Annotated in this window: 187 protein-coding genes and 1 tRNA gene (2 of these 188 only partly in view); 89 read left to right on the forward strand and 99 right to left on the reverse strand. The window is 71.7% G+C overall.

Translation table 11 applies throughout. The annotated features are described in order from the left end of the window. Window positions 1-492, forward strand: partial view of a cation diffusion facilitator family transporter gene (locus tag FBY41_RS20120; protein WP_141846520.1) — the 3' portion only. The gene continues 237 nt to the left of window position 1, outside the view; 492 of the gene's 729 nt are visible here — the last part of the coding sequence; the start codon falls outside the window, past its left edge; its stop codon occupies window positions 490-492. 51 nt (window positions 493-543) lie between these two features. Beyond that, a complete protein-coding gene (locus FBY41_RS20125; protein WP_141846522.1) occupies window positions 544-1,530 on the forward strand; it encodes a DUF389 domain-containing protein in 987 nt (328 codons plus the stop codon). Between the two features lie 87 nt (window positions 1,531-1,617). On the opposite strand, the gene FBY41_RS20130 is transcribed toward FBY41_RS20125, so the two are convergent. The 3 genes from FBY41_RS20130 to FBY41_RS20140 form a co-directional block, all read right to left on the reverse strand. Next, a complete protein-coding gene (locus FBY41_RS20130) occupies window positions 1,618-2,655 on the reverse strand; it encodes a M14 family zinc carboxypeptidase (protein WP_141846524.1) in 1,038 nt (345 codons plus the stop codon). 134 nt (window positions 2,656-2,789) lie between these two features. After that, window positions 2,790-3,437, reverse strand: a complete 648-nt coding sequence (locus tag FBY41_RS20135) for a hypothetical protein (protein WP_141846526.1) — start codon at window positions 3,435-3,437, stop codon at window positions 2,790-2,792. 205 nt (window positions 3,438-3,642) lie between these two features. Continuing rightward, entirely contained in the window at window positions 3,643-4,038 is a 396-nt protein-coding gene (locus FBY41_RS20140; protein ID WP_141846528.1) for a DUF2237 family protein, read from the reverse strand. An 80-nt stretch (window positions 4,039-4,118) separates the two neighbouring features. Here FBY41_RS20140 and FBY41_RS20145 point away from each other — a divergent pair, with 80 nt between their 5' ends. The 5 genes from FBY41_RS20145 to FBY41_RS20165 all read left to right on the forward strand — a co-directional run bounded on the left by FBY41_RS20145 (window position 4,119) and on the right by FBY41_RS20165 (window position 8,736). After that, window positions 4,119-4,562, forward strand: coding sequence for a hypothetical protein (locus FBY41_RS20145; protein WP_141846530.1), 444 nt, complete (start codon window positions 4,119-4,121; stop codon window positions 4,560-4,562). 39 nt (window positions 4,563-4,601) lie between these two features. Then, window positions 4,602-5,012, forward strand: a complete 411-nt coding sequence (locus tag FBY41_RS20150; protein ID WP_141846532.1) for a PPOX class F420-dependent oxidoreductase — start codon at window positions 4,602-4,604, stop codon at window positions 5,010-5,012. Next, window positions 5,009-7,210: a penicillin acylase family protein gene (locus tag FBY41_RS20155; RefSeq protein WP_260439940.1), complete on the forward strand. Its 2,202-nt coding sequence runs from the start codon at window positions 5,009-5,011 to the stop codon at window positions 7,208-7,210. Before FBY41_RS20150 ends, FBY41_RS20155 begins: the two co-directional genes overlap by 4 nt. A 61-nt stretch (window positions 7,211-7,271) precedes the next feature. Further along, window positions 7,272-7,655, forward strand: a complete 384-nt coding sequence (locus FBY41_RS20160; RefSeq protein ID WP_141846536.1) for a hypothetical protein — start codon at window positions 7,272-7,274, stop codon at window positions 7,653-7,655. Window positions 7,656-7,659: 4 nt separating this feature from the next. Continuing rightward, window positions 7,660-8,736 (forward strand): DNA polymerase IV, encoded by a 1,077-nt coding sequence (locus FBY41_RS20165; protein WP_141846538.1) that lies wholly within the window; start codon window positions 7,660-7,662, stop codon window positions 8,734-8,736. A 134-nt stretch (window positions 8,737-8,870) separates the two neighbouring features. Here the strand turns inward: FBY41_RS20165 and FBY41_RS20170 are convergent, their stop codons facing one another. The 7 genes from FBY41_RS20170 to FBY41_RS20200 form a co-directional block, all read right to left on the reverse strand. After that, window positions 8,871-9,209 carry a sporulation protein gene (locus FBY41_RS20170; RefSeq protein WP_141846540.1) on the reverse strand — a complete coding sequence of 113 codons (339 nt, stop codon included), beginning with the start codon at window positions 9,207-9,209 and terminating at the stop codon, window positions 8,871-8,873. A 259-nt stretch (window positions 9,210-9,468) separates the two neighbouring features. Then, a complete protein-coding gene (locus tag FBY41_RS20175; protein ID WP_141846542.1) occupies window positions 9,469-10,761 on the reverse strand; it encodes a sugar ABC transporter permease in 1,293 nt (430 codons plus the stop codon). Beyond that, window positions 10,758-11,573, reverse strand: a complete 816-nt coding sequence (locus FBY41_RS20180) for an ATP-binding cassette domain-containing protein (protein WP_141846544.1) — start codon at window positions 11,571-11,573, stop codon at window positions 10,758-10,760. The genes FBY41_RS20175 and FBY41_RS20180 overlap by 4 nt, the downstream gene beginning before the upstream one ends. Window positions 11,574-11,757: 184 nt before the next feature. Further along, window positions 11,758-12,852, reverse strand: a complete 1,095-nt coding sequence (locus tag FBY41_RS20185; RefSeq protein WP_141846546.1) for a substrate-binding domain-containing protein — start codon at window positions 12,850-12,852, stop codon at window positions 11,758-11,760. 96 nt (window positions 12,853-12,948) lie between these two features. After that, window positions 12,949-14,145: an ROK family transcriptional regulator gene (locus FBY41_RS20190; protein ID WP_141846548.1), complete on the reverse strand. Its 1,197-nt coding sequence runs from the start codon at window positions 14,143-14,145 to the stop codon at window positions 12,949-12,951. Window positions 14,146-14,217: 72 nt separating this feature from the next. After that, window positions 14,218-15,864: an FAD-binding dehydrogenase gene (locus FBY41_RS20195; protein WP_141846550.1), complete on the reverse strand. Its 1,647-nt coding sequence runs from the start codon at window positions 15,862-15,864 to the stop codon at window positions 14,218-14,220. 26 nt (window positions 15,865-15,890) lie between these two features. Next, window positions 15,891-16,439, reverse strand: coding sequence for a DinB family protein (locus FBY41_RS20200; protein WP_141846552.1), 549 nt, complete (start codon window positions 16,437-16,439; stop codon window positions 15,891-15,893). Between the two features lie 129 nt (window positions 16,440-16,568). On the opposite strand from FBY41_RS20200, the gene FBY41_RS20205 reads away from it, so the two are divergent. From FBY41_RS20205 to FBY41_RS20215, 3 genes are all read left to right on the forward strand, one after another. Next, window positions 16,569-17,177, forward strand: a complete 609-nt coding sequence (locus FBY41_RS20205; protein WP_141846554.1) for an ATP-dependent Clp protease proteolytic subunit — start codon at window positions 16,569-16,571, stop codon at window positions 17,175-17,177. Beyond that, window positions 17,174-17,785, forward strand: coding sequence for a ClpP family protease (locus FBY41_RS20210; protein WP_141846556.1), 612 nt, complete (start codon window positions 17,174-17,176; stop codon window positions 17,783-17,785). The genes FBY41_RS20205 and FBY41_RS20210 overlap by 4 nt, the downstream gene beginning before the upstream one ends. Window positions 17,786-18,011: 226 nt before the next feature. Continuing rightward, window positions 18,012-20,096: a hypothetical protein gene (locus FBY41_RS20215; RefSeq protein ID WP_141846558.1), complete on the forward strand. Its 2,085-nt coding sequence runs from the start codon at window positions 18,012-18,014 to the stop codon at window positions 20,094-20,096. Between the two features lie 64 nt (window positions 20,097-20,160). Here FBY41_RS20215 and FBY41_RS24190 read toward each other — a convergent pair whose 3' ends face one another. After that, window positions 20,161-20,577, reverse strand: a complete 417-nt coding sequence (locus tag FBY41_RS24190; protein WP_141846560.1) for a helix-turn-helix domain-containing protein — start codon at window positions 20,575-20,577, stop codon at window positions 20,161-20,163. 218 nt (window positions 20,578-20,795) lie between these two features. On the opposite strand from FBY41_RS24190, the gene FBY41_RS20225 reads away from it, so the two are divergent. Both FBY41_RS20225 and FBY41_RS20230 read left to right on the forward strand, forming a co-directional pair. Further along, complete coding sequence (locus FBY41_RS20225) at window positions 20,796-21,845, forward strand: ATP-binding cassette domain-containing protein (protein ID WP_141846562.1); 1,050 nt, start codon at window positions 20,796-20,798, stop codon at window positions 21,843-21,845. Further along, complete coding sequence (locus FBY41_RS20230) at window positions 21,842-22,696, forward strand: ABC transporter permease (RefSeq protein WP_141846564.1); 855 nt, start codon at window positions 21,842-21,844, stop codon at window positions 22,694-22,696. The genes FBY41_RS20225 and FBY41_RS20230 overlap by 4 nt, the downstream gene beginning before the upstream one ends. 13 nt (window positions 22,697-22,709) lie before the next feature. Here the strand turns inward: FBY41_RS20230 and FBY41_RS20235 are convergent, their stop codons facing one another. Then, a complete protein-coding gene (locus tag FBY41_RS20235; protein WP_260439941.1) occupies window positions 22,710-23,177 on the reverse strand; it encodes a DUF3224 domain-containing protein in 468 nt (155 codons plus the stop codon). Window positions 23,178-23,233: 56 nt separating this feature from the next. Between FBY41_RS20235 and FBY41_RS20240 the strand changes: the two genes are divergently transcribed. Continuing rightward, complete coding sequence (locus FBY41_RS20240) at window positions 23,234-24,007, forward strand: DUF4118 domain-containing protein (RefSeq protein WP_141846566.1); 774 nt, start codon at window positions 23,234-23,236, stop codon at window positions 24,005-24,007. An 88-nt stretch (window positions 24,008-24,095) separates the two neighbouring features. Here the strand turns inward: FBY41_RS20240 and FBY41_RS20245 are convergent, their stop codons facing one another. Both FBY41_RS20245 and FBY41_RS20250 read right to left on the reverse strand, forming a co-directional pair. After that, a complete protein-coding gene (locus tag FBY41_RS20245; RefSeq protein WP_260439942.1) occupies window positions 24,096-24,986 on the reverse strand; it encodes a trypsin-like serine peptidase in 891 nt (296 codons plus the stop codon). A 122-nt stretch (window positions 24,987-25,108) separates the two neighbouring features. After that, on the reverse strand, window positions 25,109-25,906 hold the full coding sequence (locus FBY41_RS20250; protein WP_141846568.1) for a deoxyribonuclease IV: 798 nt from the start codon (window positions 25,904-25,906) through the stop codon (window positions 25,109-25,111). 105 nt (window positions 25,907-26,011) lie between these two features. Between FBY41_RS20250 and FBY41_RS20255 the strand changes: the two genes are divergently transcribed. After that, on the forward strand, window positions 26,012-26,527 hold the full coding sequence (locus FBY41_RS20255; RefSeq protein ID WP_141846570.1) for a DUF4395 domain-containing protein: 516 nt from the start codon (window positions 26,012-26,014) through the stop codon (window positions 26,525-26,527). A 56-nt stretch (window positions 26,528-26,583) separates the two neighbouring features. Here FBY41_RS20255 and FBY41_RS20260 read toward each other — a convergent pair whose 3' ends face one another. From FBY41_RS20260 to FBY41_RS20270, 3 genes are read right to left on the reverse strand one after another with little or no spacing between them, the layout of a single operon-like run. After that, window positions 26,584-27,300, reverse strand: a complete 717-nt coding sequence (locus tag FBY41_RS20260; RefSeq protein WP_141846572.1) for an MBL fold metallo-hydrolase — start codon at window positions 27,298-27,300, stop codon at window positions 26,584-26,586. A gap of 59 nt (window positions 27,301-27,359) precedes the next feature. Continuing rightward, window positions 27,360-29,054 carry an alpha-amylase family protein gene (locus FBY41_RS20265; RefSeq protein ID WP_141846574.1) on the reverse strand — a complete coding sequence of 565 codons (1,695 nt, stop codon included), beginning with the start codon at window positions 29,052-29,054 and terminating at the stop codon, window positions 27,360-27,362. Next, complete coding sequence (locus tag FBY41_RS20270; protein WP_141846576.1) at window positions 29,051-30,070, reverse strand: TIGR03885 family FMN-dependent LLM class oxidoreductase; 1,020 nt, start codon at window positions 30,068-30,070, stop codon at window positions 29,051-29,053. The genes FBY41_RS20265 and FBY41_RS20270 overlap by 4 nt, the downstream gene beginning before the upstream one ends. 194 nt (window positions 30,071-30,264) lie before the next feature. On the opposite strand from FBY41_RS20270, the gene FBY41_RS20275 reads away from it, so the two are divergent. After that, entirely contained in the window at window positions 30,265-30,813 is a 549-nt protein-coding gene (locus FBY41_RS20275; RefSeq protein WP_141846578.1) for a type 1 glutamine amidotransferase domain-containing protein, read from the forward strand. Between the two features lie 82 nt (window positions 30,814-30,895). Here FBY41_RS20275 and FBY41_RS20280 read toward each other — a convergent pair whose 3' ends face one another. After that, window positions 30,896-32,491, reverse strand: a complete 1,596-nt coding sequence (locus tag FBY41_RS20280; protein WP_141846580.1) for an LLM class flavin-dependent oxidoreductase — start codon at window positions 32,489-32,491, stop codon at window positions 30,896-30,898. 71 nt (window positions 32,492-32,562) lie between these two features. Here FBY41_RS20280 and FBY41_RS20285 point away from each other — a divergent pair, with 71 nt between their 5' ends. Genes FBY41_RS20285 through FBY41_RS20295 form a run of 3 tightly spaced genes read left to right on the forward strand, consistent with a single transcriptional unit; the run spans window position 32,563 to window position 36,552 of the window. Then, window positions 32,563-33,894: a M20/M25/M40 family metallo-hydrolase gene (locus FBY41_RS20285; RefSeq protein ID WP_141846588.1), complete on the forward strand. Its 1,332-nt coding sequence runs from the start codon at window positions 32,563-32,565 to the stop codon at window positions 33,892-33,894. A 31-nt stretch (window positions 33,895-33,925) separates the two neighbouring features. Continuing rightward, window positions 33,926-35,419 carry an MFS transporter gene (locus FBY41_RS20290; RefSeq protein WP_260439943.1) on the forward strand — a complete coding sequence of 498 codons (1,494 nt, stop codon included), beginning with the start codon at window positions 33,926-33,928 and terminating at the stop codon, window positions 35,417-35,419. Window positions 35,420-35,424: 5 nt separating this feature from the next. Next, complete coding sequence (locus tag FBY41_RS20295; protein WP_141846590.1) at window positions 35,425-36,552, forward strand: endonuclease/exonuclease/phosphatase family protein; 1,128 nt, start codon at window positions 35,425-35,427, stop codon at window positions 36,550-36,552. Here FBY41_RS20295 and FBY41_RS20300 read toward each other — a convergent pair. Then, window positions 36,549-37,253 carry a TetR/AcrR family transcriptional regulator gene (locus tag FBY41_RS20300; protein ID WP_141846592.1) on the reverse strand — a complete coding sequence of 235 codons (705 nt, stop codon included), beginning with the start codon at window positions 37,251-37,253 and terminating at the stop codon, window positions 36,549-36,551. The two genes, FBY41_RS20295 and FBY41_RS20300, sit on opposite strands and share 4 nt — an antisense overlap. A 60-nt stretch (window positions 37,254-37,313) precedes the next feature. Here FBY41_RS20300 and FBY41_RS20305 point away from each other — a divergent pair, with 60 nt between their 5' ends. Next, window positions 37,314-37,913 carry a class I SAM-dependent methyltransferase gene (locus tag FBY41_RS20305; protein ID WP_141846594.1) on the forward strand — a complete coding sequence of 200 codons (600 nt, stop codon included), beginning with the start codon at window positions 37,314-37,316 and terminating at the stop codon, window positions 37,911-37,913. Between the two features lie 204 nt (window positions 37,914-38,117). Here the strand turns inward: FBY41_RS20305 and FBY41_RS20310 are convergent, their stop codons facing one another. Then, the gene (locus FBY41_RS20310; protein ID WP_141846596.1) at window positions 38,118-39,512 is read right to left on the reverse strand and encodes a DUF2786 domain-containing protein; all 1,395 of its coding nucleotides are present in this window, start codon (window positions 39,510-39,512) and stop codon (window positions 38,118-38,120) included. Window positions 39,513-39,586: 74 nt separating this feature from the next. Here FBY41_RS20310 and FBY41_RS20315 point away from each other — a divergent pair, with 74 nt between their 5' ends. Beyond that, complete coding sequence (locus FBY41_RS20315; protein WP_185749177.1) at window positions 39,587-40,366, forward strand: alpha/beta hydrolase; 780 nt, start codon at window positions 39,587-39,589, stop codon at window positions 40,364-40,366. A 10-nt stretch (window positions 40,367-40,376) separates the two neighbouring features. Then, window positions 40,377-41,654 (forward strand): ATP-grasp domain-containing protein, encoded by a 1,278-nt coding sequence (locus FBY41_RS20320; RefSeq protein ID WP_141846600.1) that lies wholly within the window; start codon window positions 40,377-40,379, stop codon window positions 41,652-41,654. A gap of 19 nt (window positions 41,655-41,673) precedes the next feature. Here the strand turns inward: FBY41_RS20320 and FBY41_RS20325 are convergent, their stop codons facing one another. Then, window positions 41,674-42,315, reverse strand: coding sequence for a DUF1345 domain-containing protein (locus FBY41_RS20325; protein ID WP_141846602.1), 642 nt, complete (start codon window positions 42,313-42,315; stop codon window positions 41,674-41,676). A gap of 136 nt (window positions 42,316-42,451) precedes the next feature. Here FBY41_RS20325 and FBY41_RS20330 point away from each other — a divergent pair, with 136 nt between their 5' ends. From FBY41_RS20330 to FBY41_RS20340, 3 genes are read left to right on the forward strand one after another with little or no spacing between them, the layout of a single operon-like run. After that, window positions 42,452-43,489, forward strand: coding sequence for a diacylglycerol/lipid kinase family protein (locus FBY41_RS20330; protein WP_141846604.1), 1,038 nt, complete (start codon window positions 42,452-42,454; stop codon window positions 43,487-43,489). After that, window positions 43,482-44,222, forward strand: a complete 741-nt coding sequence (locus FBY41_RS20335) for a phosphatase PAP2 family protein (RefSeq protein ID WP_260439944.1) — start codon at window positions 43,482-43,484, stop codon at window positions 44,220-44,222. Before FBY41_RS20330 ends, FBY41_RS20335 begins: the two co-directional genes overlap by 8 nt. Beyond that, complete coding sequence (locus FBY41_RS20340; protein ID WP_141846606.1) at window positions 44,219-44,950, forward strand: phosphatase PAP2 family protein; 732 nt, start codon at window positions 44,219-44,221, stop codon at window positions 44,948-44,950. Before FBY41_RS20335 ends, FBY41_RS20340 begins: the two co-directional genes overlap by 4 nt. Before the next feature lie 110 nt (window positions 44,951-45,060). Here the strand turns inward: FBY41_RS20340 and FBY41_RS20345 are convergent, their stop codons facing one another. Together FBY41_RS20345 and FBY41_RS20350 are read right to left on the reverse strand one after the other, a co-directional pair. Further along, a complete protein-coding gene (locus tag FBY41_RS20345; protein ID WP_141846608.1) occupies window positions 45,061-45,846 on the reverse strand; it encodes a DUF1206 domain-containing protein in 786 nt (261 codons plus the stop codon). 92 nt (window positions 45,847-45,938) lie between these two features. Continuing rightward, a complete protein-coding gene (locus FBY41_RS20350) occupies window positions 45,939-46,793 on the reverse strand; it encodes an acyl-CoA thioester hydrolase/BAAT C-terminal domain-containing protein (RefSeq protein ID WP_141846610.1) in 855 nt (284 codons plus the stop codon). Between the two features lie 133 nt (window positions 46,794-46,926). On the opposite strand from FBY41_RS20350, the gene FBY41_RS20355 reads away from it, so the two are divergent. Continuing rightward, the gene (locus FBY41_RS20355) at window positions 46,927-48,948 is read left to right on the forward strand and encodes a vWA domain-containing protein (RefSeq protein ID WP_141846612.1); all 2,022 of its coding nucleotides are present in this window, start codon (window positions 46,927-46,929) and stop codon (window positions 48,946-48,948) included. Between the two features lie 66 nt (window positions 48,949-49,014). On the opposite strand, the gene FBY41_RS20360 is transcribed toward FBY41_RS20355, so the two are convergent. Beyond that, window positions 49,015-51,564 (reverse strand): DEAD/DEAH box helicase, encoded by a 2,550-nt coding sequence (locus FBY41_RS20360; RefSeq protein ID WP_185749178.1) that lies wholly within the window; start codon window positions 51,562-51,564, stop codon window positions 49,015-49,017. A 123-nt stretch (window positions 51,565-51,687) separates the two neighbouring features. On the opposite strand from FBY41_RS20360, the gene gtfA reads away from it, so the two are divergent. Beyond that, the gene (gtfA, locus tag FBY41_RS20365; protein ID WP_141846614.1) at window positions 51,688-53,160 is read left to right on the forward strand and encodes a sucrose phosphorylase; all 1,473 of its coding nucleotides are present in this window, start codon (window positions 51,688-51,690) and stop codon (window positions 53,158-53,160) included. Between the two features lie 13 nt (window positions 53,161-53,173). Here gtfA and FBY41_RS20370 read toward each other — a convergent pair whose 3' ends face one another. The 6 genes from FBY41_RS20370 to FBY41_RS20390 are packed head-to-tail and all read right to left on the reverse strand — an operon-like array spanning window position 53,174 to window position 58,533. After that, window positions 53,174-54,025, reverse strand: a complete 852-nt coding sequence (locus FBY41_RS20370; RefSeq protein ID WP_221629373.1) for an FAD-dependent monooxygenase — start codon at window positions 54,023-54,025, stop codon at window positions 53,174-53,176. Continuing rightward, window positions 54,022-54,411 carry an FAD-dependent oxidoreductase gene (locus FBY41_RS23680; RefSeq protein ID WP_221629374.1) on the reverse strand — a complete coding sequence of 130 codons (390 nt, stop codon included), beginning with the start codon at window positions 54,409-54,411 and terminating at the stop codon, window positions 54,022-54,024. The genes FBY41_RS20370 and FBY41_RS23680 overlap by 4 nt, the downstream gene beginning before the upstream one ends. 27 nt (window positions 54,412-54,438) lie before the next feature. Then, window positions 54,439-55,149, reverse strand: a complete 711-nt coding sequence (locus FBY41_RS20375; protein WP_141846616.1) for a maleylpyruvate isomerase family mycothiol-dependent enzyme — start codon at window positions 55,147-55,149, stop codon at window positions 54,439-54,441. Continuing rightward, window positions 55,149-55,991, reverse strand: a complete 843-nt coding sequence (locus tag FBY41_RS20380) for a fumarylacetoacetate hydrolase family protein (RefSeq protein WP_141846618.1) — start codon at window positions 55,989-55,991, stop codon at window positions 55,149-55,151. The genes FBY41_RS20375 and FBY41_RS20380 overlap by 1 nt, the downstream gene beginning before the upstream one ends. Then, on the reverse strand, window positions 55,988-57,148 hold the full coding sequence (locus FBY41_RS20385; RefSeq protein WP_141846620.1) for a cupin domain-containing protein: 1,161 nt from the start codon (window positions 57,146-57,148) through the stop codon (window positions 55,988-55,990). The genes FBY41_RS20380 and FBY41_RS20385 overlap by 4 nt, the downstream gene beginning before the upstream one ends. 26 nt (window positions 57,149-57,174) lie before the next feature. Continuing rightward, window positions 57,175-58,533 carry an MFS transporter gene (locus tag FBY41_RS20390; protein ID WP_141846622.1) on the reverse strand — a complete coding sequence of 453 codons (1,359 nt, stop codon included), beginning with the start codon at window positions 58,531-58,533 and terminating at the stop codon, window positions 57,175-57,177. A gap of 60 nt (window positions 58,534-58,593) precedes the next feature. On the opposite strand from FBY41_RS20390, the gene FBY41_RS20395 reads away from it, so the two are divergent. From FBY41_RS20395 to FBY41_RS20430, 7 genes are all read left to right on the forward strand, one after another. Beyond that, window positions 58,594-59,385: an IclR family transcriptional regulator gene (locus FBY41_RS20395; protein WP_141846624.1), complete on the forward strand. Its 792-nt coding sequence runs from the start codon at window positions 58,594-58,596 to the stop codon at window positions 59,383-59,385. 112 nt (window positions 59,386-59,497) lie between these two features. After that, entirely contained in the window at window positions 59,498-59,935 is a 438-nt protein-coding gene (locus FBY41_RS20400; protein ID WP_141846626.1) for a universal stress protein, read from the forward strand. Window positions 59,936-59,998: 63 nt separating this feature from the next. Next, the gene (locus FBY41_RS20405; RefSeq protein WP_141846628.1) at window positions 59,999-60,757 is read left to right on the forward strand and encodes a polysaccharide deacetylase family protein; all 759 of its coding nucleotides are present in this window, start codon (window positions 59,999-60,001) and stop codon (window positions 60,755-60,757) included. Window positions 60,758-60,874: 117 nt separating this feature from the next. Further along, a complete protein-coding gene (fdh, locus tag FBY41_RS20415; protein WP_260439945.1) occupies window positions 60,875-64,210 on the forward strand; it encodes a formate dehydrogenase in 3,336 nt (1,111 codons plus the stop codon). Between the two features lie 4 nt (window positions 64,211-64,214). Then, entirely contained in the window at window positions 64,215-65,351 is a 1,137-nt protein-coding gene (locus tag FBY41_RS20420) for a 4Fe-4S dicluster domain-containing protein (protein WP_141846632.1), read from the forward strand. Next, on the forward strand, window positions 65,348-66,454 hold the full coding sequence (nrfD, locus tag FBY41_RS20425; RefSeq protein ID WP_141846634.1) for an NrfD/PsrC family molybdoenzyme membrane anchor subunit: 1,107 nt from the start codon (window positions 65,348-65,350) through the stop codon (window positions 66,452-66,454). Before FBY41_RS20420 ends, nrfD begins: the two co-directional genes overlap by 4 nt. A gap of 73 nt (window positions 66,455-66,527) precedes the next feature. Next, on the forward strand, window positions 66,528-67,847 hold the full coding sequence (locus FBY41_RS20430; protein ID WP_141846636.1) for an L-lactate MFS transporter: 1,320 nt from the start codon (window positions 66,528-66,530) through the stop codon (window positions 67,845-67,847). Here FBY41_RS20430 and selD read toward each other — a convergent pair. After that, window positions 67,798-68,802: a selenide, water dikinase SelD gene (gene selD / locus FBY41_RS20435; protein WP_141846638.1), complete on the reverse strand. Its 1,005-nt coding sequence runs from the start codon at window positions 68,800-68,802 to the stop codon at window positions 67,798-67,800. The two genes, FBY41_RS20430 and selD, sit on opposite strands and share 50 nt — an antisense overlap. Window positions 68,803-68,919: 117 nt before the next feature. Between selD and FBY41_RS20440 the strand changes: the two genes are divergently transcribed. From FBY41_RS20440 to FBY41_RS20460, 5 genes are all read left to right on the forward strand, one after another. Continuing rightward, window positions 68,920-69,015 (forward strand) — tRNA-Sec (locus FBY41_RS20440). Between the two features lie 56 nt (window positions 69,016-69,071). Further along, window positions 69,072-70,382: an L-seryl-tRNA(Sec) selenium transferase gene (gene selA / locus FBY41_RS20445; protein ID WP_141846640.1), complete on the forward strand. Its 1,311-nt coding sequence runs from the start codon at window positions 69,072-69,074 to the stop codon at window positions 70,380-70,382. Window positions 70,383-70,385: 3 nt separating this feature from the next. Then, a complete protein-coding gene (selB, locus tag FBY41_RS20450) occupies window positions 70,386-72,233 on the forward strand; it encodes a selenocysteine-specific translation elongation factor (protein WP_141846642.1) in 1,848 nt (615 codons plus the stop codon). An 80-nt stretch (window positions 72,234-72,313) separates the two neighbouring features. Next, entirely contained in the window at window positions 72,314-77,245 is a 4,932-nt protein-coding gene (locus FBY41_RS20455; protein WP_141846644.1) for an ATP-dependent helicase, read from the forward strand. A gap of 278 nt (window positions 77,246-77,523) precedes the next feature. After that, window positions 77,524-79,563 carry a multicopper oxidase family protein gene (locus FBY41_RS20460; RefSeq protein WP_260439946.1) on the forward strand — a complete coding sequence of 680 codons (2,040 nt, stop codon included), beginning with the start codon at window positions 77,524-77,526 and terminating at the stop codon, window positions 79,561-79,563. A 6-nt stretch (window positions 79,564-79,569) separates the two neighbouring features. Here the strand turns inward: FBY41_RS20460 and FBY41_RS20465 are convergent, their stop codons facing one another. Together FBY41_RS20465 and FBY41_RS20470 are read right to left on the reverse strand one after the other, a co-directional pair. Next, the gene (locus tag FBY41_RS20465) at window positions 79,570-80,583 is read right to left on the reverse strand and encodes an aldo/keto reductase (RefSeq protein ID WP_141846646.1); all 1,014 of its coding nucleotides are present in this window, start codon (window positions 80,581-80,583) and stop codon (window positions 79,570-79,572) included. A 45-nt stretch (window positions 80,584-80,628) separates the two neighbouring features. Then, window positions 80,629-81,678 carry a zinc-binding dehydrogenase gene (locus FBY41_RS20470; protein WP_141846649.1) on the reverse strand — a complete coding sequence of 350 codons (1,050 nt, stop codon included), beginning with the start codon at window positions 81,676-81,678 and terminating at the stop codon, window positions 80,629-80,631. Between the two features lie 131 nt (window positions 81,679-81,809). Here FBY41_RS20470 and FBY41_RS20475 point away from each other — a divergent pair, with 131 nt between their 5' ends. After that, the gene (locus FBY41_RS20475) at window positions 81,810-82,712 is read left to right on the forward strand and encodes a helix-turn-helix transcriptional regulator (RefSeq protein ID WP_141846651.1); all 903 of its coding nucleotides are present in this window, start codon (window positions 81,810-81,812) and stop codon (window positions 82,710-82,712) included. On the opposite strand, the gene FBY41_RS20480 is transcribed toward FBY41_RS20475, so the two are convergent. Genes FBY41_RS20480 through FBY41_RS20490 form a run of 3 tightly spaced genes read right to left on the reverse strand, consistent with a single transcriptional unit; the run spans window position 82,693 to window position 86,582 of the window. After that, window positions 82,693-83,388 (reverse strand): exonuclease domain-containing protein, encoded by a 696-nt coding sequence (locus tag FBY41_RS20480; protein ID WP_141846653.1) that lies wholly within the window; start codon window positions 83,386-83,388, stop codon window positions 82,693-82,695. The genes FBY41_RS20475 and FBY41_RS20480 overlap by 20 nt on opposite strands. After that, window positions 83,385-85,256: a DUF294 nucleotidyltransferase-like domain-containing protein gene (locus FBY41_RS20485; protein WP_141846655.1), complete on the reverse strand. Its 1,872-nt coding sequence runs from the start codon at window positions 85,254-85,256 to the stop codon at window positions 83,385-83,387. The genes FBY41_RS20480 and FBY41_RS20485 overlap by 4 nt, the downstream gene beginning before the upstream one ends. A 54-nt stretch (window positions 85,257-85,310) precedes the next feature. After that, window positions 85,311-86,582, reverse strand: a complete 1,272-nt coding sequence (locus FBY41_RS20490) for a nucleotide sugar dehydrogenase (RefSeq protein ID WP_141846657.1) — start codon at window positions 86,580-86,582, stop codon at window positions 85,311-85,313. A gap of 152 nt (window positions 86,583-86,734) precedes the next feature. Between FBY41_RS20490 and wecB the strand changes: the two genes are divergently transcribed. Then, window positions 86,735-87,925, forward strand: coding sequence for a non-hydrolyzing UDP-N-acetylglucosamine 2-epimerase (gene wecB / locus FBY41_RS20495; RefSeq protein ID WP_185749179.1), 1,191 nt, complete (start codon window positions 86,735-86,737; stop codon window positions 87,923-87,925). Between the two features lie 55 nt (window positions 87,926-87,980). On the opposite strand, the gene wecC is transcribed toward wecB, so the two are convergent. From wecC to FBY41_RS20520, 5 genes are read right to left on the reverse strand one after another with little or no spacing between them, the layout of a single operon-like run. After that, window positions 87,981-89,237 (reverse strand): UDP-N-acetyl-D-mannosamine dehydrogenase, encoded by a 1,257-nt coding sequence (wecC, locus tag FBY41_RS20500; RefSeq protein ID WP_185749180.1) that lies wholly within the window; start codon window positions 89,235-89,237, stop codon window positions 87,981-87,983. Continuing rightward, window positions 89,171-90,475 carry a glycosyltransferase gene (locus FBY41_RS20505; RefSeq protein WP_141846662.1) on the reverse strand — a complete coding sequence of 435 codons (1,305 nt, stop codon included), beginning with the start codon at window positions 90,473-90,475 and terminating at the stop codon, window positions 89,171-89,173. Before FBY41_RS20505 ends, wecC begins: the two co-directional genes overlap by 67 nt. Next, a complete protein-coding gene (locus tag FBY41_RS20510) occupies window positions 90,472-91,302 on the reverse strand; it encodes an ABC transporter ATP-binding protein (protein ID WP_141846664.1) in 831 nt (276 codons plus the stop codon). Before FBY41_RS20510 ends, FBY41_RS20505 begins: the two co-directional genes overlap by 4 nt. Further along, window positions 91,289-92,227, reverse strand: coding sequence for an ABC transporter permease (locus tag FBY41_RS20515; RefSeq protein ID WP_260439947.1), 939 nt, complete (start codon window positions 92,225-92,227; stop codon window positions 91,289-91,291). The genes FBY41_RS20510 and FBY41_RS20515 overlap by 14 nt, the downstream gene beginning before the upstream one ends. Then, window positions 92,224-93,972: a glycosyltransferase family 4 protein gene (locus FBY41_RS20520; protein ID WP_185749181.1), complete on the reverse strand. Its 1,749-nt coding sequence runs from the start codon at window positions 93,970-93,972 to the stop codon at window positions 92,224-92,226. The genes FBY41_RS20515 and FBY41_RS20520 overlap by 4 nt, the downstream gene beginning before the upstream one ends. Window positions 93,973-94,236: 264 nt before the next feature. Here FBY41_RS20520 and FBY41_RS20525 point away from each other — a divergent pair, with 264 nt between their 5' ends. Continuing rightward, window positions 94,237-96,045: a glycosyltransferase family protein gene (locus FBY41_RS20525; protein ID WP_141846667.1), complete on the forward strand. Its 1,809-nt coding sequence runs from the start codon at window positions 94,237-94,239 to the stop codon at window positions 96,043-96,045. A gap of 70 nt (window positions 96,046-96,115) precedes the next feature. Then, entirely contained in the window at window positions 96,116-97,339 is a 1,224-nt protein-coding gene (locus FBY41_RS20530) for a glycosyltransferase family 4 protein (RefSeq protein WP_141846670.1), read from the forward strand. On the opposite strand, the gene FBY41_RS20535 is transcribed toward FBY41_RS20530, so the two are convergent. Together FBY41_RS20535 and FBY41_RS24195 are read right to left on the reverse strand one after the other, a co-directional pair. Then, the gene (locus tag FBY41_RS20535) at window positions 97,315-97,608 is read right to left on the reverse strand and encodes a hypothetical protein (protein ID WP_141846672.1); all 294 of its coding nucleotides are present in this window, start codon (window positions 97,606-97,608) and stop codon (window positions 97,315-97,317) included. The two genes, FBY41_RS20530 and FBY41_RS20535, sit on opposite strands and share 25 nt — an antisense overlap. A gap of 94 nt (window positions 97,609-97,702) precedes the next feature. Beyond that, window positions 97,703-100,669: a glycosyltransferase gene (locus tag FBY41_RS24195; protein WP_141846674.1), complete on the reverse strand. Its 2,967-nt coding sequence runs from the start codon at window positions 100,667-100,669 to the stop codon at window positions 97,703-97,705. 79 nt (window positions 100,670-100,748) lie between these two features. Between FBY41_RS24195 and FBY41_RS20545 the strand changes: the two genes are divergently transcribed. Both FBY41_RS20545 and FBY41_RS20550 read left to right on the forward strand, forming a co-directional pair. Beyond that, complete coding sequence (locus FBY41_RS20545) at window positions 100,749-101,621, forward strand: DNA-formamidopyrimidine glycosylase family protein (protein ID WP_141846676.1); 873 nt, start codon at window positions 100,749-100,751, stop codon at window positions 101,619-101,621. Window positions 101,622-101,729: 108 nt separating this feature from the next. Next, the gene (locus FBY41_RS20550) at window positions 101,730-102,143 is read left to right on the forward strand and encodes a VOC family protein (protein WP_141846678.1); all 414 of its coding nucleotides are present in this window, start codon (window positions 101,730-101,732) and stop codon (window positions 102,141-102,143) included. 40 nt (window positions 102,144-102,183) lie between these two features. Here FBY41_RS20550 and FBY41_RS20555 read toward each other — a convergent pair whose 3' ends face one another. The 8 genes from FBY41_RS20555 to FBY41_RS20590 all read right to left on the reverse strand — a co-directional run bounded on the left by FBY41_RS20555 (window position 102,184) and on the right by FBY41_RS20590 (window position 113,490). Beyond that, the gene (locus FBY41_RS20555; protein WP_141846680.1) at window positions 102,184-103,119 is read right to left on the reverse strand and encodes a carbohydrate kinase family protein; all 936 of its coding nucleotides are present in this window, start codon (window positions 103,117-103,119) and stop codon (window positions 102,184-102,186) included. Next, entirely contained in the window at window positions 103,116-104,330 is a 1,215-nt protein-coding gene (locus FBY41_RS20560) for a hypothetical protein (protein WP_141846681.1), read from the reverse strand. The genes FBY41_RS20555 and FBY41_RS20560 overlap by 4 nt, the downstream gene beginning before the upstream one ends. 19 nt (window positions 104,331-104,349) lie before the next feature. Next, complete coding sequence (locus tag FBY41_RS20565) at window positions 104,350-106,074, reverse strand: glycerol-3-phosphate dehydrogenase/oxidase (RefSeq protein ID WP_141846683.1); 1,725 nt, start codon at window positions 106,072-106,074, stop codon at window positions 104,350-104,352. Between the two features lie 100 nt (window positions 106,075-106,174). Continuing rightward, window positions 106,175-107,974, reverse strand: a complete 1,800-nt coding sequence (locus FBY41_RS20570; protein WP_260439948.1) for a lipase family protein — start codon at window positions 107,972-107,974, stop codon at window positions 106,175-106,177. Further along, window positions 107,971-109,350 carry a GH1 family beta-glucosidase gene (locus tag FBY41_RS20575; RefSeq protein WP_141846687.1) on the reverse strand — a complete coding sequence of 460 codons (1,380 nt, stop codon included), beginning with the start codon at window positions 109,348-109,350 and terminating at the stop codon, window positions 107,971-107,973. Before FBY41_RS20575 ends, FBY41_RS20570 begins: the two co-directional genes overlap by 4 nt. A gap of 2 nt (window positions 109,351-109,352) precedes the next feature. Beyond that, window positions 109,353-110,228, reverse strand: a complete 876-nt coding sequence (locus FBY41_RS20580; protein WP_185749182.1) for a bile acid:sodium symporter family protein — start codon at window positions 110,226-110,228, stop codon at window positions 109,353-109,355. Beyond that, window positions 110,225-112,405, reverse strand: coding sequence for a beta-glucosidase (locus FBY41_RS20585; RefSeq protein ID WP_141846692.1), 2,181 nt, complete (start codon window positions 112,403-112,405; stop codon window positions 110,225-110,227). Before FBY41_RS20585 ends, FBY41_RS20580 begins: the two co-directional genes overlap by 4 nt. After that, window positions 112,402-113,490, reverse strand: a complete 1,089-nt coding sequence (locus tag FBY41_RS20590) for a mechanosensitive ion channel family protein (protein WP_185749183.1) — start codon at window positions 113,488-113,490, stop codon at window positions 112,402-112,404. The genes FBY41_RS20585 and FBY41_RS20590 overlap by 4 nt, the downstream gene beginning before the upstream one ends. A gap of 256 nt (window positions 113,491-113,746) precedes the next feature. Here FBY41_RS20590 and FBY41_RS20595 point away from each other — a divergent pair, with 256 nt between their 5' ends. Both FBY41_RS20595 and glpK read left to right on the forward strand, forming a co-directional pair. Next, window positions 113,747-116,485, forward strand: coding sequence for a helix-turn-helix transcriptional regulator (locus FBY41_RS20595; RefSeq protein ID WP_141846696.1), 2,739 nt, complete (start codon window positions 113,747-113,749; stop codon window positions 116,483-116,485). A 32-nt stretch (window positions 116,486-116,517) separates the two neighbouring features. After that, window positions 116,518-118,044 carry a glycerol kinase GlpK gene (glpK, locus tag FBY41_RS20600; RefSeq protein WP_141846699.1) on the forward strand — a complete coding sequence of 509 codons (1,527 nt, stop codon included), beginning with the start codon at window positions 116,518-116,520 and terminating at the stop codon, window positions 118,042-118,044. A gap of 10 nt (window positions 118,045-118,054) precedes the next feature. Here glpK and tpx read toward each other — a convergent pair whose 3' ends face one another. Beyond that, a complete protein-coding gene (gene tpx / locus FBY41_RS20605) occupies window positions 118,055-118,546 on the reverse strand; it encodes a thiol peroxidase (RefSeq protein WP_141846701.1) in 492 nt (163 codons plus the stop codon). 145 nt (window positions 118,547-118,691) lie between these two features. Between tpx and FBY41_RS20610 the strand changes: the two genes are divergently transcribed. From FBY41_RS20610 to FBY41_RS20620, 3 genes are all read left to right on the forward strand, one after another. Continuing rightward, entirely contained in the window at window positions 118,692-118,943 is a 252-nt protein-coding gene (locus FBY41_RS20610) for a hypothetical protein (RefSeq protein ID WP_141846702.1), read from the forward strand. A gap of 67 nt (window positions 118,944-119,010) precedes the next feature. After that, window positions 119,011-121,866 (forward strand): alpha/beta fold hydrolase, encoded by a 2,856-nt coding sequence (locus tag FBY41_RS20615; protein ID WP_185749184.1) that lies wholly within the window; start codon window positions 119,011-119,013, stop codon window positions 121,864-121,866. Further along, the gene (locus FBY41_RS20620; RefSeq protein WP_141846707.1) at window positions 121,863-122,804 is read left to right on the forward strand and encodes an ABC transporter permease; all 942 of its coding nucleotides are present in this window, start codon (window positions 121,863-121,865) and stop codon (window positions 122,802-122,804) included. Before FBY41_RS20615 ends, FBY41_RS20620 begins: the two co-directional genes overlap by 4 nt. Before the next feature lie 104 nt (window positions 122,805-122,908). Here FBY41_RS20620 and FBY41_RS20625 read toward each other — a convergent pair whose 3' ends face one another. The 7 genes from FBY41_RS20625 to FBY41_RS20660 form a co-directional block, all read right to left on the reverse strand. Further along, window positions 122,909-123,649: a hypothetical protein gene (locus FBY41_RS20625; RefSeq protein ID WP_141846709.1), complete on the reverse strand. Its 741-nt coding sequence runs from the start codon at window positions 123,647-123,649 to the stop codon at window positions 122,909-122,911. A 332-nt stretch (window positions 123,650-123,981) separates the two neighbouring features. Continuing rightward, entirely contained in the window at window positions 123,982-124,518 is a 537-nt protein-coding gene (locus FBY41_RS20630) for a SigE family RNA polymerase sigma factor (protein ID WP_221629375.1), read from the reverse strand. 313 nt (window positions 124,519-124,831) lie between these two features. Continuing rightward, window positions 124,832-126,100 carry a type II toxin-antitoxin system HipA family toxin gene (locus FBY41_RS20640; RefSeq protein WP_141846711.1) on the reverse strand — a complete coding sequence of 423 codons (1,269 nt, stop codon included), beginning with the start codon at window positions 126,098-126,100 and terminating at the stop codon, window positions 124,832-124,834. Then, window positions 126,097-126,420 (reverse strand): helix-turn-helix domain-containing protein, encoded by a 324-nt coding sequence (locus FBY41_RS20645; protein ID WP_260439949.1) that lies wholly within the window; start codon window positions 126,418-126,420, stop codon window positions 126,097-126,099. The genes FBY41_RS20640 and FBY41_RS20645 overlap by 4 nt, the downstream gene beginning before the upstream one ends. Before the next feature lie 99 nt (window positions 126,421-126,519). Next, window positions 126,520-126,945, reverse strand: a complete 426-nt coding sequence (locus tag FBY41_RS20650; RefSeq protein ID WP_141846715.1) for a DUF309 domain-containing protein — start codon at window positions 126,943-126,945, stop codon at window positions 126,520-126,522. Between the two features lie 47 nt (window positions 126,946-126,992). After that, window positions 126,993-128,237: an RNA polymerase sigma factor gene (locus tag FBY41_RS20655; protein ID WP_141846717.1), complete on the reverse strand. Its 1,245-nt coding sequence runs from the start codon at window positions 128,235-128,237 to the stop codon at window positions 126,993-126,995. Next, window positions 128,237-128,605, reverse strand: a complete 369-nt coding sequence (locus FBY41_RS20660; RefSeq protein ID WP_141846719.1) for a YciI family protein — start codon at window positions 128,603-128,605, stop codon at window positions 128,237-128,239. Before FBY41_RS20660 ends, FBY41_RS20655 begins: the two co-directional genes overlap by 1 nt. 150 nt (window positions 128,606-128,755) lie before the next feature. Between FBY41_RS20660 and map the strand changes: the two genes are divergently transcribed. After that, window positions 128,756-129,535 carry a type I methionyl aminopeptidase gene (map, locus tag FBY41_RS20665; RefSeq protein WP_141846721.1) on the forward strand — a complete coding sequence of 260 codons (780 nt, stop codon included), beginning with the start codon at window positions 128,756-128,758 and terminating at the stop codon, window positions 129,533-129,535. A 9-nt stretch (window positions 129,536-129,544) separates the two neighbouring features. Here map and FBY41_RS20670 read toward each other — a convergent pair whose 3' ends face one another. The 6 genes from FBY41_RS20670 to FBY41_RS20695 form a co-directional block, all read right to left on the reverse strand. After that, window positions 129,545-130,417 carry an LLM class F420-dependent oxidoreductase gene (locus FBY41_RS20670; RefSeq protein ID WP_141846723.1) on the reverse strand — a complete coding sequence of 291 codons (873 nt, stop codon included), beginning with the start codon at window positions 130,415-130,417 and terminating at the stop codon, window positions 129,545-129,547. A gap of 48 nt (window positions 130,418-130,465) precedes the next feature. After that, window positions 130,466-131,947, reverse strand: coding sequence for a GH1 family beta-glucosidase (locus FBY41_RS20675; protein WP_141846725.1), 1,482 nt, complete (start codon window positions 131,945-131,947; stop codon window positions 130,466-130,468). After that, a complete protein-coding gene (gene yicI / locus FBY41_RS20680; RefSeq protein ID WP_141846727.1) occupies window positions 131,944-134,310 on the reverse strand; it encodes an alpha-xylosidase in 2,367 nt (788 codons plus the stop codon). Before yicI ends, FBY41_RS20675 begins: the two co-directional genes overlap by 4 nt. Window positions 134,311-134,348: 38 nt before the next feature. Then, window positions 134,349-135,287 carry a carbohydrate ABC transporter permease gene (locus FBY41_RS20685; RefSeq protein WP_141846729.1) on the reverse strand — a complete coding sequence of 313 codons (939 nt, stop codon included), beginning with the start codon at window positions 135,285-135,287 and terminating at the stop codon, window positions 134,349-134,351. A gap of 3 nt (window positions 135,288-135,290) precedes the next feature. After that, a complete protein-coding gene (locus FBY41_RS20690) occupies window positions 135,291-136,205 on the reverse strand; it encodes a carbohydrate ABC transporter permease (RefSeq protein WP_141846731.1) in 915 nt (304 codons plus the stop codon). Window positions 136,206-136,282: 77 nt separating this feature from the next. Then, a complete protein-coding gene (locus tag FBY41_RS20695; protein WP_141846733.1) occupies window positions 136,283-137,608 on the reverse strand; it encodes an ABC transporter substrate-binding protein in 1,326 nt (441 codons plus the stop codon). 184 nt (window positions 137,609-137,792) lie between these two features. Here FBY41_RS20695 and FBY41_RS20700 point away from each other — a divergent pair, with 184 nt between their 5' ends. Next, window positions 137,793-138,800 (forward strand): LacI family DNA-binding transcriptional regulator, encoded by a 1,008-nt coding sequence (locus FBY41_RS20700; protein WP_141846735.1) that lies wholly within the window; start codon window positions 137,793-137,795, stop codon window positions 138,798-138,800. Window positions 138,801-138,811: 11 nt separating this feature from the next. Beyond that, on the forward strand, window positions 138,812-140,125 hold the full coding sequence (locus tag FBY41_RS20705; RefSeq protein ID WP_260439950.1) for an ROK family transcriptional regulator: 1,314 nt from the start codon (window positions 138,812-138,814) through the stop codon (window positions 140,123-140,125). A gap of 29 nt (window positions 140,126-140,154) precedes the next feature. On the opposite strand, the gene FBY41_RS20710 is transcribed toward FBY41_RS20705, so the two are convergent. Together FBY41_RS20710 and FBY41_RS20715 are read right to left on the reverse strand one after the other, a co-directional pair. Further along, window positions 140,155-140,706 carry a phosphoribosyltransferase gene (locus FBY41_RS20710; RefSeq protein WP_141846737.1) on the reverse strand — a complete coding sequence of 184 codons (552 nt, stop codon included), beginning with the start codon at window positions 140,704-140,706 and terminating at the stop codon, window positions 140,155-140,157. 62 nt (window positions 140,707-140,768) lie between these two features. Further along, window positions 140,769-141,821, reverse strand: a complete 1,053-nt coding sequence (locus tag FBY41_RS20715) for a hypothetical protein (RefSeq protein WP_141846740.1) — start codon at window positions 141,819-141,821, stop codon at window positions 140,769-140,771. A 49-nt stretch (window positions 141,822-141,870) separates the two neighbouring features. Here FBY41_RS20715 and FBY41_RS20720 point away from each other — a divergent pair, with 49 nt between their 5' ends. Further along, window positions 141,871-143,079: an aminotransferase class I/II-fold pyridoxal phosphate-dependent enzyme gene (locus tag FBY41_RS20720; protein ID WP_375869895.1), complete on the forward strand. Its 1,209-nt coding sequence runs from the start codon at window positions 141,871-141,873 to the stop codon at window positions 143,077-143,079. 82 nt (window positions 143,080-143,161) lie between these two features. Next, window positions 143,162-143,575: a VOC family protein gene (locus FBY41_RS20725; protein ID WP_141846742.1), complete on the forward strand. Its 414-nt coding sequence runs from the start codon at window positions 143,162-143,164 to the stop codon at window positions 143,573-143,575. 12 nt (window positions 143,576-143,587) lie between these two features. On the opposite strand, the gene FBY41_RS20730 is transcribed toward FBY41_RS20725, so the two are convergent. After that, the gene (locus tag FBY41_RS20730; RefSeq protein ID WP_221629376.1) at window positions 143,588-144,496 is read right to left on the reverse strand and encodes an aminoglycoside phosphotransferase family protein; all 909 of its coding nucleotides are present in this window, start codon (window positions 144,494-144,496) and stop codon (window positions 143,588-143,590) included. Between the two features lie 133 nt (window positions 144,497-144,629). On the opposite strand from FBY41_RS20730, the gene FBY41_RS20735 reads away from it, so the two are divergent. Both FBY41_RS20735 and FBY41_RS20740 read left to right on the forward strand, forming a co-directional pair. Beyond that, window positions 144,630-145,244 carry a flavin reductase family protein gene (locus tag FBY41_RS20735; RefSeq protein WP_260439951.1) on the forward strand — a complete coding sequence of 205 codons (615 nt, stop codon included), beginning with the start codon at window positions 144,630-144,632 and terminating at the stop codon, window positions 145,242-145,244. 40 nt (window positions 145,245-145,284) lie between these two features. Further along, the gene (locus tag FBY41_RS20740) at window positions 145,285-146,043 is read left to right on the forward strand and encodes a DUF5995 family protein (protein WP_141846746.1); all 759 of its coding nucleotides are present in this window, start codon (window positions 145,285-145,287) and stop codon (window positions 146,041-146,043) included. Between the two features lie 130 nt (window positions 146,044-146,173). Here FBY41_RS20740 and FBY41_RS20745 read toward each other — a convergent pair whose 3' ends face one another. Beyond that, window positions 146,174-147,466, reverse strand: a complete 1,293-nt coding sequence (locus FBY41_RS20745; RefSeq protein WP_141846748.1) for an MFS transporter — start codon at window positions 147,464-147,466, stop codon at window positions 146,174-146,176. Between the two features lie 131 nt (window positions 147,467-147,597). Here FBY41_RS20745 and FBY41_RS20750 point away from each other — a divergent pair, with 131 nt between their 5' ends. Together FBY41_RS20750 and FBY41_RS20755 are read left to right on the forward strand one after the other, a co-directional pair. After that, complete coding sequence (locus FBY41_RS20750) at window positions 147,598-148,110, forward strand: MarR family winged helix-turn-helix transcriptional regulator (protein ID WP_141846750.1); 513 nt, start codon at window positions 147,598-147,600, stop codon at window positions 148,108-148,110. 25 nt (window positions 148,111-148,135) lie between these two features. Then, window positions 148,136-149,047 (forward strand): SDR family NAD(P)-dependent oxidoreductase, encoded by a 912-nt coding sequence (locus FBY41_RS20755; RefSeq protein WP_141846753.1) that lies wholly within the window; start codon window positions 148,136-148,138, stop codon window positions 149,045-149,047. Window positions 149,048-149,093: 46 nt separating this feature from the next. On the opposite strand, the gene FBY41_RS20760 is transcribed toward FBY41_RS20755, so the two are convergent. After that, window positions 149,094-151,160 carry an HNH endonuclease signature motif containing protein gene (locus tag FBY41_RS20760; RefSeq protein ID WP_141846755.1) on the reverse strand — a complete coding sequence of 689 codons (2,067 nt, stop codon included), beginning with the start codon at window positions 151,158-151,160 and terminating at the stop codon, window positions 149,094-149,096. 205 nt (window positions 151,161-151,365) lie between these two features. Between FBY41_RS20760 and bluB the strand changes: the two genes are divergently transcribed. Together bluB and FBY41_RS20770 are read left to right on the forward strand one after the other, a co-directional pair. Next, window positions 151,366-153,033: a 5,6-dimethylbenzimidazole synthase gene (bluB, locus tag FBY41_RS20765; protein WP_141846757.1), complete on the forward strand. Its 1,668-nt coding sequence runs from the start codon at window positions 151,366-151,368 to the stop codon at window positions 153,031-153,033. A 42-nt stretch (window positions 153,034-153,075) separates the two neighbouring features. Continuing rightward, the gene (locus FBY41_RS20770) at window positions 153,076-154,257 is read left to right on the forward strand and encodes a CaiB/BaiF CoA transferase family protein (RefSeq protein WP_141846760.1); all 1,182 of its coding nucleotides are present in this window, start codon (window positions 153,076-153,078) and stop codon (window positions 154,255-154,257) included. Window positions 154,258-154,385: 128 nt separating this feature from the next. On the opposite strand, the gene FBY41_RS20775 is transcribed toward FBY41_RS20770, so the two are convergent. Continuing rightward, window positions 154,386-155,237 carry a helix-turn-helix domain-containing protein gene (locus FBY41_RS20775; RefSeq protein ID WP_141846762.1) on the reverse strand — a complete coding sequence of 284 codons (852 nt, stop codon included), beginning with the start codon at window positions 155,235-155,237 and terminating at the stop codon, window positions 154,386-154,388. Between the two features lie 99 nt (window positions 155,238-155,336). On the opposite strand from FBY41_RS20775, the gene FBY41_RS20780 reads away from it, so the two are divergent. Next, complete coding sequence (locus FBY41_RS20780; RefSeq protein WP_141846764.1) at window positions 155,337-155,912, forward strand: TIGR03086 family metal-binding protein; 576 nt, start codon at window positions 155,337-155,339, stop codon at window positions 155,910-155,912. A gap of 4 nt (window positions 155,913-155,916) precedes the next feature. Here FBY41_RS20780 and FBY41_RS20785 read toward each other — a convergent pair whose 3' ends face one another. After that, window positions 155,917-156,606, reverse strand: a complete 690-nt coding sequence (locus tag FBY41_RS20785) for a response regulator (protein ID WP_141846766.1) — start codon at window positions 156,604-156,606, stop codon at window positions 155,917-155,919. After that, window positions 156,603-158,327 carry a sensor histidine kinase gene (locus FBY41_RS20790; protein WP_141846768.1) on the reverse strand — a complete coding sequence of 575 codons (1,725 nt, stop codon included), beginning with the start codon at window positions 158,325-158,327 and terminating at the stop codon, window positions 156,603-156,605. Before FBY41_RS20790 ends, FBY41_RS20785 begins: the two co-directional genes overlap by 4 nt. Before the next feature lie 157 nt (window positions 158,328-158,484). On the opposite strand from FBY41_RS20790, the gene FBY41_RS20795 reads away from it, so the two are divergent. Continuing rightward, window positions 158,485-159,915, forward strand: a complete 1,431-nt coding sequence (locus FBY41_RS20795) for a cation:dicarboxylate symporter family transporter (protein WP_185749186.1) — start codon at window positions 158,485-158,487, stop codon at window positions 159,913-159,915. 95 nt (window positions 159,916-160,010) lie between these two features. Here the strand turns inward: FBY41_RS20795 and FBY41_RS20800 are convergent, their stop codons facing one another. Beyond that, window positions 160,011-160,694, reverse strand: a complete 684-nt coding sequence (locus FBY41_RS20800; protein ID WP_141846770.1) for a winged helix-turn-helix domain-containing protein — start codon at window positions 160,692-160,694, stop codon at window positions 160,011-160,013. A 188-nt stretch (window positions 160,695-160,882) separates the two neighbouring features. Here FBY41_RS20800 and FBY41_RS20805 point away from each other — a divergent pair, with 188 nt between their 5' ends. From FBY41_RS20805 to FBY41_RS20815, 3 genes are read left to right on the forward strand one after another with little or no spacing between them, the layout of a single operon-like run. Further along, the gene (locus FBY41_RS20805) at window positions 160,883-168,565 is read left to right on the forward strand and encodes an Ig-like domain-containing protein (RefSeq protein WP_185749187.1); all 7,683 of its coding nucleotides are present in this window, start codon (window positions 160,883-160,885) and stop codon (window positions 168,563-168,565) included. Window positions 168,566-168,595: 30 nt separating this feature from the next. Continuing rightward, window positions 168,596-168,802, forward strand: a complete 207-nt coding sequence (locus tag FBY41_RS20810; RefSeq protein ID WP_141846774.1) for a hypothetical protein — start codon at window positions 168,596-168,598, stop codon at window positions 168,800-168,802. A gap of 23 nt (window positions 168,803-168,825) precedes the next feature. After that, window positions 168,826-169,479, forward strand: a complete 654-nt coding sequence (locus tag FBY41_RS20815; protein ID WP_141846776.1) for a hypothetical protein — start codon at window positions 168,826-168,828, stop codon at window positions 169,477-169,479. A gap of 116 nt (window positions 169,480-169,595) precedes the next feature. Here the strand turns inward: FBY41_RS20815 and FBY41_RS20820 are convergent, their stop codons facing one another. Genes FBY41_RS20820 through FBY41_RS20830 form a run of 3 tightly spaced genes read right to left on the reverse strand, consistent with a single transcriptional unit; the run spans window position 169,596 to window position 172,670 of the window. Beyond that, the gene (locus FBY41_RS20820) at window positions 169,596-170,444 is read right to left on the reverse strand and encodes a carbohydrate ABC transporter permease (RefSeq protein WP_141846778.1); all 849 of its coding nucleotides are present in this window, start codon (window positions 170,442-170,444) and stop codon (window positions 169,596-169,598) included. A gap of 1 nt (window position 170,445) precedes the next feature. Next, window positions 170,446-171,333, reverse strand: a complete 888-nt coding sequence (locus FBY41_RS20825) for a carbohydrate ABC transporter permease (protein ID WP_141847125.1) — start codon at window positions 171,331-171,333, stop codon at window positions 170,446-170,448. A 35-nt stretch (window positions 171,334-171,368) separates the two neighbouring features. Then, window positions 171,369-172,670: an extracellular solute-binding protein gene (locus FBY41_RS20830; protein WP_141846780.1), complete on the reverse strand. Its 1,302-nt coding sequence runs from the start codon at window positions 172,668-172,670 to the stop codon at window positions 171,369-171,371. Between the two features lie 319 nt (window positions 172,671-172,989). On the opposite strand from FBY41_RS20830, the gene FBY41_RS20835 reads away from it, so the two are divergent. Both FBY41_RS20835 and FBY41_RS20840 read left to right on the forward strand, forming a co-directional pair. Next, the gene (locus tag FBY41_RS20835) at window positions 172,990-175,476 is read left to right on the forward strand and encodes a glycoside hydrolase family 3 N-terminal domain-containing protein (protein ID WP_141846782.1); all 2,487 of its coding nucleotides are present in this window, start codon (window positions 172,990-172,992) and stop codon (window positions 175,474-175,476) included. A 7-nt stretch (window positions 175,477-175,483) separates the two neighbouring features. Next, window positions 175,484-176,542 (forward strand): LacI family DNA-binding transcriptional regulator, encoded by a 1,059-nt coding sequence (locus FBY41_RS20840; protein WP_141846784.1) that lies wholly within the window; start codon window positions 175,484-175,486, stop codon window positions 176,540-176,542. Between the two features lie 16 nt (window positions 176,543-176,558). Here the strand turns inward: FBY41_RS20840 and FBY41_RS20845 are convergent, their stop codons facing one another. Both FBY41_RS20845 and FBY41_RS20850 read right to left on the reverse strand, forming a co-directional pair. Beyond that, entirely contained in the window at window positions 176,559-177,212 is a 654-nt protein-coding gene (locus tag FBY41_RS20845) for a response regulator (RefSeq protein ID WP_141846786.1), read from the reverse strand. Beyond that, window positions 177,205-178,425: a sensor histidine kinase gene (locus FBY41_RS20850; protein WP_141846788.1), complete on the reverse strand. Its 1,221-nt coding sequence runs from the start codon at window positions 178,423-178,425 to the stop codon at window positions 177,205-177,207. The genes FBY41_RS20845 and FBY41_RS20850 overlap by 8 nt, the downstream gene beginning before the upstream one ends. Before the next feature lie 103 nt (window positions 178,426-178,528). On the opposite strand from FBY41_RS20850, the gene FBY41_RS20855 reads away from it, so the two are divergent. Both FBY41_RS20855 and FBY41_RS20860 read left to right on the forward strand, forming a co-directional pair. Continuing rightward, window positions 178,529-179,536 (forward strand): SMP-30/gluconolactonase/LRE family protein, encoded by a 1,008-nt coding sequence (locus FBY41_RS20855; protein WP_260439952.1) that lies wholly within the window; start codon window positions 178,529-178,531, stop codon window positions 179,534-179,536. Between the two features lie 5 nt (window positions 179,537-179,541). After that, the gene (locus FBY41_RS20860; protein WP_260439953.1) at window positions 179,542-180,873 is read left to right on the forward strand and encodes an ankyrin repeat domain-containing protein; all 1,332 of its coding nucleotides are present in this window, start codon (window positions 179,542-179,544) and stop codon (window positions 180,871-180,873) included. Between the two features lie 16 nt (window positions 180,874-180,889). Here the strand turns inward: FBY41_RS20860 and FBY41_RS20865 are convergent, their stop codons facing one another. After that, the gene (locus FBY41_RS20865; RefSeq protein WP_260439954.1) at window positions 180,890-182,374 is read right to left on the reverse strand and encodes a PH domain-containing protein; all 1,485 of its coding nucleotides are present in this window, start codon (window positions 182,372-182,374) and stop codon (window positions 180,890-180,892) included. Then, entirely contained in the window at window positions 182,371-182,901 is a 531-nt protein-coding gene (locus tag FBY41_RS20870) for a PH domain-containing protein (RefSeq protein ID WP_260439955.1), read from the reverse strand. Before FBY41_RS20870 ends, FBY41_RS20865 begins: the two co-directional genes overlap by 4 nt. Window positions 182,902-183,029: 128 nt before the next feature. On the opposite strand from FBY41_RS20870, the gene FBY41_RS20875 reads away from it, so the two are divergent. Beyond that, entirely contained in the window at window positions 183,030-183,629 is a 600-nt protein-coding gene (locus FBY41_RS20875) for a class I SAM-dependent methyltransferase (protein ID WP_141846790.1), read from the forward strand. Between the two features lie 10 nt (window positions 183,630-183,639). Here FBY41_RS20875 and FBY41_RS20880 read toward each other — a convergent pair whose 3' ends face one another. After that, on the reverse strand, window positions 183,640-185,532 hold the full coding sequence (locus FBY41_RS20880) for an ABC transporter ATP-binding protein (protein ID WP_141846792.1): 1,893 nt from the start codon (window positions 185,530-185,532) through the stop codon (window positions 183,640-183,642). Between the two features lie 89 nt (window positions 185,533-185,621). On the opposite strand from FBY41_RS20880, the gene FBY41_RS20885 reads away from it, so the two are divergent. From FBY41_RS20885 to FBY41_RS20905, 5 genes are read left to right on the forward strand one after another with little or no spacing between them, the layout of a single operon-like run. Next, window positions 185,622-186,071: a MarR family winged helix-turn-helix transcriptional regulator gene (locus FBY41_RS20885; RefSeq protein WP_141846794.1), complete on the forward strand. Its 450-nt coding sequence runs from the start codon at window positions 185,622-185,624 to the stop codon at window positions 186,069-186,071. Further along, on the forward strand, window positions 186,068-186,925 hold the full coding sequence (locus FBY41_RS20890) for a hypothetical protein (protein ID WP_141846796.1): 858 nt from the start codon (window positions 186,068-186,070) through the stop codon (window positions 186,923-186,925). The genes FBY41_RS20885 and FBY41_RS20890 overlap by 4 nt, the downstream gene beginning before the upstream one ends. A 2-nt stretch (window positions 186,926-186,927) precedes the next feature. Beyond that, entirely contained in the window at window positions 186,928-187,470 is a 543-nt protein-coding gene (locus FBY41_RS20895; protein WP_185749188.1) for a 2'-5' RNA ligase family protein, read from the forward strand. Then, a complete protein-coding gene (locus FBY41_RS20900; RefSeq protein WP_141846800.1) occupies window positions 187,467-188,501 on the forward strand; it encodes an LLM class flavin-dependent oxidoreductase in 1,035 nt (344 codons plus the stop codon). The genes FBY41_RS20895 and FBY41_RS20900 overlap by 4 nt, the downstream gene beginning before the upstream one ends. Before the next feature lies 1 nt (window position 188,502). Beyond that, window positions 188,503-189,807 carry a glycosyltransferase gene (locus FBY41_RS20905; RefSeq protein WP_185749189.1) on the forward strand — a complete coding sequence of 435 codons (1,305 nt, stop codon included), beginning with the start codon at window positions 188,503-188,505 and terminating at the stop codon, window positions 189,805-189,807. Between the two features lie 306 nt (window positions 189,808-190,113). Here FBY41_RS20905 and FBY41_RS20910 read toward each other — a convergent pair whose 3' ends face one another. Then, entirely contained in the window at window positions 190,114-192,135 is a 2,022-nt protein-coding gene (locus tag FBY41_RS20910) for an NADPH-dependent 2,4-dienoyl-CoA reductase (protein WP_141846804.1), read from the reverse strand. Window positions 192,136-192,211: 76 nt separating this feature from the next. Here FBY41_RS20910 and FBY41_RS20915 point away from each other — a divergent pair, with 76 nt between their 5' ends. After that, entirely contained in the window at window positions 192,212-193,651 is a 1,440-nt protein-coding gene (locus FBY41_RS20915) for a flavin-containing monooxygenase (protein ID WP_185749190.1), read from the forward strand. A gap of 51 nt (window positions 193,652-193,702) precedes the next feature. Here the strand turns inward: FBY41_RS20915 and FBY41_RS20920 are convergent, their stop codons facing one another. Beyond that, on the reverse strand, window positions 193,703-195,019 hold the full coding sequence (locus tag FBY41_RS20920; RefSeq protein ID WP_141846808.1) for a DUF4921 family protein: 1,317 nt from the start codon (window positions 195,017-195,019) through the stop codon (window positions 193,703-193,705). A 31-nt stretch (window positions 195,020-195,050) separates the two neighbouring features. Between FBY41_RS20920 and FBY41_RS20925 the strand changes: the two genes are divergently transcribed. The 3 genes from FBY41_RS20925 to FBY41_RS20935 are packed head-to-tail and all read left to right on the forward strand — an operon-like array spanning window position 195,051 to window position 199,191. Continuing rightward, window positions 195,051-197,384 (forward strand): exo-beta-d-1,3/1,6-glucosidase, encoded by a 2,334-nt coding sequence (locus FBY41_RS20925; RefSeq protein ID WP_260439956.1) that lies wholly within the window; start codon window positions 195,051-195,053, stop codon window positions 197,382-197,384. Between the two features lie 9 nt (window positions 197,385-197,393). After that, window positions 197,394-198,371, forward strand: coding sequence for an NADPH:quinone oxidoreductase family protein (locus tag FBY41_RS20930; protein ID WP_141846810.1), 978 nt, complete (start codon window positions 197,394-197,396; stop codon window positions 198,369-198,371). 10 nt (window positions 198,372-198,381) lie between these two features. Beyond that, window positions 198,382-199,191 carry an SDR family NAD(P)-dependent oxidoreductase gene (locus FBY41_RS20935; protein WP_141846812.1) on the forward strand — a complete coding sequence of 270 codons (810 nt, stop codon included), beginning with the start codon at window positions 198,382-198,384 and terminating at the stop codon, window positions 199,189-199,191. A gap of 36 nt (window positions 199,192-199,227) precedes the next feature. On the opposite strand, the gene FBY41_RS20940 is transcribed toward FBY41_RS20935, so the two are convergent. The 3 genes from FBY41_RS20940 to FBY41_RS20950 all read right to left on the reverse strand — a co-directional run bounded on the left by FBY41_RS20940 (window position 199,228) and on the right by FBY41_RS20950 (window position 200,893). Then, window positions 199,228-199,716, reverse strand: coding sequence for a DUF1269 domain-containing protein (locus FBY41_RS20940; protein WP_141846814.1), 489 nt, complete (start codon window positions 199,714-199,716; stop codon window positions 199,228-199,230). Window positions 199,717-199,820: 104 nt separating this feature from the next. Next, window positions 199,821-200,393, reverse strand: coding sequence for a TY-Chap domain-containing protein (locus FBY41_RS20945; RefSeq protein WP_141846816.1), 573 nt, complete (start codon window positions 200,391-200,393; stop codon window positions 199,821-199,823). Then, entirely contained in the window at window positions 200,390-200,893 is a 504-nt protein-coding gene (locus tag FBY41_RS20950; RefSeq protein WP_141846818.1) for an acyl-CoA thioesterase, read from the reverse strand. Before FBY41_RS20950 ends, FBY41_RS20945 begins: the two co-directional genes overlap by 4 nt. Before the next feature lie 74 nt (window positions 200,894-200,967). Between FBY41_RS20950 and FBY41_RS20955 the strand changes: the two genes are divergently transcribed. The 4 genes from FBY41_RS20955 to FBY41_RS20970 all read left to right on the forward strand — a co-directional run bounded on the left by FBY41_RS20955 (window position 200,968) and on the right by FBY41_RS20970 (window position 207,320). Continuing rightward, the gene (locus FBY41_RS20955) at window positions 200,968-204,534 is read left to right on the forward strand and encodes a DEAD/DEAH box helicase (RefSeq protein WP_141846820.1); all 3,567 of its coding nucleotides are present in this window, start codon (window positions 200,968-200,970) and stop codon (window positions 204,532-204,534) included. 122 nt (window positions 204,535-204,656) lie between these two features. Continuing rightward, the gene (locus FBY41_RS20960) at window positions 204,657-205,703 is read left to right on the forward strand and encodes a potassium channel family protein (RefSeq protein ID WP_221629378.1); all 1,047 of its coding nucleotides are present in this window, start codon (window positions 204,657-204,659) and stop codon (window positions 205,701-205,703) included. Window positions 205,704-205,849: 146 nt separating this feature from the next. Beyond that, entirely contained in the window at window positions 205,850-206,470 is a 621-nt protein-coding gene (locus FBY41_RS20965) for a superoxide dismutase (protein WP_141846822.1), read from the forward strand. Window positions 206,471-206,615: 145 nt separating this feature from the next. Continuing rightward, window positions 206,616-207,320, forward strand: a complete 705-nt coding sequence (locus tag FBY41_RS20970) for a VOC family protein (protein ID WP_141846824.1) — start codon at window positions 206,616-206,618, stop codon at window positions 207,318-207,320. Window positions 207,321-207,353: 33 nt separating this feature from the next. On the opposite strand, the gene FBY41_RS20975 is transcribed toward FBY41_RS20970, so the two are convergent. The 6 genes from FBY41_RS20975 to FBY41_RS21000 all read right to left on the reverse strand — a co-directional run bounded on the left by FBY41_RS20975 (window position 207,354) and on the right by FBY41_RS21000 (window position 215,477). Further along, window positions 207,354-208,799: a pyridoxal phosphate-dependent decarboxylase family protein gene (locus FBY41_RS20975; protein ID WP_141846826.1), complete on the reverse strand. Its 1,446-nt coding sequence runs from the start codon at window positions 208,797-208,799 to the stop codon at window positions 207,354-207,356. A gap of 121 nt (window positions 208,800-208,920) precedes the next feature. Further along, complete coding sequence (locus tag FBY41_RS20980; protein WP_141846828.1) at window positions 208,921-210,243, reverse strand: MFS transporter; 1,323 nt, start codon at window positions 210,241-210,243, stop codon at window positions 208,921-208,923. A 134-nt stretch (window positions 210,244-210,377) separates the two neighbouring features. Continuing rightward, a complete protein-coding gene (gene galK / locus FBY41_RS20985) occupies window positions 210,378-211,589 on the reverse strand; it encodes a galactokinase (RefSeq protein ID WP_141846830.1) in 1,212 nt (403 codons plus the stop codon). Next, window positions 211,586-212,704 carry a galactose-1-phosphate uridylyltransferase gene (gene galT, locus FBY41_RS20990; protein WP_141846832.1) on the reverse strand — a complete coding sequence of 373 codons (1,119 nt, stop codon included), beginning with the start codon at window positions 212,702-212,704 and terminating at the stop codon, window positions 211,586-211,588. Before galT ends, galK begins: the two co-directional genes overlap by 4 nt. Beyond that, window positions 212,704-213,480: a DeoR/GlpR family DNA-binding transcription regulator gene (locus tag FBY41_RS20995; protein WP_141846834.1), complete on the reverse strand. Its 777-nt coding sequence runs from the start codon at window positions 213,478-213,480 to the stop codon at window positions 212,704-212,706. Before FBY41_RS20995 ends, galT begins: the two co-directional genes overlap by 1 nt. Window positions 213,481-213,482: 2 nt before the next feature. Further along, entirely contained in the window at window positions 213,483-215,477 is a 1,995-nt protein-coding gene (locus tag FBY41_RS21000; protein WP_141846836.1) for a beta-galactosidase, read from the reverse strand. 407 nt (window positions 215,478-215,884) lie between these two features. On the opposite strand from FBY41_RS21000, the gene FBY41_RS21005 reads away from it, so the two are divergent. From FBY41_RS21005 to FBY41_RS21020, 4 genes are read left to right on the forward strand one after another with little or no spacing between them, the layout of a single operon-like run. Next, window positions 215,885-217,237: an ABC transporter substrate-binding protein gene (locus FBY41_RS21005; protein WP_141846838.1), complete on the forward strand. Its 1,353-nt coding sequence runs from the start codon at window positions 215,885-215,887 to the stop codon at window positions 217,235-217,237. Window positions 217,238-217,255: 18 nt separating this feature from the next. Further along, window positions 217,256-218,149 (forward strand): carbohydrate ABC transporter permease, encoded by an 894-nt coding sequence (locus FBY41_RS21010; protein WP_141846840.1) that lies wholly within the window; start codon window positions 217,256-217,258, stop codon window positions 218,147-218,149. A gap of 2 nt (window positions 218,150-218,151) precedes the next feature. After that, the gene (locus FBY41_RS21015) at window positions 218,152-219,069 is read left to right on the forward strand and encodes a carbohydrate ABC transporter permease (RefSeq protein WP_141846842.1); all 918 of its coding nucleotides are present in this window, start codon (window positions 218,152-218,154) and stop codon (window positions 219,067-219,069) included. A 1-nt stretch (window position 219,070) separates the two neighbouring features. Further along, a complete protein-coding gene (locus FBY41_RS21020) occupies window positions 219,071-221,266 on the forward strand; it encodes an alpha-galactosidase (RefSeq protein WP_141846844.1) in 2,196 nt (731 codons plus the stop codon). Here FBY41_RS21020 and FBY41_RS21025 read toward each other — a convergent pair. From FBY41_RS21025 to FBY41_RS21035, 3 genes are all read right to left on the reverse strand, one after another. Beyond that, the gene (locus tag FBY41_RS21025; protein WP_141846846.1) at window positions 221,239-222,951 is read right to left on the reverse strand and encodes an ABC transporter permease; all 1,713 of its coding nucleotides are present in this window, start codon (window positions 222,949-222,951) and stop codon (window positions 221,239-221,241) included. The genes FBY41_RS21020 and FBY41_RS21025 overlap by 28 nt on opposite strands. Further along, on the reverse strand, window positions 222,948-223,871 hold the full coding sequence (locus tag FBY41_RS21030) for an ABC transporter ATP-binding protein (RefSeq protein WP_141846848.1): 924 nt from the start codon (window positions 223,869-223,871) through the stop codon (window positions 222,948-222,950). Before FBY41_RS21030 ends, FBY41_RS21025 begins: the two co-directional genes overlap by 4 nt. Window positions 223,872-223,985: 114 nt before the next feature. Then, entirely contained in the window at window positions 223,986-224,471 is a 486-nt protein-coding gene (locus FBY41_RS21035; RefSeq protein WP_260439957.1) for a Fur family transcriptional regulator, read from the reverse strand. Between the two features lie 32 nt (window positions 224,472-224,503). Between FBY41_RS21035 and tdh the strand changes: the two genes are divergently transcribed. Both tdh and FBY41_RS21045 read left to right on the forward strand, forming a co-directional pair. Beyond that, entirely contained in the window at window positions 224,504-225,541 is a 1,038-nt protein-coding gene (gene tdh / locus FBY41_RS21040) for an L-threonine 3-dehydrogenase (protein ID WP_141846850.1), read from the forward strand. Window positions 225,542-225,549: 8 nt separating this feature from the next. After that, on the forward strand, window positions 225,550-226,248 hold the full coding sequence (locus tag FBY41_RS21045) for an alpha/beta fold hydrolase (protein WP_141846852.1): 699 nt from the start codon (window positions 225,550-225,552) through the stop codon (window positions 226,246-226,248). Between the two features lie 51 nt (window positions 226,249-226,299). Here the strand turns inward: FBY41_RS21045 and FBY41_RS21050 are convergent, their stop codons facing one another. The 3 genes from FBY41_RS21050 to FBY41_RS21060 form a co-directional block, all read right to left on the reverse strand. Then, on the reverse strand, window positions 226,300-226,680 hold the full coding sequence (locus FBY41_RS21050) for a hypothetical protein (protein ID WP_141846854.1): 381 nt from the start codon (window positions 226,678-226,680) through the stop codon (window positions 226,300-226,302). Between the two features lie 188 nt (window positions 226,681-226,868). Next, window positions 226,869-230,135 (reverse strand): CHAT domain-containing protein, encoded by a 3,267-nt coding sequence (locus FBY41_RS21055; protein ID WP_141846856.1) that lies wholly within the window; start codon window positions 230,133-230,135, stop codon window positions 226,869-226,871. Between the two features lie 2 nt (window positions 230,136-230,137). Next, window positions 230,138-230,686, reverse strand: the 3' portion of a protein-coding gene (locus FBY41_RS21060; RefSeq protein WP_141846858.1) for a caspase family protein. 276 nt of this gene lie beyond the right edge of the window; the window shows 549 of its 825 coding nt (coding positions 277-825); the start codon falls outside the window, past its right edge; the stop codon is at window positions 230,138-230,140.

The following is a 230,686-nucleotide window of genomic DNA, read 5'->3' on the forward strand; positions in this document are numbered from 1 at the left end:
GCGGGGTCGGTCGCCCTCGTCGGCTTCGGGCTCGACTCCACCATCGAGGTGTCGAGCGCGCTCATCATCCTGTGGCAGTTCCGCCACGCCGTGCCCGAGTCCCGCGAACGAGCCGCACTGCGCGCCCTCGCGGTCTCGTTCTTCGCCCTCGCCGCCTACGTGTCCTACGAGGCCGTCGGCGCTCTCGTCAGCGGGGAGCACCCAGGCGCCTCGCCGGTCGGCATCGGGCTCGCCATCGCCTCGATCCTCATCATGCCGTGGCTCTCGCGGGCGCAGCGGCGCACGGGTCAGGCGCTCGGGTCGCGCGCGGTCGAGGCCGACGGCAAGCAGACCCGACTCTGCGCCTACCTCTCCGGCGTCCTGCTCGCCGGCCTGCTGCTCAACGCCACCCTGGGCTGGGGGTGGGCCGACCCGGTGGCGGCTCTCGTCATCGCGGCCGTTGCCGTCCGTGAGGGGATCGAGGCCTGGCGCGGCGACCACTGCGACTGCTGACGTCGGCGCGCGGCCGCGCCGGAGGTCGCCTGCTGGTGGAGACTGTCCGGCATGCTGAGGATGACCGTCACGATCCCCGGTGACCTGACCGAGCGGGTCATGCAGGTGCTGTCCGACTCGACCGCGGTGAGCACGCTGGCGGTGATCCGTGGTGCGGCGGTGCGGCCGGCGGGCGACGTCGTGCACGCCGACGTCGCGCGCGAGGGAGCCAACGCCCTCATCGACCGGTTGCGCGAGCTCGGCGTCCACGAGCGCGGCACGCTCCAGGTCGAGCCGGTCACGACGTGGATCTCCCGGGCGGGCTTCGAGGCCGATGAGGAGACGCCGGGCAGCAGCGCCGATGCCGTCGTCTGGGCGCAGGTCGCCCAGCGCTCCTACGACGACAGCGAGCTCAACTGGACCTATCTCTCGTTCATGTCGCTCGCCACCCTCATCGCCGGCATCGCGATCGTGCTCGACTCGCAGATCCTCGTCATCGGCGCCATGGTGCTCGGGCCGGAGTTCGGCGCGATCGCGGCCCTCGGGGTCGCCCTCGTGCGGCGCCGGCCGTTGCTGCTCGCGGTCGCGGCGCGGGCCCTGGTCATCGGCTTCGGGGTCGCGATCGTCGTGACCTGCCTCGCCGGCCTCGTCGGGCGCGCCCTCGGCTGGGTGACGCTGAAGGACATCACCGGCCCGCGGCCGGCCACGGGCTTCATCTACGCGCCCGACCAGTGGTCGTTCATCGTCGCGATCCTCGCGGCCGCGGCGGGCGTGCTGTCACTCACCTCGGCCAAGCTCGGCGGCCTCAGCGGCGTCTTCATCTCGGTGACGACCATCCCCGCTGCGGGCAACGTCGGCCTCGGCCTCGCCTTCGGCGCGTGGGCGGAGGTCTGGGGCAGCAGTCTGCAGCTCGTGCTCAACATCGTCGGCATGGCGGTCGCCGGGTGGGCGACGCTCGCCCTCCAGGGCGCCGTGTGGTCGCGGGTGCCGGCCCCGCGGCGATCCCACGCCAGGCTGAGCCACCACATCCACGCCGACCCGCCGCCCTCGACCCACTGAGCCCAAGCCGGTGGGGTGGCGTATGCCGCCCGGTCAGGAGCGAGCCCCGCCCGCGCTCCCGGACCGGACGGCATACCCCCGACCGGCTCAGCTGCGCTGGGCGGGCAGGGTGTCCCAGAACGACGCGTCGACGGTGTCGATCGAGCCGTCGGCGATCGCCTGGGCGGTGGAGGTCAGAGTGATGACGGTCTGGCGGATGAGGTAGCCGTTGCTCTTCTGGCCGAGCACGGCGCTCTCGTTCTCGTGGTCGCTCATGCCGCGCATCTCGAAGAGCAGGGTCGAGATGCCGTACTCCGCGGCGAGACCGTTGCGCGCGATGGTGCGCTCGCTGCCGCCGACGTACTTGCCGAGGTGGCCCCAACCGGTCGGCTGGATGGCGTTGTAGACGACGGCGCCGAGGCGCTTGCTGCCGGCGAGGGTCTGCGCCGACACGTCACCGTTCGTCGGGTGGAGGATCGAGCCGGAGACGAGCTCGCCGCCCGCCCGGCTCGTCGTGCCCTGGTGGTGGAGGTCGATGGCGTAGTCGATGTCGTAGACCGACAGGACCTTGTCGTGCAGCGCCTTCGTCTCCGGCTGGGCCTTGGCGACGTGGTCACGGTTGAGGTCGACCCGAGCCGCGTTGTAGCGGGTCAGGTGCCGGTCGCCGGACGCGACGTAGTCGTCGAGCGAGAAGTCGACGTCGCCCATCGCGCCGTCGGCGTTGAGCATCGGCACGATGAGGATGTTGACCCCGTCGAGCACGTCGCCGTTCTTGCCGGTGCCGAGGCTCTTGATGAACTCGAGCGTCCCCTCGGTCGTCAGCTGCTCGTTGCCGTGCTGCTGGGTGAGGTAGAGGATCGTCGGGTTCGACGGGTCGCTGAGGTACTTCACGAGGTGGATGTCGCGGCCCTTGATCGTCTGGCCGATCACCTCGAGCTGCATGCGGGGCTGCTTGGCGGCCTGCGTCCGGAGCTCGGCGACCATCGAGTCGTAGGTGTGCAGTATCGAGGTGTTGACCGTGCCGTTCGCGCAGCACGAGGGTCCCTCGCCGACGGCGAGGGCGGCGGGGGCGGTGACAGCGGCGATGCCGCCGAGCAGGGCTGCGGCAGCGAAGGAGACGGTCGTTCGGGTCAGGCGTCTGGACATGTGGGTGGGTTCCTGTCGGGTGTGAGTTGCGTGTGACACGCCAGCGGCGACAGCCGGCGATGCGCCCCAGTCAACGTCCCATTTGTCCGATCTGCAACCGCAACCAGCCTGCTCCGGCTGGGGGTGGGCAGGGCTCAGCGAGAGGCTGTCGTCGTCGGCGTCGAGGTCGTGGGCCGCGGTGGCGCCGGCAGCGCGTAGTTCGACCGCAGCGCCCCGTTGACGAGCGAGAGCAGGACGCCGGTCTCCTGGCGGATGACCGCGTAACGGCCGGCTGCCTGCGGTGAGCCCGCGGCGGCCTCGGTGGACGCGGCCTCGGCGAAGAGCTGGAGCGAGCCGATGCGCGAGTAGTAGCTCGGGGGGTCGATGCCAGGAGGCGCCCCGTTGGCGCGCAGGGAGGCCAGGTGGCGGGCCAGCACCTCGAACTGCAGCGCGGTCGGCGACCCCGTGCCGGGCATGCCGTCGAGGACCCGCACGTCATCGATGAGGTTGGTGTAGTCGAGCGAGGCGAGCGACTGGTTGAACGTCGTCGAGGTCGAGAGGCTGGGCCGCGGCAGAGCCGTCACCGTGACGGTAGCCGTCGTCGTCAGCGTCTGCGTGGCCGTCGTCGTCACCGTCGGGGTCATGAGCTCGGTGACCGTGACGGTCTGGGCCGGCGTCGGGGTGCCGGCCGCCGCCTGGCTCAGCTCGACCGCCGGCCGGTCACCCGAGCAGGCGCCGAGGGCGCCGAGGGCGCCGAGGGCGCAGGCCGTCAGGACCGCAACGGCGACGGGCTTCGCGTGCACGGGTGGCTCCGATGGTGACGACGGGGACGATGGGGGACGGTGGGGACGATGGGGGTCGTCCGACGATTGTGTGCTCTCCGGGGCGCGGACGGAACCGCTTCGCCCGAATTCACCCCCGGTGGCGAGGGGCTGACCACCCCAACCCGCGGGGGGTATGCCGTCCTCGCCGATGCGGTGGTCGACCGGCTCCGTCGGTGACCGGGGTCTAGAGCAGCGAGCTCGGGTCGTCGGGCACGTCTGCCGCATACGCCTCGAGCAGCTGCAGCGGGACGATCTCGAGGGCGCGCTCGTGCGTGGCCGCGAGGAAGATCGGGGCGGCGGCGCCCGCCTGCTGCGCCTCGAGCCAGCGGCTCGCGACGACGCACCACCGGTCGCCCGGCACGAGGCCCGGGAAGCGCCACTCGGGCCGCGGGGTCGTGAGGTCGTTGCCGACGCCGAGCTGGTGGTCGAGGAACTCCTCCGTGACGACGACGCAGACCGTGTGGCTGCCGCGGTCCTCGGGCCCCGTCGTGCAGTAGCTGTCGCGGTAGAAGCCCGTCAGGGGATCCGTGCCGCACACCTCGAGCTCGCCGCCGAGCACGTTGCGTTCGCCGCGCACCATGGGCGCAACGTTAGCCGTATGCCGCGCGCTCGGCACGCGGTTGCCGGTGTCGTCCCAGCCCGGCTGGCTAGGCTGAGGTCATGCTCGGCATGAAGGAGTACGACGGCGACTACATCGATGCGTGCCGCTCGCGGGTCGAGACCCAGACGGCGATGTTCCGCGAGGTCGCCCAGGCAGCCCGCGACCACGGCGACGCCGACCTCTCGGGCCTCGAGGGGGCGCTGGAGTCACTCGAGTCCGAGTACTTCAACAACATGCTCCTCGTGCTCGAGGGCTACTTCGTGCACCGGCTGCGCGGCGTCGAGGGCAAGGACGGCAACGCCCTCAACGAGGTGCGCGTCCTCGCCCGGTCGCTCATGGAGAACGGCGGCACGCTCATGGAGGACCCGCAGATCTCCCTCGACCCGGATCGCACCGTCCTGGGACTCAAGGTGGGAGAGCCGGTGCGCCTCACGCTGCAGGATTACACCCGTCTCTCCGACGCCTTCTTCCGCGAGCTCGAGCGACGCTTCAGCGCCACCTGACCCCATCGCGAGATCGCCTCACCCGCAAGGAGATTCGACGTGCCAAAGCCCCCGCTGCCCGATGACGTGGCTGAGTTCCTCCGCCGCCCCAACTACGCGACGATCAGTGTCGTGCGCCCCGACGGTCAGCCCGTGTCGGTGCCCACGTGGTATCTCTTCGAGCAGGGCCAGGTCGTCGTCAACATGGACGCGGGTCGCAAGCGGCTCGACTACCTGCGGGCGGACCCCCGCATCAGTCTGAGCGCCATGGACCCCGACAACTGGATCACGCACGTCAGCCTTCAGGGGCGGGTCGCCCAGATGGTCGACGACCCGGACCTGGCCGACATCGACCGGATCGCGCGGCACTACACGGGCCAGCCCTACGCGGTGCGCGACCGGCCGCGCATCACCGCCCGCATCGACGTCGACCGCTGGCACGGATGGGGCCGGCTGCGAGACACGAGGTGAGCTGGCGGGTCGACCGGGACGCCCACGGCATACCTCACCTCCGGGCTGACGACGTCCTCGAGCTCGCCCGCGCGCAGGGCCACGTCACCGCCCTCGACCGCGGGTGGCAGATCGAGCACCAGCGCTGGCGCATGGAGGGTCGCACGGCCGAGCACGTCGGTGCTTCTGGGGTGCCCTGGGACACGTTCGCGCGCCAGGTCCGGCTCGAACCCACGGTGCGCGCGGCGTACGACGCCCTCGACGAGGAGACCCGGGCTTGGCTCCAGGCGTATGTCGCAGGCGTCGACGAGGGCCTGCCCGAAGGCCTGGCACGGTCGCGCGAGATCGGCCTCCTGGGTCTCGAAGCCGTTGCGGCAGAGCCGCGCCCGTGGGAGCCGTGGACGCCGCTGGGCATCTTCTGGGCCATCCACCTGCTCTTCGGCACCTTCCCCTACAAGCTCTTCAACGGCCACGTCGCCGACACGGTGGGTCCGCACCTGCTGCCCCTCATCAATGCCGAGGGTCTCGACGGCCGCGAGGGGGTGGAGCAGTCCGGCAGCAACGCGTGGGTGATCGGTGGCCGGCAGACGGCGTCGGGCCTGCCCCTCGTCGCCGGCGACCCGCACCGGACCGTCGAGCTGCCCGGCTGCTACCAGCAGGTGGGGCTGGCGTGCTCGGAGTTCGACGTCGTGGGCTTCACCTTCCCCGGGGTGCCGGGCGTGCAGCACTTCGCGCACACCGGGTCGGTCGCATGGGGCATCACGAACGCCATGGCGGACTACCAGGACCTGACGATCGAGTCCCTGCGGGTGGCGCCGGCGTCGGTCGGCGGCACCGCGGGCGGCCGCCCGCTCGAGGCGCGGGGCGTCGACGGGTGGGAGCCGGTGACGAGGTCGGTGGAGACGGTCACGGTGCGCGGGGGAGCGCCGGTCGAGGTACCGGTCGTCGTCACGGCCCGCGGTCCGGTCGTCACCGGCGTCGCCGAGGCCGTGGCAGCCGCCGAGGCTGCTGAGGCCGTGACGGCCGTGGCGGCCGTGGCGGCCGTGGCGGTTGCTGAGGTCCGCCCCACGGCATACAGCCTGCGCACACCCAGCCAGGTCGACCACGACCTCGGCTTCGGGGCGCTCCTGCCGCTGCTGCGGGCGCGCACGGTCGACGACGTCGAGCAGGCGCTGTCACGCTGGGTCGAGCCCGTCAACAGCGCCCTCGTCGCCGACACGACCGGTCGCATGCGCCACCTCGTCGTCGGGCGTGTCGCGGAGCGTGACCCCCTCAACCTGGAGCGTCCGGTCGCGGCATGGGACCCCCGCCACGTGTGGCGCGGTCGGCGCCCGAACGAGGTACGCGACATCGACGACGTGATGGTCAGCGCGAACGACCGCGCCAGCGGCGGTGGCCTCGGGGTGGAGTACGCGACGCCCTTCCGTGCCAACCGGATTCGCGAGCTCATCGGTGAGCGCGAGGGCCTGACGGCCGACGACTGCGCCGACATCCACGTCGACACCCTCAACGGGCAGGCGGCCGTCATGCGCGAGCTCGTCGATGCCCTGGCGGACGAGTGTCTGACCGCGGGCGGCAGGGCGGTGCGCTCCGAGCTGCTCGCGTGGGACGGGCGCAGCGACCCGTCGAGCCACGGCGCGGCGCTGTTCTCGGCGTGGAGGACCGCGCTCGTCCGCTGGTTCACGGCGCAGCCCCAGCTCGCGGCTCTGCAGAGGCCGACGGGCCACTCGCGGATCTTCGCGTCCTGGCTCGACGTCGACGGCCAGGTCGGCGCCGGCTGGCACTCGCTCGTGCGCGGCGCCCCGCAGATCGGGATCGACGTCGCCGCCGGTGCGTGCGAGGCCCTCGATCGTGTTGCGGCAGAAGTGGGTCCGGACGAGGTGTGGGGCGACCGGCACCGTCTCGACCCGCTTCACCAGCTCGACGGCGCGACCTCGCCGGACGGCATACCACTGCGGGGGGTGCCGTCGGTGGCGCCCGACCCGGTGCCCGGCGACAAGGGGTGTGTCCTTGCGGCCTCGAGTGCCCCCGGGGTGACGGAGCGCGCCTACGGAGGCCCGGTCGCCCGCTACGTCTGGGACCTCGCCGACCGTGACGCGAGCCGGTGGGTCGTGCCGTTCGGGACCTCGGGGGTGCCCGACGACCCGCACTTCGCCGACCAGACGGTGGCGTGGCTGACGGGCCGACTGCTGCCCGTCGCACGCGATCGGCGCGCGTGACGCGCGAGCCCTCAGGTGCCCGCTGCACCGTCGACGCCGGTGGCTGTGCCAGAGTGTTCCGGTGGGCAACGGAGTGACACGGGCGACGATGGTCTGGATCGTCGCCGCCGCCGTCGTGGGCGGCGTTGCCGGCGTCCTCTGGGTGCTGCGGTCGGAGATCGGCGGCGCGCACACCGGCACACCCGTCGTCGTCGGCTCCGTCGTGCTGACGCTGCTCGCCGCGGCACTGCTCTACCACGGCATCATGGTCGCGGCACGCGAGCAGGACCGGCGCTCCGACCTCGTCGCCCAGCGCCGCCGTCAGGACAGTCCGGCACCGCGGTCCGTGGCGAGGTCTGGTGCGGGGTCTGGTGCGGGGTCCGCACGCCCGGCACCGCGGGCTGTGGACCGGCCGCCGGTCGACGAGGACGAGCCGCTCACCTTCCGCCGGGGCAAACAGATCTAGGTCCATGAGCCCGCCGTCCTGGGTGCTGCACGTCGACCTCGACCAGTTCATCGCGGCGGTCGAGGTGCTGCGAAGGCCTGAGCTGGCCGGGCTGCCCCTCATCGTCGGCGGTCGCGGCGACCCCACCGAGCGAGCCGTCGTGTCCACGGCGAGCTACGAGGCCCGCGCCTTCGGCGTCGGGTCCGGTATGCCGCTGCGGCTGGCCGCCCGCAAGGTGCCGGACGCCGTCATCCTGCCCGTCGATGCCCCGGCCTACACGGAGGCGTCGGAGCAGGTGATGGAGGCGTTGCGCGGCCTCGGCGTCGTCGTCGAGGTCCTCGGCTGGGACGAGGCCTTCCTCGGCGTGCAGGCCGACGACCCCGAGGCCTTCGCGAGGAGCGTCCAGGCCGCGGTCCTCGAGGCCACCCGGCTGCACTGCTCGGTCGGCATCGGCGACAACAAGGTGCGCGCGAAGATCGCGACGGGCTTCGGCAAGCCGCGCGGCGTCTTCCGGCTCACCCGGGACAACTGGTTCGAGGTGATGGGTCCGCGGCCGACGATCGACCTCTGGGGAGTCGGGTCCAAGGTCTCCAAACGCCTTGCAGCCCATGACATCTCGACGGTCCAACAGCTCGCCGATGCGCCGGAGGCGGAGCTCGTCGAGGAGTTCGGCCCGCGGATGGGTGTCTGGTACTCCCAGCTCGGCAGGGGCCTCGGCTCGGCCGTCGTCGACGACTCGCCGTGGATCGCGAGAGGTCACAGCCGTGAGACGACCTACCAGAGCAACCTCACGACGCCGGCGCAGGTCGAGGCGGCGGTGCGGGAGCTCGCGTCACAGGCCTTCGACGACACGGTGCGCGAGGGGCGCCCCGTCTTCCGGGTGACGCTCAAGGTGCGCTACGCGCCGTTCTTCACCCAGACCAAGGCGAAGAAGCTGCCCCGACCGACGAGCGAGCGCGACGAGGTCGTCTCGGCAGCCGTCGACCTCGCCCGTCGGCTCGACCCCGAGCGCGAGGTGCGCCTGCTCGGAGTGCGCGCCGAGATGGTCATGCCCGATGAGGGTGACCCGGTCGAGCGGAGCCCGATCCGCGGCCGCCTCTGACGGCATACCTCACCCCTCCCGAGGTATGCCGTCCGGCGGGTTCCGCGACGCGGTGAGCCCGCGACGCGGTGCGCCCCGCCCACCCGGGGCGCTCCGCCCCGCCCGGGGTGCGCTGCCCGGGCGGTGCCTGCGTCTCAGGTGCCGGCTCGGCGCCGGGCGACGAACGGCCGCGTGGCGAGCCAGGTGACCGCGACGATCCCGGCGATGAGCAGCACCCGGTTGGGGTCGACCGCAGGGCGCCAGGTCACCTCGCCGTTCTTGATGACGAACGCGCCGGCGGGCCGGCCACCCATGCCGAAGCCCCCGCCCTCACCGTTGCTGCCGGACTCGTCGGTGCCCGAGCCGCCCCCGCCGCCACCCGCGACCATGGCCGCGGGGATGACGGTGACGCCGTCCTTCTCGTAGGGCTCGCCATAGACCCGCTTCACGGTGATCGCGTCCTTGGCCTTGCTCATGAGCTCGTCGAGTGTCATGGACCCTCCTCCCGGCCGGCGGCGCCGGCACCTGGACTCCCAGCATGTGCTCCGCGGGTGAGCGGGGGACAGGGCTGAAGGTCCCGACACCGGGAGCAGGGCCGACGGACTGCTCCGTTCGATGGTGGGAGGTGCCGCGAAAGCCGACGACGTGCTCTCTCGATCGGGGGTGGGGACGGCGAAGGGCCCGCGCGCCGCCAGGAGCGGGACGGCGCGCGGGCCCTTCGTCGGTGACCCGCTCGCGCGGGTCGAATCCGGTCTAGGCCCGTCCGTGCGCAGCGCGGCTGCGGCGCGAGACGGCGTCGACGGTGACAGCGAGGAGCAACACCGCGCCGGTGATCATGTAGAGCTCGGGGGACTGGAGGTTGATGAGGTTGAGCCCGTTCGAGATCGACTGCAGCACGAGGATGCCGAGCAGGGCCGAGTAGGCCGAGCCGCGCCCACCGAAGAGGCTCGTGCCACCGATGACAGCCGCAGCGATCGCGTTGAGGTTCGTGTCGCCACCGCCGCTGCTCTGCCCGACCGACGAGAGTCGCGCCATGGCGAAGATGCCGCCGAGGGCCGCGAACGTCGAGCAGAGCGCGAACACCGACACGTAGATGCGGCGCACGTTGATGCCGGCTCGACGAGCAGCCTCGACGTTGCCACCGACCGCCATCACGGAGCGGCCCCAGCGGGTACGCCGGATGGCGAAGTCCATGATGACGACGAGACCGAGGAACACGAGGAACATCACCGACACGCCGCGGTCCTTGTTCAGCACGAAGACGGGCACGAGCAGGATCACGGCAAGGAAGGCTGCGCGTACGGCGATGGCGCCCACCGGGGTGACGGAGAGACCCGCAGCGGCTCGACGGGAGTTCGCGCGGAGGCGGCTGACGGCATACGCGGCGACGACGAGCAGCGCGAGCACGTAGGCGACGACGTCGGGCAGGAAGGACTGCTGGGCGAACTGGGTCAGGCTCGACTCGAACGGGATGTTGATCGACCCCGTCTCGCCGAGCACCTTGAGCTGCAGACCGAGGAAGCCAAGCAGACCGGCCAGGGTGATGACGAAGCTCGGCACCCCGAATCGGGTGAAGATCAGGCCGTAGGAGATGCCGATGATGGCGCCGACGGCGAGACCGGCGAGGATCGCCACGACGAGCGGCCACCCGGACTTGACGAAGCTGACGCCGACGATGGAGGCGGCGAGCCCGCTGACCGAGCCGACCGACAGGTCGATCTCCCCGAGCAGCAGCACGAGCACGATGCCGATGGCGATGGTGCCGATGGCCGCGCTCTGGAGCGTCAGGTTGACGAGGTTGCGGCTCGAGAGGAATGCCGGGTTGAGGCTCTGGAAGATGATCCAGATGATGATGAGGCCGATCGCGACCGGTAGGGCGCCGAGGTCTCCGCTGCGCAGGCGCGAGAGGAACACCCGCACGGCGCCGGACACACCGGTCTGCCCGATGAGGCGCTCGTCCTGCAGGTCGGCCGGAAGGATGTTGGCGGCGGTCGGGTCGACCGGGGCCGGGGTCTCCTGGGCGGGCTCGGGAGTCGTGGTGCTCACTGCTGCTCCTCGCTCTGCTCACGTCGCGAGGCGCGCTCGGACACGGCATTGGTCGTGGCGCCGGTGATCGCGGCGATGATCTCCTGGGCGTTGGTCTGGCTGACGTCGAACGTGCCGTTGTTGCGACCGAGTCGAAGCACGGTCACCCGGTCGGCCACCGCCATGACGTCGCTCATGTTGTGGCTGATGAGGATGACACCGTGGCCGTTCTCGCGGAGACGCTCGACGAGGTTGAGCACCTCGGCGGTCTGGGCGACTCCCAGTGCGGCTGTGGGCTCGTCGAGCATGACGACCTTGGGGTCACCGAGCAGCGACCGGGCGATCGCCACGGTCTGACGCTGACCGCCCGAAAGGCTGGCCACGGGGATGCGCACCGACGGGATGCGAGCCGACAGCTGCCGGAGCAGCCGCCAGCTCTCCTTCTCCATCGTCACCTCGTCGAGGGATCCGGCGTTGTAGAGCTCGCGGCCGAGGAAGAGGTTGGCCACGACGTCGAGGTTGTCGCAGAGGGCGAGGTCCTGGAAGACCGTCGCGATGCCGAGCTTCTGGGCCTCGGCGGGGCTGTGGACGGTCGCGGGCTTGCCGTCGAACTCCATCGTGCCCTCGTCGGGCTGGTAGACCCCCGCGATGGCCTTGACGAGTGTCGACTTGCCGGCGCCGTTGTCGCCGACGAGCGCGACGACCTCGTGCGAGCTGACGTCGAAGTCGACGCCACTGAGGGCCTGCACGGCCCCGAAGCGCTTGGAGATGCCGTGGAGCGAGAGCACGGCCGTCTTGGTGGGAGCCGGCGGTGGTGAGGTGGTGGCGGTCATGAGAGTCCTTGGGTCGGGCCGGTCGGTCACCGGTGAGGGCGGGACGGGGAGGGCTCGTGCTGGGCGGATCCTGGGGCTGTGCCGGCGCCGTGGAGGAGGCGGACACAGCGCCGGGTGGGTGGGCTCGTGGCCCACCCACCCGGTCTACACCCGCGTGGTCACGAGCGACAGTGGTTGTCGAGGATCAGCTGATTCCGGCTTCCGTGCAGGCCGCTGCGACCTCGCCGGTGCAGATCTCGCTGACCTGGTAGATGCCGTCCTTGACGACCGTGTCCTTGACGTTGTCCTTGACCACGGCGATCGGGTCGAGGATCGTCGCGGGCACGCCCTTGAAGTCGGTCGTCTTCTCCGGCGTCTGGCCGTTGGCGAGCGCCACGGCTGCCTTGGCGGCGGCCTCGGCCTCCGGCTTGATCGGCTTGTAGACCGTCATTGCCTGGTCACCGACGAGGATCCGCTGGATCGCGGCGAGCTCGGCGTCCTGGCCCGTCACCGGCGGGAGCGGGTTGACGCCGCCACCCTTGAGAGCGGCGATGGCGCCACCGGCCGTGCCGTCGTTGGCGGCGTAGACGCCCGTGAGGTTGGCCTTGACGGCGGAGATCTGGCCCTCCATCCACGACTGGGCCTTGTCGGGGCTCCAGTCGGGGGTGTCGTACTCCGCCGCGACCTTGAAGCCGCTGCTGTCGATGACGCTGTGGGCACCGGCCTTGAAGTCGGCCGCGTTGGGGTCGGTCGGCGAGCCGTTGATCATGACGATGTCACCGGACGTCTTGCCGTTCTTCTTCATGACGTCGACGAGCGTGGTCGCCTGGAGCTTGCCGACAGCCGCGTTGTCGAAGGAGACGTAGAAGTTCGCGCCCTCGATGAAGCGGTCGTAGGCGATGACCGGCACGTTGCTCGACTTCGCGCTTGCCACGACCGAGGCGGCAGCCTTGCCGTCGACGGGGTCGAGGACGAGCACGTTGGCGCCCTGGGTCAGGGCCGACTCGGCCTGCTGCTGCTGCTTCGCGGCATCCTGGTTGGCGTTGCTGTAGATGAGGGTGCAGTCGGGGCAGGCTGCCTTGAGGGCCTCTTCGAAGTACGGCTTGTCGAAGGTCTCGTAGCGCGTGGTCTTCGACTCGGGGAGCAGCAGGGCGATCTTCTTGCCGCCGCCGGCGGCGGCGCCGCTGGTGCTGCCCGAGTTGGAGGACGAGTTGTCGCTGCTGCCACAGGCTGCGAGCGAGGCGAGGCCCAGACCGGCCGCAAGGGCGATGCCGGCGAGGCGGGTGGTGCGTGCACGCATGTCTTGGAACTCCCTTGTTCATCGCCGGCACCCTGAGGTGGTGCGGCCATAACGGTGAGTAAAGGGGGTCGGGCCGGTTGACGTCAAGCCTTGAATTCAAGACGTGGATGCAATCGTTACCAAGAGGTTGTCGTTCGCAGCGTGCAGGGTCTCGGCGGCGACGACCGCCCCGACGACGTCGGCCCCCGTCAGCAGATCGGACAGCCGCACGTCGAGGGAGGCCGTGGCGCTCGGGATGGCGCTGCGGTCGAGGGCCCGGCGCATCGGCTCGAGGATGATGTCGCCGACCTGGGCGAGCTGCCCACCGACGACGACGACCTCGGGGTTGAGCAGGTTGACGAGCCCGGCCACGGCGACCCCGAGGTGGCGGCCGGCGTCCTCGAGCACCCGGCGGCAGCCCATGTCGCCCTCGAGCGCGTTCGCGATGATGTCACGCAGCGTCAGTCGGCCGTGCGAGCCCATGAGGGCGTCGGTGAGTGCGGGTGAGCCGATGAAGGTCTCGAGGCAGCCCCGGTTGCCGCACCGGCAGATCGGACCGTTCTCGTCGATCGTCAGGTGTCCGATCTCGCCTGCTGTGCCGGCACTGCCCCTGAAGATCTCGCCCCCGAGCACGAGACCGGCACCGACGCCGTAGGAGAGCTTGATGTAAGCGCCATCCGAAACCCCTTGCAGCGCACCGCATCTCAGCTCGCCAAGGGCTCCGAGGTTGGAGGTGTTGTCGATGACGACCGGAGCACCGAGGCGGGCCCGCATCTCGTCGCCGACGTCGATGCCTCGCCAGCCGGGCAGGATGCTCTCGGAGCCCACCTGACCGGTGACGCTGTCGACGGGGGCGGGAATGCCGACTCCGACCGCCTTGACGTCCGACATCGTCTTGCCCGACTTGTCGACGAGGTCGTAGAGCAGGCGTGACGCCCGCTCCATCCCCTCGTCGGCGTTGTGGCTCGCGGGCAACGGCATCCGGTGGCGCCCCACGATGTCTCGGGGGCCGGTCGCGATGGCGACCCGCACGTCACGGTCGCCGAAGGCGATGCCGGCGAGCAGGGTGTTGCCCGTCGCGAGCGAGACGAGCACGGCGCGCCGGCCGTTGCGGATGCTCGGGGCCAGCTCCACGGCACCGGCTGCGTCGAGCTCCTTGACCATGTTGGAGACCGTCGCGGGCGACAGCCCGGTCGATCCGGCGATCTCCACCTGGGTCATCGCGCCCTGCTCGCGCAGGGCGTCGAGCACGCGCAGGCGGTTGGCTTCGCGCAGCGAGGCCTGCGAGCCGGGTGCCGCCGGAGATGGATTCACGGGGTAAAGATAAGCGGTTCCGTCTGGAGTTGGGTAGCGCTGTCTCTCGGCGTCTTGGGCCGCTGTGTGCCGTCAGAGGGCGGCGGCGACCGCGCGACCGGCCGTGCGGCCGCTGAAGAGGCAGCCCCCGAGGAACGTGCCCTCGAGGGAGTTGTAGCCGTGCATGCCGCCGCCACCGAAGCCGCTGACCTCGCCGGCGGCATACACGCCCGGGAGCGGCTGCCCGTCGGCCCGCAGAACGCGAGCGGCGAGGTCGGTCTCGAGGCCGCCGAGCGTCTTGCGCGTCAGGATGTTGAGCCGGACGGCGATGAGCGGGCCGGCCTTGGGGTCGAGCAGACGGTGGGGCCCGGCGACGCGAATCAGCTTGTCGCCGCGATAGTTTCGCGCTCCACGGATCGCCGTGATCTGTGCGTCCTTGGTGAAGGCGTTGTCGATCTCGTTGTCGCGGGCGACGATCGTGCGACGCAGCTCGTCGACGTCGATGAGGTGGTCGCCGGTCAGGTCGTTCATGCCGCGCACGAGGTCCTCGAGCCGGTCGGCGACGACGAAGTCTGACCCGTGGCGCTTGAAGGCCTCGACGGGGCCGGGCGCTCCGGCGCGGGCTCGCCCGAGCACCTGCCGCACGTCCTTGCCGGTGAGGTCGGGGTTCTGCTCCGAGCCGGAGAGGGCGAACTCCTTCTCGATGATCCGCTGCGTCAGCACGAACCACGAGTAGTCGTAGCCGCTGCGCATGATGTGCCCCAGGGTGCCGAGCGTGTCGAAGCCGGGGAAGAAGGGCGGGGGGAACCGCCGACCGTGGGCGTCGACCCACAGCGACGACGGGCCGGGCAGGATGCGGATGCCGTGGTTGTCCCACACGGGGTCCCAGTTGCGAAGGCCCTCGGTGTAGTGCCACATCCGGTCCGGGTTGATGACGCGACCACCGACCTGCTGCGTGATGCCGAGCATGCGACCGTCGACGTGGGCGGGCACCCCCGCGACCATGTGCGACGGAGGGCTGCCGAGGCGCTCCGGCCAGGCGCGCCGCACGAGGTCGTGGTCGCCGCCGATCCCCCCGCTCGTCACGATGACGGCCTGCGCCGTGATCTCGAAGTCGCCGACCTCGTCGCGGTTGGTGGGTCGCCCGCGCGCCGACCCGTCGGGCGCGAGCACGCGCCCGCGCACCCCGGTGATGGCGCCGCCCGTCTCGACGAGGGCGTCGACCCGGTGTCGGAAGGCGAGCGTCACCCGTCCCGCTGCTGCCTCTGCCCGCACGCGGCGCTCGAAGGGCTCGACGATGCCGGGCCCGGTGCCCCAGGTGATGTGGAAGCGGGGGACGGAGTTGCCATGGCCCTCGGCGCGGCCGTCTCCGCGCTCCGCCCAGCCGACGACGGGGAAGAGCCGGTGACCCTGCTGGTGCAGCCACGCACGCTTCTCGCCGGCGGCGAAGTTGAGGTAGGCCTCGGCCCAGCGCCGTGGCCAGAAGTCCTCGTCGCGGTCGAACTGGGCCGAGCCCATCCAGTCCTGCGTCGCGAGCTCGAGCCCGTCCTTGATGCCCATCCGGCGCTGCTCGGGGCTGTCGACGAGGAAGAGCCCGCCGAAGCTCCAGAAGGCCTGGCCGCCGATCGACTGCTCACCCTCCTGGTCGACGAGCACCACCCGCTTGCCGCGGTCAGCGAGCTCAGCGGTGGCGACGAGCCCGGCGAGGCCGGCCCCGACGACGACGACGTCGGCTTCCATGCTCAGAGCATGCCATTGGTGGCGGCTCACTGGCCGGTGGCGCCGTCGATGCACTCACGGAGCAGGTCGGCGTGTCCGCAGTGGCGGGCGTACTCCTCGATCATGTGGACGAGGACCTCGCGCAGGTTGATGCGCGTGTTCGGGTCGAGGCTCACGAGGTCGAGCGACTCGGCAGCGTCGACGAAGGCCTCGGCGTGGGCGACCTCCTCGCTCCACCGCGCCCAGGCCTCCTCGACGACGGCGTCGTCGCCGAAGGCGCCGTTGAAGTCGGCGTCGCGGTCGTCCGGGGTGCGGTAGAGCCGCGGGACGTCCTCGCCCGCCATGGTCCGGCGGAACCAGTTCCGCTCGACCGCGGCCATGTGTCGCACGAGCCCGAGCAGCGAGAGCGTCGAGGGCGGGACCGACCGCATGGCCAGCTGCTCGGCGGTGAGCCCGGCGCACTTCATCTCGAGGGTCAGCCGATAGCTGCGGAGGTAGTCGAGCAGGGTGGCGCGCTCGTCACCGAGCAGGGCCCCCTGGGATCGTGGGTCGTCCTCGGGGTCGACCCACATGTCGGGGTATCTCTTTCCGGCCATGCGGGCCATCGTCGTCCAGCCGCGGCCGCTTCGCCACGCGATATCAGCGGCGCGACATACGCTCTCGGCGAATCTGCCTGCGGCAGAGCGGCATTCCCGCGCCAGGGTATGCCGTCCACGCTGGGTCACATGACCGAGACCCTCATGCACGGCCCGCTCGACGACCAGCTGTCGATGCAGCTGCTCCACCAGCGGATCATCGTCCTCGGCGCCGAGGTGGACGACCCGATCGCCAACCGGATCACCGCCCAGCTCCTCCTGCTCTCGGCCCGTGACCCGCGGGCCGACATCAGCCTCTACGTCAACAGCCCCGGAGGGTCGGTGACCGCGGGCCTCGCGATCTACGACACCATGCGGGTCATCCCCAACGACGTCTCCACTCTCGCAGTGGGATTCGCTGCCTCGATGGGCCAGTTCCTGCTCGGGGCAGGCACGCCCGGCAAGCGCTTCGCGCTGCCAAACGCGCGGATCATGATGCATCAGCCCTCTGCGGGCATCCAGGGCACGGCGGCCGACGTCGAGGTGCAGGCCGCCAACCTCAAGGCGATCAAGCAGCGCGTCAACGAGCTCCAGTCGGAGCACACGGGCCAGACGGTCGAGCAGATCACCCGCGACAGCGAGCGCGACCGCTGGTTCAGCGCTGCTGAAGCGGCGGCATACGGCATCGTCGACCACGTCGTCGCGTCGCTCGCGGACGTGCGTCCGGCGGGGGTCGAGCGGAAGGTGGGCCTGCGATGAGCAGCTACACGATCCCCTACGTCATCGAGAAGACCCCGGCCGGCGAGCGCAGCTTCGACATCTACAGCAGGCTCCTCCAGGAACGGATCATCTTCGTCGGCACCGAGATCGACGACGGGGTCGCCAACGTCGTCATGGCCCAGCTGCTGCACCTGGCGGACGTGGCGCCCGACCGGGAGGTCTCCCTCTACGTCAACAGCCCCGGTGGCTCGTTCACCGCGCTCATGGCGATCTACGACACGATGCAGTTCGTGCCGACGCCGGTCGCGACCTACTGCCTCGGGCAGGCGGCGTCGGCGGCCGCGGTGCTGCTCGCTGCCGGCGAGCCGGGGCGGCGCTTCGCCCTGCGGCACTCGCGGGTGCTGCTCCACCAGCCGTCGGCCGGCGGCCAGGGCACGGTGAGCGACCTCGCCCTGCAGGCCGACGAGCTGCTCCGCGTGCGCGCGCAGGTCGAGGAGGTGCTGAGCCGGCACACGGGTCGCAGCGTGGCGCAGCTGCGGGCCGACACCGACCGCGACAAGGTGCTCACCGCCGCGCAGGCCGTCACCTTCGGGATCGTCGACCACGTCGTCGAGCGAGCCGCCGAGGCCCAGGTGGCGCCGGGCTGACCGTGCGCCGAGGTGCGAGGCGACGCGTCGACGGGGTGCTGCGTTCGGGGGACAGCGACGAGCAGGTGGTGCAAGATTTCCTGTGAACGGCCGAGAGACCCGTCGCCGAGGGCCTTCCCAGACGTCCAGTCGACAACAGTCCTCGTTCCCTCCTCGGCGCACCGTCGCCTCGCGACTCGGGTATCGATGCCCCGTGGACGGGATCCACCTCCTCGAAAGGGAGACCATGGATAGTTCACGCAGGTCGCGCCTCCGGCGCATCAGCTCCATCACCGTCCCCGTCCTCGCGCTCGCCGCTCTCGGCATGTCGGGGACCCAGGCACAGGCGGAACCGGGCGCTTCAGCGCGGCTCGTCGGCACCTCGACGGCCACGACCGGGGCGTTCACCCCCTCGGGCGAGGGTGACGTCACCCAGGCGGAGTTCGTCGGTGAGACGGACGACGAGGCCGCTGGGCCCACCTACTCCGGCACCATCACCGACCGCAGCCTGTCGAACGGTCACAGCAGCGGCAGGAGCATCGGGGTGAAGAGCGGCGCCAGGGCCAAGTCCAACCCCGCGCTGAAGGGCTCCTTCGAGGGCCTCAACCTCTACCAGCAGCGGTATGCGCGTGGCGGGAACCAGTTCACCGTCGAGCCCCCCGACCAGGCCCTCTGCGTCGGCAACGGCCACGTCCTCGAGGCGGTCAACGACGTGCTCAACGTCTATGACACGTCGGGCGCCTCCGTGCTGCCGGACAACACGGCCAGCAACATCGTGGCCGGCTACCCGAGGGACGTCCACCACGCGGTCGACCTCAACTCGTTCTTCGGCTACGGACCGGCGATCAACCGCTCGACGGGTGTGCGGGCCCAGAGCATCACCGACCCCGTCTGCCTCTTCGACGCAGCCACGCAGCGCTTCTTCGTCGCCGTGCTCACCCTGGAGACGCTGCCGAGCGGCGCGCTCACGCTCGAGAACCACATCGACATGGCGGTCAGCCAGACCGCGAGCCCGACGGGCGCGTGGAACATCTACCGGTTCGACGTGACGAACGACGGCACGAACACCGGTGGCGTCAACCCCGGCCCCTACCTCGGCGACTATCCGCACATCGGGGCCGACGCGAACGGCGTCTACATCACGACGAACGCCTACCCGTGGAATGCCAACGGCTTCGCGGGCGCGCAGATCTACGCCCTTCCCAAGGCCCAGCTGGCCACCGGGGCGCCGAGCGTGTCGGTGACCCACCTCGACACGTCCGGCATGGTGGCGGCGCCGAGCGACGCCGGCGCCACGCAGCCGGGCTTCACCGTCTGGCCGGCGCAGTCGCCGGGGACGACCTCGTTCGAGACGGCGGCAGGGGGCACGGAGTACTTCCTCAGCTCCAACGCGGCCGACGAGGCAACGCATCCCACGGCGGGCACGGGAGGCACCTACGAGTCGAGCCAGGTCGTCGTCTGGGCCCTGACGAACACGTCGTCGCTCAACACGTCCAGCCCGGCCGTCTCCCTGAGCGCCAAGGTGCTCGGCTCCGAGGCGTACGCCATCCCGCCCAAGGCGCAGCAGCCGGGCGCGGGCACGGCTCCCACCACCGCGACGCCACAGGGCCACTGCATCAACGACACGACGACCGCGACGATCGCGGGCGTCGGGTGCTGGAGGCTCCTCGTGGGTGCCAGCGCGCACAACGAGGTGGTCTCCAGGCCCGACTCGAACGACACCCGCATGCAGCAGGTGATGTACGCCAACGGCAAGCTGTGGGGTGCCCTCGACACGGCGCTCAACCCTGAGGGTGGAGCGCAGCGGGCCGGCATCGCGTGGTTCATCGTCAAGCCGTCGATGGCAACCGGTTCCCTCACGGCGAAGATGGCCCTGCAGGGCTACCTCGGGAGGGCCGGGGCTGACCTCACCTACCCCGCGATCGGAGTCACCCCGAGCGGCCGTGGGGTGATGGCGTTTAGCTACACGGACGGCGACACGTTCCCGAGCGCGGCGTACGCCCCGATCGACGCCCTCGTGGGGGCCGGTCCGATCTCCATCGCGGCGCAGGGCGCGGCCACCGATGACGGCTTCACGAGCTACAAGGCCCAGGTCGGCAACCCGCCTCGCACCCGCTGGGGCGACTACAGCGCCGCGGCGGTCGACGGCTCCTCGGTGTGGATCGCGAGCGAGTACGTCGCCCACGCCTGTGACTACACCACGTGGGGCGGCCCGTTCTTCGGCGGCTCGGGCGACAACCTGCTCGGCACCTGTGCGGGAGCGAGCCATGGCCCGGGCCTTCGCACGGCACTCGGCAACTGGTCCACGCGGGTGAGCCACCTGACGCCGTAGCACGGAGGGCTGCGCGGGCGAGCGGCGACGACGGCGGAGGGGCCCGTCGTCGCCGCTCGGTCACCTACGCGGCCAGCAGCAGGGCCGGGCTGTCGATCTGCGTCGGGGGGGCGAGGTCACGCCCGGTCCGCCGGTCGGCCGCGTCGTCGGGTCGAGCGGCCGTGAGGTCGAGCACGACGCCCTCCTCGAGAGCCTCGACGGGCAGCGCCGCGAGGCCGCGGAGGTCGCGGTGCGCCGCGCCGACGAGCAGGGTGACGCTCGAGCCGAGGGCGACGCAGATCGCCTCGAGCACCTCCGACGACGGCTCCTTGAGCCCGCGCTCGACCTCGGAGAGATAGGCGAGGGAGACGCCGGCGCGGGCCGACACCTCCGCGAGGGTGCGCCCCTGCCGGGTGCGCAGACCGCGGAGCAGGCGGCCGTAGACCTCTCGGAGCAGCGGACGCCGCGGGCTGCGGGGGGAGGGGCGGGCAGTGGTGCTCATGGGACTCTCCGATCGTCGAGGCCCTCCCAGCGTCGCACGCGCCGTATGCCGTGGGGCCGGGTCCGCCTACGCCGTCGGCGTAAGTGCCCTGCCGGCCCTCATGGCGGGACGGCCCCCACCCGAAACTATGTTGACGGCGTGCACACCGAACGTAGAGTGTCAGTGGTCGTCCCTATCGTCGCCGAGACAGGGACCCCTCACTCTCGGGAGCACTCACCATGACCCTCACCTCCACGGCGCCCTCGGGGCGTGCCAGATCCTCCGGTGCGGCCATCGAGGCCGAGCACCTCGTCAAGCGATTCGGCGACATGACGGCCGTCGACGACGTCAGCTTCACCGTGCCTCAGGGCACGGTCCTCGGTCTGCTCGGCCCCAACGGCGCCGGCAAGACGACCACCGTTCGCATGATGACGACCCTCAGCGAGCCGACGAGCGGCACCGCCCGTGTCGCCGGGCACGACGTCGTCCGCGAGCCGGAGGCCGTGCGGCGCAGCATGGGCCTGACCGGGCAGGCGGCAACCGTCGACGAGCTGCTGACCGGCCGCGAGAACCTCCGCCTCATGGGGTCGCTCTACGGGCTGCCCAAGGCCGCGATCCGGCAGCTCTCCGACGAGCTGCTCGAGCGCTTCTCCCTCACCGATGCGGGCGACAAGGTCATCAAGGACTACAGCGGCGGCATGCGTCGGCGGCTCGACCTCGCGGTCAGCCTCATCGCGACGCCTCCGGTGCTCTTCCTCGACGAGCCGACGACGGGCCTCGACCCGCGCAGCCGCGTCGAGCTGTGGGAGGTGCTGCGCAGCCTCGTGCGCGACGGCACGACCCTGCTTCTGACGACCCAGTACCTCGAGGAGGCCGACCAGCTCGCCGACCGCATCGTCGTCATCGACCACGGCCGGATCATCGCCCAGGGCACGCCGCTCGAGCTCAAGGACCAGTCGGGCAAGGCCGCCATCGTGCTCACCGTGTCGCACGCCGACCAGCTCGAGGCCGCCCGGGCGCTGCTCGCCTCCCACGTGCCCGAGGTGCACGTCGACGTGGCGGCCCGCCAGCTGACCGCCCCGGCCGACGGCCTGTCCGACATGACGCGGGTCGCGACGGTATTCGAGCGCAGCGAGATCGTGCTCGACGACCTCGGCCTGCAGCGTCCCAGCCTCGACGACGTCTTCCTCAGCCTCACCGGCCACCGCGCGGAGCCACCGGCCGGTGCCACCGCCGACACCACGTCCAGCCCGTCTCCCAGCACGCAGAGCGAGGAGAGCCAGTCATGACCGACTCCGCAGTCCAGCAAGCCACCCGAGTGGCGCCGGCCGCCCCCCACGACTTCCAGCCCCCGGGCTTCGTCCGCCAGGTCACGACGATGGTCTGGCGCAGCCTCAAGCACATCAAGCGCCAGCCCGAGATGCTCACCGACGTCACCATCCAGCCGGTGATGTTCGTCCTGCTCTTCGCCTTCGTCTTCGGCGGGTCGATCGTCATCCCCGGCTTCATCTACCGGGAGTGGCTCATGCCCGGGATCATGGCCCAGACGATGGCCTTCTCCGCCTTCATCGTCGCGATCGGCCTCAACATGGACCTCGGCAAGGGCATCATCGACCGGTTCCGCTCGCTGCCGATCTCCCGGGGGTCGGTGCTCGTCGGGCGCAGCATCTACAGCATCATCCACTCGAGCATCGGCATCTTCGTCATGTCCGTGACGGGTCTGGCGATCGGCTGGCGCATCCACAACGGCGTCGGAAAGGCACTGCTCGCCTTCGGGCTGCTGCTGCTCTTCGGCTTCGCGATGATCTGGGTGGGCATCCTCGTCGGCTCGTCGATGCGCTCGCCGGAGGCTGTCAACGGGCTGATGTTCACGACGATCTTTCCCATCACCTTCCTCGCGAACACCTTCGCGCCGACCGTCGGCATGGCGAGCTGGCTGCGCACCCTCGCCGAGTGGAACCCGATCAGCGCTCTGGTGCAGGCCATGCGTGAGCTGTGGGGCAACGGGCCCGCGGCGCTGCCGGACGCGGCCCTCCCGTTGCACTACCCGGTCCTCACGACGGTGCTCTGGTCGGTCGCGATCACGGCGGTGGTGGCTCCCCTGGCCGTGCGGGCGTTCATCCGCCGCACGACCGACTGAGTCCGGCGCCGGGTCAGGCCCCGCCGGGCAGCTCGTACTCGACGTCCAGGAAATGCGTGCCGTCGGCATCGATGCGCAGGCGCACGGTCCCGGTGATGCCGGCGAGCTCCGCGGTGCCGCTCTCGGGAACGATGACGCCGTACTCGTTGAAGCGGTCCGTGCCGCTGGTCGACGCGGCGTGCGCGAAGGCGAAGGCCCCTCGCCGGCCGTCGACCGTGCCCTCGAAGGACTCCAGGGCGACGTAGGTGCCGACGCCGCGCTCCTGGTCGAAGGCCGACGTGAACTGGGTGACGCTGCGACCTGCCAAGTCCCCCGCATACGTCTTGGTCATCCGCAGGTGGCCGCTCGGCAGTCCCGTCGCGATGGCGGGGGCGTAGTCGGTCACGTCGACGTCGGAGGTCGTGAAGGTGCAGGTGCTGAGCATGGGCGCGACGCCAGCGGCACCCACCCCGGCGGGATAGAACGTTCCCGTCAAGATCACGTCAGAGTCTGGGCGAAAGCTCGTCACGGCCGTTCGGGCGGGTGTGTGCTGGGAGCATGACGAGGAACTGGCTGGCTGACCACCGGGCGTGGGCACGCTGGGCCGCGGCTCTGCTGCCGGTTGCCGTGGGTGCGGTGCTCGCCCTGCTGCGCGACAGCCTGGACCAGAGCACGGCGGCGATGGTCCTCGTCCTCACGGTGGTGGCCGCCGCTGCCACGGGCGACCGGATCTGCGGAGTCCTCGCCGCGCTGACGGCTGCGGGCAGCTTCGACTTCTTCCTCACCGAGCCCTACTACTCGTTCTCGATCCACCAGAGCGGCGACCTCGAGCTCGCGATCGTCCTCGTCGTCGTAGGACTCGCCGTCACGGAGATCGCGCTCTGGGGTCGTCGCCAGCAGGCCGCCGCCCTCCGCCGCGACGGCTACATCCAGGGCTTGACCCATCTGCTCGACCTGCCGCCGGACACGAGCGAGGCGGCCCGGGCCGAGGCGATCTCGGCTGCCATCACCCACACCCTCGGAGCCGACCGGAGCGAGTGGGTGGCTGCCCACCCGTCCGAGCTCGACGCCGTCGTCGACGCCGACGGTGACGTGCTCGTCGGCGGGCGACCGCTCGCCGTGGCGCGTTCGGGTCTCCCCACGGAGGCGTGCACCGCTGTGCCGGTGGCTCGCAACGGTATGCCGCTCGGTCACTTCCGCGTCGTCGCCTCGACTCACGTCGTGCGCCCGACCCGGGAGCAGCTGCGGGTGGCCGTGCTGCTGGCCGACCGGATGACCGATGTCGAGTCCGTGCCGGCCCTGCCGCCACCACCGGAGGCGACTCTCCGCTGATGGGGCTGAGTCACGGTACGACTCAGCCCAGAGGGGGCGGCTCCCCGGGCTCGGCCGTTCTGCTGCGGGGCCCGGTGTTCGTCGCCGGTCAGTCGACCGTCTGGTAGAGCGTCTGCTCGACGGTGCCGAAGTACGGGCCGTACATGACGTTCTTCTCGCCGCGGTAGCCGAACGAGTTGAGCGAGTTGAGATAGCCGCCCGTGATCCAGCCTCCACCGGACGAACCGCCCGTCATGCTGCACGGCAGCCGGTTGTCGGTCGAGCCCCTCGTGTCCTTCGTCGTGGGGCCGGAGCAGCGCCAGAGCGTCTGGCCGTCATAGGGCGTTGCCGCAGGGTAGCCGTAGGCGTCGAAGGTGAGGTTGTAGCCCTTGTTGAACGCGATGGGGTACGAGCTCCCCACGGCTCCCACGAGGGTCTTTCCGCTCAGGGTGTTCATCGTGGCGAACCCGATGTCGTGGTTGAAGTCCCCACTCGTGCGCCATTCGTCCGTTGTCACCAGGCTCTTCGCCGTGAAGGTGCCGTAGGGGCGGTTGCCGTTCTCGTACTTCGGCACGAAAACGAAGTTCGTCACGTAGGCGCCGGGGCCCTCGTTGACGCAGTGGCCGGCCGTCGTCACGAGCGAGCCCGTGGAGCTCGCGGTGACCGTGCCGGAGCACACGTAGTTGAGGCCCTTCTCCGTGAAGAAGACCTTTCCGAACAGCGGGCTCGCGGGCACCTGGACCGCCGTGGCGCTCCCACCTCCGGTGCCGGGCTTGCCCTTCCGGGGCACGTAGACGTTCTCCCGCGGGATGGCGCTCTTCATCCGTGCCGAGGTCCAGTAGTCGGTGACCCGGCGCTGCTCCGCCAGCGTCGTTGCGGCAGCGTGCGGCTCGGGCCCCGAGGCCCGATCCGTGCCCACCGCTCCCGACGGCGCCGCGAGCGTGAGGGCCAGCGCCGCAGCGGACACGGCTGACGTGGCAAGGGCGGTGAAGATGCGCATGATCCTCCTCTGGATGCGGCCACCGGACTGGCCCCCGACCGGTGGGTCACCTTCACGGTAGGCCGCTCCGGCGCCTGACGGGTCAGGTTCCGCGAAGGTGCGCCCGTGGTGCCCGTCCGGGGTCAGCCGACCTGGGACCGCAGCCAGGCGATGTCGGCCGCTTGTCCGTCGAGGCCGCCCGGGGTCTCACACACGACAGGAGCGCCCGCAGCCCTGACGAGAGCGGCGACGGCCGCACCGTCGAGCGTGCCCGAGCCGAAGTTCGTGTGGCGGTCGGCGCCCGAGCCGGCCTCGTCGCGGGAGTCGTTGGCGTGGATGAGGTCGATGCGTCCGGTGATCGCCCGGATGTCGTCGACGACGGTGCCGAGGTCGAGCCCACCTGCGAAGGCGTGGCACGTGTCGAGGCAGAAGCCGACGTCCTCGATGCCCGAAGCCGTCGAGATGGCGTCCCACAGGCGCGCGATCGCCTCGAGCCGGCGGGCCATGGCGTTGTCGCCTCCGGCCGTGTTCTCGATGAGCAGCGGCACCGCGAGGTCGAGCCCGTCGATGCACTTGCGCCAGTTGTCGAAGCCCGTGGCGGCGTCCTCGTCGACGCCGAGGTGGCCGCCGTGCACGATGACACCCTTGGCGCCGATCTCGGCGGCCGCGGTGAGGTGCTGCTGGAGCAGCTTGCGCCCGGGGATGCGGATGCGGTTGTTGAGGCTGGCCACGTTGATGGGGTAGGGCGCGTGGACGTAGAGGTCGATCCCCGCGGCCTCGGCGTCGGCCCGCAGCGCGGCGGCGCCGGCGGCATACCGCACCACGGGGCCCTTGTAGCTCTGAGGGTCGCCGAGGAAGAACTGCGACAGGGTGGCGCCACGCGCCTGCGCCTCCGCGATCGGGTCCTCCTGGTCGACGTGCGATCCGATGTGCAGGGCCATGGACGACAGCGTAGGCCCGCCGTCCGACGCCCACGGCACGGGACGAGCATCCGGATGTCGAACGGGATTGGATAAGGCAGGGTTATGTGTTCAATAATGTCGGCCATGAGTTCCTCGCGCTTCCCCGCCGTCGTCGACGATGTGACCGTCCGTCTCATCGCCGCCGTCGTGCTCGTCATCGGCGTCGTCGCCCTCGGCACCCAGCAGTGGTGGCTCTATGCCGTGCTCGCCGTCGACTTCACCCTGCGGGCCGCGCTCGGACCGAAGGCCAGCCCCCTCGCCCTGCTCGTGTCCCGGTGGATCCGACCCGCCGTGCCCGCGGCGAAGCGTCCGACGGCAGGCCCGCCGAAGCGGTTCGCGGCGACCATCGGCGCCGTCATGACGGTCGCCGCGACCGCGCTCTGGATCGTGCACCTCGCCACCGGGTCAGGTGCTGCGATCACCGCCGTTGTCGTCATCGGCGCGATCATGGTGCTCTTCCCGCTCCTCGAGGCCGCCTTCGGCCTCTGCGTCGGCTGCCGCCTCTTCGCCGTGCTCATGCGTCTCGGCCTGGTGCCCGAGGAGGTCTGCCTCGACTGCGCCGACATCACCCGCCGGCGCGCGCCGCAGACGGTCGGCTGACCCAGCCGGACGGCATACGGCAGCGGGCGTCCGGGGCGTCAGGGCGCGCCCGCCGCTCAGGCCAGCCGCTCCCGCGCGAGGAAGCCGCGGATCGCCTCCCGCGGGTGGTCGCGCAGCTCGGGCCCGTGGGTGAAGGCGGCGAGGTCGTAGTCGAGCTCTCCGAGCACCGCAGCCGTGCGCTTCGTCATGGCGAAGTCGGTGCAGAAGGCGCGGACCGGCCAGCGGAGCCGGCGCACGTTGAAGATGGCGTCTCCCGTGATGAGCAGGCGCGTCGGCTCGTGCAGCAGCGAGATGTGCCCCGGCGAGTGCCCGGGAGTGTGGACCACCCGCAGCCCCCCGACGACGGGCAGCACGTCGCCGTCCGCGAGCTCGCGCTCGACCGGCACCGGCGTGAAGTCCTGGCCGCGCGACAGGAGGTCGAAGATCCGGCCGAGCAGGAAGCTGCGGTCGCGCGGGGGCGAGCTCCCCTCGCGGGCGTATGCCGCGTCGCTCGCGTGGATGTCGAAGCCCCGGCCCGTCGCGGCAGCGACGTGCGCCGCGCCCCCGGCGTGATCGGGGTGGGCGTGCGTCAGCACGAGGCGGGTGACCTCGGACGGTGCCGACCCGATGGCGGCGAGGGCCGCGATGACCTTGGGACCCGAGGGCTTCAGGCCCATGTCGACGAGGGTCACCTGCCCGTCGTCGTCGCGCAGGATGAAACCGTTGACGAAGTCGCGCACGAGCGGGATGCGCCAGATGCCGGGGACGAGCGCGACGACCGGGGCTGGGGCCATGGAGCCGATGCTAGCCCCGGCCGCTCGCGATCCGGCCCCCGACTGCGAGGTGCCTGAGGTCAGAGGTAGCACTCCTCTCCCGGGCCCAGCAGGCGCAGCCACCGACCCGCGTAGCCCTCGACCCGCAGCTCGACCGGAGTGCCGGACACGACGGGCACGTCCTCGTCGCTGGCCGGGCCGTGGCCCAGGGCGTCACGCAGCACGGCGCCCTCGGGCACGTCGTCGAGCGAGAGCGTCACCGTGCACGTGTCGGGACCGAGGTTGTGCAGGGCGACCATGCGCCAGCTGTCACAGTGGCAGACGTGCGCGAGCACCGACGGCTGGTCGTGGTCGAGCACCTCGACCGTGGACCAGCCGATCTGCGGCATCTGCCGGTAGATGCGGATGAGGCGGCGCATGTGGTTCCACAGCGAGTCGGGGTCGCGACGCTGGTCGAGTGCGTTGACGTGGTCGGGGGAGTAGAGACCCTCGGGCAGCGGGCGCACGAGCTTGGCGGCGGGCGCTGTGGAGAAGCCGCCGTTGGACGCGGCTGACCACTGCATCGGGGTGCGCACCGAGAGGCGGCCCTCGATGTCGAGGTTCTCGCCCATGCCGATCTCCTCGCCGTAGAAGAGGACCGGCGTTCCGGGCAGCGAGAACATCAGGGAGTAGACGAGGCGGATCCGGCGCTCGTCGCCACCGAGCATCGTCGGCAGACGACGGCGCAGCCCCCGGTCGTAGAGCTGCATCTCGGGCTCCGGGCCGAAGGCGTCGAAGACCTCCGTGCGCTCCCGCTTGCTCAGCTTGTCGAGGGTCAGCTCGTCGTGGTTGCGCACGAAGTTCGCCCACTGGCTCGTGACGTCGAGCGCCGGCCGCTCCCGCAGGGCGTCGGCGAGGGGAGTGGCGTCAGCGCGCGCCAGCGAGAGGTAGAGGCGCTGCATCCCGATGAAGTCGAACTGCATGTTGAGCCCGTCGCCGTCGGCCCCGCCGAAGAAGCGCTTCTGCTCCTCGTAGGGCAGGTTCACCTCACCGAGGAGCATCGCCTCGCCGACCCGGCGCGTGACGAAGGAGCGGACGTCGCCGAGGTAGCGGTCGGGGTTGAACGCCTCCGCGTCGTCGACCCCGGGCACCGAGTCCCGCGCGAAGAGGAAGGGCACGGCATCCACGCGGAAGCCGGACACTCCGAGCTGGAGCCAGAAGCCGAGGGTCTTGGCAATCTCTTCCTGCACAGCCGGATTCGCGACGTTGAGATCTGGCTGCGTCTTGTAGAAGTGGTGGAGGTACCACTCGCCCGTGCGCTCGTCGAGCTCCCAGATGCTGTCCTCGGCGTCCGGGAAGACGACCTCCTTCCTGCTCGAGCGAGGCTTCGTCGGCGACCACACGTAGTAGTCGCGGAAGGGGTCCTCGGTGCTGCGGCAGGCGGACCTGAACCACGGGTGCTGGTCGCTCGTGTGGTTCATGACGAAGTCGACGATGACGCGCAGGCCCGCCGAGCGTGCCGTGCGCACGAGCTCGACGAAGTCTCCGTGGCTCCCGAGGCGCGGGTCGACGCCGAAGAAGTCGGTGATGTCGTAGCCGTCGTCACGGTTGGCGGTCGGATAGAGCGGCATGAGCCACAGGCAGGTCACACCGAGGTCGGCGAGGTACTCGATGCGCTCCGTCATGCCGCGCAGGTCGCCCTGCCCGTCGCCGTTGGAGTCGGCGAAGGTCTGCACGTCAGCGCAGTAGAGGACGGCGTTCTTCCACCACAGGTCGCCGGTCTGGGAGTACATCATGCGCGGGCCTCCTCGCGCTCGACGGCCGGCGTGGCGGTCGTGGCGGGTGGCGGCGCCGTCGGGTCGAGCTGCGGCAGCACGTGCTCTCCGAAGGCGTCGATGAAGCGTGACTGCTCCTTGCCGACGAAGTGGAGGTAGAGCTCGTCCCAGCCCTGGTCGACGTACTCCTGCAGCCAGGCAGTGTGCTGCCCGAGGTCGGCGGACACGCGCACCACCTCGGCGACGTGCTCGGGCGTCACGTGCTCGCCCATGAGGTCGAAGGCCTCGACGGTCTCGGTGTCCCACGCGACGGGAGGCCCGTGCACGTTGCTGCGCCACTGGTCGTGGGCGATCGCCAGGGCGTCGTCCTCGGTCGGCGCCCAGCTGAGGTGGATCTGCAGCCGTGCGGGCCCGCGTCCGCCGGCGTCGCGGTATGCCGTCAGCACCCTCTCGAGGGCGTCGCGCGGCTGGTTGACGGTGATGAGCGCATCCGCCCACTCCGCGTGCCGTGCCGCGGTCTCGGGGGTGACGGCGGGGCCGACGAGAGGCGGCACGGACTCCGGCAGGGTCCACAGGCGGCCCCGGTTGACGGTGACGAGCCCGTCGTGGCTCACCTCCTCACCGGAGAGGAGCCTGCGGATGACGTCGACGCACTCACGAAGGCGCGCGTCGCGGATCTCCTTGCGGGGCCAGGCGGCACCCGTCACCCGCTCGTTGGCGGCCTCACCGGAGCCGAGGGCGGCCCAGAAGCGGCCGGGAAACATCTGTGCGAGCGTCGCGATGGCCTGTGCCGTGATGGCGGGGTGGTAGCGCTGGCCGGGTGCCGTGACGACGCCGAAGGGCAGCGACGTCGCGGCGAGAGCGGCCCCGAGGAACGACCACGCGAAGCCGGACTCGCCCTGCCGGGCGCTCCACGGTGCGAGGTGGTCGGACGACATGCCCGCGGTGAAGCCCGCCTCCTCCGCGTGCTGCACGTCGCGCAGCAGGGTGGCGGGGTCGATCTGCTCGTGGGAACAGTGGAAGCCGATGACAGTCATCCGGACACGCAACCCGACCTCGCCGCCCTCGTCAAACGTAAGCGGCCCCCGGACCCCTCTGCGGGCGGCGTGGTGCGCCTCGCGGCGAGGTGGGTACGGGCCGAGGTGGAGGCACGCAGAGCGCCACCGACGATCCATCCCGCAGCGCCTCGCCGCTGCTCACCTCAGCCACACCAGCCACACCAGGAGGCACCGTGTCCAAGAAGGTCGCATTCCTCGTCGCCCCCGAGGGCATCGAGCAGGTCGAGCTCACCGAGCCGTGGAAGGCCGTGACCGACGCCGGTCACGACGCCGTTCTCGTCAGCACCGAGACCGGCACGGTCCAGATGTTCAACCACCTCGACAAGGGCGACACGAAGGACGTCGACGTGACGGTCGGCAGCGCGACGGTCGAGGACTACGACGCGCTCGTGCTGCCCGGCGGCGTCGCCAACCCCGATGCGCTGCGCACGGACGACGTGGCGGTCAGCTTCATCCGCGACTTCGTGGCGTCGGGCCGGCCCGTCGCGGCGATCTGCCACGCGCCGTGGACCCTCGTCGAGGCCGACGTCCTCAAGGGCCGTCGGGTGACCTCGTGGCCGAGCCTGCAGACCGACATCCGCAACGCCGGTGGCGAGTGGGTCGACGAGGCCCTCGTCACCGACGGCAACCTCATCACGAGCCGCAACCCCGACGACCTTCCGCAGTTCTGCGGCGCGGTCGTCGAGTCGCTCGAGCACGGAGCGGCCGCAGCCAGCGCCTGAGCTGCCGGTACGCGACGGAGCCCGCCCCACGGCATACGACCGGGGGCGGGCTCCGCCGCGTCCGGGGGCTCGCCTGCGTCGGTCAGCCGAAGCCGTGCTGCGCCAACGGGTGCACGAGCTCGCGCTCCTCGTAGGCGAGGTGCGACAGGAGCGTGTCGGTGAGCAGGTCGACGGCCCGCTGGAGCTCGTCGAGCGCCTCGCGGCCTGCCGTGCCGTAGCCGTCGGACCCGACCATGCCGACGAGTGCCTCGTCGACCTGCTCGAGCACGTCGGCGATGACGTGGTGCTCCTGCTCGAGGCGGTCGATGACGTGAGTGAGGCTCGGTTGGCGGCGGCGCAGGTGCGGGAAGATGCTGCGGTCCTCGAGGGTGTGGTGCCCCGTGACGATCCGGCAGTAGGACTCGCAGTAGGCGCCGAGGGTCCAGCTGTTCTGGCGCATCGTCATCGTGTTGATGACCGAGCGGGCCTGGCCGACGGACAGCAGGCCCCGCCGCACCTGGTCGATGACGTCACGGACCTGGGCGAGCTCGCCACGCAGGTGGTCGTGCACGTCGATGAGGTGCTGCGGCGCCGCCTGCTGTGCCGGGGTGTATGCCGTGTCGTCGGGCTTCGCGGTCACCGGCCGGTCGTCCTCGCGCCACGGTAGCGACGGGCTGAGGCGCCTGCCGTCGTCGGGCGTGGGCCGGACGGCCAGGGCCGCGCCCTCGCCGCTCCCCGCGCGGACCGATGGGGCGGGGTGAGGGACGCCCGGCACGCCGGCGGACGGGCCGGCAGCCCGTCGGGTCCGTTCGACCTGCACGAGCTCGCGCACTGCAGGGGCGACCTCGTCGGCGAAGCGGCGCACCGTGTCGGGGTCGTCGCTGCCGAGCACGTAGGTGCTCATGCCCAGCTCGAGCGTGAGCCCGGCGAGCTGCTCGGCCCAGTCGTCCGCCGTGCCCTGCAGGAAGCCTCCGGCTGTGCCGAAGCGGCCGAACACGTTGTACATCCGCCGGATCGCCAGGGGTCCGCGGCCCGCCTCGGCTGCGGCGTCGTCGATCGTCGCGTTCATCTCCCCGAGGGCGGACGGGTCGGCATAGCCCATGCTCGGCAGCCAGCCGTCCGCGAGCCGGCCGGTGACCCGGAGCATGCGCGGCTTGTAGGCGCCGAGCCAGATCTCGACGTCGTGGAGCGGCGCGGGGCCGGCGTGCAGGCCCGCCACGGAGTAGTGCTCGCCGCGGCGGGTGACGGAGCGCTCGCCCCGGCGGTCCGGGTCCTGGCCCCACGTGCCGCGGATGATGCCGATCGCCTCGACGAGGGCGTCGACAGCCTCCTTGGCAGTGCGCCGCTCTCCGCCGGCCGCGACGATGGCATCCCAGAAGGCGCCCGTGCCGAGGCCGAGCTCGGCCCTGCCACCGCTGACGATGTCGAGGGTGGCGATCTCCTTGGCGAGGCCGACCGGAGGCCGCAGGGGCAGGTTCGCGACGTTGTGGGCGACCCGGATCGTCGACGTGCGGGATGCCACGGCCGTCAGCAGGGTCGAGGCGTCGAGGTGCGTCGCGTTGTACGGGTGGTCCTGCACGGTGAAGAGGTCGAGTCCGAGCACGTCGGCGAGCTGGGCCAGCTCGAGCGTGTCGTGCACGCGGGCCACCTCCGGACTCGCGAAGACCCCGAACTGCAGCTCGTGCCCGTAGTCAGCCATGTCGAGGGAACGGCCGCGGGCGGGGACAGCATTCCCCGCACCCGGCGAGCCGGACGGCATACGCTCCCGGCATGCGACGCAGCAACGGGGAGCCCGCGGTCGAGGCGCTGCAGGCGCTCATCCGCATCCCGACGGTCTCGGACTGGGACGGCGGCAAGGAGGACCGGGCGGCCTTCGCGGCGCTTCTCGACGAGCTCCGGGGGCGCTTCCCCCGGTTGCACGACACGTGCGAGGTGGAGCGGATCAGTGGCGACGCCCTGCTCGTGCGGTGGGTGGGGCGCACGCGTGAGGCGCCGGTCGTGCTCATGGCCCACCTCGACGTCGTGCCGGTCGACGACCCGTCCGGGTGGACCCATCCGCCCTTCGCCGCCGACATGGTCGACGGATTCATCTGGGGCCGTGGGGCGCTCGACTGCAAGGGATCGCTCGTCGCCATCTGCCAGGCGGTCGAGGACCTCGTCGCCGAGGGGGTCGTGCCGGCACGCGACGTGTGGCTCTCCTTCGGCTGCAACGAGGAGATCTCTGGCCGAGCGGCCAAGGACGCGGTCGCGATCCTGCGCGAGCGGCGCGTCGAGCCATGGTTCGTCGTCGACGAGGGCGGCGCGATCGTCGAGGGGGTGCTGCCCGGGGTCGACGCCGAGATCGCCGTCGTCGGGGTCTCCGAGAAGGGCACGGTCGATGTCGACCTCACCGCCCGCGGCGACGGCGGCCACGCGTCGGCTCCCCGTCGGGGTGGCGCCACGGCCCGGCTCGCCCGGGCCATCACGCGCCTCGAGAAGCGGCCGTTCCCGGCGCACCTGCCCGACGCGACCGTCGAGATGATGGAGCACGTCGCCCCCCACGCCCGTATGCCGTACGGCGCGGTCTTCTCGCACGCCCGGCTGCTGCGCCCGGTGCTCGCTCAGGTGCTCGCCCGGCTGGGCCACGAGACCGCAGCCCTCACGCGCACGACCGTCGCGGTGACGCAGCTCTCGGGCTCGCCCGGGGCCAACGTCATCGCGGCGACGGCGCGCGCGCACGTCAACATGCGCGTCATGGTCGGCGAGACGGTGGACGGTGCCATCGAGCGAGTTCGCAAGACGGTGGGCGACCCCCGCGTCGAGGTGACGCTCGTCAGCGGCGACGAGCCCAGCCCGGTGTCGCCGACGGACGATGCGGCATACCGCGTGCTGGAGTCGACGCTCGAGGACGTCTTCCCGGGGATCGTGCCCGTGCCCTACGTCATGCTGGCCGCCACCGACTCGCGGCACTTCCACCGGGTGTGGCCGCGGGTCTACCGCTTCACGCCGTTCCGCATGTCGACGGCGCAGCGTGCCTCGATCCACGGTGTCGACGAGCGCATCGGGGTCGAGGCGCTGCTCGACGGGGTGCGGTGGTATCGGCGGCTCCTCGAGTCGCTGTGACTGAGATTCATTGAGCCAGAGAAGGATCCGTATGTCCGACAGCACGGTTGTCACCGATGCCGCCCGCGCCATGGCGCGCAGCCCGATCACGAAGGTCGTCGGCTTCCTCATCTGCGTCGAGCTCGCCAGCGGCGTGCTGCAGGGCTACTACACGCCGATCTTCACCGACATCGCCCGGCACCTGTCGATCAAGGACGCCGACGTCAACTGGTTCGAGGCCGCCCAGCTCATCGTCTCGGCTCTCGTCGTGCCGCTGCTCGCGCGGCTCGGCGACCTCATCGGGCACCGCAAGGTGCTGCTGCTGTCGACCGTCGTCACGGCGGCCGCGTCGTGGGGCGTCGCGTTCGCGCCGAGCTTCGGGCTCTTCCTCGTCGCCTGGGCGCTCCAGGGCTTCTACGTCGTGTGGCTGCCGATGGAGGTGGCGATCATCCACCGCCGCACCGGTGGCTCGGAGTCGCGGGTGCGCGGGGCGGCCGGTCTGCTCGTCGCGGGCCTCGAGATCGGCGTCATCGTCGGCGCCCTGGCGAGCGGTGCCCTCGCCGAGTCCCTCGGCATGACAGCGTTGCTCGCGGTGCCGGCCGTCGTTGTCACGTTGGCCCTCGTCGCGATCTGGTTCGGTGTCGAGGAGTCGCCCGTGCTGGCTCACGGCCGCGTCGACTGGCAAGGCTTCACGCTCATCACCCTCGCGCTCGGCCTCGTCATGGCCGGGCTCGTCGTGCTGCGGATCGTCGGGCCCGCGAGCGCCTGGCCATGGCTGCTCGTCCTCGCGGGCGTCGCCACCCTCGTGCCGTTCGCGCGGGTCGAGCTCGCGCACCCGGAGCCGCTCGTCGACCTGCGGGTGCTGGGTGCGCCGGGGCAGTGGCCCGTCCAGGCGACCGCGTTCCTCTTCGGGGTGTCGGTGCTCGGTGCGCAGATCCCGCTGTCGACCTTCGCGCGCACCGACCCGGAGGTGACGGGCTACGGCCTCGGCGCCTCGGCGGGGCGCGTCTCGATCATCATCGGCGGCTACGTGCTCTCTCTCGCGGTCGGGGCCCTGCTGCTCCACGTCGTCGGTCGTCGCATCGGCACCCGGGCCGCGATGGTCGGGGCCGCGGTGCTCGTCGGAGTCGGCTACCTGCTCTTCCTGCCCTTCCACGACACGCTCGCGCAGACGATGACCAACATGGTGATCGCCGGACTGGGCTCGGGGGCGCTCGTGGCCGGGCTGCCGACCGCCGCGGCGGCAGCGGCGCCGCCGACGCACACGGGGCTGACGACCGGCATGACGAACACGACGAAGACGATCGGTGGGGCCTTCGCCTCGAGCGTCTTCGCCATCGCGCTCGCCTCCACCGGCAGCGTCGATGCCGAGGCCACGGCTCACGCGTCGCTGACGGGCTACCTCACGGTCTGGGCGATCTGCGGCGTCACGGCCCTCGTGGCCGCAGTGTTCCTCGCTGTCGTGCGCCCGCGGGGTGGTCCTCTGACCGGGCTGTCCGAGACGCCCGGGTTGCCGGAGATTCCGATGCCGCCCGTGGGAGCGTAGGGGTCATGCGCATCGCCTCCTACAACGTCGAGAACCTCTTCGACCGGGCCAAGGTCCTCTCCTCGTCGGAGTGGAGCGATGCGAGGCCCTTGCTCGATGCCTACACCGAGCTGACGAAGCTGCTCCAGCAGCAGGTCTACGCGGCCGCTGACAAGACGGCCATCCTGCGCCTTCTCGACACGCTCGGCCTCACGGCGTCGGACGAGACGGCCCTCTTCCTCCTGCGTCAGAACCGCGGCCGCCTGCTGCGCCGGTCGGCGAACGGCACGGTGACGGTGGTCGCCGACGGACGCGGCGACTGGATCGGCTGGCTCGAGATGAAGCGGACGACGGTCACCGACCTCGCCGTGCGGCATACCGCCCAGGTCGTGCACGACGTCGGGGCCGACGTGCTCGGCGTCGTCGAGGCTGAGGACCGCTGGGCCCTGCGGCACTTCAACGCCGACCAGCTCGCCCCGCTCGGCGGGCGCATCTACGGACACGTCATGCTCATCGACGGCAACGACGAGCGCGGCATCGACGTCGGCCTGCTCACCCGCGGCGACCTGCCGATCGGGTGCATCACGAGCCACGTCGACGACGCCGACCTGGCGGGCCCGGTCTTCAGCCGCGACTGCGCCGAGTTCGAGATCGCGCTCGGCGACGGCCGCACCCTCGTCGTCATGGTCAACCACTTCAAGTCCAAGGGCTACGGTGGGCGTGAGGCGACCGCCCGGCGCAAGCGCCAGGCCCAGCGGGTGCGCGAGATCTACGAGCAGCGGCGCGCCGACGGCTTCGACCTCGTCGCTGTGGTCGGCGACCTCAACGACCACCCGACGAGCTCGGCACTCGCTCCGCTGCTGGGGTCCGGTGGGACGGGTGTCGCCGCGAAGCCGAGCGACCTGCGCGACGTGTCCACGTTCTCGGGGTTCGACGACCTCGGCCGGCCCGGCACCTACGGCACGGCGGCCAAGACCAACAAGATCGACTACATCCTCTGCTCGCCCGCCCTGTTCGCGACGATCACGGCTGCGGGAGTGCATCGGGCGGGGGTGTGGACAGCCTCCGGTAAGTGGGAGATGTATCCCACCCTGAAGCGTGAGCAGGATGCCGCCTCCGACCATGCGGCCATCTGGGCCGACCTCGACCTCTAGAGGCCAGGGCCGGGCAGCTCAGCGGTCTCGCCAGCGGACGTCCGAGACGGCGGCGGCGGGAGGAGGGAGTCCTCGAGGGTGCGCCGGACCCACGCGGCATACCGTTGGTGGTCCCAAGCGAGCTCGTCGACGAGCAGCCGGTGCACGTCGGGACCGGTGAGGGTCCACACGGTGGCTGCCGCCTCCTCCACTGAGAGTCCTTCTCGCAGTGGGCCGTTGGCGGCGAGCCAGGTCACGAACTGGGTGAGGTTCGCGAGTCGGGTGTCGTGCATCTCGCGGCGCTTCTCGGCGACCGCCTCGTCGACGAGCGCCGCCGAGCGCATGACGTCGTCGATCGGCCGCGCGCTGGCGGTGCGCCGGCTGATGTCGGCCGCGAACATCTCGATCTGTCGACGCTGGTCCTTCTCTGCGCGGACGGCTTGGGGGCCGTGCTGTTCGAGGACCACAGGGCTGTCGAGCTCGCCGGTGACGGAGAAGTTGAGCACCTCGACGAGCAGGCCGCGCTTCGTCGCGAAGAGCACGTAGACGAGGTCCTCGCTGACGCCCGCGTCGGCCGCGATGGAGGCCACCGACGTGCGGGGGTAGCCGTCGGCGACGAAGCGACGGTGCGCTGCCCGCAGGATCGCCACGCGGTTGGCGCGGGCACGCTCCTCGCGAAGTCGGGAGCGGTAGGGGCGTCGGCTCTTGACAGGTTCGCTCATCGAGGATCACTCTAGCGAGTATTCATTCGGGTAATACCCGAACCAAATGAAGGAGGGGTCATGAGCACGGGCTACGCACTGGCATACCGTCTGGGGATCACCCCGTGGGAGCGTGCCGGAGAAGTCGCGAGGGCAGGATTCGAGGCGCTGCTCGAGCGCGAGGAGGCGGAGCGGTCTCGCCCACTGGGCCGGGCGCTCGACCTGGGCTGTGGCCGGGGTCAGCACACGCACGAGCTCGCGGCCCGGGGCTGGGAGGCGGTCGGCGTCGACAACATTCCTCGGGCCGTCGAGGCCGCGCGGAGTACGGGCAGCTCGGGCGCCACCTTTGTCGTCGGGGACGTCACCCAGCTCTCGGAGGCCGCACTCGGCACCTTCGACTTCTTCCTCGACGTCGGTTGCTTCCACGGCCTCGACGCCGACGCGCGCCGCGAGCAGGGCGCGGGCGTGACCGCCATCGCCCGCCCGAACGCCACGCTGCTCATGCTCGCCTTCCAGCCCACCCCGCTGCCGCTCGTGCCGGACGGGGTCTCGCAGGCGGACGTCGAGGCGGCCTTCCCGGGGTGGCAGCTGCTCTCCGTCGAGCCGGCCGACACCTCGGGCATGCCCGGGCCGCTGAAGAGGACGACGCCACACTGGTACCGCCTGCGCAAGTCCCTCTGAACCACTCCGATGAGTCGAGTGCCCACTTCCCGACGCGGACTCTGAGTCGAGTGCTCAGTTACCGACGCTTTGGCCGCGCGAGGGCCGGAGGAAAGTGGGCACTCGACAGGGAGAGGGCGGAGGACAGTGGGCACTCGACGGGAGGATGAGTCGAGTGCCCATTTCCCGACGTTGGTCGCCAGTCGAGTGCCCATTTCCCGGCCGTCAGTGCGTGATGGCGGGGCCAGCTCCGAGCTCGGCGCGGTCGGCGGCCGCGCGCCCCGAATGCCACCCCTCGGCGTCGCGGACCGCGCCCACGGAGTGGGTCTGCAGCTCGGGGAACCACGTGCTCACGGCGTCGTCGACCTCCTCGGCCCGCGCCTCGAGCAGCGGCACGAGCTCTCGTCCCGATGAGCGCGCGTTCTCCGAGGCGGCCGCCTCCTCCGCCGCCGTCACCTCGCGCAGGCGCTCCCCGATGCGGGACGCGTAGGCGGTGAGGAACGACTGCCGAAAGGCCCGGGTACGGCTCCCGCCGTGCCGGTCGGTGCGCGATCCAGCCGAGGTGAGCGTGCGCGTCGCCTGGACGAGCAGCGAGGTGAAGAGCACCTCGACACCGTCGAGGTCGGACTCGAAGCCGACGACCGTGCCGAAGCCGAGCTCTCGGCTCCAGACCATGCGGCACCGGTTGGCGGAGGCGACGGCGTTGAGGAGCATGGCCTTGGGCCCGTCGTAGGGGTTGTCGATGCCGATGCGGCGGCCCTCGGGCGCGGTGGGGTCGCGATGGCGTGCCGCTCCAGAGGCCGCGAGCAGCGCCGCGTCGATGCTGTGCCGCGCCATGAGGGACTGGGCGCCGGCCGTGAAGGTCTCGGCCTCGGCCTCGAAGGTCGTCGACTCGGCCTTGGCGAGGAGCATCCGGACCTTGCTGAGGATGCGCTCGTCGACGGCGGGCCGGTCATCGGTTCCGCCGCCGGCGGAGGATGGCGCGACGGCGGTGCCGGGCACCGGGGTGAGCAACTCGAGCACCGGCAGGCGCGTGATGAGGTGCAGCACGGTGAGCGTGCGCGACATGAGGGTGAACCAGTCGACACCCCGTTCCCGCTGGGCGTCGAGCAAGGTTGCCGAGCGGTCCCACCACGGGTCCGCTCCGAGCTCGCTGAGCTGTGCCCACCAGCGCCGGTCGACGGTGGCAGGCGCGTAGCGGCTCAGCTCGTGGGTCATGACGTCGACGACGAGCGCCTGCTCCGCGACACCGAGCCGACGGCCCGCGAGCCGGTGCACGTCGCTCGGCTGCCAGCCGTGCTGCCAGGCGGCGGTCGTCGCGGCCGTCAAGGAGTCGAGCAGGGTCATGACCACGTCGCGCCGGGTCGTCGGTGACGCGCACCGGCCCGCCAGCGTCACCGCCGCGTCGTCGACGAGGGCGTCCATGCCGACGTCGAGGGCGTGGAGGGCCTGGGTGATGAGCGTCGCCACCGCCGCGTGCTCGTCCGCGCCGTCCGTGCCGTGCGCGCTCGCGGCGCGCCAGCCCGGACTGGGGCGGTGCGCTGAAGCCGCCCTCGCCCGTCGTCGCGCCCGCTTGTCCTTGCCCATCGAGCCCCCGCCTTCCCGTCGCTGAGCGCTCATGCTGCCACCCGCTCCTGCCGCGCCGTCGGGTCCGACCGTGGGGCTGTGCACAACCGGGTCGTATGTTGGTCTCCGTGGGGCGCGCGAGGATCACCGTCAGCGGCACACCCGTGGGCGAGGTCGACCTCGCCGTCGTCACCCCGCACGGCAGCCGCCGCAGCCAGCAGCTGCCCCTCCTGCTCGCCCACGACGGGCCGGAGTACGCCCGGCGCGCGCACCTGCTCCGGGTCCTGCACGACGCGCACCTGAGTGGCCGGCTCCCGCCCATGCGCGTGGCGCTGCTCCGCCCGGGCCCGCGCAACGCACGGTATGCCGCCAACCCCCACTACGCCGAAGCGCTCACCGAGCACGTGGTGCCGAGGGTGCTCACGGCATACCGGACGGCGGGTCGGCCGACCATCATGGGAGCGAGCCTCGGCGCGCTCGCCGCGCTGCAGGCAGAGTGGCTGCGGCCCGGGACCTTCGCCGGCCTCTTCCTGCAGTCGGGGTCCTTCTTCCGCAAGCGGCTCGACGGCGAGGAGAGCTTCGAGCACTGGCACCGGGTCACCTCGTTCGTCACCCAGGTGGGGCGAGCCCGGCGGAGGCGCACGGATGCCCGCATCACGCTGACGTGCGGGTCGGCCGAGGGCAACCTGCGCAACAACGAGCTCATGGCCCGCACCCTCGAGCGGCAGGGCCACGACGTCGACCTCGCCGTCGTGCCCGGGCGCCACGACTGGCCCTCGTGGCACCGGTCCTTCGACCCCCATCTCATCGACCTGCTCGCGGTGACGACACGGTCGCCCGTCACAGCCGCGACAGATGACGCGCTTCCTGCAAGGATCGCACTCGTCGAACGCGCCACCGGACCCTAGGAGCCCAACGATGACCGAGAACGCTCAACAGCCGTCGGCCGCGACGAACCGCACGCACCTCGTGGGGCTCCTGCTCGGAGCCGAGGAGGACTGGCCGACGGCCTTCGAGGAGCTGCTGGCGCTCGTCGGGCCGATCACCACCGACGACGGAGTGACCCACGAGCTGACGAGCGAGCGCCTCACGATCGAGCCGTTCGACCTGCGCCAGCCGGTGCGCACCGGCCTCGTCATCGACCGCCTCGCCTACTGGTACTACCACCCGCGCGAGTGGCTCAAGAAGGCCGCGCTGATGAACGACACCTACCTGCTCAACAGCCCGTTCACCTTCCAGTCGATGGAGAAGCACAGCGCGTACGTCGCCCTGATGCGGCTCGGGCTCAAGGTCCCCGAGACGTGGCTCGTGCCCTACAAGCACCCCGTCGACAACGTGCGCTGGGCCTACACGTCAGCGAAGTACAACCAGCCGTTCGACCTCAAGAAGATCGCCAACGACCTCGGCTACCCGATGTACATGAAGCCCTTCGACGGCGGGGGCTGGCGCGGGGTCTCGCGCATCAACAACGAGGCCGACCTCATCAAGGCCTACGACGAGTCGGGCGAGATGCTCATGCACCTCCAGTCGACCGTCGACTACGAGCACTTCGCGCGAGCCCTCTCGATCGGCCCCGAGACCATGGTCATGGACTTCCGTCCCGACCAGCCGATGCACAACAGGTATGCCGTGTCGCACGACTTCCTGTCACCGTCGGCAGGCAAGCAGACCGCAGCGATCAGCCGCATCGTCAACGCGATGTTCGGGTGGGAGTTCAACTCCTGCGAGATGCTCGTCGCCGGCGACGACGTCTATCCCATCGACTACGCGAACGCCTGCCCCGATGTCGCCGTGACGTCGCTGCACTACTACTTCCCCTGGGCCATCAAGGCGCTCGTGCGGTGGTCGGCCTACTGCCTCGTGACCGGCCGCCTCGGGCCGATGGACCTCGAGATGCGACGCTACTTCGACGTGGCGGACCGCACCGACCTCGACGACGCGCAGAAGCTCGACGCCTACCTCGCCATCGCCGATGAGTACTTCGAGACCGACGCCTACTGGGCCTGGTGCGAGCGCTACCTGCCGCACCTCGACGCGGCCGTGCTCGAGTGGGTGCAGTCCGACGCCTTCCGGCGCATCCTGCGCTCGACCGTCCAGGCGACCTACCCGGCCCACGAGCAGGACCAGTTCATGGCGCACTTCTCCGGCCTCATCGGGCTCTGGGTGTCGGACGAGAAGTCGCGTCTCGGGGTCTGACGGCAGTGGGAGCGGCGGGTCAGCCGCCGCTCCCACTGCCGATCCCGGCCACGAGGTTGATCGTCGCCGCGATGACGATCGTGCCGTAGAGGTAGGCGAGCATCGCGTGCCCGAGCACCACCTTGCGCACCGCGGTCGTCTTGAGATCGGTGTCGGAGACCTGGTAGGCCATGCCGAGGTTGAAGGAGAAGTAGGCGAAGTCGGAGAAGGCCGGGTCCTCGTCCTGGTTGAAGTCGATCGGCGGCGTCGGGCTGGCGTAGTAGACGCGGGCGTAGCGCAGGACGTAGAGCGTATGGACACAGAGCCACCCGACGGCCACGGCTGCCACGCCGATCAGTGAGTCGATGACCTGTTCCGTGCCGCGCGACTGGCCTCCGATGAGGAGGATGGCGACCCCGGCGAGGCTGGCGAGCCCCACGATGATGACGACGACGTCATACCACTTGGCGTCGCCGTCCCGGCCGGCGACCTTCGCCCGGGTGTCCTCGGCGCTGTGGCCGAGCACGTGCACGAGGAGGGGCACGGCGAAGGCGAGCCCGCCGACGACGAAACCGACGAGGGCGCGGGCCAGCGTGGGGGTCGTCGGCTCCATGGGCAGGAAGAGGCCGGCGAGCACGCCCAGGACGCTTGCGGCCAGGAGCCTCCGGCGGATGGTGAGCACGGGCGAAGCGTACTCGCGCAGCGCTGGAGGAGGCTGGGAGCCGAGCCGTGGTGGGGCTCGTGGCGCCGTGGGTATGTCTTCCACTGGTCGCCCGACGGCCGCGTTCCCCTCACGCCTCGAGCCCTAGGATCCCTCCATGTCTGACACTTCGCCCGAGGCGCCCGAGGCGCCCGAGGCCCCCGCGGCCCCCGCAACGCGCCGCAGCCTCGCCGTCGTCTACAACCCCGTCAAGGTCGACGACGTGGACGCTGCGAAGCAGCTCGTCGCCGATGCGGCCGCGAGGCACGGATGGGACGAACCCCGGTGGATCGAGACCACCGCGGAGGAGACCGGCGAGAAGCAGGGGCGTGAGGCCGTCGAGGCCGGTGCCGATGTCGTCGCATCGCTCGGCGGCGACGGCACCGTCCGCGCCGTCGCGTCGGCCCTCGTCGGCACCGACAGCGCGCTCGGCCTGCTGCCGGGCGGCACGGGCAACCTGCTGGCCCGCAACCTCGGCCTGCCCATCGACTCGCTGGAGGACGCCGTCGAGGCGATGCTCTCCGGCTCCGACCGTCGCATCGACGTCGGTCTCATGCGCGTCGCCGACAAGCCGATCCGGCCGCGCGAGAGCCACGGCACCCACGACGGCGGGTCGCAGGTGGACGACGACGAGGAGGTGTTCCTCGTCATGGCCGGTCTCGGCCTCGATGGCCAGGTCATGGCCGGCACCAATGAGAAGGTCAAGGCCGTCGTGGGCTGGGTGGCCTACGTCTTCAGCTTCTTCCGTCACCTCTTCAGCCGCGGCTTCCGGGTGGAGGTGAGCTCCACCGGCGGCGAGGGAGTCGTCGAGCGGGCGGGCAACACCGTCAACCGCCACGCGCGCACCGTTGTCATCGGCAACTGCGGCACCCTCCAGGGTGGCATCGATCTGATGCCCGAGGCCAAGCTCGACGACGGCCTCCTCGACACCGTCGTGATCGCCCCTCGGGGCGCCCTGGGCTGGCTTTCCGTCATCTCCGACGTCGTGACCCGTCACCGCGCCGGGCACCAGCGGCTCGACCGCCTCCGCGGCGAGGGGTTCACCGTCACGGCTGGCCACCCGGTCATGGCGGAGATCGACGGTGACCCCATCGGCGAGCACGTGGCACTCGGCATTCGCATCCTGCCCGACTCCCTGGTGGTGCGGGTTGGCTGAGCTCGAGCGCGATGGGCGGTCACCGCAAGGTGGCCGTGGACGGCGTCTGCTCAAGGCGATCGGCTTCGGCCTCGTCTTCGCGGTGCCGATCACCGCTCTGGCCTTCGTCGTCCGAGAGAAGTTCCTGCCCGTCATCGAGCTCGACGAGCGGCTCATCGTCGCTGCGACCGACATCACCCGCGACAACCCGTGGTTGCGCACGGCCCTGATCTGGTGGCAGGCGGCGACCGCGCCTCGAGTGCTCTACGTGCTCGCGACGATCGTGTGCGTCGTCGTGTGGCGCAGGTACGGCCTGCGCAGCCGAGCCCTGTGGGCCTTCGTGACGATGATGGTGGCCTGGGCGCTCCAGCTCCTCCTCAAGGAGGTCGTCCACCGCGCCCGCCCTGTCGTCAGCGACCCGGTGTCGCACGCGCCGGGCTACAGCTTCCCGTCCGGCCACGTCGCCAACTCCGCAGCCATCGCGACGGTGCTCGTGCTGCTCCTCTGGCCGCTGCTGTCCTCGGCTGCCCGGGGCTGGCTCATCGGCGGACTCTCGCTCGTCGTGCTGATGACCTGCCTCGACCGTGTCTTCCTCGGCGTGCACTACCCCTCCGACACCGTGGCAGGAGTGCTCTTCGGAGTCGGCCTCGGCACGGCGTCCTACCTCGGTTATCTCGGGTGGAACCCCACCGGCCCCGACGACGCCCCTCCGCCGGAGGGTCGCACTGGGCCTGAGCAGAAAGGCGATTCGTGAACCACACCTTCATCCACCGCTATGAGATCGACAGGTCTCGGCCTCCGGTGGGGTCGGCCTTGCGCGACATGGCGCTGCGCGTGCTCGCGCCGGCGATCGTGCTCTTCGGCATCATCGTCGGTCTGGGCTTCCTCATCGTCGGCCCGCTGGGCGACCTCAAGTCCGAGAACTCGATCAGCAAGGCTCTGGCCGACGGACGCACCGCGACCTGGAACTCCATCACGGCGATCTGGTCGCACGTCGGCAACACCGAGATCATCATCGGGGTCTGCGTCATCGTCGTCGCCCTCGTCTGGTGGCGCACCAAGGAGTGGTGGTATGCCGTCGTGCCGGCGCTCGCCATCGCCGCTCAGGCCAGCGTCTTCGTCGCAGCCACGACCATCACCGGCCGTGACCGCCCGACGGTCCCGCACCTCGACCCGGCGCCGCCGACGTCGAGCTACCCGAGCGGCCACATGGGAGCTGCGACGGCGCTCTACCTCACCTTCGCGATGATGGCCCAGCGCATCGAGCTGCCCTGGCTCCGTCGCCTCGTCACGAGCATCTGCATCATCGTGCCGCTCCTCGTCGGCTACGGCCGCCTCTACCGCGGCATGCACCACCTCTCCGACATCCTCATCGGGGCCGTCAACGGCGTGGTCTGCATGCTTCTGGCGTGGAACTACCTGCGCCGCAAGACGTCCGGCACGACGGTCGACAGCCGGGCACGCGAGGCCGTGCGGCACTGACCGCTTGATCCCTGAGCGGGCCTCGCCCGCCAGACGCCGATCGCCGGGAACCCTAGGGTTCCCGGCGATGTGTGTGTGACGTGCGGCGTGGGCCGTCCAGCAGCGACCGATCAGACGTCGGCGTGGCGGGCGCGGCCGAAGCAGTAGACGCCGAAGGCGATGAGACCGAGCGCGACGAGAGCCAGGAGCACCGGGCCGCCGGGGGCGCCGAGGAGGTTGTGGAGGGCGCCGTCGAGGCCCTTGGCCTCGCTCGGCTTGTGGCGCACCGCGGCGAGCACGAAGAGGCCGCCCACGATGGCGAGCGCGATGCCCTTGGCGATGTAGCCCACCCGGCCGGCCTTGACGATCCACTCGCCCGGGTGCGACTCCAGGTCGCCGAGGAACTTCTTCTTCCAGCCCTTGACGACGTGGTAGACACCGACGCCGATGATGACGAGCCCGACGAGAGCGACGAGCCACTGGCCGGCCGGCTTCTCCATGAGCGACGCCGTGAAGTCGGTCGACTGCTTCTTGCTCGACGACCCGCCGCCGGTGGCGAACGAGAAAGCCGTCCAGGCCAGCGCGATGTAGACGACGGCCTTGGCGGACGCCTTGACCCGGTCACTCGTCTCGGAGCTGCCGGTGATCGCCTCGGTCACCTGCCAGATGCCGAGACCGAGCCACGCGACCACGGCGATCCAGAGCACGACGAGGCCGAAGGGGTTGTCCGCGAGCGACCCCAGTGCTCCGGACTGGTCGGCACTCGTGCCCTTGGACCCGAAGGCGAGTGCGAGGGCGATGACACCGATGATGATGTGCAGGACGCCGTTGACGGCGTAGCCGATGCGAGCCACCGTCTCGAGAGCCGGATGGTCGCCGGCCTGCCGTGAGGCTTGCTTGACGTCGGTCGAATCCATGTGAGTCGTTCCTGTCGGTAGAGGGTCCCCGGTGTGCACCCGTGAACATACCCACCGCCAGGCCCCCGCTTGCGCGCCGCGCGTCCGACGTTTCAGCCCACCGCGGCGCCGAGGACACGCCTGACCTCGGGCCACGCGAGCAGCCCCAGCGCTCGGTCGGCCGACTCGCTGCCCCCGCGGTCCATGGGCATCCCACCCGTGGCGACAGCCTCTCCCGGCAGGATCACGCGGTGGCCCGCGTCGGGGTGCGTCACGAGCGTCGTCGGCAGGCCGTATGCCGTCCGACGAGCCTCGACCGCTCGGGCGAAGTCGAGCGAGGGCCAGACCCGGTCGTCGCCCCCGGCGACGAGCAACACGTCGCCGAAGAAGCGCTCCGCCGGGATCGTCGCGGCCTCCACCCGGTCGGCGAAGGTGCGAAGGCTCGCGCGGTAGACGGGCTCGAAGGCCGGCGGGTCGCCCGTGACCGCGACGTCGTCGTCATAGGGCACGAAGGGAACGGCCCGACCGGCCCTCGACCACGACGAGTGCTGGGGGCGCAGCGCTCCGTCCGGCCCCGGCGAGACGCCGGCCCACACGACGTGACTCGGTGACAGCGCGATGACCGCGTCGACGCGGGGGTCGTCGGCGGCATACACCAGGAACGCCTCAGCGCTCTTGGACGCGCCGACGAGGACGACCCGATCACACTGGGAGGCAAGGCGACTCACCGCCCAGTCGAAGCTCTCGAGCGGCAGCTCCCAGATGCCGCGAGGCTGACCCGGGGCCCCGAACCAGCGGTAGGTGAGGGCGGTCGCGCCGACGCCGGCGATCACGCTCGCGCGCTCGGTCTCGACCCTGCCGCTCGACCCCGAGAGCACGAGGACGCCCGTGCTCGTGCCTTCCTCAGCGTGGGCGGGGCGCACCCAGACGCCGTCGACGTCCGGCAGAGCCTCGGTGCGCAGCTGCATCGGGCGATGCTAACGGGCCGCGGCGGTCGACGTATCACCGAGCGGGGCTGGGGCCACTTCCGGACATCGGGGGCACAACGGGCGACGACGGGCCACAGGGGGCTCGGAGCACCCGATCCAAAGGGGGATACACGTGCACACAGCAACACGTCGCCGGCTCGTTCCGGCGCGGATTCGATCGGTCGCGGCGGTCATCGCCGCGACCGCACTCACGCTCGGCGGAGTGGCGATGGCCCCGATGGCCTCGGCCGCTCCCACCCCGGACGCGACGGCCAGTCCGACCTCGGTGGCTCGCTACGGGACTTCCACCGTCACGCTCACCCTCGACGGGGAGAGCAGCACGCAGTCGACACCCACCGACCTCGTGCTCGTCCTCGACGAGTCGGGCAGCATCGACGCCACCGAGTTCAACCAGCTCAACACCTTCGCGAGCAGCGTCGTCACGGCGGTGGCCGCAGACGGACTCTTCGCCAACGGTGGTCGCGTCGGCGTCGTCGGATTCTCCAGCGGCGCTGAGACGGTCATCCCGCTGTCGAACAACCAGGCTGCGGTCGCGTCGGCCATCTCCAGCAATCCTCAGTCGGCGTTGAGCACCTGCATCTCGTGCGGTCTCAACCAGGCCAGCGCCGTGATGGGCGTCGATGACCCGGCGCGCAACCAGCTCGTCATCGTGATCACCGATGGCAACGCCGACGGGGGGGATCCCACCGCTGCCGCCGCGACGAGCCTGCAGGCCAAGGCCGAGGTCTTCGCCGTCGGTGTCGGGGATGGCATCAGCCAGTCCACGCTCGAGACCATCGCGAGTGGCGCCGGTGACGCCAACACGTTCGCGGTCGGCGGCTTCGGCTCGCTTGCGGCCCTGTTGTCGACCCTCGTCGCAGCCGTCGTCGTGCCGGGCGCCACCAACCCATCGGTCACCGTCACGCTCGACGCCGGCTGGGACCTCGTGCCCGGTTCGGTCAGCGCCGGCCTCGGCGCCACGGTCAGTGGCGTGACGACGAACGGCTTCACCGTTTCCCGCGACGACCTTGGTGACGAGAACCTCGTCATCACTTACGGCATCAAGCACGAGGGCGCTCCTTGCGGGCCACTGAACGTCAACTCCTCGGTGGTCTACACCGACGACGAGGACGCGACGGTGACGTTCCCGCCGGTCGTCGTGACCGTCAACTGCCTGCCGCCCGTCGCCGACGCCGGCCCCGACAAGACGGTCGCCGAGGGTTCGAACGTCTCGCTGGACGGCTCGGGGAGCCACGACCCTGACGGCACCATCACGGCATACGCCTGGAGCGGGGCTGACCCCGCCATCGGCACGCTGAGCGACACGAGCAGCACGGTCGCGACGTATGCCGGCCTCGACGACGGCGTCGACGCCGTGACCCTCGGGGTCACCGACGACAACGGCCTGACCGACACCGACAGCACCGACGTGACGGTCACCAACGTCGCGCCGAGCCTGACGCTGACGAGCTGCCCCGTGGCGCCCAACCAGGTCGGCACCGACGTCTCGTTCGCCGGCACCTTCACCGACCCGGGCGTCAACGACACCCACACGATGACGGTCGACTGGGGCGACGGCGTGGTGAGCCCGGCGACAGCGGCGACCTCACCGGTCGGGGCCACCCACCAGTACGCGTCGGCAGGCATCTTCGACATCGCCGTCACCGTCACCGATGACGACGGGGGCTCCGACACCGAGACGTGCGGCTTCGTCGTCGTCTTCGACCCCGACGGCGGCTTCGTCACCGGGGGAGGCTGGATCACCTCGCCCGCAGGGGCCTACCCGGCCGACCCGGGGGCCTCGGGCCGCGCGAACTTCGGCTTCGTGTCGAAGTACCAGAAGGGCGCGACCGTTCCCACCGGCAGCACCGAGTTCCAGTTCCAGGCGGGCAACCTGAACTTCCACTCGAGCGACTACCAGTGGCTCGTCGTCGCCGGCACGAAGGCGCAGTACAAGGGCACCGGCAGCGTCAATGGCGTGAGTGGCTACAGCTTCATGCTCACGGCGACGGACGGCAGCCCCGACAGGCTGCGCATGAAGATCTGGAAGACGTCTGACAGCACGATCGTCTACGACAACCAGATCGGCAGCGGCGACACGACCAACCCGACGACTGCGCTCTCCGGCGGTCAGATCGTCATCCACAAGGGCTGAGCCCGACGCAGTCCCAGCTGGTGAGGTGGGTCCGGCGGTCACCATGACCGTCGGACCCGCCCGCGCTCAGCCGCCGAGGCGCTCGAAGGCGGCGACGGTGAGGACCGCCGCGCCGACGTCGTCGCTGGCGGCGAGGTCGACGACGGCGGTGATGCCCCAGTCGAGGTCACCGTCGGGGTCGACGACGACCTGCCGCAGGCGCCACTCGTCGGCGGTCTTCTCGATCTGGAGGAGACCCGGCGAGCGGGCCTGCTGGTCCGTCGCGATGGAGTCGTGCTCGTCGTAGTAGGCGCCGAGAGCGTCGTTCCATGCCTCCGGTGTCATGACGACCTTCTGCGGGGGATCGGTCAGCTCTGCCACCCGGGCCTCGAGGTCGCCGAGCAGCTCCCACGCGTCGCGCGACGCGAGCTCGACCCGGTGGAACATCGCGTTGCGCACCATGACCGTGAAGGCGCGCACGTTGGCCGTGAGCGGTCGCGCCGGCGGTGCGAGGTCGTCCTGCTGCAGCGTGGCGGCACTCGGGTTGACGAGGTCCTCCCACTCGTCGAGCAGGCTCGAGTCGGTCTGGCGCACGAGCTCGCCGAGCCACTCGATGACGTCCTCGAGCTCCTCCGTGCGGTGCGACTCGGGCACCGTGTGCCGCAGCGCGCGGTAGGCGTCGGTGAGATAGCGAAGGAGCAGGCCCTCCGAGCGCGAGAGGCCGTAGGCCGAGACGAACTCGTTGAAGGTCATGCCCTGCTCGTACATCTCGCGCACGACCGACTTGGGCGAGAGGGCGTCCGGGGAGATCCACGGGTGGGTCCTCCGGTAGGCCGTGAGGGTCACCTCGAGCAGGTCGGCGAGCGGCTTGGGCCAGGTGACCTCCTCGAGCCGCTCCATGCGCTCCTCGTACTCGATGCCGTCGAGCTTCATCGCCGCGACCGCCTCGCCTCGCGCCTTGGACTCCTGGGCCCAGAGCACCTGCCGGGGATCCTCGAGGATCGCCTCGATGACGGAGACGAGATCTCTTGCGTACGTGTCGGACTCGGGGTCGAGGGTCTCCATGACGGCGAGGGCGAAGGGCGCGAGCGGCTGGTTGAGGGCGAAGTCGCGTTGCAGGTCGATCGTCAGAGCGTGGCGTCGCCCGGACGCCTCGGCGGTGGGGAGCCGCTCGACGACGCCGGAGGTGATGAGCTCCTTGGCGAGCACGAGCGCGTGACGTTGGAGCCGGCGCTGGTCCTTGGGCTCGTGGTGGTTGTCCGAGAGCAGCCGCTGCGCGTGGGCGACCGGGTTGCCTTCGCGGGCAAGGATGTTGACGAGCATCGAGTGCGACACCCGCATCCTCGGCTGCAGGGGCTCGGGCTCGGCGGCGATGAGGCGCTCGAAGGTCTCCTCGGACCAGCTGATGAAGCCGTCGGGAGCCTTCTTGCGCTGGACCTTGCGCTGCTTCTTCGGGTCGTCGCCGGCCTTCTCGACGGCGCGGAGGTTGTCGATGACGTGCTCGGGTGCCTGCGCGACGACCCAGCCGCGCGCGTCGAAGCCCGCGCGCCCGGCTCGACCGACGATCTGGTGGAACTCGCGGGCCTTGAGCATCCGCTGCTTCGTCCCGTCGAACTTCGTCAGCCCTGTCAGCAGGACCGTGCGGATCGGCACGTTGATGCCGACCCCGAGGGTGTCGGTGCCGCAGATGACCTTGAGGAGGCCGTCCTGGGCGAGCTGCTCGACGAGCCGGCGGTACTTCGGCAGCATGCCGGCGTGGTGCACGCCGATGCCGTGGCGCACGAGTCGCGAGAGGGTGCGGCCGAAGCCGGCCCCGAAGCGGAAGTTGCCGATGCGCGCGGCGATGGCGTCGCGCTCCTCGCGCGTCGTGATCTTCACCGCCATGAGGCTCTGCGCGCGCTCGAGGGCCGCCGCCTGGGTGAAGTGCACGACGTAGACGGGCGCGCGGTCCTTCGCCAGCAGCTCCTCGATGGTCTCGTGGAGGGGGGTGACGGCATACGAGAACTCGAGCGGCACCGGGCGCTCGGTGCCGGAGATGACGGCGGTGGCGCGGCCGGTGCGGCGCGTGAGGTCGTCACGGAACATCGTGACGTCGCCGAGGGTCGCCGACATGAGCACGAACTGGGCCTGTGGCAGCTCGAGGATGGGCACCTGCCACGCCCAGCCGCGGTCGGGCTCGGAGTAGAAGTGGAACTCGTCCATGACAACGAGCCCCACATCTGCCGAGCTGCCCTCTCGCAGCGCGAGGTTGGCGAGGATCTCGGCCGTGCAGCAGATGATCGGGGCGTCGGAGTTCACCGATGCGTCGCCCGTGATCATGCCGACGTTGTCCGCGCCGAACTGCTCACACAGGGCGAAGAACTTCTCCGAGACGAGCGCCTTGATCGGCGCGGTGTAGAAGCTGACCCGGTCGTCGGCGAGGGCGGTGAGGTGGGCGGCCGTGGCGACGAGCGACTTCCCCGAGCCCGTCGGCGTCGAGAGGATGAGGTTGCTGCCGCTGAGGATCTCGAGGAAGGCCTCCTCCTGGTGCGGGTAGAGCGTGAGCCCCCGCTCGGCGGTCCACTCGGTGAAGACCTCGTAGAGGCCGTCGGGATCGGGATCCCGCGGGATGCGCTCAGCGAGGTTCTTCGTCACCACGTGAGTATGCCGCCGGTCGGGCCCGCGCCCCTAAACGCGAGCGCGTGACGGAGGCGCCCCCCGTGCTGGCGCGCGATCGCCCGGATGCGCCAGAGTGGTGTGACCGCGGACGAGGAGGACGCTGTGGCCGACCGAGTGGAGCTCATCACCTACGCCGATCGTCTCGGCGGCGACCTGCCGGGTCTGGCCCACCTGCTGGCGACCCGGTTCGCGGGCCTCTTCGGTGGGGTCCACGTGCTGCCCTTCTTCCGGCCCTTCGACGGGGCAGACGCCGGGTTCGACCCGGCCGACCACACCGAGGTCGACGCGCGGCTGGGCACGTGGGACGACATCGCGGCCCTCGCCCAGGCCCACGACCTCACGGTCGATGTCATCGTCAACCACGTGTCCTCGTCCTCACCGCAGTTCCTCGACTGGCTGGCCCACGGGTCGGATTCGGAGTGGGACGGGATGTTCCTCACCTTCGCCGGCGCCTTCCCCGACGGGGCGACCGAGGACGTGCTCATGCGGCTCTACCGTCCGCGGCCAGGCCTGCCCTTCACGCCCTACACCCTCGCGGACGGGACGAAGCGCCTCCTCTGGACGACGTTCACGAGCCAGCAGGTCGACATCGACGTCCGTCATCCGACGACCCGGGCCTACCTGCGGGGCGTCATCGCGCGGATCGCCGCGGCCGGTGTGCGCAGGGTGCGGCTCGACGCGGTGGGCTACGCGGTCAAGACCCCCGGCCTCACGTCCTTCATGACAGCGGAGACGTTCAGGTTCATCGACGACGTCACCGCGTGGTGTCACGAGCAGGACCTCGAGGTCCTCGTCGAGGTGCACTCGTACTACCGGCGTCAGATCGAGATCGCGCGGCAGGTCGACCGCGTCTACGACTTCGCCCTGCCGCCCCTCGTGCTCCACGCGCTGCTCGCCCACGATGCCGATCCGCTGCTCGCGTGGATGGCGATCCGGCCGACGAACGCCATCACCGTGCTCGACACCCACGACGGTATCGGGGTCGTCGACGTCGGCGCGGACGGCACCGACCGGTCACGGCCGGGCCTGCTCGGGCCCGACCAGCTCGATGCCCTCGTCGAGTCGATCCACGACGCGTCGGGCGGCACCTCCCGGCTCGCCACGGGCGCGGCGGCGTCGAACGTCGACCTCTACCAGGTCAACTGCACCTTCTACGACGCGCTCGGGCGCTCCGACGACCGCTACCTCCTGGCACGGGCGTTGCAGTTCTGGACGCCGGGCACCCCGCAGGTCTACTACGTGGGCCTTCTCGCCGGCACCAACGACATCGAGCTGCTGAACCGCACCACGGTCGGCCGCGACGTCAACCGCCACCACTACACATCGGCCGAGATCGACGAGAGCCTGACCCGACCCGTCGTGCAGGCACTCCTCCGGCTCATCCGTTTCCGCAACGCGCACCCGGCCTTCGGCGGGGACTGCGTCGTCGACGGAGGTGGCTCCGCCGTGACGATGACGTGGACCTCGGGCGCAGACCTGGCCCGCCTCGAGGCCGACGTCGCCACCGGCGCCGCGACCGTGACGTGGACGGCCGATGGCACCCAGCTCACGGCTCCGCTGGACGGGCTGCCCTAGAGTCGGCCTGATCTCAGTCGGCGCCGAACATGGCGGGCTCCTGCTCGGGGGTGAGTGCGGTCGGGCCGTAGAGCCAGTCGACGAAGGCGTAGTCGTGCACGTCGCGCGAGCGCATGACCTCGTTGCGCCACAGCCGCTGGTCGCCCACGTGGTGCCACAGCTCGCCCCAGGCGCGGGCGGTCGTGAGGACCCGGCGGCAGTGCTCGGGACGCACCGCGTCGTAGGCCGCGAGGGCAGCGTCCCAGTCGAGCGTGTCCGCCGACGCACCCGCCGCGAGCTGCGAGCCGACGTGCTCCGACAGGACGTAGGCGTCCTCCATCGCCATGACGGCTCCCTGGGCGAGGTACTGCAGAGGTGCGTGCGCGGAGTCGCCCGAGAGCGCGATGCGCCCGGTCACCCAGGTCGGGATCGGCTCGCGGTCGAACATCCGCCACCAGCGGTCGCGCCACATGAGCGGCAGCCCGGCTCGCACCTCCTCGCACGTGTCGGCAAAGGCGTCGTCGAGCTCGTCCGGAGTGCCCCAGTCCTCTTCTCCGGCAAGGGCCTTGGGTGACTCGAAGACCGCGACCTGGTTGAACATCTCGCCGCCGCGCAGCGGGTACTGCACGAAGTGGCACTTGGGGCCGACGTAGACGACGACGTCACGCATCGAGACGCCGAGCGCCTCGACCTGCGCGGCCGGCACGGCCCCGCGATAGGCGACGTACGACGAGCTGACCGGCTCGTCGTCGACGAGGAGCGGCCGTGCGACAGAGCGGATCCCGTCTGCCGCGATGACCACGGCGGCCGTCTCGCGGCCACCGGCGTGGATGGCGCTGGCCCGACCGTCCGCCTGGTCGTAGCCCGTCACGGCGACGTCCGTCACGAGGTCGACCCCGCCCCTTGGCAGGCCCGCAGGAGCGCCCCGTGCAGGTCGCTGCGGTGGATGACCAGGTAGGGCGCGCCATACCTCGCCTCGACGTCCTTGAGGTCGAGTCGGGTGAGCTCGGAGCCGTCGACCGCGTCCTTCATGACGATGTTCTCGGGAAGGACGCCGAGGCTCCTCACCTCGTCGAGCAGGCCCCAGTGCTCGAGGATCCGGGTGCAGTTCGGGGCGATCTGCAGCCCCGCACCGACCTCGCCGAACTCGGCCGCGCGCTCGAGGACGCGCACGCGCAGGCCCTTCTGGGTGAGGGCGAGGGCGTTGGCGAGACCGCCGATGCCGCCGCCGACGACGATGACGTCGACGGTGTCCTTGGTGTGAGTGGTCATGACACGTCCTTTCGGGAGAAACCGCGGTCAGAGCCAGCGGGGGAGGGTGGGGACGCCGCCGTCGGCGTGCAGCTCGTCGGCCGGTCGGCCGCTGAGGTATGCCGTGAGCTGCGCCAGCGGGCCACGGACGGTCGTCGGGTGGCCGGCTCCCGCGACGGCCCACGTGCGGTCGTCGTCGAGAGGTGCGAGCACGAGGGCGGGCCCGTCGGCGCCTGCGGCGCGCTTCGCGGCGATGTCGTCGAGGAGCGCCGCGTCGAAGGCTGCCGGCAGGTCTGCGAAGGTGACTGCACCGCGGAGGTCGACGGCGTGCACCATGACCTCGCGCGACCTCATCCACGGGATCTCCGTCGCGGGGACGGTGCGACCCTGCGCGGTGCGGACCTGGCTGGACCACTGCTCGGGCGTCAGGGCGTCGAGCGAGTCCGCGAGCCGAGCCGCCGACGAGACCGCCCAGTGGCGCAGCTGGGTCGCGGGCTGCCGCGACCCAGCCTCGATGTCGGCGCCCCGCCGCTCGGGGGAGGAGTACATCGGGGTCTCCTCGCCGGTGCGGGCCCAGTGCGCGAGGTTGCCCAGCGCGTCGGCGTTGGCCGCCACGTGGGCGACGAGGTGCCGTCCGGTCCATCCGGGCAGGGGGCCCGGCGCGCCGAGCGTCGCGTCGTCGACGCTCTCGAGCGCCTTGAGGAAGAGCTCGGTGCCCTCGCGCATCCAGGTGAGGGACTGCTCGTGCGAGGGGGACATCAGTCGCGCCCGTCGTCGACGACGACGTTCTCGCAGCGGCCGAGACCCTCCACCTCGGTGACGACCTTCTGGCCGGCCGTGAGGTAGCGGGCGGGCTTGCGGGCGTGCCCGACCCCGCCGGGGGTCCCGGAGGCGATGAGGTCGCCGGGCTGGAGCGTGATCATCGTCGAGATGTACTCGACGAGCGCGACGGGGTCGAAGAGCAGGTCGCCCGTGGTGTCGTCCTGCACGACCTCGCCGTCGACCTCCGTGCGGATCGCGAGGGTGGGGCGCACCCCGCCGGGCAGCTCGTCCGGCGTCACGAGCCAGGGGCCGACCGGAGTCGTCGCCTCCCAGTTCTTGCCCTGGAGCCACTCCTTGGTGCGGAACTGCCAGTCACGGGCGGTGATGTCGTTGAGCGTCGCGAAGCCGGCGATCGCCGCCTCGGCCTCGGCGGTGGTCGCCCGTCGCACGGGCGCGCCGATGACGACGGCGAGCTCACACTCCCAGTCGAGCGCGTCGGTCTCGACGGGTCGCCGGATGTCGTCGTTCGCGCCGATGAGCGTCTCGGCGTACTTGCTGAAGAGCGTCGGGAACTGCGGCAGGTCGCGGCCCATCTCGAGGATGTGGGTGCGGTAGTTGAGCCCGACGCAGACGACCTTCCCGGGCCTGGTCACGACGGGGGCGTATGCCGCCCCGCCGAGGTCCACCGTCGGGCCGGCTGCCGCCTCGGCGCGCTCGCGCCAGCTCGGCTGGGCCAGAAGCGAACCCACGTCCGTGGTGCCCAGCCGGGTTGCGGTCGTGCCGTCGACGCGGACCGCCTCGGTCGTGCCCTCGGCGTTGCGGAGGGTGGCGAGCTTCATCGGGAGAGTCCTTCGTGCAGTGCGGAGACAGAGGTGCGGGCGAGGTTCAGCGCCTCGAAGATCGGCGAGTCGCTGAAGCGGAAGAGGTCGAGGGCGCCGGAGTCCGAGTCGGAGGCGGACGCCTCGGAGCGGACCGACAGCGGCTGCCACGACGGCACGACGAAGAGGTCGCCCCGGCTGACGCTCCACGTCGTGTCACCGACGGTCACGGTGCCGGAGCCGTCGAAGACCTGGTAGACGGACGAGCCGACCTCCTTGCGCGGCGCGGTCTCGGCCCCGCTGCGCACGCGGTGGAACTCCGTGCGGATGGTCGGCAGGACGTCACCCCCGTTCGTGGGGTTGGTGAAGCGGACCGCGGCGTGCCCCGGCTCGACGGTGGCGGCATACCCCTCGTCCTCGAGGTCGAGCTGCTCCTGGAGTGCGAGGTCGGTGTCGGCCCACCGGTAGGCGAGCAGGGGGCTCGCCGGCAGCGGGCCGGGGACGGAGACGGGCCGCAGGCCGGGGTGGCCCCAGAGGCGCTGCGAGCGCGAGCGCTCGGGGGTGGCCCGCTCCGCGTCGGAGATCTCGTCACGGCCGAACTCGAAGAACTGGGACTCCGTGTAGTACTGGAAGGGGATGTCGAGCCCGTCGATCCACGCCATCGGCTTCGCGGCCGCGTTGTGGTGGGCGTGGAGGTTCCAGCCGGCCTGCGGCAGGAAGTCGCCGCGCGTCATCGGCACGGGGTCCTGGCCGACGACGGTCCACACGCCCTCGCCCTCGACGACGAAGCGGAACGCGTTCTGCGTGTGGCGGTGCTCCGGGGCGTCCTCGCCGGGCATGAGGTACTGGATCGCGGCCCAGAGCGTCGGGGTCGCGAACGGCCGGCCGCCGAGCGACGGGTTGGCGAGGGCGATGGCGCGGCGCTCGCCGCCCCGGCCGACGGGCACGAGGTGGCCGGCGCGGTCGGCGAGGTCGAGCAGCGTCTGCCACTGCCAACGGTGGGGGGTCGCCTTGCTCTGCGGGTGCGCCGGCATGAGGTCGCCGATCTCGGTCCAGAGCGGCACGAGGAGCTCGTCCTCGAAGCCGCGGTAGAGCGCCTCGAGCTCGGGGCTGGGGGTGGGCTGGTCGGCGGAGTCGACGGCCTCGATCCGCACGGGTGAGGGGGGTGCCTGGGTCATGGTCGTTCCTTTCGAGGTCTGGGCGTTCAGTGGACGAGGACGTCGGCGACGGGCCGCGCCGAGACGGCTGGCTTGGTGACGACCGCGGTGATGCCGAGCAGCACCGGGGCGAGCCCGGCCGCGACGGAGAAGGCGAGGAAGTTGCTGCCGACACCGAGCCCGGCGTCGAGGAGCAGTCCGCCGACCTGGGGTGCGAGCACGGCACCGAGCCGGCCGACGCCGAGCGCAAAGCCGAGCGACGTGCCGCGCAGGGTGGGCGGGTAGTGGCTCGCGACCGCGGCGATGATGAGGCACTGCGTGCCGTGGGTGCCTACGCCGGCGAGGATGAGCGCGGCATAGATCGGGGTGGCGTCGCTCGGGTAGGTGAGCAGGAAGGCGAGGGCGACGCACGCGACGGCCGCCGCGACGACAGCGCTGCGCAGGGGGCCGAAGCGCACTCCCGCCCAGGCGGTGACGACGGAGCCGAGCACCGCGCCGAGGTTGAGGGCGAGGAGGAAGGCGAGCGGCTGGCCCATGTCGAAGCGGGGGTCGGAGCCCATGAGCTTCGGCAGCCACGTGCCGAGGCCGTACCACGCGAAGAGGGTCGCGACGGTGGCGGCGGCGAAGAGGATGGTGGGGCGCAGGAACCGCCCGCGCAGGATGGTGCGGAAGCCGGGCGCGTGCTGCTCGCCCGCGTGGTCGGCCGGGTCGTGCACGAGGCCGAACTGCGCCTCGATCGCCTTGCCCTCGGCCACTCGCCCATGCGCCCGCAGCCACGTCGGCGACTCGGGGAGCAGGAGGTAGCAGAGCGGGAGGAGGACGAGCACGGCGACGAAGGCGACGGCATACATCGAGCGCCAGCCGTAGGTGGGCAGCAGCCAGAGGCCGAGGACCGCGGCGATGGATCCGCCGATCGGCACGCCCGACATCATCATCGTCGAGACGGCCGAGCGGTGCTTGCGCGAGACGAACTCCGCGGTGAGGGCGTTCGCCGACGGCACGAGGCCGCCGAGGCCGAGGCCCGCGAGGAAGCGGAAGCCGCCGAAGATCTCGGCGCTCGGGGCGAAGGCGCAGAGGGCGGTGAAGGCCGAGAACCACAGCGTGGCCCAGAGGATCGTGCGGCGGCGGCCGAGCCGGTCGGAGAGCAGGCCCGCGCCGAGGGCGCCGACGAGCATGCCGGCGAAGGCCAGGCTGCCGATGAACCCGGCGGTGGTCGGGGTGAGGTCCCAGCCCTTCTCCTTGAGGAGGCTGGGCAGGGTCGTTCCGTAGACGATGAGGTCATAGCCGTCGAAGACGACGATGAGCCAGCAGAGGAGCGTGACGAGCCAGGCGGGCCGGGCAGAGCGGCCGGGGCGCAGGCTGGGGGCGGCCTGGGGCCGGTTCTGGGTGGGGGGCGTCGTTGCCATGAGGACGACTGTGGACTAGGTTCGCCATGACGGAACAGAAGATTCTGCTATGAGGAACCGATGGCCCAGGACCGCGCCCAGAAGAACCGCCCGCACTACGCCCTCGCGAGCGTCGACCACGCGCTGCGCCTTGCCGTCATGCTCCAGGTCGAGGGTCCGCTCAGCGTCTCCGACGCGGCCGAGCGCCTCGGCGTCGCCCGCTCGACGGCGCACCGGCTGCTCTCGATGCTCGTCTACCGCGACTTCGCGCGGCAGGGGGAGGACCGCCGGTACCACGCCGGCCCGGTCATCTCGCTGACCGCCGACTCCCAGTCGCGCACGGCCCTGCTGCGCACGGTCGCGTTGCCGCACCTGCACGCGCTCGTCGGGCGTCTCGGCGAGTCGGCCAACCTGCTCGTCCTCGCCGGCGACTACGCCCGATTCATCGGCTCCGTCGAGAGCAGCCAGGCGCTGCGCGTGGGCAACCGCGAGGGCATGGTCTTCCCGGCTCACCTCACCTCGGGCGGCAAGCTCATCCTCGCCGACCTCACCCCCGCCGAGCGCGAGGAGCTGTATGCCGCCCAACGCTGGGACGGGCGTGAGGGCGAGAGGCCCGACCCGGCGGCCCTCGAGCAGGAGCTCGCTGTCGTGCGCGACCGCGGCTTCGCGATCAACAAGGACCGCACCGAGACGGGTGTCACGGCGGTCGGCCGGGGCGTGCGGGTCGGCGACCGGGTGGGCGCGGCGGTCACGGTCTCGATGCCGACGGTCCGCTTCGACGAGTCCCGGCTCGTCGACATCGTCAGCGCGCTGGCCCTCGCCTCGCGCGACATCGAGCACGACCTGCAGGCCGCGCTGCGCGTCGAGGCCTGAGCCGGACGGCATACGCCCGAGCGGGGCCACGGGACCAAAGCCCCTGCCTGGGCGCTGCCCCCGGCGACACGATGGGGGGAGACGTGAGACCGCGACGGAGGCTGGGCCAGACATGAGCGAGCAGGGTGCGAGCGCGGGGCGGATCGTCGTCGGGGTCGACGGGTCGGAGTCGTCGAAGCAAGCCCTGCGCTGGGCCGCGCGGCTAGCCACCGGCGACGGCAGCCGCATCGAGGCGATCACCGCGTGGGAGTACCCGCAGGCCTACAGCTCGCCGGTCGACCCGAACTGGCGCCCGGACCTCGACGCCCAGGTGATCCTCGACGACACGTTGCGCGAGGTGTTCGGGGACGACCGTCCGGCCGCGCTCGTCCCGATCGTGCGCCACGGTCCGCCCCGGACGGTCCTCATCGAGGCCAGTGCCGGCGCCGACCTCCTCGTCGTCGGCAGCCGGGGTCACGGCGGCTTCGCGGGCCTGCTGCTCGGCTCGGTCAGCTCGGCCTGCTCGGAGCACGCGCACTGCCCGGTGCTCGTCCTGCACGACAAGGCCTGAGCGTTCCCTGACACACCGGCGAGGCGGCGCCGTGTCGGCGGGCAGCGCACCTACCGTGGGCAGGTGGACCGTCGACTGTTCCTCACGTCCGTGGCCGCCCTGGTGGCCACGGGGCTGTCGGCGTGCAGCAGCGATGCGACGGCAGGCACGGCGAAGGCCGCCGACACCCGGCCCTTCAAGGCGCCCCAGGGCATCACCAAGGTGCCGCTGCCGCACGGCACCCTCTACCGCCTGCCCGGCAAGACGAACCACGTCGCCCTCACCGTCGACGACGGCACCAACCCCGCGGTCATCGAGGGCTACGCGAAGCTGTGCCGCGACACGGGCCTGCGGGTCACCTTCTTCTGCAACGGGGTCAACCGCGGCTGGACCGAACACGCCGGGCTGCTGCGTCCGCTCCACGACGACAACCAGGTCTTCCTCGCCAACCACACGTGGAGCCACCCCAACCTCGTCAAGCTGTCGTCCCGCAAGATCAGCGACCAGGTCCACCGCAACGAGACGTTCCTCAAGAACACCTACGGCACCCTCGGGCGGCCCTTCATGCGCCCGCCCTACGGCTTCACGAACGCACGCGTGAAGGCCCAGCTCGCCGACCTCGGCTACCCGGCGGTGACGATGTGGCTCGGCAGCCTCGGCGACTCGTCTTCCATCCCGCCGGCCGAGATCGTCGCCAACGCCGAGGAGTGGATGACCGCGGGGCGCATCGTCATCGGTCACGCCAACCACCGCGGCGTCCTCAAGGCCTACGGCCAGCTCGTCGAGATCATCCGCAGCCGGGCGCTCGTGCCGGTGCACCTCGGTGACGTCTACGCGGTGTAGGGGTCGACGCGGTGCCGGTGTGAGGGGGCATGCCAGTGGGTATGCGCTTTGTGGCGATTCCCAGACAGACCTGATTGGTTGGTTGTCACAACCCGTCCAGCGCAGGAAGGTGCACCGGTGGATCCGAAGAAGACGCTCCTGTCGTGGCCCGTCGTCCGGCAGCTCCGCTCCGGTGACTTCCTCGGCCGCGGGCCGGCGGTGACCTCGGCGCGCACCCGCGAGCTCGAGCCTCGCACGTCGACGGCCGACAAGGTCGTCCAGAGCGTCTGCCCCTACTGTGCCGTCGGGTGCGGCCAGCGCATCTTCGTCAAGGACGACCGGGTCGTCCAGATCGAGGGCGACCCTGACTCGCCGGTCTCGCGAGGGCGCCTCTGCCCCAAGGGATCTGCGAGCGAGCAGCTCGTCAACAACCCCGGCCGCCAGCGCAAGGCGCTCTACCGTCGCCCGGGCGGTGCCGACTGGGAGCCGATCGAGCTGTCCACCGCCGTCGAGATGATCGCCCAGCGCTTCGTCGAGTCGCGGCGGCGCACGTGGCAGGACCACGACGAGCACGGGCGTCCGCTCCGCCGCACGATGGGCATCGCCTCCCTCGGCGGGGCGACGCTCGACAATGAGGAGAACTACCTCATCAAGAAGCTCTTCACCGCCGCGGGAGCGATCCAGATCGAGAACCAAGCGCGTATTTGACACTCCTCCACGGTCCCCAGTCTGGGGTCCTCGTTCGGGCGCGGCGGCGCTACGCAGTACGTGCAGGACCTGTCCAACGCCGACTGCATCGTCATCCAGGGATCGAACATGGCCGAGTGCCATCCGGTCGCCTACCAGTGGGTGACGGAGGCGCGCCTCAAGGGCGCCCGGGTCATCCACATCGACCCGCGCTTCACGCGCACCTCGGCGACCGCCGACAAGCACATCCCGATCCGCGCCGGCAGCGATGTCGTGCTGCTCGGCGCCCTCATCAACCACATCCTCAGCAACGAGCTCTACTTCAGGGAGTACGTCGTCGCGTACACCAACGCCGCGACGCTCGTGAGCGAGAAGTTCCAGGACACCGAGGACCTCGACGGCCTCTTCTCGGGCTATGACGACGAGCTGGGCAGCTACAAGCCGGACTCGTGGGCCTACGCGAGCAACGACGGCGAGGGCGAGTCGCCCGGCACCATCGGCGGCCCGGCCGCCGTCCACGAGCACGGCCAGTCGCAGTCCGAGCGGTCGGCCGGCGACCAGCACGGTTCCGGGGGCCCGGCGCTCGAGCACGCCCGGGTGCTGCGCGACGAGACGCTGCAGGACCCGAACACCGTCTTCCAGATCCTCAAGCGCCACTACTCCCGCTACACGCCCGAGATGGTGGCCGAGACGTGCGGCATCAGCGTCGACGACTTCGACTACCTCGCCCGGTCGGTGACGGAGAACAGCGGCCGCGAGCGAACGACGGCGTTCGTCTATGCGGTGGGCTGGACCCAGCACACCCTCGGGGCGCAGTTCATCCGCACGGCCGCGATCGTCCAGCTGCTCCTCGGCAACATGGGGCGCCCGGGCGGCGGCATCATGGCGCTGCGCGGTCACGCGAGCATCCAGGGCTCGACCGACATCCCGACGCTCTACAACATCCTCCCGGGCTACCTCGCGATGCCCGTGGCGGGCCTGCACGACACGTGGGACGACTACCTCGGCGCGATCGGCAACAAGGAGCAGAAGGGCTTCTGGGCCAACGCCGACACGTATGCCGTCAGCCTGCTCAAGGCGTGGTGGGGCACGTCCGCGACCGCCGAGAACAACTGGCGCTTCGACTACCTGCCGCGCCTCTCCGGAGCCCACGGCACCTACCAGACGACGATGGCGATGCTCGACGGCCAGGTCGAGGGCTACTTCCTCCTCGGGCAGAACCCTGCCGTCGGGTCGGCACACGGGCGGATGCAGCGGCAGGCCATGGCGCACCTCAAGTGGCTCGTCGTGCGCGACTTCAACATGATCGAGTCCGCCACCTTCTGGAAGGACGGTCCCGAGATCGCCTCGGGCGAGCTCGTCACCGAGGACATCGAGACCGAGGTCTTCTTCCTCCCGGCTGCCGCGCACACCGAGAAGAGCGGCTCGTTCACGCAGACCCAGCGGATGCTCCAGTGGCACCACCAAGCGGTGCAGCCTCCGGGTGACTGCCAGAGCGAGCTGCAGTTCTTCTTCGAGCTCGGTCGGCGTGTGCGCGAGCTGCTGGCCGACTCGACCGACGAGCGGGACCGCCCGCTGCTCGACCTCACGTGGGACTACCCCACCGACGAGCACGGCGACCCGGACGCCGAGGCGGTGCTCGCCGAGATCAACGGCCGTCACCTCGCCGGCGACAAGGCAGGTCAGCCCCTGTCGGCCTACACCGAGATGAAGGCCGACGGCTCCACCGACGGCGGATGCTGGATCTACACCGGTGTCTACGCGGACGGCGTCAACCACGCCGCGAACCGCAAGCCCGGCCGCGAGCAGGACCTGACTGCCCTCGAGTGGGGCTGGGCATGGCCGGCCAACCGGCGCATCCTCTACAACCGCGCCTCGGCCGACCCCGACGGCAAGCCGTGGAGCGAGCGCAAGAGGTACGTCTGGTGGGACGAGGACCAGGGCCGGTGGACCGGCCACGACGTGCCGGACTTCGTTCCCGACAAGGCGCCGGGCTACCGGCCGGAGCCGGGCACCGGCGGCCCCGCAGGGCTCGCGGGCGACGACCCCTTCGTCATGCAGGCCGACGGCAAGGGCTGGCTCTTCACGCCCAAGGGCATGCTGGACGGCCCCCTGCCCACCCACTACGAGCCGCAGGAGTCACCCGTCCGCAACCCGCTCTACGGGCAGCAGTCCAACCCGGCCCGCAAGGTCTTCCCGCGCAAGGACAACCTGTGGAGCCCGTCCGGTGACGAGCCGGGTGCGGATGTCTACCCGTTCGTGTTCACGACCTACCGGCTGACGGAGCACCACACCGCCGGGGGCATGAGCCGCTGGCTGCCCTACCTCTCGGAGCTGCAGCCGGAGTTCTTCTGCGAGGTCTCGCCCGAGCTCGCCGCAGAGCGAGGCCTCGAGAACGGCGGCTGGGCGACGATCGTGTCGGGCCGCGCGGCCATCGAGGCACGCGTCATGGTGACCGAGCGCATGACCCCGCTGCGCATCGCGGGGCGCACGATCCACCAGGTCGGGCTGCCCTACCACTGGGGCGTCGGCCGCGACGCCGTCGTAAGCGGGGATGCCGCCAACGACCTGCTGGGGGTCGCGCTCGACCCCAACGTGCAGATCCAGGAGAGCAAGGCCGGCTCGTGCGACATCGTGCCCGGCAGGCGCCCCACCGGTGAGGCGCTGCTGCGGTTCGTCGCCGAGTACCAGTCACGCGCCGGCAGCACCGTCATGACGGGCAACGAGCTGCGCACCGGCCACCCGGAGTCCAGCCCGGCGTCGGTTCCAGACACGAGAGAGGACTGAGGCAGTGGGATTCTGGCGCAACCAGCTCTCGGGACCGACCGACCCGGCGGCCGACGCCGCCTGGGACCGGCACGAGCCACGCAAGGGCTTCTTCACCGACACCTCCATCTGCATCGGCTGCAAGGCCTGCGAGGTGGCGTGCAAGGAGTGGAACCACGTGCCCGAGGACGGGCTCGACCTGCTGAGCCAGTCCTACGACAACACCGGCGCGCTCGGTGCGAGCACGTGGCGCCACGTCGCCTTCGTCGAGCAGTCGAGCGAGCGCATCGAGCAGGCGCGCGAGTCGGGTCGCCGGCTCGTCCAGCTCGGGATGCCGTCCGTGCGCACCGGCGGAGAGCCGGCGCTCGCGGGCGGCAGCACGGCCACCGCGACGCTCGCCCCGCCCGGCGATGTCCGCCCCGGCGATGTCCGCCCCGGCGCGGGGGCAGGGCCGGGTCCGACCGACCAGGCGGTGCCGGACCTCCGCTGGCTCATGGCCTCCGACGTGTGCAAGCACTGCACCCACGCGGCCTGCCTCGACGTCTGCCCCACCGGGTCGCTCTTCCGCACCGAGTTCGGCACCGTCGTCGTGCAGGACGACGTCTGCAACGGCTGCGGCTACTGCGTCGCGGCCTGCCCGTTCGGCGTCATCGAGCGCCGCCGCGGCGACGAGGGCCACGAGAAGACCGGCCAGTCGCACGGCATCAGCATCGCGGGAGCGCCCGGCACGGGCTCGCACCAGAACCCCCCGTCGTATGCCGCCTCGAACGGCGAGGTGAAGAACGTCGGCATCGCCCAGAAGTGCACGCTCTGCTACGACCGGCTCGGCGCCGGCCAGACCCCTGCCTGCGCCCAGGCCTGCCCGACGACCTCGATCAAGTTCGGCGACCTCGACGAGATGCGCGCGACGGCCCGCGCCCGCGTCGCGGAGCTGCACGAGCTCGGCTACCCCGAGGCCCGGCTCTACGGCGTCGACGACCACGACGGCGTCGGGGGCACGGGTTCGACGTTCCTGCTCCTCGACGAGCCCGAGGTCTACGGCCTGCCGCCGGACCCCCGGGTCACGACGGCCGACCTGCCCGACATGTTCCGCAAGGCCGGCTACGCCGGGCTGACGATGCTCGGTCTCGCCGCGGCAGCGTTCGTCGGGAGGCGTCGATGACGGTCAACCCGTTCGACGCCGACCGTCCTCCGGAGCGGGTGCGCCGCGGCAACGGTGAGCGAAAGCGCAACGGACAGAACGGCGCCCGCAGACGCGACGAGTCGCTCATGGTGCCCGACGTGTCGTTCGACAGCTACTACGGTCGCCACATCGTCAAGCCCGCGCCCTGGGAGAAGGAGATCGCGGCATACCTCTTCCTCGGCGGCGTCGCCGGCGGTTCGGCGCTGCTCGCCGCGGGAGGCCGCGCCCTCGGCTACCCGGCGCTCCAGCGGGTCGGGCGCGTGGCGGCCATGGGGGCTGCGGCCCTCGGTGGTGCCGCGCTCGCCAAGGACCTCGGCAAGCCGAGCCGGGCGCTCAACATGATGCGCACCGTCAAGCTCACCTCGCCGATGTCGGTCGGCTCGTGGATCCTCACCGCCTTCAGCGGGTTCTCGGGCCTGGCCCTCGCCTCAGAGGTGGCGACCGCCATCGCCGGCCGGAGTGATGGTGGCACCGGCGGCGGATCCGCCGTGGCCCGCGTCGCCCGCGTCCTCGACCTCGTGGACGGCCCCGCGACGGTGGGGTCGGCCCTCTTCGCGCCGCCGCTCGCGGCATACACCGCAGTGCTGCTCGCCGACACCGCCACGCCGACGTGGCACGAGTCCTACCGCGAGCTGCCCTTCGTCTTCGTCAGCTCAGCGAACCTCGCGGCTGCCGGGCTCGCTCTCGTCGCGGTGCCGACGGCGCAGAACGGTCCGGCGCGGCGCCTCGCCGCTGTCAGCGCGGTGACCGAGACCCTGGCGTTCGAGCGGATGCAGGACAAGCTCGGCCCGACGCTGTCGGAGCCGCTGCGCACCGGCAAGGCCGGACGGCTGCTGCGCGCGAGCAAGGCCCTGACGATCGGGGGCGCCGTCGGTTCGGTCGTGCTGGGCCGCAACCGGGTGGCTGCTGCCTTGAGCGGCCTTGCCCTCATGGCCGGTTCGGCCTGCCTGCGATTCGGCGTCTTCGAAGCGGGTACGGCATCTGCGATCGACCCGAAGTACACCGTCGAACCCCAGCGGGAGCGGCTCGAACGCCGCCGCGCCGCCGGTGTCGTCGACGACTCCATCACGACGGCGCGATAACGCGTCGCCGTCCGTTCGGCGGCGCGATGGCGCGCGCGCCCGACAGGAAGGGCACGCCGTGAGCAGTAGAGTCATGCAGCCGCAGACCACCGAGCGGACCCCCAACCGCTGGATCATCCTCCTCGCGGGCGTGCTCGTACAGCTCGCCATCGGCGCCGTCTACGCCTGGAGCGTCTTTGCCAAGGCGCTGCAGAACGAGCAGGCCTTCGGCTGGACGAAGGCGCAGGCCGCGGTGCCGTTCGAGGTCGCCATCGGCATGATCTTCGTCGGCAGCTACATCGGCGGTCGCATCCAGGACCGCCGCGGGCCGGGGGTGGTCGCCCTGACCGGCGGCGTCATCTACAGCCTCGGCGTCATCATCGCGTCGTTCGCCGACAAGGACCGCTTCTGGATCCTCATCCTCGGCTACGGCGTGCTCGGCGGCTTTGGCCTGGGCATGGCCTACATCGTGCCGATCGCCATGCTCCAGAAGTGGTTTCCCGACAAGCCGGGGCTCATCACCGGCATCGCCGTGGCCGGCTTCGGCTTCGGCGCGGTCATCACTGCGCCCCTCGGGCAGCACTTGATCGCGGGCGACCCCTCCGTCCCCACCAAGGCCTTCCTCCCCCTCGGCATCGGCTACCTCGTGGCGATCGTCATCGGTGCGAGCCTGTTCCGCAACCCTCCGGAGGGTTACGTCCCGCCGGGCCTGGCTGGCCCCGCCGTTGCTGGCTCCTCGGGCGCCGTCCCGACGAAAGACCCTGTGCCAGAGGCGGACTTCACGGCTCCCGAGGCCCTGCGTACGCCGCAGTGGTACCTCCTCACCGCGATCCTCACCCTCAGCGTGACGGCGGGCATCTCGCTGATCTCGGTCGCAGCGGGCAGCGCGAGCGACCTCTCCGGCTACTCAGCGGCCGCTGCAGCCAGCCTCGTCGGTGTCCTGGGACTCTTCAACGGCGGCGGCCGCATCCTCTGGGGTTGGCTCTCGGACCGCATCGGCAAGATGCCGGCGTTCATGGGGATCCTCGGAATCCAGGGTGCGTGCCTCCTGCTCATCCCTCACGTCGCCTCTCCGGCCATCTTCGCGGTGCTCGCGGCGCTCGTGTACCTCTGCTACGGCGGCGCGTTCGGCACGATGCCCTCGACTGCGGGGCGCTTCTTCGGCGTGCGCAACGCCGGCGCGATCTACGGCCTCATGCTCATCGGCTGGAGCATCGGCGGCATCGTCGGCCCGCTGCTCATCTCCTCGCTCATCGGGGAGCAGAAGGCCTACACGCTCGGCTTCACCGTCGTCGGCCTCATCGCGCTGGTCGGGATGGTCCTGCCGCTGCTGACGAAGAAGCCCGCGGCTCCGGCAGCGCGAGTCACCGCACCCTCAGAGGGTGCTCAGACCGCGCCACGAACTCGCCGATGACGGTCCCGCAGGGCACCTCGCCCGCGACGAGCAGGCCGCCGCTCGTCTGCGCGTCGGCCAGCAGGACGAGGTCCTCGTCGGAGACGGCAGCCTCGAGGTGGGGTCGCACCCAGTCGAGGTTGCGCCTGCTGCCACCGGGCACGAAGCCCGCTCGCAGGGACTCCCGCGCCCCGTCGAGGTAGGGCACGGCGCTGGCGTCCACGACGGCCGACACCCCTGAGGCCCGCGCCATCTTGTAGAGGTGCCCGAGCAGCCCGAAGCCCGTGACATCCGTCGCGGCCCTCAGCCCACCGGCGAGGGCCGCGGTGCTCGCCGTGTCGTTGAGGGCGACCATCGACTCGACGGCGTGCGCGAAGACCTCGCCCGTCGCCTTGTGACGGTTGTTGAGGACCCCGACCCCGAGCGGCTTGGTGAGGCTGATCGGGAGGCCGGCTTCGGCAGCATCGTTGCGCAGCAAGCGATTCGGGTCAGCCAGACCCGTCACCGCCATGCCGTACTTCGGCTCCGGGTCATCGATGCTGTGGCCGCCGGCGACCGGGCAGCCGGCGAGCCGAGCGACGTCGAGCCCGCCGCGCAACACCTCCTGCGCGAGCTCCGGAGGCAGCACGTCGCGGGGCCAGCCGAGCAGGTTGACGGCGAGGATCGGACGCCCGCCCATCGCGTAGATGTCGGAGAGCGCGTTGGCCGCCGCGATGCGCCCCCAGTCGTAGGCGTCGTCGACGACGGGGGTGAAGAAGTCGGCGGTCGCGAGCACCGCGACGTCGCCACCGGATCCTGCCTCGATGCGGACCGCTGCGGCGTCGTCGCCGTCGTCGAGACCGACGAGCAGGTCGGGCGACCCGACGCCGACGAGGCCGCGCACCATGTCCTCGAGCTCCCCCGGAGGGATCTTGCAGGCGCAGCCGCCGCCGTGGGCGTACTGGGTGAGTCGGGTCGCCGCGGGTGAGGTCGTCACCCGTCGACTGTATGCGGACCGCTCCGTCCCAGCGCGCCGCCCGGTCCTCCGGTGCCGCAGCCCCGACCGCGGCGACCCCGTCGTCCCCGGCCTGCCGGACTGGGTACGGTGGCGCGTGGAGGTGTCTGGGCACCTGGTGGTCCCCCCGGTCTTCAAAACCGGTGAGGCCGAGCATCTCGGCCTGGCGGGTTCGATTCCCGTCCACCTCCGCCAGCACGACCCGGTCGCGCCGGGTGGTGTCGGTCGACGGTGTGGAGAGGAGGGCGGTCGTGTCGCAGGCAGATCCGCGGCGGATCGTGCCGCGCACCGACGTGCTGCTGGCCCACCCCGACCTCGTGGCTGCTGCGGCGCGGCACGGCACGCGAGCGGTCAAGGAGGCGGTGCGAGCCGCCCAGGCCCGAGCCCGCTCCGGCGAGATCACGCCCGGCGAGGTCGTCGCGGCGGCGCAGGCGGCGCTCCCGGCACGCAGCACGACCCTGCGTCCGCTCCTCAACGCCACGGGCGTCGTCGTGCACACGAACATCGGACGCGCCCCGCTCTCCGACGCCGCGCTCGAGGCCGTCGCCGCTGCGGCGGGCTACGTCGACGTCGAGTTCGACACCGCGACGGGAGCACGGGCCCGTCGAGGCCGCGGCACCCTCGAGGCGCTGCGAGCCGCCGTGCCCGCGGCCGGGGACGCCCTCGTCGTCAACAACGGAGCGGCCGCGCTCATCCTCGCGACGACGGCCCTGGCCGCCGGTCGCGAGGTCGTCGTCAGTCGCGGCGAGATGGTCGAGATCGGCGACGGCTTCCGACTGCCCGACCTCATCGCGTCGACCGGCGCCCGCCTGCGCGAGGTCGGAACGACGAACCGGACCCGCCTCGCCGACTACGCCGCCGTGGTGGGCCCCGACACTGGATGCGTCCTCAAGGTGCACCCGAGCAACTTCCGCGTCGAGGGCTTCACGAGCGCCGCCTCCGTGCGCGAGCTCGCGACGCTCGGGGTGCCGCTCGTCGTCGACATCGGCAGCGGGCTGCTCGCGCCCGACCCGCTGGTCCCCGACGAGCCGGACGCCACGACGTCGCTCGCCGACGGCGCGACGGTGGTGACGGCCAGCGGCGACAAGCTGCTCGGCGGCCCCCAGGCCGGGCTCGTCCTCGGCGAGGCGGCAACCGTGGAGCGGCTGCGGCGGCATCCCCTCGCCCGGGCGCTGCGGGTAGACAAGCTGACGCTCGCTGCCCTGGAGGCGACGCTGCGAGGCCCCGAGAGCCCGGTGACGGCATACCTCCACGCCGACGGCGAGGCGCTGCGCGTGCGCACGGAGCGTCTCGCGGCGGCGGTGGCGGGCGAGCTCGTCGCCGTCGAGGGGCGGGTCGGCGGGGGAGGAGCGCCCGGGGTGCCGCTGCCCGGCTGGGCCGTGGCCCTGCCGGAGGCGTGTGCCGAGCGGCTGCGTCGCGGCGAGCCCGGCGTCGTGGCGCGCGTGGAGCGGGGCCGGTGCCTCGTCGACCTGCGCTGCGTGCCGCCAGACCGCGACGGCGACGTCGAGCGCGCCGTCCTCGCCGTACTCGCAGTCCTCGCCGCGCTGACCCCCGAGGACTGACCCGTGCACGTCATCGCGACCGCGGGGCACGTCGACCACGGCAAGTCCACGCTCGTGCGTGCCCTGACCGGCATCGAGCCGGACCGGTGGGCCGAGGAGCACCGGCGCGGCATGACGATCGACCTGGGCTACGCGTGGACGACCCTCGCGCCGGGCGTCGAGGTGGCGTTCGTCGACGTGCCCGGCCACGAGCGCTTCATCGGCAACATGCTCGCGGGGCTCGGCCCCGCCCCGGCCGTCGTCCTCGTCGTCGCCGCCGACGAGGGGTGGCGGCGCCAGTCGGCCGAGCACCTCGCCGCGGTCGACGCGCTCGGCATCACGCACGGCCTCCTCGTCGTCACCCGGAGCGACCTCGCCGACCCGGAGCCGGCGATGGCGCAGGCAGTGGAGCAGCTCGGCCGGACGAGCCTGGCGGGGAGCCCCGCGCTCGCGGTGTCGGCCCGCACGGGCCAGGGTCTGGGCGATCTCCGGGCGGCGCTCGGCGACCTCGTCGCCACGCTCCCGCCACCGGAGACGGCCGGGCGCACCCGCCTCTGGGTCGACCGGTCCTTCTCGATCCGGGGCAGCGGCACCGTCGTCACGGGCACGCTCGGTGCGGGGACGATCCGGGTGGGCGACGACCTCCTCGTCCACCGCGCGTCAGGAGCCACGCTGCGGGCGACGGTCCGCGGCCTCCAGAGCCTCGAGCAGCCCTGCGACGCCGTCTCCGCCGTGGCGCGGGTCGCGGTCAACCTGCGCGGAGTCCGCGTCGACGAGGTCGGCCGGGGCGACGCGCTGCTCACCCCGGACGCCTGGCACGTGACGAGGACGGTCGACGTGCGGCTCACCACCGACTCGTCCGACGAGACGTCACCCGGGGCGCGGCACCGCCCGCAGGAGGGTGACCGGCTGCCGGCCCACCTCATGGTCCACGCGGGCACCCTCGCCGTGGAGGCACGGGTCCGCCCGCTCGGCCCCGGCGCAGTGCGTCTGGGCCTGTCCGACCCGCTGCCCCTCGCTGCGGGCGACCGGGTCGTCCTGCGCGACCCGGGGTCGCGCCGCGTCGTCGGTGCGCTCGTCGTCGACGCCGACCCACCCCGGCTCGACCGCCGGGGCGCGGCCGCCCGTCGTGCCGTCGAGGTCGCGGTCCTGGCCGCGGTGCCGGACCTCGCGCGGGAGGTGGCGCGTCGCGGGTGGATGCGTCACGACGACGCGGTCTCGCTCGGGATCGTCGTGCCCGCGGGAGGGCGTCCTGCGAGCACCGTTGCGCGCCGCGGTGGCTGGCTCGTCGACGACGACGCCTGGCAGGTGGCGGGACAGCGGCTGCGGGCGGCCGTCGAGCGGCGCGCGGAGTCGACTCCCATCGACCCCGGAGTGCCCCTGGAGGCCGCACGCGCCTCGGCAGGCCTGCCCGACCGGGCCCTCGTGACCGGGCTCGCCGAAGCGACCGGGCTCGAGGTGCGTGACGGGCGCGTCGGGTTGCCGGGCCACGCGGCAGCGCTCGGCGACCGCGCCGAGGCTGCGCTCCGGGCGGTCGAGGCGCGGCTGCGGGAGCATCCGTTCACGGCGCCCGAGCAGCACGACCTCGACGCGGCCGGGCTCGGGGCCCGCGAGCTCGCCGCCGCCCAGGGCACCGGCCGCATCCTCCGGCTGCCCGGCGAGATCGTGCTCCTGCCGTCGGCGCCGGCGCTCGCGATGCGCGAGCTCGCCCGGTTGCCCCAGCCCTTCACGACGAGTGACGCGCGCCAGGCGCTCGGCTCGACGCGTCGCACCGTGGTCCCGCTCCTCGAGCACCTCGACGGCCGGGGCTGGACCCGTCGCCTCGACGGGTCGCACCGCGAGGTCGTGCGCGCCCGGCCCGCCTCGCCCTGAGAGCCCGCCGGACGGCATACGCCGGCGTATGCCGTCCGGCCGGCCACCGGGTGTCGGTGCGGGATGGCAGGCTGACCTCGATGGCGAAGGACAGGCGGGCCGACGTGCTCGATCGATTCTCCCCGGCGACGGCCGCGTGGTTCCGGGGCAGCTTCAGCGCGCCCACGGCGGCGCAGGCCGGGGCGTGGGACGCGATCAGCTCGGGCCACCACTGCGTCGTCGTCGCCCCGACGGGGTCGGGCAAGACGCTGTCGGCGTTCCTCTGGGCCATCGACCGCATGGCGAGCGAGCCGGTGCCCGCCGACAAGCTCGAGCGCTGCCGCGTGCTCTACGTCTCGCCGATGAAGGCGCTCGCCGTCGACGTCGAGCGCAACCTGCGTGCGCCGCTCGTCGGCATCGGCCACGCCGCGACGCGGCTCGAGCTCCCGCAGCCCGACATCGGTGTCAGCGTGCGGTCGGGAGACACGCCCGCCAACGAGCGGCGCGCCTTCGCGCGCACCCCGACCGACATCCTCATCACGACCCCCGAGTCGCTCTTCCTCATGCTCACCTCGTCGGTGCGCGAGGCCCTCAGGGGCGTGCAGACCGTCATCATCGACGAGGTGCACGCCGTCGCCGGCACCAAGCGCGGGGCGCACCTCGCGCTCACGCTCGAGCGGCTCGACGCCATCCTCCCGACGCCGGCGCAGCGGGTCGGACTCTCGGCGACCGTGCGTCCGGTCGAGGAGGTCGCCCGCTACCTCGCCGGCGGCCGGCCGGTCGAGATCGTGCAGCCGGCGTCGACGAAGGAGTGGCGCCTCGAGGTCGTCGTGCCGGTGCCCGACATGGGTGAGCTGTCGGGGGCTGCGGCCGAGATCACACCGGGGGTGCCCGACCTGTCGGGCCCGGCGGCGGGCAACGCCCCGCAGGCGAGCATCTGGCCGCACGTCGAGGAGCGCATCGTCGACCTCATCGCCGACCACCGCTCGACCCTCGTCTTCGCCAACTCGAGGCGCCTCGCCGAGCGGCTCACCTCGCGGCTCAACGAGATCTGGGAGGAGCGGCTCGCCGAGGACGAAGGGCTGCCGCTCGCCAGCGTCGGCGCACCCCGGGCGCCCGCGCAGGTCATGGCCCAGGCCGGCACGAGCCGCGGCGCGCCCGCCGTGCTGGCGCGCGCCCACCACGGCTCGGTGAGCAAGGAGCACCGCGCTGCCATCGAGGAGGACCTCAAGGCCGGGCGCCTGCCCGCCGTCGTCGCGACGAGCAGCCTCGAGCTCGGCATCGACATGGGGGCCGTCGACCTCGTCATCCAGGTCGAGAGCCCGCCGAGCGTCGCGAGCGGCCTGCAGCGGGTGGGCCGTGCGGGCCACCAGGTGGGCGCGGTCAGCGAGGGCGTGCTCTTCCCGAAGTTCCGCGGCGACCTCGTGCAGACCGCCGTCGTCGTCGAGCGCATGCGCGCCGGGGCCATCGAGTCGCTGCGCATCCCGGCCAACCCTGTCGACGTGCTCGCCCAGCACGTCGTCGCGATGTGCGCCATGGACGAGTGGAGCGTCGCCGACGTCGAGACCCTCGTGCACCGCACCGCGAGCTTCGCGTCGCTGCCGCGCTCGGTGCTCGAGGCGACCCTCGACATGCTCGCCGGGCGCTACCCCTCCGACGAGTTCGCCGAGCTGCGCCCCCGCATCGTCTGGGACCGCGTCAGCGACACCCTCACCGGCCGCCGAGGTGCGCAGCGCCTCGCCGTCACGAGCGGTGGCACGATCCCCGACCGCGGGCTGTATGCCGTCTTCCTCGCCTCCGGTGAAGGGCCCGGTCGCCGGGTCGGCGAGCTCGACGAGGAGATGGTCTACGAGTCGCGCGTCGGCGACGTCTTCACCCTCGGCACGTCGACGTGGCGGATCGAGGACATCACCCACGACCGCGTCCTCGTCACGCCCGCGCCCGGGCAGGCCGGCAAGCTGCCGTTCTGGAAGGGCGACCAGCAGGGCCGCCCCGCCGAGCTGGGCCGCGCCCTCGGTGCCTTCGTCCGCGAGATCGTCGGGCTGTCACCCGAGCGCGCCCGCGCCCGGGTCACCGCGGCCGGGCTCGACGAGTGGGCGGCCGACAACCTCATCGCCTACCTGACGGAGCAGAAGGAGGCGACCCGCCACGTCCCTGACGACCGCACGATCGTCGTCGAGCGCTTCCGCGACGAGATCGGCGACTGGCGGGTGGCGGTGCTCTCGCCCTTCGGCGGCCAGGTCCATGCGCCGTGGGCGCTCTGCGTCGCGGCACGCATGCGCGAGCGCTTCGGCGTCGACGTGCAGGCCATGCACGGCGACGACGGCATCGTCTTCCGCCTGCCCGACCTCGAGTTCGAGGACGCGGGAGGCAGCGGCCAGATCGGCCAGCAGCTCATCGAGCTCGTGACCCTCGAGCCCGAGGAGGTCAGTGAGCTCGTCACGCAGGAGATCGGCGGATCCGCCCTGTTCGCAGCACGTTTCCGCGAGTGCGCCGCCCGCGCCTTGCTGCTGCCGCGGCGCCGGCCCGACCGGCGTCAGCCGCTCTGGCAGCAACGGCAGCGCGCGGCGCAGCTGCTCGAGGTCGCGAGCCAGTACCCCACCTTCCCCATCGTCCTCGAGGCCGTGCGCGAGTGCGTGCAGGACGTCTTCGACGTGCCCGGTCTCGTCGATCTCATGACCGACATCCGGTCGCGCGGGGTCAAGGTCGTCGACGTCGAGTCGAGCCAGCCGAGCCCCTTCGCGAAGTCGCTCGTCTTCGGCTACGTCGCCCAGTACCTCTACGAGGGCGACTCGCCGCTCGCCGAGCGCCGCGCCGCCGCGCTCGCCCTCGACCCGTCGCTGCTCTCCGAGCTGCTCGGGCAGGGCGAGGCCCTCGCGCTCCGCGACCTGCTCGACCCCGAGGCCGTGGCCCGCACCGAGGCCGAGCTGCAGCGGCTGACGCCCGAGCGCGGCGCCCGCGACGGCGAGGACGTCGCCGACCTGCTGCGGGTGCTCGGCCCCCTCTCGATGCGTGACATCGTCGCGCGCGCCGCCGAGGGCTTCGAGCCCGCCGCGGTCGAGGCGGCCGTGTCCGAGCTCGAGCAGGCACGGCGCGTCATCGCGGTCCGCGTCGCCGGTGACGAGCGGTGGGCCGCCATCGAGGACGCCGCACGACTGCGCGACGCGCTCGGCACCTCCCTGCCCGTCGGCGTGCCGCAGGCGTTCCTCGAGCCGGTGCCCGACCCGCTCGCCGACCTCGTCGCCCGGTTCGCCCGCACCCACGGGCCCTTCGCCATCCAGACCGTCGCGGCCTGGTGGGGCCTCGGCCCGGCCGTGGTCCACGACGCGCTGCGCCGGCTCGTCGGATCCGGCCGCGTCGTCGAGGGCGAGCTGTTGCCGACCGAGAACGGCGGTGGCCACGGGCCGGAGTTCTGCGACGCCGAGGTGCTGCGGCTGCTGCGCCGCCGGTCGCTCGCCGCCCTGCGCCACGAGGTCGAGCCCGTCGACCAGCTCGACCTCGCACGCTTCCTCCCGCAGTGGCAGGGCGTCGGTGGCGGGCTGCGCGGGCGCGAGGGGCTGCTGCGCGCCGTCGAGCAGCTGACGGGCGCGGTCGTGCCTGCGAGCGCCCTCGAGACCCTCGTCCTTCCCGCCCGGGTCGCCGACTACCGTCCCGCCCTGCTCGACGAGGTGATGAGTGCCGGCGAGGTCGTCTGGCGAGGTCACGGGTCGCTACCCGGCGACGACGGGTGGGTGAGCCTCCACCTCGCCGACGCCGCACACCTCACGCTGACGCCACCCGACGACGCCGAGCTCACCGACAGCGAGCGAGCCGTCCTCGATGCTCTCGAGGGCGGCGGCGCCTACTTCTTCCGCGCGCTCGCGACGCGGGTCCGCCTCGGCGACACCGAGCTCAATGACGCGCTGTGGTCGCTCGTGTGGTCCGGCCGCGTCACCAACGACACCGTGGCACCCCTTCGTGCCCTCCTCTCAGGCGGCCGGACCGCCCACAAGCGCGCCCCCTCGGGCCCCCGGTCGACGCGGTATGCCGGACGCCGAGGCTCGCTCGGCCGCTTCGGCTCCCTGCGGGGTGCGGTCGCAGGCGCGAGCCCCGCTCAGGTCGAGGCGGCCGAGGACGCCGCGACGACGAAGGCGCTCGCCGTGGGTCGGGCAGCCGCGTCCGGCCCGCCGACGGGGGTGGGGCGGTGGACGGCACTGCCACCGGCCGAGTCCGACCCGACCGTGCGAGCGGTCACCAACGCCGAGCTGCTCCTCGACCGTTACGGCGTGCTGACCCGCGGGTCGGTCGTCACCGAGGACGTCCCCGGAGGGTTCGCCGCCGTCTACCGCGTGCTCGCTGCAGCGGAGGAAGCCGGCAAGGTGCGCCGCGGCTACTTCGTCGAAGGCCTCGGCGCATCACAGTTCGCCTCGACGGGTGCCGTCGACCGCCTGCGGTCGATGTCACGGCTGCCCGGCGCGGGCGCGTCCACGCCGTCGGGCGGCAGGGTCGACCCGAGCCAGGGCGACGAGTGGGCCACGCCCGCCCCGAGCCCGCAGGGCGGCATACCGCCCCGGCAGGGCAGGGGCGCCGACGCGCGTCGGGAGCGCACCGGGCCGCCGGCCCTCGTGCTTGCTGCGAGCGACCCGGCCAACCCCTACGGAGCGAGCATCTCCTGGCCGGAGCGCGGGCTCACCGAGCCCGGTGACGACACGAGCCAGGGCGCGGCGAGCGAGTCCGGTGGGGGCGGTCGCTCCCGACGCAAGGGGCACCAGCCGAGCCGCAAGGCGGGGGCGCTCGTCGTGCTCGTCGACGGCGACCTCGTGCTCTACGTCGAGCGCGGCGGCAAGACGATGCTCTGCTGGTCTGACGACGCGGAGCGGTTGCAGGCTGCAGCCGACGCCTTGGCTCTCGCGGTGCGCGAGGGTGCCCTCGGCCGGCTCACTGTCGAAAAGGCCGATGGCGCTTCGCTGCTCGGCTCGGACCACCCGCTCGTCGAGGCGCTTTCGCACGCCGGCTTCCACATGACACCGCGGGGCCTGCGTCTGCGTCGGTGAGCCCGCCGCTGGTGGTCCGAGAGCGGCCGAGGTCCCCTCTGGCGTTCAGAGATTTCACAGAACTCGCTGCACACCCTCGCCTCAGGTGAGACCCTCCTGATGGGGGCACCCGGACGGGGGACCAGCGTGGGGGCACGCGGTCCGGGCCAGTCAAAGTGGGGCATGTGCGGGGACACGCCATCAATCAGTCATGAGAACTGGATGGTGCAGTAATGAACGACGTCTGCGAGCCCGGCCGGCGGCCCATGAGTCGGCGGACCTTCATCAGAGCAGCTGGCGTGGCGGGTGCCGGCTTCGTGCTCTACACCTACACACCCGGGGGGACGAAACAGGCCGTGGCGGCCATCCCCGGGGGCAACCTCGATCCGGTGGCCCTGCCGAAGTTCGTCACGCCGCTCCTCATCCCGCCGGTGATGCCACGTGCGGCGACCATCAAGCTGCGAGGCGGCAAGCAGGTCGACTACTACGAGATCTCGGTCAAGCAGATCTCGCAGCAGATCCTGCCTGCAGGACTGCCCATGACGACTGTCTGGGGCTATGGCGCGGTCACGTCGGCGGACAAGAAGGGGCTGTTGATCCACAACGCACCGTCTCTCACCATCGAGTCCAGGTGGGACCGCCCCGTGCGCGTCAAGTGGATCAACGACCTCAAGGACACGAACGGCAACTACCTGCCGCACCTGCTGCCGGTCGACCCGACCCTGCACTGGGCGAACCCGCCCGGCGGTGTACAGGACCGCGACACGCGGCCGACCTTCGCGAGCACGCCCGCGCCGTACACCGGACCGGTGCCCCTGGTGACCCACCTCCACGGCGCCGTCGGGGTCGGAGACGAGAGCGACGGCTATGCAGAGGCGTGGTTCCTGCCGGCGGCGAACAACGTCCCCCCGGAATATGCGACCGAGGGCACCTGGTACGACTTCTTCAAGGGCAAGGCGGCTTCGAGCTTCAGTGTCTCCTGGGGGCCGGGGTTCGCCGTCTTCCAGTACCCGAACAACCAGCGCGAGTCGACGCTGTGGTACCACGACCACACCCTCGGCATGACCCGACTCAACGTGTACGCCGGGCCGGCGGGCTTCTTCCTCGTCCGAGGTGGGCCGCAGGGGGACAAGGCCATCCTCGACAGTCGCTTCGGCACCATTGCCGTTCTGCCCGGGCCGGCGCCGATGGAGGGAGACAGGTTCCCCCCGAACAAGACCTACTACGAGATCCCGATCGCGATCCAGGACCGGGCGTTCAACGCGGACGGCTCCCTCTTCTACCCCGACAGCCGTGAGTTCTTCGACGGCGCCACGGCCGTGGACCCGGGCTTCATCCCCAGCACGGACCTCTCGCCGATCTGGAACCCGGAGTTCTTCGGCAACACGATCATGGTCAACGGGAACACGTGGCCGTTCCACACCGTCGAGCAGCGCCGCTACCGGCTTCGCCTTCTCAACGGCTGCCAGTCCCGCTTCCTCATCCTCGACTTCGCCCAGATCCCGGGCGTCGAGGTGTGGGCGATCGGCAACGAGGGCGGCTTCCTCGCAGCGCCGGTCAACCTCACCGCGGCCAACAACAACCGGCTCCTCATGGGGCTCGCCGAGCGGGCCGACCTCGTCGTCGACTTCACGAACGTGCCTCAGGGCAACTACGTGCTGAGGAACATCGGGCCCGACGAGCCCTTCGGCGGCGGCGAGCCGCCGAACGACTTCGACGTGGCCGATCCGGACACGACCGGACAGGTTCTGCAGTTGCGGGTCGTCCCGGCGATCGCTCCGGACCCGACGACGCCGCCCCAGTTCCTGACGCTTCCGCCGCTCACCCCGCTGCCAGCGCCCACGGTCACGCGCCGCCTGGCGCTCGCCGAGATGGCGTCGGACTACTGGGACGGGCCAGCCGAGGCGAGGTTGGGGGTCGTCGATGATTTCGGCTACGCGTCGGAAAGGATGTGGGCAGATGAGGTGAGCGAGAACCCGATCGTCGGCGCCACGGAGGTCTGGGAGTTCTACAACTTCACGGCCGACGCTCACCCGATGCACGTCCACGAGACCACGTTCGAGGTCGTGAACCGGCAGGCACTGGTGACGAACGAGGACGGTGAGACGGAACCTCCGGCGCGGCTCGTCGGCGACCCCCGGCCCCCAGAGCCCTGGGAGAGCGGCTTCAAGGACACGGTGATCGCCTATCCCGGCGAGGTGACGCGAATCAAGGCCAAATTCACCAACCCGGGCCAGTTCACCTGGCACTGCCACATCGTCGAGCACGAGGACAACGAGATGATGCGCCCCTACCGGATCGGGCCGGTGCAGCCGGGTCAGCCGGGTCAGCCCGGCTGAGGTGGCTCAGCGGTCGATCATCTTCTGCATGGCCTCGGGATACCGCGCTCCGTGGACCTGCACGCTGGCTGATGCACGGTCGAGCTCGGCGAGGTCGTCAGCGGTGAGCTGGAGGTCGGCCGCGGCGAGGTTCTCGTCGAGGCGCTCGAGGCGCCTGGTCCCGGGGATCGGGGCGATCCACGGCTGCTGCGCGAGCAGCCAGGCGAGAGCGACCTGACCCACCGTGGCGCCCTTGCGCTCGGCGACGCTCGTGATGAGGTCGACGAGGGCGAGGTTGGCCTGCAGGGCCTCCTTCTCGAAGCGGGGGAGGGTGGCGCGGATGTCGCCCTCGCCGAACTGCGTTGCCGCGGTGACCTGACCGGTGAGGAACCCGCGCCCGAGCGGGCTGAACGGCACGAAGCCGATTCCGAGCTCGGCGAGGGCGGGCAGGATCGCCTCCTCGGGCTCGCGCCAGAACAGCGAGTACTCGCTCTGGAGCGCGGTGACCGGCTGCACCGCATGCGCGCGGCGGATCGTGGAGACCCCGGCCTCGGACAGTCCGAAGTGGTGGACCTTGCCTGCCTCGATGAGCTCCCTGACGGTGCCGGCGACGTCCTCGATGGGCACGTCCCGGTCGACGCGGTGCTGGTAGAGCAGGTCGATCCGGTCGGTGCGCAGCCGTCGCAACGATCCCTCGACCGCGGCCCTGATGTGCTCGGGCCGGCTCGAGACGCCGGTCTGCGTACCTGCCTCGTCGAACGCGAACCCGAACTTCGTGGCGATGACGACGTCGTCGCGCACCGGCTCCAGCGCCTCGCCGACGAGCTCCTCGTTGTGGAACGGGCCGTAGACCTCAGCGGTGTCGAAGAGGGTGACGCCCCGCTCGACCGCGGCACGCAGGAAGGTCACCATCTCCGCTCGCGGTGGCCGGGCGCCGAAGGACTGGCTCATGCCCATGCAGCCCAGACCGAGCGCGGAGACCTTCAGGCCGGAGTCCGGACCGGCGTCTGGGCCGTGGCTGCCGAGAGTGCGTGTCTGCATTGCTGTTCTCCTTGGTCGTGATGTGCGAGTGAGAGTCCTTGAGCCTCAGGGCTGGCCGATGCTGAGCAGTGACTTGATGGCGCGCCGCTCGTCCATGGCGGCATACGCCTCGGCGACGTGGTCGAGGTCCGTGGTGAAGTCGAAGACGAGGCCCGGGTTGATCCGGCCCGCGAGGACGTCGTCGAGCAGCTCCGGGATGTAGCGACGGGCGGGTGCGACTCCGCCCCTGATGCCGACGTTCTTCCAGAAGAGCGTCTGGTACTGGAACGTCTCGTAGAGGGGGACGCCCACGGCGCCGATCATGCCGCCGGCGCGGGTGATGCCGGCGCAGGTCTCGATGGACTCGTCGGTGCCCACGCACTCGAGCGCGGCGTCGACGCCGGCGCCGTCGGTGAGGCGCAGGACGGTCTCGATGGCATCGGCGCCGCGCTTCTCGACGATGTCGGTGGCGCCGAACTCCACGGCGACGGCCTGCCGGGCGGGGTTGCGGCTGAGGGCGATGACCCGGGTGGCGCCGAGCTTGCGTGCCGCGAGCACCGCGGAGAGACCGACGGCGCCGTCGCCGACGACGGCCACCGTGTCGCCCGGCTGGACGCCCGCGCTGACCGCGGCGTGGTAGCCGGTGCAGGCGACGTCCGAGAGGGCGGTGAACGACGCCAGCTGCTCGTCGGTGAACCGGCCCTCGGGCGGCTGCGGGACCTTGACGAGGGTGGCGTCCGCGAAGGGTGCGCGGACCTTCTCGCCCTGACCGCCGTCGGTGACGCCGTTGCCGAAGGCGCCCCCGTGCATGCAGTTGGACGGGAAGCCGGCTCGGCAGGCGGGGCACGTGCCGTCGTTGAAGGTGAAGGGCGCGATGACGAAGTCGCCGACGGCGAGACCCGTCACTTCCGAACCGATCGACTCCACGACGCCGATGTACTCGTGACCGATGCTGCCGACCTTGTGCGGGTTGATGCCGCGGTAGTACCAGAGGTCGGAGCCGCAGACACAGCCCCGGACGACCCGGACGACGGCGTCCGACGCCTCCTGGATCTCGGGGTCGGGGCGCTCGCCGACGTCGATCGTGCCCTTGCCCCGGAAGATCGCTGCCTTCATGGTGGTGCTCGCTCTCTGTTGGGTCCGTTCGCGACCCAGTCAACCCGGCTGCCAGCGGATCCGACAGGCACTGTCGTGAGGGGTACCCGTAGGGACTCCCACGATCGGGCCGACGACGTAGCGTGGAGGTCATGCCCACCCGGAACGACCCGACGAGGAACGACCTCAAGGAGTTCCTCACCACCCGCCGCGCCAAGGTCAGCCCGGAGCAGTCCGGGCTGCCCGTCTACGGCGGGAACCGGCGCGTCGCCGGTCTTCGCCGCGAGGAGGTCGCGCTGCTCGCCGGGATCAGCGTCGAGTACTACACGAGGCTCGAGCGCGGCAGCGTCGGCAACGTCTCCGAGGGTGTCCTCGACGGGCTCGTCCACGCGCTCCAGCTCGATGAGGCCGAACGCGACCACCTCTACCGCCTGGTCCGTAGCGCAGGCACCCCCGCCAGCCGTGGGCCGCGCCGCGTGGCCGTCCGCGGTCAGGTCCGACCGGCCCTGCAGCGGGTCCTCGACCAGATGCCCATGCCGGCCTACCTGCGCAACGGTCGCTTCGACGTCCTCGCGGCCAACGACCTTGGCAGGGCCCTCTACAGTCCGCTCTACGAGCAGGCCGCGGCCCACACTCCGGGCCAGCCACCCAACAGCGCCCGCTTCGTCTTCCTCGACCCCGGCGCACCCGAGTTCTTCCTCGACTACGACAAGGTCGCAGACGACTGCGTCGCATTCCTGCGCGCGGAGGCCGGTCGGGACCCGTACGACAAAGCCCTCTCCGACCTCGTCGGTGAGCTGTCCACCCGGAGCGAGGACTTCCGTCGCCGCTGGGCGGCGCACGACGTGCGCTACCACCGCACCGGGCGCAAACGCCTCCACCACCCGCTCGTCGGTGATCTGGAGCTCGACTACGAAGCCTTCGAGCTGCCTGGCGACCCGGGCCAGCGGGTCAATGTCTACACGGCTCCACCCGACTCGTCGGCCGAGGCTGCACTGAACCTCCTCGCCAGCTGGACGGTTCGGCAACCGTCACCTAGCGCTGGAGCGCCTTGAGGGTCATCGGGCGGCCGCCGCTCAGGCGGTCGACCTGGGCGAGATAGAGCTCCGCGCACGCGAGCGCGTCCGTCAGTGCCTCGTGGGCGGCATACCGGGGGAGGCCGAGGTGGGCGCGGGCCGTGCCGAGGCGCAGCGCGCCGGGCGGGAGGTCCTCGCCCGAGTGGCTGCGCAGGACGCGGCTCTGCAGTTCCATCGTGTCGACGGCGGTGATCGGGAGCGGCACACCGAGCTCGCGCTCACACGCGGCGGAGAGGAATCCCGTCTCGATCGCGGCGTGGTGCGCGAGCAGCACCCGCCCGGTGAGCGCCGCGGCGACGCGCTCGAGGAGGTCGCGCAGCTCGATGCCGCCGGCGAGCGCGTCGTCGGTGATGCCGTGGACCGCCGCGCTCTGCCCGACCTCGACGTCGGCGCGGCAGAGGAGCTGCTCCGCGCCCGCCAGGCTGATCCGCAGGCCGTCCACGGGAACGAAGCCGACCGACAGGATGCGGTCGGTGCGCGGGTCGAGGCCTGTCGTCTCGAGGTCGAGCGCGAGGAGCCGCAGGTCGGAGACGTCGGTGCGTGGACCGGGTGGTGCGCTCCCGAGGTAGTCGCGCACCGGGCCCGGGGGCGCCTGGCCGGCCCACCGCGCCTGCCGCGCGCGTCGGTGGTCGACGCCGAGCCGCGAGAAGATCACGTCACGTGCCCGAGCGGATGACTGTGCAGGATCGTCTGCTGGGCCGACCGCACGACCTGGAAGGCATCTCGCAGGTGCCGCTTCTCGAAGCTGCTCAGCTCGCTCGGTGCGACGAAGTTGTCCGGTGGCTCGCCAGCGCGAATCTGCTTGGCCTGATGGAGAAGTCGCACGTAGCGGATGAACTCGAAGGCGTCGTGCAGATCGGCGGCCGTCTCGTCGGAGAGGCCACCCGCACCCGCGGCGGCCGTGATGCGCGACGACGTGCTGACCTGCGGCAGACCCCGCGACAACGCGTGCACCCGGGCGACCTCGACGACGGCGTGGAAGCCGCCGCGCTTGAGGTCGAGGGTGTCCTTGTGCGCCCCCTCCCGCTCCAGGACGAAGCCGCGGAAGAAGCCGAGTGGCGGCTCGTTGGCCGCGGCGTTCCTCGCGAGGTGCGCGAGGAAGCGCGTGCCGCGCGGGGCCGACCGACGGATCTGCTCTCGGAGCTCCTCGACGAGGGTGTCGTCGCCGTGCACGGTGCGCAGGTCGAAGAAGATGGCCGACCGCAGGATGGCGTCGGGCACCGGCTCGTCGATCCACTGCGTGAAGGTGCGCCTCCACTCGCGCAGCGGCCGGCGCCACTGCGGGTTGGTCGCCATGACGTCGCCGGGGCACCGGGGGTAGCCGCACGCGACGAGCCCCTCGACGACGAAGCGCGCGAGCGCCTCGAACCACGGCAGGTCGGCGGGGGTCGCGTCATCGCTGATGACGAGGGCGTTGTCCTGGTCGCTGCCCGGACCCTGCTCGAGGCGGGCCTGCGACCCGAGCACCACCCAGGCGTATGCCGTCGGGCTCGGCCCCAGCTCGCGCTCGGCGAGCCCGATGAGCCGTTGCTCGAGCGCATCGCCCACGGCGGTGACGATGCGGCCGATGCCGTCGGCGGTCGCGTCCTCGTGCACGAGCTGGTCGATGATGCGCGGGAGGCGCTGGCTGAGGACGACGAGGGTCCCGAGGTCGTCGGCCTTGGCGATGTCGCCGACGAGGTGGATCGGGTTGGCCCGCTCGAGCCGCATGAGGTCGGTGCTCGTCAGCATGCCGAGCGGAGTGCGCCCGTCGGTGCCACCGACGACGGGCATGTGGTGGATGTTGCGTGAGGTCATCTCGAGGATGAGCTCCATCGCGATGTCGTCGGGCCCGGCGGTGACCGGGTCGGCCGTCATCATCGCGCTGACCGGGGTGGAGGAGTCGAGACCCGCAGCCAGGACACGGGTGCGCAGGTCGCGGTCGGTGACGATGCCGGTGAGACGGCCGCCGTCGACGACGAGCAGCGACGACACCTGCTCTCGGGCCATCAGCTGCGCTGCCTCGCGGACCGTCGCGTCACCGGTGGTCGTGATCGGCTCGCGCCGCACGAGGTCGCGCAGCCTGGTCTGCAGCACCGCGGTGCGCCGCTGGGCGTGCGGCATGGCCTGCAGCGCATGGCGCAGCCGGGAGGCGCGCTGCTGTGAGAAGAAGTCACCCACGGCCGGGTGTGCCGTGGCCAGCTCGTGGAAGGCGGCCGACGGCAGCACGAGCAGGAGGCTGTCCTCGATGGCCTCGACGTCGAAGCGTGAGGGCCGTCCGTCGAGCGCCGTCGTGCCGAAGGCGGTGCCTTCCTCCCCGCGGTCGACGAGGGTGCCGCTGTCGTCCGTGATCTGCACGGCGCCACTGCGCACGACGAAGACCTCGTCGTTGCCGCGGCCGACCGACATGAGCAGGGTGCCGCGGCGGGCGTAGCGGACGGTCATCCGGCGGGCGAGCCGCTCCAGGTCAGTGCGGGGCACGGCGGCGAAGGGCGCCTGCTCGGCGAGGAAGTCCGTGACTTCGGGGATCTCGGCGTCGGCCACGCCGTCATCGTCGCACCGCGCGCGCGTGCGGGGTCCGTAACCCGTCGATGCGCTCTAGAGACGCTCGACACGCGGCCCCGGCGTCACGACACCGCGGGTGTCGAGAAAGCGGCGCGACCGACGGGCCAGGTCGTCGACGTCGTAGCCGCGGTGGTGCTGGAGCAGGAGGGTGAGGTCCGCGCCCTCCACGGCGGTGCCGAGGTCGGGTACGCGGGGTGCGGGCAGGCCCAGCGCGTCCCACCGGTCGACCAAGGGGTCGTGGAACTCGACGACGGCTCCGAGGTCGATGAGCCGGCGACCCACGTGCACCGCGGGCGACTCGCGCTGGTCGGCGATGTCGGCCTTGTAGGTGACGCCGAGCAGCAGCACGTGCGCACCGCGCAGGGCCAGGCCGTCCTCGTTGAGCGCGTCCTGCGCCCGCCGCACGACGTAGGCGGGCATCGACGCGTTGATCTCCTGCGCGAGCTCGACGAAACGGAACGGGTAGCCAAGGCGCGTACGCACGTTGTGGGACAGGTAGTTCGGGTCGATCGGGATGCAGTGGCCACCGACGCCGGGGCCGGGATGGAAGGCCTGGAAGCCGAAGGGCTTCGTCCGTGCCGCTGCGATGGCGTCCCAGAGGTCGATGCCGAGCTCGTGGCAGAAGCGCGCCATCTCGTTGACGAGCGCGATGTTGATGTGGCGGTAGGTGTTCTCGAGCAGCTTGGCCGTCTCCGCCTCGCGCGTGCCCTTGGTCGGCACGATCGTCTCGACGAAGCGGGCGTAGAAGTCGCAGGCGGCCCGCGTGCACGCCGGGGTGAGCCCGCCGACGACCTTGGGGGTGTTGACGATGCCGTATGCCGTGTTGCCGGGGTCCACGCGCTCCGGCGAGAAGGCGAGGTGGAAGTCGGTGCCGGCGACGAGGCCGCAGCCCTCGAGCAGCGGCCTCACGACCTCCTCGGTCGTGCCCGGGTAGGTCGTGGACTCCAGGACGACGAGCGTGCCGGGGCGCAGGTGCCGCGCGATCGTCGTGGCCGCGGCCCGGACGGCGGTGAGGTCGGGGCCGCCCTCGGCCCCGAGCGGCGTCGGCACGCAGATGACGATGACGCCGGCGTCCGAGAGGCAGGCGGGATCTGACGTCGGCTCGAAACCGGAGACCAGCATCGCGGCGACGTCCTCGTCCGAGAGGTCGTCGACGTGCGACCGGCGGGCACCCAGGGACGCGACGACGGAAGTGCTGGAGTCCAGCCCTACGACGCTCAGCCCGGCGTTGACGGCGGCCCTGGCGAGCGGCATACCGACGTAGCCCAGGCCGATGACCGCGAGGTCGTAGCTTTGGCGAATCATGGCTTCTCCCAATCGAATTCGCGACCTCTCAGTGAAGGTCGAGTGAACCCTCGGCGCTCCGGCTTCTCACGGCGGATCGCGGCGAGATCGTCGGGCATCGTGAGGGTGGGTCGGGCCGACAGGCGGCTCGACAACGTCCCAGGAGCGCCCCCATGCATCGAGTCATGACCGTCTACGGCACCCGCCCCGAGGCCATCAAGATGGCGCCCCTCGTCGCGGCCCTCGAGGCCGACGAGCGCTTCACGCCGATCGTCGCCGTCACCGGGCAGCACCGCGAGATGCTCGACCAGGTCAACGTCCTCTTCGGCATCGAGCCGCACCACGATCTCGACCTCATGGTCCCCGGGGCGACGCTCGCCGAGCTGACGGCCCGCACCGTGCAGGCGACGGCCGGTCTGCTCGCAGCGGAGCGTCCGGATGTCGTCGTCGTGCAGGGCGACACGACGACGGTGCTCTCGACGAGCCTCGCCGCCTTCTACGAGCGCATCCCGGTCGTCCACCTCGAGGCAGGGCTGCGCACGGGCGACGTCCGCTCGCCCTTCCCCGAGGAGGCCAACCGCCGGCTCACCGCACCGCTTGCCGGCCTGCACCTGGCCCCGACGAGCACCTCGCGCGCCAACCTCGTGCGCGAGGCGATCGGCCCGGACCAGATCGCCGTCACGGGCAACACCGTCATCGACGCCCTGCAGTGGACGACGTCCCGCCCCGTCTCCTTCCGCGACGCGCGGGTGCAGGACTGGGTCGACGAGGCGCACGCCGGCCGCGACCTGCTGCTCGTGACGGCGCACCGGCGCGAGTCGTGGGGAGCCCCGATGGTCGAGGCGATCTCGGCGGTGCGCGACCTCGCCGAGGCGCGGCCGGAGCTGCGCGTGCTCCTGCCCATGCACCGCAATCCCGTGGTGCGAGAGGCGATCGAGCCCCTTCTCTCGTCGCTCGACAACGTCCTGCTGACGGAGCCCCTCGACTACCACGAGTTCGCCCACGCACTCGCCGCTGCAACCGTCGTCGTCACCGACTCGGGGGGCGTGCAGGAGGAGGCACCGAGCCTCGGCAAGCCGGTGCTCGTCATGCGCGACACCACCGAGCGTCCGGAGGCGGTGCAGGCCGGCACCGTGCGCCTCGTCGGCACCGACGGCGCGGTCATCCGCGCCGCGCTCGAGGAGCTCCTCGACGACCCCCTGGCCTATGCCGAGATGGCGAACGCCGTGAACCCCTACGGTGACGGCCGGGCCGCCGAGCGGTCGGTCGCCGCCATCGCCGAGCTCCTGGGCGTCGGCCGGCGAGCAGCCGACTTCGATTCGCGGTCCGGATCCGATCGCGGCGCGGCCCTGATCACCGTGTGATCTCGGGTGCGGGTCGACGCCCGGGCTCCCGTGCGGGGGCCCGGGCGTCGCCGGCTCAGCGCCAGAGGCCACGCGTGTCGACGAGCTGGCGTCCGCGCAGCTCTCCCGGGCTGATGGCCCGGAAGGCTGCGTGGTCGACGAGGAGCACGACGACCTGGGCCTCGCGCACGGCCTGCTCCGTCGTCACGAGCTCGACGTTCGGCAGACCGGCCAGGGTCGTGGGCAGGCGCGAGACGTGCGGCTCGACCGCGAGGATGCGAGCGCCCGGTCGCTCGGCGGCGAGCGTCTGGGTGATCGCGAGGGCGGGTGACTCGCGAAGGTCGTCGATGTCGGCCTTGAAGGCCAGGCCGAGGCAGGCGATCGTCACCGTGTCGCCCTCGTGCCCTGACGCGGCGACCGCCTCGGAGATCTTCGTGAGCACCGAGCGCGGTCGGGCGTCGTTGGTCTCGCGGGCGGCGCGGATGAGCCGGGCCTGCTCGGGTGCCGCCGACACGATGAACCACGGGTCGACGGCGATGCAGTGGCCGCCGACGCCCGGGCCGGGTTGGAGGATGTTGACGCGCGGGTGGTGGTTGGCCAACGAGATGACCTCCCAGACGTCGACGTCGAGGTGGTCGCAGATCTCGGCGAGCTCGTTGGCGAAGGCGATGTTGACGTCGCGGAAGGCGTTCTCGGTCAGCTTCGCCATCTCGGCGGACGTCGCGTCGGTGATCACGATCTCGCCGGCGACGAAGGTGCGGTAGAGCTCGGCCGCGCGCTCGGCGCACTCTGGCGTGAGGCCCCCGACGACGCGGTCGTTGGTGAAGATCTCGACCATGATGCGCCCGGGCAGCACCCGCTCGGGGCAGTGCGCGAGGTGGACGTCGGGGATGCCGCCCATGTGGGGCAGCTTGAGGTCGGGCCGCAGGTCCGAGATCCACCCGGAGATGCGCTCGGTCGTGCCGGGCGGCGACGTCGACTCGAGGATGACGACCTCGCCCCCGCGCAGCCGTGGCGCGATCGCCTCCGTGGCAGCCCGCACGTGGCGCAGGTCGGGCTCGTGGTCGCCCCGGAAGGGCGTGGGCACGGCGATGAGGTAGACGGAGGCGTGCGGCACCTCCGTCGTCGCCGTGAGCATGCCGCGCTCGACGGCCTCGAGGATCGCCTCGTCGAGGTTGGGCTCGACGATGGGCACCCGTCCGGCGTTGATCTCGGCGACGGTGCGCGCGTTGACGTCGACACCGATGACCCGCAGGCCGCGTCCCGTCAGCGCGGCGCAGGTCGGTAGGCCGATGTAGCCGAGACCGATGACGGCGATTCCGTCGTCGAACATGATGGTTCTCCCGTGGTTGGTCGTAGGTCCTCCGGGCCGGAGGACGATGGGGTCGCAAGGGCATCCGCGCTCAGCACCGACGCCGGCGCGGGCAGCCCGTCCTCGTCGGGCCGGCCCCGACGGGCGAGTGCCCGGACGTGCGACACGAACTCGTGGCCCACGGCGTTCCAGTCGTGGTGCTCACGCGCGTAGCGGTGCCCGGCGCGGCCGAGGGCGGCTCGTCGCTCGGGGTCGGCCGCCAGCTCGATGAGGGCGGCGGCCGTGGCGTCGGCATCGCCGAACGGCACGACGATGCCGCACCCGGCCCGCGTCACGATCTCTCGGGCCAGCGGCAGCGGAGTCGTGATGACGGGGATGCCGTGGGCCATGTACTCGATGACCTTCGTCGGCATCGAGTGCCGGTAGTTGGGGCGGTCCTCGAGCAGCGAGAGTCCGGCAAGGGCGCCGTCGAGCATCGGCAGCGCGACGTCGCTCGGCACAAAGCCGTGGTGACGCAGGTGGCCGCTCTTCACGGCCCAGGCGAGGGCCTCGGCGGTGCGAGGGTCGCGCGCCGGCCCGATGACCTCGACGGTGATCCGGCCCTTGCGGGCGACCGTGAGCCGCCGACCGGTCTGGACGAGGGTCGCCGCACCTCGTGGCATCGTCACCGAGCCGAGGTAGACCGCCCGGTGACAGCCGGGACGGTCCACGGTCTCGGGCACGCGCACGGTGTTGGGGACCACGAGGTGCTCACCGCCGAAGCGCTCGGCGTATGCGTGCTCGGCGAGGATGAGCTCGTGGTGCCGCTCCGCGTGGCGCTCGAGTGCCCGGGCCGCGACCATCATCGGCCGGCGTGCGCGCGGTGGCACCCAGTCCTTGGTCTCGATGGACGCGACCGTGTCCTCGTGGACGTCCCACAGCAGGTTGCGCAACCCCAGGCCGAGAGCCGCGACGAGCAGCTCCGGGTCGTGCACGATGACGACGTCGTGCTCCTCGCCCCGCGAGCGCAGCAGTGCCCGCGCCGCCTGCATCGCCTCCCGTCGGGTGCGCCCGCTCGCGTGCGGGAGATCGACGGGTCGCAGGCCGGGCACGTCGGGAAGGGGGAGCCCGTGCGCGCCGAAGGGGGCGGCATACGTCACCTCGAAGCCGGCGTCGAGCAGCGAGCCGATCTCGCGGTGACGGATGCGTGCGTCCTCGGGATGGTGGACGACCGTCATGACGAGGGCGCGGTCGGGCCGGTCGCTCCGCCGCGGGCTCATCGGCCGCCCTTGCGGTGGCTCGCCTCGTAAGCGGAGACGACGTCCTCGGTGGGGCCGTCCATGATGAGGCGGCCCTGGTCCATCCACAGCACCCGGTCGCACGACTCCCGGATCGCCGCGTTGGAGTGGCTGACGAGGAAGACCGTGCCGGCCTGCTCACGGATCTCGGCGATGCGCTCGCGGCTGCGGGCCTGGAACTCCGCGTCGCCCGTGGCGAGGGCCTCGTCGATCATGAGGATGTCGGGCGTGGCGGCCGTCGAGATGGCGAAGCGCAGGCGCGCGCCCATGCCGGACGAGTAGGCGCTCATCGGCAGGTCGACGAAGTCGCCGATGCCCGAGAACTCCACGATGTCGTCGTAGCGCGCGCGCACCTCGCGAGGTGACAGACCGAGCGCCAGCCCGCCGATCATGACGTTGCGCGAGCCGGTGAGCCCGGTGAGCAGCACCGCGTTGACGCCGAGGAGCGCGGGCCGCCCTGCGGCCCAGGCGCGCCCGCCGCTCGGCGGGATGAGACCGGCGATCGCGCGCAGCAGCGTGCTCTTGCCCGACCCGTTGCGGCCGATGATGCCGACCGCCTCACCGTGGCGCGCCACGAACGAGACTCCCTTGACGGCATGGACCTTGCGGACGTTGCCGGTGTCGACCTGCCGGCGCTGCCGCAGGAAGCGCTCGAGCCACGGTTGCTCGCCCTCGGTCGTCGTCGCCTTCTTGCGTGCGCCGAAGACGGTGTAGACGATGTCGAGCTCCGAGCAGATGACGCCCGGCGTCGCCTCGGGCGAGCGGTGGCGGTCGCGGTCCCGGTCACGCACTGTCTCAGTCGCTTCCATAGCGACCCTCCCCACGCCAGAAGAAGACGAGCCCCCCGGCCCCGAGCACGACCGCCCAGATGCCGGCGGCCGCCCAGCTCGACCACGTGAGCGGGTACTGGTCCATGAGGGCCTCGCGGCCGATCGTCATCGTCACAGCGAGGGGTTGGTAGAGCAGGAGCATGCTGACGAGCCCGTGCCCGGCGTAGTGGGTGATGCTGAAGAAGACGCCGGAGACGTAGCGGGCCAGCCGGATGACGACGGGCACGAGGTTGGCCGTGTCGCGCGCGGCGTTGACGATGCGGGCGAGGAAGAACGCGATGCCGAGGTTGATGACGGTCTGGAGCACGAGGGCGGGCCCGAAGAGCAGCCAGTGCCACGAGAACGGTTCTCCCGTCAGGGGGATCATGACGAGGAGAACGCCGAAGGCCGGCAGGGAGACGAGGAGCTGGGTGAGCGTCACCGACATCGGCAGGATCGCGCGCGGGAAGCGCAGGGCCCGGACGAGGCCGATGTTCGCCGTCACGGCGCGAGCTCCGGCGATGATCGCCGAGGCGGAGTAGCCGAAGACGAAGATGCCGACGGTGAGGAACGCGATGTAGTTCTCGGTGCCGCCGCGGGTCTTGAGCAGCAGGCCGAAGATCAGGTAGTACGAGCCGACGAGCAGCAGCGGGTTGATGACGGCCCACAGCTGGCCGAGGTGGTTGTTCTGGTTCGTCGCGTAGGCCTGGGCCGACGACAGGTGCCACACGAGGTGCCGGAATTCCCAGATCTCGCGCAGGTAGTGCCGTCGATGGGGACGCACGCCCAGCTCGGAGAGCCCGGCGGACCGCGCCAACTCGGCGCACTCCTCGGGTGAGAGCGGGGGAGGGGTCGGCATGGAAGTCACGTCGACGAGCGTCTCCGTGGGGGACAGGATCTCGGGCTCGGTGGACACGCTGCTCATGAGGCCAGCCGAACGGCGCGGTTGGCGATCGCCCCGGCATCCGCCGGCACCACGTCGAGGGAGGCGTAGATGCCGTCGTAGCGGCGGGCGGCGGCCGCCCACGTGCGCTGGCTCGCGACGTGTGCTCGACCGGCCCGGCCGAGGGACTCGCGTCGAGCCGGGTCGCTCGCCAGCTGGGTGATCGTCGCGGCGAGGGCCTCGACGTCGCCCACCGGGACGAGCACTCCCCGGTGGCCGACGTCGGAGCCCCCGGTGACGAGCTCGGCCAGGGGCGGCAGGTCGCTCGCCAGGACGGGCCGGCCGAGTGCCATGGCCTCGACCGGCTTGAGCGGAGGCACGAGCGCGGTCACCGCGGTCGCCCGGCGGGGGACGCAGAAGATGTCGATCGCGGCCTGGGCCGCGAGCGCCCCGGCCCGCGACAGCCGACCCGTGAGCATGACACGTGTGCGGATTCCTCTGTCCTGCAGACGATCTGCCGCACGTCGGAGCCTGTCGAGCTCAGGACCGTCGCCGACGACCAGCACGACGACGCTGGGGTCGTCGACGGCCTCCGCGGCCGCGACGATCTGGTCGATGCCCTCGTAGGCATTGAGCGTCGAGACCGTGCCGACGACGATCGCGTCGACGGCGATGCCCAGCTCGCGCCGTGCCCGCGCACCGTCGGGCGCGGCGGCGAGAAGGCGGTCGTCGACGCAGTTGCCGACGACGTGCACCCGCTGCGGGTCGATGCCGCGGTCCACGATCTCGTCGCGCATCCCCTCGGACAGGGTGACGACGGCTGAGGCGAGCCCCATGCAGCGGGTCTCGGTGGCCCGCGTCCACCGGTAGAAGTCGCTCGCCGGGTCACCGCCCCTCGACCGCCACGTCTCCTCGAGGAAGCCCCGCACCTCGTAGACGACGGGCAGGTCGAGCCGGCGGCCGGCGATGAGGGCGGCTTGCGCGTTGAGGTGGTTGCTGTGGGCGTGGATCACGTCGGCCCCGACCGCAGCCGAAGCGAGGGCCACCGCCTCGGCGTGCGCGACGAGCGAGCGGTCAGGTGCGCCGGGCACCACGTCAACCAGTGGCCGTAGAGAGCGCAGGTAGTCGATGTCGTCGTGAGTTGCTCTGTCCCCTGTGGCAATTCGGCCCTGGGTGACCGGGTAGCCCGGCGGAGTCACGGCGGCGACACGACGCCCGGCCGACCGCTGCGCCGTGAGGATGCCGTGGGTGCGGATCGTGTACCCCGCCTGCACGTCGGGCAGCGCGTTCGTGACGACGTGCAGCACGGACCCCACCGCGCGGGCCCCCGCAAGCCGTGCTCGTGGCGGCGTCAGCGGCTCCACCGCCGAGCCGCGCAGTACGGCGATCTGTCCGTCGAGCCAGCGCCGGTGCCGGCGCGCCAGCGGCCCCCGGCGCTGCGCGAGGACGGTCCGTGCGCGCAGCAGGTGGCCACGGGTCTCCAGCACGTATGCGGTCCCGGCCGTGGGGTCGTCGTCGTCCGTGCCGTGCCCTGTCGCCAGGTGAGCCACCAGCCCGGCGGCCGCCCCGGCGGCGAGGGCGCCGTGACGAGCGCGGCCGGTCGTCGTCCCGACGCGGACGGCGAGGAGGCAGCTCGCGGCGTCGCGACGGCCGGATGCAGCCGTCAGGACGATGCCGAGCGACGACGTGCCGGCCAGGTCGGCGGCTGCCGACACGGCGGGGCGCGGCAGCAGGCGTCCGCAGACCCACGCAGCCTGCCACGGGCTGCGGGAGACGTGAACTGCCAATGACGACAGTGCCGTTGGGGCATTGCGCAGTATCCGGAGGCCCGCCCGGAGGTCGGTGCCCGGTGGCCGCGAGTTTGTCTCGCGTTCACCATCGATTGCCACACTGGCGCCGCGTCTGGGGGTCACGACACCAGCGTCGGGTGACTCGCGTAACGCCAGACCCGTGCCGATCGAACGAGAGTCGAACAGATGCCGAAGTCTGCGTGGACCGGGGGACCTCTGACCCGCGACGTCACGAGAGCAAAGACTGCTCTGAGCCGCGCCATGAGCGATCCGCTTGCGCGACAGGCTCTCCCGCGGAAGCTGCGCGTCGAGCTGCGTCGGCGTCTCCCCGCGGTGCCGCGCCGTCGCAACCGCGTCGACGTCCCGCGACCCGAGATGCCGGCCGGGCCGGTCAACCGGCCCGACGTGACGGCGGCCGTCATCCTCGACGACTTCTCCGCCCTCGCGCTGCGCTACGAGTGGGACCAGGTCGCCGTGGACCTCTCCACCTGGCAGGAGACCCTCCGCTCGAGGCACGTCGACGTCCTCTTCGTCGAGTCCGCCTGGAACGGCAACGGGGGCGCCTGGCGTCTCGCCATGACAGGGGAGGGCGCACCCTCCGCGGCGCTCACCGAGCTCGTCGGGTGGTGCCGGCAGCACGGCATACCGACGGTGTTCTGGAACAAGGAGGACCCGCCGAACTACGACGCCTTCCTGCCGACGGCCCGCCTCTTCGACCAGGTCTTCACCGTCGACGCGGACCGCATCGAGGACTACCGGCGTGACCTCGGGCACGACCGGGTCGCCCTGCTGCCCTTCGGTGCGCAGCCCCGCATCCACACCCCGGTCCGGCGCGGTGCGGGCCGCGTCCGGGAGATCGCCTTCGCCGGCACCTACTTCGCCGACAAGCACGACGAGCGGCGTGACCAGATGGCGACACTGCTCGAGCCGGCCCTGCCGTTCGGCCTCGAGATCTGGTCGCGGATGGCGGGGCGGGACAAGCGCTACCAGTTCCCTGGCACCTACGCCCGGGCCGTCGTCGGCACCCTGCCCTACGAGCGCCTGCTCGGCGCCTACACCTCCTACCGCGTCTTCCTCAACGTCAACTCCGTCGTCGGGTCACCGACGATGTGCGCACGCCGACTCTTCGAGCTCTCCGCGGCACAGACCGCCGTGCTCTCTGCACCGTCTGCGGCGATCGAGCCGTTCTTCGGCGACACGATCCGCGTGAGTGACACGGCTGAGCAGACGGAGCTCGAGCTGCGGGCGCTCCTGCAGCATCCGGAGTATCGCGACCGCCTCGCCCTGCGCGCTCATCGCCGCGTGCTCGACGCGCACCGCTACGAGCACCGGATCGCGACGGTGCTCGAATCGGTCGGGCTCGCCACGACCCGGCGCGACTGCTCCGTCTCGGCGGTCGTGCCCTCGATGCGTCCCGAGCAGGTCGACCACGTCCTCGACTTCGTTGCGGCACAGTCGCACCCGCAGGTAGAGCTCGTCCTCGTCACGCACGGCTTCGAGGTCGACGAGCAGCGGGTTCGAGCGCGAGCCCGTGAGCTGGGCCTGACCGCCGTCGTCATCGCGGCGCCCCGGGAGTGGACACTGGGGACCTGCATGAACGCGGGGGTGGAGGCGGCGTCGGGCCGCTACGTGGCCAAGATGGACGACGACAACCACTACGCCGAGCACTTCCTCGGCGACCTCGTGCGCGCCTTCGACTACTCCGAGGCGAGCGTCGTCGGCAAGTGGGCGCACTATGCGCACCTCCGGTCGACGGGCGCCACGCTGCTGCGCTTCCCCGACGCCGAGCACCGCTACGTCGACCTCGTCCAGGGCGGGACCATCGTCGTGGCACGTGACCTCGCCCGTCAGGTGCGCTTCGAGGACCTGCCCCGTCGGGTCGACACGACCTTCCTCGAGAAGGTGCGCCGCGACGGTGGGCGGGTCTACTCCGCCGACCGCTTCAACTTCGTCTCCGTGCGAGCGACCACCCCGGACGGCCACACCTGGCCGGTGTCGGACCTCGAGCTGCTCGCCCGGCGCGGGTCGCTCGTCTTCCACGGTGACCCCGTCGACCACGTCACCGTCTGACCACCCACCCCACGACACCACCCCACGACACCACCCCACGACACCACCGCCCGGGAGCACCGTGACCACCGTGAGCACCTCGTCGCCCGCCCGTCGCCTCGTCGCGTCCTACTGCTTCCCGCCCTACTCCGACACGGCGGCTATCGTCGCGGCCAAGCGTGTGGCCGAGCACGGGGAGCCTGTCGACGTCGTCTTCAACGCGATGGACGCGATCCGAAGCCGTGACCCCGGGCTCGTGCGGCTCTGCGGAGGTCTCGTGCGCCGTTGGGCCGCCGTGCCGTCCCGGACCGCGTTCAGCTCGTGGAGCTCGATCTCGGACTTCCAGCAGCTCGGTCTCGCCGAGGTCGCCCGCTGGGAGGCCGAGCAGGGCCCGTACACCTCGCTCTACAGCCGGGCCCAGTTCGCTGCGTCGCACTTCCTCGCGACCGAGGTTAAGGTCAGCCGGCCCGAGATCCTCTGGGATGCCGAGTTCTCCGACCCCCTGTCGCACGACGTGCAGGGCGGGGTGCGAACCACGCCTGCGACGGACGACCGTTCGCTCCTCCGGCTGCGCACCGCCATCGAGACGGCGGGATTCCGCCCACCTGCCGACCTCAACGCCTTTGCGTGGTGCGAGGCCGCGACCTTCGCCCTCGCCGACCGGGTCATCTTCACCAACGAGCACCAGCGCGACTTCATGCTCGAGGCCTGCCACGACCCGCAGCTCGCTGCGCGCGTCGAGCAGGTGGCTGTCGTGTCACCACACCCGACCCCGCCGAACGAGCTGTATGCCGTGGCGAACCCGGAGCTGCGCCTCGACCCCGCTCGGCGGCACATCGGCTACTTCGGCAACTTCTACGCCAACCGTGGGCTCTCGCTCGTGCTCGACGCCCTCGGCCTCCTTCCCCCACCGACCCGGGGGAGGCTCGCCCTGCACGTCTTCACCAGTGACCCCGACGAGCTCGACAAGGAGGTCGCCCGGCGGGGCCTGTCCGGCGAGGTGCACGCGCGCCCGTTCGTCGGCTACCTCGACTTCCTCGCCCTGGCCCGCCGGATGGACTGCCTGCTCGTGACCGACGCAGTGAGCCCGCCCGGCGCACGCAACCCCTTCCTCCCCTCGAAGTGGAGCGACTACCGCGGCAGCGGCACACCCGTGTGGGGCATCGTCGAGGAGGGGAGTGCACTCGACGCGCAGCCCCTCGACCACCGCAGTCCGGTCGAGCACGTCACCGCTGCTGCTCACGTGCTCCGGCGCATCGCCCACCCGGCCCCGGCTGCTGGCGCGGCCCCTCAGGACCTGTCGCGGGGTCGATAGGGAACGGACGGAGACGGGCGCACCCGGATCTCGCGGTAGAGGCGCAGCTCGTCGCGCAGCGACCGCGGGATCGGCAGCCGGCGCCGTTCGAGCTCGGCGGCATACAGCTCCATCGCCGCGAGCAGCTGGTCCTGGGCGAGGTTGAGCTGGTCTCTGTTGACGGCGCCGCAGCGCAACGAGCGAACACGCGACTGGGCGGCCGTGACCTGAGCCATCAGCTCCGCCGGCCGCTGTGGCTGGGTCGGCTCGCGGGGTGTGGCATTCGTCATGAGCCGGCTTCCGGTATGCCGTGGCCGCTCAGTGGTGCGGACGCGATGCCCCTTGAGCGTACGCCTGCGACCGGCGGGCCCACCGCGCGAGCCGTCACCCGAGGACGATGCGGCGCAGCTGGTCGCCCGAGGTCTCGCCGGCGAACCGCTCGGCCGCGACCCGGGCCGCCGTCGTGCCGGCGTCGGCCCACTGGCCGGAGCTCGAGAGGTCGAGCACCCGTTCGGCGGCGCAGCCGATGTCGCGAGCCACCCAGTCCTCCGGGAAGAGCCCGCTCGCCCCGCCGATGCCCGCATAGACGGGCCAGTCGCGCACGACGGGAACGGCTCCGCTGGCCGCCATCTCGACGAGCCCGATGTGGAAGCCCTCACGGCGGCTCGAGCTGACCCCCCAGCCCACCCGTCGCAGCACCTCGGGCAGTGCCTTCGTGTAGCCGACGAAGTCGACGGCATCGGCGAGGCCGGCCCCGCCGGAGAGCAGCCGCGACCGGAAACGCTCTGCCGCATGGCTCTCGACACCGTTGCCGCTCGTCAGGGGGAAGTCGGCGCCGACGAGCAGCAGCCGCCAGCGGTCGTCCTCGGCCCGCAGCCGCTCGAGCAGGTCGAGGGTCCAGCACGGGTCCTTGACCTGCTGGGCCCAGCCGACCATGCCGAGGGTGTGCGCCGCCCCCGCGAGCTTGGGCAGCGCGTAGCGGCCCACGTCGACCGGGTTGGCGACGACGTGCTGGCGCACCCCGTCGAGCCGACCGCCGAGGGCGCGCTCCGTCGCGAGGCGCAGGTGCTCGCTCGGGAAGATCGCGTCGTCCACCCGCTCCCACCGTGCCGTGTGCAACCACGCGCTCAGGGTGTCGACGCCGTGCAGCCGCACGACGACGCGAGTGCGGTCGGGGGCGTGCTCGGTCACGAGCGAGAGCGCCTTGTCAGCCCAGTCGACGAAGACGACGTCGGCGTCGAGTGCTGCTGCTGTCGCGGGGTCCAGGGTGGCACGCCCCCCGGCCGCCGCGGCGACGCGCTCGCGCACGGTGAGGGGGTCGATGGCGGTGTTGCCGTAGCGGCGGTCCCGTGCACCCAGGTCGAGCACGTCGACGTCCGCGTGACCTTCGAGCTCGCGCACGACGGCGCCCGCGAACTTCGGGTAGGCCCCGGGCAGGACGGTGACCCGGGGGCGCGCCGTGTCCCGAGCCGTCCCCACGGCCGTGGTGGGGCGCTCGGGGCGTGCGCCGCGCGTCGGGCTCAGCAGCTGCCCGACCTGCGAGCTGCGCAGTGGCGCAAGGAAGCTCGTCGGGCTCGCGACGATGGGTGAGCTCGGCGCCGCCGTGTGCAGCACGCGCGCGAAGAGCAGGTCGAGGGCGATGCTCGCGAGGAAGGTGACACGGTCGAGGTCGCCCGATGCCAGCGCCTCGTCAGCGTGCCGGAGGCAGGCGCCGACGACGGCGGGCACGTCGACCGGCCCGGTGCTCACTCCTGTGCTCGCACCCGCACTCGCCTCGTCGAGCCGGATGAGGGCGTCGAGGGCGCCGTGGCCCGCGGCCTCCGCCTCGGCCGCGCCCGTCACGGCGAGGCAGTCGTCGAGCAGCTGGGTCGCCGCAGCCCGTCGTCCCGCCCGCACGAGCCGGTATGCCGCCCCCGTCCACAGCGCCGCAGGTGACCGTTCGTCGCCGGCGGCCTCCGTGTCGCGCAGCAGCCGCGATGCCTGGCGCAGCCCGAGCGCCTCGGCCCGGCTGAAGCCCGTGCGGCTGGCGGCCACCTCGAGGGCGAGGGCGGCGAGCTCGCGCCCGCCGTCACGCCGGTCGGAGGCCCCGCCGGCGCTGCGGCCCGCCCGCACTCCGGCGAGACGGTCGACGACCCGGTCTCCCGCTGCGTCGAGGACGAAGAGCTCGCACGGCTCCTGCAGGAGGGTGGCGGAGGGCTCGTCGGTGCGGGCCGCTGCGGCTGCTGCCAGGCGTGCCGGCAGCACCTCCGGGGTGAACCGGCGCGAGACCCGCAGGCCCTCACGGGTGAGGCGTCGCGCGACCCGGCCGGCTCTCGCGGCCCCGGCGGCCCGGCGGGGGGCGGACCGGAGCAGGTGACCGGCGGCCCAGGCGGCAGCGGGTTCGACCGCTGGCAGGTCGGCGGGCAGGACGGCCAGGCGGTGGGCGGTGCGACCGGAACGCAGCGGGTCGACGAGGCGACCGCGCAGGTGGAGGACGCGGACGGCATACCCCGCTCGGGCGAGGAGGCGGAGGGCGCCGGCGTGCTCGTTGACCGAGCGGGCCTCGCCTGCGACGACGACGAGCGGGTGGGTGATGCGCGGCCGGGTGATGAGGGCCGCCCACGGCGAGCGGGCCCGACCCAGCTGCTGCCGCACGAGGGCGTCGACGAGCTCGGTCGGCTCGGCCGTGCGCAGCTCGTCGACGACGGCGAGGCGGGAGTCGAGGTCGCGCGCGCCGGCGGGAGCGGGCGAGCGGAAGTACGTCGCACCGCGCCGGGCCGGCGTGAGGTCGTAGCCACTGAACTGGCGCTCGAAGGTGCCGAAGAGGTGCGCCGTCAGCACGGCGTCCTCGTCGTGGCGCAGGGAGCGCACGAACGGGGTCTCGAGCAGCCACGCGGTCGGATAGAGCTTGCCGCCGACGGAGCTCGCGAGATCGAGGTCGCTGACGGCGGACGACCCGCGCCACGGCGGCAGCGACCCGTCGGGCTCGACGTCGACGATGCGTGCGGCCGCCACCTGGTCGGTCCCAGCCGACGCGAGGAGCAGCTCGAGGTAGTCGGGTGCGACGAAGTCCTTCTCGGCCACGAAGGTCGTCCACGCACCCCGCGCGCGGGAGACTGCCGCGTTGCGGGCGGCGGCGCGCGTGGTGCCGTCACAGGCGACGAGCACGACCTCCGGGCCCGAGGCGATGCCGTCGAGATGCACCGCGACGCGGGCGGCGACCCCGGCCCGGTGCGCATACGAGTCGTCGGCCAACGTGACGACGACCTCGAAGCGGTGGGCGGCCAGCGTCTGCCCAGCCAGGCTGTCGAGGCACCGGCGCAGGTGGTCGCTCTCGGCGAGCGCGGGTACGACGACGGTGAGCTCGGGCACGCGCCGAGGCTAGGCGGCACCGCTTACAGTGCGGAGAACACCGCGTGACGAGCACGTGGACGCGAGGAGGTCACCTGCCGTGCCCGAGGGCGACACCGTGTGGCGCACCGCGCAGCGCCTCCATGCCGCGCTCGCCGGCAAGCCCATCGTCGAGGCCGACCTGCGCTGGCCGGAGATCTCGACCGCCGATCTCAGCGGTCGCGACACCCTCGAGGTGGTGAGCCGCGGCAAGCACCTCCTGCACCGCGTCGAGGGCGGGCTGACGCTGCACTCGCACCTGCGCATGGAGGGCCAGTGGCGCATCGAGGCGACCCCGTCGCTCGCGGCCCGCTGGCGGCGCAACCCGCAGCTGCGGGCGCTCGTGTCCGCGCCGGACTGGACCGCCCTCGGCCTGCGGCTCGGCATGCTCGACCTCGTGCCGACCGCGCGAGAGGGAGACCTCGTGGGCCACCTCGGCCCCGACCTGCTCGGCCCCGACTGGGACGCCGTGCCCGCCGTCGACAACCTCGCGGCGGCCCACGTGCCGGTCGGGCAGGCGCTGCTCGACCAGCGCAACCTCGCGGGCGTCGGCACGATGTGGTGCGCCGAGACGCTCTTCCTCGAGAAGGTGCCGCCGTGGGCCCTCGCCGACGGGCTCGACCGGGCGGTGCTCGAGCGGGTCGTCGCCCGTGCGCACCGGCTCATCGACAACGGCAAGAACCATGCGGTCCAGTCGAGCACCGGCTCCTACCGCCTCGACGACGCCCACTACGTCCACGCCCGCAGCGGCCGTCCCTGCCGGCGCTGCGGCGGGCCGGTTCGCGTGGCTCCGATCGGGGTCCCGCCCCAGGAGCGCACGATGTTCTACTGCCCCCAGTGCCAGGGCGGCCTGGGGCCGACCGACGACGGTCGACCGCAGCGGCCGCTCGGGGCCGAGGGAAGGTCTGCGACCGGTCGCAGGGTCGTGCGCTGACGGGTTTCGGCCGAAGCGGGGCCGCTGTCGGAGGGCCGTCCTAGTGTGGGTGGGCGAGGCCGGCAGACCGCCGGCCCGCTCGAGACCCCGACCCCGAAGGAGTGCGTCATGGCTTCTCGACTCAACCCCTACATCAGCTTCCGCGACAACGCCCGCGAGGCGATGGAGTTCTACCAGAGCATCTTCGGCGGAGAGCTCAACGTCAGCACCTTCGGTGAGTTCGGCGCGCCCGAGGGCACGCCTCCCGACGGCGTCATGCATGCCCAGCTCGACACGCCGAACGGCTACACCATCATGGCGGCCGACACCCCCTCCGGCATGTCGCACAACCCCGGCGACACGATGAGCGTCAGCCTGAGCGGCGACGACGCCGACGACCTGCGCGGCTACTTCGCGAAGCTCTCCGAGGGCGGCACCGTCGGCGTTCCGCTCGAGAAGCAGATGTGGGGCGACGAGTTCGGCATGGTGACCGATCGCTTCGGCGTCGGCTGGATGGTCAACATCGCGGGGGGTCAGGCCTGACGGTCCGCGACGGTCCGCGACGGTCCGCGAGGGCCGGGGGTCACGCCCGCAGCCGGGCGAGCTCGCCGGCCAGCTCGCCCGGGCTGACGAAGCTCGTGTGCGTGCCCGCGGTGCCGCACGCCCAGGCGCCGGCCACCGCGCCCGAGAGCGCTGCCGACCGGGCACCCCGGCCGGCCAGCCACGCCGAGAGGAAGCCCGCGACGTAGGCGTCTCCCGCGCCGTTCGAGTCGACGACCGGCCGCGCGGGCACGTCGACCGCGGGCACCGCGAAGCTGCCACCCTCACGCACCGTGACCCGGCTGCCGCGGGAGCCGTCCATGACGATGACGACCCGTGCGCGGCCCCGGTCGAGCACGTCGGCGACGACGCCGTCCGCGATCCCCTCGAGCCGCGAGCCCGACACGAAGACGAGGTCGGCGGCACGGGCGAACGGCTGGTGGTGGGGGTTGCTGCCGTCCCAGTCGTGCAGGTCCGTCGAGGTCGTGAGGCCCCGCTCCGTGGCCTCCTCCAGCGCCGCCACCGTCCACGGCATGATCGACGCGTGCACGTGCCGGGAGGCGGCGACCGCATCGCGCCACAGCGCGCCGTCGGGCACGAGGTCGTAGGGGTGGCGCGGGTCGTAGAGGGACATCCGCCGCCCCTGCGGGTCGACGAGGTTGACCGCCCGCCGGGTGCCGGACGGATGCACGACGTGGTCGAAGCGGACGCCCTCCGCTGCCAGCCGCTCGGTGACCATCCGGCCCTCGACGTCGTCACCGATGACGTCGACGAGGTGCGTGGCGAGGCCGAGATGGTGGCAGCCGAGCGCGACTCCGGTGCCGGTGTGCCCGACGACCGTCCGGATGGGCGGCACGACGTGCGAGTCGGCGAGCGGCACCGGCAGGGCCTCCACGCGCACGATCGTGTCGACGCCGGTCCCGCCGACGACGAGCACGTCGGTCTGACCCGCGTCGGCCCGCGGCGCGGAGGCCGTCACGGGCGGGTCACGCCGAGGATGCCGAGGCACATCTCGTCGGTCGTGCCCTCGCCCCACACGACATACCGCTCCGGTATGCCGCGCAGCTCGGGCAGCTTGTCACGCCAGGCCTGGTCGTGGGTGCAGGTCACCTGCAGGCGGTCACCGGGCTTGACGGCGGTGGCCGGGATGGACACGGCGCCCTGGTTGTCGAAGTCCCACACCTTCGTGTCGAGCAGGGTCCGCGCCGTGGGTGTGCCCGGGTTGAGGTCGATGCGGATGCTCGACCCGAGCCGGTGCATGTGACCGGCGACGGTGCGCACGGTCGCCGGCTCCTGCACCGTGCGACTGCACGTCTGCATCGCGCCCGGCGTGGGCTTGAAGCTGCCGGTGCAGAGGAGCAGGAGTCCCGCGACCATGCGCCCGGCGTTCGCGCCGAAGCGGGCCGAGACGTCGAGCACCGCTGCATCCCGGGTGCACAGCGAGCCGGAGTGCCCGGGCCGGCAGGGCAGCTCGACGGGCGCCGGCAGGAGCATCGTGTCGAGCGGTGTCAGGGCCTTGGTCGAGACGCGCAGGTCGACGGCGGTGCGATCGGGCGTCGCGCCGTGCAGCAGGTTGTAGTGCACCTGCAGCACGAGGAGGGAGCCCTTGGGCAGCGGGATGCCGATGTCGGGGTCGAGCAGCCGCTCGGTGCCGCCCGGCGCCCACGCCCCGACCCACGGCGCGTCGTCGAGCGTCGAGCCCTGGGAGCCGAGCCCGGTGCCGCCGAAGCAGGTCCAGCCGTCACCGGGGGTCTCGGCATCGCGCTGGCGGGCCGCTGCGGCCTGGCCCGGCGGCACCCGGTAGAGGATGACGTGGTGCACCTCGGCGGGTTGGCCGGGCACGATGTCGAAGCCGGTGACGAAGGAGTCCCGGGCGATCCGGGGGTCGAGGACGAAGCAGCGGTAGTCGTCGGTGCCGCCGCTCGGCGCTTTGGGGGTGTAGGGCGCCGGCACGGCGACGCTGCGCAGCGACTCCCCGGCGCGCAGGGCGGCCGGGGCTGCCTTGGGGGTGGCCACCGCGCCGTGCCCGGAGGACTGCCCGGAGGACTGCCCGGTGGCAGCGTGGCTGGCACCTGCCTGGCCGTCGAGGCGCGCCTGGGCGGCGAGGTTGGGGCTGCCGCAGCCCGCGGCCAGCAGCGCGGCCACGGCGAGGGCCGCGCCGAACGGGGCGAGGCGCCGTCGGGTCGTCACCCCACCAGTCTAGGAAGACTCAGGGACTCTCGGGCGTCCTGCTGACCGGGATCCGCCGGGCATCGGGGGCGCTGAGCCGCTCGGCGTTGGCCTCGGAGTCGGCGAGCTCCTTCTGCGACTCGAGCTCGGCCTCGACCCGGGAGTGGTAGGCGCCGACCGCACGCGCGACCCGCTCGTCGTCCCAGCCGAAGATCGGGGCGACGAGCTGGGCGACGGCTTCGGCGCTCTCGATGCCGCGGTGCGGCGTCTCGATCGAGATGCGGGTGCGGCGCGCGAGGATGTCATCGAGGTGGAGGGCGCCCTCGTGCGTCACCGCGTAGACGACCTCGACCTTGAGGTACTCCTCGGCACCGGGCAGCGGCTCGTAGAGGCTGCGGTCGTTCTCGGCGAGGGCGAAGAGCTCGTGGACGAGCGAGCCGTAGCGCTGGAGGAGGTGGTTGATCCGCCACACCGGAAGGTCCTGGTGGCGCGCGAGCCGGTCGACCTGGTTGACGAGAGCGGGGTAGCCCTCGGCGCCGGAGAGCGGGATGAACTCCGTGACGCTGTCGGAGACGTCGCCGCCGATGTCCTCGCGGGCGGCGTCGACGGCGTCGGCCGCCATGACGCGGTAGGTCGTGTACTTGCCGCCGGCGATCGAGACGAGCCCCGGCTGCGGGCGGGCGACGGCGTGCTCGCGGGAGAGCTGGCTCGTGTCCTCGCTCTCGCCCGAGAGGAGCGGCCGCAGTCCGGCATACACGCCTTGGATGTCGTCGTGGGTCAGGGGCACGTTGAGCACGGCGTTGAGGTGCTCGAGGATGTAGTCGATGTCGGCGCGGGTCGCGGCGGGGTGGGCGAGGTCGAGGTCCCACTCCGTGTCGGTCGTGCCGATGATCCAGTGGGTGCCCCACGGGATGACGAAGAGGACCGACTTCTCGGTGCGCAGGATGAGGCCGGTCTCGGAGTTGATGCGGTCGCGGGCCACGACGATGTGCACGCCCTTGGACGCGCGCACGTGGAAGCGGCCGCGGCCGCCCGCCATCGTCTGGATGTCGTCGGTCCACACGCCCGTGCAGTTGATGACGACGGAGGAGTGCACCTCGACGCGCTCGCCGGTCTCGACGTCCTCGACGACCGCTCCGACGACCCGCTCGCCGGCCCGGAGGAGCTCGACGACGCGGGCCGAGGAGAGCACCGTCGCGCCGTATGCCGCTGCCGTGCGGACCGTCGTCATCGTGTGGCGGGCGTCGTCGGCCTGGGCGTCGTAGTAGAGCAGCGCACCGGTCAGTGCATCGCGCTTGAGCGACGGAGCGAGCCGCAGGGCGCCGGTGCGGGTCAGCTGCTTGTGGCGGGGCGTCGACCGGGCGCCGCCCATCGAGTCGTAGAGGGTGAGTCCCGCTGTGACGTAAGGCCGCTCCCACCCGCGACCGGTGAGGGGGTAGAGGAACGACACGGGCCGCACGAGGTGCGGAGCGATGCGCGTGAGCATGAGCTCGCGCTCCTTGAGCGCCTCGCGAACGAGGTCGAAGTTCATCTGCTCGAGGTAGCGCAGGCCACCGTGGAAGAGCTTCGACGAGCGCGAGGACGTGCCCGAGGCGAAGTCACGCTGCTCGACGAGCGCCGTCGAGAGCCCTCGTGTCGCGGCATCGAGGGCCACACCGGCGCCGGTGACCCCGCCGCCGATGACGAGGACGTCGAAGGCCTTGGTCGCGAGCCGCTGCCATGCTCGCGCGCGGTAGTCGGCGTCGAGGCGCACGGGTTGGGTCATTGCTTCCCCTTCGGTCCGGAACAGGCTCGTCCAGCCTAGTCGGGCGAGGCCGAGCTCAGGCTGAGCCTCAGGCTGAGCTCAGGCCGAGCTCAGGCCGAGCTCAGCAGGTGTTGCGGGCAGGCTTGCCGGCGAAGCGGTCCTGGGTCCACGTGAGCAGCTCGGGGATGAGGGGCGAGTCGGCCTCGACCAGCGGCACGTGGTCCTTGCCGGGGTAGGTCCGGTAGTCCACGGCGTAGCCCGCGTCGCACCGCCCCTTGACGTAGGCGTCCTGGGCCGCCGGGATGACGAGCTGGTCCGCGCCACCCTCGGCGAGCAGGAGCGGGGCGGCGATCGGGCCGGATGGGGTGTTCTCGACGAGCCGCTCGTGGAAGGCGCCGCTGTCGGGGTTGCCCTGCCACATCGGCTTGTCGAGCACGAGCGTCGAGGCGATCGACACGAGCGTCCCCGGCTCGGCCAGGCAGCGCTGGGCCATCTCGCGCACGAGGATCTGGGCGCCCGGCCGCACCACGTCGGAGAAGCGCACGTCGGGGTAGGTGCTCGTGTACGCCTGGACGACGTACGAGGCGAACAGCTCGCCGGCCGTGACGTTGTCGAGGTTGCGGATGAGGCCCGGCAGGTTGCTCGCGGGTGCCATCGCCGCCACGCCGTCGATCTTCAGCTCGGGCGCGTACGTGCTTGCCAGGATGCCGGTCCAGAGGGCCGCATGCCCCCCTTGCGAGTGCCCCCACACGACGGTGTCGTCGGCGAGCGAGACGTCCTTCATCGCGTGCGCGGCGCGGATGGCGTCGAGCACCGACCGCCCCTCGCCTTGGCCGATGAGGTACGGGTGGACACCGGTCGTGCCCAGGCCGATGTAGTCGGTGGCCACGAGCGTCCAGCCCTGCTGCACGACGCGATCGACGACGAAGAGCGCCCCCGACTCGAACGTCTTGTCGAGCACCGACGGTGCGCAGCCCGGCGAGGCGCCGGTGGTGCCGTGCGCCCACGCGATGACCGGGGTCGGCCCCGCTGCAGCCTTCGGCGTGACGACGAGGGCGCTCGCGACTGCCGGCACCCCGTCGTCGCTCGTCGTCGTGTAGAGGATCCGCCAGCCCTTCGCGTCGGCGGGCACGGCCCGGGTGAACGGCTCGACCCGCAGCAGCTGCCCCGGCTGGCTCGGCACGTCGCCCGGCGGGCTGTAGAACGCGTCCGGCTGTGGCGTCCCGCGGTGCAGGGCGAGGCTGACGAGCATGAGGACGACGGCGACGGCAGCGCCGACGACGGTGCCGGCGAGGCGCCACCAGCCCGGCCGTGCCCTCCCCGGTCGGGTGGCTGCCGGCGCGCCGAGTTCCGTGTCGCGGCCCCGGGCCCGGCGGATCGCGTCGATGACGAGCCGGACGCCGAGCAGCACGACCTTCGCGCCGAACACGACCGCGATGACGAGGACGCTGACGTCGGGCCACGCGAGAGCGAGCAGACCGAAGACGATGGACGCTGCCCCGCCGATGATCCCGTTCCACCGGGCGGTGCCCCGCGCGCTCGCGCCGGCGAGGACGTCGGCGATCCCGCCGAGCACGAGGGCGAGGCCCACGACGACGGCGACGACGCGGATCGTCGCTCCCGGCCAGACGAGGACGGCGAGGGCAGCCGCGAGGTAGAGAACCCCCTTGACGACCGGCCACCGCCGCGAGCTCTGCTCGTCGTCGCGGGCGGCCAGCTCGCCGAAGCCCGTGACGACGAGGCCGACGACGACCGCGACGAGCAGCACGGCCAGAGACGAGAAGGGGTTGAGGGTGAGGAAGGCCCCGACGAGCACGGCCACGACCCCGACGAGCAGCTGGAGCACCCAGGGCGTGCGTCGTCGGGTCGCGCGCCGTTCGCCCGTGTCGGGATCTTCCTGGGCCGTTGTCGTCACAGTCACACCACCTCGTTGCGACGGGACGCCTCGCGGAACCACGAGGCGCTGAGCTTGGGGGTACGTCGTTGCGTGTCGAAGTCGACATGGACCAGCCCGTACCGGTTGCGGTAGCCCGCGATCCACTCGAAGTTGTCGATGAGGCTCCAGTGGAAGTACCCGCGGACCGGCGCGCCCTCGGCGGTGGCGCGCTGGAGCTCGCCGAGGTGGCTGCGCAGGAGCATGATCCGGGAGGTGTCGAGGACCCGGCCGTCGACGAGGTCGTCGGTGGCGGAGCACCCGTTCTCGGTGACGTAGATGGCGGCCGGGTTCCACACGCTCGTGACCAGACGCGGGCCCCAGTACATCGACTCGGGGCTGACGTGGTGCCAGCGTGCGAAGTGCGGGTGCGACGGCTGGAACGGCAGCAGCTCGTAGCCGAGCGGGTGCGCCTCGTCGTCGCTGGCGCGCACGTAGTGGTTGGCCTGGTAGATGTTGACCCCGACGAAGTCGAGGGGGCTGCCGATCGTGTCGAGGTCGCCCTCGGCGATCCGTGGGGCGTCGGCGCCGGCGGCCTCGAGGTAGCCGTCGGTGTAGCGCCCTTCGAGCATGACGGTGAGCAGCCCGGCGTTCGTCTCGCGCATCGCGACCTCGGCGGCGCGGACGTCCTCGGGGCGGTCGGTGACGGGCACGCAGATGACGCTGTTGTCGGCAGGGCCGACCTGGGCCGCAGGCCCGCCGTGGGCGCGGACCGCCTGGACGGCGAGGCCGTGCGCGAGCACGGCGTGATGGCGCACCTGGTTGACCTCCTTCGCCGCTAGCCGGAGGCCGGGAGCGAGCAGACCCGTGCCGTAGCCCGAGTCGACGAGGTTGGAGAACTCGTTGATGGTGAAGAAGTGGTGGACGCGGTCGCCGAGCCGCTCGGCGACGAGGGCGGCATACGCCCCGAAGGCCTCGGCCGTCGAGCGCTCGACCCAGCCGCCACGGTCCTGCAGCGCCTGGGGCAGGTCCCAGTGGTAGAGGGTCGCGAACGGCTCGACCCCGGCGGTGAGCAGCTCGTCGACGAGGCGGTCGTAGAAGCCGAGCCCGGCCTCGTTGGGGGTCCCCGTGCCCTCGGGCAGGACGCGCGGCCAAGCGATCGAGAAGCGGTATGCCGTCGCGCCGAGGTCGCGCATGAGCGCGACGTCCTCGCGGTAGCGGTGGTAGTGGTCGCAGGCGACGTCGGCGTCCGCCTCGACGAGCATGGCGCCGGGAGTGCGGACGAACGTGTCCCAGATGGACGCTCCGCGGCCGTCCTCGTCGACGGCACCCTCGACCTGGTAGGCGGCCGTCGCCGTGCCCCAGAGGAACCCGTCAGGGAAGGTGCGAGAGATGCGGTCGTGGTGGTCGGGTGTGCCGGTCATGGTCACTCTACTCTGACGGTGACGCTGGGCGCCTCGGCCGCGAGCCGCCGCTGCTGCCACGAGACGTAGGGCTTGACGACGATGCCGATGAGGACGGCATAGAGGATGACGGTGGCGCCGAACGACTCGGTGGGGAAGTTCGCGGCGGCGATGCCGATGGCGAGGCCGGGGTTGCGGCTCGCACACGCGATGGCGAGCACGATGGCGTGGTCGCGGACCGGCCCGCCGAGCATGTGCCCGACGAGCAGCCCGATGAGGACGAACAGCGTCATCGCCCCGAGCGTCGCGAGGCTGGCGACCTTCAGCAGCGAGGGGCCTGCGACCACGAGCAGTGCGACGACGGCGAGGAGCATGATGAGGTTCGCCGCCTTGCCCACCGGCTCACGCAGCCGCTCGGCCGCCCGCGGCGCGACCCGCTGGACGAGGTAGCCGAGCGCGAGCGGCACGAGCACGGTGAGCACCATGGTGCGGGCGATGACACCCGGGTCGACGCCGAAGGGACGGCTCATGATCCGGCCGAGCAGTGCCGTCATGGCGGGCACGATGACGATCGACAGGAGCGAGACCGCGAACGCCAGCCCGTAGGCGTACGCGTGGTGGCCGCCGGAGGCGAGGGTGGTGCGGGGGAGGAGCTGCGGGATCGGCGAGAGCGCGAGGACGACGAGCGCGACCCGCGCGGCGTGCGGGAGGTCGAAGGTGACCTCGATGGCGAGCGCGACGACGGGCATGACGACGAACATCGCGACGAGGGAGACGAAGAGCAGGCGGGGTCGACGCAGGACGTAGCCGATGTCCTCACGGGTCGCTCCCAGCCCGGCCCAGAAGACCGTCGCGGCAACGCTGAGCTGGAAGGCGATCGACAGGGCGCCCACGATCACCGCCCGAACGTGCGCGGTTCGAGCTCGACCTCGGCCGACAAGCCGGCGTCGCCGCTGTCGTGCGCGAGGGCGACGCGGTAGGTCCCACCGTCGATGCGCCAGCACGAGCCGGACGTGTCGTAGCGGGCCAGCGACCGGGGGTCGGCCTCGAGGTGGACCGTGGCGGACGCGCCGGGCTCGAGCTCGACGCGGTCGAAGGCGAGGAGCCGGACCCGGGTCCTGCCGTCGACGGAGCGCAGGTAGAGCTGGGGCACGTCCGCGCCGGGACGGTCGCCGGAGTTCGTCACGACGACCCGGGCGGTGACGGTGGCACCCCCGGTGACGGCGAGGTCCGAGTGCTCGAACGTCGTGTAGCCGAGCCCGAAGCCGAAGGGGAAGAGCGGCGTCTTGTCGTGCAGGGCGTACCAGCGGTGGCCGACCTCGGCGCCCTCGTCGTAGGAGATCTCGACCGGGGTGCCCCACGGGGTGCCGAGGCCGGGCAGCTCGGGACGCGGCGTGTCCTCGAGCGACCGCGGGAACGTCAGGGGCAGGCGTCCCGAGGGGTTGACCCGTCCGGTCAGGACCTCGGCGATGGCCCGTCCGCCGGCTTGGCCCGGGTACCACGCCTGGACGACGGCGCCGACGTCCTCGAGCCAGGGCATGACCACCGGGTTGCCGGTCTCGAGGACGACGATCGTGCGCGGGTTCGCCGCGGCGACGGCGCGGATGACGTCGTCCTGGCCCCACGGCAGCGCGAGGTCGGCGAGGTCGAAACCCTCGCCCTCCAGCCGGACCGCCACCACGACGGCCACGTCGACGCGCCGGGCGAGCAGGGCCGCCTCGGCTGGCGACATGCCGGGGTCGTACTCGACGGTCGCGTCGGGCAGGGCCTGGCGCAGCTCGGCGACCGGCGAGGAGGGCAGGAGGTAGAGGTTGCGCCCCACACCCATGACGCCCGGGCCGCCGACCTTGACGACGCCGGCGAACCCACCGTGCGGGGTGACCGCACTCGAGCCCGTGCCCGTGGCCACCCCGAGCTGGGCGTGGCCGCCGATGACGCCGATGCGCAGGGCCTCGCCCGCCACGAAGGGCAGCACCCCCTCGTTGCGCAGCAGGACGACGCCCTCGCGGGCGGCCCGCAGCGCGACATCGGCGTGCTCGGCCTCCTGGGCGGCGTCGAGGGGGACGGGCCCCGACCACGTGTCGGCGCCGACGGCATACACCGACCGCAGAATGCGACGGACCATGTCGGACAAGCGTTCTCGCGGGAGGCGGCCGTCGGCGAGAGCATCCGGCAGGTCGTCGAGGAAGGGCCGCCTGCCCCACAGCATGGTGTCCATCTGGGCGCCGGACTCCTGGTCGAGCCCAGCGAGGGCGAACTCCCAGTCGAGGGTGGCGCCCCAGTCGCTCATGACCCAGCCGGGGTAGCCCCAGGCGTCCTTGAGCACGTCGGTGACGAGGTGGCGGTTGCCGCCCGCGTACTCGCCGTTGATCTTGTTGTATCCGGTCATGACGGAGCCGGGGCGGGCCCGTTCGACCGCGAGCTCGAACGCGAGCAGGTCGGACTCGCGGTGTGCGGCCGGCTCGATCCTGGCGTCGAGCCAGTGCCTGTTGGTCTCGTTGCAGTTGAGTGAGAAGTGCTTGACGGTGGAGATGACACCCTGCTCCTGGATGCCCTCGACGGTGCGGGCGGCTAGGAGCGCGGTGTGGAGCGGGTCCTCCGAGAGGTACTCGAAGTTGCGGCCGTTGCGGGGCTCCCGGGCGAGGTTGATGCCGCCGGCGAGCTGGACGTTGAAACCTCTGGCCCGTGCCTCGCGGCCGAGCGCGACACCCCAGGCGTGCGCGAGGTCGGCGTCGAACGACGCGCCGAGGACGAGCCCGGCGGGCAGCGCGGTCGCGGTGTCGCCCGGGCGGTAGCCGGGGTTGGTCACACCGAGGCTCGCGTCGCTCATCAGCAGGGCGGGAAGGCCGAGCCGTGGCACCCCGGGCACGTAGCCCGCGCTCATCGGCACGTCCTCCGGGATGCGGGGGTCGCGTCCCGGGCTCACGGGGTTGCTGCCCATGACGCTGACGACGAGGGCAAGACGCTCCTCGTCCGTGAGCTGCTGCTCCACGGCGCTCGCTCTCGCGTCGGGGTCGGACACCACAGCTCCGGCATGCGCATCCGCTGGTCGGTCGAGGTCGTCTTCGATGCTCATCCGGCTCCTCCTCGGTTCACGTGTGGTTCACCGGCCCCGACGGCCCGGCCCACCTCGACGAGGTGGCGCTGCCGCGGCACCGTCTCGAGGCCCTGCTGGACATGGACGACCAGTCCTTCGCGCACCTCGCGCAGCAGGTCGGCGACGTTGTCGCTGCGGCCGGTGCTGACGAAACAGCGCAAGGTGATCGAGCTCTCCGACGTCGCTTCGACGACGAGCCTCGCCACACTGCCGTCCCAGTGCGCCGAGCGGCGGACGAGCCGTTCGAGCTCGGCGCGGAGGTCATCGACGTCGGCGCCCCAGTCGACGAGCAGGTCGAGCTGCCCGACGACCTGCGAGCCGGCGTGCGTCCAGTTCTTGAACGGCGTGGTCGTGAAGTACGTGCACGGGAGGATGAGCGTCGTGCCGTCCCAGATGCGCACGGCGACGTAGGTCAGCGTCACCGCCTCGATGTGGCCCCACTCCTGGTCGATGACGACGACGTCGCCGACGCGGATCGCATCCGTGAAGGCGATCTGCATACCGGCGAAGACGTTGCCGAGGGTGGTCTGGGCCGCAAGGCCGGCGACGATGCCGAGGACCCCGGCCGACGCGAAGAGGCTGACCCCGAGCTGGCGCACCCCCGGTATGGACCAGAGCACGGCGGCGACGGCCACGAGGACGACGAGGGAGACGGCGATGCGCCGCAGCAGCGTGATCTGCGTGCGCACGTGGCGGGCCCGCAGGTCCTCGAGGCTCTCCGGGAAGCGGGCGAGGGCGGCCTGCTCCACCGCGTGGGCCACGACGATGAACAGCCACGCGATCGACGCGGTGAGCGCGATGGACAGCAGCTGGGCCACGACGTCGGCCCAGGGTCTCGCGAGCGCCTGGTTGTAGGCGATGAGCGCGGCGAGGACGCAGATGGCGACGGTGGGTGAGCGGCCCGTCGTGCCGCGCACGCCCGAGACCCCCCAGCGGCGCAGCAGGCGGCGCAGCAGCCGCGACGCCACCAGCCCGACCGCGGCGGCGGCGATGGTCACGAGCGCCCCGACCCACACCACCTGCCCGATGCCGGCGTCCTCCAGCGCCGGCGATGACGTCAGCATGCGGCTCGCCGGGACGGTTGGTCCACGGCGGAGCGGGGTGCGAACGTGGCCCGTCGCGATGTCGCGTCGACGACGATGCGTGTGCTCATGGACCCTCTTTCTCGTCGCGGACCCCATCGCCGACGCTAGGGATCCACCTCGGGTGCCGAATCACGCAAACGCGTAGTCCGCGGACCTCCGGCGAGACGCCACGACGTGCCACAAAGGATGGACAAGGGGCTGGGCGGAGGCCGTCTGCCCTTCGTATGCTCCGGTCATGCTCCTGGGTCGCGAGGTGGAGCGCGCGCGTCTGCGCGAGCTCGTGGCCGCTGTCCGCGGTGGACGCTGCGCGACCCTGCTCGTCTACGGCGAGGCAGGCATCGGCAAGACAGCCCTGCTCGACCACCTCGCCTCGGACGCGTCGGGGTGCACCGTGGTGCGTGTCGCGGGGGTCCAGGCCGAGATGGAGCTGCCCTTTGCCGGACTGCAGCAGGTGTGCGCGCAGCTTCCCGACCTCGGAGGGCGCCTGCCCGAGCCGCAGCAGGCGGCGCTCGAGGTCGCGCTCGGTCGCACGACGGGCGGGGCCCCGGGTCGCTACCTCGTGGGTCTGGCGTTCCTAGGGCTCGTCACGGAGGCGGCGACGCAGGCGCCCGTGCTCGTCGTGGTCGACGACGTGCACTGGTTCGACCGTGAGTCCGTCGACGCGCTGGCGTTCGCCGCCCGGCGACTCCAGGCGGACGCCGTCGGTCTCGTCGTCGCGGCGCGGACGGAGCTGGTGCCCGGAGCCGTTGCCGACCTGCCCCCTCTCGAGGTGCCGCCCCTCGGCCGCGAGGACGCCCGGGCGCTGCTCGGCTCGGTGGTGCCGCGGCTCGACGACGCCGTGGCCGCGCGCATCGTCGGTGAGCTGCACGGCAACCCCCTGGCGCTCGTCGAGCTGGCCCGGGCCGTGGGCCCCGATGGGCTCGCGGGCGGGTTCCGGGTGCCGGCCTCCGGGCAGGACGCTCCGGTCCCGGCCCGCATCGAGGCCGCGTACCGCGACCGTGCCTCCGCCCTGCCCGCGGACACGCGCCGGATGCTCCTGCTCGCGGCCGCCGAACCCACGGGCGACCCCGCGCTGCTGTGGCGGGCCGCTGCAGCGGAGTCGATCGGGCCGAGCGCGCTCTCACCGGCCGAGGAGGACGGCCTCGTGTCGGTCGGTGCCCGGGTGGTGTTCCGCCACCCCCTCGTGCGGTCGGCCGTCTACGGCGCGGCCTCCCCCGAGGAGCGTCGCCGCGTGCACCGCGTGCTCGCCGAGGCCACCGACGCCGTCCACGACCCCGACCGCCACGCCTGGCACCTCGCCAAGGCGGTGGTCGGCACCGACGAGGCGATCGCGACCGAGCTCGAGCGCTCGGCGGTGCGGGCCCGGGCGCGGGGCGGGGTCGTCGCGGCGGCAGCCTTCATGGAGGAGTCGGTCCGTCTGACCGGAGACGCGCGCTGCCGGAGTCGACGCGCCCTCGACGCTGCCCAGCTCGGTGAGCTGGCCGGGTCTGCCGACCGGGCAGTGGCGATGCTGGCGCTTGCCGAGGACGGACCGCTCGACGCGGTGGAACGCGCGAGGGCCACGCACCTGCGGGGCCGCATCTCCTTGACTGTCGAGCGCGGGACAGATGCCGTGCCGCTCCTCGTCTCGGCTGCCGTGCTCATGGAGCAGCACGACGCGCGCCGGGCTCGCGACATGCACCTGGAGGCGCTGACGGCAGCGCTATTCGCGTGCAGCGACGGTCACGACATCGACGTGAGGTCGGTGGCGGCGAGGGCGCGTCAGGCGCCGGATCCGGGGAGCCGGCGAAGTGTCACCGACACGCTGCTGGAGGGGCTCGCCACGCTCGAGCTCGACGGTCCGCAGCCAGCCGCGGAGATGCTCGGACGCGCCCTCGAGGCCTTCCGCAGCGATGCCCTCCCCGACGATGACGCCCTGCGCTGGCTCTGGCTCGCCTGCCGTGTCGCCGTGCTCCAGTGGGACGACGCCTCGTGGGCGGTCGTGGCCGGTCGGGGCACGCAGATCGCGCGGGAGGCCGGCTCGCTCGTGGCGCTGCCCGCGGTGCTGAGCTCGTCCGCGGCCCTGCAGTCGCTCCGCGGCGACGGAGCGCTGGCCCGGCACCAGGTGGAGGAGGCGGAGTCGCTGTGGCGGTCGGTGTCGGCGGTGGCGCCGCCCTACGGTGCGATGACCGTCGAGGCGTGGCGCGGGCGGCCCGACCGGCTGGGTCGCCTCATCGAGGATCATCGCGACGGTCTCATCGCCCGGGGCGAGGGCATGGGCCTGGCTCTCGCCGCGTGGTCGACGGCGCTCGTGCGGGTGGCCGAGGGTCGGTATGCGGAGGCTTTCGACCATGCCCGTGCTGCTGCGGCCTACCCGGAGGCGATCATCTACTCCCGCTGGGCGCTCGTCGAGCTCGTCGAGTCGGGGGTCCGCAGCGGGCACGCCGACGCGGCCGCCGAGGCCCTGGTACGCCTGGCGAGGTCGACGCAGGCGAGCGGGACCGACTGGGCGCTCGGGGTGGAGGCCCGGTGCCGCGCGTTGCTCGCCGACGGCCAGCGGGCCGAGGCGTTCTACGCCGAGGCCGTCGAGCGACTGGAGCGCACTGCGCTTCGCGCGGAGTCCGCGCGTGCCCACCTCCTCTACGGTGAGTGGCTCCGCAGGCGTCGTCAGCGGGCGCGAGCGCGCCTCCATCTCAGCCGCGCTCACGAGGAGTTCTCGACCATGGGTGCGCAGGCCTTTGCCGCGCGAGCCGCGGCAGAGCTCGTCTCGACCGGCGGCTACCCGAACCGTGGGCACGAGATGTCCCCGCCACGGCTCACGGCGCAGGAGGAGCGGGTCGCGCGCCTCGCGAGTGCAGGGAGCTCCAACGCCGAGATCGCGGCGCAGCTGTTCATCAGCCGCAGCACGGTGGACTACCACTTGCGCAAGGTCTTCGAGAAGCTGGGCGTCGACTCGCGGACGCGCCTGCACCTCGTCCTGCCGTCGTCCTCGTGACGGTGCGAGACGGCGACGGTACGGTCTGGGGCATGCCGACAGCGCAGAGCAGCCACGTCGTCGCGATCGACCAGGGCACCACGAGCACCCGTGCCATGGTCTTCGACCGCAGGGGCCGGGTCGTGGCGGTCGACCAGCTCGAGCACCGCCAGATCTTCCCGCGGGCCGGCTGGGTCGAGCACGACGCGCTCGAGATCTGGCAGAACACCCGGGCGGTCGTCGGCGGCGCGCTCGGCAAGGCCAACCTCAACGCGACCCACATCGCGGCGGTCGGCATCACCAACCAGCGCGAGACCGCCGTCGTGTGGGACCGCGCGACCGGGCAGCCGATCCACAACGCGATCGTGTGGCAGGACACCCGGACCCAGGCGATCTGCGACGAGCTCGCCGGAGACTCCGGGCCCGAGCGATTCAAGTCCGTCACGGGGCTGCCGCTCGCGACGTACTTCGCCGGCCCCAAGGTGCGCTGGATCCTCGACAACGTCGAGGGGGCACGGCAGCGGGCCGAGGCCGGCGAGCTGCTCTGCGGCACCATCGACACCTGGCTGCTGTGGAACCTCACGGGCGGCGCAGACGACGGCGGCGTGCACGTCACCGACGTCACCAACGCCTCACGCACCCTCCTCATGGACCTGCGCACCCTCGCCTGGGACGAGGGGATCGCCGCCGAGATGGGGGTGCCGCTCGCGATGCTCCCCGCGATCCGCTCGTCGTCGGAGGTCTACGGCACGTGCAAGCCGGGCATCCTCATCGACGTGCCGGTCGCCGGCATCCTCGGCGACCAGCAGGCGGCGACGTTCGGCCAGGCGTGCCTCGAGGTCGGCACGGCGAAGAACACCTACGGCACCGGCAACTTCATGCTGCTCAACACCGGTCACGACATCATCGACTCGACCCACGGGCTGCTCACGACCGTCTGCTACCAGCTCGGCGACGCCGCGCCGGTCTACGCGCTCGAGGGCTCGATCGCCGTCACCGGCTCGCTCGTGCAGTGGCTGCGCGACAACCTCGGGCTCATCGCCGACGCCAAGGAGGTCGAGACCCTCGCCGCGACGGTCGGTGACAACGGCGGCGCCTACTTCGTGCCGGCCTTCTCGGGGCTCTTCGCGCCGCACTGGCGCTCCGACGCGCGCGGTGCGCTCGTCGGGTTGACCCGATTCGTCAACAAGGGCCACATCGCGCGGGCAGCCTTGGAGGCCACGGCTTTCCAGACCCGAGAGGTGCTCGAGGCGATGAACGCCGACTCGGGCGTGCCCCTCACCGAGCTGCGTGTCGACGGCGGCATGGTGGCCAACGAGACGCTCATGCAGTTCCAGGCCGACCTGCTCGGCGTCGACGTCGTGCGTCCCCTCGTCGCGGAGACGACGGCCCTCGGGGCGGCGTATGCCGCCGGGCTGGCTGTCGGCTACTGGTCGAGCACCGACGAGATCACCGAGAACTGGGGCGAGGACCGTCGCTGGTCACCCCGGATGGACGAGGCCGAGCGGGAGCGCCTCTACCGGCAGTGGAAGAAGGCCGTGCAGCGCACCCTCGACTGGGTCGACGAGGACACGGCCTGACCGTCGTGGGTCAGCCGAGGGCCGCGATCGCCGCGTCGTAGTCGGGCTCCTGGCCGATGGTCGGCACGACCTGCGTGTGCGTGATGATCCCCTCCGCGTCGATGACGACGACAGCCCGCGCGAGGAGGCCACGGAAGGCCCCGTTGTGCAGCTGCACGCCGTAGTCCTCGCCGAAGTGGGAGCGGAACGTCGAGGTGACGACGACGTTGTCGATGCCCTCGGCCCCGCAGAAGCGCTTGAGCGCGAAGGGCAGGTCGGCCGACACGCAGATGACGGTCGTGTCCTCGAGCGAGGCGGCGAGCTCGTTGAAGCGGCGCACGCTCGCGGCGCAGACCCCCGTGTCGATGCTCGGGAAGATGTTGAGGACGACGCGCGTGCCGTGGGGCAGGGTCACGTCACCCAGGTCAGAGCCGGTGAGGGTGAACTCCGGAGCGATGTCTCCCACGGCGGGGAGCTCTCCGACGGTGTGGACCTCGGTGTCGCCGAGACGCGTGGTTGCCATGTGACGGTTCTAGCATCCGGGCGCTGCTGGTGCGCGGGGCGTCCGTCACCGGCAGCGGGTGCGCGCTCGTCGAGCGCTCCGCGTAGGTTGTCTGCCATGACGGAGCAGACGGGCCTGCCGCTCGAGCCCGAGAAGGTGCGCGGCCGTGGCTGACCCGCAGGAGTCGACAGGGGGCGGCACCCGCTTTCTCATCAACATGATCGGGGTGGTGGGCCTCGTCTTCGGGGTGCTGCCGATCGTGCGCTACCTCCTCCAGCTCGACGTCTTCGGCTTCACGACGGCCCCCTACGACTGGCTTCAGCTGGACGGCGCGGCCCGGTTCCTGCCGCCCGCGATGGTCCTCGTCGTCTGCATCGTCGCGGCCTACCTCCTCGAGAAGCGGCTCGAGCGGAGCTGACGCTCCGCCGTGCCAAGGTTGGACGGTGGCTGACGGTTCAACGACCGCAGCGTGATGTGATGTGGGCATGTCGCTCCGGGCCCCCCTCATCGCCGCGCTCGTCGTCGCGTCGAGCCTCGCGATCGCGCCCGGGGCCCCGGCCGTGGGCGCACCGCAGCCGACCGCCGCCATCGCGGTCCCAGCTGCGGCTCCCGCTGCCGACCAGGTGACGCCGGAGGTCTCCTCGGTACCGGTCGGCCCCGAGCCCGACGGCACCGGCGTGAGCCTCGACGTCAGCGTGTGGCCGCAGGCATCCGGCAAGCACCCGGTCGTGCTGCTCGCCCACGGCTTCGGCGGCTCCAAGGAGTCCGTCACCGACCAGGCGAGCGCCCTCCACGAGCGCGGCTACGTCGTCGTGGCGTGGAGCGCCCGCGGGCACGGGGCGTCCGGCGGCACGATCCACCTCAACGACCCGGCCTACGAGATCGCCGACGCGCGCAAGCTGCTCGACCTCGCTGCCACGCGCAGCGACGTCGAGCTCGACGCGCCGGGCGACCCGCGGGCCGGCGTCATGGGCGGGTCCTATGGCGGTGCACTCGGCCTCATGCTCGCCGGCGTCGACCGCCGCGTCGACGGCGTCGTCTCGGCCATCACGTGGAACGACCTCGCCGACGCGTTCTTCCCGCAGGCGGCGCTCAACACCCCGCCCACCACCGCCGCCGGTCGCGCTCCGATCGCGACGCCGGGGCCGTTCAAGCAGGTCTGGGCCACGAACTTCTTCCTCTCGGCGGGCCGCGGTGCCGGCGCGTCCAGTGCATCCGCTGCCGGCCCCGCGAGCTCGTGCGGGCGCTTCGACCCCACGCTCTGCCGTCTCTTCGTGCAGGCCTCCGAGTCGGGCACCGCATCACCCGAGCTGCTGGCCCTGCTCCACGCCCACAGCCCCAAGCCGACCATGGCGCAGGTCACCGCCCCGACCCTCCTCGTGCAGGGCGTCGCCGACTCCCTCTTCGGGCTCGACCAGGCCGACGCCAACGCCCAGGCACTCGCCGCCAGTGGCACGCCGTATGCCGTCCGGTGGAGTGACGGGGGACACGACGGCCCGAGCAGCCACGAGGCGGAGGAGACCGAGGCGTCCTACCAGTGGCTCGACCACTACGTCCGTGACAAGGCCTCGCACGACGGACCCCTGCCGACGGCCGCCTTCACCTACGGGATCCCCGCCACGCGCAGTGGCCAGCCGAGCACGCTCACGACGCTGCCGGCATACCCCGGCCTGTCGGGTGGGCCGCTCGTCACCCGCGAGCTGCCCCTGGCGACGGCCGAGGGGGCGCTCGTCCACCCGCCCGGTGGGCAGCCGGCCTCGCTCATCGCGGTGCCGGGGCTCGCCGCGCTCGGGATCAGCCTGTCGACGTACCAGATCGCGGCGCTGCCCGGGCAGTCGACGGCGCTCGACACGCAGCCGATCGCCGAGGCGACGACCGTCGTCGGGTCGCCGGTCATGCGCTTCACCGTCACGTCCGACAGTCGCGAGGTCACGCTCTTCGCGTCGGTGTGGCGGGTGACCGGCGGCTCGGTCACGCTGACCAACCCACTCGTCGCGCCGGTGCGGCTCGAGGTGACGCCGGGTCGGCCGACCCCGGTGATGATCTCGCTGCCGGGCGCGACCTACGAGCTGCCCGCGGGCACCCGGTGGCGGGTCCTGCTGACGAGCACCGAGTCGACCTACGCCAACTCGCGGGTGCCCAGCCGCATCCGCATCACCGACGCATCGGCCCTCACGCTGCCGGTCGCGGTCGGCACGAGCGTCGGGGGAGCCGTCGCCGGGGGGCTCGACACCGAGGCGATCATCGCGCTGGCCCTGCTCGGGGTGCTCCTGCTCCTCGCCCTCGGCGGGTGGCTGGTGCGTCGCCGGCGCCGTCGTCACCTGCCGGCGCGTCCGGACCTCGCCGACATCCCGCTCGTCGTCGAAGGGCTCGTCAAGACCTACTCCGACGGGCACCGCGCCGTCGACGACGTGTCGTGGCGCGCCGAGAAGGGCCAGGTCGTGGGGCTGCTCGGGCCCAATGGCGCCGGCAAGACGACGACGATGCGCATGGTCATGGGACTCATCAGCTCCGACGCCGGGTCGGTGCACGTGCTCGGCGAGGAGGTGCAGGCCGGCTCGCCGGTGCTCGGCCGGGTCGGTGCCCTCATCGAGGGGCCGGGTTTCCTGCCGCACCTCACGGGTCGGCAGAACCTCGAGGCCTACTGGGCGGCGACCGGTCGCGCGACGGAGGACGCCCACTTCGACGAGGCACTCGACGTCGCCGCCCTCGGGGGAGCGGTCGACCGGCCGGTCAAGTCCTACAGCCAGGGCATGCGCCAGCGGCTCGGCATCGCCCAGGCGATGCTCGGGCTGCCGGAGCTGCTCATCCTCGACGAGCCGACCAACGGCCTCGACCCGCCACAGATCGCGGCGATGCGCCCGATCCTGCGCCGGTATGCCGAGACCGGCCGCACCGTCGTCATCTCGAGCCACATGCTGGCCGAGGTCGAGATGACGTGCACCCACGTCGTCGTCATGCACGCCGGCCGGGTCATCACCTCGGGCCTCGTGGCCGACCTCGTCGACAGCGACGACACGACGATCGTCGACCTGCCCGAGCACGTCGACCACCACGCGCTCGCGGCGGCGGTGCACGCGCTCGAGGCCTCGGAGGGCATCACCGAGGTGCGCGTCGACACCCCGACCCGTCTCGTCGTCGTGGCCGACCGAGGTCGCGCCGACGTCGTGGCAGCAGCGGTCGGCGCCGGTCTGCCGGTCGTCGGGGTGAGCAGTCGGCGCCACCTCGAGGAGGTCTTCCTCGGTGTCATCTCGTCGGCCTCCGCCCCGGGCGAGCCGATCGAGCCCGGTGACGAGGGCGCGTCCCTCGTCGAGCGACTGAGGCAGGTGAGGGCCCGATGAGCGAGACTCCACGACCGGCGCCGACGGATGCCGGCGCCCAGCCTCCGGGCGAAGCGCTGCTCGAGGTGATGGAGCCTGCGGGGGCGGCGCCCACCCAGGCGATCACCCGCGTGCGCAGCCCGCTGTCCTGGCGTGCCGAGGTGCGTCGCCAGTGGGGCCGCCGGCGCACGACGTGGGCCTTCGGCCTGCTGCTGGCGCTCCCGCTCGTCCTCGTCGGGTCCTTCTTCTTCGGCGAGCGCTCCTCCAACAGCAACCGGGGCGGTGCGACGTCGCGGATCTTCGACCTCGCCCAGAGCGGCGCAGCCAACTTCAGCCTCGTGCTCGTCTTCCTCGCGTCCGAGCTGCTCCTCGTGCTGCTCGCCGCGCTCTTCTGCGGCGACGCCGTGCCGTCCGAGGCCTCGTGGGCGTCGCTGCGCTACCTGCTCGTCGCGCCCGTGCAGCGGGCCAGGCTGTTGACGAGCAAGCTCGTCGTCGGGGTCGGGTCGACGCTTCTCGCCACGGTGCTGCTGCCCGCGTGGGGGCTGCTCGTCGGCGGCATCTTCTACGGGTGGGACCCGCTGACGAACCCGCTCGGCGAGAACCTCACATGGGGCCAGTTCCTCCCGCGTCTCGCGCTCGCGATGGGCTACATCTTCATCACGCTGCTGCCGATCGCCGCCATCGCCTTCTGGCTCGGCACGCGCTCGGACGCGCCGCTCGCGGCCGTGGGCGGGGCGGTGCTCGTCAGCATCCTGCTCAACATCCTCGACCAGCTCGATGCGCTCGACCCGTACCGCAACGCCTTCCCCGGCCACTACTCCCGGGCCTGGCAGGACGCCCTCGCCGTGACGCCCGACTACTCCGACATGCTCCACGGCGCGCTGTGGTCACTGGTGTGGGCGGTCGCTTTCACGATGCTCGCCTACCGCCGCTTCCGCCGTTCCGACATCCTCAGCTGAGGGCGCCGCCAGCACCGGCGGCGGGCCGCAGTCGGTTCTCTGGCTCGTGAAAGGGGCTCATGCCCCACGAGGGGATGCGTCTGGTGTTCATCCGCGAGGTGGTCTCACCCGTGCAGGCTGCCGCGGCGCAGGACCGTTCCGTCCGATGTTGTCACGACATATGTGCCGTTTTGCAGGCCGCCTGTCTGAGGTCCGCTGATCACGATGGCGTAGCGCCCGTCGACCACGGGAAAGCTGAACTTCTCGCCCGTGCCCAAGGTCACCTTGACCCGTGTGGCGCGGGTCGCCACGCCACCGTCGTCACGGAGCGTCGCTGCTCCGTAGAACATGCTCCCCGCCTTCGTCCCGGGCTTCGACGTGCGGCGGTAGGTTCCGTCCAGGGCCACGACGTACGCGGACGCGCCTGTCCACGGCAGGTTCGACTCGTAGATCCTCACCTCTTGAAACGGGGTGCCGCGCGGCTCCCACGCCTGCGGGGTGAGGACGCACGCGGCATCCCACCCGTTGTCGGACGAGAACACGGCAGCGAGGGCGCCGTTTCCCGACGAGGCTGTACGCAGGCGCCATCCGGTCAGGTCGTAGCCAGCGACCTGGCTGCACTGTTCTGCGATGCCGGACGTGTCATCGACGGAGGCGAACGGGCCAGGCACCAACCGCGCTGGTGTGGCGTAGGGGATGGTGCACAGGCCGAGGTTGCCCTTCGCATCGGTGGTCTGCACTCCGCGCCCTGCCATCAGTACCCGTGGGGGGTCGATGAGAGAGAAGGCCTTTCCCACGCCGAAGTCCCTGTCTGCCTGCGCGCGGCATCGCGCCAAGGTCTCCGCCGTGGTCAGGATGTCCGGCACGTAGGTCGGAGAGGGTGCCGTCCCCGGGGCCCTCGAGACCGTGGGAGTCGGGGACGGAGACGTCGACGGCGCGATCGCGGACTGGGAGACCGAAGCCTGCGCCGGTGCGGACCTGCGGGCCGCGTCGCCGCTGAGCAGTCCGGGCGCGACGAGCACGCCCGCCGCGGTCGCAGCGACTGCCAGCACCGCTCCTGACGGCACAGCCCAGACGCGGACTCGGCGACTCCGCTGATGCCGTCGGGCCGCGCGCAGCACGTCGTGCGGCGTCCGGGTGAAGGGAGACTCGCCGTCGTCGGCGGCCCCTCTAAGGGCCTCACGGAGCTGGGTGCTCATCAGGACACTCCTTGCAGAAGATCGTCAATGGCGAGACCGGCGTCGTCGACGAGTGCGCGCAGCTCGGCCAAGGCTCTGGACGTCTGGCTCTTGACCGTGCCCTCGCTGCAACCGAGGACCTCGGCGGTCTCAGCCACCGACAGCTCCTCGAAGTACCTCAGCACCAGACAGGCCCTTCGGCGTGGGGCGAGGTTCGCCAGCAGGTCCAGCAGCATCCGCCGTTCGCCGAGGTCATGCGTCCCCGCGCGCACGTCCTCCCGGTCAGGCACGCTTGTGGCGACCTCACGCCGCCACGGTCTCCTTCGCTGGTCGAGGAGCTTGCGGAGCAGGACGCGTCGTGCGTACGGCAGGAGCCGAGAGCGGACCTCGATGCGGTCCCACGCCGCGTAGAGGCTGAGGAGAGCGTCTTGGGTCAGGTCCTCTGCCTGGTGCCAGTCACCGCACATCAGGAACGCGACCTGACGCAGCTCGCGGCGTGACATCGTCACGAACGCGAGGAACTCGGCGTCCTTCTCTCCCGGCACAGCTCGTCTCACACCCTCATCACGGAGTAGATCGGTCCTGGGTTGCCCGGCCGACAGAACCAGTGGGCTGCGTGTGTCCGCCCACCGGCGCCCCTCCCTCCTAGACTCCGCGCATGTCTCGTCGCCGACGTCTGCCGCTGCTCACCGTGTCCGTGCCCTGCATTGTGGCCGTCGCGGTCCTGGGCGGTTGCGGGCAGCAGCAGCGTGGTCGACCTCGGCACCTACGTCGTTGACATGACGATCCGGGTACCGAAAGCGGGCGCCCCCGCGCTCTGACACACGCCCGGCGGCGTGAGACGCGCGGAGTCGCCGGTGGGTGTGGTGGCTACGCGGATGTCGAGCCGCGCGCGGAGTGCGCGTCGAACGCCCACGACATGGCGGTGAGCTCTTTCGAGGACAGACCGTGCTGACGGGCGACCCGGGCCCAGCGCGAGACGGCCGTCTGGACCTGCGCGACGATGTCGTTGGCTTCCTCGACGCCGAGGCGGAAGTAGTCGGCGACAGAGAGTGCGATCGCGATGCTCGCCGTGTCGTCAGCCAGGTCGATGGCCGTGCTCAGGTGCTTGGGCCCTGGTTCGGGGTTGGGGTTGAGGTCGAACGCCGGGGACAGCCGCCAGGTGTCGCCGTCCTCGTGGAGGAATCCGTGGTTACGGAGGTGGTCGTCGGTGTTGGAAATGAGGATGGAGAAGACGATCCGGCGCCAGAGCTCGCGCAGGTCCGCGGTCGCTCGCGACGAGTGCGTCTCGATGGCCTCGGCTATCTCCAGGTAGCTGCCCTGCTCGCCGTCGGTGGACTGGAGCATCGTCATCGCGCTGACGTAGCCGACCCGGCCGGCGGGTCCACCGTCGGCCTCGCGGGTCCGATCGAACCGGTCCACGATCAGAACGCTGCGCCCGGCGAGATTCAGCAGGGTGCTTACCGGGACACTGATGCCGGCCTGGGAGGCGAGCTCGAGCGCAACTTTCTCCCACGCCATGACGTTCCACGTGTCGTGCGCGGCGCTGGGGAACTTGGCGATGGCGAGGTTCCCTTCGGCGTCGCGAACGTGCGCTTTGGGCCGGGCCCCGCCGAGGGAGCTGCCGACGCGGATGAGGCGCTGAAGGTCCGGGAGGTCGGCCGAGTCCGCCTCGGCTCGCGCAGCGAGAGTGAGCAGTTCTGGCAGGTCGGTCAGGGCAGGGACACCGCGGTCCTCGATCGCCTCGAACGGGCCCTGCCCGCGGCGGAATCGCAGGGCGCCCTGTCGCAGGTCGTCGCGGACCCCCAGGAGGTAGTCGACCTCGCCCAGGCTGCGCGGTTCGCGGCCTTCGACACGGGCCTCGGCCGCCTCGCGCCGCTTGACCAGAGTCCTGCCCCACCGGTCCGGGGCGCAGTCCCCGAAGGCGCCGAACATCGGATGCCCGACGGAGCTCTGGTGGGCGCCGGCCCCGAGTGGCAGCCCCGGCTCCAAGGAGTAGGCGCGAGGGTTCGCGATGTACTCGTCCAGATACGTGAAGCTGGCGCTCTCGGTGACGCCGCCGCGGCGGCGGTGCGGGTACAGGGTGCCGGCGCGCACGTCCACGCCCGCGATGGACACCCAGACCTCGACGGCGCTCACCTGCCGGCTCCGCGCGGACGCACCCTGGTCGGGAGCTCCTCGTCGGCGCGGAGGCGACCCACGTCGGTGGCGTAGGGGTCGAGCGCCTTGGTCAGCAGGTCCAGCACACCCAGCGCGCGAGTCACCCGCAGCAGGTTCTCCACGGACGACCCCTGCCCGCTCTCGAGACGCAGGACGGTGCTGCGGCTGACGCCGGCACGATCGGCGACCTGCTCGACCGTCAGGTGGCGCAGCTTGCGCCATGTGGTCACGTCCCGGCCCAGCCCGTCCAGGGCGCGCGCCACGGCCACGGGGGTGCGCGCGCTCGTTGCGCCGGCCATCATCTGCTCCCTTGGGTTTCAGATGTGAAACTTTAACGTGCTTAGAGTATCAAAAATGAAATCTTAGTGTCATTGTTAGGCGGTTGAGTGGGCGCGGTCTCATGCCGTCTGCCGGCGCAGGCAGTCCAGCACCGCGCCGAGGTCGAGGCCGTATGCGTCGCGGCCGGTGGCGGCATACGCCTCGAGCCGCAGGGCTGCTCGGTCCGCGAGACGCTGCGCCCCCGTCCGGTTGCCGCGGGCGGAGTGGGTGAGGGCCACACAGGCCTGTGCGAGGCCCTGCCACAGGTCGCGCTCCTCGTCCGGCCCGGCCTTCCAGCGCGCCTCGAGCACCTCGTGTGCGGAGAAGGGGCGCCCGCCGTCGACGAGCTCGCGCGCCATCCGGAGGGTCTCCTCGGGAGGGAGCGGCTCCTCCGACACCGGCTCGACCCCCTCGGCGCCGTAGGGCAGCGGCCGACCCAGCGCATCGCGGGGTCTCGCCTGCCGGGCACGCCCGAGGGCATCGCGATCACGCTCGGTCGGTGGCATGCCGACAGCGTCTCAGGAATCGCGAGCCGGCGCCGTCTGCGCCGCCCTCACCCGGCGAGCTGGTCGCGTCGCCGGGCGAGGTAGGCCCGCTCGGCGGGGTTGCCCGCGAGGGCGATCGCCCGGTCGTATGCCGCCCGCGACTCGCCGCTGCGACCGAGGCGACGCAGCAGGTCGGCGCGGGTGGCGTGGTAGGCGTGATAGCGGTCCAGGGCCTCGCCGAGCCGGTCGACCTCGGCGAGCGCCACGGACGGGCCGTCCACCTCGGCCATCGCGACCGCGCGGTTGAGCCGGACGACAGGTGAGGGGTCGAGGACCACGAGGCGGCCGTAGAGCGCGACGATCGTCGACCAGTCGGTGTCGCGGGCGGACGGCGCATCGGTGTGGACCGCGCTGATCGCGGCCTGCAGCTGGTAGCGGCCGGGCGGCTCCCCACCGGCCGCCACCGCCGCGATCCGCTCCTCGACGAGGGCCCGGCCCTCGGCGATGAGGGCGCGGTCCCACGCGCCGCGGTCCTGCTCGTCGAGGGTCACGAGCTCGCCGGTGCGCGAGACGCGCGCCGACCGCCGGGCGTCGGTGAGGAGCATGAGGGCCAGCAGCCCGGCCACCTCACCGTCGTCGGGCAGCAGGTCACGGAGCAGCCGGCCGAGACGGATCGCCTCGTCGGTGAGGTCGACACGGAGCGGGTCGTCGCCCTCGCCGGCCAGGTAGCCCTCGTTGAAGACGAGGTAGACGACGGCGAGCACACCGGCGAGCCGCTCGCGGATGTCGTCGGCCGACGGCACCCGGTAGGGGATGCCGGCAGCCTTGATCTTCGCCTTGGCCCGGGTGATCCGCTGCGCCATGGCCGTCTCCTGCACGAGGAAGGCCCGGGCGATCTCGGCGACGGTGAGGCCGCCGAGCAGCCGGAGGGTGAGCGCCACCCGGGCCTCCATCGCGAGCGCGGGGTGGCAGCAGGTGAAGACGAGCCGCAGCCGGTCGTCCTCGACGGGGCCGGTCGGCTCGTGGGGCGTGTCGTCGTGGGCCATGAGGGCCGCCTGGTGCTTGGCGTCGCGTCGGGACTCGCGACGGAGCCGGTCGATGCCCTTGCGGGTGGCCGTGGTCGTCAGCCACCCGCCGGGGTTGGGCGGGATGCCGTCGCGCGGCCACCGCTCGGCGGCCGTCGCGAAGGCCTCCGCCGCCGCGTCCTCGGCGATGTCGAGGTCGCCGAAGCGACGCGCGAGCGCCGCGACCACCCGGGCCCACTCCTCGTGGTGGACCCGGGTGAGGACGTCGTCGACGGGCGGTCGGGTCACTACCCGTCGGTCCGGGCGAGCCCGGGGCCGCGGAACCGGTGCACCTCCTGCGGCCACTCGAGCACCGTGGCGAGCCGGCCCGCCCAGTAGCGCGCCGTCTCGTCGTCGGGCACGTCGACGGCGCAGAAGCCGCCGAGGTGCTCCTTCGTCTCGACGAAGGGCCCGTCGGTGAAGACCGGCTTGCCGTCGACCGCCTCGACGCTGAAGAGCGCCGTCGACCGGTCGAGGCCACCGTTGGTGAAGAGGAGCACTCCCGCGGCCTGCATCTCTGCCACGACCGCCCTCGCGGCGGTTCCCTTGTCGGTGATCTGCTCGCTCCTCTGGTCGGGCACCCACTCGTCGTTGAACGTGATCAGGTACTCCGGCATCGTCGTCTCCTCCCAGTCGTTGCAAGATCCTGCGGACTCTCGCGCGCGGCAGCCCGGTCGGCCGCCGCTCACCAGGTCCACGAACGCCGGCGCCTCGATACGACACCTACCATGTCCGGGTCAGTCACTGTCGCACACGAAGGTCGCCGAATGATCGAGATCCTGAGCCCCACCGAGCTCGCGCGTGCGAAGGAGACCGGCGCCCTCGTCGCCGACATCCTGCAGACGATGAAGGCCCGCAGCACCGCCGGCACGAACCTCCTCGACATCGACGACTGGGCCCGGGCCATGATCGTCGAGGCAGGGGCGGAGTCCTGCTACGTCGACTACGAGCCGTCCTTCGGACGCGGACCGTTCGGCCACTACATCTGCACCTCGGTCAACGACGCCGTGCTGCACGGGCTGCCGCGCGACTACTCCCTGGCCGACGGCGACCTCGTCTCGCTCGACCTCGCCGTCTCGCTCGGCGGGGTCGTCGCGGACTCCGCCATCAGCTTCGTCGTGGGCGACTCCCCGCCGGCGGAGAGCGTCGCGATGATCACCGCCACCGAACGTGCCCTCGCGGCCGGCATCGCCGCCGCGGGGCCGGGCGCCCGCATCGGCGACCTCTCCCACGCCATCGGGCAGGTGCTCTCCGCCGCGGGCTACGAGGTCAACACCGAGTTCGGCGGTCACGGGGTGGGGTCGACGATGCACCAGGAGCCGCACGTGTCCAATGCCGGCCGGCCCGGCCGGGGCTACCCCCTGCGGCCGGGCCTGCTGCTCGCGCTCGAGCCGTGGGTCATGGCCGACACCGCCGAGCTCGTCACGGACGACGACGGGTGGACGCTGCGCAGCGCCACCGGCTGCCGCACCGCGCACAGCGAGCACACCATCGCCATCACCCCGGACGGAGCCGAGATCCTCACGCTGCCGACGTCGCGGCGCTGACGCCTCCCTTCAGAGCTCCCGCGCCGCGGGGATGATCCGCTCGCCGAAGATGTCGAGCTGCTCTGTGCTCGACCCGTCCCACACGCCGGTGTGCACGTGGGTGATGCCGAGCTGTGCGAGCTCCCCGAGGTGGGCGAGCACCTCGTCGACCTTCTCGCCCTTGGCACCGATGTCGAAGAAGCCCATCACCGTCTTGTCGATCTCGTCGTAGTCACGGCCGAGCGCGTCGCAGTGGCCGCGCAGGACGTCGAGCTTGTGGGCGAGGTCGGGGCTGTCGAAGAGGTTGCAGGCCTGCGCGTACTGCGCGACCATCCGCAGCGTCTTCTTCTCGCCCCCGCCGCCGATGAGGATGGGCGGGTGCGGGCGCTGCACGGACTGCGGCGAGTTGAGCGTGCTGCCGAGCTGGTAGTGCTTGCCGGTGTAGGGCTCGTCGCTGTCGCTCCACATCTGCAGGCAGATCTGCAGGGTCTCCTCGAGCCGCTCGAAGCGCTCGGCGGTGGACGGGAAGGGCAGGCCGAGCCCGACGCACTCCTCCTCGTTCCACGCCGCACCGATGCCGAGCCAGGCCCGCCCCCTGGAGAGCACGTCGAGCGTCGTCACCTCCTTGGCGAGCAGCCCCGGCTCGCGGTAGATCGCCGCGGTGACCCACGCGAGCAGCTCGACGCGCTCGGTGACGGCGGCGAGGAAGCCGAGCGTCGTGTACGCCTCGAGCATCTCGTGCTCCTTGGGCCCGACGCCGCGGATCTGCCAGACGTGGTCCATGACGGAGAGCTTCGTGAAGCCGATCTCCTCGGCCAGCTTCGCCGTACGCGTGAGGTCGTCGACGAAGGTGGCCGATCCGCCCGACCAGGTGAAGTTGGCGAGGTGCAGTCCGATGTCCATGTCGAGCACACTACGACCGGCGCGTGCCCCAGCGCTTCCAGCAAACCCTCAGGTATGCCGTCCGGCCGGCTCTGCGCCCGTCGCCGCGTCGGTGCCCCCACCCTTCCGGTGCGCCTCGATGACCGCGGCGTAGAGGTGGCCCGAGTCCTTGACCGTGCGCTGCTGCGTGTCGTAGTCGACCCGCACGATGCCGAACCGCCGGTCGTAGCCCCAGGCCCACTCGAAGTTGTCGAGCAGCGACCACACGAGGTAGCCGCGCACGTCGGCGCCGGCGTCGAGGGCGTCCGCGACGGCGCCGAGGTGCCGCACGAGGTAGTCGGTGCGCTCCGGGTCGTGCACGCGCCCGCCGGCGTCGACCTCGTCGGCGAACGCAGAGCCGTTCTCGGTGATGAGCAGTGGCAGGTCGGGGTAGCGCCGTGACAGCCCGACGAGCAGCTCGGTGAAGCCCTCGGGGTCGACGTTCCAGCCCATCGCGGTGTGGGGCGGCGCCGTCGGGGGGAACTCGACGTGGTCGGCGCCGACCCACGGGCTCGCACCGTCACCGTGCCCGTCGGCGGTCGACCGTGGCCGGCTGCCGTCGTAGTGGCGCACGATGCAGCTCGAGTAGTAGTTGACGCCCAGGGTCGTCAGCGGGGTGGCCAGGGCGTCGAGGTCGCCGTCGCGCACGAAGCCGAAGTCGGTGACGGCGGCGACGTCGCGGACGAGGTCCTCAGGGTAGGTCCCCTCCATCATGGGCTGGAGGAAGGCCCGGTTGGCGAGGGCGTCGACCGTGCGCACCGCGTCGAGGTCGCGCGGGTCGGCCGGGTCGGCGGGGCGGGGCACGTGGAAGTTGAGCGCCGCGCCGATGCCGGCGCCGTCGCCCGCGACCGCCCGAATCGCCTGTGACCCCAGGCCGTGCGCGAGGTTGAGGTGGTGCACGGCCGCCATCGCCGCAGCGGGCTCGGTGCGCCCGGGGGCGTGGACGCCCGCGGCATACCCGAGGTAGGCGCTGCACCACGGCTCGTTGAGCGTCAGCCACAGGGGGATGCGGTCGCCGAGGTGCGCGGCCACGACCCCCGCGTAGTCGGCGAAGCGCAGGGCGGTCTCGCGCTGCGGCCAGCCGCCGGCGTCCTCCAGCGGCTGGGGCAGGTCCCAGTGGTAGAGGGTGGGTACCGGGCGAATTCCCTTCTCCAGCAAGCCGTCGACGAGACGGGAGTAGAAGTCGAGCCCCTCCTGGTTGACGGCGCCGCTTCCCGTGGGCTGGATGCGGGGCCAGGCGATGGAGAAGCGGTAGGACTGCAGGCCGAGGTCGGCCATCAGCGCCACGTCGTCGCGCCAGCGGTGGAAGTGGTCGACGGCCACGTCGCCGGTCTCGCCGCCGGCCGTGCGGCCCGGCGTGTGGCTGAAGGTGTCCCAGATCGAGGGGCCGCGGCCGCCCTCGTGGACCCCGCCCTCGATCTGGTAGGACGCGGTGGCGGCGCCCCAGCGGAAGCCTGCCGGGAATCGTGCGGCGAGGGACGTGGGCGAGGCGATCGTGCTGGTGTCCGTCATCGGGCACCTCCTTCGAGGTCGATCTCGAGCGTGTCCCCGTCGACCTCGACGGTAGCCCCGCCCACGGCATACGGCAGGTCGGCGACCGGCGCGACGAGACGGCCTCCCGACACGCGGACCCGGCCCTCGTCGGTGCCGGGGACGACGACGCGCCACGCGCCGTGGCCGTCGGGACCGGACGTGCGACGGACGACGAGCGTGTCCGCGCTGCGGCTCACCGTGAAGACCGTGTCGGGCCCGGCCTGCGAGCCCGGCACGACGACCTCGTGCTCGCCGTGGGCGAGCTCGACGAGGGCGAGCGTCACGCCGTCGGCCCAGTCGTACTCCGGGGTGTCCGTGCGGGCACCGAGCGGCAGGACCGTGTCGGGCCGGACGAGCAGCGGCAGCGAGTCGAACCCGTGCTCCTCGCGCACCCAGCCGGGGCCGGTGACGTTGCGGCCGTCGAGCAGCGAGGTCCACCGTCCGGCGGGCAGGTAGTAGTCGACCCGCCCGTCGGCGGAGAACACGGGGGCGACGAGGAGCGAGTCTCCGAGCAGGTACTGCCGGTCGAGGTGGGCGACACCCGGGTCGTCGGGGAACTCGAGCGGCATCGGGCGCATCACCGGGGTCCCCTCCGCCGTGACGTCGCGACCGACCCGGGCGAGGTACGGCATGAGGGCGAGCTTGAGCCGGGTGAAGCGGCGCGTCACGTCGACCGCCTCCTCGTCGAAGGCCCACGGCACGCGGTAGGAGTCGGAGCCGTGGAGGCGGCTGTGGCTCGAGAGCAGCCCGAAGGCCACCCACCGCTTGAAGACCGCGGGGTCGGGCCGGCCCTCGAAGCCGCCGATGTCGTGCGACCAGTAGCCGAACCCGGAGTAGGCGAGTGACAGCCCGCCACGCAGCGACTCGGCCATCGAGGGGAAGGTCGAGTCGCAGTCGCCGCCCCAGTGCACGGGGAACTGCTGCCCGCCGGCCGTGGCGGAGCGGGCGAAGAGCACGGCCTCGCCCTCGCCGCGCCGGTCGCGCAGCAGGTCGAAGACGGCGCGGTTGTAGACCTGCGCGTAGTAGTTGTGCATCCGCTCCGGATCGGAGCCGTCGTGCCAGACGACATCGGTCGGGATGCGCTCGCCGAAGTCGGTCTTGAAGGCGTCGACGCCGATGTCGAGCAGGCGCCCCAGGTTGCCGGTGAACCAGTCGACCGCCGCCGGGTTGGTGAAGTCGACGAGGCCCATGCCGGCCTGCCACTTGTCCCACTGCCAGACGCTGCCGTCCGGCCGCCGCACGAGGTAGCCCTTCTCCATGCCCTCGGTGAAGAGGGCCGACCGCTGCGCGATGTAGGGGTTGATCCACACGCAGATGCGCAGCCCCTTCGCCTTGAGCCGGCGGATCATGCCCTCCGGGTCGGGGAAGGTCGCGGGGTCCCAGACGAAGTCGCACCAGTGGAACTCGCGCATCCAGAAGCAGTCGAAGTGGAAGACCGACAGGGGCAGCCCGCGCTCGGCCATGCCGTCGACGAAGGAGGTCACCGTCGTCTCGTCGTAGCTCGTCGTGAACGACGTCGAGAGCCACAGGCCGTAGGACCAGGGCGGCACCTGGGGCGCGCGACCGGTCAGGGCGGTGTAGGTCGCGAGGATCTCCTTGGGCGTCGCGCCGTGGATGACGTAGTACTCGAGCTGCTCGCCGGCGACGGAGAACTGCGTCGCCGAGACGGCCTCGGAGCCGACCTCGAACGACACCTCCTCGGGGTGGCGCACGAAGACGCCGTAGCCGGCGTTCGTCAGGTAGAAGGGGACGTTCTTGTAGGCCTGCTCGCTGCTCGTGCCGCCGTCGGCGTTCCAGATGTCGACGGTCTGGCCGTTCTTGACGAGCGGGCCGAAACGCTCGCCCAGCCCGTAGACGAGGTCGCCGACGCCGAGGGAGAGCTGGTCGACGGCCCACGTCTGACCGTCCGCGCCGAGGGCGACGCCGGTGCCGCGAGGCATCGACGACGTCAGCTCGCGCCCGTCCGCGACGAAGCGGACGGCATACCCCTCGCCCGTGGCGACGTGGACGCTGAGCCGGCCGGCCTCGAGGACCCCGCCGTTCTCGTCGACCGTCGCGGTGGCGCTCGCGGTGCCGCTGCCCGCGAGCGCGAACTGCGGGTGCCGCGGCAGCCCGCCCTCGTGACGGGTGAGGCGCACCCCGATGACGTCGGGCATGGGGGAGTGGAAGCGGACCGTGAGCAGCGGGCGGTTGAGCGTGTCTCCCCGCGTGCCGATGCGCGCCGTCGGGGCGTATGCGGTGAGGCTGCGGCCGTCGTCGCCGATCTCGAGGTCGCGCACCTCCGCAGGACGCAGCAGGGTGACGTCGGCGCGCGTCTGCCAGTAGCCGTCGGTGAACTTCATGGGTGATCGGGTTCGCTTTCGTGGGAAGGGGATTCAGGTCACTTCTCGGCCCCGGCCATGACGCCGCGGGTCAGGGTGCGCTGGAAGATGAGGAAGAAGATGACGCAGGGGATGAGGGAGATGAGTGCGCCCGCGTTGGTCGTCGGCGCGTCCATGAGGCGGTCGCCCTGGAGTGTCGCGAGCGCGACCGGCACCGTCTGCGTGCTGTTGGAGATGAGCATGACCAGCGGGATGAAGAACTCGTTCCACGTCCAGATGAAGAAGAAGATGACGAGGACCGAGAGGGTCGGCCGGGTGATCGGGAAGATCACCCGCCACAGCACCTGCCAGCGGCTGGCGCCGTCGAGCCGGGCCGCCTCGAGCACCGAGCGCGGGAACGTTGTGAGCACCGACGAGAGCAGGTAGGTGCCGAAGGCGCTCTGGATGACGGTGAAGATGATGATGACCGAGAGCTGGGTGTTGTAGAGGCCGACCTGCTTCGCGAAGAAGTAGAGCGGGTAGACGAGGGCCTCCTGCGGCAGCATGTTGGCGAGCAGGAACAGGCCGACGATCCAGACCCGTCCCTTGACCCGCCCGATGCCGAGGGCGAAGGCGTTGAGGAGCGAGATGACGGTCGCGGCGACGGCGACGGTGCCCGAGATGACGATCGAGTTGAGCAGCTTCTGGGGGTAGTCGACCTGGTTCCAGTAGGTCGTCAGGCCCTCGGTGTAGAACTCCGTCGGCAGGCTGAGCGGGCCGTTCGTGCTGTAGTCGGACGGCGACTTGAAGGCGTTGAGGAGCATGAGGAGGAAGGGGGCGATGACGGCCAGCGCCGTGACGGTGACGAGCACGAGGACGACCCAGCGACCGGGGCCGCGGGTGAAGCGGCTGCGCACGGCGGGTGCTGCGGACACTGCGCCCGGGGTGGGCGACCCACCTGCGGGGTCTGCGGCGTTCGAGGCGCCGGGCGTGGTCGTGGGGGTGACGATGACGCTCATGGCTCAGGCGTCCTTTCGCTCGGCGCGGGCCTGGAAGACCATGAAGCCGGCGGCGACGAGCACGATGATGAGCGTGAGGACCGTGGCGATGGCCGCTCCGTAGCCGACGTCGAGCTTCTTGAAGAAGGTCGTGTAGGCGAAGTAGGAGGGCACGTTGGTCGTGTTCTCCGGGCCGCCACGGGTGAGGGCGAAGATCGGCCCGAAGACCTTGAGCGCGGCGATCGTGCAGGTCAGCGCCACGACGTAGGTCTCGGGCCTGATCTGCGGGATCGTGATGGCGCGCAGGCGGGCCCACCAGCCGGCCCCGTCGAGCTCGGCCGCCTCGTAGAGCTCGGGGTCGACCCGGCCGAGGGCCGCCATGAAGATGACGACGGGGTAGCCGATCTGCACCCACACCATGACGAGCATGACGGTGGGCAGGGCGAAGGACGGGTCGCCGAGCCAGTCCTGCGCGAGGGAGCCGAGGCCGATGGCCTCGAGGATCGCGTTGACCGCGCCGTCCGGGCGCAGGATCCAGCCCCAGACGATGCCGGCCACGACGACCGGCAGGATCTGCGGGAGGTAGAACGTCGCCCGGAGCACCGATACGACGCTGCCGCGGAAGCGACGGCCGAGGTAGTCGAAGAGGACGGCCGCGAGCACGAGGCCGATGATCGTCGGCACGACGACCATCGCGACGATCATCGCGAGGGAGTTGCGGAACGAGGTCCAGAAGAGCTCGTCGGAGAAGAGCCGGGTGTACTGGTGCAGCCCGACGAACCTCGGCTTGCCGACGCCCGACCAGCGGGTCAGGGACAGGTAGATGTTGTAGACGAGCGGGATCGCGATGACGGCGGTGAAGAGGACGGCCCCCGGCAGGAAGTACGTCCAGTAGGAGCGCTCGCGGTGAGGCCGGCGGGTCACGGTGATGGTCGACATTGTTACCTCCGGTGTCGGGGTGGGGCGGGCGGGCCGCCCCACCCCGCGTCAGGGCCGTTGGGTGAGGGCCGCCGGCCTTACTTGGACTGCATCTCCTTGACGCCGTCCTGGTAGGGCTTCGCGAGCGACGCGAGCACGGCGGAGGGATCCTTCGACTGGTTGATGAGCCCCTGGAGGCTCGACACGATGACGTCGTAGTAGCCGGGTACGGGCCAGTCGGGGTAGAAGGCCAGGCCGTCCTGCTTGAGCAGGGTGGCGAAGTTCTCCGTCATCTGGCGGGTGCGGGGGTCCTTGATCTGCGACGGGTCGCCGGCGACGGGCAGGCCGCCCTTCTCGCCGAGGATGTTCTGCACCTCGGGCCGCATCGTGATGTCGATGAAGTCGTAGGCGAGCGACTTGGCCTTGGAGTTCGTCGGGACGACCCAGAGGTTGCCCGAGGAGCCGGCGTCGAGCGTGTTGCCGGGGAAGAGCATCGTTCCCCAGTCGAAGCCCTTGATCTCGTCGGTGAAGCGGCCGAACCACCAGCTGCCCGAGACGATCATCGGCGTCTTGCCGGCGATGAACGCCGTGCCCATGTCCTCGGCCTTGGCGCTCGCGGTGTCCTTCGCGATGTAGCCGGCCTTGACCCACTTGTCGAACGTCTCGGCGCCGTACTTGAGCGGGTCGGCGCCGAAGTCGACGGCGCCCTTGTAGAGCTGGTAGTTGTCGACGAACGAGCGGTCGGCCTTGGAGAGCGCGAGCTGGTAGTAGAGCTGGCCGGCAGGGTACTCGGCACCGGACATGCCGAGACCGGCGATTCCCTTGGCCTTGAAGGCTCCCAGCGCCGACTCGAGCTCGGCGAAGGTCTTCGGCAGCGCCACGCCGTTCTTCGTGAAGAGGTCCTTGTTGTAGTAGACCATCACGTACTCGCCGTAGTTGGGCACGCCGTACCAGGTGTTGCCACCCATGACGCCCTTGTCGTCGTACTTGGCGGTGGTCTGCAGGCTCGGGCTCAGCTTCTTGTCCCAGCCGCGCTTCTGGGCCTCGGCGGTCAGGTCGGTGAGCAGGCCCTGTGAGGCGAGCAGCCCGGCGGTCGCGTTGCCCTTGTTGTACTCCATGAGGTCAGGACCCTCGGCGCTGTTGAGGATCATCCCGGCGTTCTGCTGGATCTGCTCGAACGCCTTGCGCTCGAACTCGACCGTGACGCCGGGGTGCTCCTTCTTGAAGATCTCGATGGCCTTGTCCCAGGCCGCCCCCATGGCGCCGTTGGCGCTCTCGTAGTGCCAGAGCTTGAGGGTCGTGGCGCCGATGTCGTCGGCTCCGGCCCCCGCCCCGGCTCCGGTGGCGTCGCCGCTGCAGGCGCTGAGGGCGAGGACACCGACGGCGACGGCCGCCAGGGCGGCTCGCGGGAAGGAAAACGTCATTGTTCGCTCCTCGGTGGGAAGTTGTCGAAGCGCTTCGACTGTGACATCGACGAGGACGATCCGTCAATAGTTTCGTCAGGCGACTTAATGTGGGATGGTGCGTCTGAGCACGCAGAGAGGGGGCGAGATGCCGACGACGATGAGCTCGGACACGGGAGCCGCTCCGCTCGCCTATGGTGAGCGCATGCCCACGATTGCCGACGTGGCCCGCGAGGCTGGGGTCGCGCCGAGCACGGTGTCCTACGTCCTCAGCGGCAAGCGCACCATCTCGGCCGAGACCCGGGCGAGGGTCGAGGCCGGCATCGCCCGGCTCGGCTACCGCCCGAACGCCGGGGCCCGCGCCCTCGCCAGCGCCAGCACGAAGATCGTCGGTCTCGTCGTGCCCCTGCGCACCGACGTCAACGTGCCGGTCATCATGCAGTTCGTCGCTGCGATCACCGTCGAGTGCAGGCGTCACGACTACGACGTCCTGCTGCTCACCAAGGACGAGGGGCCCGAGGCCGTGAGCCGGGTCGTGCAGGGGTCGATGGCTGACGCGATCATCGTCATGGACGTCGAGGCCGACGAGCCGCGCCTCGAGAGCCTGCGTGGCACCGGCTTCCCCGTCGTGCTCATCGGCGTGCCAGACTCACCGGGTGAGTTCGCTTGTGTCGACTTGGATTTCGCGGCTGCGGCTCGGGTGTGTGTCGAGCGGCTCGCCGGTCTCGGGCACACGCACGTCTCGCTCCTCGGGGCGACGCCTGCGGTCTACGACCGCGGCACGAGCTATGCGCTGCGCTTCCGGGCGGGCTTCGAGGAGGCGGCGCGGTCGCTCGGTGTCAGCGGCTCGGTCCACGCCGTCGGGGCAGACCACCGCGAGGTCGAGTCGGTGCTCGACCGGCTGCTGCACGACGAGCCCGAGGTGACCGGCCTCGTCGTGCACAACGAGGCCGCCCTCTCGCCGCTGCTCCAGTCGTTGCGTGCGGCCGGGCGCGAGGTGCCGGAGGGCATGTCCGTCGTGGCGCTGTGTCCCGACGACATCGCCGAGACCCAGGCGGTGCCGCTCGACGCGGTCTCGATCCCGGCGACCGACGTCGGTCGCCGCGCCGTCGAGCTCGCGATGAGCCAGCTGCGGGGCGAGCCGACCGTGCAGGAGCTCCTGCCGCCGCACCTGACCGTGCGTGGCAGCGCCGTCCCGCCCCGCCGCGGGTGAGGGGCGCCGACATGACGGAGATGGCCGAGGTGCCGGAGATGGCCGACGTGACCGACCGGGACGAGCCGGTCGACCTCGGTGCCGAGGCGGAGTCGCCTCGGAGGTCCCCAGCACCCGCCCCCCACCCGGGCAGTGACCGGGCCCCCGTCACCGGCGCACGGCAGGCCCTCCTGCGTGAGACCAACCTCGCCCTCGTCGTCAGTGCCGTGCTCGGCTCGCCGGCGCCGCGGTCGCGGGCCGATGTCGCGGGACTCACGGGCATGACCCGGTCGACGGTGTCGCGCCTCGTCGACGAGCTCGTCGCCGGCGGGTTGCTCGTCGAGCTGGCGCAGGTCGCAGCCGCCCGGCCCGGCCGGCCGGCGACCCCCTTGGCGGCGAGCCCGCGCGTCGCTGCTCTGGGCCTCCAGGTCAATGCCGGCTCGCTGGCGGCCACGGTCGTCGCGCTCGACGGCACACGCCTCGCCGAGGCTGTCGACGAGGGCGACTTCGTCGACAGCGAGCCCGGCCCGGTGCTCGCGCGACTCGGCCGGCTGGCCCGCGCCACCATCGACGGACTCCCCTCAGGCACAAGGCTGGTCGGCTGCGGGCTCGCGCTGCCGGGCATCGTCTCCGTCGGTCCCGGCGTACTCCTGCGCGCGCCCAACCTCGGGTGGTCGGACGTGCGTCCGTGCGACCACCTCAGCCGAGACGTGCTCGGTGGCCTCGACCTCCGGCTCGGCAACGAGGCCGACCTCGCCGCCCTGACGGTCGCCCAGGCGGCGCCGGGGCGACCGGGGCCACTGCCCGACTTCATCTACCTCTCGGGAGAGATCGGCATCGGCGGGGCAGCCGTCCTCGACGGTCGCGTCATGACCGGGCGACACGGCTGGGCCGGCGAGATCGGCCACGTCTGCGTGGACCCTGACGGTCCTCCGTGCCCCTGCGGGTCCACGGGCTGCCTGGAGCGGTATGCCGGCCGGCACGCCCTGCTCGAAGCCGCGGGGCTGCCCCACGACGCGGATCCTGCGGAGCTCGCCGAACGCATACGGGCTGGGGACGCCGATGCCACGGCGGCGCTCGACCGGGCCGCCTGGGCGCTCGCGACCGCTCTGGCGGGCGTCGTCAACGTGCTCGACCTGCCGGTCATCGTGCTCGGTGGGCACCTGGGCCGGCTCGTCGACGTGCTGCGCCCCCGGCTCGAGCCGCAGCTGACGAGGCGCGTGCTCTCGAGTCGCTGGCTGCCCCCGACCATCGAGGTCGCCGCGGACGACCGCGCCCCGGGTGCGACGGGTGGGGCGCTGGCCGAGCTGGCCGAGGTCGTCGACCACCCGTCCCGCTGGCTCTGACACGCCCGGCAGTCAGCCGGACGCGGCGCTCAGCCGGAGGCGGCGCCGGTCCGTCCCTCGACCGCCTCGTCGGGCAGGGGCACGAGCACGGGTGGCTCTGCCGACCACGGGAAGACGATCCACTTGTCGGTCTGGCGCCACACGTAGTCGGGCGTGACCTCGGAGCGGGGCTTGGCGTAGAGGACGGCGCTGCGGGCCTCGGCGCCGTGCTGCTGCAGGAGGTCGAGCACGAGGGCGAGGGTGCGGCCGGAGTCGGCGACGTCGTCGACGACGAGGATGTGGCGTCCCTCGAGGCTGTCGGTGTCGAGGTGGGGCGCGAGCAGCACCGGGTCGGGGAGCGTCTCCTCCACGTCGGTGTAGAACTCGACATTGATGGCGTCGGTGAGCTTGATGCCCAGTGCGTAGGACAGGCCCCCGCCCGGCAGCAGGCCTCCGCGAGCCACGGCGACGAGGACCTCGGGGCGGAAGCTCGAGTCCGCCACGAGCTGGGCGAGGTCTCGGCAGGCGGTGCCGAACATCTCCCAGGTCAGCACCTCCTTGTCGACGAGGCTCGAGGAGTCCGCGTGGAAGGCGATCGTCATGGGGCGAGGGTAATCGCGACCTGTGAACGTCGTGTTTCGTGGGTCTCGTCGCTCGTGCCCGCTCAGCGGCGTGCGGCCCCGGCCCGCACCTCGGCGAGGAGAGGCGGCGGGAAGAGGGTGAGCGGGTAGACGGCGACGGCGCCGCCCGCGCCCCGGATCATCACGGTCTCGCCGCGCACGGTGACGCCGAGGATGTCGCGGTACTCCATGCGCGAGGTGCCGGCGTCAGACGTGGCGGTGAAGCCCTCGTCACCGAAGGTGAGCGTGATGAGGCCGCCGGGTGACCTGCGCAGCACCCGACGGGTGCCGAGGTAGCCGCCGACCACGACGGCCACGATGAACACGACGGTGACGACGGGCAGGACCCAGCGCGTCGTCGCGTCGGAGGAGAACTGGACGAGCACCGAGAGCGCGACGAGGAGGCCGAGGAGCGCGAGCGTGCGCAGGCCCGTGACCGACTGCACGGTGAAGTCTCGCGACATCCGGTCGATCGTCGCCTCGTCGATCGTCGTCGTGGTGACGCGAGCGGGATCCACCGGGCCAGCGTCGATCGGTGAGTCTGCCTGCGGCGACGCCTCGCTCGCGGTCGACACCTCGCCGCCATCGGGCGCAGTGGCGACGAGGGGCGCGCCTGCGACTGCGGCCTTCACCGTTGACACGAGACCCTCGTCGCTGAGCGATGCGGGCAGGACGACGAGCGCCTGTGAGCCCCGCATGCCGAGGACGAGGTGGTCGCGCACGACGGTCGCGGTGTCGAAGAGGTGCCAGCGCACGTCGAACGCCGGCGGGTCGTCGCCGCGGGTGAGGACGAGGCCGCTGGGGCTCGCCGTCACGGTGAGGCGGGAGTCGACGGGGAAGGATCGCGCGAAGCGGCGGCGGGCCTGCCAGATGCGCACCGTGACGAGCACGGCCACCGTCGCGACGGCGAGGAGCAGCCCCACGACGAGCGGGAGCCCGAGCAGCCACTCGAGGGCGAGGACGAGGGTCGCCGGCACGAGGAGGTCGACCCAGTGCCGCAGGGCGAGCCGGTGGAGCACGAGGGCGAGGGCGATCCGGCCGGGGTCCGATGCGGCCACGACGGTCGAGCGGGTGACGGCGGCGGGCGGGGTGCTCACCCGCAGATGCTATGGGCTGGACCCAGCGGGGGTGCGGGAGACTGTGCCGGTGACCGAGACGCCGCGCCGCCCCGCACCCTCCCGCCGATCGCAGGTGGCACCCTTCGAGGTGATGGACGTGCTCGACCGGGTGGCCGTGCTGCGGGCCGCCGGCCGTGACGTCGTCTCGCTGTGCGCCGGCGAGCCGTCGGGGGGTGCACCCACGCTCGTCTCGGAGGCCGCCGCCCGCCTCCATGCCTCGGGCCGCGCCCTCACCTACACGTCCGCCCTCGGCATCCACGAGCTGCGCGCCGAGATCGCCGCCCACTACAGCCGCTGGTATGCCGTCGACGTCGACCCCGCCCGGGTGGCCGTCACGACGGGGTCCTCGGGCGGCTTCGTGCTCGCCTTTCTCGCAGCCTTCGACCCGGGCGACCGGGTGGCGCTCGCCCGGCCCGGCTACCCGGCATACCGCAACATCCTCACGGCGCTCGGGTGCGAGGTCGTCGAGATCGACTGCGGGGCGGGCACGAGGTTCCAGCCCACGCCGGCGCTGCTCGACGCGGCGTCGGCGGACGGTCCGCTCGCGGGACTCATCGTTGCCTCACCGGCGAATCCCACTGGCACGATGGTCGATCGGGCCGAACTGACGGCGCTGGCGCAGTGGTGCCGCGCGAACGGCGTGCGTCTCGTCAGCGACGAGATCTACCACGGTGTCACCTATCCCGAGCCGGGTGCCCTCGACCCGCGCGGGGTCTGCGCGTGGGAGATCGACGACACCGCGATCGTCATCTCGTCGTTCAGCAAGTACTGGGGCATGACGGGGTGGCGCCTGGGCTGGATGCTGCTGCCGGACGACCTCGTGCGACCCGTCGACGCGCTGGCGGGCAACGTCGCGCTGTGTCCGCCGGCTCCAGCTCAGTATGCCGCCGTGTCCGCCTTCGCCCCGGAGTCCTACCGCGAGTGCGACGACGCCGTCGCAGAGTTCGCGCGCACACGAAAGCTGCTGCTGGACAACGGATCTCGGCTGGGCTGGGGCGAGTCCGCTCCGCCGGACGGCGCCTTCTACTACTGGGCTGACCTCGGTGCTCAGCTCGAGCGGTGGGGCACGTCCGGTGCCTATGCGCGCGCCCTGCTCGAGGATGCCGCAGTGGCGATCACGCCCGGTGGCGACTTCGACGACCGGTCCGGTGGGCACTCGGTGCGGCTCAGCTTCGCGGCCGGCAGCACCGCCGTCGCCGAGGCCATCGAGCGGATCGAGGCCTTCAACGCCCGCTGAGAGAGCCACCCGCTGACGGGGGATGGCACTCTGGGGCGAGCGGATCCCGTTCGGTCACACGGAGGAACAAGGAGGAGGGCTCATGGCCGAGTATCCCCGGCTCCTGCACACGGTGCTCGACACGACGAGGCCCCGGCAGCTTGCCGAGTTCTACCGGCAGCTGCTCGGCCTGCACTACCGGCCCGGTGACGAGCCTCCGACGGACGGGACCGCCGACGAGGCGGACTGGCTCGTGCTCGTCGACTCGGCGGGGGCGCGGATGCTCGCGTTCCAGCTCGTCGACCACCTGGCGAGGACGACGTGGCCCACGCATGAGGTCCCGATGCAGCTGCACGTCGACTTCACGGTATCCAGTCGCGACGAGCTGGAGAGGCAACGCGGCCGCGCAGAGGCCCTGGGGGCGGAGCTCCTCCTCGACCGGAGCGACGACCCCGACGAGCCGCTCTACGTGTTCGCGGACCTGTCGGGCCACCCGTTCTGCCTCTTCGTCGCGTGACCGGGCGGCGCATCAACCTGCGTCGAGCAGCGCCTGGAGCGTCCGGTGGGCGGTCCGGGACATGACCGGGTTGGTCTCCCGGTAGTACCAGAGGCAGCCGATGGCCTGTGCGAAGGCCCAGCCCTTGCCGCGGTCCCACTCGGCGTCTTCGCAGGCGAGGGCATCGCGGAAGGCGGCGCGGGCCCGAGGCGTGAAGAGGTTCCACGCGGGCTGGAGGTCGAGGGCCGGGTCGGCGACGGCGAGCTGGCCCACGTCGATGACGCCGGTGAGGCCGCCATCGCGCACGAGCAGGTTGCCGGGCATGAGGTCGCCGTGCGTCCAGGTGTCGGCGCACGTCCGCGGGGTGCTGCGAAGCTGCTCCCAGAGGGCGGCCAGGCCGACGGTGTCGATCAGCCCGGTGCTCCGGTGCAGCCCCCTGCGCACGTAGTCGTCGTGCTGCGTGAGCCGACCACCTCGACGGCTTCCCCGGAAGGTGCGCCCCTCGGTGGGCAGCGAGCGAACGGCTGCGACGAACCCCGCGAGCTGCGCCGCGAAACGGCGTGAGTCCGCGACGTCGGTGTCGTCGGCGACGGAGCCGGGGACCCAGCGGTAGACGGACCAGGGGAGCGGGTAGCCCGCACCGGGCTCGCCCAGGGCTACCGGCTCGGGGGCGGCCACCGGTGACACGGACAGCAGCCTGCGGGCAGCGTCCATCTCGTGCAGGAGCTCGATGCGCCGGGCCTCGAGGTCACCGCCTTCGAGGGGGAGGCGGGCCACGAGGTCGGTGCCGACGCGGAAGATCGCGTTGACCGTGCCGTGCGAGGTCACCTCGCAGACGGGCAGGTCGGCCCACCGGGGGAACTGCTCACGGACCAACCGGGTGGCCGTCTCGGCCGTCACCTCGATCTGGTTGGCGTGCATCGGCTGCTCACGCATCGGCATGCGTCGCAGTCTCGGTGCCGGGCCGGGCGGGCGTCCACCCGATAAGCGTCGGCGATGCGGCGGCGCGGCGGGGCGGCGGCACCAGGGCGTCGCGCCGACCTCACGCATCGGCGCGGTCGCGCGTCCTCAGGGCGTGAACAGCCACATCACCATCGACCCCGCCATCCTCTACCTCGGCACGCCTGTCGTCCTCGTCTCGACGACGAACGAGGACGGGACGCCGAACCTCGCCCCGATCTCGTCAGCCTTCTGGATGGGGCACACGGCGACGCTTGGGCTCGGCCTCGGCTCCCACTCGCTCGCAAACCTGCGACGCACGCGTGAGCTCGTCGTCAACCTCCCGAGCCACCACCAGGTCGATGCGGTCGACCGGCTCGCCCTCACGACCGGAGCCGAGCGGGTGAACGCATGGAAGTCCGCGGCTGGCTACCGACACCACAAGGACAAGTTCGGGCTCGCCGGGCTCACGCCGGTGGGGTCCGACGTCGTCACGGCGCTGCGGGCGGCACAGTGTCCGGTCGCGCTCGAGGCCTGCGTCGAGGCGATCCACGAGACCGACCATGCCCTCGTCGTGGCGCGGGTGGTCCGCGTCCACGCGCACCCCGCCGTCACCGACTCCGGCCACGCCAACCGGATCGATCCCGACGCGTGGCGACCGCTCATCATGAGCTTCCAACGGTTCTACGGGCTGGGGGAGGAGCTGCTCCCCTCCCGCCTCGCGTCGATCGACGAGGAGCACTACCGCTGATTCGCCCGCATCCAGTGGTGCCCGGGGCTACCGTCCGAGGATGGGGTGGTGGTCGAGCATCGTCGGCGCGTTGACGAGCCGTTTCGGGGGCGACCGCCCCGAGGTGCCTCCGCCGGGCCAGTTCACCTCCGTCGACGCGCTCGTCGCCCGGATGAGCCAGGTGCAGGCCGGCCTGCCCGACGGAGACGGGGTGCGTGCCTTCAACGGGATGTACCTCACGGTCACCGAGCTCGTGCGCGACCGGCTCGCGGCAGGGGGCTTCGCCGACAGCACCTTCATGACGCGGCTCGACCTCGTCTTCGCCGGGCTCTACCTCGAGGCGGTCGACGCCCCGCAGCCGGTGAGCGCGTGGCGCCCGCTCTTCGAGCAGCGGCACACGCCCGGGGTGCTGTCGATCCAGTTCGCGCTCGCGGGCATGAACGCGCACATCAACCACGACCTGCCGATCGCCGTCGTGCGCACGTGCCGCCAGCTCGGTCTCACGCTCGACAGCCCGGGTGTGGAGACCGATTACCAGAGCATCACCGGCCTGCTCGCCTCGGTGCAGGAGCAGGTGCGCCAGTCGTTCTTCACCGGCATCGAGCTCGAGATCGACCAGCGGTATGCCGCGCCCCTCGCCAACCTCGTCGGCTCGTGGAGCATCGGGCGGGCCCGCGACGCGGCGTGGACCAACGCCCGGGTGCTGTGGGAGATCCGCAAGACCGAGCCGGTGCGCACGGACTTCCTCGCGACCCTGTCGAGCACCGTCGGCATGGTCGGGTCGCGGCTGCTCACACCCGTTGCCGAGCTCGCTCCCTGAGCCTCGAATCCCCCAAGCGCCCACCCCCCCAATCGAAAGAGCAGTCCATCGGTGACGGACTGCTCTCTCGATTGGGTCAGCCCGCAGGGCGGGTGACGGACTGCTCTTTCGACTGGAGCCGCGGTGGGGCTCAGGCCGTGGCGGGCAGCGGCTCCGAGAGGGCGCCGTGTCCACGCGTCGCCTGCTCCTCGACGGCTGCTGCATCCACGTCGGCGGCCCGACGCGACTGCAGGGCGGCACGGAGGCGCCATGCGGCATACAGAGCGACGAGGCTGATGACCAGGTGAAGCCCGAGGAACCCGCTCGAGAGCCCCATGCCGAGCAGGGCGCCGGCGACGAGCGGTCCGAGCGCTGAGAAGGTCGTCTGGATCGCAGTGAACGTGCCGAGCGTCGTGCCGACGAGGCCCTTGGGGGCCAGGCTGGCGGTGAGCGGGTTGAGGACGGGGGCATACATCGTCTCGCCGACGGCGAAGATGCCGAAGGTCGTGACGAAGAGCGCCGAGGCGATCTCCGGGGTGAACTGGGCGGCGGAGAGCACGACCCAGGCCAGCGTCCAGATGCCGCCGACAGCCATGAGCAGGGTGCCGGCGCCGCGCTTGGCGGTGAGGCGCACGACGACGACCTGCAGCAGGACGATGACGAGGCAGTTGACGGCTGCGGCGAGCCCGATGGCGGTCTCGTCGACGTCGAGCACGGTGAGCGCATACGCCGGCAGGCCGGACTCGAACTGGGCGTAGAAGCCCAGGGCGAGCGCCACCGCGACGACCGCGGTCCAGCGCAGCGCGGGCACCGCGAAGATGCGCCGGAGCGCCTCCATCGTGCCGAGTCGCGTCTCGGCCTCGCCTGCTGCGAGCTCGGGTGCGAGGTCGCTCGGGGCGCCGATGCCGGCGACGTGGATCAGCGCGGCGGAGACGGCGAAGCCGACACCGGCGGCCAGGAAGGCGAAGGCCATGCCGTCGGCCCGGTCGAGGTCGACGAACAGGCCCGCGACGAAGGCGCCGACTGCCATGCCGATGGCCTCGCCGGTGAACTTGTACGCGAAGACCTTGCGGCGGTCGACACTCGGCGTCCATCGCAGCACGAGCACCGATGCAGCCGGGCCCGCCGCGGTGAGCCCGAGGCCGAAGATGAACATGCCGGTGAGGAAGGCGGGCGCCGTCGTGGCCCAGATGAGGCCGCCGACACCGACGGCCGCGAGCAGCTTGGCGACCACGGCGACGGTGACCGGGTTGAAGCGGTCGGACAGTCGGCCGGCGAAGGGGGCCGCGACGAGCGCGCCGACCGAGAAGAGGGTGCTGGCGAGTGCCGCGGTGAGGGCGCCCCAACCACGGGTGTTCGCCGCGTACGCGTACTGGTACGGCAGCACCGTCCCCCAACCGAGCATTCCGATGGAGGAGGCGAGGATGAGCAGCTTGGTGCGCACGAGGATTCACACCCTTTCTGAGACGTGAGGAGGCCGAAGCATCGCAACGTTGCTTCGGCCTCAAATATTTCGAAAACGAACTTCGACATCGAAAGAGTACCACTCGGCCCTCGGGTGCGACAATGCGGTTCATGTCAGCCAAGCGACGTCAGACGGCCCAGCAGGAGCACGCGTCCGACGTCGCGACCTATGTCGCAGCCGGCGGCGAGGAGTCGGTGCAGCGGGTCATCACCGCCGTGTATGCGGTGACGAAGAAGCTCGACCAGTGGTACGTGCGGCAGTTCGCCGACCTCGACCTCACCCAGGGAGAGTGGTCGGTGCTGGCCGCTCTCGCCCGCGCTGGCGACACCTGTCTCACGCCGAGCCAGCTCGCCGACCTCTCCAACGTCGCGCCGTCCTCGATGACGCACCGCCTCGACAAGATGGCCGGCCGTGGGCTCCTGCAGCGTCGGCCCGACCCGACGAACCGCACTCGCACCCTGGTCTCGCTCACGACCGAAGGGTGGGCGCTCTTCAGCGCCGCCGTGCGTGAGTCCAACGTCGTCGAGAGCGACACGCTGCGGGGTCTCAGCAGCAGCGAGCGACATGAGCTGGCCCGGCTCCTCGAGATCGTCATCGACGGTCTCGACGACGTCGACGCCTGATGACGGCGGGGCGTAGCGTCGCCCCATGAATGAAACCGGGCGGCAGGTCGCCCTCGTGACGGGCACCTCCTCCGGGATGGGACTCCATGCAGCCATCGAGCTCGCCCGGCGCGGGCTCTCCGTCGTGGCGACGATGCGCGACGTCAGTCGCTCGGACCGGCTCGAGGCTGCCGCGTCCGAGGCCGGGGTGGAGCTGGACGTCCGAGCGCTCGACGTGACCGACCACGGGGCGGCACGGGCCTGCGTCGACGGGGTGCTCGCCGACCATGGCCGGCTCGACGTCCTCGTCAACAACGCCGGACGCGGTGCCGTCGGAACCGCCGAGCAGCTCGGACTCGACGAGATCAGGGACCAGCTCGAGGTCAACTACCTCGGGCCGGTCGCGCTGACCAAGCTCGTTCTTCCGACGATGAGGGCGGCGGGTTCAGGCCGCGTCCTCACGGTCACGAGCGTCGGAGGCGCCGTCGGCCAGCCGTTCGCCGACGCCTACTGCGGGGCGAAGTTCGCGGTCGAGGGCTTCATGCAGTCGCTCTCGACCGTCATGCTCGGGCACGGTGTGTGGGTCTCGGTCATCGAGCCGGCGGCTGTCGCGAGCGACTTCGTGAGCAACGTCGCTCGGCCGGCCGGCGTCAGTGGAGCCGCTGACGCGGGTGCTGCGGTCGACGCGGTCGATGCGGCCGACTCTGGTGCTGCGGCCGCCGACCCGTATGCGGCCCAGCTCGAGGCCTATCTCGCGCGCACGGCGGGCGCCTTCGCCGCGGCGCAGTCAGCTTCGGATGCGGGAGTGGCCATCGCCGACGCCGTGACGTCGAGTGACTACCGCTTCCGCTGGCAGACCTCTGACGGCGCCACGGCCTTCGTCGGCATGTCGCTGGCCGATCTCGACGGTGGCCGGGTGCTCGGTGCGACCCGCACCTGGATCGAGACCGAAGCCTGACGTGGGTCTCATCCACTCCGTCACCTAGGCCGCGGCTCTCTCTTCGTCAGAAGGGTGGCGGGTCGGGAGTGGGCCGGATGGAGGCCGTTCCAATCGGCTTGGGGTCGGGAGTGGGCCGGGTGGAGGCCGTTCCAATCGGCTTGGGGCCTGGTGCACGGTCCCAAGCGCCCGAGGCGGGGGCGTCCGCCGGACGAGCGCGGGAGGCGCCCAGGTCGGGCGCTACGAAGTCGGATGTTGCCAAGTCGGGTGTTACTGGGTCAGGTGCTGCTCGGCGCGGCGAGACCGGGCCTTCGCTGGGGTGGTGGCCGTCGAGCCAGTCCTTGGGGTGGGTCGTATAGGTGCGCCCAGCAGCGGTCTGCCAGGTGAGAGTGTCGGCATCGCGTGTGGCGCTCCACCAGCCGGCGGTCTTGAGGCGGTGGTGCTGGCGGTGTTTGGCGGTGAGGTTGTCGGGGTGCGTGGGCCCGAGCGGCCAGGGCGTGTCGTGGTCGAGGTCGCAGGTGCGGGCGGGGACGGTGCAGCCGGGTCCGCGGCAGGTGCCGTCAACGGCGCGGACGTGTTCGACCATCTCTGCGGTGGGGCGGTAGCCGGGGGAGATGGCAATGGCCCTTCCGGTGCGCTCATCGGCGAGCAGGGTCTGCCAGATGGAGCCGGGGGCGGTGATGATCTCGCGGGCTTGGGCAGCGCTCACATGGCCGTGCCCGGTGAGCTCGCAGGGTTGGTCGTCGTTTCCGAGAACGGTCTCGAAGGGGATGACGACGATTGCCCTGGCGGCCGGGGAGGGCGACATCCCCGCGAACCCGTGGCCGGTGCGATCGGCTCGAGTTGTGGTGGCGCCGGTCGTGGTGGTGCCCGTCGTGGTGGTGCCCGTCGTGGTGGTGCCCGTCGTGATGGAGCCGGTCGGTGGGGTGCCGAGGCTCGTGTCGTCGCGGTGGCCGTCGCTGTTGCCAGTTCCATGGACGTCGCCAGAGTCATGGCCATCGCCGAGGTCGGGGGCAATGGCGGGGTCTCCGTCGCTGGCGATGGTGGGGTCGCCGTCGGGGGTGCCGGCGGTGCACGCGGCGCCGGTGTCGGTGGGGGTGCAGCCGGTGCCGGCGCCGGACTCGGTGTCGGTGATCCTGTCGTTGCTGGGCCAGCCGGTGATGGCGGCGCCGGTGAGGTAGTCGGCGCGGAGCTGGTCAAGGGTGCGAGGGTCGCCCGCGGCGCGGGCGGCACGGGCGGCGGCGTCAGCGCGGTCGTAGGCGGCCGCGATCTTGTCGGCGTCGTTGGTGATGCTGAGGCGACCCGTGCCGTCGTCGTGGATCTCGGCCCAGGCGCGGTTCTGGGCGCGGGCGGCGCGGCGGCGAGCAGCGTGGTCGGTGTCGGCGATGAGCAGGGCCCGGCGCAGCCGTTGCCGGAAGAGCGAGCCGCTCAGACCGGCGCCGTCGCGGGTGGGGGCCAGGGCGGTGCGGGCGATGTGGTCGGCGGCGTCGTCGTCGAGGTGGCGGGTCTGGCGCACGATCTCGCAGGCGCGGTGCGCGGTGGTGGCGCCACTGCGGATCTGCTCGCGAAGGAACGCGGTGCGCGTCACCGGGCCGGTGGCGAGCTCGAGCCGCACGGACAGGTCGGCCTGTGACAGGCCGGTGGCGGCCGCGACGTCCGTGACGACGGCTTCACGGGCCGACAAGGGGGTGCGATCGACCCAGGCCTGGGCGTGGCGGGCCTCGAGCTCGGCGAGGGCGGTGGCGTGCAGCCTGGCCAGGGCCTCCAGCTGGTGGTCCTCGGCCATGCCCTTGACACGTTGGCCGCCCTCGAACCAGGCGAGGTCGGCGGCCATCAAGGCGTGGAACGAGGCCGCACTTGCCTCACACTCGGCCTCCCCGTCGCTTTCGGCCCTGCCGGCGTCCGCGTCGACGCCGGCACCGCTGGCACCGTTCGAGCCATCGACACGGTCTGGGCCGTCGACACGGTCTGGACCGTCGACTCGGCCTGTCGGAGCCGTCTCGGCCATCAGGGTGGCCACGATCCGGTGCGCGGATGGCGCCACGTGCCGCTCGATCCGCTCGTCCAGCGTCACGACGAACCCGCGCTCGAGACTGCCCTCGAGACTCGACTGCGAGTCGCACGTGAACGGCATGACGCCCCCTCCCTGATCTCTCTATTAGAACACCTGTTCGAATTGCTCTCAAGAGGCTGTCCACACCATGTCGTCACCTGGTCCAGACCACGTCAGCGATCCAGCGAGCCAGCGATTCACCGACAGTGAGATGAGGCTGCGCGCAGGTGCTGCAGCATCCACCCGGCCGGCCGAAGGAGCGCCGAGGACGAACTACGCTCGCAGCGTGAGCTACCGCCGCCCTGTCCCGACGATCGGCGACGCCACCTCGGCGGCCGAGCGGGCGCAGGCTCCGGACGCATGGGCCATGCATGACGACCTCGCCGCCCTCGACCGGGTCATCGGCGCCCGCCGCGACATCCGCCGCTTCCGCCCCGACCCGGTGCCTGACGGCGTGCTGACGGCCGTGCTCGCGGCAGGTCATCGCGCGCCCTCGGTCGGCCACTCGCAGCCGTGGCGCTTCATCGTCATCACCGAGCAGGCCACCCGTGACGCCGCCGCCCTCATGGCCGACCGCAGCCGGCTCCGCCAGGCCCACGGCATGGCGGAGGAGTCGGCCCGAGGGCTGCTGGACCTCCGGCTCGAGGGCATCCGCGAGGCGCCTGTCGGCGTCGTCGTCGCGTGCGACCGCCGCACCCCGGCGGCTGGTGTGCTCGGCCGCGCCACGTTCCCCGACGCCGACCTGTGGTCCTGCGCCACCGCGATCGAGAACATCTGGCTCACCGCCCGCGCCCGCGGCCTCGGCCTCGGCTGGGTGACTCTCTTCGAGCCGGTCGAGCTCGCCGAGCTGCTCGGCCTGCCCGACGGCGTCGAGACGCTCGGCTGGCTCTGCCTCGGCTGGCCCGACGAGCGGCCTCCGGAGCCCGGTCTCGAGCGAGCCGGCTGGTCGAAGCGCCTCCCGCTCGAGCAGGTCGTGATGCGCGAGCGCTGGGCCGAGCGCGACGCACCCACCTCCCACCTGCGCGCCCCCGAGCCGGCCGCCGTCGTGGCGGCGCGCGACCGCGCCGACGACCTGCTCACCGTGCCGGGGTCGCTTGGCGTGCTCGACACCGTGCTCGACCGCATCACGGCGCTCCCCTCCACGACCGGTGGGGGCACCCTCGTGATCGCGGCCGCGGACCACGCCGTGACGGCATACGGCATCAGTGCCTTTGACGCGTCGGTGACGGCTGACGTGGCGCGCGCGACACGCGAGGGCACCTCGATGGGTGCGGTGGCAGCCCGCTCATCAGGCCTCGACCTCGAGCTCATCGATGCTGGAATCGCTTGCAGCAGAGGTGATCTCGTGACCACCGACGCTCTCGATGAGCTGACGTATGCCGCCCTGCTGGCTCTCGGACGGGAGCGCGGCTCCGCTCTGGCGGGGAACGGTCCGGTCGCCCTCGGCGAGGTGGGGGTCGGCAACACGACGGTCGCTGCGACGGTGACGGCGGTGCTGCTCGGGCTCTCGGCCGAGGAGGTCGTGGGGCGGGGGTCGGCGGCGGACGCCGCGATGGCCGAGCGCAAGCGAGACGTCGTGACCCGGGCCATCCGTCGCGTGGGGCGGATCGCCGGTCACGATGTGGTGCGCCGACTCGGCGGCGGTGAGCTCGCCGTCCTCACCGGGGTGGTGATGGGCGTCGCGGAGACCGGCGGCGTGGTCGTCCTCGATGGGCTCGCGACCTCGGTGAGCGCGCTCGCCGCCACGCGGCTCGAGCCGGCGGTCGCGGCCCACCTCGTCGCGGGTCAGCGGTCCCGGGAGCGGGCGCACGCGCACGTGCTGCGCGAGCTCGGCCTCGAGCCCCTGCTCGACCTGCGCCTGCGAGCCGGTGAGGGTGTGGGAGCAGCCCTCGCGACGGGCGTCATCCGTGACGGGCTCGCCCTGCGGGCCGGGGTCGCGCGCACGACCCCCTGAGCGGTCGCAAGGGGCGCACATTCGCGCACTAGGGTCGGCTGCATGACGAGCAGCACCGGTCCCCTCTCCGACATCGTCGTCGTCGACCTCTCGAGGGCGCTCGCAGGGCCACACGCGACGATGATGCTCGGCGACCTCGGCGCGCGCGTCATCAAGGTCGAGACGCCGGGCCGCGGCGACGACACGCGGGGCTGGGGCCCGCCCTTCGTCGGTGACGAGGGCCGGCGCGAGTCGACCTACTTCCTGTCGGCCAACCGCAACAAGGAGTCGATCACCCTCGACCTCAAGGACGCCGACGACCGCGAGGTGCTGCTCGCGCTCGTGCACCGCGCCGACGTGCTCGTCGAGAACTTCCGCACGGGAGTGCTCGAGCGCCTCGGCCTCGGCATCGAGGAGCTGACCCGCCGCAACCCGCGCCTCGTCGTGCTGTCGATCACCGGCTTCGGCCACGACGGGCCCGAGGGCGGTCGGGCGGGCTACGACCAGATCGCCCAGGGGGAGGCGGGCGTCATGTCGCTCACCGGCTCGGGTCCCGACGATCCGCAACGGGTGGGCGTGCCCATCGCCGACCTGCTGTCGGGGATGTACGGCGCCTACGGAGTCGTCGCGGCCCTGCACGAGCGTGACCGCACCGGCCGCGGCACCGTCGTCCGCACCTCCCTGCTCGCCTCGGTCGTCGGGGTCCACGCCTTCCAGGGGACGCGGTGGACCGTTGCGGGCGAGGTGGGTCGGTCGGCGGGCAACCACCACCCCTCGATCGCCCCCTACGGCCTCTTCCACTGCCGCGACGGCTCGGTCCAGATCGCCGTGGGCAGCGAGGGCCTCTGGCAGCGGCTGTGCGCCGCGTTCGGTCTCGACCCCGTCGCCCCGGGCTTCGCGACGAACGCCGAGCGGGTCGCGCACCGCGACGAGGTCATCGACCTCGTGGAAGGCGCGTTCGCCGACTGGGACGCGGAGCCGCTCCTCGCCCGTCTCGCCGAGGTGGGTGTGCCGGCGGGCAAGGTGCGCGGGCTCGACGAGGTGTATGCGTGGGACCAGGTCGCGAGCCAGGGCCTGCTCGTCGACGTCGACCACCCGACCCTCGGCCGGGTCACGCTGCCGGGGCCTCCGCTGCGGTTCTTCGACGGTGACGGCACCGAGGTCACCCGCCGTGACCATGCGGCCCCGCCGACCCTCGACGAGGACGGCGCCGCGATCCGCGCCTGGCTGGCGTCAGGGGAGTGAGCGCCCTTTCGCCCTGATCACGTGCCGACGGCACCAGTCTGGTGTGATCACCGCCCGCGCGACGAACTGCTCTTTCGATCGGGTTGTCGGGCGCTCGAGTGGCCGACGGACTGCTCTTTCGATGCGCGTCATCGGAAGCGGGCGGCGAACTCGCCCGGCGTCAGGCCGGTCGCCTTGCGGAAGTCGCGGGTGAAGTGGGCCTGGTCGGCGTAACCGAGGTCGGCCGCGATGCCGGCCAGCGCGGCGTCGGCGTCTCGCAGCCGGTCGGCCGCCTCCTGGAGCCGGCGCCGCCGGATGAGCCACTTCGGCCCGAGGCCGATGCGCTTGTGCAGGAGCCGCTGCAGCGTGCGCTCGCTGACGTCGAAGCGCGCGCACAGCTCGTCGACCCGCAGCAGGTCGGGGGAGGTCTCGACGTCTTCGACGATCGCGTTGACGAGCAGGCCCTCCTCGTCGACGGGCAGCAGCCGTCGAAGCCCGGCCTCGACGGCAGACCGGGCCTGCGCCTGCGCGGCGTCGGAGCCCGGGTCGGGCGTCATGATCTCGCGCACGACCGCCGTCAGGGCCGTGCCGTCGATGGCCGCGTGCTCGTCGAGGGTCGTCAGGTCGACGAACCGGTCGGTCATCCGGCGCACCGGGGCTCGCGTGAGCAGGTGACCCGCTGCAGGCTGGAGCATGAGCCCGACGGCCCAGCCACGGCCCGAGAGCACCGTCTGCGACAGGCCCGAGACGACGCCGTAGAACCTCGTGTAGGAGCCGGAGATGACGATGAGGCACACGGGGTACTGCAGGACCTTCTGCGGTGCGATCTCACCGTCGGGCACGTCCCAGACGGGGATCCAGAAGCGGCGTGCGACATCGGCCAGGTCGGGCGCGACGTCGGCGCGGGCGATCGACCACGTGCGGTCGTGAGGGTCGAGGAGGTGGGCGCGCTCGATGTCGTCGCGTGTCGCCGCCACCGGTGCGCCACTGCCCGTCGCCATGTGTCGGAAAGTATCAAGACCCGCTGACGGTGCGGCTCCTACCGTCGGTCACTCCGAGGCACCGCATCAGCGGCGCCCCTTCACGACCAGGAGTGACCAATGACCGGACCGTCCACCACCGTGCTGCACGACTACTCGCGCCTCGCCGACCGCTTCGGTGCCGTCGTCGACAGGCTCGCCGACGCCGACTGGGAGCGTGACTCGCCCTGCGAGAGCTGGACCGCCCGCGACGTGCTGCACCACGTCGTGTCGACGCAGCGCGACTTCCTCGCGCAGCACGGCTTCGATGCCTCGATCGGCACCGAGGTCGAGGCCGACCCGCGCGCGGCGTGGCACGCCCATGACGAGCGACTCCGCGTCCTGCTCGCCGACCCTGCCGTCGCGGCGCACGAGTACGACGGCGTCTTCGGGCGCACGACCGTCGGCGCGTCGATCGTGACGTTCTACGGCTTCGACCTCGTCGTGCACCGGTGGGACATCGCAGCCGCGGCGGGGCTCGACGAGCGGTTCGACGACCGTGAGCTCGACATGATCGAGTCCTCTGCTGACGGCTTCGGGGAGCACCTCTACGACGACGGGGTGTGCAAGCCCGCCGTGTCCACGCCGGCCGATGCCGACCGCCAGGTGCGCATCCTCGCGCGTCTCGGGCGGCGGAGCACCGCGGACGTCGCCTGAGGACTCAGCGCGCCCAGAGGTACTCGACCTCGGGACGGCCCGCACCGGCATACCGCGACCGGCGCACGACGACCCTTGTCTCACATAGGTGCTCGGCGTAGCGACGCGCCGTGACACGGCTGACCCCCAGCGCCTCGGCGAGCTCGCTCGCCGAGCGGCCACCGTCGGCGTCGCGCAGTGCCCGCGAGACCCGCGCGAGCAGCTCCTCGCCCATGCCCTTGGGCAGGTGCGTCTCGCCCCCGCTGCGCGCCCCGGCGAAGACCTCGTCGACCTCCGCCTGGGTCGAGACCTCGTGCCGGTGGCCGTGCTGGTCGCGGTAGGCGCGGTAGGCGAGCAGCCGCTCGCGGAGCGTCGCGAAGACGAAGGGCTTGAGGACGTACTGCACGACCCCCAGCGACACCGCGGCGCGCACGACCTCGAGGTCACGGGCCGACGTCACGGCGATGACGTCGGCCCGGTGGCCGGCCGCACGCATGGCCCGCACCACATCGAGGCCGTGGCGGTCGGGGAGGTTCATGTCGAGCAGCACGACGTCGATCTGCTTGTCCTGCAACGCCTTCAGCGCCGCCTGTGACGTGCCCACGGTTGCCACCGGCTCAAAGCCTTCGACCCGACCGACGTATGCCGTGTGGGCCTCCGCCGCGATCGGCTCGTCCTCCACGACGAGCACCCGCAGGCTCTCGGTGCCGCTCATGAGGTCGCTCCCGTCGGCTGGCTCGGCTGGCTCGGCTGGCCCAGCTGGCCCAGCTGGCTCGGCTGACCCGGCTGAGCCGGCGCCGGCTGTGCCACGGCCGTCGGCGCCGGCACGACCGGCAGCCGCACGGTGAAGCGGGCTCCCGGCGGGCCCGAGACGGAGAGCTGCCCGCCGAGCCGTTCGACCGTCTGTGCCACGAGAGCGAGCCCGATGCCGCGCCGGCCCGCGCCGCCCGCCTCCTTCGTCGACCATCCACGCCGGAAGGCGTCCTCGACCGCGCCCGGAGGCAGACCGGGGCCGGTGTCCGACACGTCGAGGACGGCATACCGCTGCGGTGACGGGCCTGCGGCGGCAGGGCCGTCGGGCACCTGGCCGGTTGTCGGCCGCTCCTCGACGTGGGCGTCGAAGGAGACCCGGCGGGCGCTCGGGTCCCCGACCTCGGCGACGGCGTCGAGGGCGTTGTCGATGAGGTTGCCGACGATGGTCACGACGTCGCGGGTCGGCGCGACGTCAGGGGGCCAGTGGGCGCCGGGAGCGATGTCGAAGGCGATGCCGCGCTCGTGCGCCTCGGCCGCCTTGCCGAGCAGCAGCGCGGTGAGGGCAGGCTCCTCGACCGACCCCACGACGCGGTCGGTCAGCACCTGCGAGACGGCGAGCTCCTCCGTCGCGAAGTCGAGGGCGCGGTCGGCGTGGCCGAGCTCGATGAGGCTGACGATGGTGTGCAGCCGGTTGGCCGACTCGTGGGCCTGCGACCGGAGGGCTTCGGCGAGCCCACGCGCCGAGTCGAGCTCGCCGGTCAGCTCCTCGAGGTCCGTGCGGTCGCGCAGTGTCGCGACGTGGCCGAGCAGCCGGCCCTCCCACGTCGCCGGGCCCCGGTTGAGCACGAGCACCCGGGCCGCGGTGACGTGCAGCTCGTCCTCGTGCGCCTCGTCGTCGGTGAGAGCGGCGGCCAGGGGCGCGGCGAGACCGAGCTCGCTGACGCGGCGGCCGACGGCATCGGCAGGCAGGTCGAGCAGGCGCTTCGCCTCGTCGTTGGCGAGGCGGAGGCGGCCGTCGAGGTCGGTGATGATCAGCCCCTCGGTGACGGCGTGGAGCACGGCGTCGTAGTACTCGTACATCTCTCGCAGCTGCTCCTCGCCGAGGCCATGGGTCTGCCGTCGGATGCGGCGGGCGACGAGGGCCATGCCGAGCCCCGAGAGGAGGGCGACCACGAGCCCGGCGAGGAGGATCCCCGGCAGCTGCGCGCGCACCTGCTCGCCGACGGCCGACTTGCGGATGCCGACGGCGACGAGAGCCACCACGCGGCCGTTGTCGAGGATCGGCTTCACGACGCGCAGCGATGGGCCGAGCGTGCCGGTGTAGTCCTCGACGACGGTGCCGCCGGCGAGCGCCTCCGCGGTGTGCCCGATGAACGTCTTGCCGATCTGGCTCGGGTCGGGGTGGGTGAAGCGGATCGCGTCGGGGCTCATGATGACGACGAAGTCGGTGCCGGACTCGACCCGCACGCGCTCGGCATACGGCTGCAGGGTCGTCGTGGGGGTGGGCTGCTGGACCGCCGCGATGACGGCCGGCGTCGCCGCGACCGTCTCGGCCACCGCGGTCGTGCGGGCGATGGCCTCGATGTCCCCGGCGCGCTGGGCCTGCACCCAGGCGCCCGCGAGTCCCGCGACGACGACGAGCACGGCGACGCCGACCTGGAGCACGAAGGTCTGGGTCGCCACGCTCCAGCGTGCGGGCGAGCGCGTGCTCACGTGCGGGTCGCCGCCCTCGTCGAGAACTCAATGAACACAATCGTGACCCTAGTTCGTCGGGCGACCACTCTCGTGCTATCCACCCGTCCGGTCAGTGAGTGCCCGGGCCCAGACCACGGAGGTCACCGTGAGTTCCACCGCCGACAACGCCGTCGACGCCCAGCCGGGCCCGACCGCCAAGAAGGACCGCACGCACTATCTCTATGTCGCCGTCATCGTCGCGATGGTCGCCGGCATCCTCGTCGGATGGCTCTTCCCCGAGTTCGGGAAGTCGCTCAAGCCACTCGGCACGGGGTTCGTCAACCTCATCAAGATGATGATCACGCCGATCATCTTCTGCACCATCGTCCTCGGCATCGGCTCGGTCCGGAAGGCAGCGCAGGTCGGCAAGGTCGGCGGCCTCGCCCTCGCCTACTTCGTCACGATGTCGACGGTCGCCCTCGGCATCGGTCTCGTCGTCGGCAACCTCATCAAGCCGGGCGCCGGGCTCAACCTCACCGAGGAGATGGCAGCCGCGGGCACGAAGGCCGCGACCGGTGAGGCAGAGACGACGGTCGACTTCCTCCTCGGGCTCATCCCCGACACCCTGGTGTCCGCCCTGACGGCCGGCTCGGTGCTGCAGGCGCTCTTCATCGCCCTGCTCGTCGGCTTCGCCCTGCAGAAGATGGGCAAGCAGGGGGAGCCGATCCTGCGCGGCATCAAGCACCTCGAGCGCCTCGTCTTCCGTCTCATGGCGATGATCATGTGGGCCGCCCCGGTCGGCGCCTTCGGTGCGATGGCCGCCCTCGTCGGAGCCACCGGGCTCGGCTCGCTCAAGAGCCTCGGGCTGCTCATGGTCGCCTTCTACGTCACCTGTGCGATCTTCGTCTTCGCCTTCCTCGGCACGATCCTCAAGCTCGTCACCGGCTTCAGCGTCTTCTCGCTCCTGAAGTACCTCGCCCGGGAGTTCCTCCTCATCGTCTCGACGTCGTCGTCCGAGTCGGCGCTGCCGAGGCTCATCGCGAAGATGGAGCACCTCGGTGTCTCCCGCCCGGTCGTCGGCATCACGGTGCCGACCGGCTACTCGTTCAACCTCGACGGGACGGCGATCTACCTGACGATGGCGAGCCTCTTCATCGCCGAGGCTATGGACAAGCCGTTCACCATCGGCCAGCAGATCTCCCTGCTCGTCTTCATGATCATCGCGAGCAAGGGTGCGGCCGGCGTCAGTGGCGCGGGTCTCGCGACCCTCGCCGGTGGCCTCCAGTCGCACCGCCCCGACCTCGTGCCGGGCGTCGGCATCATCGTCGGCATCGACCGTCTCATGAGCGAGGCCCGCGCCCTGACGAACTTCGCGGGCAACGCCATCGCCACCGTGCTCATCGGCACCTGGGTCGGTGAGATCGACCGCGAGAAGGCGGTGCGGGTCCTCGCCGGTCAGGACAAGTTCGACGAGGCCAGCATGCTCGACGACGACGAGGCCGAGCTGCCCGCCGAGGGAGCCGTCATCCCGGCGCCCGTTGGCGCCGTCGCCGGCCACGCCCACGAGCCGGTGCTCGCGAGCACGTCCTCACGCTGACGGTCGGACGCGACAGGGCCACGCGGGTATGCCGCGTGGCCCTGCCGTCTGCCGGTTGCGTTCGGGACGTGGTGACCGCGCGGACGTCCGGCAGCTCAGACGATCGCGTCGGCCAGACGAATCCCTTCGCCGCGGACCGTGACGAGCAGGGGCTCGGCCGCGGCCGTTTCGATCCGCGACCGGAGCCGGCGGAGGTGGGCCTCGAGCCGTGCCTCGTCGCCCGGGCCGTGGGTCCCCATGGCGCGCCGGCACAGCTCCCGTCGGGAGACCACACGGCCGGATGCACGCACGAGGACGGAGAGGATGCGGAACTGCGTCGGCGTCAGCTCGAGGTCACGGCCTGACCAGGTGGCCACATGGCGGCGGACATCGAGCTCGAGCGCGCCGAACGCGAGTCGCCCGTGCTGCAGGCCGGTCATCTGACGCCTGACCTCGATGGCGACCTCGAAGTCGTCCGTGTCACCCGCCAGGACGCTGGACGGCTCGACCACCGCCGTGCGGGCGGTGTCACCGAGCAGGAGCACGGGCACGTCGAGGTCGGCCACCCCACGCTCCACGTGCGAGTCGGTCACCACGACGTCGACGGCGAGGACGGCGAAGTCGATCCGCACGAGGTCGGCGAGGTAGCGCAGGTGCCTCGCCTCTGCGATGACGAACGGCACGATGTCCATGCCGAGGAGGTAGCGGACGAGCTGGTGCGTCGGTCTCGTGGCCGGCATGGCCACGACGACGCAGTTCCTCGGTCCATGATCGTCGAGCTGCGGCAGCGTGGAATTCATGGTGTTGCCTCCCTGTCGAGCCACCCCGCGCCCCGACCATGACACCGGCTCGGTGTCGCCGAATAGTCGGACTATGGCTCCCTTCTGTCGGATTCTGCTCCTCCGCCGTCGGTCCCGCGCGTTGAGCGAAATGGGAAATTTCGTGCATTCGGATGCACGTCGACAGGGGAGCGAACATGTTCGGGATCATGGGAAGTCGCCGCCGCACTCTTGCGGGAGCGGTCGGATTCGGTCTGGTGGTCGGCCTGCTCACCCCGGTGACCGAGGGGATGCTGCCGCCGGACCGCCTGCCGGCAGCCCACGCCGCGGCCGCGGGCACCGTGCTCCTGCGGACCCCCACGACGCTCAACGGCAACGGAGCCGAGCTCAGCTGGGACAGCTACGTGGCGACCGGCACGGCGCCGTTCGTCGCCTACGAGATCCACCGCTCCGCGGCCGCCGGCTTCACTCCCTCGCCCGCGACCCTGCTGACGACCATCACCGACCGCAACACCACGAAGTGGACCGACACGACTGCCAAGGGCGGCGCGACCGTCAGGTACCGGTTGGTGGTGGGCGGCGTGCTCTCCGCAGAACTCCCCGTCACCCTCCCTGCGTCCGGCACGACGACGATGACGCTCCAGCCCGACGCCTCCAGAGGACAGGCCACGCAGATCGCGCACAACGCGTCGACCGAGGTGAGCTGCTCGGACAACCGCAACTACGGCGCTGCTCCGACGATGCGCGTGGGAACCACGGCCGACGGGTGGCAGCACCGCGGGTTGCTGCGATTCGACCTGCGGTCGATCCCCGCGACGGCCGACGTGACCTCGGCCACACTGACCCTCGCGTTTGCCGGCTCGAACAACCCTGACACCGCCGTCTCGGTGCACCGGCTGCGGCAGCCGTGGCAGGAGGGGACCGAGAATGCCACGTGCGGAGCCTCGGGTGCGACGTGGCTCGAGACGCAGCGCTCGGTGGGCTGGGCCTCGACGGGCGCCTCCTTCGACGCCACGGCGGACGCGTCCCTCGTCGCGAGGTCGCGCAGCGCTGCCGGCACCGACACCTTCACGGTGCTCGGTCTCGTGCGTGAGTGGGTCACCGGCGCCGCGCCCAACGACGGCGTCCTGGTCAAGGCGACGGACGACACGCCTGACGGCCTCACGAGCCCGTCCATCGACTACGGCTCGGACGACTCCACGACGACGGCTCGGCCACAGCTCGTCGTCACGTACAGCAACCCGCAGGCCGTGTCGCGGGGCCCGTGGGTCTCTGTCGCCGCTCCCGCCGCCTCTTCCGTGGTGACCGGCACCGTGCCCCTGCGGGCCGCGGGTGGTGACGACGGCCGCGTGGCCAAGATGGAGTTCCTCAGCGGCAACACCCTGCTGGGCTCCGCGACCGCCAGCCCGTGGACCTTCGCCTGGGACACCACGTCGGCGGCGGTCGCGTCCGGGTCCCAGGTGATCACCGTGCGCGCCACCGACGACTCGGGCAACCAGACAACGTCGCCCGGGGTCACGGTCACGGTCGACAAGACGGCCAAGCCGACGGTGACCCTGACCGGGCCCACCGCATCCACGGTGGTCGGCACGTCGGCCACGATGACGGCGAGCGCCACCGGCACCGGCCTGACCAAGGTCGAGTTCTATGCTGACGACCAGCTCGTCGGCACGGACACCGCGGCGCCCTGGTCGACGACGTGGAAGCCCGGGAGCATTGCGGACCCCGCCTACAACACGAGCCACCAGCTCAGCGCCCGGGTCTTCGACGGCAGTGGACGGAGCGCGACGTCCGGCACCACGACCGTGACGGTCTCTCGGGCAGCTGGCACGATCTACTCGGCGACCCTCGACCTCAACGAGCCGGGCAACAGCACGACGGCACTGGCGATCCCGCCGTCTTTCCTCGACAACAACCTGGCTCCCACGACCGACACCTACTCGGGCTCGACGACCACGACGACGAGCCTCAGCTCGACGCCCAAGGACAGCACGAACTCGTACGCCACCTACTCCGGGAGCGCTCTTCTGTCGTCGACCCAGCGGTCGACGACGAGCGGGCTCTCGACGAGCGGGCCCTCGGCGATCGACACGGACACGACGAACGTCAAACCGATCCGCGACCCTGCGAGCGTCGCGCGCGGCGCCCTGCAGGCCGACGTCACCGTGACCAACACGAGTTCCGTGGCCTGGAAGGGCGGTAGCAGCGGTCTGCAACTCTGGTACCGGTGGTACGTGCCGACCGAGGTGCCCAAGGGTGACGGGTCGGTGGGGGACGACGGCATCGTCCTCTTCGAGGGGCCGGCCAACACCTATTTCCCGAGCACCGTCCAACCCGGCCAGAGCAAGCCGATCCCCGTCCTCATCGAGCCGCCGGCGCTGCCGGTGGGCATCGACAAGGCGCGTGTGCGCCTGCGCGTCGACATCTATGACGTCAACTCCACAAGCGCGGACAAGTGGTTCGCGACGCGGGGCAACCCCCCGATCGACCAGCCCGTCGTCGTCGACAAGGACCTGGAGGGGCACCTGGGCCTCGAGCGCTTCTGGCAGTACGAGGGCACCGACACCGGTGCGGGTTCGCAGGCCCTGACCAACGTGAGCAACGGCAACACGCTGTGGCGGTGGAGCCCCTTCTCGGCGCCGGGCCGAGGTCTCGCCACGACCGTCGACCTGACCTACAACTCGCTCGAGGACCACTCGGAGTCGCCGGCCGGCAACAACGTGTCGCTGGCGGTCTCGGGGCTCACCCGGCTGGGCAACCCCCTCGACATCCACCCGAACCGTGCCGACACGATCTCGGGGCGCTCGAACAAGTACGTCACGTTCACCGACGGTGACGGCACGACTCACAAGTTCACCGGAACGACCCAGACGGACGGCACGACGACGTGGGCCGAGCCGGCCGGCGTCAACCTCTATCTGCAGGGGCCGAGCACCGACCCCACTCGGCGGTACTCCCTCACCCGCCCAGACAAGGTCACGTTCTACTTCGACACCGACGGCTACCCCACGTCGGTCGTCGACCGCAATGGCAACACCCTGACGTTCACGCTGGAGACGGTCCTCGCGGGGGAGGACCCGGGTGGGCCGAAGAGGCGCATCACGAAGGTCACCGACGCAGGGGGCCGCGCCTTCACCATCGCCTACTGGAGCAGGGCCGAGGTCAAGCGGGCGCACGTCCGCGGCAAGATCAAGAGCATCGCCGACCACACCGGCTCGCTGCTGCTCTTCGACTACTACGACGACGGCAACCTCCTGCGGCTGACCCAGGTCGGTGGAACGCAGGCGAACGGCGAGCGGCTCGACGACCGCACGTTCGTGTTCACGTACACGACCTCCAACGGCGCCGGCCCTGCGGTCACGACCTCCGCTGCCCGCGCCAAGCCGGACCCGCACACGCCGAACCAGTCGACGCGTCTCTACAGCGTCCGTGACCCGCGTGGCGCCGAGACAGTCTTCGCGTACTACGGTCCCGGCACCGGGCAGCTGCGCTGGAAGGCCAAGAGCCGGTGGAACCGGCTCGGCGACCCCACACAGGCCTGCACGAGCGCGGCGTTCTGCACGGCGTTCGGCTACGACATCACCAACCGGCGCACCACCGTCGACGCACCGTCGAGCCGCGACACCGAGTACGTCTACGACACCCTCGGTCGCGTCACCTCGCTGGTGGATGCTCTGGAGCAGACCACGTCGGTGACGTGGTCGACCGACAACAAGGTCAAGCGGCTGGTCGAGCCCGGCGGAGCCGTGCAGACCTGGGACTACAACGCCAACGGCTACCTCACCTCCTGGGTCAACCAGGTCGGCGCACAGACCACGCTGACCTACGAGAACCGCCCGCTCGGGCCCAAGGACACCGACGGTCACTGGAGCGTGCTCACGGGCCGCACCAAGCCCGAGGGCGGCACGTGGGTGTTCACCAACGACACCGCCGGCAACACGACCCGCACCGTGGACCCGGAGGGCTACGCGACGACGCTGACGTGGAACCTCGCGGGCTCCGCCGCCCCGGGCACGGTGGCCTCGACGACCGACGCCCGCAACCAGACGACGAGCTACACGTATGACGCGTCAGGCGCGCCCTCGAAGATCGCCGAGCCCGAGGGCATCACGACCGAGATGGGCTACGACGCCGACGGCCTGCTGCGCTGGGTGCAGGACGGCAACCTGTCGGCACAGGCGAATCCGACGGTCTCCGGCACCGCCACGGATCGCGTCGCGGCGGCCTTCCTCGACTACGACGCGTTCCACCGGCTCGGTCGGCAGTCCGCCCCGAAGTCGTTCGAGTACGAACGCGGCCGGCTGATCTGGTCGTCCGGGCAGTTCGACGCCAACGACAACGTCACGCGCAACATCGACCCGCACTACGGGGGTACCGCCGACGACGGCGAGGGCACGGTCGGCCAGACCGGCACGTTCGACGCCATGGACCAACCGCTCACCCAGGGCAACCAGCAGGGCGAGACCACGGCATACACCTGGGACGTCGCTGGTCGCATCTCCTCCATCACCCGCCCCAAGGGGTCGGCTACCACGGCCACGTCGCTCGACTACGCCTCGGAGTACGACTACGACGTGCTCGACCGGGTGACCCGGCAGACCGACCACGGCTCGGCCGCGACCGACACCCGCACGACGCTCCTGTGCTACGACACCCCGGGCGACCTCCGCTCGGTCACCTCGCCACGGGCGCAGAAGACGGCGGTGACCTGCCCGACCAGCGGCCCCGCGACTGCACCGTTCACCACGGCATACGCGTATGACGCCGCCCACCGGCTGCTGACGAAGACCGACCCGCTCGGGCACGCCCAGACCAAGACGTACGACCTCAACAACAACGTGACCGTCGTCGAGCAGCTCATCGACAAGGCTGCGTCAGCGACTCGCGTGCAGCGCACCACAACCGCCTACGACAAGCGCGACCTGCCCATCCGCTCGACGCAGCAGGTGACCGGCTCGCGCACCGCGGTGTCCAAGGTCGTCTATGACGGCAACGGCAACCGCACCCTCGTCGCCTCCCCCCGCGCGGTCGACCACGCCGACGGCGCCGCGATCACGAGCTCCTCGCCGTACGTCACGGCGTACAGCTACGACGGGGTCAACCGCCTGGTGCAGACGGTCAAGCCGTTCGCGCCTGGCGAGACGGAGCGGCAGTCGGAGTTCCGCGCCTACGACAAGAGCAACCACCTGCTCTGGAACTCCCTGCCGGTGACCTCGACCACCGCTTCGGCCGTGCAGGACACCGCCCGGACCGTCCGCACCTACTTCGGTCCGGGATGGATCCGCACGGCCAAGAGCCCCAACCAACCGCTGGTGACCTACGACTACGCCGCGCAGTCCTGGCAGACCAGGCGCACGCCCGAGGTCGCAGGGCAGCCGGGCACCCCGGACCTCGAGAAGGAGATGATCTGGCGGTACTTCGACGACGGCAAGCTCTCGGAGCGCGCCGACCGGGACGGGAACCCGACGACCTACTCCTATGACCGCAACAACAACCTCACCTACTCCCTCGACACCTCGGGCGTCGTGTCGGCGGGCGAGAACCCGGTCGAGACGAGCGCGAGCTGGGACGGCTTCGACGAGATCAGCCGGGTGTGGCACCGCAAGAAGGCGTCGGACACGACCCCGTGGACCTTCAACGACTACGCCTACGACGCGAACGGCAACGTCACGCGACGCCTGGAGAACGGTGAGCAGGACAGCGCCAAGCAGACCGTGACCAAGGCGCCGAAGGAGTACGAGCTCGCCTACGACGAGGCCGACTGGTTGAGCACCCAGGTCAACCGCCAGGAGACCAACACCGACCTGACCACCGCCAGCGCCTGCGACGGCGACGAGTACCTGACCAACACGTGGTACGACACCGGTTGGGAGGAGGCACGCACGCTGCGCCGTGCACAGAGTGGCTGCAGCGGCACGGCCTCGAGCTGGCCGGTCAAGCAGACGACGACGTGGGACCGCCTCGACAACGGCAAGGTCGACCTGCTCAAGACCGTCAATGCCTCCGGTGGTGTCATCACGAGCCACGACGTCGAGTACCTCGAGTCGGGCACGCTCGCCAACGGCACCGCCGGCGACCGCTACGTCGACGGCAACCGCACCAAGGACACCTTCGTCAACAAGCGCGCCGACGCGGGCACGACCTGCACCAGCGTGACCAACCCGTGCATCGCCACCTACACCTACGACGCCCGCCAGAAGCTCACGAGCAACCAGCGCCGTCAGGGCGTGACCGACACGTTCAAGCTCGACGAGCCGGCCAACCTCGTCGGCGACACGACCGTTCGTGGGGGCAACGTCACGACCAAGGCGGAAGCCGGCAAGCCGACCCTGACCCAGAAGTACCAGTCGAACCAGCTCAAGGAGCTGTCGTCCGGCGGCGGCTCGGTGTCCTACGTCTACGACAACTACGGCAACGTCGACTGCGTCGCCGTGGGCTCCGGTGTCAGCTCCTGCCCGACGGGCTCCGGGCTGGTCCAGGACTACGCCTACGACGACCTCAACCGGCTGGCGAGCCAGCGCACCTACACCGGCGCGACGGCCACCGACACCGCCACCTACGACTACGACGCCCTCGACCGGGTGAGCAAGCAGACCGAGACGCACTCGACCGCCGGCGACAACCGGTCGACGTCGTTCACCTATGAGGGGCTGACGACCAGGACGACGGAGGAGAAGCAGTCGGGGGGCACCGACCCCAAGACCAAGACGTTCTCCTACGACGCGTACGGCCACCGCATCTCGATGAGCTCGCAGGACAACGGGACGACGAAGACCGACAGCTTCTCCTACGCCTACGACGTCCACGGTTCCGTCTCGCAGCTCGTCGACGACACCGGTGGGGTCAAGGCGTCCTACGGTTACACGGCCTACGGCAGCGAGGACGACGGCCTGTCGTCGAAGCAGGACGCGACGACGGACACCGACACCAACCCGCTCAACCCCTACCAGTTCCAGGGTCGTCGCCTCGACTCCGGGGGCGCCACCGCCTCCTCGGCGAGCTCGAGCCTCGACATGGGCGCGCGCCGCTACGCAGCCGACACCGGTCGGTTCCTCCAGGAGGACATGTATGCCTCTGCCCTCGGCGACCTGGGCCTCGCCCTCGACCCGCTGAGCCAGAACCGATATGCCCTGGCCGGCGGCAACCCCATCTCGTTCGTGGAGGTCGACGGGCACCGGCTCATCGCCGACGGCGGTGGCGGTGGGTCGACGAGCCCGTCGCCGACGACCTCGACGACGTCCTCGTGCTGCACCTCGAGCGGCTCGTCGACGGACGGCGGGTCCTCGCCCAGCGTCAACCTGGCCCAGGAGTCGCTGGCATCGGCGTCGGACGTCGCTGCGGCCGAGTACCTCAAGCAGACCAGCTCCGGGTACACCTCGGCCAAGGCCAACTACGCGGCGATGGCGGAGCGCCGGGCAGCCTGGGCCGGGAGGATGACGGAGGGTGGACGGCTGACCGGCAGCAGGGCCGAGTTCTACCGCTACCTGGACGAAGCCCCCGAGTACAGCGCGAAGGCGTCCGCATCGGGGCAGACGGCCATGAGACTGTCGCGCCTGGCGAAGTTCAGCAAGGGAGCGATCCCCGTGGTCGGCTCGGTCGCCGCCTTTGGTCTGGACGTGGCGAACGGCGAGGACCCGGGTCGCGCGGGAGCGAAAGCGGTCGGCGGCCTGGTGGGAGGCGCCTTGGCGGGCGCGGCGGCCGGGTCAGTCTTCGGTCCGGCCGGAACGATCATCGGCGGCGTCATCGGAGGCTTCCTCGGCTCCGGAGTCGGACAGTCGATCTTCGACAACGGCGTCTCGCTCGACTCCATCGGAGAGGGACTCAAGGAAGGCGGGGAGGAGCTCCTGTCAGCAGGCGAGGACGTTGTCGGCGCGCTCAACCCGTTCGACTGAGATCGACCGATATCGACCGATACTGACGTCATGCGTTTCGTCATGGAGTTCGTCGCCCAGCTCGTGGGCTGGGCACTGTTGGCCGTGAGCGCCGGGTCGTTGTATCTGCTCGCGACGACGGGCTCCGCCCCCGCCATCGGATCGGCGCCCCTCGCGGTGCTGGTCGTGATCGGATCTGCCGCCCTCATCTGGGCCACCCGCAAGAGCCTGTACAAGAAGAAGTACCGCGGATACTGAGACAACTGCGAAATGGAGGCTCAATGAGCAACAGTGCTCTGGGGGCGCTCGGGCTGGTCGTCGTCGTCCTGCTCGTGGCGGTACTCGTCCTCAACTGGCGGCGTCGTCCGGCGGAGTCGGTCATCACGACCGGCACGGCACGGGGAAGGACGGGGATGGCAGTCCACCCCTGGCGGGGCCACCCCCACATCATGGTGGCGGGGTGGCTGATGGTCGTCGGGGTCGCCGCCCTCGGGGTGATGGCCCTCGGCGAGTTTCCTTGGGCAGCAGGACTCCTCCTCCTCGGAGCAGCGCTCTTGGCCTACCTGGCGTGGGCTCGGACCACGGGGCGCGCGGGCGACGGCACCCTGACCCTCACCCCGGACGGCATCCATCAGCTGTATGCCGGGTCGGAGGTCTTCGTCCCGTGGGATGATGTGCGGGGCCTCGTCACCACCCCGACGGACTTCATTGTGGAGACCACACGACCGGTCGTCCCGGTCCACCACATGCTGCCGTTCATGGGGCGGCGTAGCGTCGTGACACCCGAAGCCATCGCGCTGCCCCGACGGCACCTACCGCCCCTGCCCTACCAGGAGATGGTCGAGCTGTACTCGACAAGTGCCGCGGCACGCGACGAGCTCGGCACCGACGAGGCGGTCCACCGAGCGCGTGACCTGCTCACCAGCGCTGCCTGAGCCCTCGGGGCGCGACCCATCGCGTCAGGCGAGCAATCGAAAGAGCAGTCCGTCGTCCCTTGTGAGGGGCTGTGGGCCCCGCGGGAGGCGACGGACTGCTCTTTCGATGGGGGCTGCTACTTGGAGAAGCCTGCTGTCAGGCCGCTGAGGAGCTGGCGGCGCCCGACGACGTAGAGCGCGAGGATCGGCAGCGCGCTCAGCAGCACCGCGGCGAGCACGGCAGGCACGTTGATGCCGTACTGACCCTGGAACGTCCAGAGTGCCAGGGGCAGCACGCGCAGGTCCGGGCTCTGCGTGAGCACGAGGGGGAGCAGGAAGCCGTTCCAGATGAGCAGCGCGTTGTAGATGGTGACCGTGACAAGCGCGGGACGGGTCAAGGGGAGAGCGAGCCGCCACAGCGTCTGCCACTCGCTCGCGCCGTCGAGGCGCATCGACTCGAACAGCTCGTTCGGTACGTCGCGGATGAAGTTGGACAGCACGAGGACCGACAGCGGGATCGCGAAGGCAATGGACGGCAGGATCAGCGCGAGCAGGGTGTCGTAGAGGTGCAGCCGGATGATGATGAGGTAGACGGGGATGATCGTCGCCTGCAGCGGGATCGCCAGCCCCATGAGGAAGACCGAGTTGGACGAACGGATGAAGCGGTTGGGCTTGCTCCGGATGATGGCGAAGGCGGCCATGAAGGAGACCGCCACCGCGGGGATGACGGCACCGATGGTGACGATGACGCTGTTGACGAAGTAGCGGACGATCCCTGCCTCGAAGACCAGCCGGTATGCGTCGAGCGTCGGCTCGGACGAGGGGACGAAGGGGTTCGTCACGAAGTACTCGGCCTGGCTCTTGATGCTCGTGATGACGATCCAGTAGATCGGCAGCATCACGATCAGGAGCCAGAAGGTACTGAAGATCCCGGCCGCCCAGTTGATGCTGCGGAACCGACCGCCGTGGACTGCGGCACTTGCCATGTCAGGCCCCCTCGAGCTGGCTGGAGGTCTCGTCGCCGCCGCCGATGCGCCGGAAGAGCAGCGCGAGCAGCAGGCCGACGACGACGAGGATGACGGCGATGCAGCTGGCCGGACCCATGAGGTTGCCCTGGAAGCCGGTCTTGTACATCTCGAGCGCCAGCACCCGGGTGGCATCGCCCGGGCCGCCGGCCGTGAGGACGTAGATGAGGTCGAAGAACGTCAGCGAGCCGACCACCATGAGGGTGGAGGACGTGATGATGGTGTTCTTCAGCTGCGGCAGCGTGATCGAGAAGAACTGCCGTATGCGTCCGGCGCCGTCGATCTGGGCCGCCTCGTACATCGAGGTGGGGATCTGGCGCACCGCACCCTGGTAGATCAGGGAGTGGAACGGGATGTACTGCCACGAGACGACGAAGACGACGACACCGAGGGCGAGGGTGGGCTCGCCGAGCCAGTCCTGGTTGAGGAAGGGCAACGCGAGCCCCGTGCCCAGGCCGAAGTTGGGGTCGAGCAGCGCCTTGAAGGTGATGGCGATCGCTGCCGAGCTGAGCAGCAGCGGGATGAAGTAGAGCACCGAGTAGAGGGCGCGGTACTTCTGGGCGCCCGCGAGGAAGACGCCGAGGAGGATGCTCATGGGCGTCTGGAAGAGCCAGGACAGCACCATCACCTGGAAGGTGACCCACATGGCGTGAGGCAGGCCCGGGTTGGTGAGGGTGGCGCGCCAGCTGTCGAGGCCGGAGGGGATGACCTCGCCGATGCCGTCCCACGTCGTGAAGCTGAGGGCGAGCACGCCGATGAGCGGGATCACCCCGAAGGCGATGAAGAAGACCAGCGCCGGGACCGCCAGCCACGCCAGCGATCGACCATGGACGTTCGTGGCGGATCCGATTGGCGCTGTCTTGACGGACCCGACGCTGGCGAGGGTCACGAGTTCGTGACCGCGTTCATGTTGGTCGCGAACTGCTCCGGCGTGATGCTGAGCTGGAAGAGCTTCGCGATGTTGTCGAGGAGCGTCTCGGCGGCGGTGGGCTGCAGGGCCTGGTCCCACGACTGCGCGAAGGTCTTCGCGCCGCTCGCCACGCCGTAGACGAACTTCAGCCAGTCGGCGTCCTCGGAGCCGGCGATCTTGGCGTCCGCGCCGTTGACGATCGGAATCGAGCCGGTGTCGATCCAGGCCTTGACCTCGGTGTCGTCGAGGACACCGGTCTTGAAGAACTTCTTGGCGACCTCCTTCTCGGCGTCGGTGGCCTTCGAGGAGATCGAGAGGTACTGGCCGGGGTTGCCGACGGTGTTGGACGGGTCGCCCTTGCCACCCGTGACGGTCGGGAAGTTCATGTAGCCGAGGTGACCGCCCTTGACGAAGTCGCCACCGTCGCTCTTCATGCTGCCGTAGGTCCAGGTGCCGTGAAGCATCATGGCGGCCTTGCCGGTGTAGAGCAGAGCCTGGTCGGCGTTGGAGTCGGCCGTGATCGAGGAGAAGCCCTTGATGAAGCCATCGGCCTTGACGAGGTCCTGGACCTTCGTCAGCGCGGTGATGGCGTCAGGGTTGGACCATGCATCCTTCTGGCCCTCGAAGGCGGCTTGGAAGACCTCCGGTCCACCGATCCGGTCGAAGAGGAACTCGAGCCACATCATGTTGGTCCAGCGCGACTGGCCGCCGAGGGAGATGGGGGCGATGCCGGCCGAGTTGAACTTCGGCACGAGCGCCATGAGCTCGTCCCACGACTGCGGTGGCTGGGCACCGACCTTGTCGAAGACGGTCTTGTTGTAGAAGAGGACGATCGGCTGGACCGTCTCGCACGGCATGGCGTAGATCTTGCCGCCGACCGTGGCCGCTCCGAAGGAGGCGGGGAAGAGCTTCTTCTTCACGTCGGAGTTCTCGTCGAACCACGATGTGAGGTCGTCGACCTGGCTCGCGTCGACGTAGGACTTGAGACCTCCGCCGCCCCAGCCCCAGATGATGGTGGGCGCCTGGCCGGCGCCGATCGCCGTCTTGATCTTCGTCTTGTAGGCGTCGTTCTGGAACGCGGTCTGGGCGATCTGGGTGCTGGGGTTCGCGGCGTTGAAGCGGTCGACGGCGCCCTTGCGGATGCCTTCACCGGGCTGGCCCGTGAGGTACCAGTAGGAGGCTCCGCCGCCGGCGCCTGCTGCGCTGCCGGAGGCGGTCGAGCTGCTGGGGCCGGAGCTGCCGCAGGCGGCGAGGGCGGCCACCACGGGGACGCTCATCACGAGCCCGAGGACGGTTCGACGAGAGGGGGTTCTGGGATCCACGTTGATCTCCACATGTGTCGTGGCCGCGGGACGGCCGATTCCTTGTGTCACCTGGCCCGAGATCTCCCGGCGAGGCGAGAAACACGGTCTTTCGCAACAACTTGGTGTGTGCGACGATACTTTTCGTAAGTTTTGGGTGTCAAGGGTTGTGACCAGACCGTGTCCGGGCTCACCAAGCGGGTTTTTGTGCTCAAACGGGCACGCAATCCCGCGAAGACCACTCAGAGACGTGTCGAAAACTTTCGATACCACTGTCCTAGCAAAGGAGCTCACCATGGTCGAGACGCGCCCTCTCGAGGACGACGCCGCCCGCCCCATCCTCGTCCCGAACGAGGTCTGGCGCGACCCGGAGCGCAGTCCTGACGAGCGCGTCGACGACCTGCTCGCCCGGCTCACCCTCGCCGAGAAGGTCGGTCAGCTCGGCAGTCGCTGGGCGCTCAACGACATGACGGCCGACGCCGACACCGCCGCCGCCGCCGCCCCCGACGCCCCCGCCGGGCCGGGCTCCGACGCCGGTGACGCGCTCGACCCCGACGAGGTGCTCAACGTCGCGCCCATGCAGGACGTCTTCGCCGCCTCCGGCACCATCGCGCTCGAGGACGCCGCAGCCCACGGGCTCGGTCACCTCACCCGCGTCTACGGCAGCGTCCCGATCACGCCTGCCGGCGGCGCCGCCGAGGTCATGAAGCAGCAGCGGGTCGTCACCAACGCCTCCCGCCTCGGCATTCCGGCGATCGTCCACGAGGAGTGCCTCACCGGCTTCACCGCCTTCGGTGCGACCGTCTACCCGGCCGCCATCGCCTGGGGAGCCACCTTCGACCCCGACCTCGTCGAGCGGATGGCGGCCGCCATCGGCCGCGACATGGCGGCGCTCGGGATCCACCAGGGTCTCTCGCCCGTGCTCGACGTCGTGCGGGACTACCGGTGGGGCCGGGTGGAGGAGACCATGGGCGAGGACCCCTACCTCGTGTCGATGCTGGGCACGGCATACGTGCGGGGCCTGCAGGGTGCGGGCGTCATCGCCACCCTCAAGCACTTCGCGGGCTACTCGGCATCGCGCGCTGCACGCAACCACGGCCCTGTCCCGATGGGTCGCCGCGAGCTCATCGACATCATGCTGCCGCCCTTCGAGATGGCGGTCCGCCTGGGCCGGGTCGGGGCGGTGATGAACTCCTACTCCGACATCGACGGCGTGCCCGCCGGGGCGGACCCGTGGCTGCTCACCGAGATCCTGCGCGACACCTGGGGTTTCGAGGGCACGGTCGTCTCCGACTACTGGGCGGTGCCCTTCCTCACCTCGATGCACGGGGTCGCCGCCGACATGGACGACGCGGGCGTGCTCGCGCTGGAGGCGGGCATCGACGTCGAGCTGCCCGACACCCTCGGCTTCAGCCAGCACCTCGTCGACCGCGTCGCGAGCGGTGAGCTGGAGGAGGCGGTCGTGGACCGCGCGGCCCGCCGCGTGCTCCGGCAGAAGATCGAGCTCGGTCTGCTCGACCCGGACTGGACTCCCGAGGGGTCGGTGACCCGGGCGGAGCAGGTGCACCTCGACTCCGCGGAGAACCGCGCCCTCGCTCGCGAGATGGCCGAGCGCAGTGTGGTCCTGCTCGACGCCGGCACCGCCCTGCCGCTCATGGGGGAGGGTCGGCCCGCACCCGCGACGGTGGCGGTCGTCGGCCCCGCGGCGAGCGATCCCCGCACCTTCATGGGGTGCTACGCCTTCCCCAACCACGTCCTCCCGCGCTACCCCTCGCGCGGTCTCGGCATCGAGGTGCCCAGCCTCGCCGACGCGCTGGCTGCCGAGCTGCCCGACGCGCGGCTCGTGCACGCCCGGGGTTGCGACACACGGGGCGATGACCGTTCGGGCTTCGCCGAGGCGGTCGAGGCCGCCCGGCAGGCGGACGTCTGCGTCGTCGCCGTCGGCGACCTCGCCGGACTCTTCGGCCACGGCACCTCGGGCGAGGGTTGCGATGCCGCTGACCTCACGCTGCCCGGCGTGCAGGGCGACCTCGTCGCCGAGCTGCTGGCCACCGGCACCCCCGTCGTCGTCGTCGTGGTCTCCGGGCGGCCGTATGCGCTCGGCGAGATCGCGGGCCGCGCCGCCGGTCTCGTGCAAGCCTTCATGCCGGGCGAGGAGGGCGGGTCGGCGATCGCCGGGGTGCTCTCGGGACGCGTCCAGCCGTCCGGGCACCTGCCTGTTCAGATCCCGCGCCACCCCGGCGCCCAGCCCAGCACCTACCTCCAGCCGCGACTCGGCGTGGGCAACGACGGCATCACGACGCTCGATGTCACGCCGCTCTTCCCCTTCGGATTCGGTTCGTCCTACACGCAGTTCGCGATCGACGGCCTGGAGCTGAGCGCGACCGAGATCGCGACGGACGGGGAGGTCACCGTCTCCGCGCGGGTGACGAACACCGGTGACCGCGCCGGTGACGAGGTCGTGCAGCTCTACCTGCGCGACGTCGTGGCGCAGGTGACGAGGCCCGTCCTCCAGCTGGTCGGTTTCGCGCGCGTATCGCTCGAGCCCCTAGAGTCTCGCCGTGTGAGCTTCACCGTGCACGCCGACCGGACGGCATACACCGGCCGTGACCTGCACCGCATCGTCGAGCCCGGCGACGTCCACGTCCTGGTCGGCGCCTCCGCAGGCCACCTGCCGTGCCGAGCCGTCCTGCGCCTCACCGGCGAGACCCGCGTCGTCGGCGTGGACCGGGTCCTCGACACACCCGTGCACGTCGGCCCCGCAGAGCGCGTCAGCGGATAGGTCTGTCATGGCTGGTTCGAGCGCGCGCACACGCCCCCGCACCACCCTGGCCGAGGTGGCGTCCTCGGCCGGGGTGTCGGTGGCGACGGTGTCGAAGGTCGTCAACGGACGCACCGACGTGGCACCCGAGACGCGTGAGCGCGTGCAGGACCTGCTCGACCGCATCGGCTACCGCCCCCGGGGGGCGGCTGCCCGGCGCCGCGACGTGCGACCCGCCATCGAGCTCGCGTTCGAGGGCGACCTGCACGCCTACTCCGCCGAGATCGTCCAGGGGGTCGTCGACGCCGCTGCGCCCACGGGCACCCACGTCATCGTGACGCGCCGACCCACCGGGGCGCCGCCGGTCGAGGGCTCGCCGGATGACTGGGCCCGCGACCTCGCCGACTCGGGGGTCCGGGCGCTCATCGCCGTCACGAGCATCATGTCGGACGAGCAGCTCGCCGCCCTCTCACGGGCGGGCGTGCACCTCGTCGTCATCGACCCTCTCGAGCTGCCGAACGCCGACGTCACGAGCGTCGGGTCGACGAACTTCGTCGGCGGGCTCTCCGCCGCCCAGCACCTGCTCGACCTCGGGCACCGGCGCATCGCCTTCCTCGGCGGCCACCTCGGTGCGGCGTGCAACCAGGCGCGGATGGGCGGCTTCCGTGCCGCGCTCGAGCGGGCGGGCGTCACCGTGCCTGCCGAGTACATCCGCTCCGGTCACTTCATGTATGCCGACGGCGTCGAGGGTGGGGCGGCCCTCCTCGATCTTCCGGTGCCTCCGACGGCGATCTTCGCGGCGTCCGACGAGATCGCCGTGGGTGTCATGGAGGCGGCCCGCGCGCGTGGACTGCGAGTGCCGGAGGACCTCAGCGTCGTCGGTTTCGACGACACCCAGCTCGCCCGCATGTCGTCGCCACCCCTCACCACGGTCCGCCAGCCACTCACCGAGATGGGCGGTGTCGCCGTGCGAACGGCCTTGCGGCTCATCGACGGCGAGTCGATCGACTCCCACCACGTCGAGCTCGCGACCGAGCTCGTGCTCCGCGAGTCGGCGGCCAGGCCCGCCGACCGCCCGTCCGGCTGACCGGCTGTCCCGCGCTTCAGCCGCCCGAGCGGATGATCCGGCGCTCGATCGCTGCGGCCACGGCTCCGGCCCGCGTGTCGACGCCGAGCTTGGCGTAGACGTGCGACAGGTGGGACTTCACCGTCGCCTCCGACACGAAGAGCTCGCGTGCCATCTCGCGGTTGCCCAACCCCCGGGCGAGCAGCTCGAGCACCTCCACCTCGCGCTCCGTCACGACCGGGCCCGGTGAGGATGCGCGGCGCACGAGCCGGGCGGCGACGGAGGCGGCGAGCACCGTCTCGCCGCGGGCGGTCGCCCGGATGCCGGCGAAGAGCTGCTCCGGCGGGGCATCCTTGAGCAGGTAGCCGACCGCGCCCGCTTCGAGGGCGCGCAGGATGTCGGCCTCGGTGTCGTACGTCGTGAGGACGAGGACGTGCGGCGGGTCTGGCAGGGCCAGCAGGCGTGCGGTGGTCTCCGCGCCCCCGGGCCCGTCCCCGAGGCTGAGGTCCATGAGCACGACGTGCGGGTGCTCGGCTCGCACGACCCGCTCGGCGGTGTCGAGGTCGCCCGCCTCGCCGACGACGGCGAGGTCGTCCTGACCACCCAGGAGGGCCCGCAACCCCGCCCGCACGACGGGATGGTCGTCGACGAGGACGACTCTCACGGGCTGCCCGGTTGGTGTGTCAGTCATGTCGCCGGACGTCCGTCGCCGGCTGCCGGTCGCCGGCAGCCACGAGGGGGAAGCGGACAGACACCGTCGTGCCCTCCCCGGCGCGGCTCTCCACGTCCGCGCGCCCGCCGAGGTCCGCCGCCCGGTGCCGTATGCCGTCGAGGCCCCGCCCCCGGTCGCCGTCTGCTGCCGCTCGGGCGGGGTCGAACCCGCGCCCGTCGTCGCGCACGTCGAGCAGCACCTCGTCCGGGTGGTAGGTGAGGCTGACGACGACCCGGCTCGCACCGGAGTGCTCGACGACGTTGGCGAGAGCGCCACGAGTCGAGCGCACGAGGGCGCCGGCCACCGTCGACGGCACGGCGACCGGGTCGCCGTGCACCCGCACCCGCACGTCCACGTCGTGCGCGGAACGCTCGGCGATGCGGCGCAGGGCCTCGGGCAGCGCCTCGGGGGAGGCACCTCCCGCGGCGTCGTCGAGCCCCGCGGGTGCGAGGTCACGCACGACGCGACGGACCTCGTCGAGCCCCTCTCGCGCCGTGACGCCCGCGGCGGCGACGTGTTCCCTGGCGCTGGCCGGCCTGCTCTCCCAGTCCTGCTCGGCAGCGTTGAGCAGCAAATTGATGCTCGACAGTCCCTGCCCGACCGAGTCGTGGATCTCGCGGGACAGACGGGTCCGCTCTGCCAGTGCTCCCGAGCGTCGTTGTGCCGCAGCGAGATCCGCTTGGGCGTCCGTCAGCTCCTCGAGGAGCGTCTGGCGCGTACGGGCTTCACGTTCGAGGGCGCGGTAGGACAGGACGGTCACGAGGGCGATGCCCACCGGACCGACGAAGACCGTCGGATCGAGGTCGGCGGTGATGCGACTCCACGCCACGCTGACGACTGCGGTCATGACGACGACGACGCTCACCGCATACGGGAACGGGAGCACCTGGAGGACGGCGAAGGCCACAGGCACCGCCGTCCAGGCGAAGGAGGGTGCGACGAGGGTCAGCGCGACCCAGAGCACGACGACGACGGCGACCCACACGACGGGCCACGGTGGCCGGTCGGCGACGAGCCGCCTCGTGAGGTAGGCGGCGCCGAGCACCACGGCGCCGGTGAGCACGAGCAGCCCTGCGGTGTCGAGGTCGTGGCGCAGGAGGTAGCGCACCGAGCAGGTGAGCAGGAGCACGAGGAGGACGGCGTCGAGCCATCGGTCGAGTCGCGCCACGGGCGCGAGGATGCCCTCCTCCATGACGGCAGCCTAGGCAGGCGACGGGGCGGTGGGCATCATCCGATCGGCTACTCCGGTGTGGCCGGTCGCCCGACGCGGCGGGTGGGCTCGAGCAGCGACGCTGGTGGGAACCGCACCGACCAGCCCCGACCTCACCCCCGGAGACCCCACCATGAAGCGCAGCCTCGCCGCCGTCCTCGCCCTCGCCGTCGCACCCCTGCTCGCGGCCTCACCCGCGCAGGCCGACCCGTCCGGCCCCGGCCGACCGGGCACCTACCTGCTGTCCGGCGACGCCGGCGGCTCGAAGTTCGAGGGGATCGGCGCCGACGAGCGCCGCGGACTCTTCTACGTCAGCGAGGTGACAGGTGGCGAGATCCACCGCGGGTCGGCCGGTGCCACGGAGGCCGAGCAGTGGCTCGCGGGCGACGGGACCGACGGGCGCTACACCGCTCGCGGCATCACGACGGACGCCGCCGGGCGGGTCTATGTCGCCGGCGGACCGAACGGGATCGGCACCGGCCGCCCCGACCTCTGGGTCTACGCGCCGGACGGGCGCCTGCTGGCCGCCCTGCGGGCCCCGGGCGACAACGTCTTCCTCAACGACGTCGCCATCGGGCCGGACGGCGCCGCCTACTTCACCAACTCGAACTCACCCCAGGTCTTCCGCGTGGCTCTCGACGGCGCCGAGTGGGACGTCGCGCGGTGGGCGGACGCGACCGGGACCATCGAGCAGCGAGCCGGCTTCAACCTCGGGGGCGTCGTCGTCAGCGCCGACCGCTCCGCGCTCGTCGTCGCCCAGGGGAACGCCGGCATCCTGTGGCGCTTCGACCTCGCGAGCGGCTCCGCGACCCGCGTGGAGACGGGCGGGGCGGCACTGACCGACGCCGACGGTCTCGTGCGGCGGGGCGCGCGCCTGACCGTCGTGCGCAACGTCGCCCGGGTGCTCGCGACGCTCGAGCTCACGGCCGACGGCCGCGCTGCGCGGCTCGTGTCCGAGGTCGCCACCGACCCGACGCGCGTGCTGACGACGGCCAAGGTGCTCCGCGGTCGGACGCTCTTCGTCGACAGCAAGTTCGACGAGCCGGTCGCCTCCGGCCCGTACGAGGTCGTCACCGACCCGCTGGCACGATGAGGACCATGCGACGGGGCAGCGGGAGGAGCTCCACGGTCGTGGCGGCCGCTGGGCTCGCCGTGGCGACCGTCCTCGCCGCCTGCACCTCGATCGGCCCCGCCACCAGGGTGACCCCTCCGGCCACCCCTGCCACGACGTCGGGTGTGACGACGGGGCCACTCGACGAGAAGACGGCGGGGAGGGTGAGCTCGACGGTGGAGACGACGAAGCCGGCGAAGCCGACGGCGGCCGAGCAGGCCCGGCTGGACGCCGCCCTGCGGGACGCGGCGTGGAAGGACGACCTGGCGCGCGCGCGGGCTCTGGTGGCCCGCGGCGCGAACGTCAACGCCAAGGACGACACCCAGCAGTCGGCATACCTCGTCGCGACGAGCGAGGGCCGGCTCGACCTGCTCCGGCTGGCGCTCGCCCACGGCGCCCGCGTCGACGACAAGGACAGCTGGAACGGCACCGGGCTCATCCGGGCGGCCGAGCGTGGTCACTCCCTCATCGTGGGGGAGCTGCTCCGGGCGGGCATCGACCGCGACCACGTCAACCGGATCGGCTACCAGGCGATCCACGAGGCGGTCTGGCTCGGCCGCGATTCGACGACCTACGTCGACACCGTCCGCGTCCTCGTCGCGGGTGGTGTGGAGCTCACCCGCACGTCTCGCGACGAGGGCCTCACCCCACTGCAGATGGCCCGCGAGCGCGGCCATGACCGACTCGAAGGAGTTCTCGTGAAGGCAACGACGTCCAGACCCCCGGCCGACCCCGACGCCGCGCTGCTCGCCGCGGCGGCGCGGGGTGACGCCGATGCCGTGGCGGGTGCGCTGCGGGCCGGCGCCGACCTCGAGGCCCGTGACGACCGCAGGCGCACGGCACTGCTCCTCGCTGTCGCCGGCGACCACGTCGACGCTGCACGGGTGCTCGTCGCGATGGGCGCCGACCCCGACGCGCTCGACGACCGGCACGACACCCCCTGGCTCGTCACCGGGGTCACCGGCAGCGTGGCGATGCTCGAGGCGCTCCTCCCGGCCGGGCCGGACCTCACGATCCGCAACCGCTACGGCGGCATCTCGGTCATCCCGGCCAGCGAGCGCGGACACGTCGGCTACGTGCGGCGGGTCGTGGGCACCGGCATCGACGTCAACCACGTCAACGACCTGGGGTGGACCGCCCTGCTCGAGGCGGTCATCCTCGGCGACGGTGGGCCGGCCCACGAGGAGATCGTCCGCATCCTCCTGGCGGCAGGTGCCGACCGGACCATTGCCGACAAGGACGGAGTGACCGCCCTCCAGCACGCCCGCGCCAAGGGCTACACCTCGATCGCGCGACTCCTCGAGGCACGGGCGTCGTGACTGGATGCCTTGTCGCTCAACGGAACTGGCCGGCGAGCTCCGGGCTGACCTCGGCGAGCACGGCGTAGGCCTCCTCGATCGGCACGTCGACGACGTCATAGTGCTGGCGACCGGCTGCGGTCGTCGCGACGAGCGTCGCGATGGCGGCGCGCCGCTGGAAGAACGACTGCTCGACCTTCCACCCGATGATGCCGTCGCGGTCCAGCACGACACGTTGCCGGTCGAGCGAGCCGTGTCTCGTCACGAGATGCCTTGGGGTCACGACGTGCCCGAGGGAGCGGTAACGGTCGATGCCCAGGGCGACCGACGTCACGAGGAGCGCCGGCGCGATGCCGAGCAGCGCTGCGCTCCAGCCCCACACCGTCCGGGCGACGACGAGGAGCGCGAGGACGACGAGCACCGGCACGACGGCGCGGGTGACACGTCGGCGTCGTGCCGCCGGACCGTGGGCCCGGAGCTCGCCCGAGACGGCGGCGTCGTCGGGTGTGATCTCACGGGACAGGGCGGTGACCGCCGCGGCCGGAGCCGGCGGGCAGAGCCAGTCGGACCCGCCCTGCTCCTTGAGGAGCCCGGTGGTGACGACCTTGAGGCGCCGGGCACCGGCGAGGCGCAACCCGAGCGGCTCGTCGATCTGGATGCCGCGGATGCGAGCCGGGTCGATGCTCGTCTCGCGGGTCGTCAGCAGGCCCCGGCGGGTGTGCAGGCTGCCGAGCCGGTTGCGCGTCAGCCGGAAGCCCCAGAACGTCAGCACGTAGGCGGACACCGCCAGGCTGCAGATGAGGACGAGGACGAGGACGGCGTCGACCCACCAGTCGAGGTCGCGCACCCACCGGGCCCGCTCGACGATGAGCTCGCTCGTGTCGCCGAGCCGGCTGAAGCCCTGGGTGAGGAAGCCGAGTCCCGCCGCGGCAGTGGCGAGCCCGGTGGTCGTGAGCGGCGCGTAGCGGATCCAGGACGGGTCCAGCCGCAGCAGCACCTCCTCGTCGCTGGCCGGCGCGGTCTCGACGCCGGACGCGAGCTCGTCGAGGTCGATGGGCGTCCCGGTCGGCGCGGGCATGGACGTGACCTCGGGGTCGGCCCGGTGCAGCAGCTCGGCGCGAAGGCGACGTCCCTCGTCGAGCAGGAGCGAGTCGAGCACGAGGCGGTCGCGCTGACCGCCACCGGTCGAGATCTCGACCTTCGCGAGGCCGAGGATGCGGTGGTGCAGCCTGGCAGTGAGGTCCACGGTGCGCACCTTGTCGAGCCGGGCCGTCGTCGTCTGCTTGTTGAGCAGCCCTCGCTGCAGCTCGATCTGGCCGTCGATGATCCGGTAGCGCGTCGTCACCCAGCGCAGCACCCCCCAGGCGACGATGACGGGCAGGGCGATGAGCTCCCAGCGCGCGTCGTTGTCGGACCCCGAGCGGGCGATGAGGACGACGAGCACGGCGGGTAGCAGCCGCACGAGGGTCTCGATGGGGTGGACGAGCAGCATCCTCGCGTTGAGGCGGCGCCACTCGCTCACGTGGCGTCACCCCGCTCGCGCACCGCCGACGTCGTCAGCGCCTCGACGAGCTCACGGGCCACCGGCAGGTCGAGGCCGTGGATGGTGAGGGGGCCGGCGGCAGACGCCGTCGTCACCGTGACCGAGGCGAGCGTGAAGAGCTGCGAGACCGGACCACGCTCGAGGTCGATCGTCTGAACGCGGCTGAGCGGGGCGATCCGTCGCTCCTGCCGTAGCCATCCCGACTGGGTGTAGATGGCGTGCTCGGTCGCCTCCCAGCGGTGCACCCGGAATCGCCAGCGCGGCATGACGACGACGTACGCGATGGAGAGCACGAGCCAGACGGCGCCGACGATCCAGTGGGCGGAGCGCGAGGGCCGGTCGTCGACGAACCACCAGATGACCTGCCCGCCGAGCAGCACCAGCACCACGGTGAGCGCCTCGACGGTCCACATCCCGATGGCACGGGTCGACACCCGGTGGGCGGGCTCTCGCATGGGCCGCCGGGCCGGCGGCGTCGGAGGGGGCTGCTCGTCGCGCACGTCCACGACCCCACGGTGCCACAGCGCCGCCGAGTGCCGACAACCGACCAAGGTATGCGGCCGCCGCTCCCTTCGCCCGCCCCTGGGCGACGGCGGAAGTGGCCCGGAGGCGGCTGGCGTCCTAGGGTGCGCGGATGGCGAGCATCGAGCAGCGGCTGCGGGCGTACTACGACGAGGAGATGGCGCAGCGGGCCGAGCGCCCGCTCGGCGCCGAGCGTGAGAGCCGGCTCGCCGCTTTCGTGCAGCACTGTCACGAGGCGGGACTGACCTCGGTCGTGGAGATCGGTTGCGGGGCGGGGCGCGACGGCAAGGTCCTCGCAGCGTCGGGGCTGGCCTACCGCGGCCTCGACCTGTCGACAGCCGCCGTGGAGCTGTGTCGTGGCCTCGGCCTCGACGCCGTCGTCGGCTCGGCGACCGAGCTGCCCTATGACACCGACGAGTTCGACGCCGGCTGGTCGATGAGCACCCTCATGCACCTGCCGGGCGACGGCCTGGCGGTCGCGCTCAGCGAGCTGCGCCGCGTGATCCGACCAGGTGGAGTGCTCGAGGTCGGGCTCTGGGGTGCTGACGAGAGCTGCGAGTGGACCGACCCGGACGGCCGCTACTTCCGCAGCCGCAACGACGAGGAGCTCCGTCGGCTGCTCTCGGCGGTGGGCCGGGTCACGGAGTTCGACACCTGGTCGAGGTTCGAGGACGGCGGCCACTACCAGTGGGCGCGCACCGTCGTGGAGTGACCGTCAGGACTCAGGCGGCGAGTGCCGGCTCCGGCTCCGTCTCCGCGCCCCCGCGAGCCGCCACGAGGCGGGCGTAGCGCCCGTCCTGCGCCAGCAGGGCGTCGTGGTCGCCGAGCTCGGCGACGTGGCCGTGGTCGAGCACCGCGATCTGCTCGGCGGGGCGCACGGTCGACAGCCGGTGCGCGATGGTGATCGTCGTCCGGCCCTTCATGAGCCGTTCGAGAGCGGCCTGCAGGTCGCGCTCGGTCTCGTTGTCGAGGGCGCTCGTGGCCTCGTCGAGCACGAGCACGCGGGGGTTGCGCAGCAGCGTGCGGGCGATGGCGAGACGCTGACGCTCACCACCGGAGAAGCGGTGACCACGTGCGCCGACGACCGTGTCGAGCTGGTCGGGGAGGGCGGCGACGAGGGCCGACACCTGGGCGGCCTCGAGCGCGCGCCACAGGTCGACGTCGCTCGCGTCGGGAGCGGCGAGCAGGAGGTTGTCGCGGATCGAGGCGTGCACGAGGTGCGTGTCCTGGCTGACCACCCCGACGATGCGGGCGAGGTCGGCGGGGTCGAGGTCGCGCAGGTCGATGCCGTCGATGGTGACCCGGCCCGACGTCGGGTCGTGCAGGCGGGCGACGAGGCCGGCGAGGGTCGTCTTGCCCGAGCCCGTCTCTCCGACGAGAGCCAGCGTCGTGCCCGCGGACACGGTCAGCGAGACGTCGTCGACGGCATACCGGCTCGTCGGGTCGTGGGCGAAGCGCACGGCCTCGAAGCGGACGTCACCGCGGAGGGTGTCGTGGTCGATGCGGACCGGGTCGGCTGGGGGAGCGATCTCGACGGGCAGGTCGAGGTAGCCGAAGATCCGGCTGAAGAGCGCCATCGAGCTGATCCACTGGGCGCCGACGTTGAGCAGGCCCATGAGCGGACGGAAGATGCCCGCCTGGAGCGTCGTGAAGGCGATGAGCGTGCCGATCGTCATGCCGCCCGAGGTCGCGGGGAAGCCTGCGGCGAGGTAGATGAGGGCAGGGATGGCGGCGAAGATGATCTGCATCGTCGCCATGCGCCAGCGACCCGCGAGCTGCGAGCGCATCTCGAGGTCGACGAGGTCGGTCGAGGTGTCGGTGAAGCGGCGCGCGGTCGTCTCGGCGGCGCCGAGCGTCTTGACCAGCGTCATGCCGCTGACGGTCAGGGTCTCCTCGACCTGGCTGTGCAGGTCGGCGAGGCGGCGCTGCCGGCGGGCGGTGATGTCGCGGCGGAGCAGCGCGACCCGACGGGTCATCCACACCGCCGGGGGGATGACGAGCAGCGACAGGAGGGAGAGCTGGGGGCTGAGGGCGATCATGGCGATCGCGGTCGCGACGGCCGTCGTCACGTTGCTCGCGATCGACGTGGCGGTCGAGGTGATGACGGCCTGCATGCCGCTGATGTCGTGGGTGAGGCGCGACTGCACCTCGCCGCTGCGGGTGCGGGTGAAGAAGGCGATCGACTGCCGCTGCAGGTGCGCGAAGACGTCGGTGCGCAGCCCGTGCATGACCCGCTCGCCGACGCCCGTCGTCAGCCAGGTCTGCACGACGCCGAGCAGCTGCGTGACGAGGGTGACGGCGAGCATGCCGCCGACGGCCCAGAGGAGGAGGCTGACGTCCTGGTGGGGCAGCGCGTCGTCGATGACGGCCCGCAGGAGGAAGGGCGAGGCCATCGAGATGACCGAGATGGCGACGATGATCGCCGTGACGGCGGCGACCTGCCGCCGGTGGGGGCTGAAGAGCGCGAGGACCCGGCGCATCGGCACGGGTGACTCGGCGAGCTGCTCGCGGTCGGCGGGGTCGATCTTCTCGGGAGCGCGCCCGAAGCGGCCGCCGTGGCCGCCCTGGGCGCCGCGCTGTCCGGCGGGCTGTACGGGGCTGGTGGTGTCGTTCACGGAATCACTCCATCTATGTTCTCCGATTCACGATGCTGAGGTTACCTCACTATGAGGCAGCAAGGCAAACCAGGTCGTATGCTGCTCCCATGCGCCCCGCCGACGACCCGCCCGTCGACGCGACGTCTCCTGACGAGACCTCCCTCGACGAGCTGCTCATGGGCGCCGCCCGAGCCTTGCGGCGCACGTGGGCGGGCGGGCTCGGCCCGGACCTCTCGCCGCACGACGCGCGGGCGCTGCGCGTCATCGGCCACCACGGCCCCACCCGACTCGGGGTCGTTGCCGACCACCTGCGCATCGCGCCCCGGTCGGCGACCGATGTCGTCGACCGCCTCGAGGCGCGGGGACTCGTCGAGCGGGCTCCCGACCCCGCCGACCGCCGGGCCATGACCGTGTCGCTCACCGATGTCGGCACCGCCGTGCTGGCTGACGTCGACAAGGCCCGTCGCGAGGGGGCCGCCGAGTTCTTCGGGGTGCTGAGCGAGGACGAGCGCGCCTCGCTCGCCGGCATCCTCGGCAGGCTGGACCCCCGCGCGTGAGCGGCATCGTCATGGTCGAGGGGCTGCCCGGGTCGGGCAAGAGCACGACCGCGCACGGCCTCGCGCAGTGGCTCGGCGGCCGGGGCGTCGCGGTGGAGCACTTCGCCGAGGGCCGGGTCGACCACCCCGTCGACTTCGAGGAGGTGGCGGTGCTGACGGCTGCCGACCTGGATGCCATCGCAGCTGGATCGACGGAGTTCGTCGAGGCCCTGGACGGCGCGGCCGAGCGCCACGGCGACGTGTGGCTCGTGCGCCACCCCCTCCACCCGTCGCTCCCGGCCGGTCTCGTCGAGCTGCTGCGCGTTCACGATGCCTACGACGGTGACGTGCCTGCCGGGCTGCACTCCCGGGTGCTCGTCGAGAGCTGGCGCCGTTTCGGCGAGACGGTCCCCGGACCGGTCCAGGTGTGGGAGTGCGTGCTCCTCCAGAACCCCGGCTGTGCCCTCGTCGCACGGGCAGACGAGACGGTCGACGTGCTGGCCCGTCACGTGACCCAACTGGTCGAGACCGTGCGCTCGCACCGGCCCGCCCTCGTCTACCTCGATGCCGGCGATCCGGCGCCCACCCTCGAGCGAGCAGCCACCGAGCGTCCAGCGGAGTGGCTCGAGAGCGTCATCGCCTACCACACCACGCAGGGCCTCGGACTGCGTTGTGGGCTCGAAGGATTCGAGGGCTACGTCGAGTTCATGCGCAGACGTCGCGAGATGGAGCTCGAGATCGTCGCCGGCCTCGACCTGCCGACTCTCGTCGTTGCCGTGGGTGACGGCTGCTGGAGCGAGCACGAGGCCTCCGTCCGCGCGTTTGTCTCCGAGCACCTGGACCTCGCGGGCCGGGCGCCGGCCGAGGTCGCCTGACCGTGTCGCTCCACTCCGTCGAAGCGTTGCTCGATGCCGCAACAGACGCGGCGGTGAGGCAGGAGTGGACGGCGCTCGCTGCGGCCGGACTCCCGAGCCAGGCGGCCCACCAGGGCGTGACGAACGCTCCTCACGTCACGCTGTCGGTCGCGAGCGGGGTCCCTGACTTCGTCGAGAGCCGGATCGCCCGAGAGCTCGCTCCCCTGCTGCCCGTGCCGGTGCGCCTCGGGCCGCTCATCGTCATGGGGTCTCGCCGCTTCGTGCTGGCCCACCTCGTCGTGCCGACCGACGACCTGCTGGGCCTGCACGCCACCGTCGCCCGGGCGATGTCTGCGGCGCCCGACGTGCCCGACGTCGTGCGGCCGGGTCGGTGGACGCCGCACGTGACCCTGGCTCGCGGTCTGGGCTCGCGCCAGGTCGGTGAGGCGCTCGCCGTGCTCGGGCGCACCCGACCGCTCGACGGGGCCATCGAGTCCGTGCGGCGCTGGGACCCCACGGCACGGCGCGCGTGGCCCGTCGGCGGCAAACCTACGATGGAGCCATGAGCCTCGAACTCGGTCTCGACACCTTCGGCGACATCGCCCTCGACGCCGACGGCACGCCCCTGCACCCGGCCGTCGTCATCCGTGAGGTGCTCGCCGAGGGTGAGCTCGCCGACCGTCTCGGCCTCGACTTCTTCGGCGTCGGGGAGCACCACCGCGACGACTACGCGGTCAGCGCGCCGGACGTTCTCCTCGCCGGGCTCGCCACGCGCACCGAACGCATCCGGCTCGGCACGTCGGTGACGGTGCTGAGCAGCGACGACCCGATCAGGGTCTTCCAACGCTTCTCGACGGTCGACGCACTGAGTCACGGGCGCGCCGAGATCACTGTCGGCAGAGGGTCGTTCATCGAGTCGTTCCCGCTCTTCGGGCTCGACCTCTCCGACTACGAGTTGCTCTTCGAGGAGAAGCTCGACCTGCTCGCCGCCGTCGTCGCGGAGGAGCCGGTGAGCTGGCAGGGCTCGATCCGCCCGCCCGTGCACGCCGAGCGCATCATGCCCTCGACCGAGTCGGGCCACCTGCGCGTGTGGGTCGGCGTCGGAGGCACGCCGCAGTCGGTCGTGCGGGCGGCCCATTACGGCTTCCCCGTCGTCATCGCCATCATCGGCGGCTCGGCACGGCAGTTCGTCCCGCTCGCCGACCTCTACCGCCGAGCGCTGTCCGAGATGGGCAAGCCAGAGCTGCCGCTGGGAGTCCACTCGCCGGGCTACATCGCCCCGAGCGACGAGCAGGCGCGCGAGGAGTTCCTGCCGCACTTCCTGCCCTACATGAACAAGCTCGGACGCGAGCGGCGCTGGGCCCCGATGTCCAAGGAGCAGGCGGCGCTGCAGCTCGGCCCCGACGGCGCGGTCTACTGCGGCTCACCCGAGACGGTCGCGGCCAAGATCGCCGACACGACAAGGGCGCTCGGCCTCTCTCGCTTCCAGCTCAAGTACTCCTTCGGCACCCTGCCGCACGCCCAGCGGATGGAGTGCATCCGGCTCTATGCCGAGGAGGTCGTGCCGCGGGTGCGTGAGCTGCTCGCCGAGGACTGACGTGCGCGTCCTGCTCGTCGGGATGGGCTCGCGCGGCGACGTGCAGCCGCTCCTCGCGCTCGCCCCGCGTCTCGAGCAGTTGGGGTATGCCGTCTCGCTCGCCGCCGCCGCAGACTTCCGCCCGCTCGTGGAGGGTCACGGAGTGCGCTTCGAGCCGTTGTCGTTCGACCTCGAGGGGCCGCTGCGCACCGGACTCGGTCGCGAAGGGCTGCAGGGCTCGGCGACGACCCAGGTGCGCGAGGCGCGGCTCATGCGTCAGGTCGTCGCGCAGACGGCGGAGGCGCTGGCAGCGGACCTCGAGCGACTCGTGGCGCGGGCCGACGCCGTCGTGTCGGGCGCCCTGACGTTCGATGCCGTCCACGCCCTGCTCTCGGTCGACGGACGGTCGGCGAAGCCGCACGTCTATGCCGTCTTCGCGCCGGTGTGGCCGAGTGCCCACGGCCCGTCCGTGGCGCTCGCCCTGCGGCCACACGCCGAGTCCCGGCTGAACCTCGCGTGGAGCATGCTCGCCGGCCGGGTCGCCCTCGACCTGTTCCGGCCGCCGGGCGACCTCATCCGTCGACGACGAGGCTTGCCGCGCAATACGTTTCGCGGCTACGTGGCCGCTGCCCGGAGCACGCCCACGCTGCTCGGAGCAAGCCCGAGCATCGTGCCGCCTGCCCCCGACTGGCCGCCGGCCCTGCGCCAGACGGGCTACTGGGTCGACGCCGTCGGCAACCCCCGGGCAGACGACCGTGGTGACCTCGAGCCGCAGCTGGAGCGCTTCCTCGCGGCGGGGCCGCCGCCCGTCTACGTCGGCTTCGGGTCGATGCCCACCCCGGACCCGGTCGGGGTGGCGCGCGACGTGGCCGGCGTGCTGAGGCGTCTCAGCGCGCGCGGCGTGCTCAGCGAGGGCCTCGCCGGACTCGCGGTCCCGCGAGGGTCGGGCGACGGAGCGTCCGGAGGGCCGCAGGTCATCGGCGTGGGCGCGACCAGCCACGAGGCGCTCTTCCCCCGGTGCGCTGCAGTCGTGCACCACGGCGGGGCGGGCACCACGGCGGCGGCCCTGCGGGCAGGCGTGCCGCAGGTCGTCGTGCCACATGCCGCCGACCAGCCCTACTGGGGCCGGCGGATGGCCGACCTCGGTGTCGCGGCCGAGCCGATCGCGCGCAAGGACCTGACGCCTGCGCGCCTCGAGCGGGCGCTCGACGTGGCCCTGTCCCGGGGAGCCCGCGAGGCGGCATACCGGCTGGGCGAGCAGGTGCGTGCCGAGGACGGCGCCGGCGAGGCCGCTCGCCTCATCCACGCGCACATCAAGGGCCGCTGAGCCCGCCCGCACCCAGCAACCAGTCGAGTGCCCACTTCTCGACGTCGGAAACTGGGCACTCGACTTGCGCAGAGGTCGAGTGCTCACTTCTCGGCGTCGGAAACTGGGCACTCGACGTGCGGGGAGGGTCGAGTGCCCACTTCTCGACGTCGGAAACTGGGCACTCGACGTTCGGGGAGGGTCTAGTGCTCACTTCTCGGCGTCGGAAACTGGGCACTCGACGTGCGGGGGAGGTCGAGTGCTCACTTCTCGGCGTCGGAAACTGGGCACTCGACTGGGAGGGGCCGGGGCCGGGGCGGGGTGCTGCTAGATCGTGGCGGCGAGCTCGGTGGCCTGGCGGATGGCGCGCTTCGCGTCGAGCTCGGCGGCGACGTCGGCGCCGCCGATGACGTGGATGGGGATGCCGCGCTCGGCGAGCGCCGGACCGAGGTCGTTGACCGACTCCTGTCCGGTGCACAGCACGATGGTGTCGACCGCGATGACCTCCGGGTCCGTGTGGTCGGGGCCGTGGGTGATGTGCAGCCCGGCATCGTCGATGCGCTCGTAGTTGACGCCGACGTGGTGGTGAACTCCCTTGGCCTTCAACGAGGCCCGATGCACCCATCCCGTCGTCTTGCCCAGGCCCTTGCCGATCGGAGTCGCCTTGCGCTGGAGCAGGTGCACGTCGCGCGGGGAGGGGGAGGGGTGCGGCGCGACGAGTCCGCCGCGAGAGGCATCCGGCGCGCCGACGCCCCACTCGGCCATCCACTGCTCGACGGTGAGCGGCGACTCGACGTGGGTGAGCCACTCCGACACGTCGACCCCGATGCCGCCGGCGCCCATGACGGCCACCCGCCGGCCCACGGGGGCGCCGTCACGGACGGCCGCCGCATACGTCACGACCGAGGGGTGGTCGATGCCGGGCACGTCGGGGATGCGCGGCACCACTCCGGTCGCGACGACCACCTCGTCGAAGTCGGCGAGGCCGTCGACGCCGGCGCGACGCCCGAGGTGCACCTTGACGCCGGCGAGCTCCAGGCGCCGCCGGTAGTAGCGGATCGTCTCGGCGAAGTCCTCCTTGCCGGGGATGCGCTGGGCGATCGCGAACTGCCCGCCGAGGTCGTCGCCGGCCTCGAAGAGCTCGACCCGGTGGCCGCGCTCGCTGAGCGCCACGGCGGCTGCGAGCCCGGCGGGGCCGCCGCCGACGACGGCGACCGCCTTGGAGCGTCGGCTCGGGGCGAGCACGAGGAGCGTCTCGTGCGCGGCGCGCGGGTTGACGAGGCAGGTCGCCGTCCGCTTCGAGAAGGTGTGGTCGAGGCAGGCCTGGTTGCACGCGATGCACGTGTTGATCTCGTCGGCGCGGTCACCCGCTGCCTTGGCGACCCAGTCGGGGTCGGCGAGGAGCGGCCGCGCCATCGACACGAGGTCGGCGCTGCCGTCTGCAACGACCCGCTCGGCGAGGTCGGGCATCGTGATCCGGTTCGAGGTGACGAGCGGCACCGACACCTCGGGTCGCAGCTTCGCTGTGACGCGGGTGAAGGCTCCGCGGGGCACCGACGTGACGATCGTCGGCACCCGCGCCTCGTGCCACCCGATGCCGGTGCTGATGATCGTCGCCCCGGCAGCCTCGACCTCCCGGGCGAGCGCGACGATCTCGTGCCACGTCTGCCCGTCGGGCACGAGATCGAGCATGGAGAGGCGGTAGACGACGATGAAGTCCGGGCCCACGGCCTCGCGCACGGCGCGCACGACCTCGACGGGCAGCCGCCTGCGGCGCTCGGGGGAGCCGCCCCAGTCGTCGTCGCGGTGGTTGGTGCGGGGGGCGAGGAACTGGTTGAGCAGGTAGCCTTCCGAACCCATGATCTCGACGCCGTCGTAGCCGGCCTCGCGGGCGAGCCGGGCGCACCGCGCGTAGTCCTCGATGGTGCCGCGAACGGCCCGGTCGGACAGCGCCCGCGGGGTGAAGCGCGAGATGGGGGACTTCTCCGCAGAGGCCGACACCGCGAGCGGGTGGTAGGCATAGCGCCCCGCGTGCAGGATCTGCAGGGCGATCTTGCCGCCCTCGCGGTGCACGGCGCTCGTCATGACGCGGTGCCGGCGCGCCTGCCTGGCGGAGACGAGCACGGAGCCGCCGGGATAGAGCGACCCGACGAGGTTGGGCGCGAACCCGCCCGTGACGATGAGCCCCACCCCGCCGCGGGCGCGCTCGGCGAGGTACGTCGCGAGGCGGTCGAAGTCACGGGCGCGGTCCTCGAGACCGGTGTGCATCGAGCCCATGACCACGCGGTTGCGCAGCGTCGTGAAGCCGAGGTCCAGCGGCTGGAGGAGATGGGGGTATGCCGTCGTCACGCGTTCGAGGGTAGCCGCTGGTTACCGCTCGGTAGCCGAGGGCGCGTCGAGGGTCACAGTGGGTGACAATGGCGTCGTGACCGAACACCTCGACGTCCTCGTCGTCGGCGCGGGCCTCTCCGGCATCGGTGCCGGCTACCGGCTCCAGACGATGACGCCGAACCGCACCTACGCGATCCTTGAGTCGCGCGACTCGCTCGGGGGCACCTGGGACCTCTTCCGCTACCCCGGGGTGCGCTCCGACTCCGACATGATGACGCTCGGCTTCCCCTTCGAGCCCTGGAACGAGCCCGACGCCATCGCCGACGGAGGCAAGATCCTCGACTACCTGCGCGAGACGGCACGCAAGTACGGCATCGACCAGCGGATCCGCTTCGGCCACAAGGTCGTCGGCGCGTCGTGGTCGACCCCCGACGCGCGCTGGACCGTCACGGTCGAGCACGGTGCCGAGCGTCTCGAGCTGACCTGCTCGTTCCTCTACCTCTGCAGCGGCTACTACGACTACGAGCGCGGTCACGAGCCGGACTTCCCGGGCCGTGACTCCTTCGAGGGGCGCGTCGTCCACCCGCAGTTCTGGCCCGGCGACCTCGACGTCGCGGGCCAGAAGGTCGTCGTCATCGGCTCGGGCGCCACGGCCGTCACGCTCGTGCCCGCGCTCGCCGATCGCGGCGCCGACGTGACGATGCTCCAGCGCACGCCGACGTGGATCACCTCGCTCCCCCGACGGGACCGCGTGCGCGACATCGTGCAGCGGGCCCTGCCCGTCGGCGCCGGTGGCACGGTCGTGCGCTACAAGAACGTCCTCACGACGATGGCCTTCTACGAGCTGACGCGCCGCCGGCCGAAGGTCGCCAGGTCACTGCTGTCGAAGGGTGCCACCCGCTCGCTGGGGTCGGCGACGATGGTCGCCGACCACTTCACCCCCACCTACGACCCGTGGGACCAGCGCCTGTGCCTCGTGCCCGACGGAGACCTCTTCGAGGCGCTGCGGTCGGGTCGGGCCCACGTCGTGACCGACACGATCGAGACCTTCACGCCACACGGCATACGGCTGGCGTCGGGGCGCGAGCTCGACGCGGACGTCATCGTCACGGCGACGGGCCTGCGCATCAAGCTCGCCGGGGGCATCGACATCGTCGTCGACGGGGAGCGCCGGGCGACCCGCGACCTCACCGTCTATCGCGGCACGATGTTCGTCGACGTGCCGAACCTCGCCATCAGCGTCGGCTACGTCAACGCCTCGTGGACGCTGCGCTCCGACCTCGCGAGCCGCCACCTCTGCCGCCTGCTCACCCACATGGAGCACCACGGGTGGCGCATCGCCGTGCCGCGGGCGCCGGAGGGGATGGCCGCGCGGCCGCTGCTGCCGCTCGACTCGGGCTACGTGCGCCGCGCCGGCGACGAGCTGCCGCACCAGGGCGACACCGCGCCCTGGCTCATGCGCCAGAACTACCTGCTCGACCGGCGCGACATGCTGCGCGGGGACATCACCGAGGCGATGTCCTTCTCCCGTTGACGACCGTTGACGGAGCGCGGACGTCCACCCCGGTGATCCGGGCTCGGCGGATCAGCCGACGGTGATCCGCGCGGAGACGAGCCCGCGGCCCGCGAGGTCGCGCAGGCGGGTGACGGTGCGGTCGTGGACGGCCCACGGGTCGATCGTGTTGACGTAGATCTTCGTGCCCCCCTCGAACCCCGCCGGCGTCGAGACCCGCAGCTTGACGACCGCGCGCAGCGGGATGGGCAGGTCGAGCAGCGGGGGGCCGTGGTGCCACTCCTCGTTGGTCGGCACGTCCACCCCGATCGCGGCGTGGCACGCGTGGACGAGGTCGGAGAAGTCACGCACCTCCTCGTCCGACAGCTCCCACGGGCGGCACTCGGTGTTCGTCGTGTGCACGACCAGCGACGGGTACTGGTGCCCCACGCCGGCGAACGCCACCGCGGTGCGGGTCCGCGCGACGACGAGCCCCTCCTCGTCGGCGAACTGCCAGCCCCACCGGGCAAACAGGTCGGGCTCGGCCCGGACCCGGTCGGTCTCGCGCTCGAGGTCGACGCCGGGCTCGTCGATGGCGACGAGCTGCTTGTGCAGGTGGTCGAAGGAGGCGCCGGCCGGACGCAGCCAGTTCTGGAACGCCGACACGTAGCGCGCATGTGGGTTGCCGCGATAGAGGTCGTGCACGGCCTGGATCGTGAATCGCGTGTATTGCCAGTGTTCCTCGGGAGTGAGCGTGCCGGACCCGGCGTTCTGCCAGTCGTCCAGGGCGCCGTCGACGAAGTGTCGCCTGGCGACGACGACCTGGTGGTTGCCGGCGAAGAGCCCCACCGACTCGCGCTCGAGGTCGCGCTCGTCGAGCGGCTCGGCGTCGGCACCGGGGGTCTCCCGAGCGCGCATGCGCACGCGAGCCAGAGCCATCAGGTGGGCCCGCCCTCCGGGCGTCGAGAGGTATGCCGTCCGGTGGGCCTGCGACTCCGGGGTGGGCTCGAAGCCGTGGGCGAGGTGCCAGTAGTCGTAGGTGAGGATCTCGAAGAGGTTGGGGAAGAGCCGGAACTGCGCAACCGTGTCGCCGAGCTGCTCGGCGGTGAGCCCCCGGATCTCGTGCCAGCCGCCGGCGTCCCTGACGAGGCGGGCGATCTCGGGGGTCGTCTCGAGGAGCCGGCCGGGGCAGAAGGCGCAGTAGCGGTCGTGCATCGTCGGGTCGAGGGGGGCCGGGTCGGGCCGCGACACCGTGAGGGGCCGGGCTGCGCGACCGGGCAGCGTCCACACCTTCGTGCCGGTCACGGGGTTGACCTGCTTGACCGTGCCGTCGGGCAGCCGGATCAGCGGCTGGACGGTGCGACGATCGGCACGGAGGTTGCCGGGCTTCGATCCGGTGGGCTCGGTCACGGCCTCAGACTAGGTGGACTAGCGTCGAGACGTGGACGACGACGACCCGACCGGCCTGCCCTACCGCGACCCGACCCTGACCGTGGACCAGCGGCTCGACGACCTGCTCGGGCGCATGACTCTGGCCGAGAAGGTCGGCCAGATGCTGCAGCTCGACGCCCGCGGCGACCTCGGCGAGATCATCCACGGCAAGCTCGCCGGCTCCATCCTCCACGCCTCACCCGAGACCCTCGTCGCGGCCGTCGAGCAGGCTGCGCAGACCCGCCTCGGCATCCCGCTGCTGACGGCCGACGACTGCATCCACGGACACTCCTTCTGGCCGGGCGCGACGATCTTCCCGACCCAGCTCGGCATGGCCTGCACCTGGGACGCCGAGCTCGTCGAGCGCGTGGCCCGGGTCACCGCCCTCGAGGTGTCGGCCACCGGCATCCACTGGACCTTCTCGCCCGTGCTCTGCATCACGCGCGACCTGCGCTGGGGCCGGGTCGGCGAGACCTTCGGCGAGGACCCCCACCTCATCGGCGAGCTCGGTGCCGCCATGATCCGCGGCTACCAGGGTGACGGGCTCACCGACCCCACGGCGATCCTCGCCTGCGCCAAGCACTTCGCCGGCTACTCCGAGACCCAGGGCGGGCGTGACGCGAGCGAGGCCGACCTCAGCCGGCGCAAGCTGATCTCGTGGTTCCTGCCGCCCTTCGAGCGGGCCGTCCGCGAGGGCTGTCGCACCTTCATGCTCGGCTACCAGTCGATTGACGGCGTGCCGGTCACGGCCAACCAGTGGCTCCTCGACGAGGTGCTCAAGGGCGAGTGGGGCTTCACGGGCACGCTCGTCACCGACTGGGACAACGTCGGCCGCATGGTGTGGGAGCAGAAGATCTGCGCCGACGACGTCGAGGCGGCCACCGTCGCGGTGCGGGCCGGCAACGACCTCGTCATGACGACGCCCGCCTTCTTCGAGGCAGCGCAGGAGGCCGTCGCCCGAGGCATGCTCGACGAGGCGGCCATCGACGCCGCCGCGCGTCGCGTGCTGCGGGTGAAGTTCGAGCTCGGCCTCTTCGAGGACGCCCGCCCGCCGGACCCCGCCCGGCAGGCGCAGGTGATCGGCTGCCGCGAGCACGCCGACCTCAACCTCGAGGTGGCGCGGCGCTCCCTCGTGCTGCTCACGAACGACGGCACCCTGCCCCTCCTCCCTGCCGGGTCTGCTCGCGACGCCGCGGGACGCCTTGGCATGACGGCGGATTCGTCGCCGACCATCGCGGTCATCGGCCCCAACGCCGACGACCCCCAAGCCAACCTCGGCGACTGGGCGGGTGCATCGGGCCAGGTCGACTGGATGCCGGACGGCCATCCCCGCGACACGGTCGAGACGGTCCTCGACGGCTTCCGGGCCGTCGTGCCGTCGGGCTGGACCGTCACCCATGCCCGCGGCGCCGAGATCGAGGTGCTCGTGCCGGACCCCCAGGGTCCGCTCTACCCGGACGGGCAGCCACGGCCGGCGGTGTCGCAGGCGGCCCCGCTCGATCCCGCGCAGCTGGCCGACGCCGTCGCGGTCGCATCGGCGGCAGACGTGGCCGTCGTCGTGCTCGGCGACACGATGGCCCTGACGGGAGAAGGCTGCTCGACTGCGACCCTCGACCTGCAGGGCGGGCAGGTCGCGCTCCTCGACGCCCTCGTCGAGACCGGCACGCCCACCGTCGTCGTGCTCTTGCACACCAAGCCGTGCGTCCTCCCCCCGAGCGCCCTCCGTGCCGCCGCCGTCATCGAGGCCTTCAGTCCCGGTATGCGTGGTGGCCGTGCCGTCGCCGAGCTCGTCCTCGGCCGCATCGAGCCCTTCGGCCGGCTTCCCGTGTCGGTGCCGCGCCACGTCGGCCAGCAGCCGACCTACTACAACCAGGTGCGCGGCCAGCACGGCGACCGGTATGCCGATCTGACGCAGGAACCCCAGTTCGTCTTCGGCGAGGGCCTCTCCTACACGACAGTCGAGTGGTCCGACCTGACGCTCGACACCGCGGACGTCTCACCTGACGACGTCGTCACGGCGACGGTCACGCTGACCAACACGGGCGACCGGACGGCATACGAGCTCGTGCAGGTGTATGTGACTGACGCCGTCACGAGCGTCACGTGGGCAGCCAAGGAGCTCAAGGCCTTTCAGCGTGTCGAGGTGCCTCCCGGTGAGTCCGTCACGACGAGTGTCGAGCTGCCGGTGGCTGCCTGCACCATCGTCGACGCCGCGGGTCGGCGCGTCGTCGAGCCCGGCGACTTCGAGCTGCTCGTCGGCAGCAGCTCTCGCGACGCCGATCTGCAGCGAGCGCGGTTCACCGTGCGCGCCCCGAGCACCGCCCGCCCGTCCGTCACCGCCTGAAGGAGCATCATGCGCGCAGCCAGAGTCATCACCCTCGACGGGCCAGGCCATGTCGTCGTCGATCCCGATGTCGCCGAGCCGACGCTGACGGCGGGGCACGTGCTCGTCGACGTGCACGAGGCGGGAGTCAACTTCCCCGACGTCCTCATGTCCAAGGGGCTCTACCAGATGCGGCCGGAGCTCCCCTTCGTGCCGGGGTCGGAGTGCGCAGGGGTCGTGCGCGAGGCCGGTGCGGGCAGCGACTTCCGACCGGGCGACCGGGTGGCCGCCTTCCCCGTGCTCGGCGCGTTCGCCGAGACCGTGTCGGTGCCGGAGGCCATGGTCTTCCCCCTGCCCGACACCGTGTCGTTCGAGGCCGGTGCGGCCCTGCCGATGAACTACCTCACCGTGCAGTTCGCCCTCGACCGGCGGGCGCGGCTCGAGCGCGGTGAGGACGTGCTCGTGCACGGCGCTGCCGGCGGCATCGGCACGGCAGCGATCCAGATGGCCCGGGCCATGGACGCGCGCGTCATCGCGGTCGTCTCGTCGCCCGACAAGATCGAGACGGCACGGGCGGCCGGCGCGCACCACGTCGTCATGGCCGACGGGTTCCTCGCTGCTGCAAAGGAGCTCACTGCTGGCCGCGGCGTCGACGTCGTCATCGACCCGGTCGGTGGAGACCGGTTCACCGACAGCCTGCGCAGCCTCGCGCCGGAGGGACGGCTGCTCGTCATCGGCTTCACCGCCGGCGAGATCCCCGAGGTCAAGGTCAACCGGCTGCTGCTCGGCAACACGAGCGTCGTCGGCGTCGGCTGGGGTGCCTTCTGGCAGCACCGCCCCGAGTACCTCCGGGAGCAGTGGGAGGCCCTCGTGCCGCTCCTCGAGCAGGGCCTGCTCTACCCGCCGATCAGCTCGCGGCACCCGCTCGACGACGTCGTCGGCGCGCTGACCGAGATCGACGAGCGCCGTGCGCGGGGCAAGGTCACCTTGACCGTACGCACGGCCTAGGTTGGGCCGTATGCCGTCCCGCTCACGTCACGCCGCCACCGCTGCCCGCCGGGTGCTCGTCACCGGCGCCGCCTCCGGCCTCGGGCTCGCCCTCGTGCGCGCCTTCGTCGCGAGGGGCGACCAGGTGCTCGCGACCGATCTGCAGACCGAGCGTCCTGACGTGCTCCCGTCGGCGGCGGCATACCTGCCCCTCGACGTGCGCAGCGACGAGGCGTGGGACGCGGCGCTCGCCCACGTGCGTGAGACGTGGGGCGGGCTCGACCTGCTCGTCAACAACGCCGGCGTCGCCGCGGGTGGGCGCATCGACGTGGCGACGATGGACGAGTGGCGATGGATCGTCGACATCAACCTGCTCGGGGTCGTGCGCGGGTGCCGCACCTTCACCCCGCTGTTCAAGGAGCAGGGGAGAGGGCACATCGTCAACACCGCCTCCCTCGCCGGGCTCGTGCACGCGCCGGGCATGTCGGCCTACAACACCGTCAAGGCCGGGGTCGTGGCGCTGAGCGAGACCCTGTCGCACGAGCTCGCCCCGCACGGCATCGACGTCTCGGTCGTCTGCCCGTCCTTCTTCCGCACCAACCTCGGCGACTCCTTCCAGGGGGCCGACACCGAGATGGAGGATGCGGGCAGGCGGATGGTCAGCGGGTCGCGGCGCAGCGCCGGGCAGGTGGCCCAGGTCGTGGTGCGAGGCATCGACGCCCGGCGCGACGTCATCCTCACCGATCGCGAGGGGCACGTCGCCTGGCGGGCGAAGCGCTTCGTCCGGCCGGCCTACACCGCCGTCATGAAGCGCGCAGCGGCCCGGCGCCTCGGCGCGTGACCCGCACCCGGCGCTGCTTGGCAGCAGCCCTCGCGCTCAGTGCCCCCCGAAGGTCTCGAGGAGCACCTGCCGCTCGGCGCCGGTGAGGTTGGTGTCGATGAGCTTGGAGTTCATCCCGTGGAAGCGCTCGCCGACGCGGTCGAGGTCGCCGGCCTCGGTGACGACGAAGAGAGCCGACGTGCCGGGGGTGACCTCGGTCCTGATCCGCTCGAGCTGATCCTTGGTGATGCCGGCGTCCTCGGTCACCTTGCTGATCGCGCCGAGGGCGGCGCCGGCCACACCGCCGATGACCGGCACGAAGAAGAGCGCACCGATGAGAACGCCCCAGAGGGCGCCCCAGCCGGTGCCCCGCCACGTCTCTTCGTGGCCCTGCTTGCTCCGGGGGTGCGCCTCGCCCTCGGGCCAGGAGACGATCGCGTGGTCGAGGATCGTGATGAGTCCCTCGCCCTCGCACTGCTTGAGGATGGACTCCGCGCCGTCAGCGCCTTCGGGGGTCTCGAACTTCCACACGGTGAACGCGGCCATGCCAGCTCCTTCGGGGTGGGCCCGCTCGACCGTCCGGCCATCTACGGGCTCTCGACAGTTCCGACGATACCGCCGTGCGACGGCGGTGGCAGGCGGTCTGCGGATCAGCCGGGCGCCGATCCCCCGGTCGGTCGTCGGAGCACGACATCGTCCGGCGAGAGCGCGCCGAGCACCCGCTCGAGGCTCTTGCGGAGCAGGTCGGCAGCCTCGGTCGCGGTCTCGGCTGCGGGGTGCTCGTCGGCGAGCGCGTAGGTGCGCTCGAAGGCCGGCCCACTGCCCTGCTGCTCCCAGCCCAGCGCCACGAGCGCCTGCTCCTGCTCGGCGGTGAGGTCGCTCAGCCCCTCGAACTCCGTGTCGCTGATGCACTCCAGCGCGAGGACGCCCTCGAGGAGACGGGCCTGGAGGAACACGTCCGACACGGGCTCGCGCGCCCCGTCGGAGGCCTTCGACGCGCCTCTGCGTCGTGACCAGCGGCGTTCGCGCACAGGCGCGCCCGCGGCATACGGCGGAGGGGTCGTGGAGGCGTCGGACGTCCCGGAGGAGCGGCCCGCTGACCCGTCGGGGGCGGCGGCGATCGTCAGCCACTCGCCTTCCGTGAGGTCGGTGAGCTCACCGGCGATGCGCGAGGTCCACTGTCCCCATGTCTCCGCCGCGCCCGCCGTGCCCGCCGTGCTCATGATGCGTCCGTCGCGGGCGACACGAGCGCCGACTGCATGAGCGTGCGCAGGTGGTCGGGGATCGGTGTCGGCCGGCGGGTCGCGGCGTCGATCTCGACGTGCACCCAGTGACCCAGCGCCTTGATGCCGAGGTCCTCGGGCGAGGCGCCGGCCGGGTCGACGAAGAGACCCAGCTCGTAGGTGACGCTCGTGCGTCCGAGCCGGATGACCCGCAGACCCACGACGAGGCTCGAGGGGAAGCCGACCTCGGCGAAGAACGAGCACCCGGACTCGGCGACGACGCCCTGGGTCGCGTCGGTCATCGGGTCGATCGTCACGTGCTCGGCCTGCCAGCCGTTGATGGCCGAGTCGAAGAGCTCGTAGTAGACGGCGTTGTTGAGGTGGCCGTACATGTCGTTGTCGGACCATCGGGTCGTCACCGGCCGCCGCACCGGGAAGTCGTCGAGGGTGAGGGCGCGGGCAGCCGCAGCCCCCGACCGGGTCGTCGCCACGTCGGACATGCACCCATGGTGCCGCACGGGCGGGGCTGTGGATGGCCCCTGTCGGTGTCACCTTCGACACCTAGAGTCGGGTCATGGCGTGGAGCGTGGGTCGGGCGACGTGGGTGGCGACCCTCAGCGACCCCGAGATCGCGCAGCAGGTCGGCTCGCGCACCTTCGACCGGGGGGTGGGGTATGCCGCCGAGGCCAGGGTGCGCTCGCTCGCCTCGCGCCCCGACGGGCTCATGCTCCTCGGCACGATCGAGGGCAGCGGCTCCGAGACCTACCAGACGATCATCGAGGCGCGGCCGCACCCGAAGGGCCGCTCACACCTGTGGAGCGGCCGCTGCAGCTGCCCCGTCGGCACCGACTGCAAGCACACGGTCGCGCTGCTGCTCGTCGCCCGCGACATCGCCAACGGCATCGAGCCGCGACGGCCGAGCACGTCGGGTGAGGACGGCGGTCAGGCAGGGGAGGGCGCTTCGGGCTCGCCCGTCCTCCCGCCGGCCGCCGGGCGCCCCGGTCTCGGCGAGGTGCACTGGAGCGAGCTGCTCGGCCACGTCACACCGCGGGTGGCGCCCACCCCGGGTGAGACCCGAGTGCGCCCGGAGCCGCGAGGCGACCTCATGCCCGCCGGCCTCTTCGTCGACACGATCTACCGCGAGCCGCGAGGAGCGCGCGGCTCGGGCAGCGCGCGCCCCACGGGCCGGTCGGGTGGACTCGCGGGCCTGCCCGTGCCGGGCTACGGCCTGCGGCCGACGCGCTGGACCCGCGCCGGCGCCTGGCACCGCACCCTCTCGTGGCACGACGCGCTGCCCCAGTGGCGCGCCGGCATCCGCCTGCTGCCCGAGCACGAGCGCATCCTCTCCCGCATCCACGACGCCACTCGTCACGGATCGGGCAGCACGACCTACTTCACCCCCGTGCCCCCGATCTCCCTCGACGCGTCCCCCGACATCTGGCCGCTGCTCGTCGAGGCGCTCGACGCCGGGGTCGAGATCATGCCGGGCGAGGGTGTCGTCGGGCCGGTCGCCGTCGCGAGGGAGCCGGCAACCCTGACGCTCGCGGTGCTGCGTGCCGACGACGGGTCGGGCGACCTCGTGCTGAGGGTCGTCACCGAGGGGCTTCCCGACGTGCAGGGCGAGGTGCTGCACCTCGGCGACCCGGTGCACGGCATCGCCGTGGCCGGCGACGACGGCAGCCTCACCCTCGTGCCCCTCGACCAGGACCTCGAGCTCAGCTCGGAGGGGCTGATCCAGGCCCTCGTCGGGATGCGCGTGCCGGCGGCCGAGCGGGCGCGCTTCCTCGGCACGACCGTGCCGGGCCTGCGCCAACGGGTGCGGGTGCGCTCCCAGGTGCCGTTGCCCGCTCCCGAGCCCGACGGTCTCTCGGACAGCCAGGACGCGGGCGACGCCGGGTTCCCGGGTCTGTCGGCACCCGGCTGGCAGCCGCCGGCGGTCACCGTGCACGTCACGGTCGGCAGCGACATGCCGGGCGAGGTGCGGCTCGACCTCGGCTTCGCCTACGACGGCACGCTGCGTCCGTTCACGGCGCAGCGCTTCGGCGGCGCGCTCGGCGGACGCGACCGCGACGCCGAGCTCGAAGCCCTGCGCGCCGCCTCGTCGCTCGACGAGGTGCCCGGGGCGACCCGCGGCGACCGCGACGGGCCGTATGCGCTCGCCCCGCTGGTCGTCCTGCGTGGGATCGCCGCGGCCACCTTCGTCCCCGACGTGCTGCCGGTGCTCGAGGCCGACCCGCACGTCACCGTCGAGATCGACGGCGAGCTGCCCGACTACGAGGAGGTCACCTCCGCCCCGATCGTGCACCTCGGCGCCGTCGACCGGGGGCCCGGCGCTTCGACTCGCGTCTCGCCGGGCTCGGGCGGCCCCGCCGAGACGGGTGACTGGTTCGACCTGCACGTCACCATCGAGGTCGAGGGCGAGGAGGTGCCCTTCGAGCCGCTCTTCGGCGCCCTCGCGCGAGGCGAGGAGGTCATGTTCCTCGACTCCGGGTCGTGGTTCCGGCTCGACCGCCCCGAGCTGCACCGGTTGCGCGCCCTCATCGACGAGGCCCGCGAGCTCGCCGACCCCGAGTCAGGCGGCCTGCGGCTGTCGGCTCACCACGCCGACCTCTGGGACGAGCTCGTCGCGCTCGGCGTCGTCGACGAGCAGAGTGCGCGCTGGGCCGCCAACGTCGAGGCGCTGGGGTCGCTCGACGACGGCCCCGTCGCCGAGGTGCCCCCCGACCTGCGGGCGACGCTGCGCCCCTACCAGCTCGACGGATTCCGTTGGCTCGCAAGGCTGTGGGACGCCCGCATCGGCGGCATCCTCGCTGACGACATGGGTCTCGGCAAGACGATGCAGGTCATCGCCGCCATCGCCCGCGGCCGCGACCGGGGCGAGGTCGGAGGTGACGCCGGACCGGTCCTCGTCATCGCGCCCACCACCGTGGTCGGCACGTGGATGGGCGAGCTCGCCACCTTCGCCCCGCACCTGTCCGTCGTGGCCGTCACCGCGACGGAGCGCAAGCGCGGGGTGCCCCTCGCTGACGAGATCGTGGGCGCCGAGGTCGTCATCAGCTCGTATGCCGTCCTCCGCCTCGACGACTCCGCCTTCCACTCCGTGCGGTGGTCGGGGGTCGTCCTCGACGAGGCCCAGTTCGTCAAGAACCGGCAGGCCAAGACGCACGTCGCCGTCCGCAAGCTGGGGGCGCCCTTCACCATCGCCGTGACCGGCACCCCGCTCGAGAACTCCCTCATGGACCTCTGGTCGCTGCTCTCGCTCACAGCGCCCGGCCTCTACCCGCGCCCCGACGTCTTCACGAAGAACTACCGCAAACCGATCGAGTCCGGTCAGCGGCCCGAGCTGCTCGACCTGCTGCGCCGGCGCATCCGGCCCCTCATGCTCCGGCGCACCAAGGAGCAGGTCGCGATCGACCTGCCGCCCAAGCAGATCCAGGTGCTGCCGCTCGAGCCGCACCCCGTGCACCGCCACATCTACGACCGGCACCTCCAGCGTGAGCGACAGCGGGTGCTCGGGCTCCTCGCGGACCCGGAGTCCAACCGCGTCGCGATCCTCGCCGCCCTCACCCGGCTGCGCCAACTCGCCCTCGACCCGGCCCTCGTCGACCCGGCGCACGCCGGCAAGGCCACGCCGGCGAAGGTCGACTTCCTCGTCGACCAGCTGCGTGAGCTCGCCGCCGAGGGGCACCGCGCGCTCGTCTTCAGCCAGTTCACGGGGTTCCTGCGGGGCGTCGAGGCGGCGCTGGCGCGCGCGGGGCTGCACACGGCATACCTCGACGGGTCGACGACCGATCGGCAGTCGGTCGTCGACGACTTCCGCCAGGGCGACGCCGTGGCGTTCCTCATCAGCCTCAAGGCCGGCGGCTTCGGGCTGACGCTGACCGAGGCCGACTACGTCTTCGTCCTCGACCCGTGGTGGAACCCCGCCGCCGAGGCGCAGGCCATCGACCGGGCGCACCGCATCGGCCAGAGCCGGCCGGTCACCGTCTACCGGCTCGTCTCGGCGGGCACCATCGAGGAGAAGGTCGTCGCGCTCCAGGACCGCAAGCGTGACCTCTTCCAGCGGGTGGTCGACGACGGCGGATCCCTTTCCGGGGCGATCACGGCCGACGACGTGCGCGACCTGATCGGCCTGGCCTGAGGAGGCCGCGCCGGACCGGCTCGCTCGTGCCGTCGGGGCACGCAGGAGGAGCGCCGCATCACAGATCCGGCCCCCATGCCTGACGCCGCTGGCAGGATGACGTTCATGCGGCGTGGTGAGTCGTGCTGACGAGCAAGAGCAGTCGACGTCGGGCGCTGCTCGTGGGAGTCGACAGCGGGCGCAGTGCGGTCCACCGGATCACCTTGGCGGTGCTCGCCCTCGTCGCGGTCACGCTGTTCGGCGTCATCGGCTACCTCGTGCTCGGGTTCACCCCGCTCGAGGCCATGTACCAGACGATCACGACGGTCGCCACGGTCGGCTTCCGTGAGGTTCGTCCGCTGACGGCCGCCGGTCAGGTCTTCACGATGGCGCTCATCCTCCTCGGCGTCGGGACCGTGCTGTACAACCTGGGAGTCATCGTCGAGGCCCTCATCGAGGGCCACCTTCGTGAGCATGTCGAGAGGCGTCGCATGGACCGTCGAATCGCAGCACTGAGCGGGCACGTCGTCATCTGCGGCTACGGCCGCGTGGGGCGGGCCGCCACGGCCCACCTGCTGGCGACGGGCAACGAGGTGGTCGTCATCGACAGTGACGAGAGGCGCCTCGGTGACCTCATGACGTCGCACCTGCTCGGTGACGCACTCGACGACGACACGCTCCGAGCGGCCGGCATCGACCGGGCGCGGGCACTGATCATCGCCCTCGACACGGACACCGACACCGTCTACGTCACCCTGTCTGCCCGTGCCCTCCGACCCGACCTCGTGATCATCTCGAGGGCGCGAACGGTCGACGCCAAGGAGAAGATGGTCCTCGCAGGGGCCACGCGTGCCGTCAACCCGCAGCTGATCGGAGGGCGCCGCATGGCGTCGTTTGCCCTCCACGGAGATGTGGCGGAGTTCCTCGACGTCGTGATGCACGACGAGGACATCGAGTACCGGATCGACCAGATTCGGATCCCCGAGGACTCACCCGCGTCCGGCCGCACCCTGCGCGAGCTGGACCTGCTGGGCCGGTCGGGGGCCCAGGTGCTCGGTGTGCGGATGCGCGACCGGGGCCAGTTCGTCGCGAACCCGCCCCCGGAGACGGTGCTGACGACGGGAATGACCGTCATCGCTCTCGGCGACCCCGCGCAGATCGGGGCGCTCATGGCCCTCGTCGGGTTGTGAGCCGGAGGGAGTACCTGCGGGTTCGTCGCTGTTGGCGCGAGGGTAGGACTCACCTGCGCCCGGTCCGTCAGGACACCCCTGCCGGAGGCCTTCCGCACCGGCATAGAGTGGTCGGAGCCGGATGGTCTCCACGAAAGGAACGACAAGTGGCTTACACGCTTCCCGAGCTCGACTACGACTACGCCGCCCTCGAGCCCCACATCAGCGCGCGCATCATGGAGCTGCACCACAGCAAGCACCACAAGGCCTATGTCGACGGCGCCAACGCGGCCGTCGCCAAGCTCGAGGAGCTGCGCGAGTCGGGCGACTACGCCGCCCTCAACGGTGTGGAGAAGAACCTCGCCTTCCACCTCGGCGGCCACACGAACCACTCCGTCTTCTGGAAGAACATGAGCCCCGACGGCGGTGGCCAGCCCGAGGGCGAGGTCGCCGCGGCGATCACCGAGTACTTCGGTGGCTTCGAGAAGTTCCAGGCGCACTTCAACGCCAACGCCAACGCGATCCAGGGCTCCGGCTGGTCGATCCTCGCGTGGGACACCCTCGCCGCGCGGCCGCACATCATGCAGCTGTTCGACCAGCAGGGCAACATCCCCGTCGGTCAGATCCCGCTGCTCCAGCTCGACATGTGGGAGCACGCCTTCTACCTGCAGTACGAGAACGTCAAGGCCGACTACGTCAAGGCCTGGTGGAACGTCGTCAACTGGGAGGACGTCGCCGCTCGCCTCGAGCGCGCCAAGGCCACCAAGGGACTCATCATCGCGGGCTGATCCTCGCCGACACGAGAAGGGCGGGCACCGCACGGTGCCCGCCCTCCGTCATGCCGAGCCCAGGCGTCACCCGACGAGGAGCCGCGAGAACGTGCCGGGCGCTGAGCGCCGTTCCGCGGCCGAACCGCGGCTAGGGTCGCCTTCCATGGACATGCTGAGAGGCGCGCAGATCGCCGAGGCCGACCTCACTGACTGGCGCAAGCTGGCCCAGGGACTGCATGCCCGCTACCTCGTCCGCGACTTCGGTGCCGGGGTGCGGTTCGTCGCCGCAGTGGGCGAGGCGGGCGACGCGCTCGGCCACCACCCGCGCGTGTCGCTGGCGAGGGGGTGTGTCGACCTCGAGCTCGTGAGCGACGACGCCGTCTACCGTGACGACGACGGCACCGAGTACGTCGTGGAGTGGGTGACCCAGCAGGACGTCGACCTCGCGCGCCGGATCAGCGCGATCGCGGCCGAGCACGGGCTCGACGCCGACCCGGCCTCGGTGAGCGAGCTGGAGCTGGGCCTCAACACCGCGGCCTCCGCGACCATCGCCCCGGTGTGGGCGGCCCTGCTCACCGGCAGCGCCGAGTCCCGGGGCCGCGGCTCACCCAGCGACGAGGTGCGGGACGCCACCGTCCGCGTGCCGAACCTGTGGTTCGGTGACGACGAGCACGAGCCTGCGCGTCAGCGCTTCCACGTCGAGGTCTACGTGGCGCCCGAGGTGCTCGAGCAACGCCTCGCCGCCGTCGTGGCAGCCGGTGGAACCGTCGTCGACGATAGCGATGCCCCCTCGCTCACCGTCATCGCCGACCAGGACGGCAACAGAGGCGTTCTCGTCGCCGACCTGTCCGCTGCGAAGAAGGACTGAAGCCACGAGCTGGCGTGACCGTAGAGATCCCGCTCAGCCGGTGGGGCGGACGAGCCGGTCGACCACACCGAGGAGGAGCACCTCACGCACCTCCGGCGGCAGGGCGTCGAGCATCGCGTTGAGCGGCGCCATCCGCTCGGGCAGCACGAGCTCCCCAGCCTCGCCCGCGAGACCAGCGAGAGTGAGCAGGCCGGTGAGGGTCGCCTCGTCGAGGGTCGCGGGGTCGATGCTCGTGGCCATCGCGACGAGCTCCGCGGGCACGTGGGCCGGCCCCGCCTCACGCGCAGCGGCCGTCGCGTCCGCGAGGTCGTGCGCGATCTGCTCGGACGCCGCTGCCGTGGCTGCGCTGAGGGTGAGGTGGACCGTCGCGGGGAGGTCACCGAAACGCATCTGCGGCTGGACGTACCACCCGCGTGCCAGCATCTCGTCCGAGATGGTGAACACGTCGCACATCTCGTCAGTCGTGAGCGCGAGCAGCGTCGAGTCCGGCTGTGCCGCAAGGGACAACCCGGGTATGCCGTCCGCCACCGCTGCGAGGGCGAGCGTGGCCTCGCGCGCGGTGCGGGCGAGGTCGACATAACGGTCGCCCCCGATGTGGTGGACGACCGCCCATGCCGCCGCGAGGGGACCACCGGACTTCGTCGACTGCGCCGTGGTGTTGAGCATCGTGTAGCCCGGCCAGCGAGCAGACGCGAAGAGGTGCGGACGTCGCAGGGCAGCCGAGGCGTGGAGGAGGATCGAGACGCCCTTGGGGGTGTAGGCGTACTTGTGCAGGTCGAGCGAGAGGCTCGTGACACCCTCGACGGCGAACGTCCACGGCAGCTGCGCCGGCTCGGTGGCCCGCAGGTGGGGCAGGACCCACCCACCGATGCAGGCATCGACGTGGCACCGCACCCCGGCGGCAGCAGCAGCGGTCGCGATCGGCTCGACCGGGTCGATGACCCCGTGGGCATAGGACGGCGCGGAGGCCACGACGAGGACGGTGCGGTCGTCGATCGCTGCAGCCATCGCCTCCGGCACGGCTCGCTTCGTCACGGGGTCGACGTCGACGAAGACGGGCTCGACCCGGAGCCAGTGCGCGGCCTTGTGGAAGGCGGCATGGGCCGTCGTCGGCAGCACCATGCGTGGCGAGGTGACATCGGGTCGACCGTCGCGCGCGGCGAGCACTGCGAGGAGGATCGACTCGGTGCCCCCTGATGTGACCACGCCGGCGAATCCGTCTGGGGCGTCGACGAGTCGGCCGGCGATGCCGACGAGGTCGTTCTCCATCGCGAGGAGCGACGGGAACGCAGTCGGGTCGAGGCCGTTGGTCGACGAGAACGACGCGAGCACCTCGCGGCCGATCGCATCGGCCGTCGCGAGGCCCGAGTCGTAGACGTAGGCAAGCGTGCGACCGCCGTGGGTGGGCAGGTCGCGGCTGCGCAGGGCCTCGAGCCGGCTCCGGATCTCGTCGGGGGAGAGGCTCAGGTCAGTGCCCATGGTCGACCTTTCGGCGCTGTCGAGGTGATCGCGGCAGCCACGTCGGTGCCGACATCACCTCGAATCGGGGGTGGGTGCGCGGGCGTGGGGCGGGGTTGTCGTTCGGTGATGGCCGGTGTCGTCATGGGGTCTTCTCCAGGCGGTAGCCGCGCAGGGCGAGCAGGGAGACGGCGACGAGGACCGCGGGCACGAGCGAGAAGCCGAGCACGACCGCCGTCACGGCCGAGTCCGGCTGGGCGACGGTCGACCCCGTCGAGGACACGTAGCCGCCGAAGGCCAGCACGGCGGCATACACGGCGGGGCCGAGAGCGAGACCGAGCGTCTCCCCGGCCGTCCACACCCCCGTGTAGAGCCCGACGCGCGACTGCGCCTCACCCGTGCGACTCGCCACGTCGGGGAGCATCGCCATCGGGAACATCTGCGCGCCGGCGTAGCCGACCCCGACGATGGCGACGCAGGCGTAGACGACGCCCGCAGGCATCGACTGCGACAGGACGAGGGCGAGCGCGCCGCCACCGAGCAGGAGCGACGCGAGCAGGTAGCCGCGCTTCTTGTCGCGCGCCGTGCCATAGCGCTGCCAGAGCGGCGTGACGACGAGGGCGGGCGCGACGAAGCAGACGAAGAGCAGGCTGGCTGCGCCGGGGGAGTCCAGCACAAACCGCGCGACGTAGTCGACGCCGGCGAGCATCGCTCCGGTGGCGAGCGCCTGGAGGACGAACGTCGTCAGCAGCAGCCGGAACGGCCGGTCCGAGCGGATGAGCCGCAGCTGGTCTGCGAAGGAGGTGCTCGCGACGGCGCCCGCCACGACCCGCGCCCGCTTCGTGCCGTGCCAGGCGCCCCATGCCCCGAGGGCGATGAGGGCTGCGACGAAGAAGCCGACGGCGCGGTAGCCCCACACCGGCCCGAAGGCGTCACGGATGACGGGGGAGAGGCCACCGCTGACGAGGATGGCCAGGGCGAGGATCGCGACCCGCCACGTCATGAGCCGGGTGCGCTCGTCGTAGTCGTCGGTGATCTCGGCGGGCATCGCGACGTAGGGCACCTGGAAGAAGCTGTATGCCGTCGCGCAGGCGAGGTAGGCCACGGCCACCCACGCCGCTCCCGCCCACGGCGGCGACGTCGGACCGAGGAAGAGCATCGCGAAGCAGGCGGCCAGGGCGAGCCCGGCGCGGATGAGGAAGGGGCGCCGCTTGCCGTCGGGGTGGACGGAGCGGTCACTGATGCGCCCCGCGACCGGGTTGAGGACGACGTCCCAGGCCTTGGGCGCGAAGACGATGACTCCGGCGAGGGCGGCCGTGATGCCGATGCGGTCGGTGAGGTAGGGCAGCAGGAGCAGCCCCGGGACGGTGGCGAACGCCCCCGTCGCGACCGACCCGAGCCCGTAGCCGCGCCGGACGGCAGCGGGCAGGGCGGGACTCGTCGCGGGCGACGTCGCCGAGGTCATGCGTCGCACCCTAGCCACCAGGGCGTCGAGAAGTGGGCACTCGACGGATTGGGGGCGTCGAGAAGTGGGCACTCGACGGACTGAGGGCGTCGAGAAGTGGGCACTCGACGGATTGGGGTCGAGTGCCCAGTTTCCTACGCGTCGGCTGTTCCTGGCATCGCGCTGGGTTCGCGGTGCGCGGGGGCGCTCGCGACGACGGCGAAGGAGACCGGCGGCGTGTAGCCGTGCTCCTCGAAGGCCGCCGCGACCGCCCCCGCCACCTCTTCGACCCGGTCGCCCGGCACGATGGCGATGCAGGAGCCACCGAAGCCGCCGCCGGTCATCCGGGCGCCGAGCGCGCCGTGGGCGCGCGCCGTCGCGGTGGCGACGTCGAGCTCGTCGCACGACACCTCGTAGTCGTCACGCAGAGAGGCGTGCGAGGCGTCGAAGAGCCTCCCGACCTCGTCGAGGTCACCGGCCCGCAGGGCGTCGACCGCGAGCGTGACCCGCTCGATCTCGGTGACGACGTGGCGCACGCGCCGCCGATCCTCGTCGGAGCCGAGCCGGTCGAGCGAGGCCGGCAGCTCGGCCGGCGCGATCTCGCGCAGCGTCTCGACGCCCAGGGTCGCGGCCGCGCGCTCGCAGGCGTCGCGACGGGCGGCATACTGCCCGTCGTTGAGCGCGTGCTCGGCGCGCGTGTCAGTGACGAGCAGGGCGTGCCCGGTCGCGGCGAGGTCGAAGGGCACCTGCTCGGTGGCTCCGGAGCGGCAGTCGAGCAGCAGGGCCGCCGCCTCGTCGCACAGCAGCGACGCCGACTGGTCCATGCCGCCGGTGGGGGCGCCGGCGATGACGTTCTCGGCCTCGACGCACCGCGCAGCGAGCCGCGCCCGGCCTTCGGCGGAGTCGAGCAGTCCGAGGTCGTGCAGGTCGCTCACCGCCGCGGCCACGGCACACTCGAGCGCGGCAGAGCTCGAGAGCCCGGCGCCGAAGGGCACCGTCGAGTCGACGACGACGTCGAGGCCGCCGATGTCGAAGCCGTCACGCCGCATGGCCCACAGCACGCCTGCGACGTAGGCCCCCCACCCGCCGGGGCGCTCCGGCGAGATGTCGTCGAGGGCCACCTCGGAGATGCCGTCCTGCTGGGCCGAGACCATGCGCAGGCGGTCGTCGTCGCGGCGGGAGACGGCGGCAAACGTCCTCTGCGGCAAGGCGATCGGCAGGCAGAGGCCACCGTTGTAGTCGGTATGCTCGCCGATGAGGTTGACGCGGCCGGGAGCCGACCACACGCCCTCCGGGGCGCTGCCGAACGCCTGCTCGAAGGCGGCCGTCACCGACGCGACGACCGCGCTCGCGGTGCGGTCAGTCACGGCGCCACCTCGCGCAGGCGCGCGGCCGCGCGCTCCGGCGCGACGTCGTTGACCCAGCCGCCGACGCCGGACTCGGACCCGGCGAGGAACTTCAGCTTGCCCGGCCCGCGGAGCACCGAGACGAGCTGGAGGTGCAGGCGCGACACGTCACGACCCTTCTTGGCCGGCGCCTGCTGCCAGGCGGCGATGTAGGGCAGCCGCACGGGCCCGCCGGCCTCGTCGACGTAGTAGCGGTCGAGCCGCCCGAGCAGATCGCGGTAGACGGCCGCCAGCTCGTCACGCTCCGCGCCGTCGAGCGCGTCGAGGTCGGGCACGTCGCGGTGCGGGGCGAGGTGCACCTCGACGGGCCAGCGCGCGGCGAAGGGAACGTATGCCGTCCAGTGCGTTCCGGAGATGACGACCCTCGAGCCGTCGGCGCGCTCTGCCGCGAGGATGTCGGCCCCGAGGAGGCGGCCGGTGCGCTCGTGGTGCCGGGTCGCGGCCTCGAGCAGCTGCGCCGAGCGCGCGGGCAGGTAGGGATAGGCGTAGATCTGCCCGTGCGGGTGCGGGAGGGTGACCCCGATCTCCTTGCCCCGGTTCTCGAAGCAGAAGACGTGCTCGACCTCCGGCCGGGCGCCGAGCTCGCGGGTGCGGTCGGCCCACGTGTCGATGACGGTGCGCACTCGCTCGACGGGGAGGTCCTTGAACGACGCCTCGTGGTCACTCGTGAAGCACACGACCTCGCACCGGCCCGAGGCGGGTCGGGTGCCGAAGACGCCTGCGGCGTCAGGGGCGTCAGCGCCCTCCGCCCCCACGGAGTAGGACGGGAAGCGGTTCTCGAAGACGACGACCTGGTAGTCGCGCTCCGGGATCTCCGACGGCATCGAGCCGTGACCTGCGGGGCAGAGCGGGCACTCGTCCTTCGGTGGCATGAAGGTGCGGTTCTGCCGGTGCGAGGCGACGGCGACCCAGTCGCCGACGAGGGCGTCCCACCGGATCTCGCCGGCGTGCACGCGCTCCTCGACGGGTCGCGGGTCGACCGCCGTGCGCTCGGGGGCGCCCGGCTCGTCGACGTAGATGATCTCGCGGCCGTCGGCGAGCTGCCGGCGGGTGATGCGGGTGGTCGTGTCGTGCATCAGACCTCCACGATCTCGAGCGAGCCCACGGCGTCGGACAGCGCGGCCCGGGCCCGCTCGGGCAGGCCGTTGTCGGTGATGAACAGGTCGATCTCGGACAGGTCGGCGAAGGTGCTGAGGCCGACGGTGCCCCACTTGGAGGAGTCCACCAGCACGCAGGTGTGCCGGGCGGAGCCAACGAGCGCGCGGTTCGTCTCGGACTCGACAAGGTTGGGCGTCGTCAGCCCCGTCATGGCGTCGACGCCGTGGGCGCCGAGGAAGAGCAGGTCGACGTGGAGCGAGCGCAGCGCCGCGACGGCCACCGGCCCGACGAGCGCGTCGGACGGCGTGCGCACCCCACCGGTGAGCACGACGGTCTGGCCCGGGGCACCCGACTCGTGGAGGAGCTGGGCGACCGGCACGGAGTTGGTGACGACGGTCAGCTGCGGCACGTCCTTGACCGCGCGCGCGAGCTCGTAGGTCGTCGTGCCGGCGGAGATGCCGATGGCGCTGCCGGGCATGACCCGCGCGGCCGCAGCCTGTGCGATGGCCTGCTTCTGGCTCAGCTGGAGCAGCGACTTCGCCGAGAACCCCGGCTCCTCGCTGCTGTGTGCGCCGCCCAGGGCGAGGGCGCCACCATGGACGCGCTCGAGCAGCCCGTCGCTCGAGAGCCGCTCGATGTCGCGACGGATCGTCATGTCGGACACCCCGAGCCGCTCGACGAGCTCGGAGACCTTGACGGCACCAGCCTCCTCGACGAGGTCGAGGATGACCGAGCGGCGTTGGCTGGCAAGCATCGTCAGCGCTCCCGGACCACGGCGGCGCCGCCGGGAGCGAGACGCACCGAGCCGTCGACGGCCGTGTCGGAGACGAGGTCGTGCCCCGTGGCACGCACCGTCTGTTCCGCACTCGTGTGGTTGAGCAGGAAGAGCCAGGAGCCCGTGCTGTCGCTGCGACGGGTCGCCTCGACACCGCGCGGCAGCGCCGCGACGGTGGGCTCGACCCCCGCCGCCGACAGCACCCCGTCGAGCAGGGCGCCGAGCCGATCGTCGTCGGGCAGGGTGCTGAGGTACCACGCAGCACCGCCGCGGCCCACGTCGCGTCGCGTCACCGCGGGTCGCCCGGCGAGGGGCGGGGCGGCATACGTCGACACGACCTCCGTGCCCGGGAGGGCGGTGACGTCCTCGCTCCACCACGTGCCGGTGCCGTCGGTGAGCAGCACGGTCTCGTCCGGACCCAGGGGGAAGAACTCCTCGACGCGCACGCCGAGCAGGTCGCGGAAGGCTCCGGGGTAGCCGCCGAGGCGCACGTGGTCCTGCTCGTCGCTGATGCCGGAGAAGTAGGTGACGACGACCTGGGCGCCCGCCTCGGCCGCGGCGGCCACCGCGGCGGCGTGCTCGTCGGTCACGAGGTAGAGCTGGGGCACGACGACGACGGCGTATGTCGTGAGGTCGGCGCTCGGGTGCACGACGTCGGCGGTGACCCCGCGGTCGTGGAGCTGGCGGTGGATCGCGTGCGCCGCCTCGAGGGCGTCGAGCTCGGAGCTGGGCATGCACGGCCCCTCGGCAGCCCAGATCGCCTGGTAGTCGTGCAGGATCGCGACGCGCGACTCGACCCGGCTGCCGACGAGCTCGCCGAGACGGCCCGCGATGCGACCGAGCTCCTCGACCTCGCGGAAGCGGGCGCTGTCGGCGCCGGCGTGCGGCACGACGGCGCTGTGGAACTTCTCGGACCCGGCGCGCGACTGGCGCCACTGGAACCACCCGATCGTGTCGGCGCCGCGGGCGACGTGCGCGAGCGCGTCGCGGATGGTCTGGCCGGGGGCCTTGGCGTGGTTGGTGGGCTGCCAGTTGACCGCGCTCGTCGAGTGCTCCATGAGCATCCAGGGGGCGCCGCCCGCGAGTCCGCGGGTGAGGTCGCCGCTGAAGGCGAGCTCGGCACGCGGGTGCTGCAGGACGTCGACGATGTAGTGGTCGGTGCTGACGACGTCGACCGTCGGGGTCCACTGGGTGTAGTCGAGGTGGCGGAAGTGCTGGAGCGTCATGAAGTTCGTCGTCACCGGCACCCCTGGCGACAGCTCGTCGAGCACCGCCCGCTCGCCGCGCATGTGCTCGAGCAGCGCATCGGAGCTGAAGCGCTTGTAGTCGAGCACGTGGGTCGGGTTGTTGAAGGTCGTCGAGCGGCGCGGCGGAAGGATCTGCTCCCAGTCGGTGTAGCGCTGGCTCCAGAAGGCCGTGCCCCACGCGTCGTTGAGCGCGTCGAGCCCCTCGTAGCGGCGCCGCAGCCAGGTGCGGAAGTGGCGCGCGCACTCGTCGCAGTAGCAGGGCAGGTTGTGGCAGGCGTACTCGTTCGAGACGTGCCACATCGCGAGTGCCGGGTGGTCGTGGTAGCGCGTCGCGAGCTGGCGCGCGAGCGCCAGGGCGTAGTCGCGGAAGACCGGCGAGGTCGGGCACCAGGCCTGCCGGCTGCCCGGCCAGAGGGTGTGGCCGTCGACGTCGACGGGGAGGATCTCGGGGTGGGCCGCCGAGAGCCACGGCGGGGGAGTGGCGGTCGCCGTCGCGAGGTCGACCGCGATGCCGCCTGCGTGGAGCTTGTCCATGATCGTGTCGAGCCACTCGAAGTCGTACTCGCCCTTGGCGGGCTCGAGCCAGCTCCACGAGAAGATCCCGAGGCTGACGAAGGCGATGTTGGCGCGCTGCATCAGCGCGATGTCCTCGTCCCACACGGGGCGGGGCCACTGCTCGGGGTTGTAGTCGCCACCGAGTGCCAGGGTCTTCGTCGGCCATGAACGCATGGGACACAGCGTGTCGTCCGATCGCTCGCATGTCAACAATTTCGAACACGCCGCCGTATGCCGTCCGCATCGTGGCGGTCGACGCCTCCTCGCCGCCCGGACGGGGTGGTGAGCGCTGTCGAGACCCCCGCGCGACCGTTCCGTGGCACCGCACGGTTTGAAGCCACGGATTCCGTTGTGCTGATTGAGGGCTCGCGTGCAGATCGTGCAAGAACTTGCAGCGCGCCCGTGTGGTCCCCTGCTGCGAGGTCTCAGTTCGGTCGCGGTGGTCACCCGGTTTGACAGAAGTGCTTGACAGGGCCCCGGTATCTCGACATCCTCTGTTTGTTGTTGAACGTTTGTGGTGATGGATGTTCGAAACTGTCGCCACGGCAACACACCCGGCACAGCGTCAAAGGAGACCGCACATGACCCGCCCCTCGAGCGAGGCCGAGTACCTGGCCCGCATGGTTCCCCCCTCCGTCCGCGGCGTCGACCGCCGGACCCTGCTCCGCGGCGCGCTCGGCGTCGGTGCCCTCCTCGGCGCCGGCACCCTCGCCTCCTGCGGCAGCTCCAGCGAGTCGAGCTCAGGCGTGCCGACCGGAGCCGTCTCCGGTGAGGTCACCGCGGGCTCCTACTCGTCCGACGCCGTGCCGAAGGCCGCCGTCCAGTCCTACATGGACGCCTTCGCCAAGGCGAACCCCGGCACGACGGTCAAGATCAACACCGTCGACCACAACTCCTTCCAGGAGAACATCAACAACTACCTCCAGGGCTCGCCCGACGACGTCTTCAGCTGGTTCGCCGGCTACCGCATGCAGTTCTTCGCCGAGAAGGGCCTCGTCGGCGACATCTCCGACGTGTGGTCCAACATGAGCGGGATGAGCGACGCCATGAAGAAGGCGTCGACCGGCTCGGACGGCAAGCAGTACTTCGTCCCGATGACCAACTACCCGTGGGCGGTCTTCTACCGCAAGAGCCTCTGGAGCGACAAGGGCTACGAGGTTCCCAAGACCCTCGACGAGCTCAAGACCCTCGGCGCCCAGATGCAGAAGGACGGCCTCGCCCCGATCGCCTTCGGCGACAAGGACGGCTGGCCCGCGATGGGCACCTTCGACCAGCTCAACCTGCGCATCAACGGCTACGACTTCCACGTCAGCCTGATGGCCGGCAAGGAGGACTGGACCGACCCCAAGGTCAAGAAGGTCTTCGACACGTGGGCCGGGATCCTCCCGCTCCACCAGGCGGACTCGCTCGGCCGGACGTGGCAGGAGGCGGCGCAGTCGCTCCAGCAGAAGAAGTCGGGCATGTACGTCCTCGGCTCCTTCCTCGCCCAGCAGTTCGAGAAGGGCGCCGAGCAGGACGACCTCGACTTCTTCACCTTCCCCGAGGTGGACTCGACGATCGGCACCGACGCGATCGAGGCCCCCATCGACGGCTGGATGATGAGCGCCCGGCCGAAGAACGAGGCCGCCTCCAAGAAGCTGCTCCAGTACATCTCGCAGCCCGAGGCCCAGCTCCTCGCCCTCAAGGCCGACCCGAGCGTCATCGCGACGAACAGCAACGCCGACACGAGCGGCTACACGGCCCTGCAGAAGAAGTCGGCGGAGTTCATCAAGTCGGCCAAGTCCATCTCGCAGTTCATGGATCGCGACACCCGCCCCGACTTCGCGTCGACGGTGATGATCCCGGCGCTGCAGAACTTCATCAAGAACCCCAAGGACATCGACGGCCTCTGCACCAGCATCCAGGCCCAGAAGAAGAGCATCTTCGGTTCCTGACCAGGAGGCAGCGCAACCATGGCGAGCAAACGCAGGTACAAGGGCATCGACCAGCTCTCGAAACGCGACAAGGTCGTCGTCTCTTTGATGGTCATCGTGCCAACCCTCTTGGTCCTCTGGCTCGTCTGGTTCCCGGCGGTCGGCACGGTCCTGCTCTCATTCACCAACTGGGACGGGATCGGGCCGCTGTCCGGCATCAAGCCGGTCGGACTGCAGAACTACATCGACATCGCGACGATCTACCCGCCGTTCTGGCCGGCGATGCAGCACAACCTCATCTGGCTGGCGGTGCTCTTCTTCATCGCCACGCCGTTGGGCGTCCTCTTCGCGGTGCTCGTCGACCGGGGGGTCGCGGGCACCCGGTTCTACCAGTCGAGCATCTACCTGCCGGTCGTGCTCTCCCTCGCGCTCGTGGGCTTCATCTGGCAGCTCATCTACTCGCGTGACCAGGGCCTGCTCAACGCGATCACGGGGGGCACGACCGACTGGTACGGCGACCCGGACGTCAACCTCTGGGCAGTCCTGGTCGCCGCCAGCTGGCGGCACGCGGGCTACATCATGCTGCTCTACCTGGCCGGCCTCAAGGGCGTCGACCCGTCGCTGCGCGAGGCGGCCAAGATCGACGGCGCGAGCGAGACGACGACCTTCTTCCGGGTCATCCTCCCCGTCATGCGGCCGATCAACATCATCGTCATCGTCGTCACCTTCATCGAGTCGCTGCGCGCCTTCGACATCGTGTGGGTGATCAACAAGGGCCGCAACGGGCTCGAGCTCATCTCGGCCCTCGTCACCCAGAACGTTGTCGGTGAGGCGAGCCGCATCGGCTTCGGGTCGGCGCTCGCAACGATCATGCTGCTCATCTCCAGCGTGCTCGTCATCATCTACCTGCGCATCGCCATGAAGGAGGACTGACCATGTCCGTCACGTCGAACCCCGTGGACGAGCGCCAGCAGCGCCTGCTCAAGCCCCGCGAGGGCGGCGCCCGATCCGGGCGGCGCTGGGCCCTGCCGGTGGCGCTCACGATCATCTCGCTGATCTGGCTCTTCCCGCTCCTGCTCGCGCTCGTCAACTCGTTCCGCGACTACGCGTACACCGCCAAGAACGGCTACATCTCGTGGGGCGGCTTCACCCTCGACAACTACAGGAACGCCTGGAGCCAGGGCGACTTCGGCCTGCACTTCTGGAACTCGCTCCTCATCACGGTGCCTGCCGTGGTGCTGACGCTCTTCCTCTCCGCGTGCGTCGCCTTCGTCGTCGCGCGCTTCTCGTGGACCTTCAACATCGCGCTGCTCGGCTTCTTCCTCGCGGCGAACCTGCTGCCTCCGCAGGCTCTGCTCATCCCGGTCTACCGGATGTTCCGGGCGATCCAGGTGCCGTTCTGGTTCAGCGAGTCGGGCACTCTGCTCAACAGCTTCCAGGGCCTCATCCTCGTCAACGTCGCCTTCCAGACCGGCTTCTGCGCCTTCGTGCTCAGCAACTACATGAAGGCGCTGCCCAAGGAGCTCTACGAGTCGGCCGTCATCGACGGGGCGAGCGTCTCGCGGCAGTTCTTCCAGATCACCCTGCCGCTCTGCCGTCCGGCCCTCGCCGCCCTCGCGGTGCTCCAGACGACCTGGATCTACAACGAGTTCTTCTGGGCCACCGTGCTGCTCCAGCAGGGCGACAAGTACCCCGTGACGAGCTCGATCAACAACCTGCGAGGCCAGTTCTTCACCGACAACAACCTCGTGGCGGCCGGCTCGGTCATCATCGCCGTGCCGACCCTCGTGATCTTCTTCGTGCTCCAACGACACTTCGTCGCCGGCCTGACGCTCGGCGCGACCAAGGGATGACGTGACCACCACACCTCACCGCACGACCGTCCATCTGGAGTCCGCCGGCACCGCGCTCGTCCTCGAGCCGCGGGCCGGCGGGTCCGGACTGCCCGAGGTGCTGCACTGGGGTGCGGCGCTCGAGGGCGGCGCCTCGGCCTACGAAGCCCTCGGAGTGGCGACCCTCGCGCCCGTGCCGCACAGCGCGCTCGACGCGGCCTGGCCGCTCACCCTGCTGCCCGGTGAGGCGGACGGGTGGGCGGGCACGCCCGGCTGGTCGGGTCACCGGGGCGGCGCTGCGGGCGCGGTCCGCTGGCACGACGTGACGTGCGAGGTCGTCGAGGGCACAGCCGTCACACGGGCCACCTCGCCGGACGGCATACGCCTCGAGCTGCGGCACGCGCTCGACGACCACGGGGTGCTCCGGGTGGATGCCTCCGTCACCAACCGCGGCGACGACACCGTGCCCCTCGACGTCGCTGCCCTCCGCGCCATCCTGCCGCTGCCGCCGCGTGCCGACGAGGTGCTCGACCTCACCGGTCGCTGGTGCCGCGAGCGTTCGCCGCAGCGCAGCCGCCTCGACCACGGCACACACCTGCGCGCGAGCCGCCGGGGCCGCACCGGCCACGACGCCACCCTGTTCCTGATGGCCGGCACCCACGGCTTCGACTGGCGCTCCGGTGAGGTCTGGGCCGTCCACACGGCGTGGAGCGGCAACCACGAGCACCTCGTCGAGGCGCTTCCCGAGGGCGCCGGGCGCCACCACGCCGTCATCGGCGGCGGCGAGCTGCTCGCGCCCGGTGAGGTGCGCCTCCAGCCGGGCGAGACGTATGCCGCCCCGACGGTCGTCTTCGTCCACTCCACCGACGGCCTCGACGGCCTCTCGCGCCGGCTGCACCGGAGCCTGCGGGCGCGCCCCGGGCACCCCTCCCGGCCGCGGCCGGTCGTGCTCAACACGTGGGAGGCCGTCTACTTCGAGACCGACCTCGACCACCTCAAGGCGCTCGCCGACACGGCCTCCCGGATCGGCGTCGAGCGCTTCGTCCTCGACGACGGCTGGTTCGGCGGACGCCGCAACGACCGGGCGGGGCTCGGCGACTGGGTCGTCTCGCCGGACGTGTGGCCGAACGGGCTCGGCCTGCTCGTCGACCACGTCAAGGGCCTGGGCCTCGAGTTCGGGCTGTGGTTCGAGCCCGAGATGGTCAACGAGGACAGCGACCTCGTGCGCGCGCACCCGGACTGGGTGCTGCGCCCGGCCGACGGCTCCCCGCGCGAGTGGCGCTTCCAGCAGCTGCTCGACCTGACGAACCAGGACGCCTTCGCCCTCCTGCTCGACCGCATCAGCGGCCTCGTCGCGGAGTACGGCATCGACTACATCAAGTGGGACCACAACCGCGACCTGCTCGAGGCCGTGCACTCCGTCACGACTGCGGACAGCCGCCGGCTCGTCGACGCACCAGCGGTGCACGCCCACACCCTCGCGTTCTACCGCCTGCTCGACGACCTCAGGGCGCGGCACCCGCGTCTCGAGATCGAGTCGTGCAGCAGCGGCGGCGCGCGCGTCGACCTCGGCGTGCTGGACCGCACCGACCGCGTCTGGACGAGCGACTGCAACGACGCGCTCGAGCGCGCGAGCATCCAGCGCTGGACGAGCCTGCTCGTGCCCGCGGAGCTCATGGGCACCCACATCGGCCCCGCGACCGCACACACGACCTACCGCACCGTCGACCTCGGCTTCCGCATGCTCATGGCGCTGCAGGGCCACGCCGGCCTCGAGTGGGACATCAGCAGCTGCTCGGCCGCCGAGCTCGAGCAGCTGACGGCCTGGACAGCGCTCGCCCGCGAGCTTCGCCCGCTCCTGCACTCCGGCGACCTCGTGCGCAGCGAGACGCCTGACGGCACGCTCCACGTGACGGGCACCGTCGCGCCCGACGGCGGGAGGGCGGCATACACCGTCGCCCGCCTCGTCACGGGACGTGACGCCGTGACCGGTGCGGTGCCGCTGCCCGGCCTCGACCCCAGCCGTACGTATGCCGTCCGGCTGCGTCCCGAGGCGGGCTTGCCGGCCGTCGTGCAGCTGACCCCGCCCGCGTGGTGGGACCGCGCCCTCGGTGAGGACGGCTTCGTCGTGCCGGGGTCGGTCCTCACCGGCGTGGGGCTGCCCGTGCCGGTGATCGGGCCGGCCCAGGGCTACCTGCTCGACGTCAGAGCGGTCTGAGCCGGGGTCTGTTTCCCGGCGGTGTGGCCGGACTCCCTCGCCTCGGGGCGGTAGCGCAGGGCGAGGACGACCGCCCCGGCCAGGGTCCAGGCGAGGAGCACGGCCAGGTGACCCCACGCGAGGCCACTGGTGGCCGGGGCGATCGACTCGGTCATCGCGCGTGCCGCGTGGCGCAACGGGAAGAGCCACGAGATCGCTTCGACGACGGGTGGGAAGCTCGCTCCGACGACGAAGATGTCGGAGATGAAGGCGAGCGGGAGCAGCGTGCCGAGGGTCACGCCGACGACGCCCTGGGCCGAGCGCACGAAGGTCATGACGGCGAGGCCGACGACGGCGAAGCACACCGTCGCGACGACGAGCGTGACGGCGGCGGCGGCCATCCCGGACGGCCAGCCGGGCCGGTAGGCCAGACCCGTGAGCACGACGATGGCGAGCCCCGTGACGAGGGAGACCGCGAGCGCCCCGGCGACCCGGCCCACGAGGAGGGCGGGGGTGGGCAGCGGCGTGCCACCGGTGCGCTTGAGCACGCCTCGCTCCCGGTCCTCGGCGACGCCCTGCGGCATGTTGACGTAGGCCGTCACGGCGGCGCCGTAGACCGCCATCGTCGCGGCGTAGAACGTGCCGAGGGACAGGCCGTTCGACATGATCTGGTCGCCGCCACCGTTGACGGCCGGGATGATCGCGACGAGCACGACGGGGAACGCGACGGCGAAGAAGACCGATGACGCGTCGCGCCAGAGGATGGACTGGGCATGGCGCACCTGGTCGAGCAGGAGCGCGCCGAGCGAGGGCGTGGCGGCACGGCGCGGCACGGCGTCGGCGGCCCTCGCCCGGGTGTGGCTGACGGTGCCGGCGCCCGACCCGTGCGTGGCGTCGCGGTCGCGGTCGCGGCGCAGCAGGGCTGTGGCGACGAGCGCGCCGGCGAGGCCCCAGAGGGCGATGACCGCGAGGTGGTCGAGCTCGAAGCCGCTGCCCGTGAGGTAGGGGTTGAGGGCGTCGGCGAAGAGGGCGGTGAGGTGCTTGAGGGGGAAGATCCAGCCGATCGTCGCGAGCCACGTCGGCAGCTGACCGCCCAGCATGAACATGTCGGAGATGAAGGCGAGCGGGATGACGACGCCGTTGGACACCGCGAGCGTCAGCTGCATCGTCGGCAGCGCCATCGCGAGGGCGAGGCCGAGGGCGCTGAAGCACGCCGACGCGAGGAGCAGGGTGACGACGATGGCGACCACCGAGCGGCTCGGAACGATGAGGTCGTAGAAGAGCACGCCCGCGGTGATGACGAGCGCGGTGGAGGTGAGTCCGAGCACGACGGCGGCGCCCACCCGGCCGCCGATGAGGACCCAGCGCGGCGCCGGGGAGCCGGCCTGTCGCTTGATGACACCGCTCGCGCGGGCCTCGGCGAGCCCGACGGCGAGGAACGAGAAGGTCGCCATGACGACGCCGAAGGACGCCATGCCGGGCGCGAGGTACTGCACGAGGCGCACGCCGTTGGTCTCGTCGAGGACCTGGTTGCCGACGAGCGCCGAGAGCAGCACGAAGAAGAGCAGGGGCAGGCCGATGCTGAGGATGAGCGTGATCGGCGTGCGGGTGAGGGTGACGAGCTCGTGGCGGACCTGGCGCCCGAGCATGCCCACGTCAGCGCCGGGCGCGTGGTGGCCGGCGTGCGGGGCGGCGACGGCGCTCATGACGGCACCATCTCGACCTGGGCCTGCTCGCCGACGAGGTCGAGGTAGACGTCCTCGAGGCTGGGACGGGCGAGGGTCAGGGCCTCGAGCTCGAGACCGCGCTCGAGGGCCCACGCCGCGAGCGTCGCGACGTCGGCCGTCGGTGTCTCCGTGCGCACCTCGATGACGCTGCCCGCCGTGCGGCGCTCGAGACCCAGGTCGGGCAGGTCGAGGGCGGTGAGGCCCGCGGGGAGGCGGAACGAGATGATTGTCGCGCCCCCGGCGGCGGACGCGAGCTCGTCGGGCGTGCCCTGGGCGACGACCCGACCGTGGTCGATGACCACGACGCGGTCGGCGAGGTGCTCGGCCTCGTCGAGGTAGTGCGTCGTCAGCAAGATGGTGGCGCCGAGGTCGCGCAGGCGCTCGACGAGCTCCCAGGCCCGCCGTCGCGCCGAGGGGTCGAAGCCCGTCGTCGGCTCGTCGAGGAAGAGCAGGTCGGGGTCTCCGATGATGCCGAGGGCGAGGTCGAGGCGGCGACGCTGGCCCCCGGAGAGGGCGCGCACCCGGGCGTCGGCCTTCTCCTCGAGACCCGTCAGGGCGATGACCTCGTCGACGGGCCGGGGGTGCGGGTAGTAGCCCGCGTGGAGCCGGAGCAGCTCGCGCGGGGTGAAACTGTCCTCGAAGCCGGCCTCCTGCAGGACGATGCCGATGCGCTCGCGGAAGGCGCGGCCCCCGGTCTGCGGGTCGTGGCCCAGGACCGACACCGTGCCGCCGTCGGGTGCCCGGTAGCCCTCGAGGATCTCGACGGTCGTCGTCTTGCCGGCCCCGTTGGGCCCGAGCAGTGCGACGACCTCACCCTCGTCGATGGTCAGGTCGATCCCGTCGACTGCTGCGACGTCTCCATAGACCTTCCGAAGGCCCTGGACCTCGATGGCGGCCATGCCGCTCGCCCCCTCCGGTGCGTGGCGCCGCCCCGGCGCGACAGCGCCTCCCTTCCAGTCAACCGCGATCGGCCGCCGTCGGCGCCGCGATGTGACCGAACCCTCCCGGCGTTCTCAGGTGCAGTCGCGGCAGGTGCCGAGCAGGGCGGCGTGGGTCGTGTCGAGCCGGAAGCCGAGCTCGTCGCGCAGCCGGGCCGCGACCGGCTCGAGGGTGTCGTGCGGCACGTCGATGACGCGGCCGCAGGAGGAGCACTGCACGTGCGCGTGCCCCAGACCCGTTGCCGCAGAGGGGGGTTCGTCGGTGAGGTGGTAGACGGTCGCCGACCCGCCGAGGTGCACGTGCGACACGACACCCGCCTCGACGAGCGAGGTCAGGCAGCGATAGACCGTGGCGCGGTGCACCGACGGCTCGGCCTCCGCCACCCGGCTGCCGATCTGCTCGGCGCTGAGGTGCTCGTCGGACAGGTCGGCGGCGTCGAGGACGCGCAGGACGGCATACCGCGCCGGGGTGACGCGCTCACCCGCGGACCGCAGGTGGGCGACGGCGATGGCCACGCGCGGGCCGTCGCCTGATCGGAGGCCGGCTTCCGGGTCTGGCACGGCACCAGTATCGCTGGTGGCAGACTCTCCCCGTGCGCGCACTCACGAAGCTGTCAGCGGGCCCCGGGCTCGAGCTCACCGATCGACCCGAGCCCGTCTGCGGCCCGGCCGACGTCAAGATCAAGGTCCTGCGCGCCGGCATCTGCGGCACCGACCTGCACCTCGCCGGCTGGGACGAGTGGGCGCAGTCGGTCGTCAAGCCCCCGCTCGTCATCGGCCACGAGTTCTACGGTGAGGTCGTCGAGGTCGGTGAGGACGTCACGGGAGTCGCCATCGGCGACCGGGCGTCGGGTGAGGGCCACATCGTGTGCGGACGCTGCCGCAACTGCCGCGCCGGGCGCCGCCACCTCTGCATCCGCACCCAGGGCATCGGCGTGGGCCGCGACGGTGCCTTCGCCGACTACGTCGTCATCCCCGCGAGCAACGCGTGGGTCCAGCCCGCCGACCTCGACCCCGACCTCGGCGCGGTCTTCGACCCGCTCGGCAACGCCACGCACACGGCGCTGCAGTGGCCGATGGTCGGTGAGGACGTCGTCATCACCGGCGCCGGCCCGATCGGTGTCATGGCCGCGGCGATCGCCCGGCACGCGGGCGCCCGCTACGTCGTCGTCACCGACGCGAGCGACTACCGCCTCGCGCTCGCCGAGCACGCCGGCGCCGACCTCACGATCAACGTCACGCGCGAGAGCCTCGCCGACGCGCAGGCACACCTCGGCATGAAGGAGGGCTTCGACATCGGTCTCGAGATGTCGGGGGCCGCCCCCGCCGTCAGCGACCTCATCACGAACATGAACCACGGGGGCCGGATCGCCCTGCTCGGCCTGCCCCACGGGGGCTACGACCTCGACTGGGGCAAGGTCATCACCCACATGATCACGCTCAAGGGCATCTACGGCCGCGAGATGTATGACACGTGGTACGCGATGTCGCAGATGATCGCGACCTCCGAGCGCTTCCGGGCCGCCGTCGCCCAGGTCATCACCCACCGCTTCCCCGCCGAGCAGTGGGAGGAGGCCTTCGCGACCGCGCAGTCGGGTCAGTGCGGCAAGGTCGTCCTCGACTGGAGCTGAGCGCCCGTATGCCGTCCGCCTCCGACCCGAGCCCCCGCCCCCGCCCGCTCGTGCTGCTGCACGGGCTCGGGCAGTCGCCCATCGTCTGGCAGGACGTCGTGTCCGCCCTCGGTGCCGGCCGTCCGATGACGGCGCCGTGGATGCGCGGGCTCAAGCCCAAGGACCCCGTCGGGTTCGACCTCGCCGCCGCAGCCGGCGGCGTCGCCGACGATCTCGAGCTGCAGGGGATCCGGCAGGCCGACTTCCTCGGGGTCTCCGTCGGGGCGAGTGTCGCCCTGCGTCTCGCGGTCGAGCGGCCCGAGCTCGTCGGGCGTCTCGTGCTGGGCAGCCCGCTCGTGCGCCCCTCGAAGGGTGCGCTGAGGATGCAGCGGCTCGCGATGCGTCTCGTGCCCGAGAGCAAGCTCGTCGATGCGGGGGTGTCGCGGCCGCGCATGCTCGCCGTGCTCGATGCGCTCAAGGGCTTCGACGGCACCGAGTCGCTGCGTGACGTGACGGCGCCGACGCTGCTCGTCGCGGGCGGGCGCGACAAGGCGGGGATCGCCGCGGCGCAACAGCTCGCGGGTCTCCTCGCGCACAGCGAGGTGGCCGTCATCGAGGCCGCCGGGTCGGTGCTCAACGCGGATGCGCCGCGCGAGCTCGCCGACCTCGCGACGCGCTTCCTCGACCTGCCCGACGTGCCTGACGCGGCCGACGTGCCTGACGCATGAGCCAGCATCCGGCCCGCTGCGCCGTCAATGCGCGCGATGCGCTGCGCAACCTCAGCAGAGGTTGATGCCGCCCGAGTCGAGCAGGGCGCCGGCGACGCGGTCGTCGGGCACGACCGGCACCATCCAGTCGGTGCCGGCGATCGACTTGACCGAGGTCGCGCACGTGAAGGTGGCGACGCGCCGGTCGAGCTCGACCGGGGCGTTGTAGAAGGTCGCCTCGAGCTGGTGCCCGGCCTCGTCGGTGCAGCTCACCTTGCGCTCGTCGAGGGAGCCCTGGCGGTCGGCGCCCGACGGGCAGACGATCTCGGAGACCCGGAGCCATGCCGGGTGCTTCGCGGCCTCCGGCGACACCTCGGGGGCGGCGCCTCCACACGCTCCGAGGGCCAGCAGGGTGGCCGTCGCGAGGCAGGTGACGGCAAAGCGGTGGTGCACGGGGTCAGTCCTCCGAGGGGTGGTCGAGGCAGCGGTCGTCCGGGTTTGTGGCGGTTTTCTCCGAACTGCCGCAAACCCCAGCAACCCTAGAGGTCCAGCATCCGGACCGCACATCGACAAGGACGGTTGCGGTGTGGGAGACGTCACGGGCGTGGGGCTCGCTGACCCGCTGACCCGCCGGGCGCGCGTCAGGAGTCGTCGTCGGCCGACGCGGCGTCGTGGCCGTCGGCAGGGCTGCGCTCGAGGTCGGCGTCGATCGCGGCGAGACCGTCGTGGACGATCTGCAGGAAGCGCGCCCGGCCGCGCGCCTCCGTGCCGGCCATCGCCACGAGGAAGGAGACCTGGTCGCGCACCTGCTGGAGCTGCTCCTCGCTGCCGATCTCGCTCGCCCGGCGATAGAGGCCGAGCGCCTCCCGGGCCTCGTCCTCGCTCGCCCGAGGACCCCAGAGGGCGTCGAGCATCGTGAGGTCGGCATAGACGGCCACCGTCCAGAAGGTGCGCGACAGGTGCGCCTCCTCCCGTGCTGCGGCGAGCGACTGGCTGATGAGGCTGCGCGCGGTGTCCTTGGGGAGGGGCTCGCGGCCCGGCACGGGCCGCCACCGCAGCGCGAGCTCGGCCGCCAGCCAGTTCGACAGGGCGCCGAGACGACGACGGTCGGTCGGCCCGCACGCGCTGCGGGCTGCGTCGAACCACTGGGCCATCCGGGTCAGCGCATCCTGCGTCCTCGACCAGTCGCCGGTGCGCGAGCTCGAGCCGGGCCGCTCGGGGCAGGTGACGAGGGCGAGCAGCTTGTAGGCGCTCGCGACCCTCCAGAGCCGGTCGACGCTCGCTCCGCTCGGCACCCGAGAGGGGGCCGAGCCGTCCGCGCCGTCGAGCGGCGCGGACGCGGCCGTCAGCGTTGCGGTGGGCGCGGCTGCCGGTGTGGGCGGGGGCGTCTGGGCGCCGAGGAAGAGCGAGCCCGGGTCCTCGAGAAGCTGCTGGAGCCGCGCGATTGCCCTCTCGATCGAGGCGACGGCCTCGTCGACGTCCGCCGGTGCGGGTGCCTGCGCCCGGGACGCCGGCGTGCCCGTCGCCGTCGCACCCTTCGTCGCACCGGTCATCGCCTTGGCCGTGGTGGCCTGCGCGATCGTCGTCGCGGCGAGCCGCACCATCTGGTCGATCCACACCTCGAAGTCGCGCACGGTCAGGGCCAGCCCGCCGCGCTCGAGCGTGCGCTGGAAGTGCTCGGTGGCCTGACGGGCGTCGCCGAACTTCGTGTACGTGCGGGCCAGCAGCACCTCGAGGGCGTCGTCGTCGCGGTCGTCCTGCGGGAGCGCGTCGTAGAGCTGCTGAAGACGCTGGATACCGACCTTCGAGTTGCGGCTGATGTCCACCGACTGGCTGAGGTTCTCGATCTCGACCCGGGCCTGCTCGGGCGTCGCCGGACGCAGCTGGGCGACGTCCCGGTGCACGACCGCGTCGGGTGCGAGGCGGTACTCCGGGTCGCCATAGCACTGGTAGGCGCCCCACGTGTTGACCGACTGGTGATCCGACCACGTCTGCCAGCGCGCGGCGGCGATCGCCTCGCCGAAGGTGAGTCCCGCGAGCATCCTGGTGTAGAAGGTCGTCGCGAAGGTGGAGGCGGCCTTGTCGTCGACGGCCCAGCCGCAGGCGACGACGGCACGCACGCCGATGTCGATGAGCTCGGTGGCGATGCTCGCCGCCAGGCGGTGGAAGTTGCCCGAGGTGCGGCCCGACGCCGTGCCGGGTGCTGCCCCGGGCGATGCCGGCCGCGAGCCGCCCATGGCGCCGAGATGGCAGCAGTTGACGACGACGAGCTCGGGCACCTGACGCATCTGGCCGATCTCGCCGGCCGTGAGGTACATGCCGTTGCCGAGCACCATGCCCGTCACCCGGGCGTCCGTGCCATCGCCCAGTGGCCAGTCGTAGACGCCGTGACCGGCGAGGTGGACGACGCGGTAGGCGGAGTCGAAGAGCGACTGGATGATCTTGGTGCCGCTCTCGGCGATGAGTGGCTCTGCCCGGAATCCGCTGTTGCGCAAGGCGGCTCCGACGTCCTTGGCTTCCTTCTGAGCGGCTGGGAGGGCGGTGAGACCGCTCGCGGTGTCACCGATGACGAGCGCGCGGTCACCCGTCGCCGACAGCACGTGGCTGCGCATCGAGGAGCCCTCGAGCTGGCGCACGAGGCCCCGGCGCACCCCGAGCGGCACCCGGTCGTCCTCGGTGGCGTGGTCGTCGAGCAGCTCCCAGGGGTAGTGCGCCGAGCCCTGGTCGACGACGAGCACGAGGTTGTCGGTGTCGGGGGCCTGCGCCTTGAGCTCGTTGGGGAAGAGCAGCTCGAAGAGCGTGCGCGAGGCGGAGCTGTCCGGTGAGGGCGAGTCCACGAGCGACTCGACGAGCCGGTCGACGAGCGCCCGTTGCGTGGGCACCGTGCGCGTGGGCGCCCCGGCGCGGCGGATGGCGGCCTCGAAGGTCAGGCCGCCGTCGTCCTCGGTGCGCACGCGCACCTGCTGCCACCAGCCTGCCGACTGCTCGAAGACGAGCCGGCGCTGCCGACCGGGCCGCTCCTCGAGCCTGAGGTCGGCGGAGAAGGAGTCGGCGAGCTCACCGCTCGTGAGGGACGAGCCGACGGCCCCCACGGCCTGCAGGGCCCGGTCCTGCCAGAGCTCGATGATCTCGAGCTCGGCGATGTGCACGGCGAGGTCGGTGTCAGCGAGCCGGTCGTTCGCGCGCTGGATGCCGGTGAGCAGGGCCTGCACGCTGTCGCGCACGGGCAGCCCGCCCGGACCCGTGCCGATGAGCAGGCTGCTGAGCTGGAGCTGGGTCACCCCGGCACTGGGGGCCGAGGCGCCGACGGTCAGGTTGGCGAGGGCCGATGTCAGGGCCGCGTGCGCGACCGCCCGGGCGAGGGAGGCGGCGCTCAGGGTGCCCACCGGCCCCATGCCCGCGACGATGGCGCCGGGGGGTCTCGTCCACTCCTCCGGGTCGGTGAAGATCTGGCACGTCTCGAGCGGTCCGGGATAGATGCCGAGCACCGCGGCGCGCGAGAGGCGCCCGTCGAGCAGGTCGTCGAGGGCGGCTTCGGCACCGATGAGGGTGCCGCCGGGGTAGTGACCGACGAGGACGTGGTGCCGTGCGAAACGGAGGTCGCCGTGCGAGACGCGGACAATCGTCGGTAGCCGATCCGGGTCCTGCTCGTCGTCCGACGCAGACGGCGCATACGGCGCAGACGGCGCAGAGGGCACAGACGCCGGCGCGGGGACGGTCTGTTGCCCCGAGAGCGCCTCGACGGGCTCCCCGGTGCGTTCGGCGGCGGGTGCAGGCTCGACAGGTTCTGGCTCGGCGGGTGCGGGCTCAGCAGGTCCTGGCTCGGGTGGGAGCGCGGTGGTGCGCTCGGACGTCGGCTCGACGGGCGTGGGCTCGACCGGCGGAGGACTGACCGTGGGCGTCGACATCGTCAGGCGAGGGGGGAGAGGAAGACCTGGTCGAAGCGGGCGGCCCGGCCCTCGAGCTGCGGCACCTGCTCGTAGGCGTTGTGCAGCCCGGCGAGGGTCTTCTCGTGCAGGCGGCGGTAGGTCGCGCCGGGCTCGTCGCGCATGGCCCGCACGAGGTAGTACGTGAGGGCGCCGCTGAAGCTGCCGTCGATGTGGGCATCGGCCGACGTCTGGTCGTCGCGGCAGCCGCTGATGAGGGTCTCCGTGATGCCGACGTCGTGCACGTTTCCGGAGCTTCGCCTCCTGCGCCGCTTGGGTGTGCCGGTGAACTCGCCTCCGGCCTGCTCGTCGTCAGGGTTGGGCAGGAAGCGCGAGACCACCTCTGGCTCAGGGGCGCCCGGCAGGTGCGGCTCTCGCGTGTTGCTGCCGGAGTGGCAGCAGTCCATGACGACGGTGAGCGACGCTGCCGGGTTGAGCCGGTCGAAGGTGCTGCGCAGCCAGTCGTCCGTCAGCGGGTCGTTCCAGTCGAGGTCGTGGGGGCAGAGGATCTCGTCGCGGTGGTCGGTGACCTC

Origin of the sequence: Humibacillus xanthopallidus, assembly GCF_006716675.1 — a bacterium.
GTDB classification, from domain to species: Bacteria; Actinomycetota; Actinomycetes; order Actinomycetales; family Dermatophilaceae; genus Humibacillus; species Humibacillus xanthopallidus_B.

Coding starts and splice junctions, on each gene's coding strand:
- FBY41_RS20345 (WP_141846608.1), bottom strand. CDS start 45,846: ATGGATTCGACCGACGTCAAGCAAGCCTCACGGCAGGCCGGCGACCAT.
- FBY41_RS20210 (WP_141846556.1), top strand. CDS start 17,174: ATGAGCAGCTACACGATCCCCTACGTCATCGAGAAGACCCCGGCCGGC.
- FBY41_RS21005 (WP_141846838.1), top strand. CDS start 215,885: ATGACCCGCCCCTCGAGCGAGGCCGAGTACCTGGCCCGCATGGTTCCC.
- FBY41_RS20940 (WP_141846814.1), bottom strand. CDS start 199,716: ATGGCCGCGTTCACCGTGTGGAAGTTCGAGACCCCCGAAGGCGCTGAC.
- FBY41_RS20770 (WP_141846760.1), top strand. CDS start 153,076: ATGACGAGCAGCACCGGTCCCCTCTCCGACATCGTCGTCGTCGACCTC.
- FBY41_RS20125 (WP_141846522.1), top strand. CDS start 544: ATGCTGAGGATGACCGTCACGATCCCCGGTGACCTGACCGAGCGGGTC.
- FBY41_RS24190 (WP_141846560.1), bottom strand. CDS start 20,577: ATGAGCACCACTGCCCGCCCCTCCCCCCGCAGCCCGCGGCGTCCGCTG.
- FBY41_RS20690 (WP_141846731.1), bottom strand. CDS start 136,205: ATGTCGACCATCACCGTGACCCGCCGGCCTCACCGCGAGCGCTCCTAC.
- FBY41_RS20260 (WP_141846572.1), bottom strand. CDS start 27,300: ATGGCCCCAGCCCCGGTCGTCGCGCTCGTCCCCGGCATCTGGCGCATC.
- galT (WP_141846832.1), bottom strand. CDS start 212,704: ATGCACGACACGACCACCCGCATCACCCGCCGGCAGCTCGCCGACGGC.
- FBY41_RS20395 (WP_141846624.1), top strand. CDS start 58,594: ATGGCCCAGGACCGCGCCCAGAAGAACCGCCCGCACTACGCCCTCGCG.
- FBY41_RS20535 (WP_141846672.1), bottom strand. CDS start 97,608: ATGACGAATGCCACACCCCGCGAGCCGACCCAGCCACAGCGGCCGGCG.
- FBY41_RS20550 (WP_141846678.1), top strand. CDS start 101,730: ATGGCTTCTCGACTCAACCCCTACATCAGCTTCCGCGACAACGCCCGC.
- FBY41_RS20675 (WP_141846725.1), bottom strand. CDS start 131,947: ATGACGGACACCAGCACGATCGCCTCGCCCACGTCCCTCGCCGCACGA.
- FBY41_RS20850 (WP_141846788.1), bottom strand. CDS start 178,425: ATGGAGGAGGGCATCCTCGCGCCCGTGGCGCGACTCGACCGATGGCTC.
- FBY41_RS20840 (WP_141846784.1), top strand. CDS start 175,484: ATGGCTGGTTCGAGCGCGCGCACACGCCCCCGCACCACCCTGGCCGAG.
- FBY41_RS20250 (WP_141846568.1), bottom strand. CDS start 25,906: ATGGCCCTGCACATCGGATCGCACGTCGACCAGGAGGACCCGATCGCG.
- FBY41_RS20170 (WP_141846540.1), bottom strand. CDS start 9,209: ATGACACTCGACGAGCTCATGAGCAAGGCCAAGGACGCGATCACCGTG.
- map (WP_141846721.1), top strand. CDS start 128,756: ATGATCGAGATCCTGAGCCCCACCGAGCTCGCGCGTGCGAAGGAGACC.
- FBY41_RS20980 (WP_141846828.1), bottom strand. CDS start 210,243: ATGACCTCGGCGACGTCGCCCGCGACGAGTCCCGCCCTGCCCGCTGCC.
- FBY41_RS20270 (WP_141846576.1), bottom strand. CDS start 30,070: ATGACTGTCATCGGCTTCCACTGTTCCCACGAGCAGATCGACCCCGCC.
- FBY41_RS20970 (WP_141846824.1), top strand. CDS start 206,616: ATGGACATGCTGAGAGGCGCGCAGATCGCCGAGGCCGACCTCACTGAC.
- FBY41_RS20385 (WP_141846620.1), bottom strand. CDS start 57,148: ATGACCCAGGCACCCCCCTCACCCGTGCGGATCGAGGCCGTCGACTCC.
- FBY41_RS20815 (WP_141846776.1), top strand. CDS start 168,826: ATGAGCAACAGTGCTCTGGGGGCGCTCGGGCTGGTCGTCGTCGTCCTG.
- FBY41_RS20755 (WP_141846753.1), top strand. CDS start 148,136: ATGAATGAAACCGGGCGGCAGGTCGCCCTCGTGACGGGCACCTCCTCC.
- FBY41_RS20255 (WP_141846570.1), top strand. CDS start 26,012: ATGAGTTCCTCGCGCTTCCCCGCCGTCGTCGACGATGTGACCGTCCGT.
- FBY41_RS20615 (WP_185749184.1), top strand. CDS start 119,011: ATGTCGCTCCGGGCCCCCCTCATCGCCGCGCTCGTCGTCGCGTCGAGC.
- FBY41_RS21045 (WP_141846852.1), top strand. CDS start 225,550: ATGCCGTCCGCCTCCGACCCGAGCCCCCGCCCCCGCCCGCTCGTGCTG.
- FBY41_RS20475 (WP_141846651.1), top strand. CDS start 81,810: ATGCCCACCCGGAACGACCCGACGAGGAACGACCTCAAGGAGTTCCTC.
- nrfD (WP_141846634.1), top strand. CDS start 65,348: ATGACGGTCAACCCGTTCGACGCCGACCGTCCTCCGGAGCGGGTGCGC.
- FBY41_RS20995 (WP_141846834.1), bottom strand. CDS start 213,480: ATGCTTGCCAGCCAACGCCGCTCGGTCATCCTCGACCTCGTCGAGGAG.
- FBY41_RS20705 (WP_260439950.1), top strand. CDS start 138,812: ATGACGGAGATGGCCGAGGTGCCGGAGATGGCCGACGTGACCGACCGG.
- FBY41_RS20710 (WP_141846737.1), bottom strand. CDS start 140,706: ATGACGATCGCCTTCCACGCGGACTCCTCGAGCCTCGTCGACAAGGAG.
- FBY41_RS20945 (WP_141846816.1), bottom strand. CDS start 200,393: ATGAGCACGGCGGGCACGGCGGGCGCGGCGGAGACATGGGGACAGTGG.
- FBY41_RS20575 (WP_141846687.1), bottom strand. CDS start 109,350: ATGACCGGCACACCCGACCACCACGACCGCATCTCTCGCACCTTCCCT.
- FBY41_RS20515 (WP_260439947.1), bottom strand. CDS start 92,227: ATGAGCAGCGTGTCCACCGAGCCCGAGATCCTGTCCCCCACGGAGACG.
- FBY41_RS20295 (WP_141846590.1), top strand. CDS start 35,425: ATGCGCATCGCCTCCTACAACGTCGAGAACCTCTTCGACCGGGCCAAG.
- FBY41_RS21055 (WP_141846856.1), bottom strand. CDS start 230,135: ATGTCGACGCCCACGGTCAGTCCTCCGCCGGTCGAGCCCACGCCCGTC.
- yicI (WP_141846727.1), bottom strand. CDS start 134,310: ATGAAGTTCACCGACGGCTACTGGCAGACGCGCGCCGACGTCACCCTG.
- FBY41_RS20800 (WP_141846770.1), bottom strand. CDS start 160,694: ATGAATTCCACGCTGCCGCAGCTCGACGATCATGGACCGAGGAACTGC.
- FBY41_RS20700 (WP_141846735.1), top strand. CDS start 137,793: ATGCCCACGATTGCCGACGTGGCCCGCGAGGCTGGGGTCGCGCCGAGC.
- FBY41_RS20225 (WP_141846562.1), top strand. CDS start 20,796: ATGACCCTCACCTCCACGGCGCCCTCGGGGCGTGCCAGATCCTCCGGT.
- FBY41_RS20310 (WP_141846596.1), bottom strand. CDS start 39,512: ATGAGCGCTCAGCGACGGGAAGGCGGGGGCTCGATGGGCAAGGACAAG.
- FBY41_RS20470 (WP_141846649.1), bottom strand. CDS start 81,678: ATGAAGGCAGCGATCTTCCGGGGCAAGGGCACGATCGACGTCGGCGAG.
- FBY41_RS21000 (WP_141846836.1), bottom strand. CDS start 215,477: ATGCGTTCATGGCCGACGAAGACCCTGGCACTCGGTGGCGACTACAAC.
- FBY41_RS20465 (WP_141846646.1), bottom strand. CDS start 80,583: ATGCAGACACGCACTCTCGGCAGCCACGGCCCAGACGCCGGTCCGGAC.
- FBY41_RS20525 (WP_141846667.1), top strand. CDS start 94,237: ATGAGCGATCCGCTTGCGCGACAGGCTCTCCCGCGGAAGCTGCGCGTC.
- FBY41_RS23680 (WP_221629374.1), bottom strand. CDS start 54,411: ATGACCACTCACACCAAGGACACCGTCGACGTCATCGTCGTCGGCGGC.
- FBY41_RS20900 (WP_141846800.1), top strand. CDS start 187,467: ATGAGCCTCGAACTCGGTCTCGACACCTTCGGCGACATCGCCCTCGAC.
- FBY41_RS20670 (WP_141846723.1), bottom strand. CDS start 130,417: ATGGACATCGGACTGCACCTCGCCAACTTCACCTGGTCGGGCGGATCG.
- FBY41_RS20320 (WP_141846600.1), top strand. CDS start 40,377: ATGACCGAGAACGCTCAACAGCCGTCGGCCGCGACGAACCGCACGCAC.
- FBY41_RS20820 (WP_141846778.1), bottom strand. CDS start 170,444: ATGGCAAGTGCCGCAGTCCACGGCGGTCGGTTCCGCAGCATCAACTGG.
- FBY41_RS20180 (WP_141846544.1), bottom strand. CDS start 11,573: ATGACCGCCACCACCTCACCACCGCCGGCTCCCACCAAGACGGCCGTG.
- FBY41_RS20195 (WP_141846550.1), bottom strand. CDS start 15,864: ATGGAAGCCGACGTCGTCGTCGTCGGGGCCGGCCTCGCCGGGCTCGTC.
- FBY41_RS20845 (WP_141846786.1), bottom strand. CDS start 177,212: ATGACTGACACACCAACCGGGCAGCCCGTGAGAGTCGTCCTCGTCGAC.
- FBY41_RS20165 (WP_141846538.1), top strand. CDS start 7,660: ATGAGCCCGCCGTCCTGGGTGCTGCACGTCGACCTCGACCAGTTCATC.
- FBY41_RS20975 (WP_141846826.1), bottom strand. CDS start 208,799: ATGGGCACTGACCTGAGCCTCTCCCCCGACGAGATCCGGAGCCGGCTC.
- FBY41_RS20950 (WP_141846818.1), bottom strand. CDS start 200,893: ATGTCCGACGTGGCGACGACCCGGTCGGGGGCTGCGGCTGCCCGCGCC.
- FBY41_RS20805 (WP_185749187.1), top strand. CDS start 160,883: ATGGGAAGTCGCCGCCGCACTCTTGCGGGAGCGGTCGGATTCGGTCTG.
- FBY41_RS20835 (WP_141846782.1), top strand. CDS start 172,990: ATGGTCGAGACGCGCCCTCTCGAGGACGACGCCGCCCGCCCCATCCTC.
- FBY41_RS20290 (WP_260439943.1), top strand. CDS start 33,926: ATGTCCGACAGCACGGTTGTCACCGATGCCGCCCGCGCCATGGCGCGC.
- FBY41_RS20955 (WP_141846820.1), top strand. CDS start 200,968: ATGGCGTGGAGCGTGGGTCGGGCGACGTGGGTGGCGACCCTCAGCGAC.
- FBY41_RS20760 (WP_141846755.1), bottom strand. CDS start 151,160: ATGCCGTTCACGTGCGACTCGCAGTCGAGTCTCGAGGGCAGTCTCGAG.
- FBY41_RS20645 (WP_260439949.1), bottom strand. CDS start 126,420: ATGGCCGGCGCAACGAGCGCGCGCACCCCCGTGGCCGTGGCGCGCGCC.
- FBY41_RS20620 (WP_141846707.1), top strand. CDS start 121,863: ATGAGCGAGACTCCACGACCGGCGCCGACGGATGCCGGCGCCCAGCCT.
- FBY41_RS20280 (WP_141846580.1), bottom strand. CDS start 32,491: ATGGCTGACTACGGGCACGAGCTGCAGTTCGGGGTCTTCGCGAGTCCG.
- wecB (WP_185749179.1), top strand. CDS start 86,735: ATGCATCGAGTCATGACCGTCTACGGCACCCGCCCCGAGGCCATCAAG.
- FBY41_RS20215 (WP_141846558.1), top strand. CDS start 18,012: ATGGATAGTTCACGCAGGTCGCGCCTCCGGCGCATCAGCTCCATCACC.
- FBY41_RS21010 (WP_141846840.1), top strand. CDS start 217,256: ATGGCGAGCAAACGCAGGTACAAGGGCATCGACCAGCTCTCGAAACGC.
- FBY41_RS20685 (WP_141846729.1), bottom strand. CDS start 135,287: ATGAGCGTCATCGTCACCCCCACGACCACGCCCGGCGCCTCGAACGCC.
- FBY41_RS20875 (WP_141846790.1), top strand. CDS start 183,030: ATGGCGAGCATCGAGCAGCGGCTGCGGGCGTACTACGACGAGGAGATG.
- FBY41_RS20725 (WP_141846742.1), top strand. CDS start 143,162: ATGGCCGAGTATCCCCGGCTCCTGCACACGGTGCTCGACACGACGAGG.
- FBY41_RS20740 (WP_141846746.1), top strand. CDS start 145,285: ATGGGGTGGTGGTCGAGCATCGTCGGCGCGTTGACGAGCCGTTTCGGG.
- FBY41_RS20140 (WP_141846528.1), bottom strand. CDS start 4,038: ATGGTGCGCGGCGAACGCAACGTGCTCGGCGGCGAGCTCGAGGTGTGC.
- glpK (WP_141846699.1), top strand. CDS start 116,518: ATGCCGACAGCGCAGAGCAGCCACGTCGTCGCGATCGACCAGGGCACC.
- FBY41_RS20245 (WP_260439942.1), bottom strand. CDS start 24,986: ATGCGCATCTTCACCGCCCTTGCCACGTCAGCCGTGTCCGCTGCGGCG.
- FBY41_RS20240 (WP_141846566.1), top strand. CDS start 23,234: ATGACGAGGAACTGGCTGGCTGACCACCGGGCGTGGGCACGCTGGGCC.
- FBY41_RS20590 (WP_185749183.1), bottom strand. CDS start 113,490: ATGCTGACGTCATCGCCGGCGCTGGAGGACGCCGGCATCGGGCAGGTG.
- wecC (WP_185749180.1), bottom strand. CDS start 89,237: ATGTTCGACGACGGAATCGCCGTCATCGGTCTCGGCTACATCGGCCTA.
- tpx (WP_141846701.1), bottom strand. CDS start 118,546: ATGGCAACCACGCGTCTCGGCGACACCGAGGTCCACACCGTCGGAGAG.
- FBY41_RS20650 (WP_141846715.1), bottom strand. CDS start 126,945: ATGCCACCGACCGAGCGTGATCGCGATGCCCTCGGGCGTGCCCGGCAG.
- FBY41_RS21025 (WP_141846846.1), bottom strand. CDS start 222,951: ATGAGCGCCGTCGCCGCCCCGCACGCCGGCCACCACGCGCCCGGCGCT.
- FBY41_RS20585 (WP_141846692.1), bottom strand. CDS start 112,405: ATGAGCATCGAAGACGACCTCGACCGACCAGCGGATGCGCATGCCGGA.
- FBY41_RS20305 (WP_141846594.1), top strand. CDS start 37,314: ATGAGCACGGGCTACGCACTGGCATACCGTCTGGGGATCACCCCGTGG.
- FBY41_RS20205 (WP_141846554.1), top strand. CDS start 16,569: ATGACCGAGACCCTCATGCACGGCCCGCTCGACGACCAGCTGTCGATG.
- FBY41_RS20145 (WP_141846530.1), top strand. CDS start 4,119: ATGCTCGGCATGAAGGAGTACGACGGCGACTACATCGATGCGTGCCGC.
- FBY41_RS20860 (WP_260439953.1), top strand. CDS start 179,542: ATGCGACGGGGCAGCGGGAGGAGCTCCACGGTCGTGGCGGCCGCTGGG.
- FBY41_RS20490 (WP_141846657.1), bottom strand. CDS start 86,582: ATGATTCGCCAAAGCTACGACCTCGCGGTCATCGGCCTGGGCTACGTC.
- FBY41_RS20810 (WP_141846774.1), top strand. CDS start 168,596: ATGCGTTTCGTCATGGAGTTCGTCGCCCAGCTCGTGGGCTGGGCACTG.
- FBY41_RS20230 (WP_141846564.1), top strand. CDS start 21,842: ATGACCGACTCCGCAGTCCAGCAAGCCACCCGAGTGGCGCCGGCCGCC.
- FBY41_RS20785 (WP_141846766.1), bottom strand. CDS start 156,606: ATGAGCGGCACCGAGAGCCTGCGGGTGCTCGTCGTGGAGGACGAGCCG.
- FBY41_RS20350 (WP_141846610.1), bottom strand. CDS start 46,793: ATGCAGCTGCGCACCGAGGCTCTGCCGGACGTCGACGGCGTCTGGGTG.
- FBY41_RS20730 (WP_221629376.1), bottom strand. CDS start 144,496: ATGCCGATGCGTGAGCAGCCGATGCACGCCAACCAGATCGAGGTGACG.
- FBY41_RS20775 (WP_141846762.1), bottom strand. CDS start 155,237: ATGGCGACGGGCAGTGGCGCACCGGTGGCGGCGACACGCGACGACATC.
- FBY41_RS20935 (WP_141846812.1), top strand. CDS start 198,382: ATGCCGTCCCGCTCACGTCACGCCGCCACCGCTGCCCGCCGGGTGCTC.
- FBY41_RS20510 (WP_141846664.1), bottom strand. CDS start 91,302: ATGGAAGCGACTGAGACAGTGCGTGACCGGGACCGCGACCGCCACCGC.
- FBY41_RS20660 (WP_141846719.1), bottom strand. CDS start 128,605: ATGCCGGAGTACCTGATCACGTTCAACGACGAGTGGGTGCCCGACCAG.
- FBY41_RS20285 (WP_141846588.1), top strand. CDS start 32,563: ATGCGACGCAGCAACGGGGAGCCCGCGGTCGAGGCGCTGCAGGCGCTC.
- FBY41_RS20780 (WP_141846764.1), top strand. CDS start 155,337: ATGACCGGACCGTCCACCACCGTGCTGCACGACTACTCGCGCCTCGCC.
- FBY41_RS20390 (WP_141846622.1), bottom strand. CDS start 58,533: ATGGCAACGACGCCCCCCACCCAGAACCGGCCCCAGGCCGCCCCCAGC.
- FBY41_RS20130 (WP_141846524.1), bottom strand. CDS start 2,655: ATGTCCAGACGCCTGACCCGAACGACCGTCTCCTTCGCTGCCGCAGCC.
- FBY41_RS20750 (WP_141846750.1), top strand. CDS start 147,598: ATGTCAGCCAAGCGACGTCAGACGGCCCAGCAGGAGCACGCGTCCGAC.
- FBY41_RS20430 (WP_141846636.1), top strand. CDS start 66,528: ATGCAGCCGCAGACCACCGAGCGGACCCCCAACCGCTGGATCATCCTC.
- FBY41_RS20400 (WP_141846626.1), top strand. CDS start 59,498: ATGAGCGAGCAGGGTGCGAGCGCGGGGCGGATCGTCGTCGGGGTCGAC.
- FBY41_RS20695 (WP_141846733.1), bottom strand. CDS start 137,608: ATGACGTTTTCCTTCCCGCGAGCCGCCCTGGCGGCCGTCGCCGTCGGT.
- FBY41_RS20505 (WP_141846662.1), bottom strand. CDS start 90,475: ATGAGCCCGCGGCGGAGCGACCGGCCCGACCGCGCCCTCGTCATGACG.
- FBY41_RS20455 (WP_141846644.1), top strand. CDS start 72,314: ATGGCGAAGGACAGGCGGGCCGACGTGCTCGATCGATTCTCCCCGGCG.
- FBY41_RS20200 (WP_141846552.1), bottom strand. CDS start 16,439: ATGGCCGGAAAGAGATACCCCGACATGTGGGTCGACCCCGAGGACGAC.
- FBY41_RS20565 (WP_141846683.1), bottom strand. CDS start 106,074: ATGACCCAACCCGTGCGCCTCGACGCCGACTACCGCGCGCGAGCATGG.
- FBY41_RS20595 (WP_141846696.1), top strand. CDS start 113,747: ATGCTCCTGGGTCGCGAGGTGGAGCGCGCGCGTCTGCGCGAGCTCGTG.
- FBY41_RS20380 (WP_141846618.1), bottom strand. CDS start 55,991: ATGAAGCTCGCCACCCTCCGCAACGCCGAGGGCACGACCGAGGCGGTC.
- FBY41_RS20185 (WP_141846546.1), bottom strand. CDS start 12,852: ATGCGTGCACGCACCACCCGCCTCGCCGGCATCGCCCTTGCGGCCGGT.
- FBY41_RS20300 (WP_141846592.1), bottom strand. CDS start 37,253: ATGAGCGAACCTGTCAAGAGCCGACGCCCCTACCGCTCCCGACTTCGC.
- FBY41_RS20330 (WP_141846604.1), top strand. CDS start 42,452: ATGTCTGACACTTCGCCCGAGGCGCCCGAGGCGCCCGAGGCCCCCGCG.
- FBY41_RS20265 (WP_141846574.1), bottom strand. CDS start 29,054: ATGATGTACTCCCAGACCGGCGACCTGTGGTGGAAGAACGCCGTCCTC.
- FBY41_RS20930 (WP_141846810.1), top strand. CDS start 197,394: ATGCGCGCAGCCAGAGTCATCACCCTCGACGGGCCAGGCCATGTCGTC.
- FBY41_RS21015 (WP_141846842.1), top strand. CDS start 218,152: ATGTCCGTCACGTCGAACCCCGTGGACGAGCGCCAGCAGCGCCTGCTC.
- FBY41_RS20830 (WP_141846780.1), bottom strand. CDS start 172,670: ATGAGCGTCCCCGTGGTGGCCGCCCTCGCCGCCTGCGGCAGCTCCGGC.
- FBY41_RS20885 (WP_141846794.1), top strand. CDS start 185,622: ATGCGCCCCGCCGACGACCCGCCCGTCGACGCGACGTCTCCTGACGAG.
- FBY41_RS20375 (WP_141846616.1), bottom strand. CDS start 55,149: ATGTCCCCCTCGCACGAGCAGTCCCTCACCTGGATGCGCGAGGGCACC.
- FBY41_RS21030 (WP_141846848.1), bottom strand. CDS start 223,871: ATGGCCGCCATCGAGGTCCAGGGCCTTCGGAAGGTCTATGGAGACGTC.